Genomic DNA, 230686 nt, shown 5'->3' on the forward strand with positions numbered 1-230686 from the left:
ACCGTATTCCATAATAATCGAAACAAGCTGCATCATGTGATATAAAATCTGGTTATTTGAATCGTCCATTTCTTTTTGGTGAGCAAGGAAGAGTTCGAACAACCCTTTTTTATTTAGACAGTCATGGCCTTCCATAACCGTCGCCTCTGGTTTAATTTTGCCAATATATTTCAACATGACTTGTTCATGATGGTTGATCAAACAATCAAGCTGGTGTTGAATGGCTTCTTGAAAGGCTTCGGGCATATGATGAATTTCATTTTCATAGCGATGAAGTCGTTTTAGTGTGTCCAAGGACTTTTTGGTGGTCGTAATCATTTGTCTATAGATGACAAGCTTACGGGACTTTCCTAAACTGTTTTTTTTAAAATAAGACCGTTCTTCTTTGTACATTATATAGAGGTGCTCTAGCTTAATGATACCTTCTCGCATTTTTTCAATGTCTGCTTTTAAAAGCTGATGTTCAGAGGCATGTCGCGTGTTAATACGGATCCACTTCGTTATTTCCTCCATTAAACCTACATTTTTCTGATAAAGTTTCGATTCATATTTTGGTGGTAGAAAAATGAGATTGACAATAAAAGCTGCAATTACACCGATGATAATCGCGGAAAATCGAATAAAAGCAAACTCGATAAAATTATCTCCTGGTGTCACCATAATGGCAATCAGGGTAACTAAAGAAAGGGATATTGTATTTTCAAGTTTGAGCTTAAGATTTAAGGTAATAAGCAATATAGCAGCAAGACCAATGATAAAAAAGTTATTTCCGAGCATTAGAACGAATACAACGGCAATGATTGCACCGATAATATTTCCTTGGACCTGTTCAATAACCGATAAATAGGACCGGTATATCGTGGGTTGGACAGCAAATATCGCTGCAATTCCAGCAAATACGGGTGAAGGGAGTTCTAACACTTGAGCAATAAACAAAGCTAAAACAATGGCTATTCCCGTTTTAAATATTCGGGCTCCGAGTTTCATTTATATATATTTCCTTTCTAGTTTCGTAAAAAAGACAGGGGACTTAATCTTATTCATACCCATACTATTCCCTTTATGTATCCTTTATACGGATTTGTGCAAAGCTAAGCAATATTGAACTATACATGGGTTTCGCAGGAACTTCAAGTATAAAAATTATGAAATTTATGGAGAAGAATTAGTAATTTTGTGAAAAAAAGAAAAGGCGGTGATTGACCGCCTTTTCTTTTTGCTTTTATAAAATTACTAATCACTCAGTGGATACGGACGGATCAGCTTGCTCTTTAACAGGTACAACTTGAACGAATGCCTGTTCAGGGTTTTCTAGCAATACTGTTAATTCATCCGCTTCTTCTTGTTGTCCGTTGTTTTTTAGCATCTCAATGTATTGACCAAGCAACTCTTGAACATCTTTTTTTCCATCAGTATTTAGAGATTCTACAGATACCTTTGCACCTTTGGCGATTCTACGCTGAATCGCATCTTTGGTTAATCCCACTTCAGGCTGATGACGGAGATAAACTACTCCGCCTGTCATCCCAGCACAGATCCAAGGACCTGGGTCACCTAGGACAAGTCCACGGCCATTTGTCATGTATTCGAAAGCAAACCCTTTAATATTGGCATTGGCTCCGATATTGCCAAATTCCTTTTCTGAAATCGGCTTTCGTACTAACCCACCGATAATCATATCAGCACCGGAAAGACGAATACCTGCACGAGCATCCGCATTTCCTTGAGCAACAAGGAGGCCTTTTTGAGCGCCATATCCGAAACCTTTGCCGACAGAACCATTATAGAATTTACCATTTTTCCCTTTTGATTTAAAGATGAGGATATTCCCTCCAAACGATGTTTTTCCAACACCATCTTGGCCGCCACCATCAACTTCAATTGTAATGCCCTCTGTGTTATAAGCTCCAAGTCCATTTCCGAGGATTGAATCCTTATAACGCAATGAGATAGGTTGTAATTGCTTATAAGACCCATCTAATCTTCCACGAACACGATGGCAGCTTACACGGCTAGCTAATACTCTTTGTGTAGAGTTTACACTACCAAATTCACGTGACTGGTGAAGCTCCTCATCTGCAGCATCAAGATATTCTGCTCCTACAGCAACCTGAAGTTGGTGAGATTCAAGGGAAGCAGCTGCTTCTTGGTAATATAGCTGGCTAATTTCAAGTGGCTTCAAGAGATAGCTCAAATCAAGTTGTTCATTGCCTTTCGCTTGCTCAAGTAGGTCAGAACGTCCAACTACATCTTGAATGTTTTTGACACCAACTGAAGCAGCTAGCGCTTTTAATTCATTACCGAAAGCCGTAAATAAATTCATGATCCCTTGAACGGCTAGGTCAAACTGTCTTGGTACGAAACGACGTAGTCCATGTGCTTCGGCTTGTGCTTCAGAATCAATCTGAGTAGCAATTCCCACATGGCAAGTATCAAGATGACATCCACGGCACGTCGTACAGCCGATTGCCAACATGGATAGGGTTCCAAAACCGATACGGTTAGCACCAAGTAACATCAATTTGAAAGCGTCTTGTGCACTCTTGATTCCACCATCTGCCCATAATTCAACTGTATCACGAAGACCTGCCTCCAATAAGGCGTTATGAGCCGCCTTTACACCAATTTCAACAGGAAGACCAACATTTTGAAGTGCGTGAATTCTTGCCGCACCAGTACCACCATCAAAACCACTTAGGGTGATAATATCAGCTCCGGCTTTGGCAATCCCAACGGCAATCGTTCCGATATTTGGGACAACAGGAACTTTAACCGCAACTTTTGCTTTGTCATTACCTGTTTTTAATTCATGAATCATTTGAGCTAAATCTTCAATTGAATAAATATCATGGTTGTTTGATGGTGAAATTAAATCAGATCCGATCGTCGCATTTCTTGCTTCCGCAATTTTTGCTGTTACCTTTGATCCTGGTAAATGTCCACCTTCCCCTGGTTTTGCCCCCTGACCAATTTTAATCTCTAAGAGATTTGAAGAGTTCAAGAGTTCAGCGTTGACTCCGAAGCGTCCGGAAGCAACCTGCTGACCACGGGTGCGAGGGTACTTACCAAGCATATCTTTGATTTCGCCACCTTCACCATTCAACGAAATCATATTTAATCGATCGGCACCTTCTGCGTAGGCACGGAAAGCAACTTCGTTTTGAGAACCAAATGACATAGAGGAAATCAAAAACGGCAAGCTATGTTCGCCAACACTGATATCCACTTCGTCAGGTGAAATAGTTGAATTTGTTTGTTTTAATTTTGCTAAATGACGAATGGTTGTCGGATTGGTTTCTTCTTGTTCGGAAATTTTATCCCGATAGGCACTATAGTCACCTGTTGACGCAACTTCGCCAATTGCTTTCCAAATACGTGGGAACAGGCTAAAGGTTTTTCCGATACGCTCTTTCTCATTCTGGTAATCGGCAGCACGAAGAACGGCATCTTCCTGCATGAGCTCGAAGTTAAATTTAAGGTCTTTGCTACCAAAGAAGTTAACAATATTTAAATAATCAGCTAGTTCCTCGTTTAACCCGATCGAAGAAAAGAGGCGACCATAACCACGAAGTTCATGTATTCCAATGGTTGAAATAACTTTTTCAAGTCCTTTTGTTAACGCACTGTATAGGTTAATTACTGGTTTATCTGTGTCACCCATTACCGTTGTAAACATATAGTAAGGGCTGATGAGATCGGCGCCTAATCCAAGTGCAGTAATGATGTCATGTAACGAGCGAATAGAAGCTGAGCGAAGTAATAGAGAACAATCTCTTCTTAATCCAGCTTCTGCTAGTTCATGGTCAATTGTTGACGTAACTAGGTGTGGATCAAGCCATAAACCATCCTGATGTGCCTTTGCATCATCTAATATAATGAGAGATTTTCCATTGTTAACAGCATCGATTGCTTCATTGGTTAAACGTTTAAGGGCAACTTGAATGGTTTCGTCTTTGTTGAACACCGTTTCAACATAGGCAACAATCCCTTGCTCTTGATAGAAGTTAACAACTTGGTCCATACTTGGTTGACCGATTGTTTCTGCGCATCCAAATCCTGCCTTGCCTTCGATCAAGAGTGGGGAAGTAAGCTCTAAAACTTTAGCTGCCTCTTCTTTTCTGAATAAAGTAGGACGTTTACCGATTACCGTTCTGGTTGAAAAGTGCTCAGTTTCACGATCACGGTCAATCGCTGGATTAGTAACAACTGCTACGCTTTCCTTGATAAAATCAGGGATATTTCGTCTTCCCTTGTTTAGTGCAGCAAGTGGGGAGTCATGACCTAATGAGCGAATAGGTTCAACGCCTTTTTCCGCCATTTGTTCAATAAGCTGAACATGGTCACGTTCCCAACCGAATGCTTTGTACTGTCCGTTATGGATTTTATCTGGGTAGCTCATTGTTATGGTTTTTTCGAATTTAGGAGTATCCAGTCGGTTGCTTGCATTGTTAAACTCAATTCTGTTTGAAAAACGCTTGTATACTTCTTCTTGGAATTCGCGTTGTTCATAAACCTTGATTGCATCTCCATCCCATTTTAGACCAACTTTTTCACCTGGAGCTAATGGTTTAGGCTCACCTACATAATCAGTAGCAGGTACAACTCCAGGCTCAGAAGAGAATAAATAGGAATCTTCTATATTAACCATCCATAGAGGGCGTAGACCTAGTGCGTCCACACTAAATACTGCTTCATCACCAAAGCGTGAAATAATTCCGGCAGGCCCTTGTGCAAAATGTCCCCATGCTTCACGAAGATAAGTATATAAATCTTGTAAGTGTTTAGGATAAGCCTTGATCTCATTAATAATTGGCGGGAACATTAAGTCCATTGCTTCAAAGAGAGTGTACCCATCGCGTGAAATGAATGTTTCTAATGTTCTGCTCAAATCCTGTGAGTCACTTCCATTGTTCACGAGTGGAACATTAACCATCTTCGCTTCGTCACGAAGCTTTGCAATTGTATTGATCTCACCGTTATGTCCAAGGACACTAAATGGTTGTACTCTAAAGAAGCTTGATAGAGTATTAGTTGAATAACGGTTGTGTCCAAGAGTCATTGTTGAGGCAACAATCGGGCTTGCTAAATCCTGATAATACTTTGGCAGGATATCCCCAGCGCCCATAACCTTATATACAGCATGGTGCTGGCTCAATGAAGCAACATGAACTTGGTCATTTGTCTCAAAGTCTATTATTGTATTAAACAATGTTTTTGAAAGATCGCTTCCTGAATCCTTAGCAAGACAGGCGAATTGCCAGAATACTGGATTTTCCTGAATAGCAATGGGTCCCAGTGCAGAGGAGTTTGTCACCTCAGTTGTTTCAAAAATAACCTGTAGTTCAGCTTTTTTAAGTTTAGTAGTTAACTCTGATTTTACTGATTTAAAATCGATTTCACGTGAAATAAATACATGTCCGACGACAAAGTTATCTTGTTCAACGGCTGAAGAGTCAACTCCTACTTCAGTCAACTTTTCTTTCCAAAGATCGCGGGGAATATCAATATGAATTCCTACACCGTCTCCTTCGCCATTAATGAACCCTGCACGGTGATTCATTGTTGTTAGACCATCAATACAGTGGAAAATGTTTTCGCGGGTAGGGATTTTTTTCTTTTCTACGCTTGCGATAATTCCGCAGGCGTCATGTTCCTGACGGTGAAATTCTTTGAATAAGGATGGACTCCATTTTTCTGTCATATATGTCGGCTTTATAAAGGGGATTCCTTTTAGCCGGTTCACCTCCTGAAAAAATAGTGTGTAAGATTACCTAACGAAAGAAGGGCAAAACTGGGGAATTAGCTTTAAAATAAGTCAGAACCAATTGGTGAAATGCCAGCTTATTAGCAGAAATTAAATAATCAATAAATAAATACCGCAACCACAAGTAAACTTATTCTACCATGCGAATTTTCAGATATCAATTAATTATGCAAAAAAATGGATGGAGGAATCGTTCTCTATTTTAGATTGATTCATTCTGTTATTGATATAAAAACGTTCATAATGCTAAAAAAGAAAAACAGGAGTCATTATAGGCTCCTGTTTTTGCATAAAATCCTGTATATTTATTCGTTCGCTAGTGAGTAAAATGCATTATCAACTGCGTGAAGGGTAGCCTCAATGTCCTCTTCTGTGTGAGCAATCGTGATAAACCAAGCCTCATATTTTGAAGGGGCTAAATTGATACCTTGGTTTAGCATCAACTTAAAAAATCGAGCAAACATTTCTCCATCAGTGTTTTCAGCTTGTTCGTAATTTACTATTTTCTCAGTGGAGAAATAAACAGTTAGAGCACCTTTCAAACGGTTAATTGTTATTGGAATATCGTGCTTTTTGGCGGATTCAGAAATACCTTTCTCAAGTAAGGCACCTAATTGATCGAGATACTCATAGACACCATCTTGTTTTAACACCTCTAGACAGGCAATGCCTGAGAGAATGGAAGCAGGGTTTCCTGCCATTGTTCCTGCTTGATAAGCAGGACCTAGGGGAGCGACTGTTTCCATAATAGCTGCACTTCCACCATAAGCACCAATTGGAAGGCCGCCACCAATAATTTTTCCGAAAGCTGTTAAATCAGGTTTTACTCCTAATAAATCCTGGGCACCGCCGTACATAAAACGAAATGCAGTGATAACCTCATCGTAAATGACGAGGGCACCTGCCTGATGAGTTAGGTCGTTAACCTGTTCAAGGAATCCAGGTTTCGGTTCAACAATCCCGAAATTGCCTACTATTGGTTCGACGAGAACTGCAGCGATTTCATCTCCCCATTTGCTGAGAGCCTCTCTGAATGGCTCGATGTCATTAAACGGGACGGTGATGACTTCTTGGGCTATACTTTTCGGAACTCCTGCAGAGTCGGGGATTCCTAGTGTAGAAGGTCCTGAGCCAGCTGCAACCAATACCAAGTCAGAATGACCATGATAACAGCCAGCAAATTTAATGATCTTATCTCTCCCGGTGTAGGCTCTAGCCACTCTTATTGTTGTCATTACTGCTTCTGTTCCAGAATTGACGAATCGTACTTTGTCTAGTGAAGGAATTGCCTCTTTTAACATCTTTGCAAATTTAACCTCGTGAGATGTAGGGGTGCCATATAAAACCCCTGTTTCGGCTGCTTTTTTAATTGCATTTGTAATATGTGGGTGTGCATGACCTGTAATAATTGGGCCATAGGCTGCTAGATAATCAATATACTGATTGCCATCAACATCCCAAAAATAGGCCCCTAAACCACGTTCCATTACCACTGGTGCTCCACCGCCTACCGCCTTATAAGAACGAGAAGGGCTATTCACTCCACCTACGATATGCTCAAGTGCTTCCTTATGTATTCTTTCAGAATTTGGTCTTTCCATATGCCAGCCTCCTAAACTTAAATGCCGATACCATTTTAGCACAATTCTTCATTAGTTAAAGAATCTAGGGTTTATTGCGTATGATGTGGGTTTTTCATTTTTAGAGGACTTGTCTGCATAGAACCCTTCCTGCGTGCGTATAGATGAAAAGAGAAGCAGGGGAAATGGGGCAGGGATATGGGTTTTTATTTATCAATCATCATCATTATCCTTTGTATTGTGCTAAGTTTAAGGGAGCTTTTTATTCCAGATAAAATTAAAGGGAAAAAGATGTCGGTTGAGAATTTTTTTATTCTGGCCATTATCTATGCGACCGTTATGATTGGGTTCGGCTTAATTTATTTCTTATTAGGTTCTGAGGGACACCCCGTTTTAGTTGAAGGGGAGTATACCAAAAGTACAAGCACAACAGAAGCGATTAGTACAATCTCAAAACTAGAGACTTGTATCTATTTTAGTGCGGTTACGCTTTTTTCTGTTGGTTATGGGGATATTGCGCCTGTTGGAATCGGAAGGTTTATTGCTGTGTTAGAAGCACTTGTAGGCTATACCATTCCGACTGCATTTGTAGCAAGGACCGTTTTTGACCGTAAAATTTAATTTTCCTACTATCAATCCATTGAATTTAACTCTCCGTATAGGATAGGCTTATTCTAAATAAGCCTGTAGGAGGGGGAAGAATGGTAATGGTTATAAATGAAGCAGCACCAGATTTTGAATTAGAAGCAAGTAATGGTGAAAAGGTAAATCTTTCGGATTTTCGCGGGAAAAATGTTGTCCTATATTTTTATCCAAAAGATATGACGCCGGGGTGTACGACTGAGGCATGTGATTTCCGGGACCAACACGAAAGTTTTGAAGGACTTAATGCAATCGTTCTAGGAGTTAGTCCCGATCCCGTTAGTCGTCATAAGAAGTTTATTGAAAAACATGGATTACCTTTTCTCTTATTAGCAGATGAGGATCACAAAACAGCTGAGGCATATGATGTTTGGAAGTTAAAAAAGAACTTTGGGAAAGAATACATGGGTATTGAACGTTCTACTTTTATCATTGATAAGACTGGGAAGTTGGTAAAGGAATACCGAAAAGTCAAAGTAAAGGGTCATGTGGAGGAAGCGTTAAACTATATAAAGGAATATTTGCAATAATCGCCTATTTTTTAGTTAAGAGGCATTTGTCCATTCATTTACAGTAGAAGTGAATACATTATATTAGGGCATACCTCCTCAATTGATATTACCGAGCCACCATGGCTCGGTCTTTTTATGTAAAAATATCTGACTTCAAATAGGCATGAATTATTAGACGATTTGTTGGAATCTTGTAGTTCATTATGGGCATTATTAAAAGGTGAGCCTTTGAGTATTAAACATGCGATTATTCTTGTTATGTCTCAAAGAAAATAATTAGAAATTTTTACAAATAAGCAGCATACATATGTACCAAAAAGGTCTTTGTTATCAATCACTTGATAATGAAATGGAGGCTAGTTACATTTTTATAATTAGGGTTAGGCTTCTTTAAGCCAATATTTTAGAAAAAAGAATTGCACTTATACTAGTGCGAATATTGACAAAAGAGCCGAAGACCTAGTACACTATTTATAAATATTATAAAGTAATAATTTGTAAAGAGAAGAGGTGCATGGCGGTGGTTGAGAATCAATTAAAAGAAGCGCTAGATTCCTTAAAGGATACAGGGGTTCGTATAACGCCTCAGCGTCATGCGATACTCGAATATTTAATTGAGTCTATGGCCCATCCAACAGCTGATGATATTTATAAAGCGCTTGAAGGGAAATTCCCAAATATGAGCGTGGCTACAGTGTATAACAACCTCAGGGTTTTTCGTGAGGTGGGTCTGGTTAAAGAACTGACCTATGGTGATGCATCTAGTAGATTTGATTTTGTAACGACGCATCACTATCACGTGATTTGTAAAAGCTGTGGAAAGATAGTTGATTTCCATTATCCGGGCTTAGACGAGGTTGAACAACTTGCATCGCATGTGACAGGCTTTACTGTAGGCAACCATAGATTAGAGATTTATGGAGTCTGCCCTGATTGTTCGGGGAAAGAAGCGCATTGAAGAGCTGCTGGGGTGCCAGCAGTTTTATAATTTATAACGTAAAAAAACTCGACCTAACTGTCGAGTTTTTTTACGTTATAAAGCGAATTGTTTTTTTTGTCTATTGTTTTTTATTGTAACTTTCGTTAAACTCTTTTCCGTCGAGTGAGGGATCTAGAGTTAAAGGTTCGTTGCAATACATACAAATATCGACACGCCCTAGTACTTTAGTTGTTTTCCCACATTCAGGACAAACAACTTGTACCGTTTTTGTTGATAACATTCCAATCCAAAAATAAACGATAGTGCTTGCGATAATAAAAAGCAATCCTAAAAGCATGAAGATGGTCATGACAATTGGATGATTTCGAAAGAAAATACCGCCATACATTACAATAAAGCCTACAAAGATAAGGCTTAAGGCAAATGTGCGGATTTTATTAATTTTACTTGAGTGTTTAGCCATCCCTTTTTCCCTCCCTAGAGAATATTTCTATCATATCATTTTGGAAGGTTATTTCACAGAGAAACGATGATTTGATTTGGCAGGATTTTTTTAAAGCTTGTCGAACATAATTATGTCTAATATTAAATTGGAGGAATTGCCATGGAGGATATCCTTCGCCCGATTTACCAGGAAAGGGCCAGTCAGCCCAATACGATTGGAATTATGCTAGTTGAAAAGAAACCACAGAAAGTATCACCAACGACTGATACTTTTGATTCGATTTTGCTTATTATTGTAAAAAGTGGAAACCAGCCAGTGTATGTAAAACATTATTCTTATGATAATAAGAAAGCGGCTATGCACATTGTTACAGAGGCTCAGTTAAAGGAATGGATGCTTCTTGGGAATAACCGAAAAATTTTTGACTGGTTATATGAAGGTAAGGTCATATTCGATCGAAATGATTTTATTCATCATTTAAAAAAGGAACTAAGGGATTTTCCGTTTTATGGGCGCAAAGTCAAAATGGGGGTCGAGTTTGCCCACTTAATTCGTAGGTATAGGGATGGAAAGGCATTTTTTGATGAACTTCATTATTTAGATGCCTATAACCATGTGATTCATTCCCTACACCATTTGGCTAGGCTTGCAATCATCGAAAATGGTTTTCATCCTGAAGTAACGGTTTGGCCACAGGTTAAACATATTGATCCTGAAATCTATAAACTATATGAAGAACTTGTCTCAAGTGAGGAAACAATGGAAAAAAGACTAGAGCTATTGTTTCTGGCAAGTGAGTTTTTGATTCATTCAAGAACACAAGTGGGCTCTTTTCATTTCCTGTCCGTTTTAGAGGAACGGGATGTTTGGACTTTTAATGACATGATGGAGCATAAGGAATTAGCTGTGTACTCTGTTGATTTAGGTATCCTTGTGGAGTATTTAATTGAAAAAAACTATATTGAAGTTGTGCTTGTAGAGACTAAAGGGCAGGGTATTTATCATAGGCATTATCGGATAGTTGGATAAAAGTATACTAATAAAATGAAAAATCTATTGACGTTTTTAAAAATCCTTGTTATATTAATAACCGTCGCTGCTAAACAAAGAAAAAACATTTTGCAGTTGACGGTTTGTTTTAAAAAAAACAAACAAAAGGTGTTGACAATAGGAAACACCATATGCTATATTAATAAAGTCGCTTCAGAGCGAAGTGTTGATTGAAATGTTCTTTGAAAACTAAACAAACAAGCGTCAACAAACAATATTTATCATGTCTTCTATTATAGAAGAACATGAGCCGACGTTTTATTTTATGAGCTAATCACTCTACATTTTATTGGAGAGTTTGATCCTGGCTCAGGACGAACGCTGGCGGCGTGCCTAATACATGCAAGTCGAGCGAACTTTTAAAAGCTTGCTTTTAAAAGTTAGCGGCGGACGGGTGAGTAACACGTGGGCAACCTGCCTGTAAGACTGGGATAACTCCGGGAAACCGGGGCTAATACCGGATAATTCATTCTCTCTCATGAGGGAATGCTGAAAGGCGGTTTCGGCTGTCACTTACAGATGGGCCCGCGGCGCATTAGCTAGTTGGTGAGGTAACGGCTCACCAAGGCCACGATGCGTAGCCGACCTGAGAGGGTGATCGGCCACACTGGGACTGAGACACGGCCCAGACTCCTACGGGAGGCAGCAGTAGGGAATCTTCCGCAATGGACGAAAGTCTGACGGAGCAACGCCGCGTGAGCGATGAAGGCCTTCGGGTCGTAAAGCTCTGTTGTTAGGGAAGAACAAGTACCGGAGTAACTGCCGGTACCTTGACGGTACCTAACCAGAAAGCCACGGCTAACTACGTGCCAGCAGCCGCGGTAATACGTAGGTGGCAAGCGTTGTCCGGAATTATTGGGCGTAAAGCGCGCGCAGGCGGTCCTTTAAGTCTGATGTGAAAGCCCACGGCTCAACCGTGGAGGGTCATTGGAAACTGGGGGACTTGAGTGCAGAAGAGGAGAGTGGAATTCCACGTGTAGCGGTGAAATGCGTAGAGATGTGGAGGAACACCAGTGGCGAAGGCGACTCTCTGGTCTGTAACTGACGCTGAGGCGCGAAAGCGTGGGGAGCGAACAGGATTAGATACCCTGGTAGTCCACGCCGTAAACGATGAGTGCTAAGTGTTAGAGGGTTTCCGCCCTTTAGTGCTGCAGCAAACGCATTAAGCACTCCGCCTGGGGAGTACGGCCGCAAGGCTGAAACTCAAAGGAATTGACGGGGGCCCGCACAAGCGGTGGAGCATGTGGTTTAATTCGAAGCAACGCGAAGAACCTTACCAGGTCTTGACATCCTCTGACAACTCTGGAGACAGAGCGTTCCCCTTCGGGGGACAGAGTGACAGGTGGTGCATGGTTGTCGTCAGCTCGTGTCGTGAGATGTTGGGTTAAGTCCCGCAACGAGCGCAACCCTTGTCCTTAGTTGCCAGCATTCAGTTGGGCACTCTAAGGAGACTGCCGGTGACAAACCGGAGGAAGGTGGGGATGACGTCAAATCATCATGCCCCTTATGACCTGGGCTACACACGTGCTACAATGGATAGAACAAAGGGCAGCGAAGCCGCGAGGTCAAGCAAATCCCATAAATCTATTCTCAGTTCGGATTGCAGGCTGCAACTCGCCTGCATGAAGCCGGAATCGCTAGTAATCGCGGATCAGCATGCCGCGGTGAATACGTTCCCGGGCCTTGTACACACCGCCCGTCACACCACGAGAGTTTGTAACACCCGAAGTCGGTGGGGTAACCTTTTAGGGGCCAGCCGCCTAAGGTGGGACAGATGATTGGGGTGAAGTCGTAACAAGGTAGCCGTATCGGAAGGTGCGGCTGGATCACCTCCTTTCTAAGGATAATGCCGTAAGGGCATTCGGAATGCGAACCTTCGGTTCGTACTAAGCAAATTTAAAAATTTGCACTGTTGATTAGCTTGTTTGTTTAGTTTTGAGAGTGCAATTCTCTCAAAGCTTTTTAATTTGTTCCTTGAAAACTAGATAATCGTAAGTAAGAAGGCAAAAGTAAAACACACATTTGTATCGCTTTTTTAATTTTTCTCTCTTTTATTAAAAAGAGAAACCAAAGACATGATTGTCTTATAGAGACGAATAAATTCGTCCATAGGTTAAGTTAGAAAGGGCGCACGGTGGATGCCTTGGCACTAGGAGCCGATGAAGGACGGGACTAACACCGATATGCTTCGGGGAGCTGTAAGTAAGCTTTGATCCGGAGATTTCCGAATGGGGAAACCCACTGTTCGTAATGGAACAGTATCTTTACCTGAATCCATAGGGTATTGAAGGCAGACCCGGGGAACTGAAACATCTAAGTACCCGGAGGAAGAGAAAGCAAATGCGATTCCCTGAGTAGCGGCGAGCGAAACGGGATTAGCCCAAACCAGAAGGCTTGCCTTCTGGGGTTGTAGGACACTCAACATGGAGTTACAAAGGAACGGGGTAAATGAAGTGGTCTGGAAAGGCCCGTCAGAGAAGGTAAAAACCCTGTAGTTGAAACTTCGTTCCCTCCTGAGTGGATCCTGAGTACGGCGGGACACGTGAAATCCCGTCGGAAGCTGGGAGGACCATCTCCCAAGGCTAAATACTCCCTAGTGACCGATAGTGAACCAGTACCGTGAGGGAAAGGTGAAAAGCACCCCGGAAGGGGAGTGAAAGAGATCCTGAAACCGTGTGCCTACAAGTAGTCAGAGCTCATTAATGAGTGATGGCGTGCCTTTTGTAGAATGAACCGGCGAGTTACGATTACATGCAAGGTTAAGTCGAGAAGACGGAGCCGCAGCGAAAGCGAGTCTGAATAGGGCGAATAAGTATGTGGTTGTAGACCCGAAACCAGGTGATCTACCCATGTCCAGGGTGAAGGTAGGGTAACACCTACTGGAGGCCCGAACCCACGCACGTTGAAAAGTGCGGGGATGAGGTGTGGGTAGCGGAGAAATTCCAATCGAACCTGGAGATAGCTGGTTCTCTCCGAAATAGCTTTAGGGCTAGCCTCACGAAGTGAGAGTCTTGGAGGTAGAGCACTGTTTGGACTAGGGGCCCTCATCGGGTTACCGAATTCAGACAAACTCCGAATGCCAATGACTTATCCGTGGGAGTCAGACTGCGAGTGATAAGATCCGTAGTCAAGAGGGAAACAGCCCAGACCACCAGCTAAGGTCCCAAAGTATACGTTAAGTGGAAAAGGATGTGGAGTTGCTTAGACAACCAGGATGTTGGCTTAGAAGCAGCCACCATTTAAAGAGTGCGTAATAGCTCACTGGTCGAGTGACTCTGCGCCGAAAATGTACCGGGGCTAAACGTATCACCGAAGCTGTGGGTGGACATCTTACGATGTCCGCGGTAGGAGAGCGTTCTAAGGGCGTTGAAGCTAGACCGTAAGGACTGGTGGAGCGCTTAGAAGTGAGAATGCCGGTATGAGTAGCGAAAGATGGGTGAGAATCCCATCCACCGTATGCCTAAGGTTTCCTGAGGAAGGCTCGTCCTCTCAGGGTTAGTCGGGACCTAAGCCGAGGCCGAAAGGCGTAGGCGATGGACAACAGGTTGATATTCCTGTACCACCTCTTTATCGTTTGAGCAATGGGGGGACGCAGGAGGATAGGGTAAGCGCACTGCTGGATATGTGCGTCTAAGCAGTTAGGCTGGTAACGAGGCAAATCCCGTTACCGCGAAGGCTGAGCTGTGATAGCGAGGGAAATATAGTACCGAAGTTCCTGATTCCACACTGCCAAGAAAAGCCTCTAGCGAGATAAAAGGTGCCCGTACCGCAAACCGACACAGGTAGGCGAGGAGAGAATCCTAAGGTGAGCGAGAGAACTCTCGTTAAGGAACTCGGCAAAATGACCCCGTAACTTCGGGAGAAGGGGTGCTTTTTAGGGTGTTAAAGCCTTGAAAAGCCGCAGTGAATAGGCCCAGGCGACTGTTTAGCAAAAACACAGGTCTCTGCGAAGCCGCAAGGCGAAGTATAGGGGCTGACGCCTGCCCGGTGCTGGAAGGTTAAGAGGAGAGGTTAGCTCACGCGAAGCTTTGAATCGAAGCCCCAGTAAACGGCGGCCGTAACTATAACGGTCCTAAGGTAGCGAAATTCCTTGTCGGGTAAGTTCCGACCCGCACGAAAGGCGTAACGATCTGGGCACTGTCTCAACGAGAGACTCGGTGAAATTATAGTACCTGTGAAGATGCAGGTTACCCGCGACAGGACGGAAAGACCCCGTGGAGCTTTACTGCAGCCTGATATTGAATTTTGGTACAGCTTGTACAGGATAGGTAGGAGCCTTGGAAGCCGGAGCGCCAGCTTCGGTGGAGGCGTCGGTGGGATACTACCCTGGCTGTATTGAAATTCTAACCCGCACCCCTGATCGGGGTGGGAGACAGTGTCAGGTGGGCAGTTTGACTGGGGCGGTCGCCTCCTAAAATGTAACGGAGGCGCCCAAAGGTTCCCTCAGAATGGTTGGAAATCATTCGCAGAGTGTAAAGGCACAAGGGAGCTTGACTGCGAGACCTACAAGTCGAGCAGGGACGAAAGTCGGGCTTAGTGATCCGGTGGTTCCGCATGGAAGGGCCATCGCTCAACGGATAAAAGCTACCCCGGGGATAACAGGCTTATCTCCCCCAAGAGTCCACATCGACGGGGAGGTTTGGCACCTCGATGTCGGCTCATCGCATCCTGGGGCTGTAGTCGGTCCCAAGGGTTGGGCTGTTCGCCCATTAAAGCGGTACGCGAGCTGGGTTCAGAACGTCGTGAGACAGTTCGGTCCCTATCCGTCGTGGGCGCAGGAAATTTGAGAGGAGCTGTCCTTAGTACGAGAGGACCGGGATGGACGCACCGCTGGTGTACCAGTTGTCTTGCCAAAGGCATCGCTGGGTAGCTATGTGCGGACGGGATAAGTGCTGAAAGCATCTAAGCATGAAGCCCCCCTCAAGATGAGATTTCCCATAGCGTCAAGCTAGTAAGATCCCTGAAAGATGATCAGGTTGATAGGTCAGAGGTGGAAGCGCGGTGACGTGTGGAGCTGACTGATACTAATCGATCGAGGACTTAACCAATTTATTGATACAAATAGTTTTGCTTTACTTCTTACACATTATCTAGTTTTGAGGGAACAAAATTTCCTCTTGAAAAATATTTTAAAGGCATTATAATAGAAGATGTCTTGAAAAGTTGTCTGGTGGCGATAGCGAGAAGGTCACACCCGTTCCCATGCCGAACACGGAAGTTAAGCTTCTCAGCGCCGATGGTAGTTGGGGGTTTCCCCCTGTGAGAGTAGGACGTTGCCAGGCGGTTTTCTAATAATACTATTCCGCAGTAGCTCAGTTGGTAGAGCATTCGGCTGTTAACCGAACGGTCGTAGGTTCGAGTCCTACCTGCGGAGCCATTTATGGAGAGCTGTCCGAGTGGCCGAAGGAGCACGATTGGAAATCGTGTATACGCTAACCGCGTATCAAGGGTTCAAATCCCTTGCTCTCCGCCATAAAAACCGGCCCCTTGGTCAAGCGGTTAAGACACCGCCCTTTCACGGCGGTAACACGGGTTCGAATCCCGTAGGGGTCACCAAAGTTTTTTCGCTTTGCGAAAACAACTCACATCATTTTGGAGGATTAGCTCAGCTGGGAGAGCATCTGCCTTACAAGCAGAGGGTCGGCGGTTCGATCCCGTCATCCTCCACCATATTGTTTTATAATATTATTATCGCGGGGTGGAGCAGTCCGGTAGCTCGTCGGGCTCATAACCCGAAGGTCGCAGGTTCAAATCCTGCCCCCGCAATCTGGTCCGGTAGTTCAGTTGGTTAGAATGCCTGCCTGTCACGCAGGAGGTCGCGGGTTCGAGTCCCGTCCGGACCGCCATTTTTTAAAAATATGGCATCAATTAAAACAATATCATAATATGGCTCAGTAGCTCAGTCGGTAGAGCAAGTTGCTACCATCTTTGAATAAGCTTCTGAGGCAACTTGCGAGGAAGACCGAAGGTCTTTGGAGCAATGGACTCGCACAAATTATTAAGCGGGTCAATACATTAATAAGGCTCAGTAGCTCAGTCGGTAGAGCAATGGACTGAAAATCCATGTGTCGGCGGTTCGATTCCGTCCTGAGCCACCTTTTATATTTAATTTAAGGTGGAAATTTAGGTTTAGATTTAGTAAAATGGAATCCTAGTAGTAATACTTTTCGGAGGGGTAGCGAAGTGGCTAAACGCGGCGGACTGTAAATCCGCTCCTTCGGGTTCGGCGGTTCGAATCCGTCCCCCTCCACCATAGTTTTTTCACGAAGTGAAAATAACCAAAGCTTTTTACAGAGCGTAGCGAAGTAAAATAGATTTCATATATAATCTTTAGGGGTATAGTTTAAAGGTAGAACGAAGGTCTCCAAAACCTTTGGTGTGGGTTCAATTCCTACTACCCCTGCCAATTATGGCGGTCGTGGCGAAGTGGTTAACGCATCGGATTGTGGTTCCGACACTCGTGGGTTCGATTCCCATCGGTCGCCCCATTTTTAATTCACATTATATAATGACTTGAATACAATGCTAATGGGCTATAGCCAAGCGATAAGGCAACGGATTTTGACTCCGTCATTCGTAGGTCCAATTCCTACTATCCCTGCCAATTATGGCGGTCGTGGCGAAGTGGTTAACGCATCGGATTGTGGTTCCGACACTCGTGGGTTCGATTCCCATCGGTCGCCCCATTTTTAGTTCACATTATATAATGACTTGAATACAATATTAATGGGCTATAGCCAAGTGGTAAGGCACCGGACTTTGACTCCGTCATTCGCAGGTTCGAATCCTGCTAGCCCAGCCATTTTCGCGGAAGTAGTTCAGTGGTAGAATACAACCTTGCCAAGGTTGGGGTCGCGGGTTCGAATCCCGTCTTCCGCTCCATTATATACCGGCGGCATAGCCAAGTGGTAAGGCAAAGGTCTGCAAAACCTTTATTCACCGGTTCGAATCCGGTTGCCGCCTCCATAGTAATTTGCCGGTGTGGCGGAATTGGCAGACGCGCACGACTCAAAATCGTGTTCCGTGAGGAGTGTCGGTTCGACCCCGACCACCGGTATCATTATTATCGAAATGTAAGAGATAGGATAATTTCCTATCTCTTTTTTATTTGGTATAAAGAGTCATTCCACTTTTACATGAACTGTCGAAACAGCATTAAATCCATACCCTTTTCGGTTCCAGAAGGGCGTATGAGGTTGAACACGGCCACTAGAATCAACAGCTCTAGATAGGATTGTATACTCTCCTTTATTGTTGAACTCACAAACCAAGGACCAGTGAATCCATGAATAGACCGAATCACCATTACTTGATAAGTTTGCTTTAGTCCAGGTCTGACCGTTGTCAAAACTTACTTGTACCTCTTTTATTTTCCCTTGACCTGTCCAAGCAATTCCCTCCACTTTGTGTGTACCTGAGTTCAAAATTGAATAGTTTAAAGGTTGCTGAATCGTCGAATTAACATTTAAGGTTGTGACCGGAACTTTCTCTTGGTTATTATTTTTATTTGGATAGTACATATAATCTTCAGTTTGAAAAGGTCCAGTAAACTTGTGTTTAATAATCTCGATTTTCTGGAGCCATTTAACAGATGCCATCGCATACCAATTAGGAACAATCAGTCTAAAAGGATGACCATGCTTAACAGTGAGAGGCTTGTTATTATATTTATAGGCAACCAATGTATCTGGGTGCAGTGCTTTTTCTAGAGGTAAACTCCTTTTATAAGGCACAAGCCCTTCATTTCCAGGTTTCTTACCACGATCGGCACCTTCAAAGACAATTTCCTGTGCTTCCATTGTTAACTCGGTGTCCTTTAAGAGATTCCTTAACGGAACTCCTGTCCATTCCCCCTGACTAATGGCTCCATCTTCCCATTGCTCCCCATAGACCTTTGTGGAGAATTTCGCTCGTTTATTTCCAGCGCATTCAAGCGGTACTGTCAAGGTTGTTGCGGGCATTGCGAGCAATTCTGATAAATGAATATATCGTTTCTTTGATTGACCAACTGCAACCTGCAGCCAGTAGTTATATTGGTTTAGTACAGGATAAGGAAAATGATTTCTTCGGTAAAAGTAGTGTAAGGGAGTCTCCATATTTTTTATAAAATGGATGGGGGATTCCTGATTTTCTGGCTGTAAAGACCGTGTAATTAAATAGGGTTTTACTTTCTTATTCATCCATCTCACCGCCTCCATAATTAACATATTGGCAAAATCCCTCCATAGAACTAAAAGCGAGTATTTAGCGCATTCCATTAAGGCATCTTTTAAATTGTAACGAATTTGTCAAATTTAAGTTGGTTAACAACATACCCCACGTGGTATATTTGTTTTGTAAAATAAATAACTAAATAAAAAACCTTTATTAAATAGGAGGACATATAGATGACTAAGAAAATTGTGATTGTTGGTGGAGTTGCTGGTGGTGCCACTGCTGCAGCTAGACTAAGAAGAATTAGTGAAGATGTTGAAGTGGTAATGGTGGAGCGAGGAGAACATATTTCATTTGCAAACTGTGGTTTACCATACTATATTGGTGAAACAATTAAAGACAGAAGTAAATTGTTAGTTCAAACGGTTGAAGGCATGTCAGAGCGCTTTAAGCTTGATATTCGCAATTTAAGTGAAGTAATGAGCATTAATTCTGATCAAAAGAAGGTAATGATTAAAAATCTTCAAACGGAAGAAGTGTATGAAGAAACTTATGACAAATTATTATTATCTCCTGGGGCCAGACCGATTGTGCCAGCAATTCCAGGGCTTAATGAAAATAAATCATTGTTTACGCTAAGAAATATTCCAGATACAGATAAAATAAAAGACTATGTTGATAATAAAAGTCCCCAAAAGGCAGTTGTTGTAGGCGGAGGATTTATTGGAATCGAGATGGCTGAAAACCTTGCTGATCGTGGGGTAGAAGTAACGATTGTTGAAATGGCGAATCAAATAATGGCCCCTATTGATTTTGAAATGGCAAGCATATTGCATAATCATTTAAAAGACAAGGGTGTAAAACTTGTGTTAGAAAACGGGGTGGAATCTTTCGCTAACGAAGGGAAGAAGATTATCCTTTCAGATGGAACTGAAATTGACACGGATATGACCATTCTTTCCATTGGTGTTAGACCTGAAAATGAACTAGCAAAAACGGCAGGCTTAGAGCTAGGAGAGCGCGGCGGAATTATTGTGAATGAATATCTTCAGACTTCAAATCCAGATATTTACGCTGTTGGTGATGCGATAGAAGTTGTGGATTATATTAATGGAACAAAAGCAATGATTCCACTGGCTGGACCAGCAAACCGTCAAGGTCGTATTGCCGCAAATAATATGATGGGCAAACAAGAGAAATACCAAGGAACATTAGGTACGTCCATTGCAAAAGTATTTGACTTAACTGTTGCCGCTACTGGAAGCAATGAGAAAACTCTTAAACGCCTAGGGGTATCTTATGAAGTAGCACATATTCATCCTAACTCACATGCAGGATATTATCCTGGGGCTGCCCCAATTGCACTAAAGTTGGTATTTGACAAAGAAACCGGTAAGATATTTGGGGCACAGGCTGTTGGTGCGGACGGAGCGGATAAGCGAATTGACGTTATTGCGACAGCAATTAAAGGAGGCCTGACGGTCGAGGATTTAACAAATTTAGAATTATCCTATGCACCTCCGTTTTCATCTGCAAAGGATCCAGTAAACATGGCAGGTTATGTTGCGACCAATATTTTGGATGGAGAATTGGAGCATGTCCAATGGCACGAGATTGATAAAATTATTGAAGAAGGTGGACTTTTAGTTGATGTTCGTGAACCAATCGAGAGAGAATTCGGGTTCATCGAAGGATCTATAAATATTCCATTAAATGATTTAAGAAACCGGTTAGACGAACTACCAAAAGACCAGACAATCTATGTTAGCTGTCAAGTTGGGTTGCGCGGATATTTGGCCACTCGTATCCTTATGAATCAAGGTTATCGTGTAAAAAATGTGGATGGTGGTTGGAAAACATACTCTTCCGTTTTTGGAAGCAATATTAAAAAAGACTTCGATACAAATGACCGCGGAGAAGTTGAAGTAAAAGTAGAAACAGAAAAGGAAACGAATCTAAATATTAAAGCTGATTCCGTAGTAGATGTTGCGGGTCTTACTTGCCCAATGCCAATTATTAAACTTAAAAAGGGAATCGACTCAATCGGTAGCGGCCAAGTCATTGAACTTCAAGCGACTGATAAAGGTGCGCTAAATGACCTTCCAGCCTGGGCTCGAAATGCAGGACACACTATCCTAAATACAGAACAAGATGGACCATTAATTAAATTCTGGGTTCAAAAGAAGTAGAAATATATATTCAACTCCACTATTATACTTGTGATAGTGGAGTTTTTTATTACGAATTTACTAAACTATGAATAGACATTTTAAAAGCTACTTTGCTATGCTTAGCAGGGAGGTTTTAACAATGAGAGAACAGGCTATTACATCACCACCCGTCAATACACCTTTTTATTATGGTTGGGTTATTGTGTTTATCGGAGCAATGGGAGTGTTTTTTTCAGGACCAGGTCAAACCTATTCCGTTTCTGTTTTTATTGATTCTTACATAAATGATTTTGGATGGAGTCGTTCGCAGGTTTCCGGCATATACTCTGGAGCGACGTTAGCAGCAGGTCTATGCATGTTGTTCGTGGGTAGGTTTATAGATGTGCAAGGTCAAAGGAAAATGGCTGTCTTAGTTGGAATTGGCTTAGGTCTTGCTTGTTTTTGGAACAGCCTTGTCGCTAATATGACGATGCTATTTATTGGCTTTTTCTTTCTAAGACTTTTAGGGCAGGGCTCAATGACATTAATTCCAAATACATTGATCCCCCAATGGTTTATAGAAAAAAGAGGAAAGGCTCTTAGTATGATGGCAATCGGCGGATTTGCAAGTTCAGCAGCTTTTCCACCGATAAATGCTTGGTTGGTTTCTGAATGGGGATGGAGCTTCTCGTGGAAAGTTTGGGGGCTATTGCTATTAGTTGTCTTTGTTCCACTTGCTTATTTCTTGATTCGTAATAAACCTGAGGACTTGGGGTTACTACCAGATGGAGAAATCATTCAACATAAGAATGATAATGGGAAGAAAGGCGAAACCAAAAATACACCAAAAAACCTAGAAGTAAATTGGACCTTACAGGAAGCCAAGAAAACGAGAGCCTATTGGTTACTGTTGGTAGTGGTTTGTATCCCCGCACTGGTAAATACTGGATTAACGTTTCATTTGATATCAATTTTCAAAGAAAATGGGCTAACGAACGGGACAGCAGCAATTGTGCTTAGTTTAATGGCCATTGTCGGTTTTCCAATCTCAATCGTGGCTGGGTTTGTATTAGACCGTGTAAAAGTAAATCTTATCCTAGCTGGTATCTTTGTAGGCGAGATTATCTTTCTTGTACTGCTTCAATTTACCAACTCTGTTGGGATGGCGCTTTTTTTCGGAGTGCTCTGGGGATTTAGTAATGGGTTTGAACGAATTGCGCTAAATTATGTGTGGCCCTCCTACTTTGGACGGATGGCTCTTGGGAGCATAAAGGGGAGTGCAATGACCATAATGGTTATTGGTTCGGCTTTAGGTCCACTTCCATTTGGCTTTGCCTTTGATTTATTTGGAGGCTACCAAGAAATTATCATGATAACGCTCATTTTCCCGGTGATTGGGATACTTTGTTCGTTACTTGCTAAAAAACCAAATAAACAGGAAGAACCAGCTCAATCGTAAAGTGAACTGGTTCTCCCTATTCCAAAAAAGTTTTTTCGACAAAAACCTACAGAAGTGATTGACTTAAAAGAAAAAACTATGTATTATAGAAAGAGTCAAAGGGCTATAATTACTATACTTATTATTTTAAATATGCGGGTGTAGTTTACTGGTAAAACCTCAGCCTTCCAAGCTGATGTAGTGGGTTCGATTCCCATCACCCGCTCCAATACATATATAACGCAGTATTTCGTTTAACTAGAAACGAAGTATTGCGTTTTTTAGTTTATTGAGGTCTTTTTCGGGAACCTTTTTGTTATTTTAAGTTTAATAGGGGAATGGCCCTCATGAAGAGTTCATGGAGCCCGAATAATGCTTTAAGTGATTATTTAGGTCCTCATGAAAAATTCATGGAGCCCGAATTATTCTTAAAGCAATCATTTTGGTCCTCATGAAATGTTCATAGAGCCTGTTTTATGATTAAGGTAAATCATTTTGCTCCTCATAAAGAACTCATAACGCCTAAATTCGGTTTAGCGCATCAATCCTCGTATCTTCGTTTTTTTATATTGGACCAGATGAACTTTTTTCACACTAATCTTTGTTTACGCGATGACTATGTAAGAAAAAAAGGATGCTATTCGCATCCAATCATCGTGTAGTGTCCTTCTCCTCCGTGGATCTGCAGAAACATATCCATAAGAGACTCAGTTAATTGGTGACTTTTCTTACCATCCAGTGAGGGGCGGTGATAAATTATTTGCAGAGCATTTTTAGTATCCTCTGTTACAGAAGTGCGTTCAGAGTCTACAAAGGGACTTCCGAATGGTCCAGTTTCATCGCTGGAAACAATCAGGTTTTGTAACGAGTTCATTCGCCCGTTTAGCCCTAAATATTCTTCTTTTTCTGCCCCGATTTTCAACTCGATATCTCCGTTAATTTTATCGGTATCATAGATGCCGATTGGCACTTCGTACTTGAGAGAGAAGAAATTATTCAAATCGGTGGCGCTATGTACAGTTTGGAGATAGTTTTGTTTTTTAATTCTTCGATAAAGTGCTTCTGCCGAATGTCTATATCGATTTGGATCCTTTCCAGTATGTTTGAAAATTTGACGCCATTCCTTGATGCCATCGAAATCAGTCAGGTTTTTGTCTTCAAGCTCAAAAAAGATAGATTCCTGAAATAATTGAAGTCTGCCTTTTAACATTTGTGGCGATGCGCCAACACGAATGTCCCGGTACTGGATAACGCCTGCAGTAAACCCAGGGACTAGCCTACATAACTCACTGGAAACCATAATTTCCAATGTTTCCACCTCCAAAATTCCTTTAAAATAGTTTATCATATTCATTATGTGCTTTTAAAATATACAACTAAAATAGAGATTTTTGAAATAGAAGGGAGGTACCCTAATGAATATTAAAGAATTGCAGCATGACATAATACAGTACAGTAAAACAATCGGCATCGATAAAATTGGTTTTGCATCTCCTGCGCCTTTTACAGAATTGAAAAATAGACTGGTACGTCAACAAGAGCTTCAGTTCCAATCTGGCTTCGAAGAGCCTGATATTGAGAAACGAATACGTCCGGAGTTAATTTTCAATAACCCACAATCTATTATTGCCATTGCTGTAGCGTATCCTTCAAAAATGAAGGTAAGAGTGGTCAGTAAAAAAGGTGAAAGAAGAGGGATATTCTGTCGAGCTTCCTGGGGACAGGACTACCACCATATTTTAAGGAAAAAGCTAAAAATGTTGGAAGAATACATTGCTTCAAAGGTTCCAGAAGCTAAATTTAAATCAATGGTTGATACGGGAGAGCTAGTTGATCGGGCTGTAGCTGAACGTGCGGGAATTGGCTGGAGTGGGAAGAACTGTTCAATTATCACACCTGAGTTTGGCTCATATGTTTACCTTGGCGAAATGATTACCAATCTTCCTTTTGAGCCAGATTCTCCAATTGAGGATCAATGCGGTTCGTGTACAAAGTGTCTTGAAGCCTGCCCAACAGGTGCCCTTGTCCAAGGGGGGCAAATGAATAGTCAACGCTGTATTGCTTTTTTAACGCAGACGAAAGGATTTTTACCAGAGGAATTTAGAGATAAAATTGGGAACCGTCTTTATGGATGTGATTCTTGTCAAACTGCCTGCCCAATCAATAAGGGGAAGGACTTTCACTTTCATACGGAAACGGAACCAGATTCAGAGATCGCAAAGCCGTTATTGAAGCCAATCCTTTATATTAGTAACCGTGACTTTAAGGAGAAGTTTGGCCCAGTATCTGGTTCGTGGAGAGGGAAAAAACCAATCCAAAGAAATGCGGTTATTGCTCTTGCTCATTATAAAGATGAAAGTGCTGTACCTGATTTAGTAAAAGTAATGAAGGAGGACCCGCGTCCAGTTTTACGTGGGACAGCTGCTTGGTCATTAGCGAAGATAGGTGGTCTAGAGGCAAAATTGGCATTGGATAAAGCACTGGAGTATGAAAAAGATGAAGAGGTTTTGGCTGAAATCAAAACGGGATTAAGCAGGATAAGTCAGTAACTAGTCTAAAGATTATGCACCTCCAATTGTGAATTTGGGGTGTTTTTTAATTTTTCCATACTGCGGCCAACTACTTCCATCCTTTTCTATATCTGAAAGCACCATTCTTCTCATACATATGTGATGAAGGGAGAGATGCTTTGTGAGAGAACAACTTCAAAACTTATTAGAACAGCGTGTTAGACAATATGTTTCACAGTCTAGAAGCGAAATTCATGACTGTCCATTTATAGAGAGGACAAAGGAAAGTTGTATAAATAGAGGAGCTGAAATCCTTAGAATTACTGCTGAAGGAAAAATAACGAAAGAAGGAAAAACAACTGAAGGAACAGAAGTATTTTACAAAGTCCACTATCAATACTTAATAAAACAAAAGAATGCCTTTTTAATTGAAGAACGGGTCGAAGAGCGAAAAGCTGACTTTTATAAAGGAATTCTCGTAGAGGATAACGAGATAAACTTAGACGCTTTGGAAATACCTAAAGTCGAAACCAATGAGGTGGCAAGAAATCAGGAAGAGCAAGATGAAGTAGAGGAAGAGGTTAGAAAATCTTTTAAATACGACCGTTTGAAGGCTGTCCAATATGCGGAAAGATGGTGGAATGACTATAACCCTGCATTTAAAAGTTTCGATGTGGACTGTACGAACTACATTTCTCAATGTCTACATGCAGGGGGGGCACCGATGCTAGGGTTCTCTAATCGCTCAAAAGGGTGGTGGATGAGGAATAATAATTGGAGCTATAGCTGGTCGGTCGCAAATTCAATGCGATGGTATATGCCTGGCGCTAAGACGGGTGTAAGAGCAAAAGAAGTAAACAGTCCAAGTCAACTTCTGCCTGGGGATGTGATTTGTTATGATTTTCAGGGGGATGGTCGTTTTGATCACACGACCATTGTGACCGCAAAGGATGCTGACGGGATGCCACTTGTGAATGCACATACGGCAAATAGCAGAAGGCGGTACTGGGCCTATGAGGACTCTACTGCTTATACTCCTAATATAAAGTATAAGTTTTTCACAGTGGTTGATGATCACTAAACAGGCTTGTCTTTAGTTATTGAATGTTTTCGTAAAGATTGTTGTTAAAATTGTAAAAATCATAAAACCGATTTTTACTACCTAATGCCGATTTTAACGCAAGCTAAGCTATTCTATGCGTAAAAATGTAGTTTACAAGCTCTTTTCTCGCAAATCGCCCTAATTTGAGGTATAAATATAGGTCACCAAATCAAACTTTATCATCTAAAACAACCAAGTTTGAGAAAAGAGCCTAGTTGTTAGTGATATAATAACAACTAGATTTAATGTTGAGGTGAAAATTTGTGGCACTACATGTTGTTATATATCAACCAGAGATTCCGGCTAATACGGGAAACATCGCTCGAACTTGTGCGGCAACAGGAACAGTTTTACATTTAATAGGTCCCTTAGGTTTTTCTATGGATGACAAAAGGGTAAAACGAGCCGGTTTAGATTATTGGGAATTTGTAAATATCAGGTATCATGATTCACTTGAGGATTTTTATAAAAGTAACAAGGGTGGAGAATATTTCTATTTAACGAAGCATGGCTCTAAGCCTCATACGGATTTTGATTATAGTCAACCAGAAAAGGACTACTATTTTATTTTTGGGAAAGAGACAACAGGACTACCCGAAGATGTGCTTGCCCGTAATAAGAATCGTGCATTAAGGGTCCCAATGAATGATAATGTCGGATCATTAAATTTATCTAATACGGCGGCAGTTCTGGTGTATGAAGCGCTTAGGCAACGTGATTATCCAAACTTATTCTAAAAGCGAGGACCGATATTCTGGTCCTCCGCAATAAAATTCCGTGAGAGAAAGGCACTAACTGTACACTACATAATCATAGCTATTTTCATGAAAGGATGGGATAGAATGAACCAGGTAATTGAAACAATGTTAAACCATCGCTCTGTAAGGAATTTTCAAGATAGGGCTTTATCAAAGGAACAGATTGAACAAATTGTCATGAGTGCTCAGGCAGCTTCAACTTCTAGTTTTATCCAAGCCTATTCTATTATCGGGGTAACCGATCAATCTAAAAAGGACAAGCTTGCTGAGGTAGTTGGAAATCAACCTTATGTAGCGAATAATGGCCACTTCTTCGTTTTTTGTGCTGATTTGCATCGTCACGCAATCATTGCCGAGATGGAGAAAAATGATGTCCTTCCTTCTCTTGAAAGTACAGAAAAATTTATGGTTAGCCTTATAGACGCCGCTCTTGCTGCCCAAAACGCAGCGGTTGCAGCAGAATCTATGGACTTAGGAATTTGCTATATCGGTGGAATTCGGAACAATCTTGAAGAAGTTCAGAGGATATTGAAAACGCCAGAGCATGTTATTCCAGTATTTGGAATGGCGGTAGGGTATCCAGAAAAAATAAATGATAAGAAACCAAGACTACCATTAGACCATGTTTATATGGAGAATGAGTATCAACAGGACGAGGTTGTTTTTAAGAAGCAACTAGAGGATTATAATAAAATTATCTCTGAATACTACAAGGAAAGAACTGGCGGCAAGCGTGAGGACACTTGGACAGGACAGATTGGCCAAATGCTTGAGAAAAAATCAAGAATGTACATGAAAGAGTTTGTTCAAAAACAGAAAATGGATTTACGTTAAAGTCAAGGGCTGTAAAATCAGCTAAATCCACTAAAATTTACCATCCGTAAAGATGTAGTTTAAGAAAAGAGCCAATAAAAAAGAAGCTGCAAGATGTCGCAGCTTCTTTTTTATTTCTTATTTTTTTGTTACTCCTGGCTTATCGTCATAGCCTGAAGTGAAGATTGCTGCTAGAAATGCGATTGAAACACCAATAATCAATAAAAGATTCATTATGTAAGCCCCCTTTGTCCGATTTTCCCATACCTGTTTTTATTATAGCCTAAAGTAACTCAGCTGTGAAGAAATGGTATTATTTTTCAACAGATTCTTTAAAGAGAGTTTATAGGTTGTTGGCATGTTCAATTTCATCCGTGCATAAGGTATATTAATCGTCTCTCGATAATCGCAAGACAGGGAGGTCCTTATGGAGATATTAAGAAAAATTGAGAAGTATCGTGAGGAAGAAGAGAACCTTAGATGGGAAGGGACGTTCAGAGAATATCTGGAGATTGTAAAGGAACAGCCATGGGTAGCTCAATCGGCACATTCAAGAGTTTATAATATGATTAGAGATGCTGGCATTGAGGAAGAGAAGGGAAAGAAAAAGTACACCTTTTTCAATTCACAGTTGTTTGGACTGGAAGAGTCCCTAGAACGTCTGGTTGAAGAGTATTTTCATCCAGCGGCAAAAAGGTTAGATGTACGTAAGCGGATCTTGCTGTTAATGGGGCCGGTAAGTGGTGGTAAATCTACGCTTGTCACGATGCTAAAAAGAGGGCTTGAGTCCTATTCGCTGACAGATAGAGGTGCAATATACGCGATAAAAGGATGTCCGATGCATGAGGACCCGTTACATTTAATTCCTCATCATCTCCGTAAAGATTTCTATGATGAATACGGAATTCGTATTGAAGGGAATCTTTCCCCGCTTAACATGATGAGACTTGAACAGGAGTATGGTGGAAGAATTGAGGATGTCCGAGTTGAACGAATCTTCTTCTCGGAGGATAAGCGAACTGGTATCGGAACATTTAGTCCTTCAGATCCTAAATCGCAGGATATTGCAGACTTAACGGGAAGCATTGACTTTTCAACCATTGCAGAATTTGGTTCGGAGTCGGATCCACGTGCCTATCGTTTTGACGGAGAACTGAATAAGGCCAATCGAGGCATGATGGAATTCCAAGAAATGCTAAAATGTGATGAGAAATTTCTCTGGCACCTGCTATCACTAACTCAAGAAGGAAATTTCAAGGCTGGTAGATTTGCTTTAATCTCGGCTGATGAATTGATTGTTGCTCATACAAATGAAACAGAATATCGCTCGTTCATTTCAAACAAAAAGAATGAGGCGTTGCATTCGAGAATTATCGTGATGCCAATTCCGTACAATTTGAAAGTTTCGGAAGAAGAAAAAATCTATGATAAGATGATTCGTGAAAGTGATGTTGGCAATGTTCATATTGCGCCACATACCTTGAAGGTCGCTTCGATGTTTACCATTCTTACGCGGTTGAAGGAGCCAAAAAAGGGCGATATTGACCTTGTTAAGAAAATGCGCCTTTACGATGGAGAAAGTGTCGAAGGCTACAACTCAGCTGATGTTGTGGAGCTAAAGAAGGAATACCAAGATGAGGGTATGAGTGGAATTGACCCACGTTATGTCATTAATCGGATTTCTTCCACAATTATTCGAAAGAACATGCAATCAATTAATGCATTAGATGTTTTAAGGTCCTTAAAAGAAGGCCTGGATCAACACCCTTCCATTTCTCAGGAACAGCGAGAGCGCTACTTGAACTTTATCTCGGTCGCGAGGAAAGAGTATGACGATATCGCGAAGAAAGAAGTTCAAAAGGCGTTTGTCTATTCATATGAAGAGTCTGCTAAAACGCTTATGGACAATTATTTGGATAATGTGGAAGCCTATTGTAATAAAGCGAAGCTCCGTGATCCACTCACAGGAGAAGAAATCAATCCAGATGAAAAGCTGATGCGTTCGATTGAAGAGCAAATTGGAATCTCTGAGAATGCCAAAAAGGCATTCCGTGAAGAAATCCTCATTCGCATCTCTGCTTATGCACGTAAAGGAAAGAGATTTGATTATAACTCCCATGATCGCCTGAGAGAAGCCATCCAAAAGAAGCTCTTTGCTGATCTAAAGGATGTTGTTAAAATCACAACATCAACCAAAACACCTGACGAAACACAGTTGAAAAAGGTTAATGAAGTGGTTGCAAGACTCATAGATGAACATGGGTATAACTCAACTTCTGCAAATGAACTACTTCGCTATGTGGGTAGTCTTTTAAACCGGTAAAAATTTAGGGGAATCTGCAAATCGCAGATTCCTTTTGTTTCTACTTGGTTAGATAAAAATTGGGCCAGTCCAATTCGAGTGGTAAAAGATAAATTGTCTAAATTATTTGTAAATTATTTTTGTCCCCTGCATATGATAGAGTAATCACAGTTAAAGTTTGGTTTTTTACACCCGAGTTATTGTATGACAATTAAGGCAGATATGTGATTAAAAAAGAACAGGAGGGGTTCGAAAATGACCGAAGAAAACAACGGCCAGTTTGTAATTTCCCAGGAAGATTGGTCCCTCCACCGCAAAGGCTATGACGATCAGCAACGCCATCAGGAAAAAGTTCAGGAGGCAATTAAGAATAATCTTCCTGATCTTATTACTGAGGAGAGCATCGTGATGTCGAACGGCAGGGAGGTAGTCAAGATTCCAATCCGTTCTCTGGATGAGTATAAGATACGCTACAATTATGATAAAAATAAACATGTGGGCCAGGGAACTGGGGACAGCAAGGTCGGAGATGTCGTGGCTCGTGATGGATCAGGGCAGCCAGCTCCAGGGAAAGGTCAAGGAGCCGGGGACCAGGCTGGAGAAGACTACTATGAAGCAGAAGTATCCATTATGGAACTAGAAGCAGCGTTATTTAAACAATTGGAGCTGCCTAATCTGCAGCGTAAACAAAATCAAGAGGATGTCATTGAAGACATTGAGTTTAATGACATTCGGAAGACAGGGTTAATGGGGAATATTGATAAAAAACGTACGATGATGTCTGCGTATAAGCGGAATGCAATGAAAGGAAAGCCATCTTTTCACCCCATTTATAAGGAAGATTTGAAATTTAAAACATGGAACGAGGTCATTAAACCTGATTCAAAAGCGGTAGTATTAGCCATGATGGATACAAGTGGCAGTATGGGGCTATGGGAAAAGTATATGGCTCGAAGCTTCTTTTTCTGGATGACGAGGTTTTTACGCTCAAAATATGAAACAGTTGAAATTGAATTTATTGCTCATCACACCGAAGCCAAGGTAGTTTCAGAGGAGGACTTTTTCTCAAAAGGAGAAAGTGGCGGAACGATTTGTTCATCTGCCTACCGAAAATCCCTTGAGTTAATTGATACAAAATATGATCCTCAAAAATTTAATATCTATCCGTTTCACTTTTCTGACGGAGATAATTTGACATCAGATAATGCACGATGTGTGAAGTTGGTTGAAGAACTAATGAAAGTATCCAATATGTTTGGATACGGTGAAGTGAATCAGTACAACCGCCACTCGACGTTAATGTCCGCTTATAAAAACATCAATGATGAGAAATTCCGCCATTTTATCCTCAAGCAAAAAGCCGATGTATTCCATGCGATGAAGAGCTTTTTCAGGAAAGAACAAGAAGATAAAATGTATGCGTAACTTAAAAAACGACAGGCTAAAGAGCTTGTCGTTTTTATCTTTCACTTTATCTTCATAGGTAATCAGTGGGTTCTACTTGGTTTTCCCAAACTCAGTGTCTGTTATTTCCACGTTGGAAAGTTTCCGTATTTGATCATCTCCTCCCAACCACCGGCGAGCGTTGTCTACCATCATCAGGTTGATTTGTTCCTCTGTGACACCAGCGTTCCTTAATTCCGGAATAATTTCTTCCAGAACAAAACTCATCGTCCATTTCGGAAACATGAGTCCGGGAACTTCTTCAGGATACCAATCAATCGTACAGCAATGGTCTTGTGATAAAAACATACGGTCAGCGTACCCTTTTTTCGCTAGTTCAATGACAGTTGTATTTCGATTCTCAGTCGAAACTTCTCTAGTTAAGCCGTAGCGGTCCATTCCAATAAAAGCCCCATACTCGAGTACTCTCAGGATATATTCCATGTTATCTGTATCACCAGTATGCCCAATCAAGATTCTGCTAGGGTCGACACCTTCCTCTGTGAGGATGTTAAGTTGGTTTAAGCCGGTTCCAGTTCCTGGGTGAGAATGAGTCATAATCGGGACGCCTGTTTTCTTGTGAGCACGTGCGACGGCACGAATGACCTTTTCAACATCAGGGGTGATACCTTGTGAGTCAGTGGCACATTTTAAGAAACCAGCCTTAATAGAGGTATTTTGAATGCCAACTTCGATATCTCGAACAAATAATTCAGCCATATAATCAATATCACGATTTTGGAAATGTGGTGGGATGTAATGATAAGAGTAGATTCCTGTTGCGGCAATGATTTGGACTCCCGTTTCGCGGGATACCCGCTCAATAAAGCGGATGTCACGTCCTAGTTCCATAACAGTCGGATCACAGATCGTCTTGACACCAAGCTTTTTAACAGAGTTCACTTGCTCTACTGCTTTAGCAAGCTCTTTCTCTTCATCATACAAATGAGGGAATTGAACAAATACAGACTCAGAGCGAACACGCATATGCTCGTGAATTAGTGTCAAACCTAGTTCAGAAGAATGTACTGGTCCTGTTACAGATTGAATGATGGTCATGAAAAAAGCCCCTTTCAATTTGAGGTTTTGGAATTTTAGTAGGTTAAGACATAAATGTAAAGCTAAAATCTCCTGTTCATTCTCTCTGAGAAGGTTATATCTCACTTCTTAATGATGATTTAACCTTTCACTTTCTGTTCTTCCTGCTCTTGAAGTTTTCTCCAAAGAATTTTTCCGCTTCCTGACATTGGAAGTGCGTCAAGAAATTGAATAATCTTTGGCACCTTATAAGCGGCCATATGCTCTTTTGACCAAGCAATAATTTCGTCCTCGGTTGTTCCTCGTCCACTATCATTAAGGACGATAAATGCTTTAACAGTCTCCCCACGTCTAGGGTCAGGCGCGCCAATTACACATGCGCTCTGAACAGAGGGATGTTTATATAAGGTCATTTCTACCTCGGCTGGCCATACTTTAAACCCAGAGGCATTGATCATTCGTTTAACCCGATCAACTAAGAAGAAATAGCCTTCCTCGTCATAACGAGCAATGTCGCCAGTTCTAAAAAATTCCTTACCTTCAAAAGTGACAAAAGCATTTTTAGTCTCCTCAGGTCGATTCCAGTATCCCTTGAATACCTGCTCTCCGGTAACAATAATTTCGCCTTCTTCATGTGGTCCTAGTTCTTTTAGTGTAACGGGGTCAACAACTCTAGCGTCTACATCAAACTGGGGCATCCCTAGGCACTGTAACTTCGGGCGATGGAGAGGGTTTTGGTGTATTTGCGACATGGTTTCTGTCAATCCATAACCTTCTACATAACGAAGTCCTGTCAGTTCATAGAGTTTTTCGCCAACTGCCTCAGGAAGAGGGGCTCCGCCGCCGCCAATCATTTTAAGTGATTCAACTGCATCCTTTTTTAGATTAGGGTTCGCTAAGAAATCCACTACCATGGTCGAAATATTCGTCCATCTTGTAATGCGGTATTTTTCGATTAATTTTAAGGCAACATTCCGGTCCCAGCGTGTCATCACAACCATTGTTGCACCCAAGTAAATCGGTCCATTCATGTTATGTTGCATCCCGGTAACATGGAAAAGAGGCAGTGTGGAGAGACCAATATCAGCTGGTGAGGAATGTGCCCATACAATTCCTCCTAAAAGGGTCGCCTGTAAGGTTTTATGTGTATGAATACATCCTTTTGGTTTTCCGGTTGTTCCAGAGGTATACGGTAAGCAACATAAATCATTACTTTCGGCCTGGCTTGGTCCTGCAGGCTTGGTAGCAAATAGAGCCTTATTCCAATCAATAATGGTACTGGAGGCAAAGGTTTGTTTAGCAGCAGCGACAACAGGAGGAACCTCGAAATCTATTTCTTTTTGGGCATAGTCCGAATAGGCAGCTACAATTAGATGCTGAAGAGGGGTGATCCCAATACATGGTTCAATTTCAGGAACCAACTCTTGCCCAGCGATTGCCACTTTTGCATCACAATCTTCTAAATAAAAGGCAACTTCCTCTTTTACATTCATTGGATTAATTGGGACAACTACTGCATCTACACGTAAAATCGCATAAAAGGCAATAATAAACTGAGGTGAATTTTGCATATAAAGCACAACACGATCGCCTTTGGAAACACCAAGCTCATGCTGTAAGTATCCAGCAAGTTTATTTACTTCTGTATAAAGTTGTTTATAGGTGATTTCAGTCCCGTAAAAGACAATCGCTGTCTTATTCGGATACCGTTTCACTGTTGTTTCTAGGTTGTCATAAATCGTTGTTTCGGGTATAGGTAAAGATTTTGATAAACGCTTTGGCCAAAATTCAAAATGCCGTGTAAACATTTAATCACCACCACCATTAAAAATTACAAATCCTTGCACAAAACGTGAAATCGCTTTCAATTGAACACATTACAATGATAACAGAATATTCAAACGAATTAAAATGTATTTTTTGAGTCTATAGCAATTTTCAATTACTCCAGACTCCTATTTCATTTTAGAGGAGATTTCTAGTGTAGAAGATGGTATGAATATTAGGCTAGGAATCTACTATCTTATATTATATGGTAATAATAGGTATCTATAACTAGGAGGAGGGTTTCATATGTACCATGCACTAGTAAATGGGGTGAATCTCCACTATGATCGATTAGGAAGTGGTGAACCACTTATACTCATTCATGGTTTGGGAGAGCGGAAAGAAGGATGGAAGTTTCAACACACGTTTGCCGAGCATTTCGATTTAATTATTCCTGATTTACGAGGTTTTGGTAAAAGCAAATGCCCAGAAGGAAAAGAAATTACTATTAACGCCTTTGCAAGAGATGTAGTTGCATTATTAGATCATTTAGGGATAAAAGAAGCACATATTTGTGGATTATCAATGGGGGGAATTATTTCACAAGAAATCTATAAAATCCGTCCGAAAATAGTAAAGTCTTTTATCCTTGCTAGTTCTGTATCTTATGTTCCCAAGTGGCTTAAAAGGGTAATGATTTTATTAAACGACAAGCGATATAAAAATATGACCCTTGAACAATATAAACCCAAAGCGACTTTAAGTTGTTTGCATAATCATAGTGAAGAAATGGTTCAAAAAGTCATGCCACTCTGGTCGGAACATCTAGATGGTTTTTATCCTGCTTGGAAGGCCTGTCTTAAAATTGATTATCGAGAAACATTAAAAGAGATTTCCGTTCCAACGTTGGTGATAGCCTGTCAAAAAGATAAGATTTTACCGACTTATTGTCAAAAACAAATGCATAAATTAATCCCCAACTCGAGGATTTACATGATAAAAAGAGCAGGACATGTAGGCAAGGTTGAAAAAGTTGAAGAATTCAATCGTATAGCAATGGATTTTTTATTAGAGGTAAAATCAGCTAAACTTGCCGGGTGAACGTCAAAAGGGAGGGAAGATAAGAAATGATCAAACAAAAACGACAGGTAATGTTCTAACGGGTTCTGTTTTGAAGTACAAAATATGAATTAACATTGCTTTTCGAATCGTAATTCGCACTAGAATTAAAAAGCAATTTGGCAAGTAAATCAGCAAAGAAAAATGCTTGGAGACAAATTAAATGCTCCAAGCATTTTTTATCCCAAATAAGCACCGGTTCATCGATTTCCAAATCTTCAAGAATTGCCAGGCGATAAGCTATTAAAATAAGGGGAGAAATTCCTCTTATTTTGGAAATAGCACGAAAAATAGATGAAATAGAGGGAAAGATTCCCGCTATTTACTCGAAAAACATGAAAAGGGACCATTTTACTTTGCCTTAACGGGAAAAACTCCCCTTATATCCCCCGAACCGAGCCCTATTCTGCAGGTTAACGGGAAAAACTCCCCTTATTTAAACAATCAGTGGTTACTCAATTAAGGATAAGAAAGAATATTTGCTTCATGTATCTGCCTCTCAGACATCAACACCCACCCTCTGCTAGTTAATATCATTTGTGACACACCAATTGGTCTAACAATTAGCATGCGAATTTTCATGCCGACAAAAACTTATGACACCATGTTAAAAGGGGTTCGAAATTCAAGGCGGATTTACCGTTTATTTTATTAAACCCCATATATATCAACAAAAAAGAAGCAGTCTAATTCAGTTGCGAATAGGACTGCTAATTGGTATGCTAATTTAGTTTTTGTATTCGAAATCCGAACCCTTTAGTAATGTTCCTGTCGTTTTTGTTTAGGATGCCATATATAATTATTTTTTCTTAAATTTACTTCCATTACTATTTGCACGAAGCTTTCCCATCAGGTCTTCAACCTTGTGTTTCTCGGAATAAGTCTTTTGTGAGTTTAATTTTATTGAGGAAATCTTATCATTTTCGATTGTAAGGTCAAAATACGAATTTTCAGTGCTTCCTTCAGGTAATTGCTCCTTAGGAACAATGAATTCCTTATTAATCTCATCAACTAATATCACTGCAAATTTATTCTCTTCAATTCGATCAAGATAACCCTTCATCATTTAGCCTCCAATACAAGCAAGTTTTTGATTCTTAATATCTTGTACCCTTGCTGGACCTATCCCATTGATTCTTGATAAATCATCAATAGTTTGAAATGGTCTTAACTTGATTAATTCTTCAGCACGTGCCGGCCCGATATGAATAATTTCTTGAAGCTGCTCGGGGGAGGCAGAGTTTACATCGATACAACTGTTGTTTGAAATTTCTGGTGTTTTACTTGATTCTGGGGCGACGCTAGAGCCATCGGTAGTATCTAATTTGTTGTTTGAAATGGGAGAAATTGTGCCGTCTTTCTTTGTTAGTACTTTATAGTCTTTTCCATCTGTTGAAACAATAATGGTTCCATGAACATTAGTCCCATAAAGATTAATATTGGAACTCTTGATGCGATTCACCACTTCTTCATGAGGATGCCCGTAGCTATTGTCTACCCCAGCGCTATATATAGCCACAGACGGACTCACCTCACTTAGGAAGGTTGGATGTGTCGAGGTAGACGAGCCATGATGTCCGAGCTGAAGGATATCTGCATCCATATCTAAACCACTTTGAAGCATCTTTAACTCATCGCTTGTACTAGCATCTCCCGTAAAGATAAACCGAACTTCCCCATACGTTACTTTCAAGGAAATCGATTCATCATTATCATTTTCAGATATGGTTCTAGGGTATAACACATCAATTTGTAGTGGGCCAATTTCAAATTCGTCGCCCATCCTGGGTTCATAATAATTGATATCATAAGTATCGATGGCACTTATTAACCTTTGGAAGGTTTGAGAATTGCTTGTGTTTCCAGATAACCAGACTTCTTCAACAGCAAATGAGCTTAGTATTTTGTCTAGTTGTCCGATATGGTCAGCGTCTGGGTGTGTACCAATCGCTATATCAATTTGTGATATGCTCTGTGAAGTAAGGTAATTTACAACATCATTCCTGTTCCAGTTACCGGCATCAATAAGAATCGAAAAATCTTCACCATCATTGGAGAACTGGACCAGTGTTGAATCAGCCTGTCCTACATCAATATAGTGTACTTTAAGCTCGGGGAGGTTATCTGTCACTTTTTCCTCATTATTTGTAGTTGAGTCACGACGAAGATCTTCATTTTGCTTGGCTGGATCATTATTATTGTTTAGGTCACTTGATTCTTCATGTTTAACTGAATCCGTATTTCTGTCTACAAGCTCCTGCGAGCACCCACTGATTACAGACATGAATATAATAGTAAAAAGAATCAAGAGGTTGCGTTTGTTCATCTAATACCCCTTTCTAAACTAATATTAACATTTGTAATAGTGTAATAGTAATAAGAGAGATCTTTATAAGAGGGATATATTGAGGAATAGCATTAATTTAACGTTGCTCTTTAATGAATGAAGTGATATATTAACTTAGCTGCTTAGTTAAAAATGATGTAAAACAGTCATTGACTTTGCAGTTGAGATGATTTATTATATAGAAGTTGCCTAAGAAACAGCCCATTTCTTTTTTGGAAAGATGATAAAAAAGAAGTTGACTTTACTCTTATGAACATGCTATTATATAAAAGTTGCTTCTCATGAAACAGAGAGGCCGAGATTGTTCTTTGAAAACTAAACAAACAAGCGTCAACAAACAATATTTATCATGTCTTCTATTATAGAAGTTCATGAGCCAACGTTTTATTTTATGAGCTAATCACTCTACATTTTATTGGAGAGTTTGATCCTGGCTCAGGACGAACGCTGGCGGCGTGCCTAATACATGCAAGTCGAGCGAACTTTTAAAAGCTTGCTTTTAAAAGTTAGCGGCGGACGGGTGAGTAACACGTGGGCAACCTGCCTGTAAGACTGGGATAACTCCGGGAAACCGGGGCTAATACCGGATAATTCATTTCCTCTCATGAGGGAGTGCTGAAAGACGGTTTCGGCTGTCACTTACAGATGGGCCCGCGGCGCATTAGCTAGTTGGTGAGGTAACGGCTCACCAAGGCCACGATGCGTAGCCGACCTGAGAGGGTGATCGGCCACACTGGGACTGAGACACGGCCCAGACTCCTACGGGAGGCAGCAGTAGGGAATCTTCCGCAATGGACGAAAGTCTGACGGAGCAACGCCGCGTGAGTGATGAAGGCCTTCGGGTCGTAAAGCTCTGTTGTTAGGGAAGAACAAGTATCGGAGTAACTGCCGGTACCTTGACGGTACCTAACCAGAAAGCCACGGCTAACTACGTGCCAGCAGCCGCGGTAATACGTAGGTGGCAAGCGTTGTCCGGAATTATTGGGCGTAAAGCGCGCGCAGGCGGTCCTTTAAGTCTGATGTGAAAGCCCACGGCTCAACCGTGGAGGGTCATTGGAAACTGGGGGACTTGAGTGCAGAAGAGGAGAGTGGAATTCCACGTGTAGCGGTGAAATGCGTAGAGATGTGGAGGAACACCAGTGGCGAAGGCGACTCTCTGGTCTGTAACTGACGCTGAGGCGCGAAAGCGTGGGGAGCGAACAGGATTAGATACCCTGGTAGTCCACGCCGTAAACGATGAGTGCTAAGTGTTAGAGGGTTTCCGCCCTTTAGTGCTGCAGCAAACGCATTAAGCACTCCGCCTGGGGAGTACGGCCGCAAGGCTGAAACTCAAAGGAATTGACGGGGGCCCGCACAAGCGGTGGAGCATGTGGTTTAATTCGAAGCAACGCGAAGAACCTTACCAGGTCTTGACATCCTCTGACAACTCTGGAGACAGAGCGTTCCCCTTCGGGGGACAGAGTGACAGGTGGTGCATGGTTGTCGTCAGCTCGTGTCGTGAGATGTTGGGTTAAGTCCCGCAACGAGCGCAACCCTTGTCCTTAGTTGCCAGCATTCAGTTGGGCACTCTAAGGAGACTGCCGGTGACAAACCGGAGGAAGGTGGGGATGACGTCAAATCATCATGCCCCTTATGACCTGGGCTACACACGTGCTACAATGGATAGAACAAAGGGCAGCGAAGCCGCGAGGTCAAGCAAATCCCATAAATCTATTCTCAGTTCGGATTGCAGGCTGCAACTCGCCTGCATGAAGCCGGAATCGCTAGTAATCGCGGATCAGCATGCCGCGGTGAATACGTTCCCGGGCCTTGTACACACCGCCCGTCACACCACGAGAGTTTGTAACACCCGAAGTCGGTGGGGTAACCTTTTAGGGGCCAGCCGCCTAAGGTGGGACAGATGATTGGGGTGAAGTCGTAACAAGGTAGCCGTATCGGAAGGTGCGGCTGGATCACCTCCTTTCTAAGGATAATGCCGTAAGGGCATTCGGAATGCGAATCTTTCGATTCGTAATGTTTGACTGCTTGTTTGTTTAGTTTTGAGAGTGCAATTCTCTCAAAGCTTTTTAATTTGTTCCTTGAAAACTAGATAATCGTAAGTAAGAAGGCAAAAGTAAAACACACATTTGTATCGCTTTTTTAATTTTTCTCTCTTTTAATAAAAAGAGAAACCAAAGACATGATTGTCTTATAGAGACGAATAAATTCGTCCATAGGTTAAGTTAGAAAGGGCGCACGGTGGATGCCTTGGCACTAGGAGCCGATGAAGGACGGGACTAACACCGATATGCTTCGGGGAGCTGTAAGTAAGCTTTGATCCGGAGATTTCCGAATGGGGAAACCCACTGTTCGTAATGGAACAGTATCTTTACCTGAATACATAGGGTATTGAAGGCAGACCCGGGGAACTGAAACATCTAAGTACCCGGAGGAAGAGAAAGCAAATGCGATTCCCTGAGTAGCGGCGAGCGAAACGGGATTAGCCCAAACCAGAAGGCTTGCCTTCTGGGGTTGTAGGACACTCAACATGGAGTTACAAAGGAACGGGGTAAATGAAGTGGTCTGGAAAGGCCCGTCAGAGAAGGTAAAAACCCTGTAGTTGAAACTTCGTTCCCTCCTGAGTGGATCCTGAGTACGGCGGGACACGTGAAATCCCGTCGGAAGCTGGGAGGACCATCTCCCAAGGCTAAATACTCCCTAGTGACCGATAGTGAACCAGTACCGTGAGGGAAAGGTGAAAAGCACCCCGGAAGGGGAGTGAAAGAGATCCTGAAACCGTGTGCCTACAAGTAGTCAGAGCTCATTAATGAGTGATGGCGTGCCTTTTGTAGAATGAACCGGCGAGTTACGATTACATGCAAGGTTAAGTCGAGAAGACGGAGCCGCAGCGAAAGCGAGTCTGAATAGGGCGAATAAGTATGTGGTTGTAGACCCGAAACCAGGTGATCTACCCATGTCCAGGGTGAAGGTAGGGTAACACCTACTGGAGGCCCGAACCCACGCACGTTGAAAAGTGCGGGGATGAGGTGTGGGTAGCGGAGAAATTCCAATCGAACCTGGAGATAGCTGGTTCTCTCCGAAATAGCTTTAGGGCTAGCCTCACGAAGTGAGAGTCTTGGAGGTAGAGCACTGTTTGGACTAGGGGCCCTCATCGGGTTACCGAATTCAGACAAACTCCGAATGCCAATGACTTATCCGTGGGAGTCAGACTGCGAGTGATAAGATCCGTAGTCAAGAGGGAAACAGCCCAGACCACCAGCTAAGGTCCCAAAGTATACGTTAAGTGGAAAAGGATGTGGAGTTGCTTAGACAACCAGGATGTTGGCTTAGAAGCAGCCACCATTTAAAGAGTGCGTAATAGCTCACTGGTCGAGTGACTCTGCGCCGAAAATGTACCGGGGCTAAACGTATCACCGAAGCTGTGGGTGGACATCTTACGATGTCCGCGGTAGGAGAGCGTTCTAAGGGCGTTGAAGCTAGACCGTAAGGACTGGTGGAGCGCTTAGAAGTGAGAATGCCGGTATGAGTAGCGAAAGATGGGTGAGAATCCCATCCACCGTATGCCTAAGGTTTCCTGAGGAAGGCTCGTCCTCTCAGGGTTAGTCGGGACCTAAGCCGAGGCCGAAAGGCGTAGGCGATGGACAACAGGTTGATATTCCTGTACCACCTCTTTATCGTTTGAGCAATGGGGGGACGCAGGAGGATAGGGTAAGCGCACTGCTGGATATGTGCGTCTAAGCAGTTAGGCTGGTAACGAGGCAAATCCCGTTACCGCGAAGGCTGAGCTGTGATAGCGAGGGAAATATAGTACCGAAGTTCCTGATTCCACACTGCCAAGAAAAGCCTCTAGCGAGATAAAAGGTGCCCGTACCGCAAACCGACACAGGTAGGCGAGGAGAGAATCCTAAGGTGAGCGAGAGAACTCTCGTTAAGGAACTCGGCAAAATGACCCCGTAACTTCGGGAGAAGGGGTGCTTTTTAGGGTGTTAAAGCCTTGAAAAGCCGCAGTGAATAGGCCCAGGCGACTGTTTAGCAAAAACACAGGTCTCTGCGAAGCCGCAAGGCGAAGTATAGGGGCTGACGCCTGCCCGGTGCTGGAAGGTTAAGAGGAGAGGTTAGCTCACGCGAAGCTTTGAATCGAAGCCCCAGTAAACGGCGGCCGTAACTATAACGGTCCTAAGGTAGCGAAATTCCTTGTCGGGTAAGTTCCGACCCGCACGAAAGGCGTAACGATCTGGGCACTGTCTCAACGAGAGACTCGGTGAAATTATAGTACCTGTGAAGATGCAGGTTACCCGCGACAGGACGGAAAGACCCCGTGGAGCTTTACTGCAGCCTGATATTGAATTTTGGTACAGCTTGTACAGGATAGGTAGGAGCCTTGGAAGCCGGAGCGCCAGCTTCGGTGGAGGCGTCGGTGGGATACTACCCTGGCTGTATTGAAATTCTAACCCGCACCCCTGATCGGGGTGGGAGACAGTGTCAGGTGGGCAGTTTGACTGGGGCGGTCGCCTCCTAAAATGTAACGGAGGCGCCCAAAGGTTCCCTCAGAATGGTTGGAAATCATTCGCAGAGTGTAAAGGCACAAGGGAGCTTGACTGCGAGACCTACAAGTCGAGCAGGGACGAAAGTCGGGCTTAGTGATCCGGTGGTTCCGCATGGAAGGGCCATCGCTCAACGGATAAAAGCTACCCCGGGGATAACAGGCTTATCTCCCCCAAGAGTCCACATCGACGGGGAGGTTTGGCACCTCGATGTCGGCTCATCGCATCCTGGGGCTGTAGTCGGTCCCAAGGGTTGGGCTGTTCGCCCATTAAAGCGGTACGCGAGCTGGGTTCAGAACGTCGTGAGACAGTTCGGTCCCTATCCGTCGTGGGCGCAGGAAATTTGAGAGGAGCTGTCCTTAGTACGAGAGGACCGGGATGGACGCACCGCTGGTGTACCAGTTGTCTTGCCAAAGGCATCGCTGGGTAGCTATGTGCGGACGGGATAAGTGCTGAAAGCATCTAAGCATGAAGCCCCCCTCAAGATGAGATTTCCCATAGCGTCAAGCTAGTAAGATCCCTGAAAGATGATCAGGTTGATAGGTCAGAGGTGGAAGCGCGGTGACGTGTGGAGCTGACTGATACTAATCGATCGAGGACTTAACCAATTATTGATACAAATCGTGTTACTTTTACTTCTTACACATTATCTAGTTTTGAGGGAACAAAGATTTTGCGTCAGCAAAATATCTACCCTTTAATTAAATAGTCTGGTGGCGATAGCGAGAAGGTCACACCCGTTCCCATGCCGAACACGGAAGTTAAGCTTCTCAGCGCCGATGGTAGTTGGGGGTTTCCCCCTGTGAGAGTAGGACGTTGCCAGGCAAAATGACAGAACAGCTGATAAAAGGCTGTTCTTTTTTGTTCTTTATCCGAATAAGGTCATTTTTATTTAATTTTGTATAAGTTTAAGTGCACTGTGGAGACAAAACAGCAAAAAATACTAATACTTTGGCTGCTGTTTTATTCCCTGTAGGGGAGAATAAAGTTAGTAAATATTCCCCGTAGTGGGAATATATTAGTGTGAAATTGCCCTTAAAACACTTTTTATTCCCCCTAGCGGGAATAAATAACTTCAACAGTAACAATTATGGCGGGTATGTTCCACCTAGAGGGAATATATCTCTACTTAACCGTTACTTCACCCGTCCATTGATCCATACCACCGCTTAAATTATAAATATTTGTATATCCATTTTCGGCAAGGAGCGTACTAGCCTTTTCAGAAGTTTTACCGGCCACGCATACAATTAGATAGGCTTCATTTTTATGTAATTCAGACTGTCTTGCTTCTAGTTCGTCAAATGGTAAATGCTTTGCATTTGGAATATGTGTCTTAGAATAGGCCTCAATACTCCGAACATCTATAATGGACACTTCTCCATTAGCAATCAATTCCTGTGCCTCCTCAGAGTTAACGTTTTCGTATTCTATACCATTTGTGGTCGTTTCCTCTTCGGACGTTACGGGTATAAAATCTTCACTTGTAGCGCTCTTTTCTTGTGTTTCATCTCCGCTTGTACATCCACTCAATAGAATAAAAGCAATAAAATATATCGTCAATCTTTTCATTTCTCAATAACCTCCTTTTTATCAGTTTAGCAGAGTAAATTGTCAAAAAATGTAGAGATTATGTGTCGAAAAGCTCTCAAAGCTTAAAACTGTCAATTTTTAAGGAAGTGTTAATCGTAGAGTTAAAGATAATTAGATAGTATTTAGAATATTGAATGGGCGGAAGAATCCACAAAAAAACCGGTAAGGAAGTCTTACCGGTTTTTCAACCTATATGCAACTGTTTCCCATTCATAACAAATGAACTAACGGCTAACAAAGAAAGGAAGGTTCTCAATTCCCATTAATCGAGCATAGGTAAACAATTGCCCTTTATGATGGATTTCATGATCTTTTGCGGTCTCAAGCATAGCCATCCCTGGCATCTTCATTCCACTAAATTCAACAAGTTGGTTTAACTGTTCTTCTGTGATGGATTCTAAAATGCCTTTTGTCAGGTCGGTTTCAGATTGTACCAATTGTTTGAGTTCTTCAATCGTTTCTGGTGTCTTCGGTGCTGTTGGTGGTACAAACTCACCTTGTTTGACTGTGTTGGCAAACATGCCTGTTGAGGTAGAAATATGCAATACAAGCTCAGAGAACGTCATTGCCCCATCCCAAGGCTTGTATTGTAGATTATCACTGTCGATAGTATTGATTAATTCAAGTAGTGCTTTTCGGTGGCTCATCCAACCAGAAATATAATTTTTCATCATAAGATTTCCCCTTTCTATATTGATTACATTAGTGGACCTGCCTTTGATTATATATCAACAACCGAGTTAATCAAATTTTTTGGCTTACTCATGGGGAGAATATAAGCTCCTTCGCATTCGTTATAAACAATTTTGATACCAATGCTAAGGTTTTGTTTTTATTGTAAACAAGATAGAAATATCGTTCTTCATCAAAGTCTTTTATCGTATGTTTTTTAATCAGTTGATTTGAACTATATTCATTTGCAGCAATTTCTGAGATAATCGCAATCCCAATTCCCTGCTTCACAAATTGTATTAAGCTCTGTCCTGAGTCGGTATAGGCAATAATATTTAACTGTTCCTTTGGAATATTATTTTTCTTTAGGATTCTTTCTAGAAGAGCATTGGTTCCCGAGTCTGAATTTCTCATTATAAAAGGAAAGTTTACTAGGTCTTGGATGGTAACTGGACTTGAAATATTTATGTCATTTGCAGTAATAAGAACAAGGTGTTCCTTTAGCAAAGGGGTATATTGAAGTCTTTCATCTTCATATTTTTCACCAAGAATTCCAAGATCTACACTCCCGTTTAGGACCTTTTCTGCTGTGACTTTCGATGAGGCCTCCTGTATATGGAAGGTGACTGAAGGATAGTCTTTTCTAAACTGCTTTATCATTTGAGGAACTAAGAATTGTCCTGGAACAGAACTAGCCGCCATTCGGATTACACCCCTAAGTTCTGTCAATCCATCGCTCAAGTCTAGCAGGGCTTGGTCCTTCATCAAGAGTAATTGCTGTGCCCAATGATAAAGTCTCTCTCCATGTGGGGTTAACACACTTTCTCGTCCCACTCGGTCAAAGAGTTTAACACTTAAACTCTTCTCCAATGCACCAATATGTGAGCTTACAGTGGATTGGCTAAGAAAAACCTCCTCGGCTGCCTTGGAAAAGCTTTTATTTTCAACTACTTTAGTAAAAATATATAACTGGTGTAAATCCACTTGTTGACCTCCATAGAATAAAGCGATATATAATGATTGGGTTTTTAGATTGTATTTACTATAGGATACCACTAACTAGGGTCAAAAATGATAGAAATAAAAAGTTCATGAGTGTCAAAATGGTGAAACCAATACATGGTACTTGTCTATTCACTGCGATAAAATAGTGGGAGAAGAAATTAAAAGGAAGCAGGGATGCCAAATGTGTTTAATTCTCTTTGCTTTTGACGCACATCCAGTTTACAAGCTGATTGTTGCAGCTAATCGTGATGAGTCCTATGCTCGGCCAACAGCGGGCGTCGATTTTTGGGAGGATGCACCGCATGTACTTGCTGGTCGAGATATGGAAAAAATGGGTACATGGATGGGGGTTACAACATCAGGGCGATTTGCAGCTCTCACCAACTATCGAGACCCTTTGGAAGTCACAGAAGGAAAGCGCTCTCGAGGAGAGTTGGTTTCAGAATTTCTTAAAGGAAATGAACCTCCTAAAAGCTATGTTGAAAAAGTGTCTACTCATGATAGAATCTATCCTGGTTATAATCTATTAACTGGAAGTGCAGAGGAGCTATTTTACTACTCAAACAAAGGGAAACAAATAGTAACAGTACAACCTGGGGTTTATGGTCTAAGTAATCATCTATTAGACAGCGATTGGCCAAAAGTTAACAAAGGGAAAGCAGGACTGGAAAAAGTAATAAATGGTCATGTGGATGTAACCAAGGGAAAGTCTGAGTTGGTTGAAAATCTTTTTGCGTTATTAAAGAATTCAGATCCTGCACCAGATGGTTTGCTACCAAATACAGGAGTCGGATTACATTTGGAACGGATACTTTCACCACTTTTTATAAAAAGTGAAGGGTATGGAACTAGAAGTTCGACCGTATGTTTATTAGGTGAACAGGAAGTTTATTATGCAGAAAAAGTTTATTCAGTTGAAAAGACTCGTGATAGGGAATACACAATTCCATTAAAATAAGAGGAAGAAGACAACTTGTATTCCAATAGAGTTGTCTTCTTCCTTAGGATTCTTTAGCTTGTCGCCAAAGCATATTCATGGCTAAGGTTTTTAAATATTTGCTTCACTGACAGAATTTCTTTAATTTCACTCACCCGTGCACCGGCAAAGACAAGTCCGTTATCGACATCCCCATTCATGGAGGTGAGCAACGAATCGAGAGTACAAAAACGGTAGGAGCAGTTTTTTAAGCAATCCTGACACTTAGTGATTCTTAGTTTGTCAGAGGTTAATAGTAAGTCGGTAAAACGGTTGGAAATAGCTCGCCCACTTAAACCTACTGTGGTCTTGATTAATTTTAAATCCTCTTCATTTGCGTCAACATATTTCTGTTTAAATGTGAGGGGGGCGTCACATTCTTCACTTGCTACAAATCTAGTCCCCATTTGAACTCCTGCTGCTCCCATTCCAATTGCTTTTGCAATATCCGCACCAGTTAAAATACCTCCAGCAGCGATCACAGGAATTTTAACTGTTTCCACCACTTCAGGCAAGATGTCGAATAATGGCCGGTCTGTTCCCAGATGTCCACCTGCTTCAAATCCCTCAACAACAACTGCTGCTGCCCCAAGGCGCTCAGAAATTCTCGCTAGTTTTGCAGAAGAGACGATCGAAAGGACTGGAATCCCAGCCTGTTTCCCCCATGCATACATATCCCTTGAAATTCCTGCACCTGAGATAATAAAATCAACTTTTTCTTCGAGGGCTGCTTTCATTTTTTCAGCGAAGTCATTCATTGCGAACAATACATTAACACCAATGTAACCAGAACCTTTGATAAGTTTTTTAGCTTGTCTAATTTGATTTCGCAATTCTGAAACAGAAATTCCTGTTCCAGAAATAATGCCGATTCCTCCTGCATTCGCAACAGCCGAAGCAAGCTTACTAAGTGAAATTCCGACTCCCATACCACCCTGTATAATTGGATAGTCTGTTATCATATGGCCAATTTTTAATTGTGGAAAATTCAATTATCTCACCCATTTCTTATGTTTATAGTGTAAATATTCTTTTGAAGTTTATCATGAAATTTTAAAAATAGATGTGATTTTTAGCACTAGGTGCTAAAGGCAAGTTATATAAATAGGTGCAAATAAAAAAGCGAGGGGGGCTTCCTCCTCGCTTTGTACATCAAAAATCAAAATTATCCGTGTCTAATAGACTAATCAATATTTTCTCATATTATACAAAAGGTACCAAGAGGAAAGAATAACTTTAGAGAGAAAGTATAAAAATTCATAAACATTTTGGAATTAGTGTAAATACGCATAGCTTTTATGTGACTTTATCATATAGAATGGGGATACCTGAAGAAATTTGGTTAGTTAAGTTTATAATATTATTATTGTGATAAATGAGTATAAGCTTTTAATGTTAAAATAGGAGGCACTATGATACACAAACACGAAATTGCCTGGGTGACAGACAGTACAGCATCATTACCGGAAGAATTTATTAAAAATAACCATGTATACGTGGTCCCATTGAGCATTAGCTTTGGGGATGAATCATATCTTGAAGGTGTGGACATAACTGCAGAGGATTTTTATCAAAAGCTAGCATCTTCTAAGGTACTTCCCAAGACATCCCAACCGGCGATTGGTGAATTTGTTGAGCTATATAAGGAGTTAAAAGAAAAGTACAAGCATGCGATTGCCATCCACGCTTCAAGCTCGCTCACAGGAACGTACCAAGCCTCGGTGGCAGCTTCTAGTATAGTTGAATATCAAGTTGATGTTATTGATTCTAAGATTGGTTCATACCCACTGGGAAAAATGATCTATGATGGCGTAGAAATGCAAAAACAGGGTAAGTCTTACTCTGAGATAGTTGCTTACCTTAGAACCCTTCCGGATAAGGCCAGACTTATTATGGCTCCAGGAAGCTTAGAACAGCTTCATAAAGGTGGCCGACTCTCTACTACACAAGTATTTATCGGTAGCCTAATTAAGCTTAAGTTAATCGTGCAGTTTGATGATGGAAAGGTAGTTCTATTTGATAAAATTAGAACGGAAAAGAAAGTTAAGGAGAGACTCTTTAAAATTTTTGAAGAAGCTTCCCATCTAGTAGAGGAAGCAAGTATCATCCATGCCAATATTCAAGAAACCGCTGAAGAATGGCGTGCAGAATTACAAAAGAAGTACCCAGCAATTCGCTTCACTACGACAATGTTCAGCCCGGTTCCAGGTACCCATACCGGACAAGGAACAATTGGATTTGCTTGGATAAATAAATAATTGAAAATCCCGCCAATTCTGTTGGCGGGATTTTTGTGTGTGATATGCAATTAGTCATGTAGCTGTTAAAGAAAGATGAAATAGCCGATAAACATAACTCCCAATATATAAATAATCGGATGGACTTCTTTCCATTTACCGGAGGAAACCATACTAATGGGATACAAAATAAAGGCCATAGCGATGCCTGTTGCGATGCTATAGGTAAGAGGCATCATAATAATGGTAATAAATGCCGAGAGGACCACAGTAAGGTTGCTCCAATTTATTTTTCTCATCTCGCTTGCCATTAAGGCTCCAACAATAATCAATGCCGGAGCTGTTACTTCTGGTGTGACAATCGATAGCAGTGGGGCGAAAAACAATGCGATGGCAAAACAACCAGCAATGATTACCGATGTAAATCCAGTGCGTCCGCCAACAGAAATTCCAGCTGAGGATTCGACCACACAGGCTGTTGTGGATGTTCCCATCACACTTCCTGCTACAGCGGCAGTTGCATCTGCCAAGAGTGCACGGCCCGAATTAGGTATCTCATTGTTTTTCATTAGACCTGCCTGACTAGCGATGGCAATCAGTGCACCAGCTGTATCAAAAAAGGCTACAAAAAGGAAGGTGAAAATAACGGCCAATATTTCTAAGGAAAAGATATCACCAATATGTGTAAAAACTACTCCGAATGTTGGAGCTAAACTAGGAATCTCGCCAATTATCGACTCTGGTCTAGCAATCTGGCCAAAGAGAATTCCGACAATTGTAGTGATAACCATAGAATAGAAGATTCCACCAGAAACTCCGCGGACCATCAAGATGACTGCTAGGACGAAACCAAAAAGCGCTAAGAGGGTACCTGGTGATGTTAAATTGCCAATTGTCACAAAGGTAGCGTCACTTTGTATAACGATTCCAGCATTTTTCAATCCAATGAATGCAACGAAGAAACCGATCCCCGAGGCAATCGCATATTTTAAATCTTGAGGAATAACATTAATAATTTTCTCTCTTATTTTTAAGAGACTAAGGATCATAAATAAGATCCCTGCAATAAAAACACCTGTAAGGGCAATTTCCCATTTCACACCCATTCCAATACATACACTGAAAGTGAAAAAGGAATTCAAGCCCATGCTTGGTGCAATACCAACGGGGAAGTTCGCTAGTAAACCAATGAGCAAAGAACCAATAATCGCAGACAGAGCAGTAGCTGTAAAGACAGCTCCTTTATCCATCCCAGCTTGGCTAAGAATCATCGGATTCACAACCAAGATATATGCAATTGATAGAAACGTAGTAATACCGGCCACTGTTTCTGTTCGATAACTTGTATTGCGTTGTTCAAACTTAAAAAAGTTTTTCATGGAGACCTCCTGGTATTGTTTAGTAAAGGATGTTTTCGCAAAGATTGATGTTAAAATCTTAAAGCCGATTTTAACGCAAGATAAGCTATTTTGTACGTTATAGTAAATTTGTAAGCTCTTTTCTCATTATTAAAAAGCTGTTTTAAGAGAAACATAGGTTAATCCATCCTATTTTGTATCCAAAAGAAACAAAGTTTGAGAAAAGAGCCTTAGTAAAACAAAAAAGCCCTGGAGCAAAATGCATCCAGAGCATACAAAGGAAAAAGGTCCACAAAGTTATTAAGAGCCATTTTCCCTTGTAGACATGCATTTTACGGAAGCATGGTAGAGACGTTCAAGCCATATTCTTGAACATATACAAGGTGTTGTTTATTTTCTTGTTATTTTAGAATAATAATAGAGATAATAACAGCTATCAGGGTAAAGGTCAATTTTTTTATGTTGTGTGAATTTTTCGTATAAGTAAAAACGCTGTTCATGGAACAGCGTTTTAATTTATACAGCGTCAAGCAGTTCTAATATCGCAGGAACAGCAGCGTGGAGGGAAGGGGCTTTTCGATCAGCAGCTGATTCTTCTTCCCCAATAAAAACAGTTTTGCAGCCTGCCTTTTTTCCTGCTTCAATGTCTCGCTCATGATCGCCGACCATAACACTTTTATCAAGGTCTATATCATGGAGTTGGGCGAGCTCAAGCAGTAACCCAGGATTTGGTTTCCGACACTGACAACCGGCTTTCGGTTTATGTGGGCAATAGCTCACCTCTTTTATAATCCCACCTTGTTCTTTGATGACCTCTATTAAATGGTCATGAATTTTCCTCAGGTTCTTTTCTTTTAAAAACCCAAGTCCTACACCACCTTGATTGGTGACAACAAATATGTCATAACCAGTCTTACTTAATTCAGCAACTGCTTCTGCAGCTCCTTCCAATAAATAAAGGTCGTTTGGGTGATTCACAAATTTGACTCTACTAGACAATACCTCATTTAAAACCCCGTCTCGGTCTAGAAAGATGGCTTTCTTCATTCATCGCCCTCCGTATTTCTTTATTGATTCCCCTGGTAAACTAAGTTGTTGAGTTTCGCTCCAGGCACTCACCTTCCGCAGGCGTGCCCGGTCTTTAATAGAGCATAATTAAAGGTAAGGCTGAAAATTGTCACGTTTGGTAGTTACTCTATTGTTTCAATTCTCTCTGCTTTCTGGTGCCTTGAAACATATTTATTCCCCGTAATCCAAAAGCGCCAAGGATATTCAACTGCTTCTCCTGAGTTATCAATACCAATTCTTTTGCCAATGGAAATGCTCTTTGGCTTGTAACCTGCAGCTATATAAAGCGGAGATGATGTTAGGAGATGGCCGTAATCTTCCATGGTAATGTGCATCGCTTTTGTAAACTTACCTGGGCCATTCGTTAAGTTCACACTCTGTTGTGAATGTCTTCTTAACTGCATGAGTTCGATACCTGCAGAGGGGTGAATGGCCCTGATTAGAACAGCCTCGGGTTTCCCCTCGCCACCACTAACAACATTGAAAAGACAATGTGTGTGCATTTGATAGGTATATGCTAGCCCTGAACGGTGGTACATAACTTCAGTTCTAGCTGTCCTACGAAGATTAAAACTATGTGCTGCTCGATCATCGGGCCCTTTATAAGCCTCTGTTTCAACAATGTAGCCAGCCGTTATTCCTTCTTTTGTCCATTTAACCAATTGGCAACCAAGAAGCGATTTTGCTAGTGATATGGTAGGTTGTTCGAAAAAGTCTAGCTCTAAGGGTGAGAACTCTGTGTTGATGTTTTCCATAGCACCTCCGATGTTCAATGGCGATATAAAAAAAGAATCAACGATTACGAGTTGATTCCTTTAACGGTAGTATTGGGTAAAATTCCACTTTTATAAGGGTGATTTACAACCGGGAATTTAAGGGTGAAACGAGTACCCTTATTGACTTTACTTGAGGAATCCACATATCCATTCATTTCCTTGAGGATTTTATAGGCAACCATCATTCCGAGGCCTGTTCCTTTCTCTTGTTTAGTCGAAAAATAGGGTTCACCGAGTTTAGCCAACTGACTAGTGGTCATTCCGATACCGGTATCCTCAATTTCAATTAGGATATTTTGGGATGTTGCTGATTGTTTTGCCTGAACCGTTAAACTACCACCGTTAGGCATTGCTTCAATCCCGTTTTTTAGGATATTTATTAAACATTGCTGAAATTTCGCTGGATCTCCATTAATATAAAGATTTTCAGCAAGACTCTTAGTAACTTTAACACTGTTGTGATTGGCATAGGGGGATAGCAGCTCAAGTGATTTTTCAATTTCTGTTTTCACATTTAAGATAGAAACATGGTGATGTTGAGGCTTGGAAAAACTTAAATAATCTTTAAGAATCACTTCTGCACGATCCAGTTCATCGATTGCTGTATCTAGGTAAAACTGTCTTTTCTCTTCGGGAATGGTGGGATCTTTTAACATCTGTAGAAACCCTCTAGTAACCGTTAAAGGATTACGGACCTCGTGGCTAACACTTGCAGCAAGATGAGAAATGGCCTCAATTTTATCGGATTTAACTACAGCGTTACGTAAGATAATATTTTGAAGAATTAATTCAATTAAAAAGACAACAATTATTACGCCAGCCAAAAGGGATGATGTATAAACAATGGAGAGGGTTAAATCTAATTGATTGATATCCAAAAGGGACGTAATAGTGAAGAATAGCATAGAATAGCTAATTGTAATCCCGGCGACTAAGCTTAGTTTGCGTGGTATCGGTAATCTTCGGAAGTGCTTTGATAGAACAAAAACGGATAGGGTAATAAAGAGCATTAGGGCAACATGAAGCCAGATTCCAACGCCGCCAAATGGAACCCGCACTAAAAGGGATAGGAAGAAAATTGCTATACTTGAAGAAATTCCACCATAGAGACCGACAAGGACGATTGGAATAACTCTTAAATCATAGAAAATCTGATTATCCTCAGTGTAGGAAAAGAGAATGCAAAAGAAGATTTGAATTACAGCAGTGATAACAATAATCCAATTAGTAATATTTTTTTGCAGGATGCTTTTCCGTTTCATAAATAAATATTGGATAATAAAGGATGTAATCAAGATAAAAAGAAGGTTAAATAAAAGGTCTTTGAACAGTACCATCAAACTTCCCCATTCCGTTCATGTGCTATATATACTATTGTATAATAGAAAATTTATTGAGTTCAACTATTGTTGTACAAAAAGTTACATATATTCTGATTATTTTACAATTCTACGAAAAAAACACTAGAAATCGACAAACAAAAAAACCGCAGATCGCGGTTTTTTGTTGTTTGTCGGATTTAATGTGGTAGAAAGGCTAGTTGGTAAAAGAACAAAACAGCAAAGATATAGAGCAGTGGGTGAACTTCACGTCCTTTCCCTTTAACAACCTTTAATAAAGGGTAAGAAATAAAGCCAAGTGCAATCCCTGTTGCAATACTTGATGTTAACGGCATGCTCAAAATAATCAGGAAAGCTGGGAAAGCTTCCTCCATTTCATTCCATCGTACTTCAGCAATACTTCCCATCATTAAGCTCCCTACAATGATTAAGGCAGGAGCGGTAATCGCCGACAATCCAGACACAGCTCCAACCAGTGGACTAAAGAATGCAGCAATCAAGAATAATACAGCTACGGTAAGTGAGGTCAATCCCGTTCTCCCTCCAGCTGCTACTCCAGATGAAGATTCTATATAGGCGGTTGTTGGACTTGTCCCAAACATAGCCCCGATGCCTGTTGCGATTGAATCTGAAAGTAAGGCTTGCTTAGCTCTAGGAAGACTTTTGCCTTTCATTAATCCAGCCTGATGGGCGACGCCGATCATTGTCCCGGTTGTATCAAAAATGGTGACAAGAATAAAGGAAAAGACGACAGCATAAAGACCATGTGAAATCACTTCTCCTAAGGCTGAAAAAGGATTAAAGACAATCAATCCTTCTGGTAGGGTTGGAAGAGAAACAAATCCCTGTTCAAAAGAGAGGTGTCCCGTAAAGTACGCAATGAATCCTGTAATAACCATACCAATAAAAAGAGCGCCATTTACATTAAGGACCATAAGGATTAACGTTACCGCAAGTCCAACAAGGGCAAGTATCGCTACAGGTGAATGTAAATCACCTAGAGCAACTAAATTAGTGGGGTGTGATGTGATAATCCCCGTCAATCTTAGCCCAATAAAGGCAATGAAGAGCCCGATTCCTGCTGTGATTCCGTGTTTAAGTGTTTCTGGAATGGACTCAATCAATTTTTCACGGAAGGATGTTAGGCTTAGTAGAACGAAGATTAAGCCAGCAATAAAAACTGCTGCAAAAGCAGTTTCATATGAAATATTATTAGTTCCTACTACAGAATAGGCAAAGTATGCATTAAGCCCCATTCCAGGAGCGATAGCAATTGGATAATTTGCAAATAATGCCATCCAAAGAGTTCCAATAACTGAGGCAATGATTGTAGCCGTGAATACTTGTTCAAACGGTACGCCTGCGTCGGAAAGAATAACTGGATTTACAACCACAATATAGACCATCGTAAAGAAAGTAGTCATACCTGCTAATAATTCGGTTTTGACATTCGTGTTGTTTTCAGTAAGTTTAAACATAAGGTCCTCCAATAATACGAACATTTTTAAAGCACGAATAATATATTATTCGCTTTCTAATAAAATTTCAAGGGGAAATTAATCTCTGAAGTCAAGAAAACTTATTTATATTTTCTCCCTAAAAGAAAAGATAAGCCCAATTTTAAAAAGAAAAGTTTAGGACAAATTTGAACCGGGAACACAAAAAGTACAATACACAAAACATAGAATCCCGGTGAAATGCCGTTCACATAGATAAAAGCGATTGCCAATACAAGAAGGCAATCGCTTTTCAAATTACAGTACTTATTTACAAATATTACCTGTAATGAAAGTGAGTAAATTAGATTCAACTTCCACATACTTTTGGATAAGGGATGCTTTCATCCTTAAAGATGGTAAAAAGTCCATTCAGGTATACCATTGATATCGGAATAACTTCAATAAACAAAGGAGGATCATTGAATGTTTAGTTTTCTATGGTCGTTAATCATTGGAGGAATTATCGGTTGGTTAGCGGGACTTATCATGGGAAGAGACATCCCAGGTGGAGTCATTGGAAATATTATTGCTGGTTTCATTGGTGCATGGTTAGGTCAAGCGATTTTAGGGGCATGGGGTCCTATGGTTGGAGGATTCGCAATTCTTCCAGCTTTAATCGGGGCGATTGCGGTTGTCTTTATTGCTAGCCTGATTCTCAGAAGTATGCGAAAATCAACTGATTAATAAACTAAATAAATTGGCATTCCGCTAATGAGAGAGCGGTACGATGTCTGGGTAGAGTAACAGTGTTAGCCTAATAATATAGGGGTTTCTGATTAAGGGAATAAAGTTTGCTCCATGAGATAATTTAATTCATGGAGCCTTTTTCTGTGTCCACAGTCCAATTTGGGCGCCATGAAGAGTTCATGAGACCCTTTTTCTGTGTCCACAGTCCAATTTGGGCGCCATGAAGAGTTCATGAGACTCTTTTTCTGTGTCCATAGTCCAATTTGGGCGCCATGAAGAGTTCATGAGACCCTTTTTCTGTGTCCACAGTCCAATTTGGGCGCCATGAAGAGTTCATGAGACCCTTTTTCTGAGTCCACAGTCCAATTTGGGCGCCATGAAGAGTTCATGAGACCCTTTTTCTGAGTCCACAGTCCAATTTGGGCGCTCCGTTATTCCGGTTTGGTGCCAGTCGGAGTTTAATAAACCACACACCTCCTCTTTTCGTTTTGCAATTATCTCATTTGCTCAAGAACATACGCCGCCGCTGATCAGGGCGCTTTCGTTTTATATAGAATTAGGATCAATATTTCTAAAAATAGGAGGCTGATCGAGAAATGGTGCACGACAAAGTATGGTTTCACCAGTAAAAGGATGAACAAACTCAATTTTTACTGCATGGAGTGCCTGGCGGCTATACGTGTTACTCCCCCCATATAAGACATCACCAGTAAGTGGATGACCAAGGTCGCTGAGATGAACACGTATTTGATGCGTCCTTCCAGTATCCAGTGAACAGCGAATTAAAGTCCTTTTTTCCTTAGGAAGGCGCTTGATTACTTCAAAATGGGTAATAGCAGGCTGTCCAGTGTTGGATACTCTTCTCCTAACAGGGTGGTGGCGATCCCGTCCAATCGGTTTGTTAATCGTTCCTTTTTCCTTATGTAAAAGACCATCAGCCAGTGCTAGGTAGGTACGTTTAATCCTTCGTTCCTCAAGCATTCTATCCAGTATGGCGCCAACCAAGGCGTTTTTGGCAAAGAGAACCGTGCCCGTCGTATCGCGGTCAAGTCTGTGAATATGACGAGGGTTTAAGCTTTCACCATTTGTTTGTAAATGAAAGGCGGCAGCGTTTAGCAGGGTATCCCTTTGATCTGGATCATTAGGATGCGTATCCATCCTTGCTGGTTTATTAAAAATCATCAGATGATCATCTTCATACAAAAGTTCAACATCTTGAAATGCAGGGGATACCTGATATTCTTCAGGCTGAAAAAGCTTTATTTGCAATTTATCCCCTGCAATTAGTTGATTGTTCCAGTTGGGAGGCTCACCATTGATTCGTATGTTCTTTTCCATTCTAAAGGAATGGAGCAATTTTTTAGGAGCTTTCCAAACATTCCTTAAAAGAAAATCTAACGTATAAGTGGTCCATTGTTGAGGCACGGTGATTTCACACCATTGTCCTTTTTTTCTGGTTTCTATCATAAATTTTCTCCTTTTTATACAGGTTTTTCCAATTGATTTTCCGCTATTTCATAACCACTGCAAGACCGCTTTTCCCCGTTACTCATGGTCATAATTACCACACTATAATAACTTGGTTCTATGTTATTCTAGTTTTATCTAAGTGGAGAAAAAGGTATTAAAGGTGGGTTATCATTGAAGATTGTATTTGCGTCAACACCAGGTCAGTTAGAAAAAGTGGAAGAGCTTGCTCAATACTTTTATAGTAGTATCTTGCCACTATATTTTGCTGATGAGGACATCAAAGAATTTGAAAAGCATAAGGTGCTTTTTACAACAAAAGAACAGCTTGAAAACTTTAATACATTAGGTGATGCTTTTCGTGTCATTACAAGCCTACAGACAATCATTTCTATTTTAGAATCTCAGGACCTTTCAGACAAGTATTCACCAGTTTTTGAGAAGAATGCAAAAACCTTAAGGGAGTTCGAAATTTATTTTCCTTTCCAATTTAGCGAGTTTGTGGAGGCTTTACGTGTAGATAACGATTATATTAGTATTTATTCAAAAGCGGCCAACCATTATTTGGTTTAATCGCTCGCAAATAATTATGGAGCATATGTTAGACGCCTGCAAATCTGTGGGCGTTTTTTTTTGTCTAATAATGTCGCAGTATTGTTTTTAGAAATCGCTTTCCGTTTACTGGAAGAGTATATTATAATGTAAATTATATGAATTTTTCAGGAGGATATAGCAATGGAATGGAAATCAAAGGCACAAAGATGGCTTGAATACAAAGGTTTAAATCAGGAACTCAAACAAGAGTTAGAACAGTTGAAAAATAATGAAGTTGGCCTAGAGGAGGCTTTCTACAAAGATTTAGAATTCGGGACCGGTGGGATGAGAGGAGAAATTGGGGCCGGAACGAACAGAATGAACCTTTATACAATTAGAAAGGCATCAGCCGGTTTAGCAACCTTTATTGAGGAGAAGGGGGAAGAAGCGAAAAAACGCGGTGTTGTCATTGCATACGATTGTCGACATAAATCTCCAGAGTTTGCGATGGAAGCCGCTAAGACTCTGGCCACAAGAGGGATCCATACATATGTTTTCGAAGAATTACGTCCTACACCAGTCTTGAGTTTCGCTGTACGCTATCTGCAAGCCTTTGCAGGAATTGTGATAACAGCCAGTCACAATCCTCCAGAGTATAACGGGTACAAGGTATATGGAGAAGATGGGGCACAATTGCCGCCAAATTCAGCGGATATCGTCATTGACAGAGTGAATGAAATTGAAAATGAGTTAAGTATTGACGTCTTGGATGAACAAAAGCTAAAAGACGAAGGGTTCATTCAAATCATTGGGGCAGATGTCGATCAAGCTTACCTTGAAAAGTTATTAACGATATCTGAAAATCCTGATCTTCCTAATGAGACAGATGTAAAAGTCGTCTTTACACCGCTTCATGGAACGGCTAATGTCCCTGTAAGAAAAGGCCTAGAGGCTATGAACTATACGAATGTGACTGTGGTGAAGGAACAAGAACAACCTGATCCAGAATTTTCAACCGTGAAAAGTCCAAATCCTGAGGAACACGCTGCCTTTGAACTTGCTATCAAAGAAGGGAAAAGAGTAGATGCCGATATTCTAATTGCGACAGATCCAGATGCGGATCGCTTGGGAATAGCAGTTAAGGATGACCAAGGAGAATATACCGTTCTAACAGGTAATCAGACAGGGGCTTTGTTGCTTCATTATATTCTAACTCAGAAGAAGGAAAAGGGAACGCTTCCGAACAATGGACTGGTTTTAAAGACCATCGTCACATCTGAACTGGGAGCAGCGGTTGCTAGGTCATTTGGACTTGAAACAATGGATGTACTGACCGGTTTTAAATTTATTGCTGAAAAAATAAATCAGTATGAGCAAACAAATGAGTATAAGTTCTTATTTGGATATGAAGAAAGTTACGGATATTTAATTGGAGACTTTGCGCGTGATAAGGATGCAGTTCAAGCCGCTGTGCTTGCTGTTGAGGTTTGTGCTTATTACAAGAAGAAAGGGTTATCCCTTTACGAAGCATTATTAAGTATCTTTGATGAGTTTGGCTATTACCAGGAAGGCCTGCGTTCGTTGACTCTGAAGGGCAAGGAAGGAGCAGAGCTCATTCAAAAAACTCTAGCTGCATTCCGAGCTGAAAGATTGACTAATATAAATGGGTTAAAAGTTGCGGCAATTGAAGATTATTTAACAGGTACACGAATCAAAACAAATGGTGGAGAAGAGTTAATTGATTTGCCAAAATCCAATGTCCTAAAATACCTTCTTGAGGATGGATCTTGGATGTGTCTTCGTCCTTCAGGTACCGAGCCAAAGATTAAGTTTTATTTTGGTGTAACTAGCAACAGTTTTGATGAAAGTAAGAAAAAACTCTCTAATATTGAGCAGAAGCTAATGGACCTTATTGAAGAAAAGATGGAAGTGGTAAAAAGTCAATAAAATATAAACGGCACCCAAATAGGTGCCGTTTTTTATTGGTGGAATTCGTTGTTACCCAACAAGTCAAATTGTCGTGTTCATGTTCATTTCATCCACTGGCTCAAGAAGCTCTGACTCCGTCATTCCATTGGCATGGTCGATGTAACGTAGCAGGGAATACAAGTGTTTTTCAATAACTGTATAGTCCTTTTCAAAATTGTAGGCATGTAGAAAATGCTCAATTTTCTTTGAAAGGAACTGATCCTCTGTTCGAACCATTAGGATTAATAAATTATCCCATTGGGATCGATGTGTATAGTAAAGCGCTCGATCATAATCCACTTTATTCATTTTAAGCATTCCTCCTTACGAGGAGTTGACATTATTATATGACTTTCATTAGAAAATCAACTGTGAAAAACTTGGTCTTCCTGTCATACAAGGGCTTTCAATATCTGGGTGTATAAAATACGGCATTCAGTGGAAAGGTATTAAGTAAATTTCATCGTTATTAAAGCTTTTTATCGTGTTTTTTTAGACAGAGTTACAAGCTCGCTCATCTTTCTCCGTTTTTACTCATACATTGAGTATAAGAAAAGAAAGGGGGAGAGCCGGTGTCAGCTGATAGTAAGTCGTTAGAGTATGCGATATCTGAAATCACTGAGATCGCCCGCGGTTTCGGTTTAGATTTTTATCCGATGAGATATGAGGTCTGTCCAGCCGATATCATTTACACGTTTGGGGCATACGGTATGCCGACGCGATTCTCACACTGGAGCTTTGGGAAGCAATACCATAAAATGAAGTTGCATTATGATTTAGGTTTATCGAAAATATATGAGCTGGTTATTAATTCAAACCCTTGTTACGCCTTTTTACTTGATTCGAATTCTTTAATTCAAAACAAGCTTATTGTGGCTCATGTTCTTGCTCATTGTGATTTCTTTAAAAATAATGTCCGTTTTCAAAATACAAAACGCGATATGGTTGAGAGTATGGCGGCGACTGCAGAGCGAATTAGGAGTTATGAAATTGAACATGGGAAACAGGAGGTCGAAAATTTCTTAGACGCTGTTCTTGCTATTGAGGAGCATATCGACCCGTCCTTGATGAGGCCAAAATTATCTTGGAATTTGGACGATGTTGACTTTGAAGAAGTAACAATAGCTGAGACTCCATATGATGACTTATGGAGCCTTGATGAACAGAAAAAGCCAGTTGAAAAACGTGTTAAGAAAATGAAAAAATTCCCTCCTAAACCAGAGAAAGACCTGCTTTTATTTATTGAAAGTTATAGTCGAGAGCTAACAGACTGGCAGCGGGATATCCTGACGATGATGAGAGAGGAAATGCTCTATTTTTGGCCACAATTAGAAACAAAAATTATGAATGAGGGCTGGGCATCGTATTGGCATCAACGAATCATTAGGGAAATGGATTTAACTCCTGGAGATGCCATTGAATTTGCTAAGTTAAATGCCGGCGTTGTACAGCCGTCTAAGACAGGGATAAATCCATATTATCTTGGCTTGAAGGTTTTAGAAGATATTGAAGAACGGTATAATAACCCAACAAAAGAAATGATTCAGCGGGGGGTTAAACCTGGATCAGGCCGCGAAAAGATTTTTGAAGTGCGTGAAATTGAGTCCGATATCTCTTTTCTAAGGAATTATTTAACTAAAGACTTGGTAATGCGTGAGGATATGTACCTGTTCCAAAAGCAAGGCAAGGAATATAAGATTGTCGATAAAGAATGGGAGCAAGTGCGCGATCAATTAGTTGGGATGAGAGTGAATGGTGGTTTTCCATACTTAATGGTTGTAGATGGAGATTATCAAAAAAATGGGGAACTATATATTAGGCACAGTTTTGAGGGCATTGAACTCGACATTAAGTATTTGGAAAAGGTTCTCCCCTATATGCATCAATTGTGGGGGCGGAAAACTCATATCGAAACGGTTGTAGAAGACCGAACGATGTTGTTCACCTACGATGGTAAAGGGATTCACAGAAAATATTTATAATAATCTAAAGCAGTAGGACCTTTTTGGTTTTACTGCTTTTGTTTTATGTATTATCTTAAACGCCTTATTGATTATACAATGATAGAAATTCCTACTGTGTAGATGTGGGGGAGGGGAAGACTAAAAGTACCTTTCGAACTGCAAATCGAACCTACTTATGATTTGTAAGCATTTTACTGTGACTCTCAGAATAAAGGATGATATAATCGGGAAACAGTACTCAAAGGTAATTATTGATAGGAAGGGTGACATTATGCATATCACAGATGATGCAAAAGAAGTATTGAAAGAAGTACTTCAAGATAAAAATGCTTCTGGTATTCGTGTCTTTTTCTCAGGCTTTGGCTGAGGTGGCCCACAAATTGGACTGGCTCTGGATGAGCCGGAAGCAGAGGATAAAGTAGAAACTATAAACCAAATCCAAGTTGCGATTGATCCACAAATCGAGGATCATATTGAAGGATTAACTTTAGATTTTGATAAACAACAAAACGGTCTTGTACTTTTGGGTAATGAAAGCGACTGTTGTTAAGGTAAATATAGAACGAAAGCAGCAGTGAAATCACTGCTGCTTAATTTTTTTGCTAGTCTCCAGCTTGTTTTCTTTTTGGTTTTTCATGGCTAATCAGACCATCATAATCGGTTATATACAACTCAATATCGGGTTTCTTCTCAAGATAATGTTCTTGAATCAATAAGTAATAATTTACTCTTCGAAGTGGATCATATGGAAGCATAGGATATTTCTTTTGTTCTTTCACGTACCGATCTACTGCTTTTTGCACCGTGTCTATGATTGGAGGGATATCCTTATTCTTTTCTTCGAAAATGTCGTACGTCTCTTTGGACATATAGAAAGGCTTAGACGGAATGCCTTTTAAAATGTACGCTAATTGTTTAAAATCAATGCTATAGTCGTCATTGACTAGTATGGTTCGATATACTCCTTTGGGGAGCCTTTCAGAAAAACTCCTGACCGCTTTTACGACATCTTCAAGTGTGACATCGATAATCAGCCACTCAGTTGTCTCTTCCTTTTTATTATTTTGATTTAGTTGTGTACTCTTTGACTCCTTATCCTTTTCATCGGGGCTTTTTAAGTACTTATAAAACATTAAATAACAAATTCCCCCTCCGATTACTAAACCACCCAAAACCCCAATAATCGTAAATGTTGGATAAAGGTTAAGTGTTTCGTCCAATCTACTTCCTCCCTTGTATCCTCCAAAGATGATAAGGCCTAGGGAAATTCCAGCCATAATAATCACACTGAAGGTTGTTAATAAATAATTAATAAATTCCTGAAGACTTTTTTGAACATTTTCCTCGCCACTATTTAGATAGTTGGTTACCTCCATTCTAATTTCTTGAGAAACATGATTATCATTGAAAAATTGAGTAAGATAGTCATTTACAGAATTCGATTCATTTCTTAAAATATATGCTCCTTTTTCTATATCGCCCCTAGTATACCGAATATAGATCCATCTTTGTTCCCTTTGTAACAAAAACCTCTCTTCGGTATTATGATGCTTCTTTTTAAACTCTGCTTTCATGAAGCTCCACGCTCCTTCCGATCCTTATTGGTATACGCCTCAGAACGGATTAACATGGCATCTTTTTTTGCTGCTTTTATAATTTGGGCTGCTTCTTGGCGACCGTATGATACAAGATGTTTGGCCTCGTGTTCTGCCTGTTTTAATAACTCTTGTTGCTCAAATAATTTTCTTTCTGCTTCCGCTTTATACGACTCAGCAAGTTCCAATTGTTCTTCAATGGCTTTCCTTCGATTTTCCATTACGTTGACAATTCTTTTTAGAAAAAACTTTTTTAGAACAAGCACTAGTAAAGTAAAAAGAATCGCTTGATAAATCATTGTGCCAAGAGACACAGGTAGTCCAAAAACCTCGAAGTCACTCATTACTTCTCCACTCCTTTATGTAGGTACTAATTTTACAAAGGAACAAAAGTGCTTAAGCATGACTAGCTTCATTTACACGTTGTCCAATATAAACCATAGTAAGGAGAACAAAGAGATAAGCCTGGATTGTGCCAATAAATATACAAAATGCTTGCCATAAAACCATTGGAACAGCGGCTAGCAAGCACATACCAAGCCCACTTACTATGCTACCAGCAAGTAAAGTAAGCATTACTTCACCAGCATAAATATTCCCGAATAATCGTAGGCCCAAGGTTAGGGAGGTGCTAAACTGCTCTAGTACATTAATAGGTAATAGGACTTTAATTGGCTTAATATAGCTAAGTAGATATTTCTTTATTCCATGAAGTCGTATGTCAATGAAGTGGATATAAACAATCATCATAATCGACATAGTCATCGTAATATGAGGGTCTGCAGTTGGAGATTTCCACCAAACAAAAGATTCTTCGCCTGCCACAAATGAAAATGGAATTCCCATCATATTTGCGATAAAAAGATACAAGAATAACACAACACCGAAAGATAAAATGAAAAGGTTATTTCGGTTACCAATGGAACTAAGCATGATGTTTTCGACTTGTTCAATCATCCATTCTAAAAAGTTTTGCCACTTTCCAGGAGTTCTTTCCTTAAGTTTTCTTGTACAGAGAACAATAATCATAAAAACAATGAGGCTGCAATTGAGGTTGTCAAAATGATAGAAAGATCAAAGGTCAATCCAAAAAGCTCGACCAGAGGACGGTTAGAGTGCATATCAATACCCCTTTCTGCTAATTGATTACAGAAAAAAGTAGAGAGGAATAAGAAGAGGGTTATGACTAATCTATTTCTTATCTCTATTATATAAAAAAGACTCAGAATTTTCACTAATATGGCCCATTAGACAGAATTTCCCTTTTACTTTTATTGTTAACATTTTTAAAGTGTTTTCTTAATACTTTTGAAAACTTAATGACAATTCTTGTTAAAACGTCTTAAAAAAATGTGAATTCCTTGTTTTGTAACATATTAAAGTAGGTAACGATGTTAAAATAAGGCTAAATTCAGTAACAACGGGGAGCTAACTATGGATAAAAAATTAGATCAACTTATTGAAACTCTTTTAGATGTAAAATCGAAAATGGATCAATTAGATGATAAAGTGACTCAAATTGAAAAGCGCTTAAATGGGCTTGGAAAGGTCGACAGCATTGAGCACCGTGTAACCTCCAATCAAATTGATATAACAGATATTAAAGAAGCTCTTGAGCGAATGGAAGAACTTCAGAATGAGAAGATTGAAAGCATCCTCAAGGGAGTTGTTGAAAGTATTGATAATAAAAATACTAGGCAAATCAATACGATTCAAAAGCGGTTGGATTCACATCTACTAATGATGGGGCGAATGGAAGAGGATGTATTGATTTTAAAAGAGGAAAAGGATAGATAGTTAAGGCTGTTTTCGTAAAGATTGTTGTTAAAGTTGTAAAAATCTTAAAGCCGATTTTTACTACCTAAAGCCGATTTTAACGCAAGATAAGCTATTTTGTACGTTATAGTAAGTTTGCAAGCTCTTTTCTCATTGATCAAAAAGCTATTTTGTAGCGAAACTAAGCTTCATCCATCCTATTTTTTATCCAAAAGCAACAAAGTTAAGAAAAGAGCCATAGTCAAAGAAAGCCTACAATTATTTGTAGGCTTATTTTTATGGGATTTTATAAAAATGAAGAAGAAGAAGTGCATCCCTCCAGAAGATGGCAATTTATCACAAAGTATTCAAAAAGCCAGTTATCCTTGTCATAGTGGCTTTTAAGCGGTCTTTTTCGTTATGTCTGTTAAGTAGTTCACAAAATCGTTGCCATTATGATAATAAAACTTTCGCCAAAGAAGTTATATTTATAGTGAAATAACTTACTACTTAATGGATGACATAATTGTATATAGAAATATACCGAGAGGTGATTATCATATGAAGTTCGATTTAGTACTACTACATGCACCCAGTGTTTATGATTTTCGTAAGAATGCCCTACTAGCAGGCCCCATTAGTGACGTCGTTCCATCTTCACCGGTATTTGAAATGTATCCAATTGGCCTTACTAGTATTGCCGAATACCTCGAGCGCCATGGCATGCGCGTTAAAATCATTAATATCGCTAGCCGTATGTTAATGGATGAAAATTTTGATGTGGAAAAAAAACTTAAAAAAATTAAAACAAAGGCTTTTGGTATTGACTTGCATTGGCTTCCACATGCTCATGGTAGTATTGAATTAGCAGGAATTGTAAAACGACTTCACCCAGAGACTCCAATTGTTTTTGGAGGGTTATCAGCTACTTACTATCATAAAGAATTAATTGAATATCCAGAAATTGATTTTGTAATGAGAGGGGACGCAACCGAAAAGGTCATGCTCCAATTTATGAATCACATCAAATCTGGAATGACACAGTACGGAGGTATTCCTAATCTAACCTGGAGAAATCAGGAAGGAAGAGCGGTTTATAATCCACTGACACATGTGCCTGACACACTTGATGAATTTGATATCCCAGGGTATAGATATTCCATTAAATCAGTCTTTAAATATAGGAACTTCCTAGACCCACTTCCATATAACGGTTGGCTCCAATATCCAAATACAGCCATTTTAACTGCTAAGGGGTGCACACAAGCGTGTCTAATTTGTGGGGGTTCGAAGCAATCCTATAAGGATAATTGTAATAGAAAGGTATTAGCGAAACGGTCTCCAAAGAAATTAATAGAGGACATACAATTTATCCAAAGATTTAGCCGAGCACCAATCTTCATTCTTCATGATATTCGCCAAGCTGGAAAAGAATACGTGAACGAGTTCTTCGATTTGCTTAGTAAGATTAAACTTAAAAATGAGCTTGTATTTGAATTGTTTCAATACGCCAACGAAGATTACTTTAGGCAAATCGAAAAAGCGGTTCCTAATTATAGCGTGGAGTTAACACTGGAAACACATGATGAAAATATTCGTCGTTTTAATGGAAAATTCAACTGTACCAACGAAAAAGTGGTCCAAACACTGCAATCTGCTTTGAAGCATAGCTGTAAAAAAATTGATATCTTCTTTATGTCTGGAATTCCACATCAGAGTTACGATAGCGTTATACAAAATGTAGATTTTGTTGAACAAATTCATTTGGCCTGTAATGAAGATAAACGTCTATCTTATTTTGTTGCACCGCTTGCTCCATTTCTTGATCCAGCAAGCCCGGCATTTGAAAATCCAGAGAAGTTCGGGTACAAGAAGTTTTGTCATACAATTGAGGATCACCGGAAGCAAATTACTCAGCCTTCATGGAAATACATGTTGAGTTTTGAAACTGATTATATGACAAGAGATGAGATTGTTCGTTCTACCTATGATTCTGCCAAAAAACTAAATGATTTCAAGCTAAAATATAATTTAATAGATAAGAAGACCCATCAGGAAGTGAATGAAAATATGGAAAAGTCCCTCGTCTACATTGTAAGAATCGACGAGATCATGGCTTTACCTGAACTTGAAAAGGAAGCAGAGTTAATCAAGCTAAAAAAGGAAATGGAAGACGTAAATGAATATAGCATTTGCGGAAAACACGAGCTGAAGTGGGAAGTGAAGAAGAATTACGCGAATATTTTCTCCTTAACGGTTATTGGCCTTGAACTTCTTATCGCGGATAAAGTCATCAGCCTTAAACAAAAATATAAAGAGTCAGTACATTGGCTAGCAAGTTTAAAAGAGAAATCTAGTCGAATTTAAAAAATCGCCTGAGACGGGGCTGTTGACATAACAGCCCCGCTGGCGATTTTTTTTCCTATTTAGGTAGCGTTCTAATCCTTTCAGAAATACATATTGTTAAATACGATACGATTACAAACTAAAAAGGGGGATATCAATCCCCCTTTAGCAAAACATTATTTTTATGAAAGTACTTCTGAATTCGGAATTTGAAAAGAATCTCGACCGTCAGACCTCTTTGAGTTAGCATTAGACTCGATAGGACTAGGTTGTTCTTGTTTGCTTACCTCAATATATTTGATGTGGTGTTCTTCCATTTCAAGAATTTTAAAAGTATATGGCTCGAAGTGCAAGGAGTCACCTTGCTTAACATTGAAGTTCTCCGTCAACATCCAGCCACCAACCGTATCAAATTCGCCTTCCTCGATTTCAATGTTTAGAAGCTCATTTAACTCAGTCACTAGCAATTTTGCATCAATAATGAACTGGTTATCATTCACTTTCTGAATCATTGGAATCTCATCCATATCGAACTCATCTCGAATCTCGCCAACAATTTCCTCAAGGATGTCTTCGACGGTAACAAGACCTGAAGTACCACCGTACTCATCCATTAGAATCGCCATATGGATTCTGTCCTTTTGCATTTTTACAAGAAGGTCATGGATGGGAATCGTATCAATCACACGAATAATGGGTCGACAGTAGTCAGCAAGTGTTTTGTTACGCGTGTCTGGATTCGATATTAGATCCGTCATCACTTCTTTTATATTCACTAAACCAATGACATGGTCTTTGTCCCCATCTATAATAGGGTATCGGGTAAACTTTTCTTCTTTCACGATATTTAAGAAGTTCTCAAGTGTATCATCTTGTGCCATTGAAATAATTTCTGTTCGTGGAACCATAATTTCTTTGGCGATACGATTATCAAATTCAAAAATTTTATTTACATACTTAAACTCTGATTGGTTTATCTCGCCACTTTTAAAGCTTTCAGATAGAATGACGCGAAGCTCTTCCTCAGAGTGAGCAAGTTCATGTTCCGAGACAGTTTTTAGCCCCACAGAACGTGTTAGTATTCTCGCAGAGCGTTTCAAGACCCAAATAAAGGGGTACATGATTTTATAGAACAAAGTAAGTGGACGAGCTGTTAAAAGCGTAACTTCCTCAGCCTTTTGAACAGCAAGTGTCTTTGGTGCGAGTTCTCCGACAACGACATGCACGAAGGTTATTAATAAAAACGCGATGCCAATCGAAAGAACATAGCTTGCACCGGCAAGGAGTTGAACATTTTGAAAGACAGTCTCTAAAATTCGAGCAACAGTCGTTTCTCCAAGCCATCCAATGGCGAGTGTGTTTACTGTAATTCCGAGCTGACAAGCTAACAAATATTCATCCAAGTTTGAAATCACTTTTTTTGCCGTAATGGCACTCCTCTTACCTTCTTCAATTAACTGATCGATCCTGGAACTTCTCACTTTCACAATCGCAAATTCTGAAACAACAAAAAATGCTGTAAAAGCAATTAAAATGGCTATCCAAACCAAGTTAAATATGTCCAAATAGATCCCTTAGCCTGTAAGGATTTACAGGTAAGGAGTCACCTCCCAATAAACTAAGATTAAAGCCTGATCATCCATAAACGAACTATTCTTATAGACTGCTAATGAAATAGATACCTTTTCTGCCGTTGCCCGTGCATAAATCTTCGGCAGAGGAAGGAATTTATGTTAGTTCCAACTCAGTACCGAAGCTTTTGCTGTTAGGACAACGATATGACAAATTACCCCATCCTATCACCTCAGCTTTTTGATTTTACCTATAATTATACCACATTTAGTGGTATCTCGCTTAATTATAATATTGTATGTGTAGGGTGCATAGTATATGAAGTTTCGTTATAAAACTGTCTGGTAAATTTTTCTTTTACGCATTTTTAGAATGGATTGATAACAGGTTATGCCATTCTCTAGATAACATTCCATAAATTGCTAAATCGTGGAATTTTCCATAGAGATTCTCTCCATCACGGATAATCCCTTCTTGTGTAAAGCCAAGACGCTCAGGGATAGCACGGCTTTTGTAATTGTTGACTCCACAGCGAATCTCCACCCTATTTAGGCCTAAACTGAAGAAAATATAATTTAAAACAGCTTTAACAACACGTGTCATAATGCCTTTTCCTTGCGCTGACTGGGCCAAATAGTAGCCAATACTTGTTTGTGAATGATTCCAATCGATATGATGTAAGCCGATACTCCCTACCAACTGTCCTTTGTAACGGATACCAGCATTAAAGCCGTTGTTCTCGGAGAACTGTTTTAACCATAGGGAGATAATGCTATGGTACGATGCTGGAGAGACCATATTATCAACCCAAGGCAGCCATTCACGTAAATACAGCCTATTAGAATCCACTAGCCAATAAAGCTCGGTAGCATACTGAAGTTCAAGAAGTTGAAGCTCAATTTCTTCATCTACTTTTAAGGTAAACATCACTAGGTCCTCCACGTTCTTATTTACTATCTTAATAAGATATTTTTGTATAAATTAGCTTGCATATTCCTATTGTATGAGATAAGCAGTAAAACCCGTGAATCTAATTCACGGGTTTTTGTTCACTGGGTTTCGCTAAAGGGAGCATAATAACAAATTCCGTTCGATCTTGTATAGAGGAACACGCTAAAAACCCTTTGTGTTTTTCAATAATCTCCCGTGAGACGAACAAGCCCAAACCTGTTCCCAATTTTTTTGTGGTCACAAACGGCTCAAAAATGGATTTAAGCATATTCTCTGGTATGGCTGGTCCATTATTGGCGATTTCAAGCTTAATATGAGTTTGATTGACGGTGTATGCGCGAATTTCAATTTTTGGGTCTTCTCGATATTGGCTTAAAACATCAACGGCGTTAAAGACAATATTAATGAGAACTTGCCTGATTTCGTCTGCATACCCAATTAACTCCATTTCTTCAGGTGCTTCCTTTATAACTTTCACTTTAGCATCGAGGATACTTGGATAAAGGAAGTTTAACACTTCATCAATCATTTGATTAATTGAAAATCGAGTTTTTTCTTTCCCAATTAATTCTTTTTTGGATAAAAGCAGAAATTGAGATATTCTAAAATTTAATTGATCTAACTCACTTTTTATAATATCTAGATACTTCATATCAGGGTGGTCGGCCTTTAGAAGTTGGATAAATCCCTGGATGGATGTAAGTGGGTTTCGAAATTCATGAATAAAGCTAGAAGTCATTTGTCCGAGAAGTGTCAATCTGTCTTTATGAGTTGAGTTGATAAATTCTGTTTTTTCTTCAATGATTTTATTTTTATGTTCGGAGTAATAAGATACCGAGTAATATAAGAAATGGTCGAAACAATAATTTATTCTGTTAACGGATTCCTGAAGAAGTTCTCCATCGAGATCTAATTTGTTTAAATTTGCATAAATCAAGGATCGACCCAGATTTACATTATAAACAAAGTTCCCTATGTTACTGCTTGATTTTACTCGTTCGTCTCCGATTTCTACGGCTAAGCTTTCTAAATATGGTTTCAGTTCTATGTCCGTTTTTGAAAAGATTCCCATAATGATTTCAAACATTCTTGTTGCGTTCCCATTCATTTCATCTCTATATGGGTCATCTTCATCTACAATTATTTTGGAATTCCACTCAGAGAGTAGATTATCTTTTTCTAACTCAAGGAATTCTTGCAACCTTTTTTGAGTCACTGCATGCATGGCTTCCTCCCTCACTTCACCTATACGGTATTCTATTTATTTCTGTTTTCATTTGAAAAATCCTTTATGAAAAGTGGTAAAAACGAGTAATTAAATAAAATACTGCCATTAGTCCTATGGCAGCATCTTAAATATGACATTATTTAGGCAGTGATCATTCCTTATTCCACTAAGATTGGTTCGATATGGATGGTTGCACTTTGGACATTACACTCTTTTTCAAGTCGATTTTCTATTTTTTCCGTAATACTGTGGCTTTCAATAACATTTAAATCTGGATCAACACGGATGGTTGCTTCAACAAGGACCTGATTCCCATGCATACGTGCTTTAATGTCAGTCACTTCATGAACACCATTGGTTGTTTTTACAGTGTCTTTGATTCGATCCAAGGAATGGACATCGAATCCGTCAGTAAGGGTATGGGTTGATTCGTAAAAGATGGACCAAGCTGTTTTACAAATAATTAGACCAACAATAATTCCAGCAATCGTATCAATAGCAGGAATTCCGAATTGTGCGCCCATTATCCCAACAAAAGCCCCGACACTAACGAGGGAATCTGAACGATTGTCATAAGCAATTGCTCGGATACTAGAACTATCAATTTTTTTACTTAAGTTTAGGTTATAGCGATATATCAGATACATTGCTGCAGCGCAGGCAATTGCAACCCATGCGGCTACTAAGTCTGGGGTTTCAGTCTGTGCAGTAAAGATTGACCGTACACCGTCAATGATGACCTGAATTCCAACTGTTACCATGATAAAAGAAGCAACGAGGGAGGCAATCGATTCTGCTCGGTAATGTCCATATAAGTGATTTTGGTCTGCAGGCTTTCTTGAAATCCTTAGACCAATCAGAACGGCTACTGAAGCTATGATATCCGTACTATTATTAAGTCCATCTGCCCAGAGGGCATCTGATTGCCAAATCAAGCCTGCCGTGAGCTTAACCGATGCAAGGACAAGGTACGCTAAAATGCTTACCCATGCACCCTTTTCCCCAGATTTTATTTGTTCATGTCTGTCCATATTTATTTCCTCCAACTATGTATACACATTTCAATCTATCAAACCAAGGTCTTGTGGGTCTACAGAAACATTGTGTGATGTAGGAAGAAGTGTTGTTCTGATGAAATTCTTTTTCGCTGCTTCCACAATCCGAATAGACTTTATTTTTCTCTGTACCGTGCGTAAACATACCTTTATTTACAGGATTGTAAAATTTATCTTAACATGGTTGATATTTTGGAATTTAACTCCCGATATTCATTCTAGCTTTTAATTTGTCAATTATATGGAGTTTAATTAGTTTGGGCTTTGGAGTGGTGGTAGGAGTGATAAAAGTCACCCGTAAATTGCGACAAATTTTGTTTAAATAAAGATAAGAATCATTCTCACTGAAAGCTGGGTTTGGGGAAAATTGACTGTATGAAAGGTGATTATCATGCTAGGACAATTAAAAACAGGCGAAAAGGGACGAATTAAAAATATAACGGGTACAGATAAATTTGTTCGAAGAAGGTTACTCGATTTGGGTATTTCTGAAGGATCAGAGGTTTGTATAAAATGCTATATGCCGTTTGGTGGACCTGTAATGGTTGAGTCATGTGGCCAATGTGTAGCAATCCGTAAGAAAGAAGCACTTAGAATTGAAGTGGAGAGAGTATAGATGGAAATTGCATTAGTCGGTAACCCTAATACAGGTAAGACATCGTTATTTAATAACTTAACGGGCTCCTATGAGTATGTTGGTAACTGGAGTGGTGTAACGGTCGAAAAGAAGGTAGGGATATTAAAAAATAATTCTGCTCAGTTAATCGACTTACCAGGAGTTTATACGTTAAATCCACTTTCAAAAGATGAAGGCGTAGTCACTCATTTTTTTCTTCACGAACCTTTTGATATTCTCCTGAATATCCTTGATGCTTCGCAATTAAGAAGGAATCTCCATCTTACGATTCAACTCCAAGAGTATGGCACACCAATGGTGATAGGTTTGAATATGGTAGATGTTGCTCAGATGAGAGGAATCCGAGTAGACAGAAAAAAATTATCTGATTACTTAGGATCTACAGTGGTCCCTGTTGTAGCACGGACCGGGAAAGGCTGTGAGTATTTAGCCCAGGTTGTTACGAATGAAGCACTTCCACATAAAAACAACAAACTTGTTGATTATGGTGAAGGAATTGAAAATTCTATTACTGAGCTAGCTACTTATTTAAAGGGAAAAACGACACTCCCAGTAAGATGGTTGGCCTTGCAATTAATCGAGGGAAATCCTTATGTTAAAACGTATCTACATCAACACATAGAAGAGGAAAGGGTGAAAGAGTTTCTCACTTCCATTGAAAAGTCATTACAGGAACAGGGAGTAACAGTAGCCCCTGATCAATATATTTATACTAAACGAAATGAAACAATTGAGAAAATTATTTCAGCTGTTACGGAAAATAACAGTAAATCAAAGGTCCCTCTCTCTGAAAAGATTGATTTAGTCGTTACCAATAAATTTCTTGGTATTCCAATATTCCTTGTTTTAATGTTTTTTATGTTTATGCTTACCTTTGACTGGCTAGGATTCCCACTAGCAGATGGCTTGGATTCGCTAATCTCAGGACCAATAACTGGAGGAATTGCTTCAGTTTTAAGCTTTTTGGGTGTATCAGAATTTATTCGATCCCTAGTTCTTGAGGGGATAGTAGCTGGTGTTGGTGGTGTTCTCGTTTTTGTTCCACAGATATTTATTCTATTCTTTTTTATTTCTTTATTAGAGGATTCAGGCTATATGGCACGAGTTGCTTTAGTTATGGATCGTCTGATGGAAATGGTGGGGATGAATGGAAAAGCCTTTATTCCAATGATGATTGGCTTTGGCTGTAACGTACCCGGAATAATGGCAGCAAGAACAATTGAAACACCTAAAGAACGATTGCTCACTACATTGTTAACACCGCTAATGTCTTGTTCAGCCCGTTTGCCAGTGTACGCCTTATTTGTAGGCATGTTTTTTGTGCAATATAAGGCATTTATTGTATTAAGTCTTTATGTTATAGGCATCATTATTGCTTTAATTTTGGCTAGGGTATTTTCGAAGACGATCTTGAAGGGAGAAACTTCTTTATTTGTAATTGAACTTCCTCCTTATCGCTTTCCACAGCTGAAATCCTTATGGCGTAGCACATGGGATAAAGGCAAAGGGTTTGTTAGAAAAGCAGGAACTTTTATTTTTGCAGGATCCGTATTGATTTGGCTTTTATCCTATACAGGACCTGGTGGAATGGAAGTAAAGATGGATGAGAGTTTTCTCTCAATGATTGGTGGGGGATTATCCCCGATTTTTGAACCGCTTGGATTTGGAACTTGGCAGGCGGGGGCGTCGTTGCTGACAGGTTTCCTTGCCAAAGAGGCCATTATTTCAACGATGAACATCATTTACTTTGTTCCAGACGAGGCAACACTTCAAGGATTGCTTGCACAATTCTATACACCACTAGCGGCTTATAGTTTTATGGCTTTTATTCTACTTTATATACCTTGCTTGGCAACTGTGGCCACAATTTATAAGGAAACACAATCAAAAAAGTGGACTGCCTTTTCCATGGGCTATGCTTTTGTAATTGCTTATATCCTGGCTTTGGTTATTTATCAGGGAGGACAGTTAATCGGCTTGTCTTAAAAGGGGAGAATTTTAGGTATGATAGTGAATCTTATTATTGGTGCGGCAATCTTTGGTTATGCGGCCTGGGCACTTTATCGTTTTATTGAGAAATCAAAAAAGGGAAAATGTGCAGCCTGTTCAATTGAGCCTGTTTGCAATAGTAAAACATGCCTACCACCTGAATCTGGAGCAAGAGAAAAACAATAATGATGTGAAATGGGAAGGGATTTCGCCTTCCCATTTTTTATGGGAATAATTTTACTCGCTAACGAATAAGGAGTCAAAAAGTATCAGATGATTCGATAAAGGTACGACTATATTTCTTCCATGGTGTCTCATTTGCTAGCATCTTTGATAGTTGTAAAAGAAGTGGTTCAATATCGGTTCCTTCAATAATAATTTTTAAGTTTGTTTGTGGGTCAATGGTTAACAAAAATGAAACGAGCTTAGGAAGAGAGGATGCATCAACAACCTTCTGCTTGCTAGATAAAAATATTGTCCCGCTTACCTTTTTTACCACTTGGTTAATTTCAAGCATATTTCTGAAGGAAAATCGATTCTGGACAATTACGGTGGATGAGAGAATCTCATTCATTATCTTTAGCTCCTTTTATTCAATATATTGTTTTTTACCCCTACATTGGTAAAGTAAACTAGGCCAATGGTAGTAATTAGGGGGAAGGATTTTTTTAAAAAAGATAAGAAAGCATAAAAGTTTAAACTTAGAAAATTGTCCAGCTCCAGCGCCCTAGCGGCTAGTGTCCTTCGCTCTCCGAGTAAAAATCGGGTTTTGGATTTTTACCGCGCAACGATTGCGTCAACATCGAATCGCTATCGCTCTTCGTGTTTCCTTTATCTCAGTTGGAGGGCTCCAGGCCATACGCCGCTGAACAGGGCGCTTGCGCTTTTTTTATATCCAAGGAATATTTACTGGTGACTACAACCAATCTTAAGGAGAGCGTTATCGAGTTTAGAGGGGGCTGAAGATGCTAACGATTATCAAAAATGGAGAAGTTTACGCTCCAAACTATTTAGGTAAAATGGATCTTCTACTTGTTGGGAATAAGATTGGTTTTATTGAAGACCAGATCGAAAAGCCTGCTGGTTTCGTCGATGTAAAAGTCATTGATGCAACAGATAAAATGGTCGTTCCAGGGTTTATTGATGCCCATGTCCATATTATTGGAGGAGGAGGAGAAGGAAGCTATAAAACAAGAACCCCTGAAATGCAACTAACAGATGCTACTTTGGCAGGAGTGACAACTGTTATTGGGGTGATTGGGACAGATGGGACAACCCGTTCGATGGCTGCGCTTATTGCGAAAGCACGAGGACTTGAAGAAGAAGGGCTTACCTGTTATGTACATACTGGTTCCTACCAAGTCCCTGTTAAAACTTTAATGGGTAAAATAGAAGACGATATTATAGTAATTGATAAAATTATTGGAGTAGGGGAGATCGCCATTGCCGACCATCGCTCTTCGCAGCCTACATACGAAGAATTAGCCAAGATTGCTTCAGCTGCTAGGATTGGCGGAATGCTTTCCGGGAAATCAGGAATTGTTAATATTCATGTAGGTGATAGCAAAGACCAACTTAAGCTGATTGAAAGGGTTGTGGAAAAGACTGATATTCCTCTAGGCCAATTCTACCCTACACACATTAATCGCAACCAACAATTATTTGAGGCGGGAATTCGCTATGCGCAAAAAGGGGGATATGTTGATTTCACTACTAGCTCTATTCCAAAGTTTCAAAAAGAGGGTGAGGTGAAGTGTAGCATTGCTCTTCGCCGGATGTTAGAATCTAATGTTGATATTTCAAGAATTACATTTACATCAGACGCTCAAGGAAGTTTACCCGATTTTGATTCATCAGGCGAGCTCCTTGGATTAAAAATTGGCAAAATATCTTCCCTTTTTGAGGAAGTTCGAGATAGTATTCTAAAAGAAAGTGTTCCAATTGGCCTTGCTCTTCGAGTCATTACCCAAAATCCAGCTGAGATTTTAAAACTAAAACAGAAGGGGAAGGTTGAAGTCGGAAGAGATGCCGATCTTGTAATCCTCCGTAAAGATGATTTAGTTATTGATACAGTCTTAGCAAGGGGTCAAGTAATGGTTGAGCATGGAAAGGCTATCGTAAAAGGTACTTTTGAGTCCTAGTAAAATTCAACAGTCATAAACCCATGATAAACCTCACAATCCTTCATAGAAATGTCACATAATTGTCCTATTCTGTTTCTAATCACATCCCCTAAATATGTTAATTTTAAGGCAAGAGGATGATGATTGGGGGGGGGCTAATTAATGGAAACATTTTCTATTACTTTAAGCATTGCGAGTATCATGGTCTTAATTTATTTCATTGGCTACACGATTGCCGACAAGGCAGAATAACACTTTAAAGCTGAAGCCCCAAATGGTTTCAGCTTTTTCTTTTGATTCGCTCTGTTTTAGGACAAGTTGATAGGGCGGAACAATCAACCTTCTTGTAAATTAGCGAATGAACTGGGTATCCTTGTTAATATGAATACTTAATAAGCAGAGGAGGTTTCATGTTGACAAACTTTCGGATTGAAAAGGATACAATTGGTGAAATCAAGGTTCCAGCAAATAAGTATTGGGGAGCGCAAACACAAAGAAGCAAACAAAATTTTAAAATTGGGGTCGAAACAATGCCTCTTGAGGTTATTTATGCGTTTGCCCACATTAAATCGGCAGCAGCGAAAGTCAATCACCAGCTTGGTCAACTATCAGAACATAAGAGAAATGCAATTACTCAAGCTTGTACAGAAATCTTAGAAGGCAAATTGGATGATCATTTCCCACTTGTTGTTTGGCAGACGGGAAGTGGTACCCAAACCAATATGAATGTAAATGAAGTTGTTGCGAGAAGGGGAATGGAAATCCTTGAGCAAGGTGGATTGAACGAAGCTATTCATCCCAATGATGATGTAAATATGTCGCAGAGCTCGAACGACACCTTTCCAACTGCCATGCATATTTCAGCTATGCTAGCATTAAAAAATAATCTATTACCGTCCCTTCAAAACTTTGCATTAACATTAAAAAAGAAGGAAGATGAATTCGCTAATATCATTAAAATCGGTAGAACGCATCTTCAGGATGCGACCCCCTTAACCTTAGGTCAGGAAGTTAGTGGGTGGCGAGCAATGCTCGAAAAGAATAGAGAGATGATTAAAAATTCGTTAGTTTACCTTCGAGAACTTGCAATTGGTGGTACTGCAGTAGGGACTGGAATTAATGCGCATAAAAGGTTTGGAGAGTTAATGGCAAGAGAAATCTCTAACCAAACAAACTTAATTTTTCAATCTGCTGCAAATAAGTTTCAGGCACTAACCTCCCATGATGAGCTCGTTCAAATGCATGGTTCGTTAAAAGCGTTAGCCGCAGATTTAATGAAGATTGCCAATGATGTTCGCTGGTTAGCAAGTGGTCCTAGAAGCGGGATAGGAGAAATCTCAATTCCAACTAATGAGCCTGGTAGCTCGATTATGCCAGGAAAAGTGAATCCGACGCAGAGTGAAGCTTTAACGATGGTAGTCACTCAAGTTTTTGGGAACGACGCGACAATTACTTTTGCTGCTAGTCAGGGCAATTTTGAATTGAATGTTTTTAAACCAGTCATCATTTATAATTTCTTACAAAGCGCGAACTTGCTTGCTGACGGAATAAGAAGTTTTGATGAAAATTGTGCAGCTGGCCTAGAAGCAAACCGTGAAACCATCCAGAACAATGTTGAAAATTCTTTAATGCTGGTAACAGCACTGAACCCGCATATTGGGTACGAAAAAGCAGCGGAGATTGCGAAACTTGCCTTCAAAGAAAATTTAACGTTAAAAGAGGCTGCCATTAAAACAGGTTATTTAAGTGAAGAAGAATATGAACAATGGGTGAAACCTGAAAAAATGGTTTAAACAAATGAAAAGCCCCCTTCCAAATGGAAGGAGGCTAGCCATTATATAAAATTGTACTTAATCGAACTTATCTTGCTTGATTAGCGTTGTGAACCGCTCATTTGTTGTTGCGCCATGCTTACAAGACGTTTTGTGATTTCGCCACCAACAGATCCGTTAGCACGAGAAGTAGTTTCTGCTCCAAGGTTTACACCAAATTCTGAAGCAATCTCATACTTCATTTGCTGAAGAGCTTGCTCAACACCAGGAACCAATAATTGATTTGAATTGTTACTTGCCATTAATGTTTCCTCCTTTGTGTTTTCACTAGTTGTTTTTGGGTTAGTATGGACTTGAACCAAGATGACTTTTATTTAAGTCATTGCACCTGCCTAACCCTCGATGTGAATAAATCTTCTGGAGTAAAACGGCTTGCTTAAATGTGTTGCGCTGTTTGTTTTGTTTATTTTGTTTTCTGTTGTTGATGTGTTGTTAATTGTATTATGGGTCGAATATGGATCTTTTATGCGACTAATTTTAATGGTATTTATTTCCTCTTTAGAACACCTGCATGTACATATCTAATCTTAGTAAGTTGCAAACTAAAGGTATGTAAATAAGGTAGGAGGAAGGAATATGGGGATATGTCCAATATGTAATGGCTTTGAGCAGTATATTACCCAGTGTCAGAACTGTGGAAGTAGAATGGAGAATATGGGACGTGAGGCAGAGTATTATGATGACTACAGTCCATATATGCCCATAGATGAGATGAAACTTGAGGATGGCTATCCAAAAAATTTGCAAAATGGTGAATGCCCACATCTTTTTGTCTGTCCTCAATGTGGAAAAAATCAAGTAATGATGATAAAAGAATAGACCCCCAATTTGGGAGTCTATTTTTTATCATCGAATTCTTAATTCAGATTCTGTATCAAAGAAGTGAACTTTGTTCATGTCAAAAGCAAGATCAAGTTTTTCATTTGGCTTGATATCTGTACGTGCATCAATGCGTGCAACAAAGTTCTGACCTTCAAAGGTAGAATAAACCATTGTTTCTGCACCTGTTAATTCTGATACATCAACATTGATTCTAATCGTTGCTCCCTTAGATGCATCAATCGCTATTGGCTCATCATGTAAATCCTCTGGTCTGATTCCAAGGATGATGTCTTTTCCAACATAACCTTGGTCGCGGAGTACCTTCATTTTTCCTTCAGGAACAGCAATAGTCGATTTTCCAGCAGCGAATTTTCCTTCTTCAAGTTTTCCATGGAAGAAGTTCATCGATGGAGATCCAATGAAGCTAGCAACAAAGACGTTTTCTGGCTTTTCGTAAACATCCTTAGGTGCTCCAACCTGTTGGATAATTCCGTCTTTCATAACAACTAGACGAGTTGCCATTGTCATCGCTTCAGTTTGGTCATGAGTAACGTAAATAGTCGTTGTGTCAAGACGACGGTGAAGCTTAGCAATTTCGGCACGCATTTGAACACGTAGCTTTGCATCAAGGTTTGATAATGGCTCGTCCATTAAGAAAACCTTAGCATCACGGACAATTGCACGTCCAAGCGCAACACGCTGACGCTGACCACCGGAAAGTGCTTTTGGCTTACGTTTTAAATATTCTTCAAGACCAAGGATTTTTGCTGCCTCTTGTACGCGACGGTCAATCTCATCCTTTGGAAACTTACGAAGTTTCAGACCAAATGCCATATTATCATAAACAGTCATATGTGGATATAAGGCATAGTTCTGGAATACCATTGCGATATCACGGTCTTTTGGTGGAGTGTCATTTACGCGCTTTCCATCAATCGAGAAATCCCCTTTGGAAATTTCTTCAAGACCAGCAATCATTCTTAGTGTAGTAGATTTCCCGCAACCAGAAGGACCTACGAAAACAATAAATTCTTTATCTTGGATATGCAAATTAAAGTCTGTGACAGCGGTTACATTGTTATCATAAATTTTATAGATATTTTCTAATTTTAACTCAGCCATGATTATTGCCTCCTCAAGTGGTGTTGATGTGATAAGGTAAGTCTACCAATTGAAAGCGTTTTAATCATCGGCAGAGTGCACAAAGATGGTTTGTGCACTTTTATGCATGTTGCAGAATTAAGCTTTTGTCCTTTCTGCCATCAAACAAGCGAGATAGATTGTAACGGCACTGTTGAAAGTTTTAACATTTATTCCGGTAAGGTCTGTAAATTTTTCTAGCCTATACTGCAGTGTGTTTCGGTGGATATAAAGTTTTTTAGCAGCTAAGGAAGTATTTGAATTATTTTCTAGGAAGACCTTCATTGATTCCAACAATTCAGAGTCTTTTCGTAAAATATCAATCACATCTGTTTCAAGAAGCTTTTTGGGAATTGCCGGAAGACTAGCCGCAGACAAAGATGGGAAAATCTTTTCATAAGTAAAAATTCTTTCTTGCGCTAAGAGCGTAAGTCCCTCGATAAAGAGCTCTCTTTCGAGGAAGAAGGCTTCACGAATTTCCTGTGGAGTAGATCGCTTCTTACCTATATAAAATTCAATACGGATAAAAAAATCGTTCTCAAGGGTCGTACTAATAGAATAGAAATCGTCCTCACCATAAACGAGATTGGTCTTATCGAGAATGATGATTCCACTTCTCTCATCAATCTGGATAAACATTGAATCGAGGAAAAACTCTCTTAGGGCCTTGTCCCAGTCGGAGGAGTCGTCCTTTTTTGTACTGATATGATAGTGGATTAAACGAATCTCATTACCAGTGTTTGTTGGAGGAGTCCCTTCGTGGAAAAGGAACTTTTGCCATTGCTTTTCTCCTTCTGTTAACTGAAAAGATGGCTGGGAGTCAACTACCTCAAATAAAGTACTTAATAGCTCTATCTGCTCATCTTGTATATCATTCTTTGGGATGCCAAGCCAAATAGGCTCATCTTTGGTATCTTTTATCCAAAAGTATTGATCAAAAGATGATTGTGGAGGTAAATTTACTAGTATGGATGTTGGAAAATAGGATTGTAATTTCTTTAGCATCTTTTCATTCCTTACTTGTAATGTCTATATGGTTAGTATAAGTTGCTTGATTCTACTTTATAAGGGATGGCTGTATTAGCGTGGTTGTTGATTTCCGCTCCAGGCACTTCGCTTTACGCGGGCAGTCCGGGAGCCCTCCTCGTCGCTCCGCTTCTGCGGGGTTAATTGGTCCTTCACGCGAACCAATTCAACCTAGTTCTCCCTTGGCCTTGCACTCCCGCAGGAGTCTTCGTGTCTTCCGCTCCAATCAATGGTATATAAACGTAACAAAGTAATATAACACAGTCAAAGTTTAGAGCATATGTGAACTTAAACAATATTCAGACACCAACCAGCAAGGAGGTGCCTGAATAGGATTCTTTCTATTTATCATATACATGATACAACATTAGTTCATGTATTTGGCTTTCTAGCTTTTTAAGGTCGTCTTCATTTGGTTTTGTTTCTGACCATTCAATCTCGCCGTTTTGATGGTAGATTCCTTTATACCTCTGCTTAAGGTAATAAAAAGAAAAATGCCATCCTGGAATATCTGCGTTCTCATATAGTGGTTTATATTGAAAATGAGTTAACATATCGGATTCCCCCTTAAAATACATTGTAACTTTTTTAAGGAGAGAACGGCAATGGATATTGGTGTTACTAATAGTTGGCTTTTCGGAATAATAGTTCTACCATCTGACGAATTCTTTGAGCTTCAATTTTCTGCTCATCAAAGGCCATCGGCTTTGAATTCACTTCATAAAGTACGTATTTTCCTGATTCAGTGAGTCCTGCGTCAATTGAAAATTCACCAAAATACCCTAGTTCCTTTGTTAACATATTTCCAACGTTTTTGACAAGCTCTACAAAAAACTGATCATGTTCCTCTGTTTGAACTCGCTCATACGGGAGCAACACACCACCGTTTGGAACATGCGTTGTTAAATTTTGCCTTTGCGATTGGCGAACACCAATCCCAGTGATCTTATATCCCTCAAGGCTATCGTGAGCATGAATCCGAAAATCAAACCGGTGGCCATCCAGTTTTGCTGGGGTGATTTCCATCTGGGCAATATAGCGACGCTTCAATAACTGGTTGCTTTTCTCACGCCAAAAATGAAGGAAGGAAGGATAGGTAGCTTGTTGGTTATGACTTTTGAACTCAATTCCGTCATCCTTTTGAGTTCGAATTAAAAAAATTCCATTTCCGCGTGAGGAAAGCGCTGGCTTTAAATAGACGCCCTTATGTTTCTGCAAAAAGTCCTTTAAAATCTCCCCTTCATTGACAACGATGGTTTCAGGCATTAAAGGTTTTAAGAATGGATGATTGTTACCAAGATCATATAACGTTGACTTATCAATAAAGGAAGGATTAAAAAAGGGGATTTTCCATTCTTCAAACAAACGAGTTGCCTGAATAAACGCAGGTGATTCCTCGGTCTTTCTTAACGGTACACGGTTATAAACCACATGGGGGAGTGGGGTAATAACCGGATACCAAGATTCTGTTTTAGGGATAAAAATAAAACCAGATACACGTTCATTCTTTATTTCCTCTGGGGCGAAGACGACTGAAACACCACCATTTTTCATCGCTTGCCGTTGAATCGTTTTAAAGAGTGGAATATTCCCTAAGACTGCGCCATTTTTGGATAATGAGGCCATAATGCCAATTAATGGCCCCACATTTCCATTAACTACATTTAAATCAAAGGAAAACAAATCCTTCCCATCATTGAAACTAGGAAGGGGAACTTTATTTTTTCCAAAGCTAATTCTTTCTTTTGAGTCTCGTTGGTACCATAAATCATGCCAATGGTCGTAGTACAATCTCATTTGAAAATTTCCTCTGGTCTTGTGATCGCTTTTTCAGCCAGATAAACACCGAATTCAATTGAAAGCTTTCTACTTAAAAGTTCAAAGTCCCTAAGTTCGGGATGCTTAAAAATGGAGCGGCCAGGCTTAGAATTCGCCTCGAATAACCAGACCTTTCCATTTTTATCAATCCCGAAATCAAATCCAATTTCGCCAATGATGCCTTCAACCTGTGTTTCAAGGATCTTACTCAAATAAAGGGCAGCATCTACTAGCTTCTCTTTAAAAAGCTTTTGCTCCACAGTGCTAGGGAAAATTTCTTCAATGGTTTTAACTTCCCCCCCATAGCTAATATGGGTTGTTGCACTACCATTGCCACCAATTTTTGCAGCTATCGCAGCCATTTGCCATTCACCATTTTCATCCTTGTTCGTATGAACACGAAAATCAACTATACGACCTTCTACCCTCATTAAATGAATCCCCTGTTGAACAACCATGTTTGTTAGCTTTCGTTTACTAAATACATGATTAAACAATGCCTCAAGGCTATGATATTTTCGAAGCCTTTGGATTCCTTCATCATCACGATAGCGGCAGTAATAATCGCCCTCTTGTCGATCAAAGAGAATTTGATGAATGCCCAAACCTAAGCTGCCGTTTTCAGGCTTGAGATAAATATGACCAAAGTCAGATAGCATTCTTTCAATAATTGAAAAAGAGGTGAATGGATAGGTTTCAGGAAGATAAGCACTTGCGCCTTCGTCCTGCTGTAATCTCTCGAAAACATCCATTTTGCTAAAAAAACCAGGGTTATACCATGGGATGAGATAATCCGATTGAAGACGTTCCTTCAGTAATTTATTTGTTTTCTTTTTTTCTGTTCGCCGATTGGGGAGGCGATCATAAATAACATTTGGAAAAGGAACATCCATTGTTATCCACGATGAGTCTTCATAGAAATACCCTTTAATTAATCCTCGCTCCCAATCGATATGCTCCTCGCCAAACATAAAAGGCAGTGCTCCGACCAGTTTATTTACAGATAGTAACTTAGAAAAAAAGGTTGTTCGTTTTCCAAGTGGTCGTAGTGGATAGGAAGTGAATCCAGAAGTGAGGATTCCAATTAATGGACCAAAGAACATCGTATCTTTGTCAGTGAAAACGTGAAGCGAAATATCGAGCTCAGGTAAGAATAGAGCTTTACGAATCGTTTCACTTATGATGATTTTCCCCTTTTTATGTGGGATACATTGAACTTCAACAATTTTATTGCCGAAGGCGACTCTTTCAACGGGGGACTGAGCCAATTCTTCCGGTAAAAACACTTTATAGTCTTTAGTTTGTTTATTGGTTTCGATTCGAAAACGTTTTTTCATAGCTTTTCCTCCCTTGCTCATGCTGTAAAGCTAGCATTCTTCCATATTCGAGCGGTGCTGTGTAAAGGGATTCCTGGGCCAAAGGTACCGTTTCGAGTACCACTTTTCTTCCTGGCTTCGAATTCACATCAAGAATCCACAGGGAAAGGTCTTGTGCAACCCCAATATCGATGCCAATCTCGAATAGTGGAGGATATGTTTGCTCAATAATTTTAGGAAGTTGTGTAGTGAGTTCCTCGATTTCCTTTTTGAGAAAATCAATCTTTTTGGGGTCTATTGAATTTAACCAATTGTGAAAAGGTTCTGTATCAGCACCGGCACTAAGATTGGAAAGGACTCCATTTGTTTGGCCGGTTCTAATTCCGCGACCTCGTTCTACCCATTGACCATTTCCATCCTTTTGCAACAAGATGCGGATGTCAAAAGGACGCTTAGCTTGATCGACTAACTGAAGAAACGGTTGAGCAAGGTATTCTTTCTTGGTTCTTATCTTTTCAATCCACTTTTGTGCAATGGTGATGCTTGGAAACGAAGAACGTAAAATCTGTTGTTGTTTTTCAACTATGACGGAAATGGTCTCATTTTCTTTTTCAAGGCAAGCAATGCCCATTCCCCCTGAGCCAGAAACGGGTTTTAAGATAATCTTCTTTTCATTTTCAAGAAAAGAGAGCGTTTGGATTGCATCCTTTACAGGGATTGTTTTAACCACATATGGACTTAGGTTTGAGTTCGCAAGAGTCTGATATAAATTCCACTTATTTGGTAATCCATGCCCGATAAAGAGTAAATCTCTTCTGTTTTTTAACCATTTCATAATAGCGAGTGCATTTTTAGCAAGCGCATGGTCAGCATAAAAACAGCGGTCATAGAGAATGTCTGGTATTGGAAACTCATGAGACCGCCATTCTTGATGGTCAGGGTAAAATTTTTCTCCTGTAACGAGGTGCGTAACAGGGTTAATATTTGTTGGACTAAATCGATAGCATTCGATATCGTAGTGTGGCGAGCGCTTTGCAACTTCAGTAAAGTAGTTGTTCTCTATTTTTGGATTTAGGGAAATAAAGCCAAAAGTGTACATTAGATTTCTCCTTCCGACCCGGAATCAATCTCGTTATAACAGTAATCAATTATCGCCTTAGTGGAGGGACGAATCTTCCTACTCCGCTCGCCAAGGTTTTTAGAAGGCTTAGAGTTAATCTCAATCAACCAAAGGTTTCCGGTCACATCAATCCCGATGTCGATTCCGAGCTCTACCATTAAACCATTCACATGACTGCTAACGCAGTTTGCACCTTCTAAGGCGAGCTCTTTCATCAACGATAGTTTAGTAGTAGCAAACTCTTTGCCGAAGAAAGTAGCTAGAACAGGATGGGGACGCAAAAGCTTTCCGCCAAGAGCGAGATTGGATGCAAATTGATCTTCGGCTGAGGACCTAGCAACAACAGAGGTGACTTTCCATTCTTGGTTATTTTTTTTATGACAAAGAACCCGAAAATCAAGCCTGTTTTCTTCCCACTTAAACAAGTCTATTCCTTGTTGGACTAGATGTGGCTTGGTTCCAATTTTCTGTGCTAAGGCAGCAGTTAGTTCATCTAGATTTGAATAATACTGTTTTTTCATTCCTTCCTTTCCTGAAAAAGCAAGGAGAATGGTATCTAAACTTTTATGAAGCCAATAGATTCCTCGACCCTGACTCCCGTTTAAAGGTTTGATATAGAGGTCGTTATACGTTTCGAACAACTCTGAAAGCAAAGCTTCTTTATACAAATAGGTTTCTGGTAAAAAAGCCTGAAGCTGTTTTCGCTGTGATAACCAATTATGAACTTCCCATTTTGATAGAAAGCGTTGATTGAAAATTTTTATCTTAAACTCCAATGCCAATTCCAGGAAGGCAGCGAACCTTTTACTAACCTCCGTCCTGCGAGCATGGATGCGATTGTAAACAAAGTCAGGAAGTGGCAGTCTAGCTTTCTGCCAATGCTTACCGTCGAAATAATAGCCAGTAAAAGTTTCTTTTGAAGTGTCTTTTAGAGTGAAAACATAAAAGAACCCCCCGTGTTTGCTTACATACTCATTTAGTTCCTCACAGAATGAATGGATATTTTTAAAGGACGGATTGTCGCCATCCTGTTCATAGATTTCAGTAAGAACCGCAATGATGGGTCTATGTGGATCAATGACTGGTTGAGTCAAGAAATTCACCTCATTTGTCCCTTTACACAAAAAGAAGATAGGCAAAAGCTGATACCGTATCGTATGAAATCTGTGATTAGAGTGTGCCTTGACGCACACTCCTCGCAATCGTTCTCATAGTCTGATATAGTGGAGGGGATTCCGAAATGGAAAAGGAGTGTTTAAAATGGCAGTGAATATTTATGATTCTGCATATGAAATGGAAAAGGCGATTCGTTCAAGTAATGAATACGTAACCTTAAAAAGGTTATATGATGAAGTAAATGCGGATGATTCTGCACGAACCATGTTCGATAGCTTTCGTAATATCCAATTGCAGCTTCAACAAAAGCAAATGATGGGCGAAGAAATTTCCCAAGAGGAAGTGGAACAAGCTCAAAAAACGGTTGCACTTGTCCAACAACATGAAAAGATTTCTCAATTGATGCAAGCTGAACAACAAATGAGCGTTGTTATCACGGAAATCAATAAAGTAATCATGAAGCCATTGGAAGAGCTTTACGGCTCACCGGATAATCAATAAGTAGTAAAAAATTCTCGAATCTAGATTCGGGAGTTTTTTTTATGTCTGTGGCTGAAGTTCTATTTTGTCCTCTCATTTCATAAAAATCAGGGGAAGACATGAACATCATGAAATGGGGGCAAAAATATGATCTATCGTCTTTTAGCCTTAAATGTGGATGGAACCGTTCTCCAACCGAATGGAAGAATTCATAAATCGACCAAAGAGGCAATTGCCTATGTTCAACAAAAAGGAATCTACGTAACACTTGTAACTTCACGGAGCTTTCCGGCAGCTAAAAAAGTCGCAAAGGCGCTTAAGATAAACTCACTTCTGGTCACACACCAGGGAGCCTATATAGCTGAAGAACAAGGGAAACCAATTGTTCAAAAGAGCATTCCTGAAGAGATTACTTATGAAATTATTCGTTTCTTAGAAGGCTTTCCATGTCAGATTAGAATCGTTCAAGATGAGTTTTCGCTCGCTAATAAATACAAATTAAATCATAATCTTTTAGCGAAGACCGTCTTTACTACAGGGGACCCGATGTTTTATTCACAACAGTTTGTTGATTCCATAAGTGATACATTACGTGATGACCCAATTATGGCACCGAAAATCGAAGTGTATTTTGAATATGAGGACGACTTAGAGGACGCAAAAGAGGCACTTTCTTCGATTTATACAGAAACCAATATGACAAAGTTAAATGATTTTCGCTTAGATATCCTTCCGCAAGATGTCTCTAAACTAAATGGCCTTCGAGTTCTAGGCGACCATTTAGGGATAGCGTTAAAGGAAATGGTTGTCATAGGAGATGGAATGGATGATATGGAAATGATTGAATCCTGTGGATTAGGAGTTTCGATGGGGAATGCTTCTCCAGAAGTTAAAAAGGCTTCGGACTGGGTAACAAGGTCCAATAACCAACATGGGGTTGCCTACATGGTCAAAGAGCACTTCCGCAAACAACAACCTATTGAGTTTTTGCGGAAAATGAATATTATTAAAAGGTAATCAAAAAGGCCTGGGGTGGAAATGAACACCTGAGGCCTTTTATTGCGTTATGTTTCCTATAGAGGGAGTTAGGTTATACCCTATATAGTATAAACCACAAAACCAAACCAAACAAAGTTGTTTTTACTTTAAAAATTGCAAAAAAATGCTATTTTGGTTGAAAAACCAATTACGATAATAGAAAAAGACTAGATATGGAGGGTATTATTGGCCAGATTCGTACATTTTGACAAAGATTTCGCTGTATAATACCCCGCGATGCTGGGTTTTTTTGTTGAAACTTTCGTTTTATTCCCTGATAGGAGCATTTTATTCCCCGTAATGAATGATATATTCCCTGTAGGAGGAATAAATACTGTAACCAGGTAGGGTACCATCAGACCAAGCGCTACTCGTTGACCCTAATCAATCTACGAAAACATCCACCTACCAAGCTTTTCCACTATATTGACCTTGCTTGTGGTAACCAGTAAACTAGAGGAAGTAAATTTGAAAAGGTGATGCGATTGTATATTTATATAAAAGGTTTGACGGATGAGCGTCTCCATCGGCCTCTACAGTTGATTGCAAACTTATTCTTTGAAGAGCCAGAGGTTTCATTTTTACCATCCGAAAACAAGGTTGATGCAACACTTACTTTTGATTTAATGATAGGAACAACTGTTAAAGCAAGTCTGCAATTGGAAGCAGTCGATGGAGCCTGTTTTTCAGCTTCCTATGAGCGGACTTTACCAGAAAACATAACAGAAAAGGAACGTTTCCGTTTAATTAAAAATGCCCTGTCACATGCTTATCTAACCGTTCTTCAGGATTGGACTGGCATAACCCAGAAATGGGGAATTTTAACTGGTGTCCGTCCTACTAAACTTCTACACAAGAAGTTACAAGAAGGAACGGATTGTGAGACTGCGCACCGTGAATTAGCAGAAGAATACCTAATCACTCCAGAAAAAATCGAGCTTATGCAGCAAATTGTTGATCGTCAGCTAGCGGTTATGCCAGATCTATATGATTTGCGTAAGGAAGTTAGTATCTATATTGGGATCCCATTCTGTCCAACGAAATGCGCTTATTGTACGTTCCCTGCGTATGCAATCAATGGGCGTCAAGGTTCGGTAAATAGCTTCCTTGGGGGGCTTCATTTTGAAATGCGTGAGATTGGAAATTGGTTAAAAGACAATAATATCAAAATTACAACCGTTTATTATGGGGGCGGAACCCCAACGTCCATTACAGCCGAGGAAATGGATATGCTGTATGAAGAGATGTATACGTCCTTTCCAGATGTGAAAAACATTCGTGAAATTACCGTTGAGGCAGGCCGACCAGATACAATTACGCCAGACAAACTTGATGTCCTGAATAAATGGAATATCGACCGAATCTCGATTAATCCGCAATCGTATATCCAAGAAACGCTAAAGGCAATTGGGCGCCATCATACGGTGGAAGAAACAATCGAGAAATATAAGCTTGCTAAGGGCATGGGGATGAACAATATTAATATGGACTTGATAATTGGCCTTCCTGGTGAAGGGACGAAGGAGTTCACCCATACGTTGAATGAGACAGAGAAGTTGATGCCTGAATCTTTGACTGTCCATACGCTAAGCTTTAAACGGGCATCAGAAATGACAAAGAATAAAGAGAAATACAAGGTTGCGGACCGTGAGGAAATTGAGGACATGATGAATCTTGCGGAGAATTGGACAAAAGACCATGGCTACGCTCCCTATTATCTATACCGTCAGAAAAATATTCTTGGGAATCTCGAAAATGTCGGATATTCAGTACCAAGTCAAGAAAGTCTCTACAACATCATTATCATGGAAGAACAGCAGACGATTATTGGTTTAGGCTGTGGAGCATCAAGTAAATTTATTGATCCCGTTACAGGTAAGATCACACACTTTGCTAACCCAAAAGACCCTAAAACTTATAATGATAGCTTTACTGATTATACGAACCAAAAGCTTGAAATATTAAGTGAATTATATGAAGTGAAAAGCTCCCTATCATAAAAGAATAGGGGGCTTTTTCAATTTCTACCTTGGCCTAGGCCAGTTTTTCTTTCATTCTCACCAAATGTGTTAAAAATTCAGATAAATAGTTTTAAAAATCAGACACCACCCTATATAATGGAGATGAAGCAAAGGAGGGGATTACGTTTGACTACAGATTTTAATATCGATTTTAAAACGGAAACGGTCAAGGTCAGCGTAGTGGGAAAAGTAGCGACAGTAGAATTGAATAGACCAGAGTCAATGAATGCCTTGGATTTAGAAATGATAAGAGGACTGGCATGGAATTTAAAAGAACTGTGTAATTCGGATGACGTCGAGATTGTCGTACTGAAAGGTGCTGGACGGGCCTTCTCAGCAGGGGGAGACATTAAGACGATGCTTTCGGAAGGAGATGAAAGCGATTTCTTAGCCATCATGGATAGTATTAGTGAACTTGTGGTCACGCTGTATAGCATGCCAAAGTTGACAATTAGTGCCATCACTGGTGCTGTAGCAGGGTTAGGATTCAGTCTTGCCTTGGCAACAGATTATATTGTTGCGGATTCTTCAAGTAAACTAGCCATGAATTTTATTGGAATTGGCTTAATCCCTGATGGTGGCGGACATTTCTTCATGAAATCAAGAGTTGGTGAAACGAAGGCAAAGCACTTGATATGGGAAGGAAAACCGATGCTAGCGAATGAAGCCTTGGAGCTCGGACTAATTGATGAAGTGGCAATGGATATTCATGCTTCTGTTCAAGCCAAAGTGGACGAGTGGGAGAAAAAGCCTCTTCAAGCAATGATTAAAACAAAGAAAATTTATGCGGAAGAAAATCGATTATCGTTATTAAAGTTTTTAGAACTTGAAAAAATAGCCCAAACGAAAATGAGGCAAACCGAGGATCATAAGGAAGGGATTCAGGCCTTTCTAGAGAAAAGGCAGCCAAACTTTATTGGGAAATAATAGGGTAAAGATGAAAAAGCAAAGAAGGAATTTCTTTGCTTTTTCATTTGCCTAGATGTGTATTAACAGTTTAAGGGTGAAATAACACCAATTTCCCTTGTGGGGAAGTGCAACGATATGTGTTGTCTTGAAGGTTCTTTTCAGAGAGCATCTTTTCGCCAATTGTTTTTGCTTCTTCTTCACTACTAGCTTGGAAGGACTCATCTAGTAATTTTTCCCCATCAGGTTTAAACGCTGTCAATTTATACGTCTCCATCCCTATTGCCCCTTTGTTTAGTATTGTATTGTTAGTGCTATTTTTACATAATTTTTAAAAAAGTGCAAAGATAATAAAAGTATTAAATGGAACTTTTTCTCAATTTACTCGTAGTAAGAATAAGAAGAAAGGGGGAAGTTGCATTGGTACTGAAGTTAGAACATGTAACTAAGAGATTCAGCGAGTTTACTGCAGTTGATGATTTATCGCTTGCCATACCTGAACGGGAAATCTTTGGTTTTCTCGGGGCGAATGGTGCAGGGAAGACGACAACCTTCAGAATGATTCTTGGTTTGTTGGATCCAACAGAAGGAAATATTACTCTTGACGGTAAAAAGGTTGATTATTCAACAAGCCCAATTATCGGATATTTGCCTGAAGAAAGAGGATTGTATCCAAAATTAAAGGTGAAAGATCAGATTGTTTATTTAGCAAGATTAAGAGGAATGAATAAACATGAGGCCTTGAAGGAACTAAAATATTGGCTTGAACGGTTTAAAGTACCTGAGTACCTAGATAAAAAAGTAGAGGAGCTTTCCAAGGGAAATCAACAAAAAATACAGTTTCTTGCAGCTGTTATCCATAAGCCTAAGCTTCTCATTCTTGATGAGCCTTTTAGTGGATTGGACCCAGTGAATGTAGAGCTGTTAAAGGAGGCCGTCCTTGAACTGAAGGAAGCAGGAACAACGATTGTGTTCTCGAGTCACAGGATGGAGCATGTAGAAGAGATGTGTGAGCATCTATGTATCATGCAAAAAGGAAAGCCAATTGTTCATGGAGCATTGAAAGACATTAAACGTTCGTTTGGGAAAAAGAATCTGGTAATTCATGCTGATTTTGACCTCAGTTATTTACATAGATTTCAAGGGGTGACAAGTTCCAAGCGGACAGCAGAAGGAGTCCAGCTACAGATAACTGGCGAGGACGTTGCTGGAGATATATTACAAGATATTGTCGGCAAAGGGTTTATACGGAAGTTTGTACTAGAAGAGCCTTCTTTAAATGATATTTTTATCGAAAAGGCAGGTGCTTCCTATGAATAATTTTTTTATAATCTTATTCCATACATATCTAACAAAATTAAAAACAAAATCATTTTTAGTGACAACTATCCTAACCGCTGCTATTTTAATTGGTCTAACCAATATTCCGCGGATTGTTGAATTCTTTGATAAAGATGGTGAAGCAGATAAGGTAGCTGTTATTGACAGCTCTGGGCAACTATTTGAATCATTACAGGAGCAAATAAGTGCTAGTAGTGATGACATTGAACTGATTCTTTTTACTGAAGGTTTGGAGGAAGCAGAACAGCAGGTAGAGGAAGGGGAATTTACTGGGGTCCTTGAGTTAATGTTGACGGCTGACCAATTACCAGCAGCATCCTATAAATCAATGAGCATGGCTGACTCTATGGTAGTAACAGAACTGCAATTGAGCCTTCAGCAGTTGAAAACAATGATGGCTTCTGCTCAGATCAACCTAACCCAAGAACAGCTTGCGCAATTATACGAACCAGTCCCTTTTGAACGAGCGGCACTTGAAGAGAATGCTAAAACTGAAGAAGAGTTGAATCAAGCAAGAGGTCTTGTTTATGTTTTATTGTTTGTTATTTATTTTGCGGTCATTATGTATGCGAGTATGATCGCCACAGAGGTTGCCACTGAAAAGTCATCAAGGGTCATGGAGATTTTAATCTCTAGTGTCTCACCAATTAAGCAGATGTTTGCCAAGATTATTGGTGTGGGTCTATTATCGCTTACACAAATGGCTGTTTTTTTACTTGTCGGGTATGTCTCCATTAAACAGAATTTAGAGTCGATGGAAGGCGGTTTTTTTGAGTTCTTTGGCTTCGGAAACATACCAGGAGCTACGATTGCCTATGGGGTTATCTTCTTCATTTTAGGCTATTTCCTTTATGCCACTTTGGCTGCATTCTTGGGGTCACTCGTTAGCAGGATTGAGGATGTCCAGCAAATGATTACTCCGATGACGTTGTTAGTGGTAGCTGGTTTTATGATTGCGATGGTCGGGTTAAGTACGCCAGAAGCTGGGTTCATTACTGTTACTTCTTATATTCCATTCTTTACACCGATGATTATGTTTCTAAGAGTGGGCATGCTCAATCTCCCAGTATGGGAAATCGGTTTATCGATTGGGATTCTCCTGGGAACCATTATTATTCTTGCCATCTTTGGAGCGCGTGTTTACCGAGGTGGGGTTTTAATGTATGGAAAATCAAATTCCTTTAAGGACATCAAGACGGCATTACAATTAAGTAAGAAAAAGTGAGTGGTTAAAGAGGATTTAGGCTAGGCTGCCATTGGTAGCCTAGTTTTTTATTGGTTCGTTCGGAGCAAAGGGAAAAGTAAGATAATTTTAGATTCATCACTCCAACGTGCCTAAAGAGAGGAGTTCACCGATAAAAAGGTAACGCAGGGGTTTCCAGCGTGCCCAAAAAGAGGAGGACATCGAAAAAAGGGAACACTGGAGATATGGGTCACCAAACCAGATCACCAAACGCACTATATTACAGAACGTGCATTCGTATTCGCAGAATGGTAAAATAGAGAAAAAGGTTGGGAAAGGGTTTAAAATGAAAAAGGTGAAATTTTTACATTGTGCGGATCTCCATTTGGATAGTCCGATGAGCGGTTTAAAATACTTGCCTGAAGAGATTTTTCAAAGGCTGCAGAATAGTACTTTCAAAGCGCTTGGCAATATTACCGATTTAGCTATAAGCATGCAAGTAGACTTTGTTCTAATTGCTGGAGATATATTCGATGGGGAAGACCGTAGTCTCCGAGCGCAGGCAAGATTCCGAAAGGAAATGCTCAGACTGAACCAAAATGGGATTCAGGCTTATATCATTCACGGAAACCATGACCACCTTGGTGGAACATGGACCAAAATGAACTGGCCAGAAAATGTACATGTCCTTGGAGCAGATGTTGAGGTGAAGAAATTCTCAAAGCTGGATGGAACGTCTGCTCACATATATGGATTTAGTTATCCTGAAAGGCATGTGACAGAGCGTTGGGTAGAGAAGTACGTAAAGAAAACTGGGGCTGATTTTCACATTGGTCTTCTGCATGGTCATTTCGAAGGGTTAAGTGAACATGGCATGTATGCACCCTTCCGCCTTTCGGAGTTGCTTCAAAAGCAATTCGATTACTGGGCCCTTGGACATATTCATAAAAGGGAAGTACTAACCGCTGGGCCACCAGTCATTTATTCAGGAAATCCTCAAGGAAGAAATCGAAAAGAAAATGGCGAAAAGGGATGTTACCTAGTTTCATTGTCTGAACGTGGTGCAGAGTACGAGTTTAAAGAAACCAATGATGTTATATGGCTTGATAAAACGTTGGATGGTTCAAAGGTTTCCAGTGTAGGTAGCCTATTTGATCTATGCCAAAATGCGGTAAAGGAGAATCGAATAGATGGAAAAGGGGTTGTTCTGACACTCGAAATTGCTAATCTTAATCAGTTCCAAACAGGGTCTTTGCCTCAGGGAGTTGTTCTAGAATTACTCGAAACCCTTCAAGAGCACGAATCCGAAGAACAAGATTTTGTCTGGACTCGAGATATTAAGCTTTCAGTAACAACCCAGTATAATCGGTCTCAACTGTCTGTTCAGGGAGATTTTTTTAATGAACTATTCACCGCTATTGACGATTTTGAGCATTGGGAAGAAGCACTTTCACCATTATATGGTCACCATTTAGCGAGAAAGCATCTAAGCGAACTAGAAGAACAAGAGAAAGAAAGTCTACTTATAGAGGCAGAAAATAAATTGCTACAGCTTCTTAGCCAAGAATAAGGAAAGGCGGCAATTCACTATGCATTTGAAAGAGTTACATATTTATGGCTATGGAAAGCTTGAAAATATAAAAATAACCAACCTAGAAAACTTACAGGTGTTTTATGGTGAAAACGAAGCGGGAAAATCAACGATTATGTCTTTTATTCATAGTATACTGTTCGGTTTTCCGACAAGACAGCAATCAGAGCTTCGTTATGAGCCAAAGAAGAGTTCTAAGTATGGGGGACTCATTAAAGCTTCTTTTAAAGATAAAGGGCTGGCTGTTATCGAGAGGGTTAAAGGAAAGGCTGCTGGCGATGTAACAGTTACGTTGGAGGACGGCTCAGTTGGCGGAGAAGAGCTGTTGACTGAGTTACTTAATGGAATGGACAAGGGGACCTTCCAATCTATTTTCTCCTTTAATTTGCATGGGTTACAGAACATTCACCAACTTAAAGGAGAAGATCTAGGAAGATATTTATTTTCAGCTGGAGCTCTAGGTACTGAAAAATTAGTAAGTACAGAGAAGGTTTTACAGAAAGAAATGGAGCAGCGTTTTAAACCTGGTGGAAAAAGGCCAGAGCTAAATGAAAAGCTTGTTGAGATTCGTAAAGTTTACGATGCATTAAAAAAAGCTGAGAAAGAAAACACAGAGTATGAAGAACTTCTTAGCGTGAAAAAGGAAACAACCAGCAAGCTGAAAGACCTTTCAGAGGAACTTGAGGATATTGAAGAGCAAGTATATAAGTTAAGAGAGCTAGAGCGAGTGCTGCCACTCATAATGGAGGAGAAACAGCTGGAGCATGAGCTGCAAGCTACTGGTGACTTGTCTCATCCTGCTGACGGACTAATACGGTTTGAACGCATTCGTGATCGACAAAAGCCTGTAGAAACCCGAATTTTATGGCTTACTGAGCAAAGGGCAGTACTATCTACCGAGGCTGAAAAACTTAAGCCAGATAAAAACCTGCTAGCGCATGAAACTGAGGTTACAGCTCAGCTGGAGGAGCTTCCGATTTATCACCAAATTCGTGCGGAAAAGGAAAAAATACAGCAAAGGATAGAAGAGTTAGACGAAGAAATTGAACAAATCAATGACCAGCTTCATACCCAATTTAATGAAACCAGTATTTCATTAGTAAATACTAGCGTAATGATGAAGGAGAAGGCAGAGGAAATTCAACTGAAACAACAACAGCTAAGGGAGCGAAAGCTGACCCTAGATGAAAACTTTCATGATGAAAAAATGGCTGTGGAGGAGCTTGAAAAGTCCTTTGAAGAAGTCAAACAGGAACTTCTTGATAAACAGGTAAAAGCAAAGCTAGTTAAACAGCTTCAGACCATTGAGCAACAGGAAAAAATTGAAGCAGAGCTACAAGCCATTAAAGGGCAGGTAACTCTTTTTAACACCCAACAAATGTCTGCGCATAAGCAAAAGAAGGTTGAGCAGAAACGTCAAGGTTTGTTTATGCTCATGCTAGGGGTGATTTTTGTTTCGCTAGTTGTAAGTGGGTATTTGACGACCCAGTGGATATTAATGCTTGCTGGGGGTGTCGGCTTTGTCCTTACTCTGTTGATGTATTTCCGTTTTAAACCTGCCCAATCTGAAGGAATCAACGGCGGAAACCTTGAAACCCTAAAGGAACGAGAACAAGAGTTAAAGACGGAATTACAGGATACAACAGGGTTAAATGCTGACTATGTACGAGTAACGATTGAAAAGGACGAAGAAAACCGTAAGAAATACTATGACCTTGCAGCAAGGATTGACCAGCAAAATATTCGATACGAGCGAGTGATTCAGGCTTTTGAAAACTGGGAAAAAGAGTCAAGGGAAATAGATGGGGAGCAGAAGGAGTTAGCGTCTAGTTTACTTTTGCCAAAGGAATTAGCTAAGGGAAAAATCTATGAGGCAGTTTTGCTAGTAGAGAAACTGAAGCATCGGTTTAGAGAAAGAACTCGGTTAGAAAAGAGAATTTCAGATCTTCAAATTCAGCAGCAAACACTGGTACAAAAATTTCAAGATATGGCTGAACAGTTTTTACAGCTAGCTAATGTTCAGACTCAAGAAGTGGCAATTTTATTAAGAAAGAAACTTCGAGAAGAGATTGATAAACAAGGGAAATATCGTGGAATCACCACTAAGTTAAACGAGATAAATGAAGAATATGCCCAACTAGAAAAAGAGTTGCAGCAATTTAAGGCTGAGGAAGAAAAGTTATTTGAGCTCGCCCAGGTAGAGGACGAGGAGGCCTTCCGGATAAAGGGCCTGAAAGCTGAGCAGGTTGCCAAATGGAAAGCTAGGCTTACTGATATCTCCTTGCAGTTAGAGACTGCGGAAATTTCGAAGTCAGATCGGATAGAGGTCCAACAAGGAAAGAAGCTTAATGAGGAACTTCAGCGAGCATTGAAGAAGGTAGAGGAATATAAAAAAGAACAAAGCCATCTCCGGGATCAACTTGCAGATATCAAACATCGAATGGGGTTACTAGAAGAAGGTGGCCTTTACGCCGATTTATTGCATAGGTACCGGCAAATGAAGTATGAATTTGAAGAAGAGTCAAAGGAATGGGCAAAATACGCCTTAGCAAGGGAAATCTTGTCCAAGACAGTTGAAAGGTATAAGACAGAAGCATTGCCGAAACTCCTTGCAATGGCAGGGAAGTACTTCAATATCTTAACAGATGAGGAATATCTGCGAATTATCCCACAAGAAAGTGGGAGCGGATTTTTAATTGAACGAAACGACCACACTTTGTTTGAGGCAGATGAGCTAAGTCAGGCGACTGCTGAACAGGTTTATGTTTCGTTAAGGTTAGCGTTAATAGCCACGTTGCTTTCTCGATACCCTTTTCCAATTATTATAGATGATAGTTTTGTAAATTTTGATGAAAAGAGAGCAAAGCGAGTATTTACTTTGCTTCGGAGTTTTTCTGATAACCAAATTTTGTTCTTTACTTGCCACAATTCCATCCTTCATCATTTTAAAGCAGATGAAACAATTAGACTTAATCAGAATCCTGTTCAAGAAAAAATTGGATAGGAAATCCTATGTGATTCTTGTTAAATCGAAGAGCTAGAATGGTATGATATAATTTTCAAAGGGAAGGGGAGGAAGGCTTGTGAGCAAAGGAATACTTGATTTTGGTGTCGGGGAACAAGTTGATAAGTTCCTACTTATAAAAAGTTCAACAAAAGGAATTGCGAGTAACGGGAAACCGTTTTTGACATTAATGCTTCAAGACCAAAGTGGTGATATTGAGGCAAAACTGTGGGATGTTTCTGAAACAGATGAAAGTACTTATAGTTCGGAAAGCATTGTTAAGGTTTTAGGAGATATCCAGAATTACCGAGGGAGAATGCAATTGAAACTCAGGCAAATTCGCCCGGCTACGGCTGCGGACCCAGTTCAAGTGAGTGATTTTCTAGAAACTGCTCCTGTTGGGAAAGACCTAATGTCCTCTAAGATTACTCAATATATCTTTGAGATGACTAATCCAAACATCCAACGAATTACAAGACATTTATTAAAGAAGCATCAGAATGCGTTCTATGAATATCCAGCAGCAACGAAAAACCACCATGAATTTGTCTCAGGACTGGCTTATCATGTTGTTTCGATGCTGGATTTAGCCAAAAGTATTTCAGAACTTTATCCAAGTTTAGATAAGGATTTGCTTTATGCGGGAGTAATCCTTCATGATCTCGGAAAGGTTCATGAGCTTTCAGGCGCTGTCGCGGCAACATATACAGTCGAAGGAAATCTTTTGGGGCATATTTCCATCATGGTTAATGAAATAGGGAAAGCAGCTGAGGAACTAGGTATATCCGGAGAAGAAGTGATGGTTCTTCAGCATATGGTGTTGAGTCATCATGGAAAAGCGGAATGGGGAAGTCCAAAGCCACCACTCATTAAAGAAGCGGAAATTCTTCATTATATTGATAATTTGGATGCGAAGATGAATATGTTGGACAGGGCATTAACAAGGGTTAAACCTGGTGAATATACGGAAAGGGTATTTGCATTGGATAACCGTGCCTTTTATAAACCAAGTTTTCATAAATAATTTGTAGTGCAGAAAAAAGGCCTTTATATAAGGTCTTCTTTTTTTTGTCATACTTCTAAACCAAACTTCATAAATTTAATAGAAAATAGGACAACCATATTATGCTGTGATGGGAGGATGGAAATATGACTGTTCCAATTTGGGTATTTGCTGTAGCTGCAGGAATTATGATCAGTGCCTTTATGGCCATTAAGAGTGGCAGAGAAGATCGACAGCAGGAAATGGAAATCATTGAGCGTGAAGGTGAGATATATATGGATAGGCTAGAAAAAGAGAAAGAGAGACGACAAGGATCTTTAGGTACTTAAATAGTTCTCTAAATGCAAATAAAAAGCTCGCCAATCGGCGAGCTTTTTATTGTTTTCCCGAAAAGAACACCCGTGCAGGCCGAAGCCCGTCTTTAGACATGGGATGAATTTTCGGTTGGCGGTAGCCAAAATGATTGGATAAATAGGAGGTTCTAGCAGGAAGAAACGTCTGCTAGGTAAAATCTTCAACGTTAGTGCTACTAAAAGTATCCACGCAAGAAGCTTAACTGCAAAGTAGGGAGCGTAGCAAGAGCAGTACAAAAGCAGTCCCTAACGCATTTGCTGATGGATAGAGGGCGTAGTGTCCCGCCCACTAATGTTAAGCATCGTTTAAATTTGATACATTAGAAGCTCGTCACTTCAGTGATGAGAGGTTCATTTAGTGCGCCCAGCATGGGTCCAGTCTATAGGGTGCAAGTCCCGAACTGTGAAGGCAGAAGTAGCAGTAGCTTAACGCAAGGGTGTCCGTGGTGACGCGGAATCTGAAGGAAGCGAGCGGCAAACCTCCGGTCTGAGGAACACGAACTTCATATAAGGCTAGGTATCATTGGATGAGTTTGCTAAACAAAACAAAGTCCTTTCTGCCGAAGGTGATACAGAGTAAATGGAGCAGATAGATGGAGGGAAAGACTGTACTCTTACCTGGGGAGGTCTGGCTGGAAAGCCGAGCACACTCGGTAAACTACTCTGAGAAGAGTAGCTGAGCAGTCAGAAGTCAGCAGAGGTCATAGTACTTGACTAGCTATAGATAGTTAAGGAAGGACTGAACATTTAGGAAGAATATACACTAGGCGTTCACTGGTTATGATGATACAGACAATCCATTAATGGACTTACTTGAAGGAGGACGTGGTGAATTCCACTGGGGACTTTAAGAGGGTGGAATAAGCAGTGGCACAATCAGAACGTATATTCACGAGAAAGGATTGTATCGGAATGATGGAACGACTACTGTCGCGGGAAAATCTACTTTCGGCATTAAAACGAGTCGAAAAGAATAAGGGTAGCCACGGTGTAGATGAAATGCCTGTAAAATCCCTACGAGCGCATCTTCTACAAAACTGGCAAGAAATCCGAAATTCAATAGAGACTGGAACTTATGAGCCTATGCCAGTCAGACGTGTCGAAATCCCGAAACCGAATGGCGGCATACGTTTATTAGGAATTCCTACCGTGACAGATCGTTTGATTCAACAAGCGATAGCCCAAATATTAACCCCAATCTATGACCCATCCTTTTCCGAAAATAGCTACGGGTTCAGACCTAGAAGAAGAGCACATGACGCTGTTAGGAAAGCAAGGACATATATAGAAGAGGGCTATAGATGGGTAATAGATATGGATTTAGAAAAGTTCTTCGACAAAGTAAATCACGATATGCTTATGGGACTCTTGGCGAAAAGAGTTAAAGATAAGACGCTTCTAAAGTTAATTAGAAAATACTTAGAATCGGGAATTATGATAAACGGAGTGGAGATTATCAGTGAAGAAGGAGTTCCTCAAGGTGGACCACTTAGTCCACTATTGTCCAATATTATGCTAGATGAACTCGACAAGGAACTAGAGAGAAGGGGACATAAATTTGTCCGTTACGCAGATGACTGTAATATCTACGTTAAAACCAAGAAAGCAGGTTTACGTGTTAAAAGCTCTATAACTGCCTTCATTGAGAAGAAACTCAAGCTAAAAGTGAATGAGGGGAAAAGTGCAGTAGAACGACCGTGGAAACGAAAGTTTCTTGGATTTAGCTTCACATCACACCGGAATCCTAAAATCCGTATCGCAAAAGAGAGTATAAAGAGAGCTAAAAATAAAATAAAAGAACTGACATCAAGGTCGAAATCCATCTCAATAGAATTACGCATTGAGAAATTAAATGAATACCTTGTAGGTTGGTGCGGATATTTTGCGTTGGCCGATACGCCAACTCCCTTTAAACAACTAGATGAAACAATTCGAAGAAGACTTCGGATGTGCCTGTGGAAACAATGGAAACTACCTAAAACCAAAGTAAAAAGGCTCATTTCTTTAGGAGTTCCAAAAGAAAAAGCCTTTGAATGGGGAAATTCACGTAAGAAATACTGGCGCATTTCTAATAGTCCTATTTTAAACACAACGCTTAATTTAGAATTTTGGCGAAAACATAAGCTGAAAAGTCTAGTAAATAGATACAATTACTTACGTCATACTTAAGTGAACCGCCGTATACCGAACGGTACGTACGGTGGTGTGAGAGGTCGGGGGTTAGTCACCCCCTCCTACTCGATTAGATAAATCCTTCAACGCTTTCGCAAATCAGGGATTCCGCTTTTCTTTTAGGATTGAGTTTCCAAGACGCCCTCAAGGTCCTTATCTTTGATATCAACCTTTGCATCTTTAAGTTCTTGCTGAAGGGATTCTTGTAGGGTTGCGGAATCAACCTTGGCCAATTTTAATTCATACTCAAGATCTTCACGCATTTCCTCAAAAGATTCTTTTTCTTTTTTCTCTGTTACCTTGATGATATGCCAGCCATGTTGGGATTCAACTGGGTCACTAATTTCATTTACTTCTAATGCATACGCTACTTCTTCAAATTCAGGAACCATTACTCCTTTACCAAAGAAGTCAAGGTCGCCTCCTTTTGCAGCTGAGCCTGGGTCATTTGAATGCTCCTTTGCAAGCTCCTCAAAATCTTCACCAGCATCAAGCTTGGCCTTAATATCTTTAGCAGTAGCCTCATCCTCGACAAGGATATGACTTGCGCGAATTTCAGGTGTATATTCTTCGTATTTTTCTTGAACCTCTTCTTCAGTCACTTCAACATCTTTTAACGCAGCCTTTTCAACTAGCAACTGATCTCTGAGGAGGTCTCTTAGAGCTTCCTCATCCTTAAGCTGGTTTTGTTGTAAAACAAGTTCGAAGTTTTCACCATATTGTTCCTTCATTTCATTTATTGCCTTGTCAAGTTCTTCATCTGTTACCTCATACTTTTCTGAAAGAACTTTTCTGTACAATAGCTGTTGCAGAGCAGCTTCTCCTACCTGCGTCTTCATTTCCTCGTATAACTCATCTTTCGTTATATTGCCTGCCGTGGATTCGACAATTACTTCAGAATTTTCGTTTCCGTTACATGCCGCTAACGATAAAACCCCAGCTGCAAGGGTTAAAGGTAATAACCATTTTTTCACTCAGAACAACTCCTAAAAAAATTCTAGTGGGCTTCAATCCACAAGATTTACTATAACACAAAGTTATGTTGTAACAAAAAGATTATTTATAAATTTTACCATTAAAGCATTAGGCATATGTCCAACCAGATAAAGAACAGTCCACATAGGATAATCGTGTAAAGAGATAAAGGAGGTAATGTTAGATGGGCCACTATAATTCAGGTTTTGCGTTAATCGTAGTGCTGTTTATTTTGTTGATTATTGTAGGTTCGGCCTTCGTTTAATTAAACAGAAAATCAAGTTTAGCAGGGTATATGCCCATGCGAACGAAGGATGAGCTGAATAGGATATTTTATCAACACTGGAAGGAGGTGTCAGTATGGGTGCAGGATACGGTGCAGGTTTTGCGTTGATCGTGGTACTTTTCATTCTGTTGATTATTGTAGGTGCAGCTTGGCTATAAAAAGCGAGCAGCATTAACAGAAATGAACGGAAAAAAGCGGTGAGGGGTTTCCTCACCGCTTTTAGTGTGCGAATAAAATTTCTACATATGACGAGATTAACAGAATCGTCACAAGAATATTGATAGTTTGAAAAACCTTTGGTTGACGCTCTTCAGGTATTTCCTTTTGGACACAGAGGGAATCAGTTAACTTGTTTATAATGAGGAGGATAATGCCAGCATATAAAAGGAACACAATAAAGATGGAGATCATCCAAGAATCCCTCCTTTTGTAGTAGATTAAAATGTATAAAAGTTCTTTTCTGGAGAAATGTCCAGCTACAGCGCCTAATGAAAAACGGACGCTTACACATTATTATGCTTAGTATGCTATTTACAATATCAAATCTTTATAAAAAAAGATAGTTTTTTATACTAAAAGAAATCCTTCATAAGGTGTTTTTATCACCTATTGGAGGAGAATAATGGTAATATATGTTCAAGAAAGTATATGTAAAAGGGGCTAGAATCATGAAATTTGAAGAAATTACTGAAAAAATAAAAATGCTGGAGTTCCACCAAAACCTGCTCTTGCAGATGGTCGAAGGCACCAGTCTGAAATTTTACTATTTAATGATTAAAAAATCTCTAACCCAAACAGAAATGGACGATATATTACAATTTTGTGAAAACATGAGCATGGAGTTAAAAAAACAGAAAGCGGAAGGGTTTGTATACTTTCATCCGCTTTTTAATGAATTTCGTTCCTTTTTACAACCCAAGCTTGAGGCAGAGGAAGTCATTGCCGCTTGTTTAGAGCAGGGACTTTTTATTCCATTGATGCAAGAATTAAAGAAATACTCTAAGAATTAAACGGGCTCTTTTTCACCAGTTTCTTTTGCTCGGAGTTTTCCTTCTTCCTCGACAAATTTAGTATCGATATTGGTGAAAGATTTTTCAAAGATTTCCATAAACTCATCCCCGTAGATATTCCGAACGATTGCCATAATTTCAATGATGTCCGGAAATTTCCCGTATAGTTCCTTTAATGGAAGGGTACCTGAAAAAACGACATTATTATCAGGGTCAAAACTATCCATTAAGCCTAATAATACAGCCTCTCCCTGTTCCGTAAGCTGGACATAAGTATTACGTTTATCATTCTCCTTTTTGGAGAATTGCAGCAAACCTCTTTCCTCTAGCTTTTTAGAGAAATTGAACGCCGTAGAGACGTGCATTACACCGAACTTAGCTACATCTGAAATCGATGCACCGTTCAAGTGATAGGCAATCCACAAAATATGATGCTCATTGATGTTTAGATCATATGGTTTAATCCACTGTTGCCAATCTTTCTCTATCGACTTCCAAAGAGCTTTACTCAGTTGTGCAATCCTTTGGCTGAAAATCAGTGCTTCTTTCATTGAATAAGTTTTTTCTGTCATCCCCATACTCACCCACTTTTAAAAAAATGTATCTATTAACATTATGCCAATAAAACAATAAATAATAAAGCTAAATTTCTAAATTTTTGAAATATTTTTTGTTGTATCCTAACCTGAAATGAACGGAACTGTCAATGACAAACCTCACTTTTATTTATAATTCTGTTTTTATAGTGAAAAATCCTTCTCTATATAAGAGAAGGAGAAGAATTTCATGAATGATTAGGATGAGTGGAGAAGCTCTTTTCTAATTCCTCAAGCGTTTGTTCTAATTCTTTAAGCTCTTTTGCTAGCTCTTGCTTAATGGGAGCAGTCTCTGTTTCCCATTCATTTAAAGCAAGTTTAATGTCCCGAATAAAATCAGCAAAAACCGTTTTAGCCTCTATAGAAGCAGCAGAAGCAGAGTCTTTTATTTCTAAAAGACGTTCTTTTATATCTTGTAATTCAGCTATTGCTATATTCTTGTTTGTTGCAATTTTATTACGGGTTTCCCTTCCTGGAGCTGGGGCAGAGAGTAATGTGGCAATCCCTGCAATGGCTCCGCCAGCTAGAAAACCTAAAAACAAAGATTTCCCATTCAATGTCATCACCTCTTCAGTGGTTTTTAAACTAATCTTTTCTATTTGTTTACAAATAGTCCTGTATACCTTATTTGTTTTCCAAATATACATAATCTAACACGCTTGATATGAAATCTTATGTATTCAGAATATTTTGTTTGGAATAAGGAGGTAGGAATGAAAATATTCACGGTATTGCTATTCACCTGTAGTTTAGCATCCTTTTTGGCGATGTTCCATCATTTATTCATGTTGCAACGACCAGGGATTTATCCTTCTAAGAGAGTCGTTAAACAAAGGGCGGGTGTGTTTGCTTCTACGGGAGCCGGCTTGCTCGTACTTGGAATGATATTTTCATTATTTACCTAATGTCAAATGACGGAAACAGATGCATCTTTAAGAGATTACTGTACAAAAAAAGAACCCGCAAGTGGCGGGTTCTACACAAAAGCATTAATGTGTTGCTACAAGATTTGTTCTTCTGAGGATGGTTAACGCGACTGGGAACAGGATCACCATGAATACAGTATTGAAGGCGATAGCTGGAAGTACAGCTAATGTAAACATACCAACAAATGCTCCAGGCAATCCAACGATAAAGTACGCTGATGTTAGGAATATCGTTCCTGAAACAAGGGTTCCTACAGCGGTTAAAACGGCCGCATTGACGACTGAGCCCTGATACTTCTTAAAGACCGTTAATAATCCGAAAAAGATAAAGGCTGTGAGCAGTTTGTCAATAAGGTTTGGAATTTGACCTCCTGGAAAGCCAGTTGTCATTGCTGACAAGATTCCAGTCACAAGACCGACTAATAAGATATTTTTTTTCTCTGGAAAAAGTATAATCCCTAAAAACATCATGGTCAGCATCATATCAGGCTTCATTCCAAGAACAAACGGCGGTACAACAGCGTGAAGCACAACGCCCATCCCCATTAAAAGTGCAAGTGCAACAAGATTCTTTGTATTCATTTCTCATCTCTCCTCTGCTATTCTAGCTAACTATTTTCCCTCTCCTGCAGTGCTCTAGTGCCTACAGCGAAAGGTTGCTATCATTATAGCATATTAAAATCAACGGTAAACTGTTAACTTTCAGTTAGCGCGTTCTGAATTCCTTCATGAATTGTGCTAACTTTTCGACATGCTCTAGTGGGATAGCATTGTAGATTGATGCACGGCAACCGCCTACAGAACGATGGCCATTAAGGCCTATAAATCCAAGTTCTTTCGCTTCAGCAAGGAAGGCGTCCGTCAATTCTTTGCTATTTAAGGTGAAGGTTACATTCATAAGTGAACGACTATTTTTATTTGCATGCCCATTATAGAAACCGTTACTTCCGTCAATCTCATGATAAAGTAGCTCGGCTTTTTGTTGATTGATTTTTTCTAGTGCCTCGGCACCACCAAGTGAATCAGCCCATTCAAGCACAAGCTTTAACAAATAGACAGCTAGTGTTGGTGGAGTATTATAAAGAGATTGATTGCTAGCATGTGTACGGTAATCTAGTATACTAGGTAGGCTATCCTTTGAGCGTTCTAACAAGTCCTTTTTGATAATTACGACCGTGACACCAGAGGGGCCGAGGTTCTTTTGGGCACCAGCATAAATCAAACCATAAGAATTAACATCAATTGGTCGGCACAAAATATCACTCGACATGTCTGCGACAAGTGGAATAGAAAGATTCTTTGGTGTTTCGTGCCACTGGGTACCGTAAATGGTGTTATTTGATGTAATATGAAGGTAAGAACCATTTTCTAAAGAGCTTAAATCCTTTATATCTGGAATTGTGGTATAGTTGTTGTCTTTTCCAGAAACAACTGATTCAGCATCGCCAATTTTCTTCGCTTCTTTAAGGGCTTTTTCAGACCAAGATCCTGTTAAGGCGTAATACCCCTTTTTTCCTTCTTCCAACAAGTTCATTGGCACCATTGCAAATTGTAGGCTTGCCCCTCCCTGTAAAAAAAGAATTTCATAATCATTAGAGATGTTTAGAAGCTTTCGAAGTAATGCTTGTGCTTGATTATTGATTTCTTCATAAGGCTTGCTTCTGTGACTCATTTCCATCACATTCATACCTGTTCCGTTGTAATTAAGCCATTCTTTTTCTGCTTTTTTTAGCACATCTTCAGGTAAAGCAGTAGGCCCAGCGTTAAAATTAAAGGCGCGTTTCATGATATTCCCCCTAGATTTTTTCTGTAGTACAGTGATGAGATAAAATTTTTAATCAATACTACCAGATATTCGGGAAAATTTCTATTTTTCAGAAAGAAAAAAATAAAAAAAACTTCTGCAAGAAGCAGAAGTTAAAGTTTATGGTTAATATCAGAGGCGATTTTTTGTAAATCTTCTGGAGTGTATTGGCTATTATTGGTTTTCCAAACGGCTCCAAAACCATCTCCCTCACCATAACGAGGAATAAGGTGCATATGAAAGTGAAAGACAGACTGACCAGCGTGTTCACCGGTGTTACTCAAAACATTTAATCCAATTGGATCATACGCCGCTTTGATGGCATTCGCAATCTTTGGTACTTCTTTAAAAAGAGTAGAAGCAATTTCATCAGTTAATTCATAGACATTTTCTTTATGTACCTTTGGAATGACTAGGGTATGTCCTTTGGTGACCTGACCGATATCTAAAAAGGCAAAGACATGCTCATTTTCAAATACTTTAGCACTTGGAATCTCACCATTAATAATCTTGCAGAAAATACAATCAGACATTTTGACCATCCTTTCATTTAACATCTTTTTTTGTCATTTTATCACAATAATCAAATAAACTTAAACAAGCCTTACATTCATCCAACAAAAAGGACAGGATTCATATTAGAATCCTGTCCCTGAAGGGGAAATCTTGCTTCATTCACTTATGCCTTCAATATATGCCTTTAGTGACAATCTGCAGGTATACCTTTGATAAACACCTCATTTTTTAATGTGATGTGTCTAAAAACGGACCTGTGTTCAATCGAACCATCCCCTGTTCTTTATAGTTGATTACAACGTATAAAGCGGATGTGTGTCTTCGGCAAACACCTCATTTAAAGTGTGTTTTTTATAAGCTTTGGTATGCAAGAACTTTGTCCAATGCTACCAGCCCCTTGAAGGTTAGTCGAAGCGTTTTAAACATCGAATAAATTGTCTTTAACAGACACCTCATTTCGAGTGATTAACTGTTTCCCCTTCAATAATTATCATGCCCCTACTTTCGGAAAATATAATCCCTTTTTAAAAAATTTTTTAATTCGTTGGGGATTTGTTAAAATATTAATTAAAAGTACGAGTGGAAGGACGTTGCCCATGGCTTTATTAGAGATAAAAAATATTACAGGTGGATACACGAAAAATCCGGTGTTAAAAGATGTCAGTTTTGAAGTAGAGTCTAATGAGATGGTTGGCTTAATTGGGCTAAATGGAGCTGGGAAGAGTACCACCATTAAGCATGTAATTGGTTTGATGGAACCCCAAAAGGGTGAGATTAGAATTAATAACCGGGCCATCAACGATGGGCGTGAACAATACCGCAAGCAGTTTACTTTTGTTCCGGAAACCCCTATCCTTTACGACGAATTGACTCTAGAGGAGCATTTGAAAATAACGGCAATGGCATATGGAATAGAGGAGTCGGTATATAAGGAGCGAATAGGGAAGCTTCTAAAAGAATTCCGTATGGAAAAAAGGCTCAAGTGGTTTCCTGCTCATTTCTCTAAAGGGATGAAGCAAAAAGTCATGATTATGTGTGCATTTCTAGTACAGCCTTCTCTTTATATAGTAGACGAACCATTCGTCGGTCTTGATCCATTAGGGATTCAATCTTTACTGGATTTAATGAACAAAATGAAAGAAAATGGAGCAGGTATTTTGATGTCTACTCATATCCTTGCTACTGCAGAGCGGTATTGTGACCGTTTTGTCATCCTACATGAAGGAGCAGTTCGTGCAAAAGGGACCCTAAAGGAGCTGCAAACTCAATTTGGGATGCCAGGAGCAACCCTTGATGATCTATATATTCAGCTTACAAAGGAAGAAGATTATGTTTAATGCGCAAGAGCTATGGAAGGAACGGTTTGGGTTATTTGTAAAAGAGACCAGCCGCTATTTACGGTATATCTTTAATGGCCATCTAGTCATTGTATTCTTATTTTTACTAGGGACAGCAGGGTTTTATTATCAAGAATGGATAAAGACCCTCGGTCCAGAATTTCCGGCTGCAATCATCATGGCTGTGTTGCTTGCTCTCGTGCTTACCTATAGTCCAACATTAACCTTTTTATCAGAAGCGGATAAAATCTTTCTATTGCCATTAGAAACAAAATTAGGGGATTATTTTAAACGTGGAATGATCTTAAGCCTTGTTCTTCAGTCCTATTTGCTGCTAATCATTTTGGCTTTGGTTATGCCAATGTATGTGAAGGTAACAGGGACAAGCTTTAGTATTTTTATTCCTTATCTGATTTTATTGGTGGTTATGAAAGGCTTAAACCTTCTAATTCGCTGGAAAGTGGAATATGACATTGATTCCTCAACGCATAAAATAGATTCTACCGTAAGGTTTTTTGTCAATGGTGTGATGCTTTATTTATTGTTCTCTGGGGCTAATCTAATCCTTATTGCTGTTCCCACTCTGGTATTGGTTCTCTTGACTATTTTTTACCATCGGCAGGCGAAAGATAAGGGCTTGAAATGGGAACATTTAATTGAGCAAGAAGAAAAACGGATGGGAGCTTTTTACCGAATTGCCAATCTGTTTACAGATGTTCCTAAGTTAAAGGATCAGGTGAAGCGGAGAAAGTGGTTGGATATGTTTCTGGGGAATGTTTCATTCAGCCAAAAGAATACATTTTCTCATATTTACTTAAGGACCTTTTTTCGCTCAGGGGATTATTGGGGGCTTTTTCTAAGGTTAACGATTATTGGAGCCATTGCGATTTATTTTCTGACATACGGACCAGGTCAAACAATCCTTGCTCTGCTATTCCTATATCTAACAGGTTTTCAACTTTTACCGTTATGGAACCATCATCAACATAAACTATGGTTGGATTTATATCCAGTAGGAATAACGGCTAAAGAAAAGGCATTTACGAAGCTGTTAACAATGATTATGGTCATTCAGACTGGGGTTTTTGGATTGGTAATTTTAGTGAAACAAGATCCTTTAACAGCTGGATCTACTGTTATTCTAGGTCTCGTCTTTACCCTTGCTTTTGTCCACTTATATAGTAAAAAAAGAAGACAAGTGTAATAAGTATCCTTTTCAGCTATAGAGTCAATGCTGAAAAGGATTTTTTTATATTTGTGAAACTATCTGAAAAATTGCACGTATGGATAAATAGATGGAGGGAAAGCGAATGAATGAATACGAGCTTAGAGTATATGATGAGATAATTGAATGGAAACGAAAACTAAAGAAGCGCTCTAATATGTTGGCAAGGGCCTCAAAGAGGGTGCAATCGAAAGTAAACGAGATGATTCCTGAAAAAGTTCATCAAGTGATGACCGATGCTATTAAGAATATGGTAAAAGCTACACTAACAGGTTCAAATTATACGACGAAGAGGAACCAAGGATCTGGGCTAACCTTACAACAAAAGGATGAGCTGCTAACTGAGAAGCTTACTTCCTACCGTAAGACAGCGATGGTTGAAGGAGCAGGAACAGGTGCTGGTGGGTTGTTCTTGGGCCTGGCTGATTTCCCACTATTGTTATCGATAAAAATGAAGTTTCTTTTTGAAGCGGCCTCAATATATGGATATGATTCCTCTAGTTATGAGGAAAGGTTATTTATTCTCCATGTATTCCAGCTTGCTTTTTCAAGTGACCAAAAACGCCAGGAAACTCTAGCAATTATTGATGATTGGGAGTCGCGTAAGCAAGTTTTAATAGAGATGGACTGGAAGGAGTTCCAGCAAGAATACCGGGACTACATTGATTTGGTCAAAATGGCACAACTAGTTCCCGGCATTGGAGCCGTGGTAGGAGCCTATGCAAATTATAATCTTCTTGACCAACTTGGAGAAACCGCTAGAAATGCGTATCGGCTAAGGCTCCTTAAGACACCGCCATTGAGTTAATGAGTAGAAGTAAAAAAAGTTCCAATCACTCGATTGGAACTTTCTTAAATTATCCGTACTATTCATCGTTATACATAATCAATCTTGAGAATTTAACGCGGCCATTCCGAGTGTTTTGGCTGCTATAAGCATGGCCCTTTCGTTAATCTCAAACTTTGGGTGATGATGTGGATAAGGCTGGGAAACACCTTCAGGCTGTGCTCCTGTAAAGAAGAAGCTCCCCTTTACATGCTGGAGATAATAGGCAAAATCTTCACCAGCCATGTCTGGTTCCATTTCCTCCACTTTTTCTACATCAGGTACTTGGCCAGCAGACTCGACTACGATTCCGGTTTCGGCAGGGTGGTTGACTACTGCTGGATATCCGCGGAAATACGTAAATTCATAGGTGCAGTCATTTGCATAGCAGGTACCTTTTATCACCTTTTCCAACTCTTCCTCAATTAAGTTACGGCTTTCTTCACTAAAAGTTCTTGCTGTCCCAATAAGCCTCACCTTGTCGGCAATGACATTAAAGGCATTTTCAGCTACAAACGATCCGACACTTACAACCGCGGGGTCAATCGGTTTTATTCTACGGCTGACAATTTGCTGAAGATTCATAACAAATTGCGAAGCAGCAACAATGGTGTCTTTTGTTTTATGAGGCTGAGCACCATGACCACCCTTTCCTTGCAGCGTTACTTCAAACCGATCCGCTGCTGCCATGAATGGACCGACTCTGTAATGAACCGTTCCTGTTGGAACCGTTGCCCATAAATGTGTTCCATAAATAAAATCCACTCCATCAAGACAACCGTCTTCAATCATTGCTTTTGCTCCACCAGGGGCGTACTCTTCTGCGTGTTGATGAATCATCACATATGTACCTGAAAGCTCTTCTCTCATTTCATGCAAGGCCTTAGCTAAAACAAGAAGGGTTGCGGTATGGCCATCATGTCCGCAAGCGTGCATAACACCAGGAACAAGTGATTTATAGGGGACATCGTTTTCTTCTTGAATGGGCAAAGCGTCAAAGTCAGCACGAAGAGCAATGGTTTTCCCAGGCTTGCCGCCATAAATTTTAGCAACCACACCATTCCCGCCTACATTCCCTCTAACTTCAACCCCTAGTTTCTCATAGTAGGCTTTGATGTAGTGGGCAGTCTGGACTTCCTGGAAAGACAACTCAGGGTGCTGGTGAAAGTGTCTCCTGATTTCAACCATTTCATTAAATGAGCTTTCTAGCTTATTAAATAAAGTTTCTTTCAAAACTGAACCTCTCCCTTCGAGTTGTCTATTAATTTAAACTATTATAACATTTTGATTTGTTTTTTATATAATAAGAGGCTGCTAAGCAACATGTCGCCAAAAAAGAGGAGGTAGATGACCTCCTCTTTGAAACGTTATTCTTCTTGGGCTATACTATACGTTGTAAGATATGAAGGTCCTGCAAAAATGGCAGCTGACTTAGCCCCACTGCTTCCTTCATTTTTCTTATGGGCTTTTAGAAAGGAGTCTGATGACTTCCAGTTCACAAATGCTTGTTTATTTTCCCAAAGTGTCAAAATCACATAAGTATTTGAAGATTGAGGTCGTAACACCCGAATGGCGACAAAGCCAGGTTGATGTTCAATCTTTCGTTGGCGGTTTGTAAATTGATATTCAAACAAGGGTTTACCCTCGTCTGTGACGGGAATATTGTTCATTACTACAAAGGTTGCTTTTTCAAATGACCCCAAGGAGTCAATGACCTCATATTTTCGGGGGTGATTAAAAAGGGTGTTCGAGCTTGTCTCGTGAAGGATAACTGCTGAAAATTCATCTTCTGATTCCGTCAATAACAACATGTTTTCACCAGGATGCTTATTTTTAAGCTTTGTCAAATAATCAATGGTTCCTGACGTAATATAAAAATTCAATTGATCACCTCTAAATTGTTTTTTATTTAATATTAACAATAAATTCGTATGTGTATCAAAAGGTATGAGTGGGGAAAGATGCGACAAAATCGTCATTTTTATGACATTTCGGCATTCGACATCCATTACATAGAAAAAACGGATATAGTGTATATAGCATAATTTATGTTTTTCGTTATTAAATTTCAAAAGATAAAATGATAAATGATGTACCTGAAAGGTGGAGCACTTTTAATGACAAAAATAATCAACGATACTTTTTTAAGAGCAGCTAGAGGAGAAAAGACAGATCATGTTCCAGTATGGTACATGCGTCAAGCGGGTCGTTCACAACCCGAATACAGAGCAATTAAAGAGAAGTATTCTTTATTTGAAATCACTCACCAGCCGGAGCTGTGTGCCTATGTAACTAGACTCCCTGTTGAGCAATATAATGTAGATGCTGCCATCCTATATAAAGATATTATGACGCCGCTTCCAGCAATAGGCGTAGATGTTGAAATTAAGGCAGGTATTGGACCTGTGATCTCTAATCCTATTCAAGCATTAGCTGATGTGGAAAAACTCGGCGAAATCCACCCTGAAGAGGATGTTCCGTATGTAATGGAAACCATTAAACTGCTTACCGAAGAGCAGCTTTCCGTGCCGTTAATCGGCTTTTCGGGAGCCCCTTTTACTCTTGCAAGCTACATGATTGAAGGAGGGCCTTCTAAAAATTACAATAAAACAAAGGCATTTATGTATTCTGAGCCTAAAGCTTGGTTTGCTTTAATGGACAAGCTAGCAGATGTGGTCATCACTTATGTGAAGTCACAGATTAAAGCAGGAGTGAAGGCTATTCAGATCTTCGATTCATGGGTGGGAGCTTTAAATGTTCAAGATTACCGTTATTACATTAAACCAATCATGCATCGAATTTTCTCAGAATTAAAAGATGAGAATGTTCCGCTTATCATGTTTGGAGTTGGAGCTAGTCATTTAGCAAAGGAATGGCATGACCTGCCACTTGATGTAGTTGGGCTAGATTGGCGGATGCAAATAAAAGAAGCGCGTGACCTTGGTATCCATAAGACCATTCAGGGAAATCTGGATCCTGCTATCCTTCTTTCACCTTGGGAAGTCATTGAGGAAAGAGCTAAAGCAATTCTTGATCAAGGCATGGAGCAGCCAGGTTACATTTTTAACTTAGGTCATGGGGTGTTCCCTTCTGTAGATCCGGCAACATTGAAAAGATTAACAAGCTTTATCCATGAGTACTCAGCTGAGAAATTAAGAGGGTAAACTTTTATTTTATTTGTCCTGGAAGTAAAGATATTGGCAAGTTAGACGATATTTTGGCAAAATAGTATTTGTCAGCTAAAAAGCACTTGGAGGAAAGAGTATGACAATGACAGAATATTTATGTCATTGTCATTGTCTTTTGTTGGTCCAGGTGTTGCCGCTTTACAGTATATTTACAGTCAAAAGAGGTGCAATGATGTCAAAAAAGAAAATGGGTTTGCTTGTAATGGCCTATGGAACTCCTTATAAAGAGGAAGATATAGAAAGGTACTATACGCATATTCGTCATGGACGGAAGCCTTCTGAAGAATTACTTGAGGATCTCAAGATGAGGTATGAAGCAATCGGGGGGATTTCTCCGCTTGCCCAGATTACTCGTGACCAGGCAGAGAAACTTGAGGAGCGATTAAACTCCATCCAAGACAAATATGAATTTAAAATGTATCTTGGATTGAAGCATATTGAACCATTTGTTGAAGATGCAGTAAAACAAATGCATGAAGATGGTATCGAAGAAGCGGTAAGCATCGTGCTAGCACCACATTTCTCTACATTTAGCGTAAAATCTTATAATGGACGTGCTCAAGCGGCTGCGACTGAACTTGGGGGTCCCAACATTGTATCCGTTGAAAGCTGGTATGATGAGCCTAAGTTTATTCAATATTGGGTAAACCGAGTAAGCGAAACATTTGATAGCATGCCATCCGATGAAAAGGAAAAGGCCGTCCTGATAGTTTCAGCGCACAGCCTTCCTGAAAAAATACTTCAATCTGGTGATCCGTATCCAGAGCAGCTCCAAAAAACAGCTGATTTGATTGCAGAGGGTGCCAAAGTCAAGAGCTACGCAGTAGGCTGGCAAAGCGCAGGTCAAACACCAGAGCCTTGGCTTGGACCAGATGTACAAGATTTAACAAGGAGCCTTTATGAGGAGCATGGTTATAAGGCCTTCGTTTATGTACCAGCGGGATTTGTTGCCGAACATCTAGAAGTGTTATATGACAATGATTACGAATGCAAGGTTGTGACCGAAGAAGTCGGTGCAAGCTATTATCGCCCCGAAATGCCTAATGCTCAGCCAGAATTCATAGATGCTCTAGCAACAATCGTGTTAAAGAAGCTTTCATAGTTTAAAATCACCATCAAAAAGCCTTCCAATTAAAAGGAAAGAAGCCAGCCGTAGTTAAACGGCTGGCTTCTTTTTGGTTAAAGTTAGTAGGTTTTTAGTGCTTTCCAGGGTCCATGCAGTTATCACATTTGCTTCCATAACATTCATGCAGTTCATCTATTTCTTTTCCACATTCCACGCACTTTTTAGCCGGTAAATTACGGAAGAACTCAACGATATTCTCAAGCATTCTGATAACCCCCATAGTTTTTTTGTGTTTATTTATTAAGTTGGTTTCATTGTATTATAACAGTTTGGTTTGTGTCAATGGTTGTTTTATAACAAAACGTAAAATATGAAAAAATGGGCAAAATGAAGTATAGTTGAAAATGGACTAATGACTTAGGAGGAATCACAATGAAGCTTACTGTTATCGGATGTTGGGGCGGCTATCCGAGTAAGAATGAAGCGAGCTCAGGTTACCTTTTAGAACATAATGGTTTTAATGTGTTGATTGATTGTGGAAGTGGAGTTTTATCTAAGCTACAGAATTTTATCCAACCAGAAGAAATAGACGCACTATTGCTTTCACATTACCATCCTGATCATAATGCTGACATAGGAGTACTCTATCATGCTCGTTTAATCAAAGGGTTCTTAGGCACCAAACCTCCAGAACTTCCTATATACGGACATAATTTAGACCAACGCGAATTTGCAAAGCTTACATATAAAAATATCACAAAAGGAATTGCCTTTAACCCTGATCAACCCTTAGAAGTAGGTCCATTTAAGATTACATTTCTGCGGACTGTTCATCCTGTGCCGTGCTTCGCAATGCGGATTGAAGTAGACGGTAAAGTACTCGTTTACACAGCGGATACTGCTTTTAAAGATGAATTTATTTCATTTGGAGAAAATGCAGATTTGCTGGTATGTGAATGTAATTTTTACGGAAACCAAAGTGGCAAAGGTGCCGGTCATATGAATAGTTTTGATGCGGGAAATTTTGCTGAAGCAGCAGCTGTAAAACAGCTATTGCTTACCCATTTACCACATTATGGCCAGCTTAACCAGCTAGTTGAGGAAGCGAAACAAAAATATAGTGGGCCAACTCAATTAGCGAAGGAAGGTCTAACGATTACGCTTTAAAAAAGGCTTTTTCGTAAAGTTTGTTGTTAAAATTGTAAAAATCTTAAAGCCGATTTTAACGCAAGAAAAGCTATTTTGTGCTTCATCACTTAGTTTGCAGCTCTTTTTTCATACGCTAAAGCTAATTTTCAATGAAAAACATGGCATTAAAGTTCTATTTAAGCTCTGTAAGCAACAAATGTATGAGAAAAAGAGCCTTAAAAAAGGAGATATAAAGATGTTATTTATTGATAATAAAGGGATTACTGATCCACGGATAAACCTTGCAATCGAGGAGTATGCAGTAAAAAATTTAGATATAAACGAAACTTATCTTTTATTTTATATAAACGAACCTTCTATTATTATCGGTAAGAATCAAAACACTATTGAAGAAATCAATACGGATTATGTAGAGAAAAATGGAATTCATGTTGTTAGAAGGGTCTCGGGTGGGGGAGCTGTGTACCATGATTTAGGAAATTTGAATTTTAGCTTTATCACCAAAGATGATGGTGATAGTTTTCACAACTTCAAGAAATTTACTGAACCAGTGGTTGAGGCTCTGAAGAAAATGGGGGTTAATGCTGAACTGAGCGGCCGAAATGATCTGATGGCTGAGGGGAGAAAGATATCAGGCAATGCACAATTCTCAACAAAGGGAAGAATGTTTAGTCATGGAACGTTAATGTTTGATTCTGAAATTGACCATGTTGTCTCTGCTCTTAAGGTCAGGAAGGATAAAATAGAATCAAAAGGAATAAAATCGATTCGCAGTCGTGTCGCTAATATTTCAGAGTTCATGGAAGAGAAGATGACCATTGAGGAATTTAAGAGTTTACTGCTAAAGTACATCTTTCCAGACGTGGACGAAATCCCTGAATATAAATTAACCGATCAAGATTGGGAGAAAATTCATCAATTATCTAAGGAGAAGTATCAAACGTGGGAGTGGAATTATGGGCGGTCTCCTAAATTCAATATCCAGCATTCTCACCGCTTTCCAGTTGGACAAGTTGATGTCAGGTTTGAAGTGAATAAAGGAATGATAGAGAATTGTAAAATCTATGGAGACTTTTTCGGGGTTGGTGACGTCGGAGAAATTGAACAGTTACTAACAGGCGTTAAGTATGAAAGAGCCTCACTAGAGGATGCGTTGTCTGGAGTTCATATCCAACATTATTTCGGAAATATTTCCAAAGAGGATTTTCTCGAGTTAGTCTATTAATAAATTTTAACACGATGCTTATTATGCATCGTGTTTTTTCTTTGTCTCCCTTATGCGGTGTCATTAATAGTGGCCTAAACCTAGTTTTTTTAATTTTAAGAGTTTTCTCTTGAAGGTACAATTTTCTTTCAATATAATATATTTAGAAAATTGATAGCGCTTTCTAAGGGGTAATTACAAACAAAGGGGATGGAAGAATGAATTTAACAACTCAACTTCGGCTGACTGCAGAACGTTCAGGGGACAAGCCTGCATATTATTTCATGGACCAAGCTAGTACATACGCGGAGTTGGATGCCGCGGTTACGAAATTTGCAACAGGACTTTCACAATTAGGAGTGAAAAAAGGGGATCATGTTGCACTCATATTAGGGAATTCACCACATTTTGTCATCGGTTTGTATGGAGCTCTTCGTTTAGGAGCAACCGTGATTCCGGTAAACCCTATCTATACTGCAGATGAAATTGGCTATATCCTCCGTAATGGAGATGTTAAAACGGTTGTCGGACTAGATTTAATGGTGCCATTGGCGGAGAAAATGCATGAAAACTTGCCGACAATTGAAAATTATATCATTTGTGAATCAGGACAGAGTGAGGCCGCAAGCATAGATATCTCTAAGCTCTCCGTTTTTCCTAAGTTAAAGTCATTTAATCAAGTCATAGCGTCTGGAACACTTGATTTTACAGCTCCTGAACTCAATGACGATGATGTTGCCGTTATTCTATATACTTCAGGAACAACAGGAAAACCTAAGGGGGCCATGCTAACTCACGGTAACCTATACAGTAATGCAAGAGATGTAGCTGATTATCTAAAAATGAATGAAGCTGACCGAGTAATTGCTACTCTGCCAATGTTTCATGTCTTTTGTTTGACGGTCGCCTTAAATGCACCATTGATGAACGGTGCAACAATTTTGATTGTACCGAAATTTTCACCAGCCGAAATATTCCGCCTTACCAAAAAGTATGAAGCGACTGTTTTTGCAGGTGTACCAACAATGTTTAACTTCCTTCTTCAATACCCTGAAGGAAAAGCAGAAGATTTAAAGTCACTCCGTTTATGTAATTCAGGTGGAGCAGCGATGCCAGTGGCATTACTTGAAGGCTTTGAAAGAAAGTTCAATGTCGTGATCTCTGAGGGATACGGGTTATCAGAAGCTTCCCCAGTCACCTGCTTTAACCCATTAGACCGTCCAAGGAAGGCAGGCTCAATCGGGCAGTCGATTGTTAATGTACAGAACAAGGTCGTCAATGAACTTGGAGAAGAAGTTCGCCCTGGTGAGGTTGGCGAGCTCATTGTAAAAGGTCGAAATGTAATGAAAGGCTACTATAAAATGCCTGAGGAAACAGCTGCGACGATTAAGGACGGCTGGCTATACACTGGTGACCTAGCAAAAATGGATGAGGAAGGCTATTTCTATATTGTGGATCGCAAGAAAGATATTGTTATTGTTGGAGGCTATAACGTCTATCCGCGTGAGGTAGAGGAAGTACTTTATGTGCACCCGGATGTGATTGAAGTTGCCGTTGTTGGCGTCCCGGATCCAAACTTCGGCGAGGCAGTCCGTGCATTTGTCGTGAGCAAAAACCCGTCCCTAACAGCAGAGCAGTTGCTTGAATACTGCCGGGAGCATTTAGCAAAGTATAAAGTTCCTAGTTCGATAGATTTTCTAGAAGAGCTACCTAAAAATACTACAGGTAAGATTCTACGGAGATCACTGAAAGACCAGGTCCTCCAAGTTAAATAAAAACACTTCAAAGTAGGCAGACTAAAAATTGTAGTCTGCCTACTTTTTGTTTTTTAGTTCAAATTTTCTAAAATTATTGAAAATTACTTGAAAACTAGATTAGGATAATATTATAATTTAACAAATAAAAGCATAAAAGCAGTAAAGAGAATAATAAATATAGGGGGAAATACAATGGGTAAGAAAAAGAAATGGATGGCTGCTGTAGGAATCGCAAGCGCTTTGCTACTAGCTGGCTGTGGAAGTGAAGAGTCTGGGTCAGATTCATCAACTGGTGGCGAGGAAGATAAGGAAACTACTTTTAAAGTAGGTGTAACCCAAATTGCTGAGCATCCGTCCCTTGACGCTGCTTTCGAGGGCTTCAAGAAGGCCTTGGAGGAAGCGGGACTTGAAGTGGAATATGATGTGCAAAATGCGCAAGGTGATGCGAATAATAACGCACCGATTGCTCAAAACTTTGTAGGAGATGGAGTCGATTTGATCTTCGCAAATTCAACTCCGAGTGCTCAAAGTGCTTTAAACGCTACTAAGGATATTCCAATTGTGTTTACTTCTGTTACAGATGCTGTTGGAGCTGAACTTGTTAAATCAATGGAAAACACAGAAGGAAATGTAACGGGAACACTTGATAATCATCCAGATGCAATTCCAAATACGGTAAAGTTTATCGACGAGCAATTTGAAGGACAGACGGTTGGGTTAGTCTATAACTCTGGTGAACAGAACTCGATTGCCCAAATCGAGATGGTTAAAGAAGCTGGGAAAAATACGGATCTAAAATTTGTTGAGGCGACTGTTTCCACTACTGCTGAAGTAAAACAAGCGACAGAATCATTAGTTGGTAAGGCAGATGTAATCTATATCATCACTGATAATACTGTCGTTTCTGGTCTTGATTCTGTCATTATGGTAGCAAATGAAAATGACATTCCGTTGTTTGTTGGAGAACTAGATTCAGTCGCTAAGGGTGGATTTGCGGCATACGGGTTTGATTATGCTGATATTGGTTATGAGGCAGGTGTGATGGCTGCGCAGATTTTAAAAGGTGAAAAACAACCTTCTGAACTCCCAGTGCAATACCCACAAAACTTGAAACTAGTAATCAATAAAAAAGCAGCAGAAGAAATGAACATTGAAATTAAAGAAGAGTGGGATGGCCTGGCTGAATACCTTGAATAAGATTTGATGCATACATGGCCTGTCCGGCTACAGCCAGGAAAGAACGTTCATTTAATCCGGCAGGTTTCCAAGCATCTAAGAAAGGAAGTTGACTATGCCTACTGCTATTTTTGGGTCTTTAGAGGCAGGTGCATTATACGCCCTTATGGCATTGGGCGTATACTTGTCTTTTAGAATACTTGATTTTCCAGACTTGACTGTTGACGGGAGCTTTGTAACGGGGGGAGCAGTTGCTGCAGTCATGATTGTTAACGGTTTTAATCCCTTTATCGCCACAATCGCTGCGGTAGCTGCAGGGTTTTTAGCGGGTTGTTTTACCGGACTTCTCCATACAAAGGGGAAAATTAACGCTCTATTATCGGGAATACTAATGATGATTGCCTTATATTCAATTAACCTACGAATTATGGGGAGGTCAAATGTCTCCCTACTGTCTGAAGAAACAGTGATTACAAAGCTTACAGAGTTCTGGAAGCAATTAAAGTTTGATGACGCTATCCAAGCAGGATTGTCTACTATAGGCATTAGTGGTTTTATTCCAAAAACTTGGGCGATATTTTTTCTCATGGTCATTCTAGCTTTTGTTGTGAAGGCTGGAATGGACTGGTTTTTAAAAACAGAATTAGGTCTTGCTTTACGTGCGACTGGAGATAATGAAACGATGGTTCGCAGCTTTTCAGTAGACACAGATTTTTATAAAATCTTTGGTCTAGGCTTGTCGAATGCACTTGTTGCTTTCTCTGGGGCATTAGTTGCTCAATATAACGGATTTAGTGATGTCGGAATGGGAATTGGGATGATTGTCATAGGCCTTGCTTCCGTCATTATCGGTGAAGCTGTGTTTGGCGCGAAGAATATCATTCGCGCAACAGCTGCGGTTATAGGTGGTGCGATTCTATATAGAATCATTGTGACGATGGCTCTGAGAGTTGAATTCCTTGAGACCGGAGATATGAAGTTGATTACTGCTTTGATTGTCATTTGTGCATTAGTTCTGCCAAAAGTAATTGATCGTGAAAAAGAAAAGCAGAGAAAACGGAAAAGGCTTAAAGCGATGAAACAAGCTGACTCTGAAGGAAGGGGGCAGAACCTTGCTGCAGCTAAATCAGATTTATAAGGTTTTTAATGAAGGAACACCTGATGAAAAAGTCGCCATTAACCATATAAATCTTAATATGGCCCCCGGTGATTTTGTCACTGTTATTGGGAGTAACGGTGCTGGAAAATCAACGGTAATGAGTGTGATATCTGGAAAGCTAACTCCTGACCTTGGAACGGTTAATATTGATGGAAAGAATCTGACCGAAATGTCAGAGCATAAACGGTCTTCTTTTATAGGAAGAGTATTTCAGGACCCCATGGCTGGAACTGCTCCATCAATGACCATTGAAGAAAATTTAGCTATTGCCTACTCCCGAGTAAAGAGCCGAGGGTTGGGACTAGGGGTAAATCGGAAACGAAGAGAATTCTTCAAGGAAAAGCTTGAGACTCTTCACCTTGGTCTTGAAGATCGATTGCAAGCAAAGGTTGGTCTCCTATCAGGTGGTGAAAGACAGGCTCTTTCTCTATTAATGGCAACCTTTACTGAACCAAAAATTCTTCTCCTTGATGAGCATACAGCTGCACTTGACCCGTCAAGAGCGGAACTCGTTACCCAACTGACAAAAGAAATTGTTAGTCAATATGGTTTAACGACACTGATGGTTACCCATAATATGCAGCAAGCATTAGAATTAGGCAACCGACTCATCATGATGGATAAGGGGCAGATTATCTTTGAAGCTGATCAAAAAGCCAAACAGGAGTTAACCGTCGAAAAGCTTTTAACTGAGTTCCAAAGAATTCGCGGTGAAAAGATGAACAATGACCGGGCAGTTTTGATTTAACAAGGCTCTTTTCTCAGACTTTGTTGCTTTTGGATACAAAATAGGATGGATTAGTATGCTTCGTTTCACCGTAAAATGGCTTTTTAATTATGAGGAAAGAGCTTGCAAACTTACTATAACGTACAAAATAGCTTATCTTGCGTTAAAATCGGCTTTAGGTAGTAAAAATCGGCTTTAAGATTTTTACAATTTTAACAACAATCTTACGAAAACAGCCTTTAACACAGTACATGGGGGTGCCCATGTACTTTTATTATGCCTTTCCATAGGAATTGAAGTAGTTTTACAAATTTTTAATATATAAAACTTGTAAAACTTTGTATAATAGATATTGGATTTTTCTAGGGAAGGTGGGATCTGGGTGGAAAATGTAATGTCTATTAATCAAGGGACTGAGTTTAAGAAAGGACTTCAGGCAGGGATTAGCATTGCAATCGGTTATGTTCCCGTCGCACTGACATTCGGATTGCTGGCAAAAACGACAGGGTTGAGTATCGGTGAGTCTGTATTGATGAGCATGATTGTTTTTGCTGGGGCTTCTCAGTATATGTCCTTAAGTCTGCTTGCGTTAGGAACGGGAATCATCGAAATTATTCTTACCACCTTTATTGTAAATATTCGTCATTTCCTAATGGCTGCTTCTTTAAATGAAAAGGTGGAATTTGACCGGGTATTCAATCGAATTGTTTACTCTTTTGGGATTACGGATGAAACATTTTCTGTAGCTGCAACTCAACCAGGGAAGCTTACTACTGGTTATATGTTTGGACTGAACTTGATTGCCTACGCTAGCTGGGTGATGGGCTCGGGAATTGGTTTTGCAATTGGAGCAGGTCTTCCTGAAACATTGCAGCAAAGCATGTCGATTGCGCTCTATGCGATGTTTATTGGCTTATTAGTTCCTTCGATGAAACAGGGTGTTAAGGTTGTCTTTCTTGCTGTATTAGCAGCTTGCTTTAATACAGTATTTACTATGACAGAATGGCTTTCAACTGGATGGGCTATTGTGGCAGCGACACTATTATCAGCAGTATTGGTGGAGTTGATTGAAACAATGAAGAAGAAAGGGAAGGTGACGGATGTTGAGTAAGGAGATTATCATCATGATTATCGGCATGGGGATTGTCACCTTTATACCTAGGATGCTGCCCTTTATCATGTTTCGAGGGAAAGAACTCCCGCCGTTCCTCCAGGGAGTACTCAAAAATGTTCCATACGCAACCTTAGGAGCATTGATATTCCCTGCTGTATTGTACATACAAGAGGATATCTGGTATGGAGTTATCGGGGCCTTGGCAGCCTTTGCCGTCGCTTTTTTAGGTGCAAATGTCATCGTGGTCGTTATGGGATCGATTGCTGTTTTAAGTGCATATTCATTATTTTTTTAAAGGCAGGCTTCGTAATAGGGGCCTGTTTTCTTGTTCTATTTTTCTAAGGACTTTAAAAGCAATTATTGATTGAAGCGGTGAGTATCAGCGCTAGTTTACATAAAAAGAATTTTTTTTCAAATAGAAAATAAAAGAGAAATGTTGACAAGCAAGAAGAATACAGTATAATTGAGAGTATATTTCCGAGTAAACTAATATGATTTATAAGGATAGGGTGGATTTAACATGTTTATTGAAATCACAGATATACAAAAACAATATTTAGATAAAGATAACAACCCATTAAATGTCCTTACAGATATTAATTTAAAGGTTGAAAAGGGTGAGTTTGTCTCCATCTTAGGACCCTCTGGATGTGGAAAGTCAACTTTACTTTCAATCGTAGCTGGCCTTACGAAGGCAACAAGTGGAGAAATTTTCGTCAATAATCAGAAAGTGACAAAGCCCGGAAAAGACCGAGGGATGGTGTTTCAACAAGCTGCATTATTTCCTTGGCTTAATGTGTTAGAAAATGTGACGTTCCCTCTTAAGAAGGAAATGCCGAAGAAACAAGCTGAAGATCAGGCAAAGAAATACTTGCAAATGGTGCAGCTTAGTAACTATCTTCATCATTATCCTCATGAGCTATCAGGGGGAATGCAGCAACGCGTGGCAATTGCCAGGGCACTATCGATGAACCCTGACACATTGCTTATGGATGAACCATTTGGGGCACTTGATGAGCAAACACGTACGCGTCTCCACGGTCAACTTGAAACAATCTGGACTGAAACAAAGAAAACGATATTGTTTGTTACGCATAGTATCTCAGAATCAATTAAACTTTCAGACCGCATCATTGTGATGGGAACCAAGCCAGGAACAATCCTGCAAGATATTCAAGTGGATTTACCACGTCCTAGAGAACGGTACAAAAAGGAAATGCTTCAAATTGAAGAACATATTATGGGCTACCTAAAAAAGGAAATTGATAAAGTTGTAAGCGAGGAACTTGCCAATGCATCCAACTCTTAAAAGAATAATATTTTTTACTTCGATTATTGCCTTTTGGGAAATAGGCTCACGACTGGAACTTTGGTTGCCCATTATTCTTCCTTCACCGACGATGGTATTGAATGCATTAGTGACGGGATTTGAAGACAAAACATTGATATATGATTTAGTGGCTAGCTTTAAAAGACTCGCAGTAGGTCTTGCTCTATCCTTGTTGATTGGGTCGGCTATAGGTGTTCTGTTAGCAAAATCGAAAACCGCGGATGAGACAATCGGAACGGTGATTCTAGCGTTGCAGGCTGTACCGAGCATTGTTTGGCTTCCCTTGGCGATTATGTGGTTCGGCATGAACGAAACATCTGTTATCTTCGTGGTTGTTTTGGGAGGAACCTTTGTCATGACACTAAATATGCGGTCAGGAATAAAGAATGTTCATCCTCTTTATATTAAAGCAGCACAGACAATGGGCTCAAAAGGTTGGGATTTATTTGTTCGTGTCATTTTCCCAGCGTCTATTCCTTATGTTGTGACGGGTGCCAGACTTGCATGGGCATTCTGCTGGCGGGCGTTAATGGCAGGGGAATTATTAAGCACCGGTCCAGGACTTGGCTATACACTTCGTTTTGCTTCTGACTTTGGAGATATGGCCCTAGTTATTGGTGTAATGATCATCATCGGAGTCATTGGTTATATTGTCGACCAATTAATTTTCCAACGAGTGGAAAAGACAGTATTGAAACGCTGGGGATTAGAATCTTAATTTTAAAAAAAGGAGAGAAGAAAATGAAAAAGGGGTTATTAAGCTTTGCTTTACTTATATTATTCGTAGGGTTGCTAGCCGGATGTGGTGCGTCAAACGAAGAAAGTTCAAATGGAAGCAAAGAGAAGGTTGTAATAGGATATTTTCCCAATATCAACCATGTTCCGGCAATGGTAGCGAAAGATCAAGCACTTTATGAGAAAAAACTCGGCGATGGAACCACAGTTGAGTATCGGACATTTGCTGATGGTGGAGCCTTCATGACTGCTTTGAAGACAGGGGACGTTGATGCTGGCTTAGTTGGTCCAGGACCAGCAATGAATAACTATACAACAGGTGCAGATGTGAAAATAATCGCTGGTGCATCTACTGGTGGAACGGTTGTATTGGCTCGAGAAGGTGTGGAAATTAACTCAGCAGAGGATTTTGCTGGAAAGGTGTTTGTTACACCAGCAGTTGGCTGCACACATGATGTTCAATATGAAACCTATCTTCAAGAAAGTGGCATTACTTCTGAGCGAATCGGGGGTACGATGAAGCACTTGACAGGGAATCCAGCCACATATTCTGCTTTGTTACAAGCAGGTAAAGTGGATATCGCTGTAGCACCAGAGCCTTGGGCGGCCGTTATTCAAAATGAAACAGGTGCAGAAGTAGTGATTCCTTGGAATGAGGTAAGTTTTGGTGAAACCTTGCCAGCTTCAGTAATGGTTACATCAGGTAAGCTAGCTAACGAAAACCCTGTGTTGGTTCAAAATATCATTGATGCTCATAAAGAGGCAGTACAATTCATCCAAGAGAATCCAGAGGAAGCGAAAGAGATTACTCTGAAAGATATTGAAGAGACAACAGGTCAGGGTCTTGAAAAAGAAGTAGTCGATCTTGCTTGGGAACGAATTGGGTTTACTTATGAAGTCGACCAAGACGCCGTTCAAGCATTCGCAGATTCTTCTTACGCATTAAAATTCTTAAAAGAACAACCAGATTTCACAAATTTAATTGATAAGCAATTTATTAATAGTCAAAAGACGGCAAGTAAATAAAGGATATAAAATAGCTGAAAAGACATCTAGAATTGTTTCTAGGTGTCTTTTTTATATGGATACGCCCCTATAGCCCAATTACCCGAAGCCAAGGCGAAACAGGGAGAACGGTAAAATAGAGGCGTTCTAATTGCCCGAAGCGCAGGCAAAATGGTTAGAACGGTAAAATAGAGGTGTTCTAATTGCCCGAAGCGCAGGCAAAATGGTAAGAACGGTAAAATAGAGGTGTTCTAATTACCCGAAGCGCAGGCAAAATGGTAAGAACGGTAAAATAGAGGCGTTCTAATTGCCCGAAGCTGAGGTAAAAAGTTAAGAACGGTAAAATATGGCGTTCTAATTACCCAAGGCAAGGGCAATAAAGATAAAACGGTAAAATAGAACGGTTATAATAGCATGAGGCAATGCTTAGAAAAAGCATTTAGAGGTTGTGTTAAAATTGACCAATAAAAGCTTGTTCTATTTTATTCCTATAAGACTAAACTAGTTATGTAGAGGTTGTACGAAAAAGGGGGGATGACTGTGGCAAGAAAAATGGGCTTTAGTGCAGTACTTGCTTACGTGCTTTATGGACTTCTGATGTATTGGTATCTTTTTTATATAGCTGATTCGAGTCTACCGTTTGAGTTTCAAGGCTCAAGTGCAGATCCGGCAACCTTTTTGAATAGCAGGGAGCTTATGTTAAGTACGGAATATTCACAGATTCGTAATCTGTTGTTTTTCTTATCTACTCCCTTAGAGTGGCTCATTTACTTTTTAATTTTACTTGTAGGTTTATCGAAGGCTTTCCATAAATGGGCAAGCGAAACGACCAAAAATAAACTTGGTCAGGGAGCCATTTATATATTCTGGTTGTCACTGTTTGCTTATTTGGCCACTTTTCCATTAAGTTATATCAGCTATCATTTATCGAAAACCTATAATATTTCAACTCAAAGTTTTGCTTCTTGGATGAAAGATGAACTCATTGACTTTTGGGTTAACTTTGGGTTGATGCTGATTATTGTCAGTGTTCTCTTTTGGTTAATCAATAAGAGTAAGCGTTTTTGGTGGGTGTTTGCTTGGTTACTAACCATACCATTTTCTCTGTTTATTATGTTTGTTCAACCAGTGGTAATTGACCCGCTTTATAATGACTTTTATCCTTTGAAAAATAAGGAATTAGAAGTCAAAATATTAGACCTTGCCAGTCAAGCTGGAATTCCAGCTGAACATGTGTTTGAAGTAAATATGGCTGAAAAAACGAATGCACTGAATGCTTATGTTACGGGAATTGGATCCAACTCTAGAATTGTTCTTTGGGATACCACTTTAAATCGGTTAAATGATGACCAGATATTATTTATCATGGCTCATGAAATGGCTCATTACGTTGAAAAGCATATCTATATCGGCATTGGAGGATATTTGCTTTTATCGCTAGTAGGATTGTATCTAACGAATAGGTTGATGAATTGGGCAATTAGGCGGTGGGGGACAGAATTTAAGGTTAGTGGAATTCATGATATCCGTGCATTTCCCTTGTTCCTCATGATTTTATCGATGTTAGCATTTACGGCAAGTCCTTTTTCGAATCTCGTTTCACGTTATCAAGAGGCCAGGGCCGACAGTTATGCTCTCGAGATGACCGACCATCCTGAGGCAGCTATTACGACGTTCCAGGAGCTGACGAAAGCCGGACTAAGTCAAGTAAATCCTCCTTTTCTTGTAAAAGTGTTTAGGTATGGTCATCCAACCATGCTTGAGCGAATTTCTAGGATTGAAGAGTATCAAATAAGTAAGAGGAATAATGAAACAAGTGAGGGAATGCCAGCACCGGAGATTAGTGATTAGCCTCTAGAGTGGGCTATGTGTGTGTATAAAAAAAGATTCCCCCGCATTGTGCGGGGGATTTCTTTTTGTGGTTATGTGCCAAATTGTTTATCAAGTGCCTTTAATTCTTCAGTAAGAGTGAAAAATAGCGTCCGATTTCGATCATCAATCGCTTTGTCAATTTTCATTAGAAGCTTTTCTTTTTGGTTCTTGAGTTGAATTTCAGAAATGAGCATATCAACGTATAAATCCTGTACAAATGTTTCCTTTGCTTTAATTCTTTTCATTACACTGGCCTTCATGATTTCAGAATACGATTTCTCCTTCACTGATTTCACCTCTTTGACCTTTTTTTTATTATATGGATTTCCGATGAGATAATCAACCAAATTATTTAAATTTTTAGAAAATTTTATTATGGTAATTATGTATAAATTTAGAACTTTGTAAGATAGCTATTTTCAATGAAAAAATCAGTGATATGATTTAACTTGGGTAGCCTGCCCAGATAAGGAGATGATATGCTTGGTTATTGATGAGAAAGAGCTAGTAGATGAGTATGAAATTAATCCCTTCACTATGATGATTTTACCGTATGAAGTTGGCAATAAAATTTATTCAAAGATAGTTGAATTTGAAAACACTTACATTTCGCCGTTAAGACCCACTGAGTTGGTTAAGAGAGGGTGTGAATATAACCTCTCCGATTATAATGCTAGTAAAAAGGTAACTCGCAGACTAACAAGGGTTACTCATAAAGCCCCAATCGCCATTGACCCATCTAACTCGGTTTTTTTGCTACCTACCAAGTCACCAACTAAATCAAGCTGTATCTGGGTTTCACATGAGCATGTTGTTGACCATCGACGTCACGATGCTTATAGCACAAAGGTAACATTCCGTAATAAGGAAACTTATGTGCTTCCAATCTCCTATATATCGTTTGAAAAGCAATTATTAAGAACATCTGAGCTAAGAACGAAAGTCCTTCAGAAAATGAGGGAAAACGAACGCAGGGCCGCATATATTATCTATGGACGTCGGCATTCTGAAGAAAGATTCACTATGATGGTTAATGAACGATACCGATTTGATGATTAATTTCCAAGACCCTAATACGGGTCTGAAAACCTGGTTACTTATGAAGAATGCCGCTTGAATAAATAATAGGTCATCAGCTCTTGGACCTTATTCCGAATACGTGGATTGAAGTAATTATGTTGTTCTTCATAACCTTTGTAGAGGAACAAATACATAGTAAAGGCTTCATCTTGTTGTAGTTTTTCGACTTTCATTTTGTTTTGTTTCATATAGCGTTTGACATCCGCGAGGTTTATCTGGATTACTTTCATTGTATCTTCAACTAAATCCAAGTATGGCCTTTTTAGTTTGAACGCACTTTTATCAATGATTTGTAGGTCCCGTTCTAAAATAGTTAAGATCATTGGAAGATAAATAGCTTGCTCAAGGATATCTCGGTCATTTTCAGGAATTCTTGTCATTTGCGTTTACTCCTTTTACGAGAGGGAACATTTGTTCTTGTTTATATACTACCCGATTAACAGGGGAAGTATCAAGCCAATTTTAAAAAGAAGATCTCATAAATGGCATCTTTCGATTATGAATGAATTAAACTGCTCTAAGCTTTAGTGTTATATTTTATAAGAATATTTTACCAGCAATGAACCAGTATTAACCGCGAAGTAGAAATCTTTGCGGTTTTTTGAGTTATTTATAACTAAAAGAGGAATGAAAATTGCTGTTTATAAAAAACTAAGTTGACATCATATGAATTAATAATGGACGATGGAAGGAAATAAAGAAAAAGAAGCGAATGACTTTTATGGATATCCAAAATCAGGGGGGATTGTATTGAGGGCTGATCGGCATAAAAATAAGCACCGTAGAAAGCGAAAATGGTTCGTTAGTTTGCTCCTCCTGTTTGGTTTGATAGCGGTCTATAGTTATTCACAATTTCAGGCAGGCTTAGAAGACTCCAAAGAAGAAGCAGGTGAGCCTAAGGTAGAGTACTCTTTCAATGGAAATAGGGATGAAAATGGTTACACGAATATTCTTTTATTAGGGAGTGACGCAAGGGGAGAAGAAAACTCCCGAGCAGATACGATTATGATTGCTAGTTATAACCCAGACACAGGTACTTATAAGCTAGCTTCCATTATGAGAGATACGTATATCAGCATTCCAGATCATGGGGAAAATAAAATTAATTCAGCTTTTGCCTTTGGTGGTCCAGAACTACTAAGGCAAACCATAAAAGAAAATTTTGACGTTGATCTTCAATATTATGCAATTGTTGATTTTCAAGGTTTTGTACGTTTAATTGACACTGCCTTTCCTCAGGGTGTTGAGATAGAAGTAGAGAAAAGTATGTCAAAAGACATTGGTGTTACACTCGAACCAGGAGTTCAAACACTTGATGGAGAACATCTTTTAGGTTATGTCAGGTTCCGTCAGGACGCAGTTGGTGATTTTGGAAGAGTTGAAAGGCAACAAAAAGTGGTAAAGGAATTAGGGAAGCAATTAGCAAGTGTTCAAACCATCCCGAAGTTGCCAAAACTTATCGGGGTTGTTACTCCATATGTTAATACAAATATGGATACAGGGGACATTTTATTTATGGCGAGAGGATTCCTTTCAGAAGAGGGGAGAACCATAAGTACGCTAAGATTACCAGTTGAAAACACCTATCAAAATCAACGGGTAAGTGGGGCCGGAGCTGTTTTGACAATTGACCTTGATGAAAACAAAAAAGCATTAAACGAATTTTTAGCTAATTAAGACTTGATTCTTTTTCATTAAATCAACTAGGTGTAAAATAGAGATAAGGAGTATGGTTAAAAGCCCTATGTTACATAGATAAAGGAGATTCCAATGGAGTTTGAGGTTCTTAAGGAATGGTTCACATTAGAAAATATAATGGATTTGATTGGTGAGTACCGTGCATTGGGACCGATTCCGGGTATTCTTCTTCCAATGATAGAGGCTTTCCTACCATTTTTACCGCTCGTATTATTCGTAATGGCAAATGCAAACGCATTTGGCCTCTGGTTTGGATTTCTATTTTCCTGGATAGGAGCTTGTACTGGGGCTATATTGGTCTTTCTGCTTTTTAGGAAGTTTGGTCAAAAGCGAATACTGAGTTTTTTACATAAGCATAAGCAGGTAAGAAAAGGGATGAATTGGGTTGAGAGACATGGTTTTGGTCCACTGTTCTTGCTGCTTTGTTTCCCATTTACACCATCTGCAATCGTAAATATTGTGGCTGGACTTTCTAAAATTAGCTTGGCGCAATATATGCTTGCTGTTATGGCCGGAAAAATGGTGATGATTTTCACCATTAGTTTTGTTGGGCATGACATCCGGTCATTATTAACGCAGCCGCTACGGACGGCTATTGTTCTTTTGATTATTTTTATTCTTTGGTATGTTGGTAAAATTATTGAAGTAAGAATGAATATGAGTACTAATAAAGACCATAATGGATAATAATCACAAGCGAGGCAAATCTCCAGTACGGAAAAGCTCTGGCGAAGAGGTGGTAGATACAGATGAAAGCTGAATTACGAAAAGAAGGGGTCGATTGGTTAAAGGCTTTGGCTCTGGGGCTGATTATTTTCGTTTTTATTCGTACTTTCTTCTTTTCGAACTATGTTGTGGAAGGGGAATCGATGCTGCCAACCCTCGAAGAAGGGAATAAATTGGTAGTCAATAAAATTGGTTTCGAAGCGAGCGACCTCCAGAGATTTGATGTCATTGTGTTTCATGCAAATGAGAAGGAAGATTATGTAAAAAGGATTATAGGACTTCCTGGTGACAAAATAAGTTATCAAGATGACAAACTGTATATTAATGGGGACAAAATTGAAGAACCATTTTTAGAAAAATATCGGGCAAAAGTTCTCGCCGGGGCGTTGACAGGTGATTTTACCCTTGAAGAAATAGCAGGCCAGCAAATAATACCTGAGGGGAAGTTATTTGTATTAGGAGATAATCGGCGTGGTAGTTGGGATAGTCGACATTTTGGGCTTATCTCTATTGACCAGGTAGTCGGAAAGGTGAATTTACGTTATTGGCCTTTGGACGAAATGGACGTATCCTTTTAACTTAGGTGGGGGGCAGCATGAACATGCAGCCTGCCACCTTTTCTTTTTTATTTTGCACTGTTGACCTTTTCTATATTTAATAAATGGCAGATTCCTATATTGATCATAAATAAAAAGGTTAATCCAAGGAGCATGTGGAAGAAGCCAAACAAAACAGCGATGGTTGGTGCGAAGCTTGCACCGGTAAGCAGTATAAAGGAATAGAGAGAAAGTGCTTTTGAACGTCGCTTTCCCCCATAAGAACCCACCAACGTAATCACGGTTGGGATGGACAGGGAGATGGATGAAATGAATAAAATGGATAAAATGATTAGCCCGATAACGGAGTTGAAAAACAGCATAGCAACCAAACTGATAACTCCAATGAATAATCCTAATGCCAGTGTCTTAACTTCTTCTATCTTTTCAATGAGTTTTCCAGTAAAAAGGGAAACTGAAGCGCCAATCAAGCCAGCGGTACGGATCATGAACAACTCGTTACTTGGACCAGAAAAAAATCTGCTAAGCGCATCATAAAAAGCAATGACCGAAAAAAGTAAGGTCAAGGCAATCAAGTAGCACTTAAATAGTCTTGAATCTTTTAGCAAAGATAGGTATACAACCCAGAAAGGTTCCTGTTCCTGTTTTGCCTTGGGTGAATCGTTCAGGATAAAAAACGCTACTGCAAATAAAAACAGGTAGCAGATTGAAAAGAAGACAAACACACTATTCCATGAAAATAGATGTGTAAGGATAGAGCTTACTAGCTGCCCGAAGATTCCCGCGATTAAAAAGCCAGTATTAATTAAGACGACTAATAGTGTTCGCTGTTTCAGCGGAAATAAATCGAACGAATAGGCAAACACAACGGAAGCGAATGAGGCGAGTGTAAAGCCTTGCAGCGAGCGGGTAAGCCAGAGGCTGAAGGCGTCAGTTGAAAATCCCACGGCAAGAGTGGTTAATGAAGATGCGAATAAGCCGAAGACAAGGATATTTTTTCTGCCAGCATAGTCGGAAATTGGACCAAAGGAGAGTAGTCCACCGGCATAAAAAAGTGTAAATAAGCTTCCAGCAATGACAACATCACTTGATGAGATTGCAAGTCTACTGGCAACTTCATCATAAATGGGAATCAAGGTATAAATATTACTAGCTACTAGAATAGAAATAATGGTAAGAAGCGTAAAAGCAGTTCTGAGTAGAACGATAGAACTCATTAAAATCACCCAAGATAAATTATGCAATTAGATGAGGTTATGTAGGTTGTTCTGGAAATAATTATTGAGCAATAAATGGGATTTGTTATGTTATCATCAGATAAGAGATTAACGCTTGAGGATGGGAGGAACAAAGATGTCTGTTCGTATAGTACTTGGACGGTCGGGCAGCGGTAAAACTGAGCTTTGTTTAGAGGAAATTCGCGAGAGGTTGACGACTGACCCTTCTGGGTCACCGAGTATTTACCTAGTTCCCGAGCAAATGTCGTTTTTATCAGAATATCGGTTGTCAACATCCCCAGGGCTAGGGGGAATGATTCGTGCTCAGGTGTATAGTTTCCCTCGACTTGCTTGGAGAATCCTTCAGGATACAGGAGGGTTTACCCGTTATCATCTTACAAGTGTTGGAACTAGTATGATGATTAGAAAAATTATTGAAGATAAAAAAGACCAGTTGAAAATCTTCCAAAGAACAGCTGACAAAAATGGTTTTGTTCAGCAATTGGAACAAATGCTGATTGAATTCAAACGATATGAAGTTAAACCTGAGGACCTTGCTTCCAAACAAGGAGAAGTACTAGGGGAAAAAGCACTTGTGGAAAAGCTACATGACCTTGAACTGATTTATCGTCAATTTGAGGATGAGTTATTTGGAAAATACCTTGACTCAGAAGACTATTTTCGTTTGCTAGCGGAAAAAGTGCCGTCCTCAGACTACTTGAAAAATGCAGAAATCTACATTGATGGTTTTTACTCGTTCACACCACTTGAACTTTTAATTATTGAACAGCTAATGAAAACAGCTAAACGAGTGACGATTACATTGCCCCTTCATCAATCCTTCAAACAGAATGGTCCAGGAGAGCTTGACTTGTTTAGAATGACAGGAGAAACCTATAGAAGTATCCATGAAATCATTCAAGGGAAAAGCATTGACCAGGAAGAGGATGTTATTCTAACTAATCAATATCGTTGGAATAAAGAGTCATTGAAACATCTCGAGGCTGAATTTGACTCTAGGCCGACGAGAAAATTTTATGGCGAGTGTGATATCCATATTGCCGAGGCTGCAAATCGTCGGGCTGAGGTAGAAGGAGTAGCCCGGAAAATTCAAGCTCTTGCAAGAGAACAAGGATTAAGGTACCGAGATATTGCGGTTTTAATGAGAAATGAAAATGATTATCGTGATATTTTAGAAACGATATTTACAGACTACAATATTCCTTATTTTATAGACCAAAAGAGAACGATGTTAAACCACCCATTGATTGAACTTATTCGCTCCAGTCTAGAAACAGTTCTTGGGAATTGGCGTTATGAGCCTGTCTTTAGGGCGATTAAAACGGATTTATTATTTCCGGCAGGAGTAGATATTCATAAATCACGTGAACAAATGGACCTACTCGAAAATTATGTCCTTGCCTATGGAATACAAGGAGAAAAGTGGACAAGGAAAGATCGATGGATTTATCGTAGAATTCGTGGTTTAGAATTCTCATCTACGACTCAGACGGATTCCGAGCAAGAGACAGAACAGCTATTAAATGATTTACGGACAATGATAACAGCGCCACTTCAGCGTATGACCCGACGCCTAAAGAGAGCTAATAGTGGCCGTAAGCTTTGTGAAGCCGTGTATTTATACATTGAAGAGCTTAATATTCCAACAAAATTAGAAGAATGGCGGCTTGCAGCTGAATCCAAGGGAAGACTTGTGGAGGCTAGAGAGCATGACCAAGCCTGGAATGCTGTGGTTGACCTTCTTGATCAGTTTGTCGAGATTATGGGCGATGAAGAAGTCAAGCCGAGACAGTTTATGGCCATTTTAGATGCGGGGTTTGAATCTTTAAACTTTTCGTTAATTCCACCGGCCATTGATCAAGTGGTTGTAGCCAATCTAGAAAAGTCACGACTTGCTGAAATTAAGGCAGCTTTTGTTATTGGAGCAAACGAAGGAGTTTTGCCTGCAAAATTACCTGATGAAGGTATTTTCGCTGATGATGATCGGGCAGCACTTCTACAGGAAGGATTGAAGCTAGCTCCTCCAAGTAAACAGCGCCTACTGGATGAGAACTTCTTTGCATATAAGGCCTTTACGACACCATCTGAATTGCTTTATGTTAGCTACCCAATTGCAAATGAAGAAGGAAAATCATTAATTCCGTCTACGTATATAAAACGTTTAGCAGATTTATTTCCAAACCACCCTAAGCATTATTTTACTGCTGACCCTTCAGAATTACCTGAACTGGAGCAGTTAGAGTATACATCCGGGGAGAATACGGCCCTAAGCTATTTGGCAGCCCAGCTACAGCTTAAAAAGCGTAATTACCCTGTCTATGATTTCTGGTGGGATGTCTACGACTACTATATGAAACATCCTAAATGGCGAGAAACAGCTAGGAAGGTATTATCTAGCTTGTTTTATGAAAATACTACCCAACAGCTGTCTGAACAGATTAGTCAGGAGCTATATGGAGAGGAAATCGAGGCAAGTGTCTCAAGAATGGAGCTTTTTAATAGCTGCGCTTTCTCCCATTATGTTCAACATGGCCTTAAGCTACGTGACAGACAGATCTTTCGTTTAGAAGCACCGGATATTGGGGATTTATTTCACGCAGCTTTAAAGCATATAGCAGAAACAATCATGAAGGAAAACATATCTTGGGCGAGCTTGACCCTGGACCAAGTGCAACAGCTTGCTAAGGATGCCGTGGAGACGCTTGCGCCTAAACTGCAAAATGAAATCCTGCTTAGTTCCAACAGACATCAATATATAAAACAAAAGCTACAGAATATTATTAGCCGAGCTTCGATTATCATGAGTGATCATGCAAAGGCTAGTGGATTTTCTCCTATTGGACTTGAGCTTGGCTTTGGTCGAAAGGGGACGCTACCTCCGCTTGGTTTTACGTTAAAGAATGGGACACAGATGGAACTAATGGGTAGGATTGATCGAGTCGATAAGGCGGAGGACTCGAATGGAATCTATTTAAGAGTACTAGATTACAAATCTAGCGAAAAAGAGTTAAACCTGACGGAAGTCTATTATGGACTTGCATTGCAAATGCTCACGTATCTTGATATTATAATCAGCCACTCCTCGCAGCTTGTTGGGAAACAGGCAGACCCTGCTGGTGTACTTTATTTTCACGTTCACAACCCAATGATTAATGCATCAAAAATGCTCTCACTGGATGAAATTGAAGAGGAAATTCTGAAGCAGTTTAAAATGAATGGACTGTTGTTAGCCGATGAACATGTTATGCAAATGATGGACCGTACCCTTGATAGTGGCGTAAATTCACAAATTATTTCAGCAGGTTTTAAGAAGGATGGAAGTCTTACAAAAGCATCGAAGGTAGCAAGTCGTGCTGATTTTGAGAATCTAAGAGACTTTATCCGAAATAAATATGTTGAGACGGGGAATGGAATCATCAGCGGTGTCGTCGATATTGACCCCTATAAACTAAAGGATCGTCTTCCGTGTACATTTTGTTCCTTTAAGTCTGTCTGCCAGTTTGATAAGTCGCTTGACTCAAATGAGTTTAGAAAACTTGCTCCAAAGAAAAAGGATGATATCCTTGAGGAAATGAAGAGGGAGGGGATGAATCTTGACTAAAATCAATATTCCACCAAAGCCTGAAGGGGCCACTTGGACAGATGATCAATGGAAAGCGATTATGGCCAGCGGTCAAGACATCCTCGTTGCTGCCGCTGCTGGTTCAGGCAAGACGGCGGTACTGGTTGAACGGATTACAAAGAAAATTACTTCACATTCCCAACCAATTGATGTTGACGAGCTTCTAGTTGTAACATTTACGAATGCTTCTGCGGCTGAGATGCGCCATCGAATCGGCGAAGCACTTGAGAAAGCAATTGATGAAGAACCGGATGCTACTCATCTCAGGAAGCAATTAAGCTTGCTCAACAGAGCTTCCATCTCAACGCTTCACTCATTCTGCTTAGAGGTCATTCGTAAATACTATTATATGATTGATATTGATCCAGGGTTTCGGATTGCCGATACAACGGAAGGGCAGTTGTTGAGGGATGAAGTCATCGATGATTTATTTGAAGAGGAATATGGAAAGCCTGAAAACTATGCGTTTTTTAGGTTGGTTGATACCTTTACCAATGATCGTAGCGATGAAGCGTTAAAAGATATTATTCTCGATCTCTATGATTTTGCGAAATCCAATCCTTCTCCTGAGGAGTACCTAAATTCTATTGTTGCTATGTATGATATTCATCAAGAGATGCCGATTGAAGCATTGCCCTTTATGAAATCACTCTTGTTTGATATTGAACTTCAGCTCCAAGGGGCAAAAAAAATGCTGGAGCAAGGTTTAGAGATTACGAGAATGCCAGAGGGACCTGCTCCAAGAGCTGAAAATTTCGAACACGATATGCATGTAATTGAGACACTGTTGACTGCACAAAAGGAATCATGGAATGCTCTGTCTGAGGCTATCCAATTGGTGGATTTTAAACGTGCGAAACCATGTAGTCCTAAACAATATGATAAGGATTTAATCGATAAAGCGAGTAAGCTGCGCGATAAAGCGAAGAAAGTAGTGCTTGATTTAAAAGCGGAGCTATTCTCACGTAGACCTGAAAGTTTTCTAAAAGACATGGTAGACATGAAGCCAGTCATTATCACTTTAACTGAGCTTGTAAAAGAGTTTAATAAAAGATTTGAACTGGTAAAACAGGAAAAAGGAATTGTTGACTTTTCCGATTTGGAGCATTATACACTTGATATCCTTTCTGAGGGAAAAGAGGCTAAACAGCGTCTAAATCCTTCTGAGGCAGGCTTGGCGTATCGAAGAAAATTTAAAGAAGTACTTGTCGATGAATATCAAGATACCAATATGGTTCAGGAAGCTATTCTACATTTAGTCACGACTGATGGTGAGGAGAATGGGAACCTATTCATGGTTGGGGATGTGAAGCAGTCAATCTACCGCTTTCGTCTTGCAGAGCCGAATTTATTTTTAAGTAAATATAACAGGTTTACAGAAGATGGGGAAAATACCGGTTTAAAAATTGACCTGTCGCGGAATTTCCGAAGTCGTGGTGAGGTCCTTGATGGAACCAATTATCTTTTTAAACAGATTATGGGTGTACAGGTTGGAGAAATACACTATGATCAGAGTGCAGAGTTAGTTAAAGGGGCTCTATATCCGGAAGAAGCACCTTATCCGGTCGAATTGATGTTAATTGATTCAGGAGGTAAGGTTTCTGATGAGTCAAGTAGCAATGAAGTGGCTGAGGATTCCTATGATATTGAAGACCTTGAGCAATCTCAGCTTGAAGCAAGGCTGATTGCTAAGCAGATTAAAGCACTAATAACAGATCGTCAGGGAGTGTATAACCCCAAGACGAAAAGTGAAAGGCCTGCGAATTATCGTGACGTTGTGATTCTTCTCCGCTCAATGACCTGGGCACCGCAGATTATGGAAGAGTTTAAGCAACAGGGCATCCCGGTTTATGCGAATCTCTCCACTGGTTATTTTGACGCAACTGAAGTGGCGATTATGCTGTCTTTGCTCAAGGTGATTGATAATCCGTTTCAGGATATACCGCTGGCAGCCGTACTCCGTTCCCCTATTGTCGGCTTAAATGAAGAAGAACTTGCGATTATTCGAATTGCTGATAAAAAGGGGACTTTCTATGAAGCTCTTTCTAGTTTTTGTCGGCGAAAGCCAGCACAGAAGCATGAGGAGCTTTACGCTAAAGTTCGACCATTTCTCGAGAACTTAAAGAAATGGCGGACAAATGCGAGAATGGGATCGGTGTCCGATTTGATTTGGCAATTGTTCCGTGAAACACGGTTTTATGATTTCGTCGGGGGGATGCCGGCTGGAAAGCAACGACAGGCGAATTTAAGAGCATTGTATGATCGAGCGAGACAATATGAAGCTACATCCTTCAGAGGGGTGTTTCGATTCTTACGTTTTATTGAAAGAATGCGTGACCGCGGGGATGATTTAGGTGCTGCTGGGGCGATTGGTGAGCAGGAGGATGTTGTCCGTATCATGACCATTCATAGCAGTAAAGGTTTAGAGTTTCCAATCGTCTTTGTTGCAGGACTTGCCCGTCAGTTTAATACAATGGATTTAAAAAAGCAGTATATGCTTGATAAGGAGTTCGGCTTTGCTTCCAAGTATGTCAATCCAGAAAAGCGGATTGCTTATCCATCATTGCCACAGCTGGCGTTTAAGCGGAAGAAAAAAATGGAGATGCTAGCCGAGGAGATGCGTGTTCTCTATGTTGCTTTGACTAGAGCGAAAGAAAAGCTCTACTTAATTGCCTCTGTAAAGGATGCAGAAAAGAGTGTTGACAATTGGTCTGAGGCAGCAAATCATCCCGATTGGCTTCTTGAAGAACACCTGCGTGCTTCCGCAAATTCTTACCTTGACTGGATTGGTCCTTCTCTCATTCGCCATCAGGAATCCAATGTGTTCCAGAGTTTGTTCACTAAAATTAGGAACATTTTTGTGCCGGAAAAATTAGCAGGACATCCTTCAAGATGGAGAATCCATATTCATCCTGCTGAGGAAGTGGCAATCTTTCTTGAAGAAGAAAAATTAGAGCAAGAAAGCAGAATGGAGAAAGTACGAGAAGGGCAGCTCGTTGAACAGAATTCGTCGTATGCGAACAAAATCTTCAATCAGTTATCTTGGGAATACGAGTACCTAGATGCAGCTACTCATCGTTCAAAACAGTCTGTTTCAGAGTTAAAGAGAAATCATGAAGTTCGGGATGCGGAAAGTGGAACAGAGCTTGTTCGTAGTTTTTCTAATCCTATTATGAATCGACCAAGGTTTATGCAGGAGAAACAATTGACACCAGCAGAAAGAGGAACAGCGATGCATATGGTGATGCAACATGTTGATCTTAGCAAACCAGTAACGGAAACTTCTTTGAGAGAACAGTTGGATAAAATGGTCCATTCAGAGCTTTTGTACCCAGAGCAGAAAGAGGCGATTGAGATTCAGTGGATCCTTGCCTTTTTTGACACTGAGATTGGAAAGCGTCTTGTCCTTTCTGAAAAAGTTAGTAGGGAAGTTCCATTCTATTTATCGCTCCCAGCAAAGCAGGTATATCCTAATTGGGAAGGCCCAGAGGAGCCCATTTTTGTCCAAGGGGTAATCGATTGTGTATTCGAGGATGCACAAGGAACGGTATTGCTTGATTTTAAGACAGATGCGATTACTACTCGCTTTAAGGGCGGTTTCGAACAAGCTAAACCAATTCTTGAAGAACGTTACCGCCTTCAGTTGAGCCTTTATGGAAAAGCGCTTGAGGAGGTATGGAAGAGACCAGTTGAGGAACGTTATTTATTCTTCTTCGATGGCGGGCATCTGTTAAAACTAGAAGACTAGTTTGTTTAAAAACTTAAATAATTGATAAAAAGCCGATCCAGTGAAAGTTCCTGGACCGGCTTTTTAGATTTCAGGGCTTGCTTAGTAATTGTTTATATTCAACGTGATAAAACCTAGTCTCGTTAATTGTTTCCAATATTCGGCTGGTCGACTAGATTAGTATCAACTACATTGCTAGCATTTAGACCATTATTTGCAACAATAAAACCACCAGTGTTTCCGGCTCCTTGCCCTGAGTTCGTTTTGGAATTACTTTTAGGTGATATAAAAAGGGAGTCACCGAACTGAACTGTTCCCCCTCCAACATTGACAATCTGTACAGGACCAATGATCGCTGGCATTTGAAAAACACCCTTCTCTTATTAGGCTCTTTCAGTACTGTATGCATAAGTGAGTGGATTTGTTATTTCTTTGTTAACAACTGACGAATATGTTTTACCCTTGTTTCCAATGAAACATGATTGGTGTTTCCTAAGTGTACAATGGATGAAGAGGAAACCCCAATAATATCTATTTTCCCCACTTTTAGAAATGGATTAATGTTCTGACGAGACATATTGATATTTTCCGAAATTGGGGTAAGTGGGATTGGCTCTGAAAAAATGGGGAAATCAGCGAAATTTCCCTCATTCCCAAAGAATAGTTCTTTTTCTCTTTGGACGGCAATAGCCCGAGAGTATCCCTGTATTAAGTTTGAATCTCCAATTTGGAATACCGATGCAATTGCGAGACTGGCTATTTTAATATCGTTAACAGCTGCTGTTCTTTGTAACATATTCTAACTTGTCTCCGGACCAAGTGGTACAAAAGGACCGATGATAAGTGATTCAGGTGGTGTGTCAAAAGTAGAAGCAAGCTGAATGGTCTCAGCATCGCCTACGAGGAAAAGTGCTGAACTGGCCACTGCACTTACTTTTATTGCACCTACTGAGATATCTCTGTTATAAACATTGAAGTTCAATTACTTTCCCCCTCTGTTTGTTTATAGACTTGTTCTAAAAATAAATAAACTCCTTGCTGAATCTCCTTTTTAATATTCTCAACAATTCTTTGTTTGGTATTTTCATCATCTTCTCTTTCCTCATCTTTTAAATTGCTCAGATGTGTATGGACCCGGTTCGGAAGTTGCTTAAGAATATCATCTCTTATGAATTGATAATAAGAGTCATCAACATTCATCTTGAGTTTCTCTTTTGTCACTTGATAAATCTCTGGAAGATTCCCTTCTAAGTAATCTCTTATTTCATTTTCAATTTCCATGCTTCGTTTGAATAGCGTTTTTGGTGATGGATTTGGGGTTTGGATGTTTTTATTATCCACTGTAAAATCTGTAATCCCAGCCAAGTCGGAAGGGTTTAAGCCAATGTTTAAAGTACCCTCAAGAGTTTCTACCTTTAATTGGTCAAATTTATATTCGATATTTCCAACTTGAATGGGAGGTCTCTCTTTTAAATTTGCTACCTCTTTTTGTAGTGCGTTTACACTATTTTCTAACTTCTGTAATTTCCGCGCTTGATATTCAATGAAGGTGTGTAGATCTTTCATATACTGATAGATTTCAGCATTCACAAGCACTCACCTCAAAATTTAGGGATTTACGTTTTTTAGCTTACATCAGCTTGCGCTAGGCGATTGGAGTGGAACGACTGGTGCTGGTGCGGGTTCTCCAGTGAGAGTTCCGCTAGCCTCTGGGGCAGGTTGCGTAAATCCTCCTGTATTATAAAGATAAGAGGCTGGTTTGATTATTCCAGCGCTACCTATTTGCAGGACGGAGGAATTGCTTATTCCGTCAATGCGAATCATATTTATATTTATTGATTGTTGAATGTAAAAATTAGCCATGTTTTCACCTGCTTATCATGCATTAAAATAATTCCCTTGATCAACACTGTCCTGATCAAACGTGTTAGTAGAGCTCCGGTTATTATAAAGGGTAATGGCATCCCCAGTATTAAACGAACCTGCCCCCGAAAATGTTTTTGCCGTAGAAACAGGCATAATTTTATAAGCATCTCCGATATTAAAAACGCCACTGCTTCCAATTGAAATCACTTGAACTGCTCCAACAATTGCTGGCATACGACAACACCCTTATGCAAATATTTCTTTATATCCTATGTCGTTTATAGGTTGGTGTGATTAATTCGCCTATTTTTAAAGAAAGGATTTCTAAATCATTGATTAATATGTTACTATATTATTAGAATTTTCTGTATTAAAGCGCTACCAATAAGGGAGGGGTTTTGAATGGATGTTCCATTGCTCTTAACGCAATTTTTAGATCGTGCCGTTTCATTGTACGGAGAAAAGAAAGCAATTATTTGTGACGACAGGGAGTTTACATACCGGGAACTTAATGCTCGAGTCAACTGCCTTTCGGATGGACTTAGAAACTTGGGAGTTAGGAAGGGGGACCGTATAGCCTATCTAGCTCCTAATACAGTTGAAATGCTTGAAGGATTTTATGGTGTTTTTCAGCTAGGGGCCATTATGGTTCCACTAAATATCCGGCTTAAACCGGATGACTATTTGTTTATCCTAAATCATAGTGAATCAAAAATATTATTTGTAGATCAGGAACTTTATCACCTGATAAGCCCGATTAAAGACAAACTGGAGACGGTTGAAAAAATCATTGTTCATTATCATGATGGAGTCTGTGGTGAGGCTGGCTATGATAACTGGTTGAACACACATTCAGCTAAACCTTTTGACCGTGAGGATATAGATGAACAGGATATTTGTAGTCTCCTTTACACAAGTGGAACAACAGGAAATCCGAAAGGGGTTATGCTAACCCATAGGAACAACTATTTACATGCTCTTAGCTCCATGCATCATTTACGAGTTTCTGATGAGGATGTGTTAGTCCATGTTTTACCCATGTTTCATGTGAATGGCTGGGGATCACCGTTCTATTATACTGCTAACGGGGCGACACAAGTTTGTTTAAGAAAGTCATCACCAGAAGCGATATTTAATGCCATTGAAAAGCAGGGAGTAACCATCATGCACATGGCACCAACCGTATTGAATTCTCTACTCCAATACTATGAGAAAAATGTTCCTGAATTCAGCCAAAGTATTCGCGTAGTCATTGCGGGCTCAGCACCGCCTCCAGCCTTCGTAACAAGAGTGGAGAAAGAGCTAGGATGGGAATTTATCCAAGTATACGGGATGACCGAATCGTCTCCATTAAGTTTGGTTTCCACAATTAGATCACATCTAAAAGAGTTGCCATTAAGCGAGCAGTATCGCATGAAGGCGAAAGCTGGAGTTCAGATGATTGGGTCGGAAGTCAAAGTTCTGAATGATTTGGGAACAGAGGTCTCTCATAATGGGAAAGAAATCGGGGAAGTTGTCGTGAGAAGCAATGGGGTAATGAAAGGCTATTGGAAAAATGATGAAGCCACGATGCAAGCCATTCAGGCAGGTTGGCTACATACTGGTGATATGGCTAATGTTGATGAATTCGGCAATATTGAAATCGTTGATCGAAAAAAAGACGTTATCATTTCGGGTGGGGAGAATATCTCCTCCATAGAGGTAGAAGGAGCTTTATATGAACATCCTTCTGTCCTTGAAGCAGCGGTTATTGCCGTTCCGCATGAAAAGTGGGGAGAAACCCCTCATGCTTATGTGGTAGTAAGAGAAGGAAAGACTGTGACTGAACAAGAGTTAATCCAATTTTCAAGAGAAAAACTTGCGCATTTTAAAGCAATTACTGGTGTATCGTTTGTTAAAGAACTTCCAAAAACGGCGTCAGGAAAGATACAAAAAGTCCAACTTCGAAATGAATACTGGGAATCTGTTGGGAAATCAGGAAGGTTTGTAAACTAGGAAACAAGCTTCTTTTGAAGCTTGTTTTCAATTTGAAATAATCAACTGGAGGAGTCGATATTCTTATGAAACTAGTAACGGCAAAAGATGTGAATGGGGTGTTTGTAGGATTATTGCACGAAACTGGAGATAAAGTGCTGCCTTTAGGACTAGCTGAACAAAAGCTATCCGGTACAAACAATTGTCCAGAAAATATGATTGATTGTATTTCATCTGGAGCACAATTTATTGATTATGTGCAAACAGTGCTGAATGCTGCGACAGAGGATTTATTTATACCCTTAAGTTCTGTAGAGCTACTAGCTCCAATTCCAAGACCTAGCAAAAATATTTTTTGTGTAGGAAAGAACTATATTGACCATGCACTTGAACTGGGAAGTAAAGAAGATATCCCTGAAGATATTTTGGTGTTTACGAAAGCCCCCACAACTGTAACTGGTCATGGGAAAAAGGTTCCAGTACATAGTGAGGTAACTGAGAGTCTTGATTATGAAGGGGAGCTCGCTATCGTCATAGGAAAACAAGGTAAAGGAATAAAAAAAGAAGAGGCGCTCGACCATATTTTTGGCTATACCATCATTAATGATATAACTGCACGGGATTTACAGTTTAAGCATAAACAATACTTTATTGGGAAAAGTTTAGATGACTCTTGTCCGATTGGTCCATGTATTGTTCATGCTTCTGCGGTTGCAAACCCAAACCAGTTAGACATTGTAACAAAGGTGAACGGGGAGGTAAGGCAATCCTCCAATACAGAGCATTTTATCTTTTCAATCGAAACGATTATTTCAGAATTATCCAAGGGAATGACACTCGAGCCAGGAGACATCATCTCAACCGGTACACCAGCAGGAGTAGGATCAGGCTATAATCCCCCACGCTTCTTAAAAGCTGGAGATAAAGTTGAAATCACAATTGAGGGTATTGGTACATTAGAAAATACTGTTGGTGACTGATTTGAGATAATCATTGATATAATGTTATTCTTGCTAATTTCTACTATCATATTTTTAGGTTTTTCTCGCCTTCTGTGATATGATAATGAAGAATTTTTATATAGGAGGCAACTTTTCAATGGTACATGCTCATATGACCACATGGTTTTTAGCCATTATTTTGTTTTTTGTTGCATTAGGGTTGCATAAAAGTGGGAAAGAAAAAGGTTTTAAAGTGTTAAAAATGATATTAAGAGTCTTGTACATTTTAATCCTTGCTACAGGCTTGGGACTCATTTTTAGTCTAGCAAATATTAGTTTTCTTTATATTTTAAAAGTGGCAGTTGGCCTTTGGGTTATTGCTATGATTGAAATTATTTTAGGCCGTACAGCTAAGGGCGAGCCTACAAGGGTGTTATGGATTCAATTCATTATCGCTTTATTGCTTGTCCTTTATCTTGGGTTCTCACTGCCTCTTGGCACTGATTTATTTTAATACTTACAGAAGAAAAACGCTGATAATTTGTCAGCGTTTCTTTTTTTATGGCTCTTTTCTCAAACTTTGTTGCTTTTGGATACAATATGGGATGGATGAGGCTTTGTTTCTCTAAAAAATAGCATTTTAATTTTGAGAAGAGAGCTTGCATACATACTGTAACGTACAAAATAGCTTATCTTGCGTTAAAATCGGCTTTAAGATTTTTACAATTTTAACAACAATCTTTACGAAAACAGCCTTTTTTATACACTAATAAATTCGATGAAAGTATGGTAATTTAAGAGATAGGGATATTGGGGAAATCACATGAAAATGGAGATCGTCATGGCGAAGACTTTTTCTTGCGTTTATGAGAATGATGTACAGTTGGATTCTTTTCTAAAAGAGCATGGTTTGATGGATGTCCCCAACCTTCTAATCCAAATTTCTTCTAGGGAAGAGAGCCATTATCTAACTGTAACTAACCAATTGAAGCAACAATTTCCTTCTGCAACAATTATAAAATCTGAAGCTAAAAACTTTCAGCCTATTTTTTCTGGAGGAAAGGCATTCCTATCCTTTACGTTGCTAGAGGAGAAAATCTTTAAGCTAGCATATTATGATTTGGAAACAGGGCTAGCTAACAAAATGAATTTCACAGAACATCTTGAACAAATCATAAGGTTAGGTATTCCTCATACTAATAAACAGTTTGCTTTATTGATTATTGACATGGATCGCTTTAAGAATATTAATGATAGTCTAGGCTATACCACTGGCGATTTCATTCTTAAAGAGATGGCATTAAGGTTGAAGATGAAAATTCCAACCGGGTCCTTTCTTGGTAGGTTTACGGGAGATAAATTTTCCCTTTTGGTTACCAAGGTAACCAATATTCAGGCTGTGCTGAAGTTGGCCAATGAAATCCTTGAAAAAATTGCTGAACCATTAAAATATTTAGAGCAAGAGGTTATGCTTACGGCTAGTATCGGAATAAGCTTTTACCCAAAAGATGGTCTTGACGAACAATCTCTCTTGAAAAATGCAGATACTGCAATGAATAAATCTAAGCAACTTGGTGGTAATAGAATTACCTTCTATGAGACAGAAATGAAACAGAAAATCTTATCACGGTTTGAACTAGAAAATTACTTGCGAAAAGCACTAAAGAGAAGTGAGTTTTTTCTTTGTTATCAGCCAGTAATAGATTTAGAGAATGGTACGATTATTGCTAATGAAGCGCTTATACGCTGGAACCAGCCTCGGCTAGGACTAGTTTCACCAGCTGAGTTCATTCCTCTAGCTGAAGAAATAGGCCTAATTGATGAAATTGGTCGATGGGTTTTGAATGAGGCCTGCCAACAGACAAAAAAATGGCAACAAATAGGGATGCATCATCTAGGGATAGCGGTAAATGTATCCGGAAAACAACTACAAAATCCTGCATTTTTTCAGGAAGTCAGATTAGCCCTCAAACATTCCGGACTAGATTCCAACTATTTGACACTTGAACTTACAGAAAGTGCGATGATCCAAAAGCTGCATAGCAGTATAAAAGTAATGAGAGCCCTGCAAAAAATGGGGATAAAGATCTCAATCGATGACTTCGGTACTGGCTATTCCTCATTAAGCTATCTTCGAAGCCTCCCTATTAATTCACTGAAAATTGACCGTTCCTTTGTTAATAATATTCAGGAAACCCCTATAGATATGGCCATAGTAAAAGCAATTATTACTATGGGAGAGGGGCTTGAAGTTGATATTGTGGCTGAAGGAGTAGAGACCAGGGAGCAAGCAGATATTCTACGTGAATTGCAATGTGATTATGCCCAAGGCTACTTTATTCAAAAACCTCTTGCTTCACATGAATTTGAAGCATTTGCTAACCGGGAGATTAGAATTTAATACCGAAGCAAAAGAAAGAGCCCTCTTGGGCTCTTTCGAACAGCTTTAGGAAATTTTCTCAATTACTGTTCGCTTTCCACTGTTAAGTGTAAATTCAAAGCGATCATTCCTTGATGTTCCGTAATCAAAGTGGTGCTGAATGCTACAAATTTCCTCTTCGTTATCAAAAATTAGAAAATTAACTCCTCCGGCTCCGTCATCTGTATTTAAAAAGTTCAGGTGGTTATAGCAGTAAATACAATCATGAATCGAAAAGTGAAGGGAGTTAAGGGTAGTTAAAAAGTAAAAAAAGGATTCATCTTGTAGTTCATCTAACAGCCTTTCGAGAGAGTAAATCAATTGCTTCCTAATTCTTATGGTTTCACGGTCTTTAAGCTCAAAAGTCTCTTTGCCACACTGAATTCGGCCACCCTCAATCAATAATCCTTTTTTCCATACTTTACTTCGCAAAACATCTATTTCTTGATGAAGATAATTATCTAGTAGGGAGGCTTCTTCGGTTTCTTCATCGAAAAAAACCCACTGTTGGTTGATAAACTCAATAGTGCCGGTTTCATAAGCTCGTTGTTGCTTTTCAATTAGCTTTAATCTCTGTTGTTGGTTCATCATTATCCTCCGTATTTAGCTATTCACCATCCTTTCTAGACAGTTTTATTAAAAAATATAACCTTTGTGAAGAATTATCTTATATATTTTGAACGATTCCATTCTATTCAGTTAGAGCAGATTTTTCAGTTTTACAGACATTGTATGATTGGATATTAACCATCTAGAATCTTCTTGCATACTATTAACCATAGCCCAAATTTGGGTGTTCCGCTATGAAAGGATGGATGCTAGATGTGTGGAATAACAGGATGGATTGATTACAGGAAAAATTTAAGAAATGAGCATAAGACGATTACCCAGATGGCGGAAACTTTAGCTCAAAGAGGGCCAGACGATACAAATGTTTGGCTTGATACCCACGCTGCTCTTGGGCATAAACGGCTTGTAGTCGTTGACCCCGAAGGTGGAAAGCAACCCATGACCCGAACGAAAGGCGAACATCGATATACCATTTGTTACAATGGTGAGCTTTATAATACAGAAGATTTACGAAAAACGCTTTCATTAAAAGGATATTCCTTTAGGGGTCATTCTGATACAGAAGTTTTATTAACTGCATATATGGAATGGGAAGAGAACTGTGTTGAATACTTAAATGGAATATTTGCGTTCGCTGTATGGGATGAAACAGCGGAAAAATTATTTATAGGCAGGGATCGCTTAGGTGTTAAACCATTATTCTATTCAGAAACCCCAAGTGGTCTTTTATTTGGATCTGAGCTAAAGGCCATACTCGCAAACCCCGGAATACGGGCAGAGGTTAATCGTGAGGGGCTTAGTGAATTATTTGGTCTTGGCCCGTCTCGAACACCTGGTAGCGGTGTGTTTAAAGGAATTAAAGAACTCCGTCCTGCTCATTCGCTGACATTTTCTAAAAATGGGTTAAATATTTGGAGGTACTGGAACGTCAAGAGTGAGACTCATCAAGATAATCTCGAGGAAACGGCTGAAAAGGTACGCTTTCTTTTTACAGATGCGGTTAAAAGACAGCTTGTGTCCGATGTGCCTTTAACCACGTTCTTATCTGGTGGATTAGATTCAAGTGCAATAACTGCTATCGCTGCTAATGAGTATGCAAAAGAGGGGAAAGGGAATCTCCATACGTATTCGGTTGATTATGAGGGAAATGATGAGCACTTTAAAGCAAATGAATTCCAGCCTAATTCTGACGGAGCATTTATCAAAAAAATGTCCGGTGCTTTTGATACGGTCCATCATAACTGTGTCATCTCCCAGCAAGACCTTGCTGATTATCTTGTGGATGCCGTTCATTATCGTGACTTGCCTGGAATGGCGGATATAGATTCCTCCCTCTTGTGGTTTTGTAAGGAAATTAAGAAGGATTTTACTGTTGGATTGTCAGGAGAATGCGCGGATGAAATCTTTGGGGGCTACCCATGGTTCCGTCGTGAAGAGGATCTTAACCGACCAGGTTTTCCATGGATGAGATCGGTAGACTCCAGACAAGGTCTGCTTAGGAGTGAGTGGCAGCAAAAGCTCAATCTAAAAGAATATATGATGGAAAAGTACAATGATACCATCGCTGAGGTGCCAAGTCTCGACGGAGAAACAAGGGAGGAAGCTCGAAGGCGTGAACTGTTTTATTTGAATATCATTTGGTTTATGACGACATTGCTAGACCGTAAGGACCGGATGAGTATGGGAGCTAGCCTCGAGGTACGTGTTCCTTTCGCTGACCATCGCCTAGTAGAGTATGTATGGAATATTCCATGGGAGATGAAGATGCATGGAGACAGAGAAAAAGGGATCCTCCGCAAAGCTTTAGAAGGCCTGTTACCAAATGAAGTTTTATATAGGAAAAAGAGTCCTTATCCTAAAACCCATAATCCAATCTATACGGACGCAGTTAAGAAAATGTTGACGAGTTATTTGGAAGACCCTAATAGTGCGTTGCATGAATTCTTTGAAAGAAACCAGTTAAAAGAAATGATTGAAACAAATGGATCCAGCTTCAAGGCTCCTTGGTTTGGTCAGCTAATGACGGGGCCACAACTTCTCGCCCATATCGCTCAAATTCATATCTGGTTTAAAGATTATAATGTAAATGTAGTGGACTGATGTTTAACCCCGTAATGATTACGGGGTTTTCATTATGAGTATACCACGGTATGTTTTTTGCTTTTTGTAGGGGATCTAATTTGACGTCTTAGGGGACAAGGGATACTCTAATATAGGAAAGATTCTATCGTTTTTTGTTGAAATTTTAGAGGAGGAAGCAGGATGAAAAAAACAATTCTTGTTTTCATGACCATGTCCTTACTTCTATTTATTGCCTTTCCTGCAGCAGCTGTGGAAAGAGAAGAGCGTAAGTGGCAGGATGAAACGATTTACTCCATTATGATTGACCGTTTTAATAATGGCGATAATACCAATGATTTCGAGGTAAACACAAAAGACCCACAAGCCTATCATGGCGGCGATTTTGAAGGTATAATCAAACAGTTGGATTACATAAAGGATATGGGGTTTACCACCATCCTATTATCCCCTGTTTTTGATAATGGGAGTAAAGGTTACCATGGATACTGGATTCATGATTTTTCCAAGCCAGAAGAGCATTTTGGAACAATGGAAACATTTAAAAGACTAGTTGACGAAGTTCATGATCGCGATATGAAGATTATACTTGATTTTGTCGTAGATCAGGTAGGACCAGAACATCCTTGGCTGGATGATTCGTCAAAATCTGATTGGTTTAAAAATAATCGGGATAACAAAGTAGAGCTTGAGAATCAATGGCTTACTGGTTTGCCAGATTTAAATCATGAGAACCCTGAAGTTAGGGAATACCTTCTAGATGCTGCTAAGTGGTGGATTGAAGAAGGAAAAATCGATGGTTATCGACTGAATCACGTAGGTCACGTTCCTGCTGACTTTTTGAAAGAATTTTCAGAGGAAGTCAAGGCAGTCAAAGAGGATTTTTATTTACTTGGCGAGGTAAGGTCTAATGATACATTTTCCATCGTGGAGTATGAGGCTGCAGGAATAGACGGGTTTGCTGATTATCCTTCTAATGAAAACTTGAGAGCAGCGTTCGCACAACCTGATCGGTCAATGGCAGGGCTATTTTCAGCCCTTGAGGAAAAGGAAAGTCTTTACCAAAATCCATCCTTAATTACAACATTTATGGATAACCATGATACCTCACGATTTACAAGGGATGCCGTTGTTTTAAATGAACACCCTGGTGCAAGATGGCGGATGGCGTTAACTTATTTATACACCACACCAGGAATCCCTATCGTTTTCTATGGAAGTGAGATAGCCCTTGATGGGGGAGAGACTCCAGAGAATTTTGGGCAAATGAACTTTATGACCGATAAAGAGTTAGTTGATTATATCTCACAATTAGGAGAGATACGTGGGAAAAATCCGTCACTAGCTAGGGGATCATTTGAATTGTTACACGAACAAGATGGGATGGCCGTGTTTAAACGCGAATATGAAGATGAAATTTCAGTGATTGCCATTAATAATACATCTGGAACTAAAAATGTGACGGTTCCTGCTGATGATTTAAAAGATAAAATGGAATTACGTGGGTTGCTTGCCGGGGATTTAGTACGAAGTAACGAGGGAAGCTACCATCTAGTACTGGACAGAGAAGAAGCCGAGATATATGTACTTTCTGAGAGAACTGGTATTAACATCGCCTATCTATCCGCGATGTTGGTTGTTGTCCTTTTATTTATCATATTTATCATCCTGCTAAAGAGAAGAGCAAAAAGAGGAACCGCCAACTCTTAATTTAAACGACGGTTGGACCGAATGCCATGGTTGCATTCGGTCCAACCGTTTTCTTTAACTGTTTACTATCGTTCCTCCATTGATGTGGATGGTTTGGCCGCTTACATAGGTAGAATCATCACTCGCTAGATAGACATAAGCAGGAGCAAGCTCAAACGGCTGTCCAACTCTTCCTAACGGAGTGTTTGAACCAAAGCTTGCAACCTGATCAGCAGAAAAGGTCGAAGGAATCAATGGTGTCCAAATAGGTCCTGGTGCCACGCTATTCACACGGATTCCTTGTTTCGCTAGTGACATAGCCAAAGACCTAGTAAACGAAACAATCGCCCCCTTGGTCGAAGAGTAATCAATCAACTGCTCATTTCCCTTATAGGCTGTAATGGAGGATGTATTGATAATCGTACTGCCTTTTTTAAAATGAGGCAAAGCGGCTTTTGTTAAGTAAAACATTGAAAAGATATTTGTACGGAAGGTCTTTTCAAGCTGATCCGCGGAGATATCTAGGATACTCTTCTGTGGATGCTGCTCTGCCGCATTATTAACAAGGATATCAAGTTTACCAAGCTCTTTAATACTTCGGTTGACACAGTCGTTACAAAAATCTTCATTGCCGATATCTCCAGGAATAAGAAGGCACTTTTGCCCTTCTTGCTCAATTAGTTGTTGGGTGTCCCGGGCATCTTCGTTTTCTTCCAAATAGACAATCGCAATATCTGCGCCTTCTTTAGCGAAATAAATCGCCACTGCTTTCCCGATTCCACTGTCACCACCAGTGATGAGGGCAACTTTGTTTTTAAGCTTCCCAGAACCTTTATAGTTTGGGTCAACTGAAATAGGGTCAGGATGCATTTCATCTTCAGTACCTGGCTGATGGTTTTGATGTTGGGGAGGAAATTCATTGTTCTGTTTGTTTGCCATATCCGTCACTCCTTATAAGGTAGTCCATTATATTAATGTTCAATAAAAGATGGCGAAAAAAACGTGGAAATATATGAAAAAAAAACAGCCCGATTGGACTGTTTTCATAGGTTAGTTATAGGATAATTAACGATAATTCATGAACTGTACATCAACAGTCAAATCAGCTTCTTTTACTAAAGAAATGATTTGTTGTAGATCATCTCTACTTTTCCCAGTGACGCGCACCTGGTCATCTTGCACTTGGCTTTTAACTTTTACACCGCTGTTTTTAATAATCGCAGTAATCTTTTTGGCATTTTCTTTATCAATACCTGATACGAGTTTCGCTCGTTGTCTAACGGTACCACCAGAAGCGCCTTCAATTTTACCGTAATCAAGGTTTTTTACAGGTACTCCACGTTTAATTAGCTTTCCAAGCAAGACATCTTTTAATTGCTCAAGCTTGTACTCATCGTCAGAGATAAGGACAAGTTCTTCCTTATCAAGGCTAATATCACTTTTGCTTCCTTTAAAATCATAACGAGTACTAATTTCTTTCATGGCAATATTAATTGCATTTGTGACTTCAGATAGGTCAACTTTGGATACAATATCAAATGAACTCTCTTTAGACATAACTTACTCAACCTCCGAAAACATTTTTCATTCTGGCTTCATTATAGTAAAATTAATCAGTTCAAACAACTTTTAGCGGATAATACCATTTACATACAGGAGGATGATTATGACTCTACAAGAAAATACAGGACGTATAGTAGAATTAACGGTAGCCCGTATTACGGACTTTGGCTACTTTTTAACAGACGGACAGGAAGATGTCCTACTTCATCATAATGATAATGATACAAATCGTGAGTTTGAGGAAGAAGAACGGGTTGAGGTTTTTTTATATGTAGATTCTAGAGGGAGACTTGCAGCGACGACGATGAAACCACATGTTACAGTCGGAGAGTATGCCTGGGTTTCAGTAGTGGATGTAAAGCAAGATACTGGTGTTTTTTTAGATATTGGAATTAACAAGGACGTTTTGCTAGGAAGAGATGATTTGCCTGTTTTGGAGTCCGTTTGGCCCCAAAGGGGAGATATGCTTTATATAACCTTACGTGTTAACCGAAATTTTCTTATCTATGCCCGGATGGCAAGTGATCAAGTGATACAGGAAATCTCTCATCCAGCAACCAGAAGTGACTTCAATAAAAATGTCCATGGGCATATTTATCGAACTGCAAGAGTAGGGAGTTGGATGATTACTGCTGAAGGGTTTAAGGGGTTTATCCATGAATCGCAAAGGAGTAGAGAACCCAGAGTTGGGGAAAAAGTTGAAGGACGAATCATTGATGTGAAAGAAGACGGGACAGTCAATATTTCTCTTTTACCAAGGAAACAAGAGGCTCTGGACGAGGATGCTACCAAAATTTTGGAGTATCTAGATTCACGAAATGGAGCGATGCCATATGGTGATAAAAGTATGGCGGAGGATATAAGTGCTCGATTTGCTATGAGTAAGTCATCCTTTAAACGAGCACTAGGAAGATTAATGAAGGATGGGAAGGTTTACCAGGAGGAAGGCTGGACGTACAAAAAATAAGCAAAAAAAAGCGGCCAAAACTGGCCGCTTCTTTATTCATGGGACTCATCACCGTCATACCTTACTACCCTGATATGCTTATAGATGGTCTGTCTTTTTTGAATATTGATGTTTACCTGCTTTGCGGTTTTTTTCAGCTAACATATTCTTTTCATGGCGGAGGGCATTGGTGTCTTGCGCTTTTTTATCGTTATCAGAAGTACGTGGCATAATGATTCTCCTTCCATTTTGTATTCTAAATTAGCTTGTCATTTTTATTTAAGAAGTATACAAAAAGAGCTCACCAAAAGGTGGCCCTGAAAAGTTATGATGGCAGTTTATTCAAGAAAAAGAAAGCTGTAGTACCTGGTCCAGTATGAGAGCCAATTGTTGCCCCGACGGAAGTAATGACAACCTCCCTAGGTTTAAATTCCTGCATGATTTTTTCTTTCATTTCATTTGCTGTGGTTAAATCATCAGCATGGCTAATCCCGATAATTTGGGACTCGAGATTGGTTCCTCTTTCCTTCATCACCTCAAGGATTCGGTTTAGGAGTTTTTTCTTGCCACGAATTTTTTCAATGGGTACAAGTTTTCCGTCCTCGACATTTAGGAGGGGCTTAATATTAAGCAGTCCACCAAGGAATGCAGACGCTTTTGATAATCGTCCACCCTTCGCTAGATAATCCAAGTCCTCGACAGTAAATAGATGTTCCATGTGGCTACTTCTAAAAATTATATCCTTAATGATTTCATCTTTCGTGGCGTTGTTTTTAACCAGACGGACTGCTTCCATGACACATAAGCCAACTCCAAGGGAAGCGCATTTCGAATCAATAATGGTTAAATCTAGATTTGGGTATTCTTCTTTTACTTGTTCATGAACCATAACGGCGGTTTGGTAGGTACCAGATAATTCAGATGTAAACGCTATGTAAATACCTTGTTGGTTTTTTTTAGCTAGTTCAACAAAAGCGTTCCTAAACTCTAATTGAGAAGGTTGTGAAGTTTTCGGGTGATTTCCTGCCCGGATACTATCATACACTTCAATGGGTTGAATGGTTCTAAGATCTTCATATTCATTTTCATCTATAAGTACTTTCAACGGGATTAAAGCCACATTGTTTTGTTTATAAAACTCTAGCGGTAAGTCACAAGCGCTATCAGCTAATATTTTCACTTCCATAAGAATTCACCTTCTAACTAACTTATTTTCTAATTCAAACGACAGAAATTCCACCATCATGTCCTTATGTGTATAACAACAGATGGACTCTCGCTTTATGCTTTTAGTTTAAAGCTTAAATTTGAAAAAAACAATTATAAGTACTGATATTAAGCAAAATAGGGAAAACCAAACGTAAAGCGAACAGCCCGTAACAGGGAATTAGAGGTTAGGAGGATAGAAATGGTCTGGTTACATACCAAAAAGCTCGTTATTGTCCTTATCGGAGCACTCTTAAATGCAATGGCCATGAATTTCTTTTTAATTCCCGCTAATGTTTATGCCAGTGGGTTTACAGGCCTTGCTCAATTATTGTCTAGCATTTTACATGAATTTACTCCATTCGAACTATCAACAGGTATTTTGCTCTTTCTTTTAAATATACCTGTTATTATCCTTGGGTGGAAAAAGGTTGGGAAGTCCTTTACAATCTATAGCTTCATTTCTGTTTTGCTCTCAACTCTTTTTCTTGAACTGTTGCCGATTATCCACGTTTCACAAGATATTCTATTAAACGCCGTGTTTGGAGGAGTGATAGCGGCGGTAGGTGTCGGGTTGACCTTGAAGTGGGGGGCATCAACTGGTGGAATGGACATTGTTGCGATGATTCTTTCAAGGACAAATGATCGTCCAGTCGGAACGTATTTTTTCACTTTAAACAGCATTATTATTATTACGGCTGGTTTCATATATGGATGGGAAAAAGCGTTATATACCTTAGTTCAACTTTATGTATCGACTCGGGTTATAGATGCCATTCATACAAGGCATGAGAAATTAACTGCTATGATTGTGACTAAGAAGGCAAATGAGCTAAAAAAAGCTATTCATAGTAAATTAACTAGAGGAATTACAATGGTCCCTGCAAAGGGTGGGTACACAGAAGAAGAGAAAGATATGATGTTTATTGTGATAACCCGTTATGAGCTTTTCGATTTACAGAGAGTCATAAAGGATGTCGATCCACATGCATTTACGAATATAGTTGAAACCTCTGGGATATTGGGTTTTTTCCGAAAGGACTAAGAAGGCAGCTTCTAACATAGTATAAAAAGGAATTGAGGTGTGAAAATGAGGAATCCTCTTATTTTTATTCTAATTTTACTAGTGATTTTTCCGATTACAGCTGTTCATGGAGAAGAAAAGCCAAATACCGAAGGGGTAATCTTCTATATTGATGCTGTAGCAACCCCAGAGAAAATGACGTTTGAGCTTGTGCTGAGAAATGATACTAAAACTCCAATCAATTTAGAGTTCGCCAGTGCACAATTATATGAAATCATGCTTTTTAATAAGGCGAATGAACAGGTGTATCAATTCTCAAAAGGAAAATCCTTTGCGCAGGTTTTAAAAACAATTGATCTTCAACCAAATAAGGAAATCTCTTGGCAGGAGTCATGGAAGGACCATGGATTATCTGAAGGGGATTACCAAGTTACTGCGGAGCTTAAGGCAATAAGCTTAAACAAAAAGGCAACCGAGCCGCTGTCAACTTCAAGAATGGTACATGTTCCAGCTAAGAATCCTGTATTTAAAAACATAGAGGTTAGTGGCGAAAGAGGCTTATATCGAGTGGAAGGTCAAGCAAAGCCAAAGAACGGGAGCTTCTACTATACAGTCGAAGATGGGCACCATCAACAAATCCAAGAAACAAAGAAAGAAATTCCCGGAGATGAATGGAGCTCATTTGTGCTCGAATTAGAAATAGCAGAAAATCAATTGCCACAAAACGGCACGCTGGTATTGAATCTGTATGAACGCGACAACGAAACGATTGTTCACAATTATTCAATTGTATTGGAAAAGTTTTATTAAAGAAGGCTGTTTTCGTAAAAACTATTTTTCAATGAAAAACATGGCATTAGGGTTCTATTTTAGCTCGAAAAGCAACAATGTTTGAGAACAGAACCTTAAAGAAAAAAGCTGACACGATGATAGTGTCAGCTTTTTTCTTAATTGACCAGCTTCAGTTCCCAAAGGTTACTGTACGCCGTTGAGTAATGCGCGTGCGCTGTTCTTATTTTCCTTTTAGATGATCTAGCTCGTCTTGATATTGGTGTAGCTGTTCTTTTTCGGCAAGGGTTGAGTTGGCAAAGGCGGATGAAAGGGCATTCTCAGCGCGATGGATTGCTTCCTGATTACTAGAACCATCGTTCTGTGCCATTGCAACAGCCTTTTTCGCTTCCTTAAAGAGGCGGTTGCCCATACTATATCCCTCCCACAGAAGTATCGTGGTCATTGGACATTTTCCTTGCTTCAGCTTCAGCGTAAGTGGTATGGTACGGGATGCGCTCGTCATGCTTAGAGACCGTGTCTGCTCCTTGCTTGACAAATCGTTTAGATTTACTCGATCTTCCCATTTTTACCCCTCCATTCAATATCTAAGCAAGCTACGAAACAGGCAAAGGAATCCTGCTTCTTTTTTAGTATGCTCTAGACATTAGGGATTAGTACAACAGTCCATTTCCTAATAATGCATGGTATGTTTCTAAAGAGTTTTGAGATTTAAATAATCGTTTAAATATGCACCAACACCGTCTTCTTCATTGGTAAGAGTGACTTCATTGGCGATATTTTTAACTGCAGAAATACCATTTCCCATTGCAATCCCTTTCCCTGCATATTCTAGCATGTCAAGGTCATTATCTTCATCACCAAAGGCAATAATTCGACTAGATGGAATATTGAAGTAATCGGCTGCTTTTTTCAACCCAACAGCCTTATTTAAACCATATTTGACAATTTCAATTACGTGAAAAGGAGCAGCCCAACTTCGATGGTCAATCACCTCGGCATGTACCTCAGATAGGTGGTTGCGAATTTTTGAAAGCTGGTCTTCTTCGGTATGAATGAGCATACTAGTTGGTGATTTTTTCAGAAACTTTCGTAAATCACCTGTTGTTATGGAAGGTTCGCCTAGATTAAAGATATCGATAAGTTTCTCGTCATGATAGTGAAAGTAAACATCATCAATGACCTCAGCGATGATATTATGAAACTTAAATGAGTCTAAAGCTTCTACAATATCCTTTGCAACGTTAATTGAGAGTGGTGAATGGTGGATACCCCATTTATGGTCTTGAGGATGGTGCACAAATGCACCATTAAAATTCACGATGGGGGTATCAAGTCCTAACTCATTGTAATACATTTCACTAGAACGAAAAGGACGGCCAGTTGCAATCATGACAATATGCCCTTCCTCGCGCGCTTTTTGTAATACACGTTTATTTTTTTCGGATATGGTTTTGTCGTCTTTTAATAAGGTTCCATCTAGGTCTAATGCAATTAAATGTTTTTCAGTCATAAGAGCTCCTTTTTTTTAGCTTTTATCATTATTCTATAGGTGTAATTTAAATTGTATGTATAGTAGTAAGGGGACAAATTATAGGAGAAAAGGAGAGATAGATATACAATTATGACTCCTTCATTCAATATGCTCTCCATATTACAGTTTTTTCAGTTAAAAATCATTCAGGACAACTTCCTTCAACAGAAATTAAAACATTTTTTTTCCCACTTAAGGCAAACCTATATCTTAAGTCTAAATCACTTTGGGTGGTTAGCCAAATAATTCTGTTGAAAAAGTGGTATTCATCTAATCTAAAAGAAGATTCACTTCCCATAACAATTAATAGAAGGCGCTGTGAAGTGAAAAGGCTGTAAAAGTATGAAAAAACTGTTAAGATATTAGTTATACAAGTTTTAAAAGGAGTGAGGCGTTTTGGATCAAGATTTAAAAGACAGCATCATGGGTGCATTAGAAATGGTAGTAGACCCGGAACTAGGAGTAGATATTGTTAATCTAGGGCTCGTATATGATGTTGAAATAAATGAAGATGGCTTATTAACAGTCACGATGACCTTGACTTCAATGGGGTGTCCATTGGCAGGAACGATTGTCGATTCAGTAAAGCACGCAATGTCCGATCTTCCAGAAGTGAAGGAAACAGAAGTGAATATCGTTTTCAACCCACCATGGTCAAAAGATATGATGTCTCGTTATGCTAAAATTGCCCTTGGAGTTAGGGATTAATCTTCAATAACATCAAAACGTCTGAACAAATGTACAACGGGTTCTGTTTTGAAGTACAAAATTTGAATTAACAGTGCTTCTCGAATAGTAATTCGGACTAGAATTAAAAAGCAATTTGGCAAGTAAATCAGAAGAGAAAAATGCTTGGAGACATATATGCTCCAAGCATTTTTTATCCCAAGATAAGCACCGGTTCAGCGATTTCCTAATTTTCAAGAATTGCCAGGCGATAAGCTATTAAAATAAGGGGAGAAATTCCTCTTATTTTGGAAATAGCACGAAAAATAGATGGAATAGAGGGAAAGATTCCCCCTATTTACTCGAAAAACATGAAAATGGACCATTTTGCTTTGCCTTAACGGGAAAAACTCCCCTTATATCCCCCGAACCGAGCCCTATTCTGTAGGTTAACGGGAAAAACTCCCCTTATTTAAACAATCAGGGGTTACTCAATTTAGGATAAGAAAGAATATCTGCTTCATGTATCTGCCTCTCAGACATCAACACCCACACCCTGCTAGTTAATATCTTTTGTAGCACACCAATTGATACAACAATTAGCATGCGAATTTTCATGCCGACAAAAACTTATGACACCATGTAAAAGGGGTTCGAAATTCAGGGCGGATTTACCGTTTATTTTATTAAACCCCATATATATCAATAAAAAAGAAGCAGTCTAATTCAGTTGCGAATAGGGCTGCTAATTGGTGTGCTTATTTAGTTTTTGTATTCGAAATCCGAACTCTTTGAACAAATGTTCAGGCGTTTTTTTATTTTCTAAGGGATTGGACAGATTAAAAATGTGGCTATTTTTTGTCGGCACTTGTTACAAAATTGTGTACTGTTCTCAAGGTTTATCCTATTAAAACGAGGGTCATGTTAATATGATTTCAATCACAGAAATGTTGTTTATTTGAAAACCTACAGGGGGAATTTAAAATGGCTAGAATCACTACATGGAACCCAGAAGATAAGAGATTCTGGGAAGCGGAGGGCAAACAACATGCCCAACGAAATCTTTGGATTTCGGTCCCAGCCTTGATGATGGCTTTTATTATTTGGCAAATTTGGTCGGTTGTTGCAATTCGTTTAAATGATATTGGTTTTGCCTTTTCACAGGAGCAGTTGTTTACATTAGCTGCGCTGCCTGGTTTAGTGGGTGCAACGCTTCGATTTGTTTATACTTTTGGAACGGGCGCTTTTGGTGGTCGAAACTGGACGGTCTTTGCTACAGGTATTCTTCTTTTACCAGCCCTGGGCATCGGTTTTGCAGTTCAGAATACGGAAACACCTTTTTGGGTGATGGCTTTACTTGCTGCATTATGTGGATTAGGCGGAGGAAACTTTTCTTCTTCTACTTCAAATATTTCAATGTTCTTTCCAAAGGCTGCAAAAGGAACAGCATTAGGAATCAATGGTGGATTAGGAAATATGGGGGTTTCAGTCGTTCAATTCGTCACCCCATTGGTTATCGCAACTAGCACTTTTGCTTTTATCGGTGGGAACACAGAAGGTCAAATACTACCAGATGGAACACAAGTATGGCTTCAAAACGCTGCTTTTGTATGGGTTATTCCGATTATCATTTTGACAGTTGCAGCATACTTTGGGATGGATAATTTACCAGGTGCAAAACAGTCTGTATCACAACAATTTGTTGTATTGAAGAAAAAGCATACTTGGATTATGACTATATTGTATGTTGCTACATTCGGTTCTTTTATTGGGTACAGTGCAGCTTTTCCGTTGGTTTTGAAAAACCTTTTCCCAGAGTATATTAGCTTAGCATGGATTGGTGCATTCCTTGCAGCAGCGGCTCGTCCGGTTGGCGGTTGGCTTTCCGACAAATTCGGTGGGGTGCTCATTACCGCAATTACTTTGTCCGTCATGTCAGTTGGAGCTTTTGTGGTAATTTATTTTACAAACGCAGCTAACTTTGCAGGCTTTCTTTCCGCCTTCCTCATCCTGTTTATTGCAGCAGGAATGGGCTCTGGATCAACGTTCCAAATGATTCCGAATATCTTTTCAGCTAAAGAATCAGCACCAGTTCTAGGAATTACCGCTGCGTTTGCGGCGTATGGTTCTTTCCTAATTCCACAGTTATTTGGGTGGTCCACAAATAATTTTGGCACGCCAATTAATGCTTTGTATATTTTCATCGCAATTTATATCCTATCGATTGCGATAAACTGGTACTATTACCAGCGTAAAAACGCCGAAGTGAAAATTAAATAATGTACGTAAAAAGAATCAGGAATGGTAAGTCCCTGATTCTTTTTATTGGTTTTAGACTTACTAGAGCATCATTTATTTATAAAGTGCGATAACAACTTCACAAAACTGTCAAAAGGCGGTTTTTATCTGTGAGGAAACTCACTTAACACTATGGGGAAGTTATTTATACTGTTCTTATAGAAGAGTTTATATAGGGGGCCAATCAGATGTTTTCAAGAGATTTTAATAAAGATCCGTTTATTGTCATATGGGAATTAACAAGGGCCTGCCAGTTAAAGTGTCTCCATTGTCGAGCAGAGGCTCAATATAGACGTGACCCAAGAGAGTTGAGTTTTGAAGAAGGAAAAGCGTTAATCGATCAAATATATGAAATGAATAACCCTATGCTAGTTTTTACCGGTGGGGACCCTCTGATGAGAGAGGATGTTTTTGATATTGCCGCTTATGCGGTTGAAAAAGGGGTTCGTGTTTCCATGACTCCAAGTGCTACCCCAAATGTAACGAAGGAGGCCATCGAGAAGGCGAAGGATGTGGGCCTTTCCAGATGGGCGTTTAGTTTAGATGGACCAACTGCCGAGATTCATGACCATTTTCGTGGCACAGCTGGTTCCTTTGACCTAACTATGGAAAGAATAAAATATTTACATGAGTTGGAGATTCCGATTCAAATCAATACGGTGATTTCCAGATATAATTATGATTACCTAGATGAAATGGCTAAATTGATTGAGGAATTGGACTGTGTCCTGTGGAGTGTGTTCTTCCTGGTTCCGACGGGAAGAGGCCAAGAGAAGGATATGATTACCCCTGCTGAACATGAGAAAGTATTTATTTGGTTATATGATCTAAGTAAGAAAGTGAAATTTGACATTAAGACAACCGCAGCACAACATTATCGTCGTGTCGTGATTCAAAATAAAATGCGTGAGGCAAAGGAGCAGCCGGAGGATATCCAATACCTTGATGCTTTAACACAGCAAGGTTTAACCGGGTCCATTGATGGATTGGGACGTGCGCCTAAAGGGGTAAATGACGGCAATGGGTTTGTGTTCATCTCACATATTGGCGACGTATATCCAAGTGGCTTACTTCCGGTTAAAGCAGGGAACGTACGTGAAACACCATTAGCGGAAATCTATCGAGAATCACCTATATTTAAGTCGCTAAGAAATCCTGATGAATACAAAGGCAAATGTGGAGTATGTGAATTTAGGCATGTATGTGGAGGCTCACGCTCAAGAGCTTACGCCATGACAGGTGATTACCTAGAGAGCGAACCGTTCTGTGTTTATATTCCAAAATCAATGAGGAAACAAAAAGCAAAACAAGAATCATAAGTTTAAAGGGGAACGGCAAATGCTGCAGGTTCCCCTTTTTTAAATAAGGATCTTTTCTCAAACTTTGTTGCTTTTTGGATACAAAATAGAATCGATCAAGCTTTGTTCGCTGCAAATACCTTTTTAACCATGAGAAAAGAGCTTGCAAACTTACTATAACGTACAAAATTGCTTTTCTTGCGTTAAAATCGGCTTTAGTTTAGGTAGTAAAAATCGGCTTTAAGATTTTTACAATTTTAACAATAATCATTACGAAAAGAGCCTTAAATAAAGATTTGCTTTACTCCTTAATGCCTAAAAAAAGAGAGGAGCCATTGTAAAGGCTCCTCTCCTATTCGATACTGCAAAACACTGCTGGGCAATTTTCACAGCCAATTTCAGTTTTTAAAAACTCTAGATCATGAACGATGATTTTCCCTTTTTTTATTGAAATAACTTGTTCTCGTTTTAAATCATTAAGAATTCGATTTGTGCTTTCCCGTGAAGTTCCACAAAAATTTGCAAGTTCCTGGTTGGTTAGGGGAAGGTCAATTAATATTCCATCTTTTTGATGGACACCGTAACTGTTTGTCATCCGAATTAAGGTTGAAAATAGTGCTCCCTTTTTTCCGTTAAGAACAAGATCCCGAAATTTTGTTTGCGTCTTACGGAAATGGTCACTCATCCATTTCATGAATTCAAAGGCGAGTGTGGGGTTTTGAAAGATTTCTTTTTCTATTATTTCTTTTTTAATGGCAACTATTTCAGCGTCCTCGAGTAGTAGGGCACTTAGAAGGTACTTTGGAGATTCCGTAAATAAAGTAAGCTCACCACAAATGTCATTTTCTCCACAAATACGGAGGGCGAGTTCACGTCCGTCTTTTGTTACCTTACTAATTTGGACCTTTCCTGAAAGAATGAGGTAAAGCTCAGTCGCTTCCATTCCTTCTTGAAAAAGATAAGACCCTTTCTTAACCTGTATGGTTCTATCTGCAAAATTTAGTAATTCTTTTATTTCAATGGAGTGTGTTGCTTTGTTTAGTTGAGGCATGCTCATCATCCTTTAGTCCATTTATCTTTCATGTCACTAATAATAACATTCGTATAGTGGAAAATCCGTGTTGCAACGCACTTGTTGAAAATTCGTCACGATTTTTCAGTGAGGTTGTTCACACTTTCGTAAAAAATGATTTAGAACTAAACATTTTATAATTGTTCTTAAAAAGAGACGTCCACGCTTTTGATTACTAGGTGATATTGGCACTTATTAAAATGGAAGTTTCTCACAGATTCCTACCTTGAAACTTATGACAAGCTCATGACAATTTAAGCTATTTGCACTATGATTGTAGTTTTTATGATTCAATAATAGTATCATTGATAATAGCATAATAATCATTGATGAGTACTTTAGACTGAGGTATAGGAATACTATCATTATAATAGTTTGTTATTTCCTTAATTGAGGAACGGGCAAAACTTCATTATGGAGTTGATATAGATGAGTAGACAATTAGTTAAAGACAAATTAGATCGACCGTTGCGTGATTTGCGCATATCTGTCATTGATCGTTGTAATTTCCGTTGTACGTACTGTATGCCAGCTGATATCTTTGGACCGGACTTTGCCTTTCTTCCTAAAAGTGAACTCTTGTCATATGAGGAAATTGAACGGGTAGCAAGAATTTTTATCGGACTTGGTGTTGAAAAGATTAGACTGACAGGTGGAGAGCCGCTTATGCGTAAGGATCTCCCGGTTTTGGTCGAGAAACTATCGGCCATAGAAGGGTTGTCGGATATAGCCTTAACGACGAATGGAGTCATGCTACCTAAGCTTGCAGCCCCATTAAAAGCAGCTGGATTAAAGCGGGTTAATATTAGTTTAGATACCTTAAATGACGAATTATTTGGTCAGATTAATGGTCGTGGGGTCAAAACTGGTCCTGTTTTAACAGGAATTAGAGCGGCCAAGGAGGCAGGTCTTGGCGTAAAAATAAATATGGTTGTGAAAAAGGGCTTAAATGATCAAGAAATCCTTCCGATGGCCGAGTTCTGCAAGAATGAGGATCTTGAACTACGTTTTATCGAGTATATGGATGTCGGTAGTACAAATGGTTGGAAAATGGACGATGTCATTACAAAAAAAGAAATTTATGAGCTGTTGAAAGAAAATTATGAGCTCGAACATACCGGAGCTGCTTATTTTGGCGAAGTAGCTAAAAGGTATCGCTATAAAGGAACAAACGTGCATGTTGGATTTATTTCATCTGTTTCTGAATCGTTCTGCTCAAGCTGTACAAGATCCAGACTATCGGCAAATGGTCAAATATTCACTTGTCTCTTCAATGGAAATGGCCATGATCTTCGTGATTTCATGAGAGCTGGAGCTAGCGATGAGGAATTAAGAGAAAAGATTACCGGGATATGGAATGGTCGTGATGATCGTTATTCCGACGTAAGAACGGCGGAAACAATCGCAAACCGTAAGAAAATTGAAATGTCTTATATTGGTGGTTGATATACACATTTAAGAGGTTGGGCTCTCGTGGATTAGCATAGGAGTCTAACTTTTTTTGTAGTCCGCCTCAATGCCCTAAAGTTCAATATTAAGCGCTTCTAACGCTATAACAAAAAAACACACGATTTTCCTATTACAAGGAAGGAAAGTCGTGTGTTTTTATAGGATTAAGCTGTTAAATTTTCAAAGTAACGTGGGAATAAGATATTGTTTTCTAAATGAACATGCATGAAAGTATGCTCTTCTAGCATTTCAAGGCGTTTGTAAACTAGACGGTATGTTCCGCAAGCATCCATTGGTGGATTGAAGTCAGATGTAACATCACGAAGTTCTTTTAAAATTGCACCTGCATGGTCATGTTCTTTTTCAAGTTCGCGGATCTCATCAAGAATTTGTTCACGGTTTGGTAAATCTGGGTTATCCAATGAGAGCAGAGCAGGGAATACAGTCGCATCTTCTTTGGCAGTATGCTCAAGTAATTCATTTTTCAATTCGTAGAAAAGATCATGCATTTTGATAAGTTCTGGATGATTAGCTCCATGAACACGTGCAACCTTTGTTACATATGGGCTCATAAGCTTAAGCTCTTCTTCAAGTGTACGGTGGTACTGCTCTTGGATATGCTTAACTAATACAGCAGATTCTGTTTGAGTCCAGAACTCCATATCTTCAGCGGAATTTGCATTTTTTGCATATAATTCACCTAGTTCTACCATTAGCGCTTCAACATTAACCGTTTTTTCCGCTGCTGCCTCTGTTAACGGAATGCTGCCGCCACAACAAAAGTCGATGCGATTCTTTTTAAAGATATCACTTGATTTAGGGAATAAGTTAACAATGTCTCTTACTAATGTATGTTCATTAAATGGAAGTTGCATTTATGTTTCCTCCTTAAAGAAATCCAATTATTGTTTACAAATTAATCATAAAGGAAATGGTTCTAATAGTAGGTGATATGTATCACACCTTGATAAAAATTTTGAAAGGTATAATTTGGAAGTGAAAGTTGAAAAATTGTGATGTTTGTCATGTTGTGTGTTTTCATTTACTCTTATAATGAAAAGATAGATTTAATTAATTTTAGTTTACATTGCCCAGTACTAGGAGCTGAAAATATGCTAGAGAAACGAACACCGATTCAAATTGGAGAAGCTGTAAATAGAGTAATGAAGTTTAAAAAGAATGGAAGTACTGAATGGGTCTCGATAAATGAAAGTTTTGGAAGGTTTTTGTCTGATGATTTAAGAGCAACTAGCGATGTGCCTCATTTTGATCGAGCTCCATACGATGGATTTGCGATACGTTCTATCGACACAAGCGAAGCTTCTCAATCCAATTCCATTATGTTTGAAGTTGTCGATCATATTGGTGCAGGGATGTTATCGGATAAAGAGCTAGGACCAAATCAAACCGTGAGAATTATGACTGGTGCCCAGATGCCAGTTGGTGCAGATGCGGTTGTCATGCTTGAGTTAGCGAAGGAAACCAGTCAAGATGGTAAAAAATATATGAGCGTTAAGAAGGTACATAAAAAAGGAGAGAATGTTTCCTACCGTGGGGAAGATGCAAAAGAAGGGGAAGTGCTTGTCAGCAAGGGAGCGTTTATTAACCCTGGTATTCAGGCAATGCTAGCTACCTTTGGATATGATAAGGTGCCTGTTGCCAAAAAACCAATTGTTGGACTTTATGCAACCGGGACGGAATTACTGGAGGTTCATGAACCCCTAGTTCCAGGAAAAATCCGGAATAGTAATTCATATATGATCTCTGCCCAAATTCAAAGAGTCGGAGCGGACGTCCGTTACTTTGGTCAACTTCCAGACGATTTTGATACTTGTTTTGAGGCAGTTGCGAGCGCAATTGACGAAGTCGATATTTTTATCACAACCGGTGGTGTCTCTGTCGGAGATTTTGATTACTTGCCACAAATTTATGAAAAGCTTGGGGCTGAGGTCCTGTTTAATAAAGTAGCAATGCGTCCTGGCAGTGTTACTACCGTTGCACATCTAGATGGAAAACTGTTATTTGGCCTCTCGGGAAATCCATCAGCCTGTTATGTTGGTTTTGAGCTATTTGCCCGCCCAATCCTAAGGACGATGTTAAGTATTGACTCGCCGCATCTTCGAAAGGAGAAAGCCGTACTTAATGCAGATTTCCCGAAGGCAAATCCTTTCACTAGATTTGTAAGAAGTTCCTTGACAATTGAGGATGGACGACTAGTTGTTACCCCTAGTGGTTTAGATAAGTCGAATATTATCATGAGTCTTGCCGGGGCAAATTCTCTGATGATCCTACCTGGTGGAACGAGAGGATTTGAACATGGAGTAGAAGTAGATGTGCTTCTGCTTGAAGACCAGACTGGTAATCAATGGCCATGGTAAAGCCAATTCTATTTCAGCTGGTTGGTTACCAAAATAGTGGGAAAACAACCTCTATGTATGAAGTGATAAATAGGCTTTCTACTCAAGGATATAAAGTTGTCACGATAAAACATCATGGCCATGGTGGGAAACCGGATATGGTGGAAAATAAGGATTCAGGGCGCCACGTAGACGCGGGTGCCTTTGCATCTCTCATTGAGGGAGAGGGGAGGGTGTTATTACAGGCAGAAAAGGCTGACTGGAGACTAGCGGAACAGATACAATTAGTGACAGCTCTTAACCCCGATACAATCCTGATTGAAGGCCACAAGCATGAAGTTTTTCCGAAGGCGGTTCTGCTTCGAGATGAAAGGGATTTGCACCTGCTTGAAGAGCTAACAAATATTAAAGTAATCCTAAGTCGACGACCGGAATTAGCCAGCATGCTTCAAAAGAAATTATCCTATCCTGTCTACTCCGAAGTGGAGGACTTTTACTCCTGGATTGTTAATTATGTAGAGACAGCAGTTCTTTTTTCAAATAAGCAAAATCATTCAGACATAAAAAAGTAAAAAAAAATTCGCAAATTAGACATACAAGCGATATTTATCACTGTGCTTTCACTGCTAACTAGTTAAAATAAATAGGTAGATATACCTGTTTTAATACGTGGTAGAGGTGAAAAAGATGGAAATGTATCAAATGTTGTGGATTGTTTTTCCTTATACAGTGGTGGCTATCGTTGGAATGGGGCTTATTTGGCAATTGGAAACTCCTAGTAGTGGAAAGGCGAAGACAACTTCAGAAAGGTTCATTACGGGATCACTAAAATGGTTGCTTGTTTTATGTACTTTGACGGGGCTAGTGGTTATTCATCTTTATGATGAAATTGCTCAGTTGTTTTTATGGTTTCTAAGCTTTATACAGTTACAACCAGACATGAGTTTAATAAAAAATATCTCCTTTTTATCACAAATACACATAGTGATTGTGTTTTTATTTTTGCTTAGTCTTGCCTTCTCTAATAAAATTTGTTACCTTTCAAAACCACATTTATATATAAAAGAATTACTCCTGAAGCTTCACTTGGTTAAAAGGCATCTTTAAGATGTCTTTTTTATTTAGATCAAGATAAATAGTTATGAGTTAGAGAATTGTCCAGCTCCAGCGCCTAGTCCCTCGGATCATAAGCCACCCCTGAATTGAAGGCAAAGAACGCCTTCTATTCAGGTGAGTCTTATGCCTGTCGGGCCTGACCAAGGCGCTTCCGCTTTTCTGCTTGTCCAGCTCCAGCGCCTAGTCCCTCGGGTCATAAGCCACCCCTGAATTGAAGGCAAAGAACGCCTTCTATTCAGGTGAGTCTTATGCCTGTCGGGCCTGACCAAGGCGCTTCCGCTTTTCGCTTTTTGACGATTTCGTGACTTCACAATCAGTAGTGCTCTCAAATGTGACAAGTTTCACTTAATAGTATTCTTACGTGCATTATAGTAAGAATAGAAATGTAAGGGAGTGATGATTGTGAAGTTATTTATACCGAAGCAACACGGTGCCTGGGCCATGCTTATCATTCCGTTCTGGCTAGGTGCCGCAGCAACTGATATCGTATGGCAGCATATCCCGTTCTTCCTCGGATGGCTTTTATTATACTTAGCAACGTATCCAATGCTATTTCTATTTAAAAAGAAAAACATTCCTTTCTATCGTAAGTGGACCATTATTTACCTTGTTCCAGCACTCGCCTTACTAATGGTACCATTACTTACTATTCCAACTATTGTTTACTTTGGACTAGCGATGCTCCCATTCTTTACCGTTAATGCTTACTATTCAAGTAGGAAAAACGAAAGAGCTCTTATGAATGATCTTAGTGCAATTATAAATTTTAGTATTGCAGGGTTAGCAAGTAGTTATCTTTCAAGTGGTAATCTGACCCTAGAAGCTTGGTTGGCATTTTTCGCCTCTATCCTTTTCTTTGTTGGGAGTACAATTTATGTGAAGACAATGGTACGTGAAAAGAAAAATATACGTTACAAATATATTTCATGGATTTATCATGCTGTTGTTCCGATTGTTTGGCTATTTATCGGCGAGTGGATCGTAGCATTAGCTTTCATACCTAGTTTGATTAGAGCCATAGCATTTTATGGCAACCCTTTAGGGATGATGAAACTTGGTGTGTATGAAATCGTAAATGCAGCACTGTTTTTTATCATCATCCTTTTTGCAGTCATATAGTAAATTTGAACACGGCAAACATGTCGTGTTTTTTTGTCTCTGTATATATGATTCTCTCCGCCTATTATGGTTTTTTTCGCAAAAAAAATTTGCGGAATTTTACGAAATTGGTTGCGTTTCTGATGTGGAGTTCTTATAATAAAAAGAACTGAAATTAATAAATATAAAATTAAATGGTTATTTATACATTGACCATAGGAAGGGGGAGTAGAGTGAAGGTAGCGGTTATCGGCACAACAGGTTATGGTGGGGGCGAATTGATTAGGATATTACATAATCATCCTATATTCCGCATTCACTCCATTCACTCAACTAGGGAGGAAATGCCCATTACAGAGGAATTTCCTCATCTAAATAGTATATTTGAAGATTCATTGAAAAAAGTGGAGCCAGAGCAAATTGCTGAGGAAGCAGATCTTGTTTTTCTTGCTACACCATCTGGTATCTCAGGAAAACTCGCGCAACAATTTTACGGAAAAGACATTCAAGTTGTTGATTTATCTGGAGATCTTCGGATTAAAAACTCAGAGGAATATAAAAAGTGGTATAAACACGATGCCGTCAACGAAGATACATTAGCTGATGCAGTTTATGGTCTAAGTGAGTGGAATCGCGAAAATATAATAAATGCTAAGTTGCTATCGAATCCGGGTTGCTATCCAACCGCCGCTTTACTTGGGCTTGGGCCTGTTTCGGTAGCTGGAGTTATTGAACCTAAAGGAATAATTATTGACGGAAAGTCAGGTGTTTCTGGAGCCGGAAAAACACTCTCAAAAACAACTGCTTTTGCGGAAATGAATGATAATTTCAGAATTTATAAGGTCAATCAGCATCAGCATATCCCAGAAATTGAACAGCAACTCAAATTATGGGATGGACATAGTACTCCGGTTACCTTTAGTACTCATTTAATTCCGATTACAAGGGGAATTATGACGACCATTTACGTTCAACTAAAAAAAGAGCTTACTACATCCGAAGTCGTGGAACTTTACCAAGAAACCTATTTGAATCATCCCTTTGTAAGAGTGCGGAAAGAAGGCCAGTATCCATCTGTTAAAGAAGTTTGTGGTTCAAACTTTTGTGATATTGGACTTAATGTTGATGAAAGAACTGGTCGCCTGACCATTGTTTCAGTGATAGATAATTTAATGAAAGGTGCTGCCGGGCAGGCGGTACAGAATGCCAATTTAATGAACGGAATCGATGAAAAGGCGGGATTGAACTTTATTCCAATCTATCCTTAAGGAGGACACAATGAAACAGGCATTAACAGAAAAGAAGATTGTTAGAAAGATCGATGCAGGTGGTGTTTTAAGTCCAAAAGGTTTTAGCGCTGGAGGGGTTCATGCTGGGCTTAGATATAGCAAATTAGATGTTGGGATTATCCTAAGCGAGACCCCAGCGAATTGTGCCGCTGTCTATACAACGAGTGCTTTTCAAGCGGCCCCAATAATCGTAACGAAGGATAGTATTTCTAAGGAAGGTTTAATCCAAGCTGTCATTGTGAATAGTGCCTGCGCGAACGCCTGTACCGGACAACAAGGACTTGATGATGCTTATAAAATGAGATCCTCGACATCTAAAGCCTTTAATATAGCAGAGCATCACATTGCTGTAGCGTCGACAGGTGTTATTGGCGAGTTTCTTCAAATGGATAAAATCGAGGCAGGAATTCAAGCATTAAATCCTGGGATATCAGCGGAAAATGCTGAGGATTTCCAAACAGCGATTCTTACTACTGATACAGTAATGAAGAGCAGCTGTTATGAGGCGGAAATTGATGGTATGCCTGTTTTTGTTGGTGGAGCTGCCAAGGGCTCAGGGATGATTCATCCGAATATGGCCACTATGCTAGGATTTATTACAACTGATGCCAATATTTCATCAGAGCATTTAAGTGTCGCTTTAAAAGAGTTAACCGACATCACATTTAACCAAATCACAGTGGACGGAGATACTTCTACAAATGATATGGTTCTAGTTATGGCTAATGGCCATGCCGGGAACGAGCCATTATCTCCAGAACATCCAGAGTGGCCTACTTTTATACAGCTATTAAAAGAAAACTGTGAAAGCCTTGCGAAACAGATTGCCAGAGATGGAGAAGGCGCAACCAAGCTAGTGGAGGTTTCCGTTATCGGTGCAGTTTCAAATGAAGAAGCTAGAGCAGTTGCGAAGCAAATCGTTGGATCCAACCTAGTGAAAACGGCCATTTATGGTGCTGATGCAAACTGGGGAAGGATAATAGGCGCTGTAGGTCAAGCGAATGCTTTTGTAAATCCGGATACTGTTGATATAAAACTCGGTTCAATGGAATTGCTGAAAGCAAGCAATCCACTGGTTTATTCCGAAGAACAGGCTAAAGCCTACTTGGAACAAGAGAAAATTGAGATTACAGTGAACCTTAATGTCGGCTCTGGATCAGGAACCGCATGGGGCTGCGACCTTAGCTATGACTATGTCAAAATTAATGCAAGCTATCGGACATAGGAGGTTACTATGAAAACAATCGTAATCAAATGTGGCGGTAGTGTACTTGATGAGTTATCCCCAGCATTTTTTGATGCTCTTCATTCTTTGAAAAATGATGGGTATAAACCAGTTATTGTCCATGGCGGTGGGCCAGCAATCAATGCGATGCTCGATCTATATAAGATAGATTCAAAGTTTCATAATGGACTTAGAGTTACTTGTGAAAAAACAATGGAAGTCGTTGAAATGGTCCTTTCGGGCAAAACAAACCGACAACTTGTTAGTCTACTTGCTGAAGGTGGATTAGATGCGATTGGGCTTAATGGAAGCGACGGAGGGTGTCTCGTAGCAGATTTTATCAACAAAGAAGAGCTTGGGTTTGTTGGTACTGTTACGATGGTTAATAAGGAGTTAATTAATAAACTGATAGAATCCGAACTAATTCCAGTTATTACTCCAATAGGGGCTTCAGAAGATGGCAACCGATTAAATATTAATGCAGATTATGCGGCCGCCGCAGTTGCAAAGGCATTAGGTGCGGAGCGCTGCTTATTTGTAACCAATGTAGATGGAATCCTTGTTGAAGGGGAGCTGATTGAAGAAACATCTTCGTCTGAGATTCAAGAATATATTGCCTCTGGGCATATCTACGGTGGAATGATTCCTAAGGTAGAATCAGCAATTTCAGTTCTTGATAAAGGAATTAATCGGGTTATGATTGTTTCTGGGAAAAAGGCCTTTTATAAGAATAGGGAATGGGCAGGAACGGCAATCACCAGTAAAGAGAGGGTTAAATAATGAGCCATTTATTTCCGACCTATAGTCGTTGGGAAATTGAACCAGCTAGCGCTAAAGGAACAAAGATTACGGCAGTGGATGGAAAAGAGTATCTTGATTTCACTTCAGGAATTGGTGTTTGCAATTTAGGTCATTGTCATCCACACATCGAGCAAGCTGTTACGGAACAACTGAAAAAGTTCTGGCATGTTTCAAATCTGTTCCCACAATCGATGCAGGAAAAAGCCGCAAAGCTTCTAGCCGAAGCAGCAGGGTTAGACTTAGTGTTCTTTGCAAATAGTGGTGCTGAGGCAAACGAGGCTGCGCTGAAGCTTGCTAGGAAGGCAACGAGCCGTTCCAAGATTATTTCATTCAACAATTCATTTCATGGTCGGACATTTGGTTCGATGGCAGCAACGGGTCAAGATAAGATTAAAAACGGTTTTGGACCAATGCTCGAAACCTTTATCCATTTGCCTTTTAATCATGTAGAGGCATTCTTAGATGAAATTGACCAGGATACTGCTGCAGTTGTACTAGAGATTGTCCAAGGCGAAGGCGGAATAAACGTTGTGGACCCCGAGTTTCTAAAGATTATCGAAAAAGCATGTAAAGAAAATGGTGCATTGTTGATTGTTGACGAAATCCAAACAGGGATTGGTCGTACAGGAAAACCGTTTGCTTTTCAGCATTACAATTTAAAGCCAGATATCATTACGGTTGCGAAAGGTTTAGGAAGTGGATTTCCAATTGGTGCAGTGGTTGGAACAGCACAGCTTCAAGAGGCTTTCGGACCAGGAAGTCATGGATCAACATTTGGTGGCAATCCAATAGCCATTGCCGCTGCAGTTGCTACTATGGAAATGGTTTTCACTAAACAGTTCTTAACTGAAACCACAACTATGGGTCAATATCTTTACAATCAAATTGAGGCAAACCTCGGCAAGCTAGAAGGTGTGCTGGATATCAGAGGGATTGGCCTAATAATCGGAATTGAAATATCCGGGAATGTTCCAGAAGTGCTTTCCAGACTACGCTCCAAAGGTTTAATTGTTTTGCCTGCAGGAGAAAAGGTCATTCGCTTGCTTCCGCCCCTTAATATAACCAAGGGTGAGATTGATCAGGCGATAAGTTTATTGAAATCTACATTAGCAGACGTAACTTCGGCAGCAGTATAGCCGGATATTTTTAGAGATTAAATGAATAATTATTAAATTTTGTATATAATTATTCGGAAATACGAGGTGAATTATGGACGGTTACTTACATCTAAGTGAAGGGATTTCCTATAAAGGCACATGGGTAGGGAAACAACCGATCAAGGAAATTAAAGGAGAGGTTGTCTTTTTTACTGGGATGACGGGGTACCAAGAGGTGTTAACGGACCCATCTTATAAAGACCAAATAGTCGTTTTTACCTATCCGTTAATAGGGAATTACGGTATTAATAAAGCAGATGCTGAAAGTCTCGTACCACAACCAGCAGCTGTAATTGTATATGAGGCAGAGACAAATTGTTATCATTATGAATCAGAAATGAGCATGAGTGACTATCTACAGAAATGGAATGTTCCTGTTCTGTCTCATATTGATACACGAGCGGTTGTAAAAAGGATACGAGAACATGGCTCAATGCCAGCAATTCTTGCAGACAAAAAGGAGTGTATGAAAGACTTCACTCTAAACACTGATATGAAAGTTAGTCAGGTGTCAATCTCAAAATCGCAAGTATATGGGGAGGGTTATCCACATATTGTCCTTTTTGACTTTGGCTATAAAAAATCAATCCTAGATAGTCTATTAGCCAAAGGCTGCAAGGTGACAGTTGTCCCATACGATAGTACGTTTGAATATATTCAATCTCTTCGCCCTGATGGTGTTCTCTTGTCAAATGGACCCGGGGATCCAAAAGAGTTAAAAGAAAAACTTCCACAAATTAAAAAGGTTATCGAACATTTTCCTGCGTTAGGGATTTGTTTAGGGCACCAGTTGGCTGCCCTTGCTCTTGGTGGTGACACCAAAAAGATGCTATTTGGACATCGTGGTGCCAACCAGCCAGTTTGCGATCATCAAACAGGGAAGGTATTCATGTCGTCACAAAACCATAGCTATGTTGTTGATGAACAAAGTATCAGTAAAGCGGGCCTATCCGCACGTTTTATCAATAGTAATGATGGTTCTGTTGAGGGGCTGTCCCACCAATCTCTACCGCTAGTAACCGTCCAATTCCATCCAGAAGCTCATCCAGGACCAGCAGACAGCGATTTTGTATTTGATGAATTTATCAATCTTGTTGAATCAACGAAGCGGAGAGAAGTAAATTATGCCTAAAGATACTAGAATTCAATCCATCTTAGTAATCGGTTCCGGCCCAATTATTATTGGGCAGGCAGCCGAATTTGATTACGCAGGAACTCAGGCTTGTATCGCTTTAAAAGAAGAAGGTTACCGAGTGATCCTGCTTAATAATAATCCAGCCACTGTCATGACCGACCCAGAATTTGCGGATGCGATTTATTTTGAACCGATGACTGTGGAAAGTGTAGAAAAAATAATCCAAAAAGAAAATCCGGACGGGCTTCTTGCTACCCTTGGTGGCCAGGCAGGGTTAAATATGGCTTTTCAGTTGAGTGAACAGGGAATTATTGAGAAATACGGATTAAAAGTGTTGGGTACATCAATTGATTCCATTAAGCAAGGGGAAGACCGGGATGCGTTTAGAAGCCTAATGTATAAACTCAATGAGCCAGTTCCAGAGAGTGAAGTGGTCCATAGTGTTGATGAAGCACTAAAATTTGCAAAAGCAACAGGTTATCCCGTTATCGTGAGACCTGCCTATACACTAGGCGGGACCGGTGGTGGAATCGCTCCCACTGAAGAAGAACTTATTAGCTTGGTGAACGGTGGCCTCAATGAGAGTCCGATTCATCAGTGCTTAATCGAGAAAAGCATTGCTGGCTACAAAGAAGTCGAATATGAGATGATGCGGGACGCCAACGGAACTTGTATTGCCATATGCAATATGGAAAACTTTGATCCTGTGGGAATTCATACTGGTGATTCAATTGTTGTTGCTCCCTCGCAAACGTTAACAGACCGCGAATACCAGATGCTCCGTTCTGCAGCTGTAAAAATCATTTCCGCGCTTGGAATAGTTGGAGGATGTAATATACAGTTTGCTCTCGACCCTGAAAGTAAAAATTACTACCTGATTGAAGTAAACCCGCGTGTGAGCCGTTCATCAGCCTTGGCTTCAAAGGCGACGGGGTACCCGATTGCAAGGATGGCTGCAAAGCTTGCTGTAGGTCACTTGTTATCAGAGCTAAAGAATCCTGTTACAGGAAATACGTTCGCAAGCTATGAGCCCGCGCTAGATTACGTTGTCGTGAAAATTCCGAAATGGCCATTTGATAAGTTTCCTGAAATCGAGCGCCGACTAGGTACCCAAATGAAAGCTACCGGAGAAGCAATGGGAATTGATCGAAATTTTGAACGAGCATTGGTTAAAGCTGTACGATCATTAGATATGAAACTCGCAGATTTATCTCAGGAAGTCTTTAAGAGTAAATCAACAGAGGAATTAAAGTCAATCCTTACCCAACAGTCAGATGAAAGACTCTTCGTAATAATGGAATTATTACGTCGGGGTGAAAGGATAGAAGCCATTCATGTTGAAACAAAAATTGACCTGTTTTTCTTAAACAAGTTAGAGGGAATTGTACAAATTGAAGCAGAAATTGCAAAAGTAAATGCTCTTGAGGTGAGTACTGATCAATTAGCTTCTTATAAAGAAAAAGGTTTCAGCGATGATTATCTTGCTAAGGTGTGGAAGATGACTGAAAAGCAAGTTAGAAACTTAAGAAGTAAGCTTTGCGTCAAACCAAGTTATAAAATGGTCGATACTTGCGCGGCAGAGTTTGATTCTAGCTCAAATTATTTTTATTCTTGTTATTTTGGAGAAAATGAGTCACCGAAAACGGCTAAAAGGAAGGTATTAATTGTAGGAAGCGGACCGATTCGCATTGGTCAGGGTGTCGAATTTGATTATTGTTCCGTTCATGGGGTTCTTGCGTTAAAAGAGGAAAACATTGAAACCATTATGATTAATAATAATCCAGAAACGGTAAGTACAGACTTTGCTTTATCTGATCGACTTTATTTTGAACCATTATGCTTGGAAGAGATTCTTGATGTTATTGAAGTAGAAGGAATAAGCGAAGTCATTGTTCAACTCGGAGGGCAAACGGCCCTAAACTTAGCAAAAGGACTTGAGGATTACGGAGTAACATTGCTTGGAACGAGTTCGGAGATGATTGATTTATTTGAAGATAGAGATAAGTTTTATCGTCTACTTGATAACTTAAATATTCCACGCGTAAAAGGTTTAATTGCTGGAAACGAGCAAGAATTAGTGGATGCTGCAGATACAATAGGATTTCCAGTTTTAATTCGTCCTTCATATGTTATCGGTGGTCAAGATATGATGGTCATTGAGACTAAAGAGAAGTTAGAAGGGCATTTAGCTAAGAGTATCGTTCAATATCCTGTGCTAATTGATCAGTTTTTAGAAGCAAGAGAAGCTGAAATTGATCTTGCAGCGGATGGAGAGCATTTAATCGTCCCCGCAATCATGGAACATATTGAGAGAACAGGTGTACACTCTGGTGATAGCTTATCAATGATCCCTGCGCAAGGATTATCTAAATCAGTTGAAAATAAGATTATCGAATATGCATCTCTAATAATCAAAGATACAGGTTATCGGGGACTGATGAATATACAGTATATTATTTCTGGGGAACAGGTCTATATTCTCGAGGTAAACCCACGTTCAAGTAGAACGATGCCGATTGTTAGCAAAGTGACAGGTGTACCTCTCGTCAATAAAGCGACAAAAATATTGCTTGGGAAATACAATATGTCGAAAAATGAATTACCGGTATTTGGGGACGGTCCTAGCCCGTATGTTTGTTTAAAATATCCGGTATTTTCTAATTTTGCTTTAAGAGGCCTCGATATTAAAACAGGTCCCCAAATGATGTCAACTGGAGAAGGGATAAGTATCGGTCAAACAACGGAAGAGGCATTAAAGAAATACTTTACTTCAATATCTTCTAAATTGAAGGGGAATAAAATTTTCTATACAAGTTGTGATCAGACACTAATTCAAGAAGCGGCGCAATGTGGTGTAGAACTTATTCGATATGAAGGGGAAATAAATGATATCGAGATTGAAAAGATTGCTGGGGTATTATGTAGTGGGAGTAGCAGTGACGATGTTTTTCTCCGTCAATGGGCAATTCGCCAGCGTAGGCTAATATTCTCTCAAGAAGAAACCTTTATGGCTTATCTAAAAGGAACTAAAAACACTGAGTGGAATGTAAAAGCGATGGGAGAATGGTTAAACCAAATGGAAAAGGGTGTGGCAGTAAAATGAGCAAGTCTCAGCAATCAACAATCAACAAGTTGTCTTTAAAGGGGAAACATTTCCTGACCATTCTTGATTTTTCTACTGAGGAAATTCAATTGCTAATTGATAAAGCAGTAGAACTGAAATCAAAAGGACCGGGGCAAAACCTACTAGCTGGAAAAATTCTCGCAATGATTTTTGAAAAAAATTCGACTAGAACACGGATGTCCTTTGAAGCAGGTATGCTTCAGCTTGGAGGTCACGCTATCTATATGAATAACCAAGATTCACAGCTAGGGCGTGGAGAAACCATTGCTGATACTGCTCAAGTGTTATCACAATATGTTAACGCCATAATGATTCGAACTCATGGACATGAACGAGTGGAGGAACTTGCCAATCATTCCACTGTGCCTGTAATAAATGGACTGACGGATTTAGCGCATCCATGTCAGGCAATTGCAGACGTTCTTACGCTAACTGAGAAAAAAGGTGATGTCCGCGGATTAAAACTGGCGTATGTGGGGGATGGCAATAATGTTTCTAACTCATTAATGGCTATCTGTGCGAAGTTAGGTATTGACTTTGCAATCGCTGCACCAAAGTCCTATTGGCCAGATGAGAAAGTAACTTCAAAATGCAAAGAAATTGCAGAACAAACAGGCTGTAGGATTACAGTTACGGAGGATCCTGTCGAGGCAGTACTCAATGCGGATGCAGTTTATGCTGATGTTTGGACTAGTATGGGACAGGAAGAAGAAAACGAACAACGATTAAAAGACTTTCATGATTATCAAATAAATGAGAAACTTGTTAGTAATGCTAAAAAAGATTATCTCTTCATGCACTGCTTACCAGCCCATCGTGAGGAAGAAGTAACTGCAGGAGTAATCGACGGACCTAATTCCGTAGTATTCGAGCAAGCGGGCAATCGCCTTCATGCGCAAAAGGCTTTGTTAGTTGAATTACTAAAAGACTAGACATGGGGACTAATCAGGAAAATAAAATAAAAATGCACATGAGATCTCATATTTATCTCATGTGCATTTTTTTTTATCTAGGGTGAAGGGAATAAAGCGCGAATAGACGGGAAGTTTTCGCGAATAGAACCCCAAAAAAGATGAATAGAAAGGTCCATGCGAATAGGACTATATTCACTACACTTTGGGACCTGATTAGGTCAATTGGGCAAACTTTCCTTCATGTTATGAGCACGTTCGGAAATAATAATATGGCAAAGATATTGGAAAGGGAGGAGGCAGCTATATGGGCCAAAACCGACAATTTCGTGCAGGACAAAAGGCACCCAATAATGGTGTCTATATTGAGATAGGCGAAACAGGAAGCAATGTGAATAATCCACAGAAGATTAAATTAAGTGCAGGAGACTATTTTCCGGAAAACTCCAACCACAACAGACTCTGGACGTACCACAAAATCCATAGACATACCTAGAAAAGCGGAAGCGCCCTGTTAGCTGGGGAATAAAAAAATAAAGCCATCCGGCTAGGATGGCTTTATTTTTGTTTTCCCCAGGGATATAATAATATAAAGGTCAAAAAAGGTCAGAATAAAAGGAGGGGCTTCAATGGATATAAATAGGATGACTGAGAAAATGCAACAAGCTTTTATTCAGGCACAATCATTAGCTGCTGAACACCAACATCAGGAAGTGGATGACGTCCATTTATTTCTAACAATGTTAACTCAAGAAGAAAATTTAGCTATTACCATTCTTGAAAGGCTAGGGGAAAACGTTGAAGCGTACAAAAAGGACTTAAAAGTTGCTTTACATAAAAAACCACAAGTATCAGGTAGTGGTACAGAAGTTGGGAAAATGTATATCACCTCTAATTTACAAAGACTTCTAGTCGAAGCTGAAAAAGAAATGAAGCAGTTTCATGATGAGTTTCTTTCAGCTGAACATATTTTGCTTGCCTTGCAAAAAGCCAATCCAACGGATGCTAACAAACTTATCAAAACGAATAAAATTGGTCGAGAAAAGCTCCTATCGGTTATTAAAGATATAAGGGGGAATCAACGAGTGACCTCACAAAATCCTGAGGCGGGTTATGATGCCTTAAAAAAGTATGGTAGAGATTTAGTCGAAGAAGCTAGAAATGGAAAAATGGATCCAGTCATTGGTCGAGACAGCGAAATTCGGAACGTGATTAGAATCCTTTCACGAAAGACTAAAAATAATCCAGTTTTAATTGGAGAGCCTGGGGTTGGGAAAACGGCCATAGTAGAAGGACTAGCCCAAAGAATCGTCAGACGTGATGTTCCAGAAGGTTTGAAGGACAAGTCCATTTTTTCATTAGATATTGGTGCTCTTATTGCAGGGGCAAAGTTTAGAGGAGAGTTTGAAGAAAGATTAAAGGCTGTATTAAATGAGTTAAAAAAGAGTGAAGGGAAAATTCTTTTGTTTATCGATGAACTCCACACAATTGTGGGGGCAGGAAAAACAGAAGGAGCGATGGATGCGGGGAATATGTTAAAACCAATGCTCGCTAGGGGAGAACTTCATTGCATTGGTGCTACCACACTTGATGAACATAGAAAATATATTGAGAAAGATCCCGCTTTAGAGAGAAGATTTCAACAAGTCCTTGTTCAGGAACCAACTGTGGAGGATACCATTTCGATTTTAAGAGGGTTGAAGGAAAGGTTTGAAATTCATCATGGAGTCAATATTCACGATCGGGCAATAGTTGCAGCATCCACACTCTCGGATCGATATATTACCGACCGCTTTCTTCCTGATAAAGCAATCGACCTTGTCGATGAAGCTTGTGCAATGATACGAACAGAAATCGATTCAATGCCTAACGAGCTTGATGAGGTAACAAGAAGGGTTATGCAATTGGAAATTGAAGAAGCGGCCCTACAAAAGGAAAAGGATGAAGCTAGCAAGGAAAGGTTAAATGCCCTACAAAAGGAACTGGCAAATTTAAGAGAAAATGCTGGTGTGATGAAGGGAAAATGGGAAAAAGAAAAAGAGGATATACAAAAGGTCCGTTTGAAGCGGGAAACTCTTGAAAAGTTAAGGCATGAACTAGAAAAGGCGGAAAATGAATACGATTTGAACAAAGCAGCTGAACTTAGACATGGACGAATTCCGGCATTGGAAAATGAACTTAGAGAAATTGAAATGCGGGTTTCTGACGGAGAGAAAGAAGACAGGCTCCTCCGTGAGGAAGTGACAGAAGAAGAAATTGCTTCGATTGTGGCAAGGTGGACAGGAATTCCTGTTACAAAGCTTGTTGAGGGAGAAAGGGAAAAACTACTCCGCTTAGAAACAATCCTCCAAAAGCGCGTGATTGGTCAAGATGAAGCTGTTTCCCTTGTTTCTGATGCTGTCCTTAGAGCAAGAGCGGGGATAAAAGATCCGAACAGGCCAATAGGGTCTTTTATATTCCTAGGTCCGACAGGGGTTGGGAAGACAGAATTGGTTAAAACGCTAGCAGAAGCATTATTTGACAGCGAAGAACAACTGATACGACTTGATATGTCAGAGTATATGGAAAAACACACTGTATCAAAATTAATCGGAGCACCTCCAGGCTATGTTGGCTATGAAGAAGGTGGTCAGTTGACCGAAGCAGTAAGGAGAAAGCCATATTCTGTGATTCTTTTTGATGAAATTGAAAAGGCCCATCCAGAGGTATTTAATATTTTACTTCAAATGCTTGATGATGGACGAATAACTGATTCTCAAGGCCGGACGGTTGACTTTAAAAATACAGTCATTATTATGACGTCGAACATTGGCTCCCACTTTTTACTTGAACAATCTGATGCTGAAGAAGGAATAGGGGAGGAAGCAAGAGAAAATGTAATGGGGCAACTCCGCAATCACTTCCGTCCGGAATTCCTAAATCGTGTAGATGAAATCATATTATTTAAACCACTTCAAATTAATGAAATAAAAGCAATTGTTGTGAAACTTTTGGATGAATTGCAACATAGACTAAAAGACCAGCATATACAGATAACAATCAGTGAAGAGGCAAAGGAATTTATTGCAGTTAATGGATTTGACCCAGTTTATGGTGCAAGACCTTTGAAAAGGTATATACAAAGAAATGTGGAAACCAAGCTAGCGAGGGGTATTATTGCTGGGGAAATTCGTGAAAAGAGTCGTATAGAAATATCTGTCAAAGATGAACAAGTAGAAATTGTGGTCATATAAAAAAAGTCATCCTATACTTAGGATGACTTTTTAAAACTCTCAAATTAATGAGATCCATGTTGGTCAGCAGGACCATCAGGAAGCACTAATGGAATGATGAAAACCAATATGGTTGTTGCGACTGTCAGAATGATTCCAGTTTGGAGATCATAGCCAACTCCAAGCATGGAGCCGGTTACATAAGTCAACATTTGAACAAGTAGGAATGTCCAAAATAAAGTCCAGAAATAACGCATAATTTTCACCTCTACCCTGCAAAAGTTCTTATTTTATCTTACCATAATGTGAAAAATTAATAAATAAAAAATAAGCAACTACAAGACTATCTTAACCTTCACCACCATAGGCTAATCCCCATTCATTTTGACGACAACCTCATACATTAATATGAACAAACTGTTTAAAGGAGTTTTGAGATGATGGAGAACCGGAACTTCAGACTGGATACCGAATGGAACATGATACATTACCCTCACAGGCCTAACGGTTTCGGTATCTTAATTTTGGGAGACGAGAGACATTTTGTGGATAGCCAAAACAGTTTTTGGACGCAAAATGAGGGGAAACGCAAACTTCTTCAAGATTTTAAACAGGCTGGGTATACCATATTCTACTCGAATTTATTTGGGATGAATTGGGGAAGCCAAAATGCAGTAGATCTAGCTGCACGATTATGTGCCCATATTCGCCGGACTGAAATCTTGAATGACAAAATACATGTATTTGCAGAAGGAATGGGAGCTCTTACTGCACTGAAACTATTGAAAAGGGAGACGAGGATTCGTTCTTTATTATTGCTAAATCCAATACTCTCTTTAAATAAGCATTTGGAACAGGAGAAAGAACATAAATTTTTCTATAAAAAGTTATTACAGGAATTAGCTACAGCCTATCAAATAGAACCAAAAGATGTGCTAAGCTATCTTGGCGAGCAGGAGGAGTTCCTTCATATTCCTAATGGAATTCCTGTTAAGGTAATCCATGTACTCTCTGGCAATCGTGCCTACAAGCAATCTACGATAATAAAAGAGTTCAGTCAAACTTGGAGGGAACAAGATGTTGATTTCAATATGTGTTATATGGTCCCTGAAAAAAAACCTCAAATAGGGTTCCAGAGTATTCAATTCTTTAATAAACATGAACATGACCTATAAACCCGATGCAATAATTTTCACCTGATGTCATAGGATACATTGAAGATGTATCAGGGGGACTGTATATGGATAGGGCAATAATTATTGGCACATTTGGCTTTTTAGGGTACAGTATTTGCCGGGCTATGCTTGATGAGGGAGTTGAAGTTAATGCAATTCCTGTAGGTGAGGAGCCCGATTGTTTTATTGAAGAGAAGCGGATGGAAATTGGTCGGAATGCTAATTTTTGCGAGGAAGAAGTTCGGATACTAAATGAATGGAAGGGTGAAGCCCTCATTCCGGTAATCATCCCATTCTTTGATTTTTATCTGATGGGCATGGAGGAGAAATTGTTTGAAAATTACTTTCTTCAGGAAGAGCTATTTTCATTACCACCGGAGAAATTTCCTATCATCTTATTAATTCCTGAGCAACTTGAATATGACGGCACTTCCAAATTTGAACCGCTAGTTAACCTTAAGCAGAATCTAACTAAAAAGGGTTTCTTGCTAAAAGAAGTACTAGTTCCAACTTTATATGGGCCATGGCAACCTGAAGGTTGTTTTTTTCAGCAGATCCTTTCTTTGGGTGTAGAAGCAGTTACTTTCCCATCTTTGAATTCTAGAGAATCGACTAGTGATGCCATTTATGTAGCCGATGCAGCAACTATCGTTAGAGATTTGCTGGAAGAAGCTAGGTCGGGAAAGTATGTAATGCGAAGTGGCAAGAAAAGTGGTTGGTGTAAATGCTTGGAAAGTATATATTATACTTTATTAAAGTCAAAGGAATTAGGCGAAGAGAAAAAAAGTTGGGAAAATGAGCTAAAGAATATGATGAAATTGAGAGCGCCCTTAAATCAGGAACAAAAGTTGAGTGAAGATTATCGTCGGGTCTATGTACAAAAACCAATGGATACCCTTGAGGGGTTGGAACAACAGCGAAAGCAATATTTACGTCTATTAAAAGGGAAACATGATTAAATCGTGAAAACCCTTTTCAAATGAACTGTTAAAAAGTAAAATTAATATTATGCCTTATTATAGGCAACAGAAAAAAGGCCAGCTACTATTAATTCCGAGTCACGTATGCAATAAAAGGAGTGGCAGCAAATGTTGAAACGTTTTGGGCTTATTTTGTTTAGCCTCCTATTGTTGGTAGGTTGCGGACAACCTCTTACAACAGGGAAAATTGAAAAAGTTGGCCTACTCGTTCCTGAAACAATTAATGACCAAGTCTGGGGGACAGAGGGTTACCGAGGATTGTTGAGAATTCAATCCCGTTTTAATATCGACGTCTATTATAAAGAAGGGATGAACTCCGAGCCGTTAGTTGAAGCCGCTATAAAGGAATTTGAGGGAAATGGTGTTAATCTCATATATGGCCATGGGAATGAGTATGCTGAATATTTTAATCAGATTTCAGAGAAATATCCAGATATTCATTTTATTAGTTTTAATGGCGATGCAAAAAATGAAAATACCACAAGTCTAAATTTCGATGCGTATGCGATGGGGTTCTTTGGCGGAATGGTTGCAGCACATATGACGCAATCAAATCACCTCGGCGTCATTGCGGCTTTTGAATGGCAACCAGAAGTCGAAGGTTTTTATGAAGGAGCAACATTCTATAACAATGAAATTGATGTGGAAATTTATTATGTTGGCCACTGGGATAATGATGAAAAGGCCATACAAATTCTCGATAGATTACTTTCAAGGGGCGCTGACGTGATTTATCCAGCCGGTGATGGCTATAATATTCCAATTATTGAACGAGTAAAAGAACAAGGCTTGTTTGTAATTGGTTATGTTTCAGATCAATCAGATTTGGGGGAGTCCACAGTGCTAACCAGTACGGTTCAGCATGTAGATGTCCTTTATGAGCTAGTTGCTTCTAAATATAATGAAGAGACATTGGAATCAGGAAATTTATATTTCGATATTCCTGATGGGGTGATTTCCCTTGGGAAATTCAGTCCTAATGTTGATAATGAATTCAGGGAAGTCATGCATCAGCATATTAACACGTATAAATCGACTGGAAAACTGCCAAATGATTAACGGATTTGGGGCTGCGGCAAAAAGATTGCCGCAGCTTTTTTGTACATTGATTGTTAGAGGTAAATTATTTTTTTAAAAACTGCTCAAATAAGGGTCGGATTTTACTAAACATAGGTTTTAATTGTTTGGCGGAACCTACTAGCGAATCAATATGCATCATGATTTCTTCAAAGTTTACCTGATTTAGAAGGTTGTCTTCAGCTTGAGTTTCAGCTGGCTTTTTGTCGTCGCCAAGATGGCTTTTGTTTTGACCTGGACCAAACATTAAACGATCAAAAGGGTGTGTATTATCCACAGTTTCTTTCGGGTTAGGGCTATCTATTTCTTGTTGGCTATTGTCAACTTTATCGTAATCCATTTAGATCCTCCTTTTCAATAATTCTTCTACTGTTGTAGTTTATGTTGTTAGGCAACACCTGGCATAGTCATTAGCGGAAACGTGGAATTCCTGTTGCAGGTATGCACCATCTTCTGATAAAATTAGTACCAGCTAATAATATTTGATGTTAAATAATAACATGACCAGAGATGATAAAAGGAGATGGCCCTATGAATGCAGGGATAATCGGTGTTGGGCGTTTTGTTCCAGAGAATATTGTTACCAATTTTGACCTTGAGAAACGAATGGATACTTCTGATGAATGGATACGAACCAGAACAGGTATAGAGGAAAGAAGAATTGCCGGTGATGATGTGGACACATCAGAGATAGGTTATCATGCGGCGAAAAAAGCAATAGACGCAGCCAAAATAGCACCTGAGGAAATAGATATGATATTAGTTGCGACTGTTACCCCAGATCAGGCTTTTCCTAGTGTTGCATGTATGCTTCAAGAAAAGCTCGGTGCTAAAAAGGCAGCAGCAATGGATGTTAGCGCTGCATGTGCAGGTTTCATGTACGGGATGGTGACTGCAAAACAGTTTATTGAAACAGAAGCTTATAAATATGTTTTAATTGTAGGTGTGGAGAAATTATCGAAGGTAACGGATTGGGAAGACCGCAATACAGCAGTCCTATTTGGTGACGGTGCTGGAGCTGTGGTAATGGGACCAGTTAGCGATGGAAAAGGAGTTCTATCCTTTGAGTTAGGTTCTGACGGATCAGGTGGTAAATACCTTTACCAGGATTCGCATATTAGAATGAATGGTCGGGAAGTCTTTAAATTTGCGGTTAGACAAATGGGCGAAAGTAGTATCAATGTCTTAGAAAAGGCTGGTTTAACCAAGGAAGATGTTGATTTTCTCATCCCGCATCAGGCAAATATTCGAATCATGGAGGCTGCAAGGCAGCGTCTTGAACTTCCGATTGAAAAGATGTCAAAAACAGTTCATAAATATGGAAATACCTCTGCAGCCTCGATTCCTATTTCTATGGTTGAGGAACTAGAGGCAGGAAAGATTAAGGATGGAGACCTCATTGTCATGGTTGGTTTCGGAGGCGGTCTAACTTGGGGCGCTATTGCCATGCGCTGGGGACAATAAAAGTTCTTCAAAAGGAGATGACTTAAGTGGAAAAACGGAGAGTCGTTATTACTGGAATCGGGGCAGTGACCCCAGTAGGAAATGATGCTGAGACAAGTTGGAAAAATATTCTGGCAGGCGTATCTGGCGTTGGACCCGTTACAAGGGTAAACGCTGATGAGTACCCGGCAAAAGTTGCCGCTGAGTTAAAGGATTTTAATATAGAAGATTTTGTAGAGAAGAAGGAAGCGAGGAAAATGGATCGCTTCACTCATTATGCAGTTGCGGCTTCCTTAATGGCAGTAAAAGATGCGGATTTAGAAATCAATGACCAAAACGCAGATCGGATTGGGGTTTGGATTGGATCTGGGATTGGTGGCATGGAAACTTTTGAACAACAGTATGAAAACTTTCAAAAACGAGGTTACCGCCGTGTAAGTCCATTTTTCGTGCCAATGCTGATTCCAGATATGGCTACTGGACAAGTCTCCATTAGTTTAGGAGCACGAGGATTTAATTCTTGTACGGTAACAGCTTGTGCAACAGGAACGAACTCTATTGGTGATGCATTTAAGGTTATCCAGCGTGGCGATGCTGATGTTATGGTTAGTGGTGGTGCTGAAGCTCCCATTACCAAAATGAGCTTTGCTGGCTTTTGTGCCAACACTGCACTCTCAACTAACCAGGATCCTTTAAAAGCAAGTCGCCCATTCGATAAAAACCGCGATGGCTTTGTCATGGGAGAGGGAGCAGGGATTGTTGTCCTTGAAGATTTGGAACATGCATTAGCTAGGGGGGCAAAAATATACGCGGAAATCGTTGGTTATGGTGCAACAGGGGATGCCTATCATATTACGGCCCCGGCTCCTGAAGGAGAGGGTGGTGCCCGTGCAATGAAAATGGCTTTGAATGATGCAGGCTTAAATCCGAATGACATTGGCTATATTAATGCTCATGGAACAAGCACAGATTATAATGATAAATTTGAAACAATGGCAATAAAGAATGTGTTTGGGGAGCATGCATACAAGTTGTCTGTCAGCTCGACTAAATCAATGACAGGACATTTGCTTGGTGCTGCAGGTGGTATTGAAGCCATCTTCACAGCTCTTGCAATAAAAGAAGGAATATTACCTCCTACAATCAATTATGAAACACCAGATCCGGATTGTGACCTTGATTATGTACCGAATGAAGCTCGTAAACAGGAAATTCAAGCAGCCCTTAGTAATTCCCTAGGCTTTGGGGGGCATAATGCCACCATCGCACTAAAAAAATATAATGAATAGTCTTAAACGCCTTAAATCATGTTGATTTAAGGCGTATTTTTTTCTTTGTTCCGATGGTTTCACTGTTATGAACGAATGGGTGTATCTTACATAAGCTAATATGAGAAGTTTGTTAACTACTAGATTCCATAGGGGTGAGTGGTGTGGGAGGAGTCAAGACGGATAAGTGGCTAGAAACCGATTTTCATCGTCCATTGGAAATTTGTGAAAGGATGAGGGACTCTTTTGGAGGAGATTCGCCAAATAGGATTTATCAGTATTTATCAGACTTTGGGATGTACCGCCCGAATCGTCGTACACTACGATCATTTAATGAGTTGAAAGAAAAGAAGGCGTGGGATTGTTTAGAAAGGATCTTTATAAAATATAAGAAGAAGTGGCAGGGACCTGATGTTCCAGTTTATTTGTTTCCAAAACATACAGGTGGAATCTTTTCAACAAGGAGTCTGGACACCGAAAAGTCAGGTGTTTCGTTTGATGATAAGGTATTCCTTTTTATCTCATCTTTAGATGATGAAAAGGAGCTAGAAGCCCTATTCGTGCACGAATACCATCATGTATGCCGTCTGAATAAACAAAAGAAGAGTAAGGACTATACCTTATTAGATTCAGTTATTTTAGAAGGTTTAGCTGAAAATGCTGTTCTTGAAATGTGCGGTGAGGCTTATCTTGCAAAATGGTGTACTCAATATTCTCCTAAAGAACTATCAAAAATCTGGAACCACGAATTCAAAGACCATTTACAGTATAAAAAAACAACTAGACTACATGACGATTTATTATTTGGTCTTAAGAAATATCCGCCATTGATTGGTTATGCAGTAGGATACAAGATTATTACACTATATAAGGAAAAAAATGATTTATCCATTGAGGATTCATTTGTCCTACCATCTGAAAAGTTCGTGAAGGATGTTAATTTATAAAGATTCACTTTACACTGCAAAACGAACGCAGTGTGTTTGTTTTAATTTCTACTACAGCAAGGAAGGAAAATTCCTTTAATAATCGTTACTGTCTGTAGCAAATAAGGAATAATTTTACTTATGTCTGCCCATACTGAGTGCAAAGAGTAACTTGATGAGAGGGGTTGTGATCATGTTGTATCTTCACGATGTTTGGGTGAATTGGTTTGAAGGTGAAGAAAATGGCTACAATGTTTGCCATTTCCACGAATGGAGAAAAGATGATGGGGTAGAACTTTTGGATCAGGTGCCACTATTAAAAATTGATTCTCTATTATTTAATTACATAGAAAATGATTTATCAGAGTTACCTCAGCAGCTTATGGATGATATCTATCAAAAGGCTTTTTTACGGAAAAATCATGAACGAGTGCAATTGGATTACTGTTTTGTAGTATCAGATGGTGTTGGCATTTTAGCGGTAGATACGATTGGATATAATATTCCAATTCGAAAAAGTAGATTAATCCCACGGCAGGAACAACTAGTTTTTGAAATGCTTGAAAACCAAGAAACAAGTAACTATAACTTTAACGATCAATCATCCTTGAAAGATTATCATATTCTATCACCAGCCCCAGATTTAATGAGGGGACTTACTAGAAAAGAAAGACAGTTAAAGCAGCTTTTGTTTATGGCTATGGACCAGTTGCATTCTTCTCAAAATGTTGCCGAGGTCAGGTACTGGCTGACGGAATGGAGTCCTGAAAAGTATGAAGAGATTCAACAACTTTCTTTTGAGGATGTTTGGGAGGAACTATATGATGAAACGAAATATGGATGGTCAAAAAGACATTATGCTTTCTGTGAAAATTTAATTAAAGGTCAAACATTTTTCGAAAAGCTATGGGAGATGGAGCACGGATCAAAGGTGAATTAAAAGGAGCCAAGGGCTCCTTTTTATTTTCCATCATTTTCAGTTTATCTTCTTTTTCTTCCTAGTCCCATTGCATTTTCCATCTTTTTCACCATTTTGCCGGCCACGATATTGGCTTTTTCAGCACCTTTGTCTAGAATATCATCAAGCTCTGAGGATTCCATTAATTCTTGATATCTAGTTTGAACTGGTTCAATGGCTTTTACCACAACTTCAGCAACATCCGCTTTAAAATCTCCATAACCTTTTCCTTCATAAGCCTGTTCAAGCTCTTGAATTGATTTATTTGTCAGAATGGAATAAATAGAGAGTAGATTAGAGATTCCAGGTTTATTTGCTTTATCATATTTTACGATTCCCTCTGAATCTGTTACCGCACTTTTGATTTTCTTTTCAATCTGCTTTGGAGTATCTAGCATTGAAATAAAGGCTTTGGTGTTTGCATCAGATTTGCTCATTTTCTTTAGTGGATCTTGTAAGGACATGATTCTTGCACCAACCTTAGGAATACGTGCTTCAGGAATCGTAAAGATATCGTTATATTTTTTATTAAACCGCTCTGCCAAATCTCTTGTCAGCTCGATATGCTGCTTTTGGTCTTCACCAACAGGAACTAGATCAGCACTGTATAAAAGAATATCTGCTGCCATAAGTGGTGGATAGGTTAGCAAGCCTGCTGTTACAGCTTCTTTTCCTGCAGACTTATCTTTGAATTGAGTCATTCTTTCAAGTTCACCAATATAAGCAACACATTGTAGCATCCACCCTGCTTGGGCATGAGCTGGAACTTCTGATTGGATGAAAAGTGTTGCCTTTTCCGGGTCAATTCCAGAAGCTAGGTATAAGGCTGCAAGACTTCGCGTGTTTTGACGAAGTTGTAGCCTATCTTGGGGAACAGTGATAGCGTGTTCATCAACAATACAGAAATAGCAATTATATTCATCCTGAAGTTCGACGAACTGTTTCATTGCTCCGATATAGTTGCCGAGGGTAATTGTCCCACTAGGCTGGATACCTGAAAAGATTGTTTTCATTTTTTATAACCTCCGAAATGATAAAAGAATAGAAAAAAAGACCATACATCCCCATAAAATAGGGACGAATGGTCCGCGGTGCCACCCTAATTACTCTAAAAAAGAGCCTCTCATTCATGCGTTCAATTGCATGATCCGGTAACGCTGGAAACGTCTACTGCTACATTTTTTATTTCACAGTAGAGGCTCGAAAGTCCATTCCACATGCTCGGTTGTTTGTTCGCACCAACCACAAACTCTCTGTAAAACCTGTGCAAGTGTACTACTCTTTGTCAACGCCTGATTATCATCTTCTAATGAGAAAATTATAAATCACTATGAGAATAGAATCAAGGAGGCTATTGTTTTTTTCATACTACTGCTAAATGCGAGCCTCATTGTTTTTATTGCTTAGTGCATCCTTAAGCCAATTTTTTCCTTCAACCATCCGTGCAACAAGCATTGCGCATACTGTATTTCCAGTTGAGTTTAGTAAGGTTGCTGGTGCATCAATAATTGTACTTATAACAGCAATAATGGGTAGAACTTCAGGCGGTAAGCCAAAAACGCTCAGTATTAACATTTCGCCTATCATTCCTCCTCCAGGTATGGCTCCCATGACAGCACCAACCAGGAATGAAACAGCAAGGATGCTTAAGATACTTGTAAGGCTGGTCGTTTCTTTCCCAAATAAAGCGAACAGAAAAACAATTTTTATTACGCCGCCAATGACTGACCCATCTTTATGGGTATTGGCGCCAAGTGGAACTATGGTTTCGGCAATATCAGTAGGAACTCCCATTTTTCGAACCGCTGTTAAATTGATTGGAATACATGCCGCGCTTGAACAAGTGGCAAGTGCAGAAACGGATGGTGTGATAGCATTTTTCCAAAACACCTTGACCCCCAAGTTGCCACCAGCGATGAATGCATAAAGAGTGAAGAAGCCAAAAAAGTAGATGCCAGTAATCACTAAATACAGGATAAATGCCCGTGCATAGCCTTCAAGAAGCTGAGGTCCAAGCTGTCCAATAATCGAAGCAAAATAGGCGCCTAAGCCAATTGGAGCATAGTACATAATAATGCCGACCATTTTCATGAAAACAGCAGACCCTGATGATAAAAATGCGGCAATCGGTTTGCCTTTTTCACCTGCTAAGGCAGTGGCAATCCCAAACAATACGGAAAAAACAATGAGTTGTAGCATATTGCTTTTAGATAATAGGAGTGAAAAATCGGATACTGTAAATGTATTGACTAACTGGCCAAGAAACGTTATTTCCTCTGTGGGGGCTGTTTCTTCGGGTGTCGTCATGAAGCTTTTAATGGATGAGATGTCAGCCTCTTTTATAGGGTTTATAATTGAAGTACCTATGATGCCGAGAACGGCTGCAATGAAGGCTGTAAGAAAAAAGACAACCAGAATACTTCCCATGATTTTCCCGAGGCGTTTCATTCCACTCATGTTGCCAATGGCAGAGGAAATACTAAAAAAGACCAAGGGAACAATCATCATGAATAATAAATTTAAGAATATATCCCCAAGCGGTTGTAGGATTTGGGCACTCGGACCAAATATTAGGCCAATAGCGCCACCCAGCAATATGGATCCTAAGAGTATTAAGGTAAACCGATAATTTCGAATAAATGATTTCAATTTAACACAGCCCCTCTTGTACAATTACAGCTCTAATATAGCAGGTTTAGGACTAATCTACACTAGTATTTAAAGAGTAATTGTTACGGTTTATAGACGCAGGTTAATATTTCATAAAGGCTCTTTTCTCAAACTTTTTTGCTCTTGGATACAAATTCGGTTGAATTAAGCCTTGTTTCACTTCAAAGTACCCTTTTAATAATGAGAAAAGAGCGCGCAAACTTCTTATCACGTACCAAACAGCTTATCTTGCGTTAAAATCGGCTTTAGGTAGTAAAAATCGGCTTTAAGATTTTTACAATTTTACCAACAATCTTTACGAAAACAGCCTTCATAAAAATCCAAACAAAAAAAGGCCAATAGTAACAAGTTACTTTAGACCTCCCTATGTTTCAAGATAAAATATTTAGGGTAATTAATAATGTTAGGTTTATTTCTTCTTAGTGCCACCAACACTCTTCCAACCGGTTTGTAGGCTTACGGACTTGTCGAGAATCTCATTCTTGTTTTTACCACCAAAAACCTTCAATCCAATAGCATTACTCATTACACCATTTAGTGCAGTAATACCGATGATCAATAAAGCGACAATTGTAAAATCTACTATGTAACCACCCATGGTAAACCTCCATCTCCTATCCAAGTAGGGATTCGTTATAATCTAATTATATAAGTTTAACACTTTGTATTCTATTTATATTGTAAAAGAAATGGTTCAGTATTTAAAGGAGTATTTCGTGTGCTAAAAAAGGAAATTGCATAAGATTAAAATTTAGATTAAAAATATTCGGGTAAGGAGGCCTAAATATGCATTGGTATGAAAAGTTAAATCAATATTTTCCAGTTGAGGAAATGAAGTCTAGGGAGCATATGGAAACGCTCTTAAAAGAACGCCCAGAAATTTATCATAAGGATGAGGGAACTAAACATGTGTTGATGTATGTGGAACTTGATGATTTTGTTTTTATTGATTACCTCTTTGTGTCAAAAGAAGCAAGGGGGGAGGGACTTGGACATAAATTAATTGAGAAATTAAAAAAGAAGAAAAAGGCAATCATTTTAGAAGTAGAACCAATTGATTATGAAGATACAGATACGGAAAAACGCTTAAAATTTTATAAACGGGAAGGTTTTGAGCATGCTCGTTCAATCGGTTATAGTCGACGATCATTAGCAACAAATAAAATGAATGAGCTTGAAATTCTATATTGGTCACCAACAAATGAGTCGGAGGAAAAGATCTTTGAGGCGATCAAAAAGACGTATAATATGATTCACACTTATAAGGATAAAGAATTTTATGGGCAATCGTATCAACCGGTGGATGAGGTCTTAAAGAAACGGAAAGATTACGAAGATTTGCTTGAAGATATTTAAAATTTGTGCAATCATCCTTTGGATGATTGCTTTTTCATTTTCTATGTTTAATTGAGAATCAGAAAAAATCACTGATTTAGGTTTTAAGTTTTGAAAAGTGGGGTAATAAAAGTTGTATTGGAATTTTTATTGTCACGTGGGATTGGAATTCTACTGGATTTCTAAGGTGCAGGGAAAAGAAAAAAATTATTTACAATCAATTTTTGAAACCAATTACTTTCTCAATCGTTATATAATATAGCAGCTTCCTACATAAAACTTTTTATAAAAAGTGATACCCTTTGTCCGATGATTGGTGTATAATTTAACTGTAGAGATTATAAAATTGTATTAATTTTAATTTAGGAATTTAGGCATACATGATGCTGAGTAATCTATATATAGTTGTTTATAATATTAAGGAGTGTGATTAATTGTGGTCACTTTATACACTTCACCAAGTTGTACTTCATGCAGGAAAGCAAAAGCATGGCTAGAAGAACATGAGATACCTTATCAAGAACGTAATATTTTTTCTGAACCATTATCAATTGATGAAATTAAAGAGATTCTACGTATGACAGAAGATGGAACGGATGAGATTATATCAACTAGATCAAAGACCTTCCAGAAACTGGACGTCAATTTAGAAACATTGCCACTACAGGACTTATACGAACTGATTAAAGATAATCCCGGGCTACTACGTCGTCCCATCATTATTGATGAAAAAAGATTACAAGTAGGCTACAATGAAGACGAAATTCGTAGGTTTCTACCAAGGAAAGTACGTACTTATCAGCTGCGAGAAGCACAGCGTTTAGTCAACTAAATTCAAGCCTCCGACCAACTTGGAAACGGAGGCTTTATTTCTATTTGATATCCCCGTTAAAAACTGTTAAAATCTAAGGAATATATCCTAGACTTATCCCTAGTATATAAGCGCAAATAAGGATTATTTAGGCTACCGCCAATTTTAAAAATGGGTAGAGTTTTTATTTCCAAAACTCATTGCTTTGTCATAAAATAATAGTACAAGATCATCATTTTCTAAAAACCTTGCTTTTAATGAAAATGATTCTTAGCCTGTTATGTTAAAAATATGTGGACTTGATTAGTCTTGCGGGGGTATTTAGTCCCTTCAATTCTTTGCCTGGAAGGGAGAGATAATGAATGGAAATTGAACGCATCAATGAGAATACGGTCAAGTTTTATATTTCGTATATTGATATAGAAGAAAGAGGTTTTGACCGGGAAGAAATCTGGTACAACCGTGAACGAAGTGAAGAACTTTTCTGGGAGATGATGGATGAAGTTCATCATGAAGCAGAATTTACCATCGAAGGGCCACTTTGGATTCAAGTGCAGGCACTAGAAAAGGGCTTAGAAATATTAGTTACGAAAACTCAAGTGACTAAAGATGGCCAAAAGTTCGAACTTCCGATATCGGATGAGAAATTAAAGGATTTACCAGTTGATGATCGTATTGAAGAAATGCTTGATCATCACTTTAATCCGAAAGCGCAGGACACAGATGCAGCTTTTGGTGACGACCTTGAATACCTACTCGTCTTTAAGGATTTTGAAGATATCATTTCATTATCAAAAAGGCATGATCTCGATTCAATAGACGTTAACACTAGCTTGTATAGCCATGAAGGTAGATATTATTTATATACAGATTTTTCTGATGGGGAGTCTGAGGACGAAGAGATAATTGATGACTTTCTAAGTATCCTTCTTGAATATGGTGAAGAGTCAAGTCTGACCATTCATCGTCTTGAGGAATATGGCAATAAAGTGATTGCTGACGATGTCTTTGCTACGATTAGAAAATATTTTTCGTGATATTCTAAAAACCAATCTCATTTACTGAGGCTGGTTTTTTTTTTCTTCGCACCTGCTGAAAGAGAGGAATCCTAATGCTTTTGCCGAATAATAAAGTGAGAAGGGAGGCTACAAAATTGTTAGTCGCATATAGAAAAGATGGAGAGAAAATTTCCCTAGCTGATTATCGGAATAGGGATGAATTGGACCAGTTTCGTAAAAAGGAGGAATTTCAATGTCCAGTTTGCGGGGAACTAGTTATTTTAAAGCTTGGTAGTAAAAGAATATGGCACTTTTCGCATCGTAAAGAGGCGAATTGTCCAGAAAGTTATGAACGAGAATCCTCCTATCATATGATGGGAAAGCTTCAGCTTTTTCAATGGCTTAAACAGAAAGGAATCGAAGCAGAACTTGAACGTTATATAACTAGCTGTAAACAAAGGGCAGATATTGCTTTTGATTGGAAACATAAGAGGTATGCAATAGAATTTCAATGTTCTTCGATTAGTACCGAAATTTTTAATAAAAGAACGCAAGGATATGTAGGAAATGGAATTACCCCTATTTGGATTTTGGGAGGAAATCAACTAAAGCGTATTGGGGTAAATCTATTTTCGTTTAACCACTTTCAATATCTTTTTCTAAGAAAAGAAGAAGACATAGGCTGGAACATGCCAGTTTACTGTCCAGATACCCGAAGTTTTATATTCCTTCAGCATCTAATTCCTGTTTCATCAAAAAAAGTGGTAGCTTCAATCTCTACCTCCCAGAGGAGCCAAACAAATTTAGCTGTGTTATTCACCCCCTCCCCAGTAGCGGGAGTACCCCTATCGAAAATGTCCCATGAACTCCAGAAAGTTAAAACGAGTTTTTTTATTCAGCCTAATCTCGCACAAAAACTATTTTTAAACGAGTTATACACAAAGAAGTTAAATCTACTTTTGCTTCCTCCTGAACTAGGCCTACCTGTTCCTTCTGCCCCATTTATTGAAACACCAACTCTAGTTTGGCAAACCTATCTCTATCTTGATATTCTTCGCTATATGAGAGAGGGGGAGATCATTTCAGAGCAAAATGTATATAATGCCATTCTGCTCCGAAAACACCGTAAGCAAATTACTTTACGCACAATTCCATTATGTAGCGGTGGTGATTTTTATGCTGCAATTAAAGAATACCTTGCCCTGCTTGTAAACATTTCAACGCTAGAAAAACTATCTGGTAATCGTTTTAAAATGATGCGCCCATTTTATCTCCCTAAATCGGTAGAACAACAAGTATGGGCTGAAAAGCAGTTTTACGATAAATTCGAAAAAATCATTATGAATCAGTTTTTATAGTGGTCATATAATGAAATAGTAGAAAGCTGCGTAAAATAGACAAGAATGGACCACAAGAACACAGAGGTTTTTAAATTGTACGGGTCGATTATTTCGAGAATGCAGGATTTCCTAGGATCGAAGCGAACAAGGATAGAAGTTATTCTGAGATGAATTTTGAATGGAGGATTAAGGATGACGAATGAATCACAAGTTAAAAAGCTCCCAACTAGAAGTGAAGTCCCTGTTGAAGATACTTGGAGACTTGAAGACATCTTTGCAAATGATGAAACTTGGGAGAAAGAGTTTCAGGAAGTAAAGGATTTACTCCCGGGTGTTCAAAACTTTAAAGGCAAGCTTGGAGAAAGTGCTGACCAACTTTATGAGGCGCTGCAATATCAAGATAAGTTACTAGAACGTCTAGGTAAATTGTTTACATATGCTCACATGAGGTATGACCAAGATACAACCAATTCTTTTTATCAGGGCTTAAACGACCGAATTAGTAATCTTTATTCACAGGCTGCAAGTTCGCTTGCTTTTATTGTTCCGGAGATTCTTGCTATTGATGAACAGAAAGTAAAAGAATTCCTTGAGGAAAAAACAGAATTAAAGCTATATGAACATGCAGTGGAAGAAATTAATTTACAACGGCCGCATATCTTATCTGCTGAGCAGGAAGCATTATTGGCTGAGGCAGCAGAGGTAATGAGTTCCCCTTCTAATACTTTTGGAATGTTAAATAACGCCGATCTTGAGTTTCCAACCATTAAGGATGAAAATGGGGAAGAGGCGGAAATTACGCATGGGCGTTATATTCGATTTTTAGAAAGCTCTGATCGTCGTGTACGAGAGGATGCCTTTAAAGGGGTATATGAAACATATGGAAAGTTTCGCAATACCTTTGCTAGTACATTAAGTGGAAACATCAAAAAAGATAATTTTAATGCAAGGGTTCGTCATTATAAATCAGCGCGTGAAGCGGCTCTTGCAGCAAATAATATCCCGGAAAGTGTTTACGAGAATCTAGTGAGTACGGTGAACAGCAATCTCCATTTGCTACACCGTTATATCAAGCTACGTAAGAAAGTACTTGGTGTTGAAAAGCTTCATATGTACGACCTTTATACCCCTCTCGTGAAAAATGTAAAAATGGAGGTCCCGTATGCTGAGGCGAAAGAGTTGATTTTAAAAGGTTTGGCTCCGATGGGGGAAGAGTATGTTGGTTTACTAAAAGAAGGTTTTGATAATCGCTGGATTGACGTTCAAGAAAATAAAGGAAAGCGGAGCGGCGCCTATTCCTCAGGGGCATACGGGACAAACCCATATATCCTGATGAACTGGCAGGACAATGTGAACAACTTGTTTACTCTTGCTCATGAATTAGGGCATTCCTTACACAGTCACTACACAAGGAACAACCAGCCATATGCATATGGGAACTATTCCATCTTTGTAGCGGAAGTTGCTTCAACTTGTAACGAAGCATTATTAAATGATTATCTACTAAAATCAATTGATGATGAACAAAAAAGATTGTTTTTATTGAATCACTATCTGGAAGGGTTTAGAGGAACCGTATTCAGACAGACCATGTTTGCTGAATTTGAACATCTCATCCATCAGCAGGTACAAAATAATCAGGCTTTAACGGCAGACTCGCTTACAAAGGATTATTATGAGTTAAATAAAAAGTATTTTGGGGAAGAAGACATCATTATTGATGAGGAAATTGGCTTAGAATGGTCGAGGATTCCTCACTTCTATTACAATTATTATGTGTACCAGTATGCAACCGGTTTTAGTGCAGCTACGGCTCTTAGCAAGCAGATATTGGAAGAAGGGCAACCGGCAGTCGATCGCTACCTGGATTATCTTAAAGCAGGAAGCTCAGATTACCCAATCGAAGTTTTGAAAAAAGCAGGGGTCGACATGGCTAGTCCTAAACCAATTGAAGATGCTTGTAAGGTATTTGAAGAAAAGTTAAATGAAATGGAAGCACTTCTTTCATAGAAAGAGGCTGTCGAGATACTCGACAGCTCTTTTTTAGGGGTTATAATAATTTAACTAAACTCTAAGAGGAGAGTGTTCAAGATAAATGAGGTACCCTGCCCTGTATTTATTCCCTGTAGAGGGAATAAATCGCTTGAAACAGGGAATAAAATGCTCGTAACAGAGAATAAAATCACCTTTTTTAAAGAAAACGGAGATTGGGTGGGGTATTTTTCACTAGAAGGTGTTCTAAAAGTGTTGAACAGAGAAGAAAATACCCCCATGAAAAGTCTTTTTCCTACTAAAAGTCATTAGGTTTTGAAAAGGATGGCGAATATCTTTGGATTTCCAGTTGTAATAGGGTCTTAAAAGGTTAAGAATTAAGCGAAATACGGCATGGGGTAATTGAATCTTGGGATAAACAATCACTTTTCTCGTCCCAATATGGGGAATTTCCATTTTGAACCCAAAGTTAAAAGCCTTTAAACTTTTTCCGATCATTTAAAAAGATAAAGAACAATAGAAGAGACAGAAACAAAACAGGACCTCCAATCAATAGAGGAACAATATGCATGAGACCTAATACATAAAGACAAAATGAGAAAAAGATTAGCAGGATTATAATAATCCAGGGGAAGTTTTTTTTCATTGGATTCCCTCCCGATTGATAAATATCATGTTTCTCATGTATATGTAAGAAAAGGGACATCCATGAGTGATAGATATGACAATATTGTGAAATAACATACAAAGTTATTGTTCATTAGTTATTGTCATGATATATTAATACCGTGAAGTTGATCACATAGCAAACATATACCCCTTTGTTTGACCGTGAAAAATTTCTCCCATCCCCTTTGTTCGTATTAATAGAGAAACGACCCTGTAGCCCGTTGCTACAGGGTCGTTTCATGTTAATCCTCAACTTTCAGTGTAACGCCAAAACATTCCATATTTAGCGGGAATTTGTTCAACCTTTTGTTTTAATTGCAATTTTTTTAGTTCCTTCTCTGCTTTATTGATTGGCATATTATATACCACAGCTACTTCTTTTGTGGCCACTGTTTTGTAATGCTTTAGAAATTCTTCTAACGGTGGTGGGGAAGAAGGTTCTGGTTTTATCGTGAGCATCTCTTCAATAATCTGGACGTAAACCTCGTATGGATATAATCCGGTTACTTTGAGCCCTTCTTCTTCTACATTCGCGTTAAAAAAGACTAGAGTCGGTATCTCCTGAACATCCATTTCAGAAGTAATCTTCAAATCACATTGAAAAGCCTTAGAAGCACTATCGGAATGGATGTCAGTTAAAAACTCTTGAATATCAAGCCCCACCGTCTGGGCACAGTCCTTTAACACGCTAAAATTTGAGATGTTCTGTTTTTCAAGAAACAAAACTTCTTGTAGTCTTCGAAGAAATTGTATTCCTTTTCTTCTACCTTGAAGCTCAGCAGCTTTAACAGCTACCGATGCAAGGTAGGGAGAGGAAATTGGGTTTTCAAGCCATAGATTCCCATCACAAGACATGCCTGTTCTACTAGCGGTTTTTTCCCATAGCTCAGCAATGCTCTCATAATGTTTTTTTTGTCCAAAGTTCAACCTAGTCAGGTTCCCACTTATTACGTGTCGAAGCGAAAAATATTTACCATATTCGATAAGTAGCTTTTTGATTGTGGGTTCAAGGGCCCAACATTCAGGACATAATGGGTCGACGAATGAATAAATTTCTAATGGTTTTTTTTCATTTCTTTGAACTATTTGAGACGATTGCTGATTTAATAGGTCATCTCGTTTCCAAATCACAGCTCATCACCTATTTCGTCATTGTCAGGTGTATTTATCATGTGTTGTGCAGTGAAGATGAGCCTCGCGTAAAAGTCTTCTCTCAATGGCCCGGAGAACCCGACTTCATCCATTGCTTCATGCATACAAGCAAGCCATGCCTTTGCTCTTGTGGGGGTTATTTCAAAATTAAGATGGCGGGCTCTAAGCATAGGGTGTCCATGTTCCTGGGTATATAAAGAAGGTCCACCTAAATATTGAGTTAAAAACTGCTTTTGTTTGCGTGCAGTTTCTGATAAGTCATCAGGAAAAATAGGAGCAAGATCAGGATGCTGAGCTACACGAATGTAAAAAGCGTCTACAAGCTGATGCAGCATACCCTCGCCGATGGCTTCGAACGGTATAGGCTTATTCTCTACCATTATAAAACTCCTTTTTGAATTAATATAAAAATAGCCCAGCGATCTACAGTCGCTTATCTTTCTGATTTATATTCTAACAATGCCATATTCATATCTCAAACAAACAGCTTTGCCAGTCTTATAATTGTATTATTTTTCCTGTGACCTTTGATTATAAAAACGCATTTCAGCTTTCTTTTGTTTGTAAAATCGCATAATTTTATTATCGGTTTTACGAGAGGGGATATTCATTTGCTCGAGTAAGTTCTTAAATACTTCGTATCCGGTCTTTTCATCTGTCACTTCATATTCAATTTCAAAATCCTCTGTACTTAAATAAAGGCTATGGTCTAATACGATGAGGCCACCTTCGTATTCTTTTTCTGCTCTATTCGTTGTTAATGACCCAAAATAGTGTAGTGTGTCTAAATCGGTTATAAGGGTAGAAAGAGCTTTCTGGACAGACCCCGGTGGAATAGTCCCCGTTTTTATAATAGATTCTGCCTGTGTTTCGGAAATGGTTTGGTTTGTCTCGAGTAAGCCAGTTGGAGCTGGTTGCTTTAAAGTTAACTCATAGTGATTGTTTTTTTTTCTTACTCTAAGTGCACTTCCTTGTTCTTTCAATCCAAAGTTGGATGTGTCAAAATAGTGGTTCACTTGATTCTTGAAGTGATCAGATTTGAAATTTAAGTAAGATTTTAAACGTATAAATTCATTCTCAGTAATCAGGTTTTTAAATTCAATTTCTATATGTTGTGACATATTGAGTTTCCTTTCAGCTCCGCTTCCTGGTTATGGTGGAGCATTTATATTAGAGGGTATTAATAGGCTCTCCTTCTAGGTAAAGTTTAACGCTATATGATAAAATGGAAAAGGATTATTGAAGGGTGGAAAGATTATGAATCAAAAAATACATATTAAAACAGCAGAAATAAAAGATCAGGAATTAATTTTATTTACGGATGAACCACAGAATTTAAATGCGTTAATCTCGACTGGACTTATGTTGGTTGACTCTGACCAACTCTCCTTTATCTACATAGCTGAACTGGACGGAGAATATAATTATGTAAACATACCAAAAGAAGTGTGGCATGTTGTGAATAATGGATTGAAGTCGGCGCTTGAAGTGTATGTAGCAAATCAAAATGGTCGTCTCCATTTGCAAGCTTTTATAGAAGAAATGAACTATCTAATAGAGAATATTAAAGGAAATACTAATTACGGAGAAGAGATGGTTGAGAAGGTCGAGACTATTTTTAATTAATTTGATCTTCATCCGTGATAATGGAGGGAATTCCCCTCCTTTAATGGTTAAGCAAGGGGAATTCCCATTAATCTGAAGAAAATAGTCGGATGAGGTGACTTGCTTTTGAAGCATTGGGAACATTTCTTAGAACCGTATAAACAGGCAGTTGAAGAACTCAAAGTAAAATTTAGGGGCATGCGAAATCAATATGAACAAAATACGGACCACTCCCCCATTGAATTTGTTACGGGTCGAGTAAAGCCGATTGCAAGTATCCTTGATAAGGCGAATCAAAAAGGTGTCTCATTGGAAAAATTAGAAGAAGAAATGCAAGATATTGCGGGTTTGCGAATCATGTGTCAGTTTGTTGACGACATTAAGCCAGTTGTTGAACTACTGAGAAACCGAAATGATTTTGAAATCGTTGAGGAACGAGACTATATATCCTATAAAAAGGCAAGTGGGTATCGGTCTTACCATGTGGTTATCCGTTATCCTGTACAAACGATAAATGGTGAGAAAAAGATTTTAGCTGAGATACAAATACGAACACTCGCCATGAATTTTTGGGCGACGATTGAGCATTCCATGAATTATAAATATAAAGGACAAATTCCAGAGGAAATTAGGCTGAGATTAAAAGGGGCCGCGGAGGCTGCCTTTAGGCTTGATGAGGAAATGTCCAAAATCAGAGATGAAATTCAAGAAGCTCAAGTCTTTTTTTCAAGAAAGAAAGAAATGCAACAAAACGAGGAGAAATAACAGATGCCACTGCTAGGCATTGGAAAAGGCGAGGTGGTTGAAAGATGAGGTTTGCTATAACATCAAAAGGGGATGCTAGGTCTAATACACTCATGCATAAGATGAGGACTTACCTACAGGATTTTGACCTGCAATATGATGAAGACCAACCGGATATATGCATTTCAGTCGGTGGCGACGGAACGCTGCTATACGCTTTCCATCGGTATAGTAGCCGTCTGGATAAAACGGCATTCGTTGGTGTTCATACCGGACACCTTGGCTTTTATGCTGATTGGGTGCCTGAAGAAATTGAAAAGCTTGTCATCGCCATTGCCAAAACTCCATACCAAGTTGTTGAATACCCACTCCTCGAGGTAATCATCCGGTACCAACATGGAGGAAGAGAAACTCGTTATTTGGCTTTAAATGAATCTACAGTAAAGTCAGTTGATAGCACGCTAGTTATGGATGTAGAAATCCGTGGCCAGCATTTTGAACGTTTCCGAGGAGATGGATTGTGCGTAGCCACTCCTTCAGGTAGTACGGCATATAATAAGGCTTTAGGTGGGGCGATTCTTCATCCCTCTCTCTCAGCAATCCAGCTAACCGAAATGGCCTCCATCAATAACCGGGTATTCAGAACGGTGGGTTCACCGCTTGTTTTACCAGCTCATCACACATGTATTTTAAAACCGGTAAATAGGCCAGACTTTCAGGTGACCGTCGATCATTTAACCTTGTTACATAAAGATGTGAAGTCCATTCAGTTCAGGGTGGCAGATGAGAAAATGCGGTTTGCCCGTTTTAGACCATTCCCTTTTTGGAAACGAGTCCATGATTCGTTTATCTCAGATAATTGACAGATTAAGATAGACATTATATCATCTAAACTTCAGAAGGGTTATAGCAGGTGGGAATTATGAGTAAATGCTTTAAATTGAATTGGGCCGTTACGGATCGTGAAGCAGGAAAATTTCTAAAAGAGTTTTTAGTTAAACAGGAAATTTCCAAAGCCGCTTTAACAGATATTAAATTTAAAGGTGGAAAGCTCCTTGTCAATGGTGAAGATGTAACAGTCCGCTATAGACTTAATGAGGGAGACAAAATTGAGGTTCATTTTCCTCCAGAAGAACCATCATTAGGGGTTCAACCAGAAACAATTCCCATCGAAATTCTTTATGAAGATTCATACTTATTAGTCCTAAATAAGCCTGCTAAAATGAACACCATCCCTTCTAGAGAGCATCCTACTGGTAGCTTAGCAAATGCAATTATTGGGTATTATCAAAAGAACGGAATTCAAGCGACCACCCATATTGTTACTCGGTTGGACCGAGACACTTCAGGAATTGTAGTAATAGCTAAACATCGTCATGTTCATCATTTGTTTAGCAAGCAACAAAAGGCGGGTACATTACAGCGGATATACGAAGGGTTTGCTGAAGGATTCTTTGCAAATCCAATTGGAGTCGTTGACGAACCAATTGCTCGAAAAAAAACAAGTATCATTGAACGTGAAGTAAATGCAGAGGGGCAATATGCTTATACAAGTTACCAGGTCTTACGACAATTTGACGATTTTTGCTATATACAGCTAAAATTGAAAACTGGTCGAACACACCAAATACGTGTTCATATGTCCTTTATAAACCATCCATTATTAGGTGATTCTCTGTATGGTGGTAAGAAGGGTAGAATTGGTAGGCAGGCACTTCATTGTCGTACGGTCAAATTTATCCATCCGATTGATCGAAATCTGATGGATTTTACAGCACCTCTTCCAATAGATATGGAGAACATCTTAATGAAAAGCAAGCCTCTAACATAAGGGCTTGCTTTTTAAAAAGAGACAGAATAACCAGAGGCAGGGTGGCCAACATTCGAAAGGGGGAATGGTTATGTCTGAATCCAGCCAAGAGTCTTCACAGAAGCAACATATCGATAAAGAGCTCCTCTTAGATGCTCTTCAAAATGACAACATAGAAAAGTTTCGCTCCGAATTTCTTGAGTTGCACTCCTATGACCAAGCAACTTTTTTTAAGGAATTGGATGAGGCTGAGCGGCTTCATGTTTATCATTTCCTTTCTCCAGAGGAAATGGCCAACCTGTTTGAAAACCTCGAAATCGAAGATGATGAATACAGCGATGTCCTCGCCCAAATGACACCGGATTACGCAGCGGATATGCTTTCAAATATGTATGCCGATGATGCTGTTGATGTCCTAAATGAGCTTAATAAGGACCAAGTCGTTAGTTATTTAACCATTATGGACAAAGATTCTGCCAAAGAGATTAAAGAGTTACTCCATTATGAGGAGTACACGGCAGGAAGTATCATGACAACGGAATTTATTGCGATTGCAGCGAATCAGACCGTTCGTTCAGCGATGCATATCTTGAAAAGTAAAGCCCCAAGTGCAGAAACTATTTATTACGTTTATGTAATTGATGAAGAGAAGCGTTTAGTAGGGGTTCTAACGCTAAGAGATTTAATTGTAAATGAAGATGACGTCATGATTTCAGAAATTATGTATGACCGTGTTGTATCTGTATCCGTTGGCGAGGATCAAGAAGAGGTAGCAAGAATGATGAGAGACTATGATTTTCTTGCTTTACCAGTTGTAGATTTTCAAGACCATCTTTTAGGGATTATTACAGTTGATGACATCATCGATGTAATGGAGGAAGAGGCGTCTGATGACTATTCAAAACTCGCCGGGATAGCAGATTTAGATTCAATTGACCGAAATCCAATTTCAGCTGCAAAAAAAAGATTACCATGGCTTGTTATTTTGTTATTCCTAGGAATGTTAACCGCAAGCTTAATAGGCAGATTTGAGGAAACATTAGATCAAGTAGCGATTCTTGCTATTTTTATTCCGCTTATTGCGGGAATGGCAGGAAATACAGGGACGCAGGCACTTGCGGTTGCAGTACGCGGAATTGCAACGGGGGACCTTGAGGATGAAAGTAAAATAAAAATCATTATCAGAGAAGCAGGAACTGGGGTTATTACTGGCTTGACGTGTGGTATACTCATTACTTTGATTATTTATTTCTGGTACGGTGACCTTTTCCTTGGCATGCTTGTTGGCATTTCAATTTTTTTCACTTTAATCGTTGCAACTTTAGCAGGTTCACTTATCCCACTAATCATGCACCGCTTAAAAATTGACCCGGCCGTGGCTTCTGGACCTTTCATCACAACAATTAATGATATTATCTCGATTTTAATTTATTTTGGGATTGCCACTACATTTATGAGTTATCTTACTAAGTAAGGGGGGATAGGATGGAACATCATGCTTCCGTTACATCACTTTTAATTGTTATTATCATAGCCTTTTTGACACCTATCTTATTACATCGATTTAAGTTGAATTTTATCCCGGTTGTTGTTGCTGAAATCATAATGGGGTTGTTCATTGGTAAAAGTGGATTTGATCTAGTTCATGACGATATGTGGCTGGAGACCCTGTCTACATTGGGGTTTCTTTTCTTAATGTTTTTAAGTGGACTAGAAATAGACTTTAGTGCTTTTAAAGTAAAAAAACAAAAAGGAAAGAAAGCATCCGTTCAACCTAGTGAACCGAATGCCTTTATGATTTCTAGTATTATTTTTGTAGGAATCTTTATCGCTTCATTAGGCTTATCTTACTTATTTGTCTTGACTGGTTTTATCGATAATGTCTTTTTAATGACTTTGATTATCTCAACGATTTCATTAGGTGTTGTCGTACCTACATTAAAAGAAGCGCATTTGATGAAGACAAACATTGGTCAAATTATCCTACTAGTGGCGGTCATTGCGGATCTGGTTACGATGATTCTCTTGGCTGTATTTGTATCCATATATGATATGGAGGGAGGAAATACTTGGCTCCTACTTCTATTGTTCGCAGCAGGAGTTGTCCTGTATTTTGTAGGCAATCGATTCAAAAGCCGTAAATTTGTCTCAGCACTATCCACAGGAACCACCCAAATAGGAACAAGGGCCGTATTTACTTTGTTAATCGTTCTCGTTGCAATTTCCGAAACAGTAGGTGCAGAAAACATTCTTGGAGCGTTTCTTGCAGGGGTGCTCGTTTCGTTGTTAGCGCCTGATCAAGAATTAATTCATAAGCTAGATTCTTTTGGATATGGATTTCTAATCCCAATCTTTTTTGTCATGATTGGAGTAGGTCTCGATATATGGTCATTATTAAGTGACCCCAAATTACTTTTGCTGATTCCACTCTTGTTAATTGCTTTATTGCTGTCAAAATTAGTACCAGTATATATTTTACGAAAGTGGTACGATACAAAGACTGTAATTGCTTCAGGATTTTTGTTAACCTCAACGCTGTCGCTAGTAATTGCAGCCGCAACGATTGGGGAAAGGATGGAAGTCATCACGCCTGAAATGAGCGGGACTTTAATCCTTGTCGCAGTTATATCGTGTGTATTAACACCAATTGTTTTTAAGAAACTATTCCCACAAACAGCTAGTAAGGATAGAAAGTTAAAAGTAGCTTTAATTGGAGCAAACCAAATGACGCTATCCGTCACTAGGGGACTTTCTTCTTTATATGAGCCGGTTTTATATCATACGAAACAAGAAAAAGCAGAAAATAAAGTATCAAGCTCGCTATTTGATATCATTGAGGTAGAAGATTATTCGCCGGAAACTCTAGAGCAACAGGATATTTACAGTGCAGATATTATTGTTATTTCAACTGGGAATGAAAATACGAATGCTTTAATCGCCCGGGCAGCACGAGAACAAGGTCCTGGACGGGTGATTGCTCGGATTGAAAATCCAGAGTTGGAATCTAGTCTTAAACAACAGGATATTGAGGTATTCTCTGTCCTAATGTCGACAACGACTCTATTGCGTGCTCTAATTGAATCGCCTGGTATCCTGAACATTCTCACCAATCAAGAATCGTCTCTACATGAAATTAAAATGTTGAATGATCAGTTTGACGGCATGACACTTAGAAGATTTCCGTTTACAGGAGATGTCATCTTTGTTCGAATTCTGAGAGGGAATGATTCAATTGTCCCCCACGGGGATACTGAGCTGCGTCTAAATGATCGGTTGATCGTGACAGGATCAAATGAATATGTAGAAGAGTTGAAAATGGAGCTTGAGCTAGTCATTTGGAAATATTCTAGATAGCCTCCTTTCCTTTTTACCCCGCCTTTCATTTTGCGCGGGGTTATTTTTTAAGAGTTGTTTTTAAAAAAAGTGGGACTATCTACAAATTTTAATGGTGTACCTACATAAATCAGGTTCTATCTACATACTTTAACGTCTATCTACACAAAATAGATTTTAATCTACATAATTCATCAGTCTATCTACAAACGCCAATTTTAACGATGCAATCTAAGGTTCTGCCTATAAACACCAATAGTACAAGGCACAAACCACGGTTCAATCCACTACTTTGGCTCTTTCCCTTTTCAAAGAACTAGATATGTTGTAATATTAGTACTAGGTACTAATGACTTGTATTAACAGGAGGATTACCAATGACCTTTTCTTTAGAAGGAAAAACATTTGTCGTAATGGGTGTAGCCAATAAACGAAGTATTGCATGGGGAATTGCTCGTTCTCTTCACGGAGCCGGGGCAAATCTTATTTTTACATTTGCAGGGGAGAGGTTAGAAAAAAGTGTTAGGGAGCTTGCAGCTTCCTTAGATGAAAACTATCTTGTGCTCCCGTGTGATGTGACAAAGGATGAAGATATTGCAACATGTTTTAGTGTAATCAAAGAATCAGTAGGCAAGATTCAGGGCGTTGCGCATTGTATCGCGTTTGCAAATAAGGATGAATTAAATGGAGACTATTTAAATGTTACTCGCGATGGATTTTTACTCGCACATAATATCAGTTCTTATTCCTTAACAGCTGTTGCCAAAGAAGCAAAGAAGCTGATGGTCGATGGGGGAAGTATCGTGACCCTCACCTATATAGGAGGAGAACGTGCAATCCAGAATTACAATGTCATGGGAGTCGCGAAAGCTTCCTTGGATGCAAGTGTTCGCTACTTAGCTAGTGACTTGGGCAAAGAGAATATTCGAGTAAATTCAATCTCAGCTGGCCCAATCCGTACGTTGTCAGCAAAAGGCGTGAGCGATTTTAATGTAATCTTAAACGAAATTGAAGAAAAAGCACCTTTACGTAGAAACACAACACCTGAAGAGGTCGGTGATACGGCCGTATTCCTTTTCAGTGACTTATCGCGTGGAATCACCGGTGAAAACATCCATGTTGATTCAGGGTTCCATATCATGTAATTTACTCAATCCGTTAGGCATTTTGCCTAACGTTTTTTTTGTTTAGAGGCTTAATGTCTAAAAATGTGCGATTGAACCAAGATATTAGCGGAAACAGCTTGGTCACTATCCCTATATACTGTAGTAAGTGCAAAGGAGGTGAAGATGAATGAGTGAAGACAGTCAAGATATCACTGTTGCTGTCCCAACTGTATTTATCAATGGGAAGGAGTATCCTTTAAGTGGAGACTACAAGTTAAATGAAGAAGATATGCAGAAAATAATGGATGCGATCAATGACAGTATTGCAGAAAGTGTCATGAAAAACCTTAAAGAGCTCCAGAAGGGTTTGCCGCTAATAGGACAATTTCTTCAAAATAAGAGGTTTCTCCCTAAAGTTGAGGGGAATCTGCGGGGGAATGTGAAGTTAACATTTAATGACCGTACCCTTTTTAAACTTGAACTTCCTGATCCTAAGGATTCAGACGATGTTGATGCCGAATAAATGACTTCCCATTGTAATGGCTCGTTCGTTTACCGAATTGCACGAATAAAAAATTGTAAAGGAGTGTGTTATAGATGTTAGAAAACAAATGGGGGAACACTAGAGGCGTTCGCAGTGTACGCAGTGACGACGATAAAAAAGTAAAAAACACAGGACTAAATCAACCCCAAAAGGCAGAGGTAAAAGCAGACAACAGCGGTGATGTCAAACAAATCGTCAATGCAAAACGTGGTGCATTCGTCCTTCCAATTCAATTTGCTCCTAAAGTAGCAATTGCTCTCCCTGCAATCAATGCTGGTTTACAACTGCCAATCCTAAGTAGTTCAGGCGATATTGAATCAGCAGAATCTGACAAAGACAGATACTAATTGTTGGTATTAGAAACCAGGCTGTTAACAGGAATATTGCAGCCTGGTTTTCCTTTCACCAAGAACTTTTTAAAATTACAGCCTAATTTTAGTGAAAAAGGGCTTTTGTCCGACACCCAAATGCCCTTTCTTAAATATCTTATAGTGTAAACATCCAATAAAGAAAAGGAGGCCAAAAATTATGGGTTGTGGAAAAAAGACCGGACACTCAACTAGCGGCTGTGTATGTGATGTAGTCCGTGCGATTTTAGATATCCAAGATAATGTTCAAGATGATTGTGGTTGCGGATCAAACTGCTTTATGGAGCCACTTGGCGCCATTCGCCCGAATATGAAAGACAGAGTCAACACACGCGTGTTTGTTCTGAAAAATGCTGATGGATCACCGTTTCATGCTTTCTTTAAAGGGTGCGGCGATGCATGCGTATCCATTTACTTCAGGGTTGAAGAGGTATTTGATAACTGCTGTGCAACACTAAGGGTGTTAAAGCCACTAGATCACAAAGATCATCCAGTTGACCTTTCTGATGAGAAGTGCTGCATTGACTTTAACAAAGTATGTAAGGTTGAAGATTTTGAGGCAACAAACGATTGTGTAACTGTTGACCTCTCTTGCTTCTGCGCTATTCAGTGTATTGAAGATGTAAATCTTGACCTTTGCTAAATTAATGTTAATGTAGCCACGAAGGATTCCCCCTATGTCTTAGTAGGGGGATTTTCTATCCAATAAAAAAACCTAGCCCATGAGCTAGGTTATTGAATGTATTAATGGAATCCGAGCATTCTTATATCCTGCAATTCTTCTATCATAATGGTGGCTTGTGAATTGTTAGGAAGCTGAATTTCAATTTTTTCTTCGAAATTATTTAAAAGAATTCCCGTATAAGTTGTTGTTTCAGTAAAGTATAAACAGAATATTGGCCCGAGTTGTTCAGGGAAATTCTCTAAATAAATTAACTTCTCACTAACGGCCATTTCCCTAAAATGTTTAACTCTTTTAAGTGAATAATGTCTTTTTCTTTTTGTATCAAAAGGGTTTGAAGTAGATTCTACTTCGTCCGCTACAGGAATCACTTCATCAGTCTTGTTAACGATTTCCCTGTCTCGATACTCTGTTTTTATTTGATGTTCATTAACCACTTTTTTTGCATCTGCAATCTCATTTGAAGACTTAACCTGCTTTCTGTATAATTCATCTCGAGTGGAGTAGCGCTCTTGCATCATGATATCCGGAAATTGCGTAATTGGCTGGCTGATATATAAGACTGGTTTGTGCTTTATTTTCCTAGTTGACAAAAAATATCCCTCCCAACTTTGGTTACAGTTTAATCTATGCACGGTTTACAAAGGAGTGAAAATATGTTTGGGGGTTTTAGTTTAGCGGCGATTTTAATCATAAGTTTAGCCTCTTTTCGGCTAACAAGGCTTATCGTTTTTGATAAAATTACAGAATTTATTCGTTCTCCTTTTTTTGATGAGGTGATGGAGGAAGGTGAGGTCTTTCTTGTTGTAAAACCAAAAGGAATTAGGAAATGGATAGGAGAAATGCTTAGTTGTTATTGGTGTACCGGCATTTGGGTAAGTGCGATTCTTGTTGCTGGGCATACGTTTTTTTCTGCGTTTTTCACCCCTATTACCTTAATACTCGCCATCGCTGCCATTGCGAGTATGATTGAAACGGTGATAAGTAAATGGTTAGGCGAATAAACAACCAATTATTTCTTTTCTTATATATAATTGAAAGGACCTAAAGGAGATTTTATATGAAAAATCAGGGAGAAAAGCTACTAGCCCTAAGTAGACCAAAGCGGAAGAAAACGTGTGGTTGTGGGGCCTCCAAAAGAAAACAACCAATTGGAAGAAGAAAGCTGTCTCGATAAAGAGGCAGCTTTTAATTTGGCTCAAAATAGCAAAAACAACCCTTATGGGGTAATTTGGAAAGTTCTCAGGCTAATTATAATCATAATTATTAAGGATGTAGTAAAAAATATATCTACATCAAAAACATTTGTAGTAATTGTGAGGGAATGAATATGAATCAAAAGCCAATCATTGTTTATGGTTTATTAGTATTAATCATCGGGAGTTTATTATCTGGATGTAACCAAGGAGGGGATAAAACATCTGCTGAGAGTAGAAAGTCGATGATTCAATCAGTAAACCCAGAGGCAACCGCAGTCAAAAAAAATGAGCACGATGTTGCTGAAAAAGTAAAAAAGGATGTTCAATCGGTTCCAGCAATTTATGATGTAGCAGTGATTAAAGGGGAAGAAGAAATACTTGTTGCCTACAAGGTTAAGCATATGCAACGCTATCATATGAAAAAAATTGAGGAAGAAATTAACAAAAAACTAGAAAAGAACTATCCAAAAGAAAATTTTGTCGTCTCTAGTGATTTTAAAATCTTTATCGAAGCAATTGAGTTAAAGGATAGGATGAAGGACAAAGACTACTCAACTAAAGATGCAGAAGAACGATTAAAAAAAATAATCAAATTTAAAAAAGAGCGAACATAGAAAGGAGGGGGGAGCATGGCTAAACAAAAGAGCCCTGAACAAAAGCGCTATGAAAAAATTGAGCAAAAGCATGAAGCTAAAAGGCCAGTCGTAAAAAACTGTGTAAAAGCCTTTCTAGTGGGCGGTACGATTTGCTTAGTTGGACAGGCAGTTACTTATTTTTATATCTACTTTTTCCATTTCACTGAACAAACGGCAGGGAATCCAACAGTAGCTACGATGATTTTCTTTGCGATGCTTCTAACTGGATTTGGTGTTTACGATAAAATTGGTCAATTCGCTGGGGCAGGGAGTGCAGTACCAATTACTGGGTTTGGCAACTCTGTCATTTCCGCTGCAATTGAACATCGAACAGAAGGTTTTGTTCTTGGTGTCGGCGGAAATATGTTCAAGCTCGCTGGATCTGTCATTTTATTTGGGGTATTTTCAGCCTTTGTTGTTGCCCTTATTAAAACGTTATTACATATCTGGGGGGTAATATAAAAATGCTGATTGGAACGAAAAAATGGCGAGAAATTTTGAGGGGAGGCCGACAATATGTTGAAAGGTAAGCAATCCTGGGTATTTCCAAACCGGCCAGTGATTGCGTCCTCTGCTGCAGTGGGGGGGCCGTTTGAGGCAAGAGGAAGGCTAGCCTCTGATTTTGATATTCTTCATGATGATTTATGGATGGGAAAGGACTCGTACGAGAAGGCTCATACGCTTCTTTTAGAAGAGGCAATTGAGACAGCAATTCAAAAAGGAGAAGTAAAAAAAGAAGATATCAATTTTATGTTAGCTGGAGACTTAGTTAATCAAATCACGCCTTCGAGTTTTGCTGCTAGAACATTAGGGATTCCATACTTCGGATTGTTTGGAGCTTGTTCGACTTCGATGGAGGGTCTTGCGTTAGCCTCCTTTCTTATTAATAATCAAGGCGCCAAGAAGGTGGTTACAGCTGCATCAAGTCATAACGCTGCAATTGAAAAGCAGTTTCGGTACCCAACAGAATATGGAAGCCAAAAGCCTCCTACCGCTCAATGGACGGTTACAGGAGCAGGGGCAGCAGTATTAACAGATACAAATGAGAAGGCCGGAAAGTTGGTTACTACCTCAGCAACAATTGGCAAAGTGGTTGATCTAGGAATCTCTGATCCATTTAATATGGGCGGAGCGATGGCCCCTGCTGCAGCTGATACGATTATTGCCCATTTTAATGATTTACAGCTTGATCCGTCCTATTATGACCTCATTATTACTGGCGATTTGGCTAAAATAGGAAGTCCAATTGCACTTGAACTTTTACAAAAAGAAGGGCTGCAAATTGATAGCGAAAAATTCAAGGATTGCGGACTGATGATCTATCAAGAAGATCAAAAAGTACAAGCTGGTGGCAGCGGGGCAGGTTGCTCTGCGGCAGTACTATATGGTCATCTCTTTAATGAGATGAAGAGAGGTAAGTATCAACGTATTCTCCTTGTTGCGACGGGTGCACTCCTTTCACCACTCAGTTTTCAGCAAAAGGAAAGCATTCCTTGTATTGCTCATGCGGTATCTATCGAAGTACATCCATAAGTCCAACATTTCTTTTTACTGTAAGGAGGGGATCAAGTTATGCTTGCAATGTTTTTCTGGGCCTTTGTTATTGGTGGCCTAATTTGTGTAATTGGGCAAATTATGTTTGATGTATTAAAACTAACACCGGGTCATACAATGAGCACGCTTGTTGTAATCGGAGCCATTCTTGGAGGCTTCGGGATATATGACCCACTTATTGATTTTGCTGGTGCAGGGGCAACCATTCCAATAACTAGCTTTGGGAACTCCTTAGTGAATGGTGCATTACAGGAGGCTGATCAGCATGGGTTAGTAGGCGTATTGACTGGAATGTTTGAAATCACTAGTTCGGGAATTTCTGCTGCTGTAGTTTTTGGATTTATAGGGGCATTATTATTTAAACCTAAAGGCTGAAAAATTAATGTGAAAGGCTTCTAAGCATGGAGCTCGCCCATACACTTTTATTCATTTCACATATGCTAGTAGTGAACTTGATAAAAGTGAGGTGATACTAAATGGGCTTCGGTTGCGGCTTTGGAGGCTACGGCTACGGTGGTGGCGGCTATTACGGTGGATCAACTTTTGTGTTGATCGTAGTATTGTTTATCTTGTTGATTATCGTAGGTGCTAGCTTCTATTAATAATCAGAAGTATTGAAGAAACCGTTCAAATGGGACGGTTTCTTTTTTTTGTTAAAAATTGATAAAAATAGACCTAAATGAAATTCTCAACCGTTTACCACTAAGCAAATATCCTCGTTTTAATTTTTAGAATTTTTAGAATCAAGGTTGAATATTTTAGAGAATCAAGTATACTTATATCTATATATGCATACTAACTGGTTAGTTAAGGTGGGTTAGGAGAAGTTTGCGGAGTGCTTTTGTTTGAAATGAAAGCGTGTTCAAAATTGAAAGTGGTTATAGGGTGGCCTATTTATGGGTCTATAGGTTTTGAATCATTGAAATTGGGAGGTAGGAATATGAGCGAAAGAAAGAAATGGCTAGATCTTTACCCTGAAACGGTTGCAAAGGACCTGGAGATTCCAAAAAAGTCTCTTCCTGATATGCTTGGAGAAACGGTGGCAAAATACCCAGATAATAAAGCACTATCCTTTTTCGGTAGGAAGTTGACTTACCGCGAACTTCAAGGCGGTGTTTTAGGGTTTGCTGCTGCCCTCCAATCGAATGGTGTTCAAAAAGGAGATCGGGTAGCAATCATGCTGCCAAATTGTCCTCAATATGTTATTAGCTATTATGGTATTCTTTCTGCTGGCGGAATTGTTACCCAAATCAATCCGATGCTTGTTGAACGTGAACTCGATCATATTTTAAATGATTCTGGTACAGAAACAATCATTGTGTTAGATGCACTTTATCCTAAAGTGAAAAATGTTCAAGAAAATACCAAAGTAAAGAATGTTATTGTGGTAAGTTTACAACCTTCTGGACAAAGCTTTGGGTCTGATTATACATTTGAAAGTTTCATGGCTAGTGCTTCACAATCATTTACCCCTGTGAAAATTGAGCCAGAGCATGATGTTGCCATCCTTCAATATACAGGAGGAACAACAGGACGTTCTAAAGGGGCGATGTTGACGCACCGAAATATATACGCAAATGTTTCCCAATGCTACGAGTTTTTTAAAGATGAAATGAATTTTGCTCAGGAAAAAATCCTGACCGTTATTCCTCTATTCCATGTATTTGGGATGACGTCCTGCATGAATCTATCAGTGTTTACCGCTTCTGAATCAATCATGCTACCAAGATTTGAACTTGAAGAAGTGCTTAATACAATTAAACAAGAGCAACCTAGTATTTTCCCAGGTGTTCCAACGATGTATGTAGCGATTACGAATCATCCAAATGCAGAAAAGTATGGGATTGATAGTATTAGAACATGTAATAGTGGGAGCGCACCAATGCCTGTTGAGTTGTTGAGGGAATTTGAAGGGAAGACTGGCTCTAAAATTCTAGAAGGTTATGGTTTATCTGAAGCTTCCCCAACGACACATTGTAATCCACATTTTGCAGATAGGAAACCAGGTAGTGTCGGGATAGGCGTACCGTCTACAGATTACAAAGTTGTAGATCTTGCTGATGGTGAAAAGGAAGTCCCTGTAGGAGAACTTGGCGAAATCATTATTAAGGGACCTCAAGTTATGAAAGGGTATTGGAATATGCCTGAAGAAACGGCTGCGACCTTGAAGAATGGCTGGCTCTACACAGGTGATATTGGGAGAGTAGATGAGGACGGGTATCTTTATATCGTTGATAGGAAAAAGGATATGATCATTGCCAGTGGGTACAATATCTATCCACGTGATGTTGAGGAGGTTCTCTATGAACATCCTGCGGTGCAGGAAGCGGTTGTCATTGGTGTCCCAGACCCTTATCGTGGGGAAACAGTTAAAGCTGTGATTGTGCAAAAGGCGGGGAAAGCTACAACTGAAGAAGAAATGATTAACTATTGCAAAGAAAATATGGCAGCATATAGGGTTCCGTCTATTGTTGAATTCCGTAACGAACTTCCAAAAACGGCTGTAGGGAAAATCCTGCGTAGAGCTTTAAGAGATGAAGTTAAAAGTAACAATTAGCATAAACGGAAGATCTCTTAAGGTCATTAGCAAATATATTTGGTTTTAATCTAGAATTAAACATTCCTGGAGTGATAACGTAGGCTAAGGCGAATGCTGTTGTGGTATAATTTTTTCATAAAAACAGGAAGATTGTGAGGCTGTGTAGAGTGAAAGAAAAAATAACAGAACAAAGCATTCGCCTTTTTGAGAAAAAAGGTTTTACTGAAACATCCATACAGGATATTGTTGACTCTTTAGGGGTCACAAAGGGCACGTATTACTACTACTTTTCAAGCAAGGAAGAACTGCTCATGGACATCCACATTAAATATATTAAAAACCTTGTGGAGGCCCAAGAAAAAATTCTTTATAGCGAGCATAACAATTGTAAGGAGAAGTTAGCCGAAATTGTATACATGCTTATCGGGAATATTGATAATCAAGGTCCTAGTGCTAAAATCTTCTTTCGCGAAATGAAAAATTTAAAACCTGAGCATCTTGAAAAAATCATTCCAATCCGCGATCAATTTAGGATTAATATTGAACAGTTGATTAGAGAAGGCATTGATAATGGGGAATTTAAGGAGCATTTGAATGCACCTATTATTGCATTAGGAGTACTGGGGGTTACGAACTGGAGTTATCAGTGGTTCAAGCCTGAAGGAAGTAAGAGTGCCAAGGAAGTATCAGATATTTTTGTGGATATGATTTTAAATGGTGTAGCTAAGTAAAACAAATAAGTCGGGAGAAAAAGGTTCTTCCGCTTATTTACACCTTTAACATACCAACTGGTCAGTATTACAGGTCGGTATATGTGGGAGGAGGTTCGTACTGGGTGGAAGAAATACATGTAACCGTCAGATTTGGGGAGACAGATGCTTTAGGTCACGTCAATAATACAAGCTATTTTATTTACCTTGAAGAAGCACGAATTAGGTTTATTGAATCACTTGGTTTTGACATGAATGTTGAATGTTGGAACTTTATTCTTGCTTCAACAAAGCTTGACTTTATTAATCAAGGCTTTTTTAATCAAGTTCTTACAATCAAAACATATGTATCAAAAGTGGGCACGAAAAGTTTCGAGCTCATGCATGAAATTAACTGTAGTCAGACTGGAGAAACTATCGCAAAAGGAAACGCCGTCATGGTCTATTTTGATTTTGAACTGCAGAGAAGTACTGAGATACCTCAAGAGATAAGAAATCAATTAACTCAGCACTTCATCAGCCTTTAAGAGACTGAATATTCCTTAAATTGTTTGAGAGGGGAGATTAGATGCGTCAAAAAATGGGTGAAGATACAATTCCAGTACGACAAGGGGAAGAATTAGATGTCACAACTCTTGAGTGGTTTTTAAGGAAAAATATTGATGGGCTCCCATACGAGAGACTTGAGATAAGACAATTTTCTGCAGGGCACTCAAATCTAACTTATCAATTACAAATAGGGGATTGGGAGGCTGTCCTTAGGAGACCTCCGTTAGGACCCGTTGCCCCAAAAGCACATGACATGGAAAGAGAACATAAAATCATTTCGGAGATTCACTCACTGTTTTCTCCAGCACCAAATCCTATTTTATTTTCAGATGACCTTTCAGTCGTAGGTAGCCCGTTTCAAATTATGGAACGAAAACATGGAGTTGTCTTAGATACATCTTTTCCAGAGTCGATTAACCCTACCGAGGAAAACTGCAGGAGGGTATCCGAGATAATGGTAGATCGGTTAGCAGAACTCCATTCGATTGATTACCGAAAAACAAAGCTTGGGGAAATTTCAAAACCTGAAGGGTTTATGGAAAGACAGGTCCATGGATGGATTGGTCGTTATGAACGAGCAAAAACGGATGATATAAAAGAAGCAGATATCTTAACCGAGTGGTTAGCCAAGCACAGTCCGAAGAAACACGAAGCAGCCATTATTCATTATGATTATAAATTGAACAATGCCATGTTTAACCCCGAATTAACCGAAATGGTTGGTTTGTTCGATTGGGAAATGACTACTGTTGGAGATCCACTTGCGGATTTGGGAGTAGCTCTTGGCTATTGGTTACAAGCTGATGACCCAGATATGTTGAAAAAGGGCTTTAGTAAACCTTCTGTAACGGTTTATCCTGGATTTTTGTCAAGGAATGAATTTGTTGAAAGGTATGCAAGAAAGAGCGGACGAGATGTGACGAATATCAACTTTTATTTAACGTTTGCTTACTTTAAACTTGCGGTCATTCTTCAGCAAATTTACTACCGATATAAAAAAGGCCAAACGAATGATACAAGGTTCGCAAACTTCGACGAAACCGTCCGGAACTTGATTATGTACGGTACACATGTAGCTTTTAGTAAATAGATTATGTGAGAAATTAGGCTTGGTTAAAGGATAAGGTTAATTTAACTTAAGTTGATTGAAGCGGAAATCAACATCCACGTAAAAACAACTTTTAAAAGGTAGTTTGCTAGATTAGCGACAAGAATAATATAACAAGAGGTGCAGAAATGCAAAAAGTACACCTTCTCCTTAAGAAGGAGGAATTGAACGAAGAGAAAATTGAAACAGGGAATAAAATTGCAGTAGTTCTGGATGTATTGCTTGCTACGACAACAATCACTTCTGCGCTCCATAATGGGGCAAAAGAAGTGATTCCCGTTATGAACAGCGTGGAAGCATTGGAAGTAGCAAAAACCATTCCGGCTAGTGATTGTGTTATCGCAGGTGAATTTGAAGCAAGACCAATTGATGGTTTTGTTTACCCAAGTCCAACGCTTATTGGCAAGATGATTGAAAATAAAACCTTGATTCTATCTACAACAAATGGAACAGTGGCACTTCGAAAGTCAGCTGGTGCAACGAAAGTTTTTATTGCTTCGTTGGTGAATAATCCATATGTTGCAAATGCAATTCAGTTGGAAAAAGATGCTGAGACAATTGTTGTCGTTTGTTCCGGAAATTCTACTGGATTCAGCCTAGAGGATTTTTATGGGGCAGGTCATTTCATTCATTGTCTCGCAGGTGATAAACGAGAAGAGTACGAATTAACCGATTCAGCCCTAGCTGCATTGATGTTTTATCAAGGTAGGGCTGAAGACTCAAAGCAAACTTTAGCTAATTCTTTAGTTGGTCGCATGTTTACCCGACATGAGGGTGAGAGTGACTTGCAATTGGCTGCTGAAAAAGGGGCAATTAACCTTGTTCCAATTCTCAAAGATGGAAAAGTAGTGTCCTCCGATAAGGGTGTAGAAGTTAAAAACAAATAACTAGAAAAAGAGGTGGGGAAAGAGATGGCTAGATTTGCAGATTGCGTTGCAGTGATTACTGGGGCGGGGAGCGGAATTGGGAAAGCAGCAGCTGCTCGGCTTGCTAGTGAGGGAGCAAAGGTAATTCTTGTTGGGCGGACCAGGTCAAAGTTAGAGGCAGCCGCAAGGGAAATTAATCAAACAATGAAGATTCCAGCTGCTGAGATTTTTCCTGCTGATGTGACGGATGAAGAGGACTTAGTTGAGCTTGCCCAGTATATAGAGCAACAATATGGTGATTTTCATATTTTAATCAATAATGCTGGCGTATCGAGTCAAGGAAAGATTCTAGATATGAATGTTAAGGACTGGGACCATGTTCAGTCTGTAAACCTGAAGAGCGTTTTTCTTACAGCGAAGGTTTTAGGAGGCTTGATGGCCAAAGGAGCGGGCCGAACAAGAGGTAACGATAATAGAGCTATTGTAAATGTTGCCTCACTATCAGGGCATCAAGCAGGGGCACAAATCCCTCACTATAGCTCAGCTAAAGCAGGGGTAATCAATTTAACAAAATCTCTAGCCCTTGAATTTGCACAATACGGGATTAGAGTGAATTCTGTATCCCCAGGCTTTATTGAGACTCCGCTAACGGAAAGAGGTCTACAAAATGATAAGTTTGTGAAAGCTATTGAGCGTAATACTGCCCTCAAAAGAGTTGGAAAAGTAGAAGAAATAGCCAATATCATTGCATTTATTGCTTCAAGCGAAGCTTCCTATATGACTGGTTCAGATGTACTAGCAGATGGCGGCTGGTTAATAAAATAAAGAGCTGTTGTAATGTACATTCTTGAATTTTTCACACGGTTGATTGGAGCGGAAGGCACGAAGACTCCTCGAAAATGAACTACACATTTTCTCGTGCGTGGGCGTATTCAGGGATGTGATTCAGTGTCCTGCGGGAGTGCAAGGTCAAGGGAGACCTAGGTTGAATTGATCCGCGTGAAGGACCAATTAACCCCGCAGGAGCGAAGCGACGAGGGGGCTTCCGGACTGCCCGCGAACCGCTCGTGCCTGGAGTGGAAATCAACAGCCGCGTTAAATCAGTAAATAAAAAATAAAGGGGAAATGACCATGAGTAGAGAAGATTTATTAATTAGCAAGGAAAATTCAGTTCTTTCTTTAACGTTAAACCGTCCGGAGAGCCTAAATGCTTTCAGCCCAGATATGATACTTGGTCTGACAAACTCAATGAAAGAAGCGCAAACTGACCCAGAGGTGAAGGTTATTGTTCTTTCTGGAGCGGGGAGATCATTTAGTGCGGGTGGAGATGTGAAGACAATGGGTGACAGAACCGCTACACATGCTTATGACCATATTGGGCGGTTGAATGAGTTAATTTTAACGATGCGGAATACTGAGAAGCCAATCATTGCTGCTGTACATGGCTTTGCTGCGGGAGCAGGCTTTAACTTAGCTCTTGCATGCGATCTAATCATTGCAGCTGATGATAGTAAGTTTGCACTCAGTTTCTCCAAAGTTGGACTAATTTCTGACGGAGGCGGAGCTTACTTCTTACCGCGCCTAGTAGGTCCCCATTTGGCAAAACAGTTCTTTTTCAGTGGAGAACCGATTTCTGCCGAGCGGATGTACCAGCTAGGAGTTATCAATGAACTAGTTCCTGCTGATAAATTACGGGAAGAAACGTTGAAACTTGCTACTAATCTAGCATTTGGTCCAGGTCGTGCGTATGGAATGATGAAGAAGCTAGTTGATCACTCGCTTACAGCTACACTTGATGAAATGTTAGAACAAGAAAGAATTACCCAAACAATGATGATTGCGACCGAAGATCATCAGGAAGGGGTAGCAGCATTTAAAGAGAAAAGAAGGCCTGTATTTACAGGAAAATAGTTGGGGGAGATTTTTGATGAAGGCAATACAATTTAAGGAATATGGCGGTCCAGAGGTTTTAAATACAATCGATGTAGAAAGACCAGTTGCAACTGGTCGAAATGTTGTCATTGAAGTTCATGCAGTTGGGGTGAACTATGCTGATACAGCAAGACGTGAAGGACAGTATGTAGTGCCAACTCCACTTCCATATATTCCAGGAGCAGAAGTTGCTGGGGTTGTCGTTGAAGTGGGCGAAGAGGTAACAAGTGTCACTCCTGGTACAAGGGTCGTAACTTTGCTAGAATCTGGGGGCTATGCGGAATATGCGCTTGCTGATGAAAGAGGTTTAATCCCTTTACCAGACCAGGTTGACTATAGCACGGCAGCTGCTTTGCCTTTGCAAGGATTAAGTGCCTATCATGTCTTAAAGACAATGGGAAGACTTGAAAAAGGAGAAACGGTTCTTGTTCATGCTGCAGCAGGTGGAGTTGGCACGATTGCCGTACAGCTTGCAAAAATCTTTGGTGCTGGGAAGGTAATTGCTACTGCAAGTACGGCCGAAAAATTAGAACTTGCTCGTGAAATGGGTGCAGATGTGTTAATTAATTATACAGAAGAAGGCTGGGAACAGCAGGTCCGTGAAGCAACGGGGAAAAAAGGTGTCGATGTTGCTTTAGAAATGGCTGGAGGAGATGTCTTCTACAAAACGCTAAAATGTTTAGCGCCATTTGGAAGACTTGTTGTCTTTGGCGTTGCAAGTGGAGAGCAAAGCAATTTTAATCCAGCTGCTTTAATGGCGAGAAATCAGTCAGTAATCGGATTTTTCCTTCCTCAAATTATGAGAAGACCTGAGATTTTGCTGCCAAGCATTCAGGAAATTTTCCAATACGTTATTGAAGGCAAGTTGAAGCTGACGATAGGCGGTACTTTCCCTCTTGAGCAAGCGAGAGAGGTACATACATTGCTGCAAGGGAGAAAGACGACGGGGAAGTTAATCTTAGAACCTGTGAATCGCTAAAACATCGATTAGATCATTGAATGGCATCTAATCAATCGAAAAACAGATAAAAAGATGATGAAATTTCGAAAAGAGCTATCAGGACGCGGCTGTCCATTTTAGCTCTTTTTTTTTCACCAATTTACGCCTCTCTCATAGAATAAGAGTAGTTCAAAAAGGGGCGTGATTTTAAATGGATAACCAATTCTTTAAAGGCATTGAAAAGAAAACAGGTGTAAACATGAAGGATATCCTTGATTTAGCAAATTCTCTCCAGAATGCGAACTTTAAAGATGAGCAGACTGTTCGTGGCGTAATCCGTAGAGTATCGCAAATTGCTAATAAACCAGTATCAAGAGAAATGGAAGAAAAAATCGTTGAATCCATTGTTAAGGACGGAAAACAGCTAGATATGAACCAAATTTCAAAAATGCTGAATAAAAAAAAGTAAGATAAAACAGGACCCTGATTAATCGAAGGGTCCTGTTTTGATAAGCTCTTAATCTTTAGTCTGCTCTTTTTTCAATAATGATAAAAACCGAGAGGGGTTGGCTTTTCTGCCACGTCTATACTGTGGGACAGAAAGATAGAGCCGCTCCATTGCTCGTGTCACCGCAACATACAAAAGACGACGTTCTTCTTCTAATGGTTGTGGGTCACCGTTACGATAAGAATCTAAGGCAAAATCATGCGGGATACTGCCATCGACAGATCCAAGTACATATACATTTTGATATTCAAGCCCTTTCGAACGGTGAATCGTACTTAAAATAATCGCACTTTCCATTTTCTTTCCGAGAGCTTTTATTTCACGATTCATTGCACTCATATGGTCTGCATGTTCAATTAACTCTGCGATAGTCGTAAAGGGACGAGCAGCAACTTTAAGGTCGCGTAGATCATCTGACCCCTTCTCCAGTTTGTTCCCTTCATTCCCACGTTTTTTAATAAAGTCTTGGAATCCAAGCTCTTTTTCAACCTTTTCTATGGCAATAAGAGGGGGAGTAGAGGATAACGTGCGTACGATATTGACAAGTTTCTTCAATTTTTGCTCCTGAAAGGCAAACCCTGTTTTAACATGGGATAGTGCTTCAAGCATGGAACAATCTTTTAAAATACTCTCCGCTTGTAAATCTCTGAAAACAGACTGTTTTAAGAAAAGGGATGGAAGAATATTTTTGATTGCCTCCGAATCATCTTCATTTAGGCTTAGCCGGAAAAAAGATAAGACTCCCCTTACCATAAAACGATCATAGAAGGACTCTAGGTCTTGATCCATTTTAAAGGGCAGACTAGATGCTGCAAGTCGCTCAAACATCGCTCTACTTGCCGTATTGGTCCGAAAAAGGATAGCAAAGTCCTCAGGCTTTGCTCCTTTCGCAATTTTCTCCTGAATATCCGTTAAAATCATGGTTGCTTCTTCTTCTTCGTCATAAGGATAAAAAATCATTGGTTGTACGGAGAGAGCATATTGTGCCTTCATTTCTTTTTTGTGCCGTTGTTGGTTAGCAGAGATAATGGTATTGGCCGTTTCGACAATTTCATGCGGAGAACGATAATTCTGATTAAGAATGACCATGTTCGTACCCGGAAATTCTTTTTCAAATTTTAGAAGGTACGAAGGATCACTGCCACGGAAGGCGTAAATGGATTGATCATCATCCCCAACGGCACAAACATTATAGGTGCGTGAAGATAGCATTTTTATTAATTCATATTGTACCTTGTTAATATCTTGAAACTCGTCTATAAGGAAATAATCAAAACGGTTTTGATATTGCTCAAGCAATTGAGGCTGGTCTATAAACAACTGATAGCAACCAATCAGCATATCATCAAAATCAAACAAGCCGCTTTTGGCTTTAACCTTTTCATAATCCTTATATAACAAGGCGACTTTTTCTTCCCAAGCAGTTTCTGGCTTTACAGCTTTTGGAGTTTGTAAAGTATTTTTCCATAATCCGATTTGTTGGAGGGCCATGTCGTAAGCAAATTCTCTATCATCAAGCCCCAATTTCCTGCCTGCTTCTTTTACAATCTGTTCACGCTGCCAGTCTTTTTTCAGAAGATGTTCCCCAGACCACCTTTCACGCTCATGATGGAGCAATATTTTATAAAAAATGCTATGGAAGGTACCAGAAACGATGCTGTTAATCTGTCCAGAGTTTAAACTAGGGTAACCACTAAGTCGTTTCTTCATCTCTGCTGCAGCTTTTGCTGTGAAAGTGACAAGCATCAATCGATTAGGGGCAATATTTTGCTCGACAAGCATATAAGCGGTTCTAGCGGTAAGGACACGTGTTTTGCCACTCCCAGCACCGGCAAGAATAAGCAATGGTCCTTGTATACTAGTTACTGCCTTTGCCTGATTTTCATCAAATTGGACTCCAGCATTATATAGTTGTTTCATATATCCATTTGATTGCTTAGGTGAATTTGGTTTCTGTCTGTTAAAAGGTTGTTGAATTTTTAGTACTTGCGCAGTCTTATAGGAAGGTTTAGGCTCTGCAGTTACAATGTTACGCGATTTAGGGATTCGGAAACCGTCCCTTTCAACATATAGGTCTTTATCTATATCTGAAGAAGGCTCTACTAAAGAATCTTCACAAGACGAATATTTATCAAGATGATGGTAGAAGGTGGGGGGGCTTTTGATTCCAAGGTATAAACGAACCTGTTCCCCACATGCTGAACAGGACACTAACCCTCTCTTACCATCTTCATAAAGTCGTTGATAATCCTCTCGATTCATTTGATCAAGGTTTATTAAACTATTTTTATAGAAAGCGGTCTTCATAGAATTCCCTCTTTTTTAAAACAAAAATTAGACAGACTCTATCATAACAGAATTTTGATGAAATAAAAAACAGGAAATTGTTTACGAGGTTAGAATTGCACAAGGGCGCTAGAGCTGGGTAATTCAAAGTAAAAAGGACCCTATTGCAGGGTCCTTGGTTAAATTTTCTTTTTCATTGTTTTATGGGGGATGCCAGCATCGAGGAATTCATCTGAAATGACTTCATATCCAAGGCTATTGTAGAAAGGGATGGCGTGGGTTTGGGCATTTAACTTCAAGGCTCCAAGCCCCTCTGATTTTGCATGTTGCTCAATCTTTTTCATGATTGCTTTACCAGCCCCTGTCCCACGCTGTGAAGCTAGGACGCAAATTCGCTCTACCTTTCCGAGGCCATCCACGACGCGAAAACGCCCGGCACCAGCTGGTTCTCCATTTTGATATAGAATAAAATGAGCAGCGGATTCTTCATATTGATCTATTTCTTCTTCCTCCGGGACTTTCTGCTCGTCAACAAATACTTTTTTTCTTACCTCAAATGCATCAGCTAATTCTTTTTCATTGTTAACAACTTTTACTTCCATTTTTTCCTTATTCCTTTCCAAAGCGAAATGTTTCGTAAACAGTCCAAGACCCATTCTCTAATTGATAAAGTAAATGTATGCGATCCGCGGTCTCTTCAAAGCTAACTTTATTCATACGCAAAGATTCATACACATCAGAGTGTTCATCATCTGATAGGTTTTGGGCTATAGTAATGTGAGGGACAAAACTATACTCCTGCTCACTAGTAAAGTTAAGTTTTAAATCGTTATGCAGTTTTTCTAGTTCTTCTGAAGGTTCTACTTTTAAGTAAATGACGTTGTTCACAGGAGCAAAGGAACTAAATTTTGAAATGCGTAAAGAAACGGGCTGGAAATCCTTTGCAATATTATCTATCTTTTTCGCGATATCCTGAATGCCTAATCCTGTTGCCTCAAACGAAGATCGGATTGTTAAATGAGGTGGAATTAAAGCATAATTTGAGTCATACCGTTTTCTATAGGAATTTGCAAAGTCTTGTATTTCTTTTGATGGAAATATTACGACACCAAATCTCATACACATAACCTCCATTTTCTAGGATAAATACCTACTATCAATTGAGCAAGTGATAGAGGTTTTTTTTGCCATTATAACAAATTTTTTAAAGTATAGAAAAATCCATTTGTTTTGAAAACATTTTCTTTAACGCGCTTTTTATATCTGGCTGCCAGTGTGTCCAAAAATGACCGCCTTCAAACTCATGATAGTGGTAGAGGCCGTCTTGATTTTGCAACAGTTTTGAGAGCTCTCGATTCGGTGTTAAGAAGTCCTTCGTTTTATTGTCAGTTGTCTTTACCTCAGTTTCTTTGTTTCCAACTGTATGATAAATGTTTAGAAGTTCTGCTTTCTTAAATTTTTTAGTTTGTTGCAGAACGTTTTCATCAACAAAAGGAGACTGAAGTATTACACGGCCGAATGTATTTGGATATTCTAGAGCAGCCATGAATGAAACAGTAGCGGCAAGGGAATCTCCGATTAGGGCTCTTCCCATCCCCATCTGTAAGGTAGGATATTCTTTGTCTAGAAAAGGAACAAGCTCGTGGGCGAGAAAACGAATATAGGCTTCCTGTTGAGCACCTTCAGGGTGATATTTCCGTCTTCGGTCCTCAACTGATGCATAGGGAATCCCAACGATAATAAGATTTTCAATCTCATTATTTGCATGAAGCTCATCTACGACACGGCCTATTCTGCCCAATTGGAAGTAGTCCTTCCCATCTTGAGCAATTAAGAGTGTATATTTATATAATGGAGAAAAGGATGCAGGTGTATAAACTAGCAAGGTCATTTCTTCTGCCAAAGCATAGCTGAATAAACTCAACTCTTCTATTGAGCCTTTTTGGTAATCCATTAGAGAAACCTCCTTCCTTTGTTAAAACGTTTCACGTAAAAAATCTTAGCATATACCTTATACAAAATAGAAATAGGATGCTCACTTTATTCTTATATATATATTTTCGTTAGGGAAGTGTACAAGGGCGAAAGTCAATAGTTTAAATTGACAAAGTTGTTAATATGTATGATAGAATATAAGGGAGTATCTTTATGACTAAAAGGGGGCTATGTAATGAAAAAAAGAAAGTTTCTATTATTTGCCGTTTTAATGTTGGCGCTCTCAATGTTTCTTGCTGCATGTGGTGGCGGAAATGATGAAGGTGGAACAGACACTGACACAGATGAAAAAGCAACAGACGATACACCTAAGTTTATGAGTATCTTAACAGGCGGAACAGGTGG

The 230686-nt window shown here is 39.5% G+C and carries 210 protein-coding genes, 16 tRNA genes, 6 rRNA genes, 1 riboswitch and 1 other annotated feature (2 of these 234 cut by a window edge); of the genes, 152 read left to right on the top strand and 80 right to left on the bottom strand.

What is annotated here, in order from left to right; all coding sequences use genetic code 11:
- The 3 genes from LG336_RS02805 to LG336_RS02815 all read right to left on the bottom strand — a co-directional run.
- Nucleotides 1–987, bottom strand: partial view of an aromatic acid exporter family protein gene (locus tag LG336_RS02805; protein WP_404331057.1) — the 5' portion only. 96 nt of this gene lie to the left of the window's left edge; the window shows 987 of its 1083 coding nt (coding positions 1–987); it begins with the start codon at nt 985–987; its stop codon lies off the left edge, out of view.
- A 250-nt stretch (nt 988–1237) separates the two neighbouring features.
- Nucleotides 1238–5701, bottom strand: a complete 4464-nt coding sequence (locus LG336_RS02810; protein WP_404331058.1) for a glutamate synthase-related protein — start codon at nt 5699–5701, stop codon at nt 1238–1240.
- 368 nt (nt 5702–6069) lie between these two features.
- On the bottom strand, nt 6070–7365 hold the full coding sequence (locus LG336_RS02815; protein WP_404331059.1) for a glutamate-1-semialdehyde 2,1-aminomutase: 1296 nt from the start codon (nt 7363–7365) through the stop codon (nt 6070–6072).
- 177 nt (nt 7366–7542) lie between these two features.
- Between LG336_RS02815 and LG336_RS02820 the strand changes: the two genes are divergently transcribed.
- From LG336_RS02820 to perR, 3 genes are all read left to right on the top strand, one after another.
- The gene (locus tag LG336_RS02820; protein ID WP_404331060.1) at nt 7543–7965 is read left to right on the top strand and encodes an ion channel; all 423 of its coding nucleotides are present in this window, start codon (nt 7543–7545) and stop codon (nt 7963–7965) included.
- A gap of 80 nt (nt 7966–8045) precedes the next feature.
- Nucleotides 8046–8516, top strand: coding sequence for a thioredoxin-dependent thiol peroxidase (gene bcp, locus LG336_RS02825; RefSeq protein WP_404331061.1), 471 nt, complete (start codon nt 8046–8048; stop codon nt 8514–8516).
- 496 nt (nt 8517–9012) lie between these two features.
- Nucleotides 9013–9456: a peroxide-responsive transcriptional repressor PerR gene (gene perR, locus LG336_RS02830; RefSeq protein ID WP_404331062.1), complete on the top strand. Its 444-nt coding sequence runs from the start codon at nt 9013–9015 to the stop codon at nt 9454–9456.
- 100 nt (nt 9457–9556) lie between these two features.
- Here perR and LG336_RS02835 read toward each other — a convergent pair whose 3' ends face one another.
- Nucleotides 9557–9901, bottom strand: coding sequence for a YgzB family protein (locus LG336_RS02835; protein WP_404331063.1), 345 nt, complete (start codon nt 9899–9901; stop codon nt 9557–9559).
- A 141-nt stretch (nt 9902–10042) separates the two neighbouring features.
- On the opposite strand from LG336_RS02835, the gene LG336_RS02840 reads away from it, so the two are divergent.
- The 19 genes from LG336_RS02840 to LG336_RS02930 all read left to right on the top strand — a co-directional run bounded on the left by LG336_RS02840 (nt 10043) and on the right by LG336_RS02930 (nt 17990).
- A complete protein-coding gene (locus LG336_RS02840; RefSeq protein WP_404331064.1) occupies nt 10043–10912 on the top strand; it encodes a nucleotidyltransferase-like protein in 870 nt (289 codons plus the stop codon).
- Nucleotides 10913–11219: 307 nt separating this feature from the next.
- Nucleotides 11220–12770 (top strand): 16S ribosomal RNA (locus tag LG336_RS02845).
- Between the two features lie 274 nt (nt 12771–13044).
- A 23S ribosomal RNA gene (locus LG336_RS02850) occupies nt 13045–15981 on the top strand.
- Nucleotides 15982–16099: 118 nt separating this feature from the next.
- A 5S ribosomal RNA gene (gene rrf, locus LG336_RS02855) occupies nt 16100–16215 on the top strand.
- Together the 16S, 23S and 5S rRNA genes with 15 tRNA genes alongside form the textbook arrangement of a ribosomal RNA operon.
- 19 nt (nt 16216–16234) lie before the next feature.
- A tRNA-Asn gene (locus LG336_RS02860) sits at nt 16235–16310 on the top strand.
- A 5-nt stretch (nt 16311–16315) separates the two neighbouring features.
- A tRNA-Ser gene (locus LG336_RS02865) sits at nt 16316–16406 on the top strand.
- A gap of 8 nt (nt 16407–16414) precedes the next feature.
- Nucleotides 16415–16489: transfer RNA gene (locus LG336_RS02870), tRNA-Glu, on the top strand.
- 38 nt (nt 16490–16527) lie between these two features.
- Nucleotides 16528–16603, top strand: a tRNA-Val gene (locus tag LG336_RS02875).
- Between the two features lie 22 nt (nt 16604–16625).
- Nucleotides 16626–16699, top strand: a tRNA-Met gene (locus tag LG336_RS02880).
- A gap of 3 nt (nt 16700–16702) precedes the next feature.
- Nucleotides 16703–16779: transfer RNA gene (locus LG336_RS02885), tRNA-Asp, on the top strand.
- A gap of 176 nt (nt 16780–16955) precedes the next feature.
- A tRNA-Phe gene (locus LG336_RS02890) sits at nt 16956–17028 on the top strand.
- A 74-nt stretch (nt 17029–17102) separates the two neighbouring features.
- Nucleotides 17103–17186: transfer RNA gene (locus LG336_RS02895), tRNA-Tyr, on the top strand.
- Between the two features lie 79 nt (nt 17187–17265).
- Nucleotides 17266–17339: transfer RNA gene (locus tag LG336_RS02900), tRNA-Trp, on the top strand.
- A gap of 6 nt (nt 17340–17345) precedes the next feature.
- Nucleotides 17346–17421, top strand: a tRNA-His gene (locus LG336_RS02905).
- Between the two features lie 122 nt (nt 17422–17543).
- Nucleotides 17544–17619: transfer RNA gene (locus LG336_RS02910), tRNA-His, on the top strand.
- Between the two features lie 41 nt (nt 17620–17660).
- Nucleotides 17661–17735 (top strand) — tRNA-Gln (locus LG336_RS02915).
- 5 nt (nt 17736–17740) lie between these two features.
- A tRNA-Gly gene (locus LG336_RS02920) sits at nt 17741–17815 on the top strand.
- 9 nt (nt 17816–17824) lie between these two features.
- Nucleotides 17825–17899, top strand: a tRNA-Cys gene (locus LG336_RS02925).
- 9 nt (nt 17900–17908) lie between these two features.
- Nucleotides 17909–17990, top strand: a tRNA-Leu gene (locus LG336_RS02930).
- A gap of 64 nt (nt 17991–18054) precedes the next feature.
- Here the strand turns inward: LG336_RS02930 and LG336_RS02935 are convergent.
- Nucleotides 18055–19113 (bottom strand): sulfite oxidase, encoded by a 1059-nt coding sequence (locus LG336_RS02935; RefSeq protein ID WP_404331065.1) that lies wholly within the window; start codon nt 19111–19113, stop codon nt 18055–18057.
- Nucleotides 19114–19320: 207 nt separating this feature from the next.
- On the opposite strand from LG336_RS02935, the gene LG336_RS02940 reads away from it, so the two are divergent.
- The 3 genes from LG336_RS02940 to LG336_RS02950 all read left to right on the top strand — a co-directional run bounded on the left by LG336_RS02940 (nt 19321) and on the right by LG336_RS02950 (nt 22904).
- The gene (locus LG336_RS02940) at nt 19321–21276 is read left to right on the top strand and encodes a CoA-disulfide reductase (protein WP_404331066.1); all 1956 of its coding nucleotides are present in this window, start codon (nt 19321–19323) and stop codon (nt 21274–21276) included.
- A gap of 121 nt (nt 21277–21397) precedes the next feature.
- The gene (locus tag LG336_RS02945) at nt 21398–22696 is read left to right on the top strand and encodes an MFS transporter (RefSeq protein WP_404331067.1); all 1299 of its coding nucleotides are present in this window, start codon (nt 21398–21400) and stop codon (nt 22694–22696) included.
- Between the two features lie 134 nt (nt 22697–22830).
- Nucleotides 22831–22904 (top strand) — tRNA-Gly (locus LG336_RS02950).
- A gap of 408 nt (nt 22905–23312) precedes the next feature.
- Here LG336_RS02950 and LG336_RS02955 read toward each other — a convergent pair.
- Nucleotides 23313–23984 carry a B3/4 domain-containing protein gene (locus LG336_RS02955; protein WP_404331068.1) on the bottom strand — a complete coding sequence of 224 codons (672 nt, stop codon included), beginning with the start codon at nt 23982–23984 and terminating at the stop codon, nt 23313–23315.
- Nucleotides 23985–24090: 106 nt separating this feature from the next.
- On the opposite strand from LG336_RS02955, the gene queG reads away from it, so the two are divergent.
- The 6 genes from queG to yhbH all read left to right on the top strand — a co-directional run bounded on the left by queG (nt 24091) and on the right by yhbH (nt 31585).
- On the top strand, nt 24091–25224 hold the full coding sequence (queG, locus tag LG336_RS02960; protein ID WP_404331069.1) for a tRNA epoxyqueuosine(34) reductase QueG: 1134 nt from the start codon (nt 24091–24093) through the stop codon (nt 25222–25224).
- 142 nt (nt 25225–25366) lie between these two features.
- Nucleotides 25367–26266, top strand: a complete 900-nt coding sequence (locus LG336_RS02965; RefSeq protein WP_404331070.1) for an amidase domain-containing protein — start codon at nt 25367–25369, stop codon at nt 26264–26266.
- A 284-nt stretch (nt 26267–26550) separates the two neighbouring features.
- Nucleotides 26551–27024, top strand: a complete 474-nt coding sequence (gene trmL / locus LG336_RS02970) for a tRNA (uridine(34)/cytosine(34)/5-carboxymethylaminomethyluridine(34)-2'-O)-methyltransferase TrmL (protein WP_404331071.1) — start codon at nt 26551–26553, stop codon at nt 27022–27024.
- Nucleotides 27025–27129: 105 nt separating this feature from the next.
- Nucleotides 27130–27879 carry an oxygen-insensitive NADPH nitroreductase gene (nfsA, locus tag LG336_RS02975; protein ID WP_404331072.1) on the top strand — a complete coding sequence of 250 codons (750 nt, stop codon included), beginning with the start codon at nt 27130–27132 and terminating at the stop codon, nt 27877–27879.
- Between the two features lie 406 nt (nt 27880–28285).
- Entirely contained in the window at nt 28286–30181 is a 1896-nt protein-coding gene (locus LG336_RS02980; RefSeq protein ID WP_404331073.1) for a PrkA family serine protein kinase, read from the top strand.
- 234 nt (nt 30182–30415) lie between these two features.
- A complete protein-coding gene (yhbH, locus tag LG336_RS02985; RefSeq protein ID WP_404331074.1) occupies nt 30416–31585 on the top strand; it encodes a sporulation protein YhbH in 1170 nt (389 codons plus the stop codon).
- Between the two features lie 72 nt (nt 31586–31657).
- Here the strand turns inward: yhbH and LG336_RS02990 are convergent, their stop codons facing one another.
- Nucleotides 31658–32662: a phosphotriesterase gene (locus LG336_RS02990; RefSeq protein WP_404331075.1), complete on the bottom strand. Its 1005-nt coding sequence runs from the start codon at nt 32660–32662 to the stop codon at nt 31658–31660.
- 119 nt (nt 32663–32781) lie between these two features.
- Entirely contained in the window at nt 32782–34449 is a 1668-nt protein-coding gene (locus LG336_RS02995) for a long-chain fatty acid--CoA ligase (protein ID WP_404331076.1), read from the bottom strand.
- 265 nt (nt 34450–34714) lie between these two features.
- Here LG336_RS02995 and LG336_RS03000 point away from each other — a divergent pair, with 265 nt between their 5' ends.
- The gene (locus tag LG336_RS03000) at nt 34715–35509 is read left to right on the top strand and encodes an alpha/beta fold hydrolase (RefSeq protein ID WP_404331077.1); all 795 of its coding nucleotides are present in this window, start codon (nt 34715–34717) and stop codon (nt 35507–35509) included.
- Nucleotides 35510–36326: 817 nt separating this feature from the next.
- Here LG336_RS03000 and LG336_RS03005 read toward each other — a convergent pair.
- Nucleotides 36327–36593 (bottom strand): DUF3006 domain-containing protein, encoded by a 267-nt coding sequence (locus LG336_RS03005; RefSeq protein ID WP_404331078.1) that lies wholly within the window; start codon nt 36591–36593, stop codon nt 36327–36329.
- Nucleotides 36594–37853, bottom strand: coding sequence for an MBL fold metallo-hydrolase (locus tag LG336_RS03010; RefSeq protein WP_404331079.1), 1260 nt, complete (start codon nt 37851–37853; stop codon nt 36594–36596).
- A 433-nt stretch (nt 37854–38286) separates the two neighbouring features.
- Between LG336_RS03010 and LG336_RS03015 the strand changes: the two genes are divergently transcribed.
- From LG336_RS03015 to rrf (LG336_RS03025), 3 genes are all read left to right on the top strand, one after another.
- Nucleotides 38287–39837 (top strand): 16S ribosomal RNA (locus LG336_RS03015).
- A 252-nt stretch (nt 39838–40089) separates the two neighbouring features.
- Nucleotides 40090–43026 (top strand): 23S ribosomal RNA (locus LG336_RS03020).
- A 101-nt stretch (nt 43027–43127) separates the two neighbouring features.
- A 5S ribosomal RNA gene (gene rrf, locus LG336_RS03025) occupies nt 43128–43243 on the top strand.
- Nucleotides 43244–43543: 300 nt separating this feature from the next.
- Here the strand turns inward: rrf (LG336_RS03025) and LG336_RS03030 are convergent.
- The 3 genes from LG336_RS03030 to LG336_RS03040 all read right to left on the bottom strand — a co-directional run bounded on the left by LG336_RS03030 (nt 43544) and on the right by LG336_RS03040 (nt 45667).
- The gene (locus LG336_RS03030; protein ID WP_404331080.1) at nt 43544–43990 is read right to left on the bottom strand and encodes a rhodanese-like domain-containing protein; all 447 of its coding nucleotides are present in this window, start codon (nt 43988–43990) and stop codon (nt 43544–43546) included.
- A gap of 245 nt (nt 43991–44235) precedes the next feature.
- A complete protein-coding gene (locus LG336_RS03035; protein WP_404331081.1) occupies nt 44236–44685 on the bottom strand; it encodes a DinB family protein in 450 nt (149 codons plus the stop codon).
- 88 nt (nt 44686–44773) lie between these two features.
- Nucleotides 44774–45667, bottom strand: coding sequence for a selenium metabolism-associated LysR family transcriptional regulator (locus tag LG336_RS03040; protein ID WP_404331082.1), 894 nt, complete (start codon nt 45665–45667; stop codon nt 44774–44776).
- 202 nt (nt 45668–45869) lie between these two features.
- On the opposite strand from LG336_RS03040, the gene LG336_RS03045 reads away from it, so the two are divergent.
- On the top strand, nt 45870–46646 hold the full coding sequence (locus tag LG336_RS03045; protein ID WP_404331083.1) for an NRDE family protein: 777 nt from the start codon (nt 45870–45872) through the stop codon (nt 46644–46646).
- 53 nt (nt 46647–46699) lie between these two features.
- On the opposite strand, the gene LG336_RS03050 is transcribed toward LG336_RS03045, so the two are convergent.
- Nucleotides 46700–47626 carry an NAD(P)H-dependent flavin oxidoreductase gene (locus LG336_RS03050; RefSeq protein WP_404333084.1) on the bottom strand — a complete coding sequence of 309 codons (927 nt, stop codon included), beginning with the start codon at nt 47624–47626 and terminating at the stop codon, nt 46700–46702.
- Nucleotides 47627–48076: 450 nt separating this feature from the next.
- On the opposite strand from LG336_RS03050, the gene LG336_RS03055 reads away from it, so the two are divergent.
- The gene (locus LG336_RS03055; protein WP_404331084.1) at nt 48077–48922 is read left to right on the top strand and encodes a DegV family protein; all 846 of its coding nucleotides are present in this window, start codon (nt 48077–48079) and stop codon (nt 48920–48922) included.
- Nucleotides 48923–48987: 65 nt separating this feature from the next.
- On the opposite strand, the gene LG336_RS03060 is transcribed toward LG336_RS03055, so the two are convergent.
- The 5 genes from LG336_RS03060 to LG336_RS03080 all read right to left on the bottom strand — a co-directional run bounded on the left by LG336_RS03060 (nt 48988) and on the right by LG336_RS03080 (nt 54921).
- Nucleotides 48988–50280: an NCS2 family permease gene (locus tag LG336_RS03060; protein ID WP_404331085.1), complete on the bottom strand. Its 1293-nt coding sequence runs from the start codon at nt 50278–50280 to the stop codon at nt 48988–48990.
- Nucleotides 50281–50559: 279 nt separating this feature from the next.
- A riboswitch (purine riboswitch) is annotated at nt 50560–50661 on the bottom strand.
- A gap of 114 nt (nt 50662–50775) precedes the next feature.
- Complete coding sequence (locus LG336_RS03065) at nt 50776–51306, bottom strand: D-glycero-alpha-D-manno-heptose-1,7-bisphosphate 7-phosphatase (protein ID WP_404331086.1); 531 nt, start codon at nt 51304–51306, stop codon at nt 50776–50778.
- A gap of 143 nt (nt 51307–51449) precedes the next feature.
- Nucleotides 51450–52073 (bottom strand): DNA-3-methyladenine glycosylase, encoded by a 624-nt coding sequence (locus tag LG336_RS03070; RefSeq protein WP_404333085.1) that lies wholly within the window; start codon nt 52071–52073, stop codon nt 51450–51452.
- A gap of 53 nt (nt 52074–52126) precedes the next feature.
- Nucleotides 52127–53440 carry an ATP-binding protein gene (locus tag LG336_RS03075; RefSeq protein WP_404331087.1) on the bottom strand — a complete coding sequence of 438 codons (1314 nt, stop codon included), beginning with the start codon at nt 53438–53440 and terminating at the stop codon, nt 52127–52129.
- A 182-nt stretch (nt 53441–53622) separates the two neighbouring features.
- Nucleotides 53623–54921, bottom strand: coding sequence for an NCS2 family permease (locus LG336_RS03080; protein ID WP_404331088.1), 1299 nt, complete (start codon nt 54919–54921; stop codon nt 53623–53625).
- A 444-nt stretch (nt 54922–55365) separates the two neighbouring features.
- Between LG336_RS03080 and LG336_RS03085 the strand changes: the two genes are divergently transcribed.
- A complete protein-coding gene (locus LG336_RS03085) occupies nt 55366–55626 on the top strand; it encodes a GlsB/YeaQ/YmgE family stress response membrane protein (RefSeq protein ID WP_404331089.1) in 261 nt (86 codons plus the stop codon).
- A gap of 549 nt (nt 55627–56175) precedes the next feature.
- Here LG336_RS03085 and LG336_RS03090 read toward each other — a convergent pair.
- Nucleotides 56176–57096 (bottom strand): RluA family pseudouridine synthase, encoded by a 921-nt coding sequence (locus LG336_RS03090; protein WP_404331090.1) that lies wholly within the window; start codon nt 57094–57096, stop codon nt 56176–56178.
- 174 nt (nt 57097–57270) lie between these two features.
- On the opposite strand from LG336_RS03090, the gene LG336_RS03095 reads away from it, so the two are divergent.
- Complete coding sequence (locus tag LG336_RS03095; RefSeq protein ID WP_404331091.1) at nt 57271–57669, top strand: DUF5365 family protein; 399 nt, start codon at nt 57271–57273, stop codon at nt 57667–57669.
- 162 nt (nt 57670–57831) lie between these two features.
- Nucleotides 57832–59577 (top strand): phospho-sugar mutase, encoded by a 1746-nt coding sequence (locus tag LG336_RS03100; protein ID WP_404331092.1) that lies wholly within the window; start codon nt 57832–57834, stop codon nt 59575–59577.
- 63 nt (nt 59578–59640) lie between these two features.
- Here the strand turns inward: LG336_RS03100 and LG336_RS03105 are convergent, their stop codons facing one another.
- Entirely contained in the window at nt 59641–59907 is a 267-nt protein-coding gene (locus tag LG336_RS03105) for a YhdB family protein (RefSeq protein WP_404331093.1), read from the bottom strand.
- 263 nt (nt 59908–60170) lie between these two features.
- Here LG336_RS03105 and LG336_RS03110 point away from each other — a divergent pair, with 263 nt between their 5' ends.
- Nucleotides 60171–61580, top strand: a complete 1410-nt coding sequence (locus LG336_RS03110; protein WP_404331094.1) for a SpoVR family protein — start codon at nt 60171–60173, stop codon at nt 61578–61580.
- A 584-nt stretch (nt 61581–62164) separates the two neighbouring features.
- Here the strand turns inward: LG336_RS03110 and LG336_RS03115 are convergent.
- The 3 genes from LG336_RS03115 to atpB are packed head-to-tail and all read right to left on the bottom strand — an operon-like array spanning nt 62165 to nt 64186.
- Entirely contained in the window at nt 62165–63136 is a 972-nt protein-coding gene (locus tag LG336_RS03115; protein ID WP_404331095.1) for a DUF3939 domain-containing protein, read from the bottom strand.
- The gene (locus LG336_RS03120; protein WP_404331096.1) at nt 63133–63501 is read right to left on the bottom strand and encodes an ATP synthase F0 subunit B; all 369 of its coding nucleotides are present in this window, start codon (nt 63499–63501) and stop codon (nt 63133–63135) included. Before LG336_RS03120 ends, LG336_RS03115 begins: the two co-directional genes overlap by 4 nt.
- 52 nt (nt 63502–63553) lie before the next feature.
- The gene (gene atpB / locus LG336_RS03125) at nt 63554–64186 is read right to left on the bottom strand and encodes a F0F1 ATP synthase subunit A (protein WP_404331097.1); all 633 of its coding nucleotides are present in this window, start codon (nt 64184–64186) and stop codon (nt 63554–63556) included.
- A gap of 405 nt (nt 64187–64591) precedes the next feature.
- Between atpB and LG336_RS03130 the strand changes: the two genes are divergently transcribed.
- Both LG336_RS03130 and LG336_RS03135 read left to right on the top strand, forming a co-directional pair.
- Nucleotides 64592–64954 (top strand): hypothetical protein, encoded by a 363-nt coding sequence (locus tag LG336_RS03130; RefSeq protein WP_404331098.1) that lies wholly within the window; start codon nt 64592–64594, stop codon nt 64952–64954.
- A 519-nt stretch (nt 64955–65473) separates the two neighbouring features.
- Nucleotides 65474–67279 carry a TIGR04190 family B12-binding domain/radical SAM domain protein gene (locus LG336_RS03135; RefSeq protein ID WP_404331099.1) on the top strand — a complete coding sequence of 602 codons (1806 nt, stop codon included), beginning with the start codon at nt 65474–65476 and terminating at the stop codon, nt 67277–67279.
- 161 nt (nt 67280–67440) lie between these two features.
- Here LG336_RS03135 and LG336_RS03140 read toward each other — a convergent pair whose 3' ends face one another.
- The 4 genes from LG336_RS03140 to LG336_RS03155 all read right to left on the bottom strand — a co-directional run bounded on the left by LG336_RS03140 (nt 67441) and on the right by LG336_RS03155 (nt 72040).
- A complete protein-coding gene (locus tag LG336_RS03140) occupies nt 67441–68823 on the bottom strand; it encodes a hemolysin family protein (protein ID WP_404331100.1) in 1383 nt (460 codons plus the stop codon).
- A 364-nt stretch (nt 68824–69187) separates the two neighbouring features.
- A complete protein-coding gene (locus tag LG336_RS03145; RefSeq protein ID WP_404331101.1) occupies nt 69188–69757 on the bottom strand; it encodes a GNAT family N-acetyltransferase in 570 nt (189 codons plus the stop codon).
- A 103-nt stretch (nt 69758–69860) separates the two neighbouring features.
- Nucleotides 69861–71006, bottom strand: a complete 1146-nt coding sequence (locus LG336_RS03150; RefSeq protein WP_404331103.1) for a histidine kinase N-terminal domain-containing protein — start codon at nt 71004–71006, stop codon at nt 69861–69863.
- A 161-nt stretch (nt 71007–71167) separates the two neighbouring features.
- Entirely contained in the window at nt 71168–72040 is an 873-nt protein-coding gene (locus tag LG336_RS03155; RefSeq protein ID WP_404331104.1) for a cation diffusion facilitator family transporter, read from the bottom strand.
- Between the two features lie 415 nt (nt 72041–72455).
- On the opposite strand from LG336_RS03155, the gene LG336_RS03160 reads away from it, so the two are divergent.
- The 3 genes from LG336_RS03160 to LG336_RS03170 are packed head-to-tail and all read left to right on the top strand — an operon-like array spanning nt 72456 to nt 74876.
- A complete protein-coding gene (locus LG336_RS03160; protein WP_404331105.1) occupies nt 72456–72680 on the top strand; it encodes a ferrous iron transport protein A in 225 nt (74 codons plus the stop codon).
- Complete coding sequence (gene feoB, locus LG336_RS03165; protein ID WP_404331106.1) at nt 72681–74687, top strand: ferrous iron transport protein B; 2007 nt, start codon at nt 72681–72683, stop codon at nt 74685–74687.
- Nucleotides 74688–74705: 18 nt separating this feature from the next.
- Entirely contained in the window at nt 74706–74876 is a 171-nt protein-coding gene (locus tag LG336_RS03170; RefSeq protein ID WP_404331107.1) for a FeoB-associated Cys-rich membrane protein, read from the top strand.
- Between the two features lie 73 nt (nt 74877–74949).
- On the opposite strand, the gene LG336_RS03175 is transcribed toward LG336_RS03170, so the two are convergent.
- The gene (locus LG336_RS03175; protein WP_404331108.1) at nt 74950–75264 is read right to left on the bottom strand and encodes an HPr family phosphocarrier protein; all 315 of its coding nucleotides are present in this window, start codon (nt 75262–75264) and stop codon (nt 74950–74952) included.
- 391 nt (nt 75265–75655) lie between these two features.
- Here LG336_RS03175 and iadA point away from each other — a divergent pair, with 391 nt between their 5' ends.
- Both iadA and fumC read left to right on the top strand, forming a co-directional pair.
- On the top strand, nt 75656–76831 hold the full coding sequence (gene iadA / locus LG336_RS03180; protein WP_404331109.1) for a beta-aspartyl-peptidase: 1176 nt from the start codon (nt 75656–75658) through the stop codon (nt 76829–76831).
- Nucleotides 76832–77223: 392 nt separating this feature from the next.
- A complete protein-coding gene (fumC, locus tag LG336_RS03185; protein ID WP_404331110.1) occupies nt 77224–78606 on the top strand; it encodes a class II fumarate hydratase in 1383 nt (460 codons plus the stop codon).
- Between the two features lie 80 nt (nt 78607–78686).
- On the opposite strand, the gene LG336_RS03190 is transcribed toward fumC, so the two are convergent.
- Nucleotides 78687–78887, bottom strand: coding sequence for a small, acid-soluble spore protein, alpha/beta type (locus LG336_RS03190; protein WP_404331111.1), 201 nt, complete (start codon nt 78885–78887; stop codon nt 78687–78689).
- Nucleotides 78888–79221: 334 nt separating this feature from the next.
- Here LG336_RS03190 and LG336_RS03195 point away from each other — a divergent pair, with 334 nt between their 5' ends.
- Entirely contained in the window at nt 79222–79464 is a 243-nt protein-coding gene (locus tag LG336_RS03195; protein ID WP_404331112.1) for a hypothetical protein, read from the top strand.
- Nucleotides 79465–79491: 27 nt separating this feature from the next.
- Here the strand turns inward: LG336_RS03195 and LG336_RS03200 are convergent, their stop codons facing one another.
- From LG336_RS03200 to LG336_RS03230, 7 genes are all read right to left on the bottom strand, one after another.
- Nucleotides 79492–80589: an ABC transporter ATP-binding protein gene (locus LG336_RS03200; RefSeq protein WP_404331113.1), complete on the bottom strand. Its 1098-nt coding sequence runs from the start codon at nt 80587–80589 to the stop codon at nt 79492–79494.
- Between the two features lie 117 nt (nt 80590–80706).
- Nucleotides 80707–81612, bottom strand: coding sequence for a PucR family transcriptional regulator (locus LG336_RS03205; protein WP_404331114.1), 906 nt, complete (start codon nt 81610–81612; stop codon nt 80707–80709).
- Nucleotides 81613–81974: 362 nt separating this feature from the next.
- Complete coding sequence (locus LG336_RS03210; RefSeq protein ID WP_404331115.1) at nt 81975–82187, bottom strand: YheE family protein; 213 nt, start codon at nt 82185–82187, stop codon at nt 81975–81977.
- A gap of 67 nt (nt 82188–82254) precedes the next feature.
- The gene (locus LG336_RS03215; protein WP_404331116.1) at nt 82255–83430 is read right to left on the bottom strand and encodes a YheC/YheD family protein; all 1176 of its coding nucleotides are present in this window, start codon (nt 83428–83430) and stop codon (nt 82255–82257) included.
- Complete coding sequence (locus tag LG336_RS03220; RefSeq protein WP_404331117.1) at nt 83427–84788, bottom strand: YheC/YheD family protein; 1362 nt, start codon at nt 84786–84788, stop codon at nt 83427–83429. The genes LG336_RS03215 and LG336_RS03220 overlap by 4 nt, the downstream gene beginning before the upstream one ends.
- Nucleotides 84757–85866, bottom strand: a complete 1110-nt coding sequence (locus LG336_RS03225; RefSeq protein ID WP_404331118.1) for a YheC/YheD family protein — start codon at nt 85864–85866, stop codon at nt 84757–84759. Before LG336_RS03225 ends, LG336_RS03220 begins: the two co-directional genes overlap by 32 nt.
- The gene (locus LG336_RS03230; protein ID WP_404331119.1) at nt 85866–86981 is read right to left on the bottom strand and encodes a YheC/YheD family protein; all 1116 of its coding nucleotides are present in this window, start codon (nt 86979–86981) and stop codon (nt 85866–85868) included. Before LG336_RS03230 ends, LG336_RS03225 begins: the two co-directional genes overlap by 1 nt.
- A 166-nt stretch (nt 86982–87147) precedes the next feature.
- On the opposite strand from LG336_RS03230, the gene LG336_RS03235 reads away from it, so the two are divergent.
- The 4 genes from LG336_RS03235 (at nt 87148) to LG336_RS03250 (ending at nt 91469) form a co-directional block, all read left to right on the top strand.
- Nucleotides 87148–87504, top strand: a complete 357-nt coding sequence (locus tag LG336_RS03235) for a YlbF family regulator (RefSeq protein WP_404331120.1) — start codon at nt 87148–87150, stop codon at nt 87502–87504.
- Nucleotides 87505–87630: 126 nt separating this feature from the next.
- Nucleotides 87631–88500, top strand: a complete 870-nt coding sequence (locus LG336_RS03240) for a Cof-type HAD-IIB family hydrolase (protein ID WP_404331121.1) — start codon at nt 87631–87633, stop codon at nt 88498–88500.
- Nucleotides 88501–89006: 506 nt separating this feature from the next.
- The gene (locus tag LG336_RS03245; protein ID WP_404331122.1) at nt 89007–90521 is read left to right on the top strand and encodes a coproporphyrinogen III oxidase; all 1515 of its coding nucleotides are present in this window, start codon (nt 89007–89009) and stop codon (nt 90519–90521) included.
- A gap of 147 nt (nt 90522–90668) precedes the next feature.
- Complete coding sequence (locus LG336_RS03250) at nt 90669–91469, top strand: enoyl-CoA hydratase (RefSeq protein WP_404331123.1); 801 nt, start codon at nt 90669–90671, stop codon at nt 91467–91469.
- A 70-nt stretch (nt 91470–91539) separates the two neighbouring features.
- Here LG336_RS03250 and LG336_RS03255 read toward each other — a convergent pair whose 3' ends face one another.
- Nucleotides 91540–91725 carry a YhzD family protein gene (locus LG336_RS03255; protein ID WP_404331124.1) on the bottom strand — a complete coding sequence of 62 codons (186 nt, stop codon included), beginning with the start codon at nt 91723–91725 and terminating at the stop codon, nt 91540–91542.
- A 143-nt stretch (nt 91726–91868) separates the two neighbouring features.
- On the opposite strand from LG336_RS03255, the gene LG336_RS03260 reads away from it, so the two are divergent.
- The 7 genes from LG336_RS03260 to ltrA all read left to right on the top strand — a co-directional run bounded on the left by LG336_RS03260 (nt 91869) and on the right by ltrA (nt 102092).
- Nucleotides 91869–92768 (top strand): ABC transporter ATP-binding protein, encoded by a 900-nt coding sequence (locus LG336_RS03260; RefSeq protein WP_404331125.1) that lies wholly within the window; start codon nt 91869–91871, stop codon nt 92766–92768.
- Nucleotides 92761–94014 carry an ABC transporter permease gene (locus LG336_RS03265; protein ID WP_404331126.1) on the top strand — a complete coding sequence of 418 codons (1254 nt, stop codon included), beginning with the start codon at nt 92761–92763 and terminating at the stop codon, nt 94012–94014. Before LG336_RS03260 ends, LG336_RS03265 begins: the two co-directional genes overlap by 8 nt.
- 304 nt (nt 94015–94318) lie before the next feature.
- Entirely contained in the window at nt 94319–95542 is a 1224-nt protein-coding gene (locus LG336_RS03270) for an exonuclease SbcCD subunit D (protein ID WP_404331127.1), read from the top strand.
- Nucleotides 95543–95561: 19 nt separating this feature from the next.
- The gene (locus LG336_RS03275) at nt 95562–98567 is read left to right on the top strand and encodes an AAA family ATPase (RefSeq protein WP_404331128.1); all 3006 of its coding nucleotides are present in this window, start codon (nt 95562–95564) and stop codon (nt 98565–98567) included.
- 79 nt (nt 98568–98646) lie between these two features.
- On the top strand, nt 98647–99591 hold the full coding sequence (gene yhaM, locus LG336_RS03280; protein WP_404331130.1) for a 3'-5' exoribonuclease YhaM: 945 nt from the start codon (nt 98647–98649) through the stop codon (nt 99589–99591).
- A 125-nt stretch (nt 99592–99716) separates the two neighbouring features.
- On the top strand, nt 99717–99899 hold the full coding sequence (locus tag LG336_RS03285) for a sporulation YhaL family protein (RefSeq protein WP_404331131.1): 183 nt from the start codon (nt 99717–99719) through the stop codon (nt 99897–99899).
- A 936-nt stretch (nt 99900–100835) separates the two neighbouring features.
- A complete protein-coding gene (gene ltrA, locus LG336_RS03290; RefSeq protein ID WP_404333086.1) occupies nt 100836–102092 on the top strand; it encodes a group II intron reverse transcriptase/maturase in 1257 nt (418 codons plus the stop codon).
- A gap of 122 nt (nt 102093–102214) precedes the next feature.
- Here ltrA and LG336_RS03295 read toward each other — a convergent pair whose 3' ends face one another.
- Entirely contained in the window at nt 102215–103069 is an 855-nt protein-coding gene (locus LG336_RS03295) for a peptidylprolyl isomerase (RefSeq protein WP_404331132.1), read from the bottom strand.
- Between the two features lie 185 nt (nt 103070–103254).
- On the opposite strand from LG336_RS03295, the gene LG336_RS03300 reads away from it, so the two are divergent.
- Entirely contained in the window at nt 103255–103335 is an 81-nt protein-coding gene (locus LG336_RS03300) for a YjcZ family sporulation protein (RefSeq protein WP_090746482.1), read from the top strand.
- Nucleotides 103336–103430: 95 nt separating this feature from the next.
- Nucleotides 103431–103514 carry a YjcZ family sporulation protein gene (locus LG336_RS03305; RefSeq protein ID WP_090746485.1) on the top strand — a complete coding sequence of 28 codons (84 nt, stop codon included), beginning with the start codon at nt 103431–103433 and terminating at the stop codon, nt 103512–103514.
- A gap of 61 nt (nt 103515–103575) precedes the next feature.
- Here LG336_RS03305 and LG336_RS03310 read toward each other — a convergent pair whose 3' ends face one another.
- Nucleotides 103576–103767 carry a hypothetical protein gene (locus tag LG336_RS03310; protein ID WP_404331133.1) on the bottom strand — a complete coding sequence of 64 codons (192 nt, stop codon included), beginning with the start codon at nt 103765–103767 and terminating at the stop codon, nt 103576–103578.
- A gap of 257 nt (nt 103768–104024) precedes the next feature.
- Between LG336_RS03310 and LG336_RS03315 the strand changes: the two genes are divergently transcribed.
- Nucleotides 104025–104366 carry a DUF1878 family protein gene (locus LG336_RS03315; RefSeq protein WP_404331134.1) on the top strand — a complete coding sequence of 114 codons (342 nt, stop codon included), beginning with the start codon at nt 104025–104027 and terminating at the stop codon, nt 104364–104366.
- Here LG336_RS03315 and LG336_RS03320 read toward each other — a convergent pair.
- Together LG336_RS03320 and LG336_RS03325 are read right to left on the bottom strand one after the other, a co-directional pair.
- Nucleotides 104363–104938 (bottom strand): HTH-type transcriptional regulator Hpr, encoded by a 576-nt coding sequence (locus LG336_RS03320; protein WP_404331135.1) that lies wholly within the window; start codon nt 104936–104938, stop codon nt 104363–104365. The two genes, LG336_RS03315 and LG336_RS03320, sit on opposite strands and share 4 nt — an antisense overlap.
- A 212-nt stretch (nt 104939–105150) precedes the next feature.
- Nucleotides 105151–105519, bottom strand: a complete 369-nt coding sequence (locus tag LG336_RS03325) for a YtxH domain-containing protein (RefSeq protein ID WP_404331136.1) — start codon at nt 105517–105519, stop codon at nt 105151–105153.
- 156 nt (nt 105520–105675) lie between these two features.
- Here LG336_RS03325 and LG336_RS03330 point away from each other — a divergent pair, with 156 nt between their 5' ends.
- Nucleotides 105676–105867, top strand: coding sequence for a hypothetical protein (locus tag LG336_RS03330; RefSeq protein ID WP_404331137.1), 192 nt, complete (start codon nt 105676–105678; stop codon nt 105865–105867).
- Between the two features lie 84 nt (nt 105868–105951).
- On the opposite strand, the gene LG336_RS03335 is transcribed toward LG336_RS03330, so the two are convergent.
- The 3 genes from LG336_RS03335 to LG336_RS03345 form a co-directional block, all read right to left on the bottom strand.
- A complete protein-coding gene (locus LG336_RS03335) occupies nt 105952–106470 on the bottom strand; it encodes a tryptophan transporter (protein ID WP_404331138.1) in 519 nt (172 codons plus the stop codon).
- A gap of 124 nt (nt 106471–106594) precedes the next feature.
- Nucleotides 106595–107674 carry a phosphoserine transaminase gene (serC, locus tag LG336_RS03340; RefSeq protein ID WP_404331139.1) on the bottom strand — a complete coding sequence of 360 codons (1080 nt, stop codon included), beginning with the start codon at nt 107672–107674 and terminating at the stop codon, nt 106595–106597.
- Nucleotides 107675–107805: 131 nt separating this feature from the next.
- Nucleotides 107806–108225 carry an HIT family protein gene (locus LG336_RS03345; protein WP_404331140.1) on the bottom strand — a complete coding sequence of 140 codons (420 nt, stop codon included), beginning with the start codon at nt 108223–108225 and terminating at the stop codon, nt 107806–107808.
- A gap of 579 nt (nt 108226–108804) precedes the next feature.
- On the opposite strand from LG336_RS03345, the gene LG336_RS03350 reads away from it, so the two are divergent.
- The 3 genes from LG336_RS03350 to LG336_RS03360 all read left to right on the top strand — a co-directional run bounded on the left by LG336_RS03350 (nt 108805) and on the right by LG336_RS03360 (nt 111578).
- Nucleotides 108805–109545: an ABC transporter ATP-binding protein gene (locus tag LG336_RS03350; protein WP_404331141.1), complete on the top strand. Its 741-nt coding sequence runs from the start codon at nt 108805–108807 to the stop codon at nt 109543–109545.
- On the top strand, nt 109502–110749 hold the full coding sequence (locus LG336_RS03355; RefSeq protein ID WP_404331142.1) for an ABC transporter permease: 1248 nt from the start codon (nt 109502–109504) through the stop codon (nt 110747–110749). The genes LG336_RS03350 and LG336_RS03355 overlap by 44 nt, the downstream gene beginning before the upstream one ends.
- Before the next feature lie 106 nt (nt 110750–110855).
- Nucleotides 110856–111578, top strand: a complete 723-nt coding sequence (locus LG336_RS03360; RefSeq protein WP_404331143.1) for an EcsC family protein — start codon at nt 110856–110858, stop codon at nt 111576–111578.
- Between the two features lie 78 nt (nt 111579–111656).
- On the opposite strand, the gene LG336_RS03365 is transcribed toward LG336_RS03360, so the two are convergent.
- A complete protein-coding gene (locus tag LG336_RS03365; protein ID WP_404331144.1) occupies nt 111657–112829 on the bottom strand; it encodes a M20 family metallopeptidase in 1173 nt (390 codons plus the stop codon).
- 134 nt (nt 112830–112963) lie between these two features.
- Nucleotides 112964–113479: an antibiotic biosynthesis monooxygenase family protein gene (locus LG336_RS03370; RefSeq protein WP_404331145.1), complete on the bottom strand. Its 516-nt coding sequence runs from the start codon at nt 113477–113479 to the stop codon at nt 112964–112966.
- A 234-nt stretch (nt 113480–113713) separates the two neighbouring features.
- On the opposite strand from LG336_RS03370, the gene hemE reads away from it, so the two are divergent.
- Both hemE and hemH read left to right on the top strand, forming a co-directional pair.
- A complete protein-coding gene (gene hemE / locus LG336_RS03375; protein ID WP_404331146.1) occupies nt 113714–114760 on the top strand; it encodes a uroporphyrinogen decarboxylase in 1047 nt (348 codons plus the stop codon).
- 196 nt (nt 114761–114956) lie between these two features.
- Entirely contained in the window at nt 114957–115886 is a 930-nt protein-coding gene (hemH, locus tag LG336_RS03380) for a ferrochelatase (RefSeq protein ID WP_404333087.1), read from the top strand.
- Between the two features lie 94 nt (nt 115887–115980).
- Here hemH and yhfH read toward each other — a convergent pair whose 3' ends face one another.
- Nucleotides 115981–116115 (bottom strand): protein YhfH, encoded by a 135-nt coding sequence (yhfH, locus tag LG336_RS03385; RefSeq protein ID WP_404331147.1) that lies wholly within the window; start codon nt 116113–116115, stop codon nt 115981–115983.
- Between the two features lie 167 nt (nt 116116–116282).
- On the opposite strand from yhfH, the gene LG336_RS03390 reads away from it, so the two are divergent.
- From LG336_RS03390 to LG336_RS03445, 12 genes are all read left to right on the top strand, one after another.
- Entirely contained in the window at nt 116283–117017 is a 735-nt protein-coding gene (locus tag LG336_RS03390; RefSeq protein ID WP_404331148.1) for an MBL fold metallo-hydrolase, read from the top strand.
- 217 nt (nt 117018–117234) lie between these two features.
- Nucleotides 117235–118224: a lipoate--protein ligase gene (locus tag LG336_RS03395; RefSeq protein WP_404331149.1), complete on the top strand. Its 990-nt coding sequence runs from the start codon at nt 117235–117237 to the stop codon at nt 118222–118224.
- A gap of 197 nt (nt 118225–118421) precedes the next feature.
- A complete protein-coding gene (locus LG336_RS03400; protein ID WP_404331150.1) occupies nt 118422–119978 on the top strand; it encodes a fatty acid--CoA ligase family protein in 1557 nt (518 codons plus the stop codon).
- A 174-nt stretch (nt 119979–120152) separates the two neighbouring features.
- Nucleotides 120153–121157 (top strand): ABC transporter substrate-binding protein, encoded by a 1005-nt coding sequence (locus LG336_RS03405; RefSeq protein WP_404331151.1) that lies wholly within the window; start codon nt 120153–120155, stop codon nt 121155–121157.
- 94 nt (nt 121158–121251) lie between these two features.
- Nucleotides 121252–122274, top strand: coding sequence for an ABC transporter permease (locus tag LG336_RS03410; protein WP_404331152.1), 1023 nt, complete (start codon nt 121252–121254; stop codon nt 122272–122274).
- Entirely contained in the window at nt 122249–123043 is a 795-nt protein-coding gene (locus LG336_RS03415) for an ABC transporter ATP-binding protein (RefSeq protein ID WP_404331153.1), read from the top strand. The genes LG336_RS03410 and LG336_RS03415 overlap by 26 nt, the downstream gene beginning before the upstream one ends.
- 373 nt (nt 123044–123416) lie before the next feature.
- Entirely contained in the window at nt 123417–124133 is a 717-nt protein-coding gene (locus LG336_RS03420; protein WP_404331154.1) for an AzlC family ABC transporter permease, read from the top strand.
- The gene (locus tag LG336_RS03425; protein ID WP_404331155.1) at nt 124123–124431 is read left to right on the top strand and encodes an AzlD domain-containing protein; all 309 of its coding nucleotides are present in this window, start codon (nt 124123–124125) and stop codon (nt 124429–124431) included. Before LG336_RS03420 ends, LG336_RS03425 begins: the two co-directional genes overlap by 11 nt.
- A gap of 225 nt (nt 124432–124656) precedes the next feature.
- Entirely contained in the window at nt 124657–125445 is a 789-nt protein-coding gene (locus LG336_RS03430; protein ID WP_404331156.1) for an ABC transporter ATP-binding protein, read from the top strand.
- A complete protein-coding gene (locus LG336_RS03435) occupies nt 125429–126184 on the top strand; it encodes an ABC transporter permease (RefSeq protein WP_404331157.1) in 756 nt (251 codons plus the stop codon). Before LG336_RS03430 ends, LG336_RS03435 begins: the two co-directional genes overlap by 17 nt.
- Before the next feature lie 23 nt (nt 126185–126207).
- Nucleotides 126208–127227 (top strand): aliphatic sulfonate ABC transporter substrate-binding protein, encoded by a 1020-nt coding sequence (locus LG336_RS03440; RefSeq protein WP_404331158.1) that lies wholly within the window; start codon nt 126208–126210, stop codon nt 127225–127227.
- A 519-nt stretch (nt 127228–127746) separates the two neighbouring features.
- Nucleotides 127747–129057 (top strand): M48 family metallopeptidase, encoded by a 1311-nt coding sequence (locus tag LG336_RS03445; protein ID WP_404331159.1) that lies wholly within the window; start codon nt 127747–127749, stop codon nt 129055–129057.
- A gap of 71 nt (nt 129058–129128) precedes the next feature.
- Here LG336_RS03445 and LG336_RS03450 read toward each other — a convergent pair whose 3' ends face one another.
- Nucleotides 129129–129365, bottom strand: a complete 237-nt coding sequence (locus LG336_RS03450) for an IDEAL domain-containing protein (protein WP_221870108.1) — start codon at nt 129363–129365, stop codon at nt 129129–129131.
- A gap of 196 nt (nt 129366–129561) precedes the next feature.
- Between LG336_RS03450 and LG336_RS03455 the strand changes: the two genes are divergently transcribed.
- Nucleotides 129562–130137 carry a competence protein ComK gene (locus LG336_RS03455; RefSeq protein WP_404331160.1) on the top strand — a complete coding sequence of 192 codons (576 nt, stop codon included), beginning with the start codon at nt 129562–129564 and terminating at the stop codon, nt 130135–130137.
- Nucleotides 130138–130175: 38 nt separating this feature from the next.
- On the opposite strand, the gene LG336_RS03460 is transcribed toward LG336_RS03455, so the two are convergent.
- On the bottom strand, nt 130176–130538 hold the full coding sequence (locus LG336_RS03460) for a hypothetical protein (protein WP_404331161.1): 363 nt from the start codon (nt 130536–130538) through the stop codon (nt 130176–130178).
- 370 nt (nt 130539–130908) lie between these two features.
- Between LG336_RS03460 and LG336_RS03465 the strand changes: the two genes are divergently transcribed.
- From LG336_RS03465 to lepB, 3 genes are all read left to right on the top strand, one after another.
- Nucleotides 130909–131835, top strand: a complete 927-nt coding sequence (locus LG336_RS03465; RefSeq protein ID WP_404331162.1) for an LCP family protein — start codon at nt 130909–130911, stop codon at nt 131833–131835.
- A 93-nt stretch (nt 131836–131928) separates the two neighbouring features.
- Complete coding sequence (locus tag LG336_RS03470; RefSeq protein ID WP_404331163.1) at nt 131929–132543, top strand: TVP38/TMEM64 family protein; 615 nt, start codon at nt 131929–131931, stop codon at nt 132541–132543.
- 62 nt (nt 132544–132605) lie between these two features.
- Nucleotides 132606–133160, top strand: coding sequence for a signal peptidase I (gene lepB / locus LG336_RS03475; RefSeq protein ID WP_404331165.1), 555 nt, complete (start codon nt 132606–132608; stop codon nt 133158–133160).
- A gap of 47 nt (nt 133161–133207) precedes the next feature.
- Here the strand turns inward: lepB and LG336_RS03480 are convergent, their stop codons facing one another.
- Nucleotides 133208–134356: an MFS transporter gene (locus LG336_RS03480; RefSeq protein WP_404331166.1), complete on the bottom strand. Its 1149-nt coding sequence runs from the start codon at nt 134354–134356 to the stop codon at nt 133208–133210.
- A 136-nt stretch (nt 134357–134492) separates the two neighbouring features.
- Between LG336_RS03480 and addB the strand changes: the two genes are divergently transcribed.
- Both addB and addA read left to right on the top strand, forming a co-directional pair.
- Nucleotides 134493–137978, top strand: a complete 3486-nt coding sequence (gene addB, locus LG336_RS03485; protein ID WP_404331167.1) for a helicase-exonuclease AddAB subunit AddB — start codon at nt 134493–134495, stop codon at nt 137976–137978.
- The gene (gene addA, locus LG336_RS03490) at nt 137971–141747 is read left to right on the top strand and encodes a helicase-exonuclease AddAB subunit AddA (RefSeq protein ID WP_404331168.1); all 3777 of its coding nucleotides are present in this window, start codon (nt 137971–137973) and stop codon (nt 141745–141747) included. Before addB ends, addA begins: the two co-directional genes overlap by 8 nt.
- 122 nt (nt 141748–141869) lie before the next feature.
- On the opposite strand, the gene LG336_RS03495 is transcribed toward addA, so the two are convergent.
- The 6 genes from LG336_RS03495 to LG336_RS03520 all read right to left on the bottom strand — a co-directional run bounded on the left by LG336_RS03495 (nt 141870) and on the right by LG336_RS03520 (nt 143826).
- The gene (locus LG336_RS03495) at nt 141870–142088 is read right to left on the bottom strand and encodes a spore germination protein (protein WP_404331169.1); all 219 of its coding nucleotides are present in this window, start codon (nt 142086–142088) and stop codon (nt 141870–141872) included.
- Between the two features lie 62 nt (nt 142089–142150).
- Nucleotides 142151–142522, bottom strand: a complete 372-nt coding sequence (locus tag LG336_RS03500) for a spore germination protein GerPE (protein ID WP_404331170.1) — start codon at nt 142520–142522, stop codon at nt 142151–142153.
- A 3-nt stretch (nt 142523–142525) separates the two neighbouring features.
- On the bottom strand, nt 142526–142708 hold the full coding sequence (locus tag LG336_RS03505) for a spore gernimation protein GerPD (protein ID WP_404331171.1): 183 nt from the start codon (nt 142706–142708) through the stop codon (nt 142526–142528).
- Nucleotides 142705–143316: a spore germination protein GerPC gene (gerPC, locus tag LG336_RS03510; protein ID WP_404331172.1), complete on the bottom strand. Its 612-nt coding sequence runs from the start codon at nt 143314–143316 to the stop codon at nt 142705–142707. The genes LG336_RS03505 and gerPC overlap by 4 nt, the downstream gene beginning before the upstream one ends.
- 45 nt (nt 143317–143361) lie before the next feature.
- A complete protein-coding gene (locus tag LG336_RS03515; RefSeq protein WP_404331173.1) occupies nt 143362–143589 on the bottom strand; it encodes a spore germination protein GerPB in 228 nt (75 codons plus the stop codon).
- Nucleotides 143590–143604: 15 nt separating this feature from the next.
- Nucleotides 143605–143826, bottom strand: a complete 222-nt coding sequence (locus LG336_RS03520; RefSeq protein WP_404331174.1) for a spore germination protein — start codon at nt 143824–143826, stop codon at nt 143605–143607.
- Nucleotides 143827–143994: 168 nt separating this feature from the next.
- Here LG336_RS03520 and LG336_RS03525 point away from each other — a divergent pair, with 168 nt between their 5' ends.
- The 4 genes from LG336_RS03525 to LG336_RS03540 all read left to right on the top strand — a co-directional run bounded on the left by LG336_RS03525 (nt 143995) and on the right by LG336_RS03540 (nt 148908).
- Nucleotides 143995–145587: a long-chain-fatty-acid--CoA ligase gene (locus LG336_RS03525; RefSeq protein WP_404331175.1), complete on the top strand. Its 1593-nt coding sequence runs from the start codon at nt 143995–143997 to the stop codon at nt 145585–145587.
- Between the two features lie 65 nt (nt 145588–145652).
- Nucleotides 145653–146546: a fumarylacetoacetate hydrolase family protein gene (locus LG336_RS03530; RefSeq protein WP_404331176.1), complete on the top strand. Its 894-nt coding sequence runs from the start codon at nt 145653–145655 to the stop codon at nt 146544–146546.
- A gap of 118 nt (nt 146547–146664) precedes the next feature.
- A complete protein-coding gene (locus tag LG336_RS03535) occupies nt 146665–147021 on the top strand; it encodes a YisL family protein (RefSeq protein ID WP_404331177.1) in 357 nt (118 codons plus the stop codon).
- A gap of 309 nt (nt 147022–147330) precedes the next feature.
- A complete protein-coding gene (locus LG336_RS03540) occupies nt 147331–148908 on the top strand; it encodes a putative bifunctional diguanylate cyclase/phosphodiesterase (protein ID WP_404331178.1) in 1578 nt (525 codons plus the stop codon).
- A 45-nt stretch (nt 148909–148953) separates the two neighbouring features.
- On the opposite strand, the gene LG336_RS03545 is transcribed toward LG336_RS03540, so the two are convergent.
- Nucleotides 148954–149514, bottom strand: coding sequence for a DUF2777 domain-containing protein (locus tag LG336_RS03545; protein WP_404333088.1), 561 nt, complete (start codon nt 149512–149514; stop codon nt 148954–148956).
- A gap of 234 nt (nt 149515–149748) precedes the next feature.
- Here LG336_RS03545 and asnB point away from each other — a divergent pair, with 234 nt between their 5' ends.
- Both asnB and LG336_RS03555 read left to right on the top strand, forming a co-directional pair.
- Nucleotides 149749–151596, top strand: coding sequence for an asparagine synthase (glutamine-hydrolyzing) (gene asnB, locus LG336_RS03550; protein ID WP_404331179.1), 1848 nt, complete (start codon nt 149749–149751; stop codon nt 151594–151596).
- Between the two features lie 162 nt (nt 151597–151758).
- A complete protein-coding gene (locus tag LG336_RS03555; protein WP_404331180.1) occupies nt 151759–153285 on the top strand; it encodes an alpha-amylase family glycosyl hydrolase in 1527 nt (508 codons plus the stop codon).
- A 54-nt stretch (nt 153286–153339) separates the two neighbouring features.
- Here the strand turns inward: LG336_RS03555 and LG336_RS03560 are convergent, their stop codons facing one another.
- Complete coding sequence (locus LG336_RS03560) at nt 153340–154203, bottom strand: SDR family oxidoreductase (RefSeq protein WP_404331181.1); 864 nt, start codon at nt 154201–154203, stop codon at nt 153340–153342.
- Nucleotides 154204–154329: 126 nt separating this feature from the next.
- Nucleotides 154330–154821 (bottom strand): YajQ family cyclic di-GMP-binding protein, encoded by a 492-nt coding sequence (locus LG336_RS03565; RefSeq protein ID WP_404331182.1) that lies wholly within the window; start codon nt 154819–154821, stop codon nt 154330–154332.
- Between the two features lie 109 nt (nt 154822–154930).
- Between LG336_RS03565 and LG336_RS03570 the strand changes: the two genes are divergently transcribed.
- Nucleotides 154931–155794: a S1 RNA-binding domain-containing protein gene (locus LG336_RS03570; protein WP_404331183.1), complete on the top strand. Its 864-nt coding sequence runs from the start codon at nt 154931–154933 to the stop codon at nt 155792–155794.
- A gap of 78 nt (nt 155795–155872) precedes the next feature.
- On the opposite strand, the gene LG336_RS03575 is transcribed toward LG336_RS03570, so the two are convergent.
- Together LG336_RS03575 and LG336_RS03580 are read right to left on the bottom strand one after the other, a co-directional pair.
- A complete protein-coding gene (locus LG336_RS03575) occupies nt 155873–156004 on the bottom strand; it encodes a DUF3941 domain-containing protein (protein WP_404331184.1) in 132 nt (43 codons plus the stop codon).
- A 94-nt stretch (nt 156005–156098) separates the two neighbouring features.
- Nucleotides 156099–156959, bottom strand: coding sequence for a DegV family protein (locus LG336_RS03580; RefSeq protein WP_404331185.1), 861 nt, complete (start codon nt 156957–156959; stop codon nt 156099–156101).
- Nucleotides 156960–157181: 222 nt separating this feature from the next.
- Between LG336_RS03580 and LG336_RS03585 the strand changes: the two genes are divergently transcribed.
- A complete protein-coding gene (locus LG336_RS03585) occupies nt 157182–158024 on the top strand; it encodes a YitT family protein (protein WP_404331186.1) in 843 nt (280 codons plus the stop codon).
- A 45-nt stretch (nt 158025–158069) separates the two neighbouring features.
- Complete coding sequence (locus LG336_RS03590) at nt 158070–158813, top strand: BsuPI-related putative proteinase inhibitor (RefSeq protein ID WP_404331187.1); 744 nt, start codon at nt 158070–158072, stop codon at nt 158811–158813.
- 202 nt (nt 158814–159015) lie between these two features.
- Here the strand turns inward: LG336_RS03590 and LG336_RS03595 are convergent, their stop codons facing one another.
- The 3 genes from LG336_RS03595 to LG336_RS03605 form a co-directional block, all read right to left on the bottom strand.
- Nucleotides 159016–159204 carry a DUF3813 domain-containing protein gene (locus LG336_RS03595; RefSeq protein WP_404331188.1) on the bottom strand — a complete coding sequence of 63 codons (189 nt, stop codon included), beginning with the start codon at nt 159202–159204 and terminating at the stop codon, nt 159016–159018.
- 1 nt (nt 159205) lies between these two features.
- On the bottom strand, nt 159206–159358 hold the full coding sequence (locus LG336_RS03600; protein ID WP_404331189.1) for a hypothetical protein: 153 nt from the start codon (nt 159356–159358) through the stop codon (nt 159206–159208).
- A 128-nt stretch (nt 159359–159486) separates the two neighbouring features.
- The gene (locus LG336_RS03605) at nt 159487–160305 is read right to left on the bottom strand and encodes a Cof-type HAD-IIB family hydrolase (protein ID WP_404331190.1); all 819 of its coding nucleotides are present in this window, start codon (nt 160303–160305) and stop codon (nt 159487–159489) included.
- 417 nt (nt 160306–160722) lie between these two features.
- Between LG336_RS03605 and LG336_RS03610 the strand changes: the two genes are divergently transcribed.
- The 3 genes from LG336_RS03610 (at nt 160723) to LG336_RS03620 (ending at nt 164609) form a co-directional block, all read left to right on the top strand.
- Nucleotides 160723–161034, top strand: coding sequence for a metal-sulfur cluster assembly factor (locus tag LG336_RS03610; RefSeq protein WP_404331191.1), 312 nt, complete (start codon nt 160723–160725; stop codon nt 161032–161034).
- Nucleotides 161035–161976: 942 nt separating this feature from the next.
- On the top strand, nt 161977–163272 hold the full coding sequence (locus LG336_RS03615) for an MFS transporter (protein WP_404331192.1): 1296 nt from the start codon (nt 161977–161979) through the stop codon (nt 163270–163272).
- Between the two features lie 206 nt (nt 163273–163478).
- Nucleotides 163479–164609: a TIGR04053 family radical SAM/SPASM domain-containing protein gene (locus LG336_RS03620; protein WP_404331193.1), complete on the top strand. Its 1131-nt coding sequence runs from the start codon at nt 163479–163481 to the stop codon at nt 164607–164609.
- A gap of 331 nt (nt 164610–164940) precedes the next feature.
- Here the strand turns inward: LG336_RS03620 and LG336_RS03625 are convergent, their stop codons facing one another.
- Nucleotides 164941–165639 (bottom strand): Crp/Fnr family transcriptional regulator, encoded by a 699-nt coding sequence (locus tag LG336_RS03625; RefSeq protein ID WP_404331194.1) that lies wholly within the window; start codon nt 165637–165639, stop codon nt 164941–164943.
- A gap of 450 nt (nt 165640–166089) precedes the next feature.
- Between LG336_RS03625 and moaA the strand changes: the two genes are divergently transcribed.
- Nucleotides 166090–167106 (top strand): GTP 3',8-cyclase MoaA, encoded by a 1017-nt coding sequence (gene moaA / locus LG336_RS03630; RefSeq protein WP_404331195.1) that lies wholly within the window; start codon nt 166090–166092, stop codon nt 167104–167106.
- 167 nt (nt 167107–167273) lie between these two features.
- Here the strand turns inward: moaA and ric are convergent, their stop codons facing one another.
- Nucleotides 167274–167984, bottom strand: a complete 711-nt coding sequence (ric, locus tag LG336_RS03635; protein ID WP_404331196.1) for an iron-sulfur cluster repair di-iron protein — start codon at nt 167982–167984, stop codon at nt 167274–167276.
- Nucleotides 167985–168221: 237 nt separating this feature from the next.
- Between ric and glp the strand changes: the two genes are divergently transcribed.
- From glp to clpB, 13 genes are all read left to right on the top strand, one after another.
- Nucleotides 168222–169487, top strand: coding sequence for a gephyrin-like molybdotransferase Glp (glp, locus tag LG336_RS03640; protein ID WP_404331197.1), 1266 nt, complete (start codon nt 168222–168224; stop codon nt 169485–169487).
- Nucleotides 169481–170038, top strand: a complete 558-nt coding sequence (gene mobB, locus LG336_RS03645; RefSeq protein ID WP_404331198.1) for a molybdopterin-guanine dinucleotide biosynthesis protein B — start codon at nt 169481–169483, stop codon at nt 170036–170038. The genes glp and mobB overlap by 7 nt, the downstream gene beginning before the upstream one ends.
- Before the next feature lie 115 nt (nt 170039–170153).
- Nucleotides 170154–170573 (top strand): respiratory nitrate reductase subunit gamma, encoded by a 420-nt coding sequence (locus tag LG336_RS03650; RefSeq protein ID WP_404331199.1) that lies wholly within the window; start codon nt 170154–170156, stop codon nt 170571–170573.
- Between the two features lie 411 nt (nt 170574–170984).
- On the top strand, nt 170985–171701 hold the full coding sequence (locus LG336_RS03655) for a YwiC-like family protein (RefSeq protein WP_404331200.1): 717 nt from the start codon (nt 170985–170987) through the stop codon (nt 171699–171701).
- 212 nt (nt 171702–171913) lie between these two features.
- Nucleotides 171914–172948: an N-acetyl-gamma-glutamyl-phosphate reductase gene (gene argC, locus LG336_RS03660; protein ID WP_404331201.1), complete on the top strand. Its 1035-nt coding sequence runs from the start codon at nt 171914–171916 to the stop codon at nt 172946–172948.
- Between the two features lie 10 nt (nt 172949–172958).
- Nucleotides 172959–174194, top strand: coding sequence for a bifunctional ornithine acetyltransferase/N-acetylglutamate synthase (argJ, locus tag LG336_RS03665; protein WP_404331202.1), 1236 nt, complete (start codon nt 172959–172961; stop codon nt 174192–174194).
- A 9-nt stretch (nt 174195–174203) separates the two neighbouring features.
- Entirely contained in the window at nt 174204–174974 is a 771-nt protein-coding gene (gene argB, locus LG336_RS03670; RefSeq protein ID WP_404331203.1) for an acetylglutamate kinase, read from the top strand.
- The gene (locus LG336_RS03675) at nt 174974–176131 is read left to right on the top strand and encodes an acetylornithine transaminase (protein WP_404331204.1); all 1158 of its coding nucleotides are present in this window, start codon (nt 174974–174976) and stop codon (nt 176129–176131) included. Before argB ends, LG336_RS03675 begins: the two co-directional genes overlap by 1 nt.
- Before the next feature lie 73 nt (nt 176132–176204).
- Nucleotides 176205–177284, top strand: a complete 1080-nt coding sequence (locus LG336_RS03680) for a carbamoyl phosphate synthase small subunit (RefSeq protein ID WP_404331205.1) — start codon at nt 176205–176207, stop codon at nt 177282–177284.
- Nucleotides 177277–180390: a carbamoyl phosphate synthase large subunit gene (locus LG336_RS03685; protein WP_404331206.1), complete on the top strand. Its 3114-nt coding sequence runs from the start codon at nt 177277–177279 to the stop codon at nt 180388–180390. The genes LG336_RS03680 and LG336_RS03685 overlap by 8 nt, the downstream gene beginning before the upstream one ends.
- Nucleotides 180387–181343, top strand: coding sequence for an ornithine carbamoyltransferase (gene argF, locus LG336_RS03690; RefSeq protein WP_404331207.1), 957 nt, complete (start codon nt 180387–180389; stop codon nt 181341–181343). The genes LG336_RS03685 and argF overlap by 4 nt, the downstream gene beginning before the upstream one ends.
- A gap of 286 nt (nt 181344–181629) precedes the next feature.
- Complete coding sequence (locus LG336_RS03695) at nt 181630–181818, top strand: YjzC family protein (RefSeq protein ID WP_404331208.1); 189 nt, start codon at nt 181630–181632, stop codon at nt 181816–181818.
- A gap of 133 nt (nt 181819–181951) precedes the next feature.
- On the top strand, nt 181952–184555 hold the full coding sequence (clpB, locus tag LG336_RS03700; RefSeq protein ID WP_404331209.1) for an ATP-dependent chaperone ClpB: 2604 nt from the start codon (nt 181952–181954) through the stop codon (nt 184553–184555).
- Between the two features lie 44 nt (nt 184556–184599).
- Here clpB and LG336_RS03705 read toward each other — a convergent pair whose 3' ends face one another.
- Nucleotides 184600–184791 carry a YjzD family protein gene (locus LG336_RS03705; RefSeq protein ID WP_404331210.1) on the bottom strand — a complete coding sequence of 64 codons (192 nt, stop codon included), beginning with the start codon at nt 184789–184791 and terminating at the stop codon, nt 184600–184602.
- A 180-nt stretch (nt 184792–184971) separates the two neighbouring features.
- On the opposite strand from LG336_RS03705, the gene LG336_RS03710 reads away from it, so the two are divergent.
- From LG336_RS03710 to LG336_RS03720, 3 genes are all read left to right on the top strand, one after another.
- Nucleotides 184972–185709 (top strand): hydrolase, encoded by a 738-nt coding sequence (locus tag LG336_RS03710; protein WP_404331211.1) that lies wholly within the window; start codon nt 184972–184974, stop codon nt 185707–185709.
- A 65-nt stretch (nt 185710–185774) separates the two neighbouring features.
- The gene (locus tag LG336_RS03715) at nt 185775–186668 is read left to right on the top strand and encodes a hypothetical protein (RefSeq protein ID WP_404331212.1); all 894 of its coding nucleotides are present in this window, start codon (nt 185775–185777) and stop codon (nt 186666–186668) included.
- A 129-nt stretch (nt 186669–186797) separates the two neighbouring features.
- A complete protein-coding gene (locus LG336_RS03720; RefSeq protein ID WP_404331213.1) occupies nt 186798–187748 on the top strand; it encodes a BMP family ABC transporter substrate-binding protein in 951 nt (316 codons plus the stop codon).
- A 64-nt stretch (nt 187749–187812) separates the two neighbouring features.
- Here the strand turns inward: LG336_RS03720 and LG336_RS03725 are convergent, their stop codons facing one another.
- Nucleotides 187813–188106, bottom strand: coding sequence for a hypothetical protein (locus LG336_RS03725; RefSeq protein ID WP_404331214.1), 294 nt, complete (start codon nt 188104–188106; stop codon nt 187813–187815).
- A gap of 191 nt (nt 188107–188297) precedes the next feature.
- On the opposite strand from LG336_RS03725, the gene LG336_RS03730 reads away from it, so the two are divergent.
- The 4 genes from LG336_RS03730 (at nt 188298) to LG336_RS03745 (ending at nt 192343) form a co-directional block, all read left to right on the top strand.
- Nucleotides 188298–189230 (top strand): beta-ketoacyl-ACP synthase III, encoded by a 933-nt coding sequence (locus tag LG336_RS03730; protein ID WP_404331215.1) that lies wholly within the window; start codon nt 188298–188300, stop codon nt 189228–189230.
- A gap of 26 nt (nt 189231–189256) precedes the next feature.
- Nucleotides 189257–190498, top strand: coding sequence for a beta-ketoacyl-ACP synthase II (gene fabF / locus LG336_RS03735; protein WP_404331216.1), 1242 nt, complete (start codon nt 189257–189259; stop codon nt 190496–190498).
- Between the two features lie 143 nt (nt 190499–190641).
- On the top strand, nt 190642–191424 hold the full coding sequence (locus LG336_RS03740; protein WP_404331217.1) for a DUF2268 domain-containing protein: 783 nt from the start codon (nt 190642–190644) through the stop codon (nt 191422–191424).
- Between the two features lie 172 nt (nt 191425–191596).
- Nucleotides 191597–192343: a YjbA family protein gene (locus tag LG336_RS03745; protein WP_404331218.1), complete on the top strand. Its 747-nt coding sequence runs from the start codon at nt 191597–191599 to the stop codon at nt 192341–192343.
- A 41-nt stretch (nt 192344–192384) separates the two neighbouring features.
- Here LG336_RS03745 and trpS read toward each other — a convergent pair whose 3' ends face one another.
- From trpS to LG336_RS03760, 3 genes are all read right to left on the bottom strand, one after another.
- The gene (gene trpS / locus LG336_RS03750) at nt 192385–193374 is read right to left on the bottom strand and encodes a tryptophan--tRNA ligase (RefSeq protein WP_404331219.1); all 990 of its coding nucleotides are present in this window, start codon (nt 193372–193374) and stop codon (nt 192385–192387) included.
- 57 nt (nt 193375–193431) lie between these two features.
- Nucleotides 193432–193659, bottom strand: a binding site (T-box leader).
- A 76-nt stretch (nt 193660–193735) separates the two neighbouring features.
- Nucleotides 193736–195010 (bottom strand): dicarboxylate/amino acid:cation symporter, encoded by a 1275-nt coding sequence (locus LG336_RS03755; RefSeq protein WP_404331220.1) that lies wholly within the window; start codon nt 195008–195010, stop codon nt 193736–193738.
- A gap of 430 nt (nt 195011–195440) precedes the next feature.
- Complete coding sequence (locus LG336_RS03760) at nt 195441–195629, bottom strand: hypothetical protein (RefSeq protein WP_404331221.1); 189 nt, start codon at nt 195627–195629, stop codon at nt 195441–195443.
- A 188-nt stretch (nt 195630–195817) separates the two neighbouring features.
- On the opposite strand from LG336_RS03760, the gene LG336_RS03765 reads away from it, so the two are divergent.
- The 5 genes from LG336_RS03765 (at nt 195818) to pepF (ending at nt 201525) form a co-directional block, all read left to right on the top strand.
- Nucleotides 195818–196387: a GNAT family N-acetyltransferase gene (locus LG336_RS03765; protein ID WP_404331222.1), complete on the top strand. Its 570-nt coding sequence runs from the start codon at nt 195818–195820 to the stop codon at nt 196385–196387.
- 415 nt (nt 196388–196802) lie between these two features.
- Nucleotides 196803–197198 carry a transcriptional regulator SpxA gene (spxA, locus tag LG336_RS03770; RefSeq protein WP_404331223.1) on the top strand — a complete coding sequence of 132 codons (396 nt, stop codon included), beginning with the start codon at nt 196803–196805 and terminating at the stop codon, nt 197196–197198.
- Nucleotides 197199–197539: 341 nt separating this feature from the next.
- Nucleotides 197540–198214 (top strand): adaptor protein MecA, encoded by a 675-nt coding sequence (gene mecA, locus LG336_RS03775; protein WP_404331224.1) that lies wholly within the window; start codon nt 197540–197542, stop codon nt 198212–198214.
- Nucleotides 198215–198330: 116 nt separating this feature from the next.
- Nucleotides 198331–199533, top strand: a complete 1203-nt coding sequence (locus LG336_RS03780; protein ID WP_404331225.1) for a competence protein CoiA — start codon at nt 198331–198333, stop codon at nt 199531–199533.
- A gap of 174 nt (nt 199534–199707) precedes the next feature.
- Nucleotides 199708–201525: an oligoendopeptidase F gene (pepF, locus tag LG336_RS03785; RefSeq protein WP_404331226.1), complete on the top strand. Its 1818-nt coding sequence runs from the start codon at nt 199708–199710 to the stop codon at nt 201523–201525.
- Between the two features lie 900 nt (nt 201526–202425).
- Here pepF and LG336_RS03790 read toward each other — a convergent pair.
- The 3 genes from LG336_RS03790 to LG336_RS03800 all read right to left on the bottom strand — a co-directional run bounded on the left by LG336_RS03790 (nt 202426) and on the right by LG336_RS03800 (nt 204449).
- Complete coding sequence (locus LG336_RS03790) at nt 202426–203304, bottom strand: ClpXP adapter SpxH family protein (protein ID WP_404333089.1); 879 nt, start codon at nt 203302–203304, stop codon at nt 202426–202428.
- Entirely contained in the window at nt 203304–203708 is a 405-nt protein-coding gene (locus tag LG336_RS03795; protein WP_404331227.1) for a globin, read from the bottom strand. The genes LG336_RS03790 and LG336_RS03795 overlap by 1 nt, the downstream gene beginning before the upstream one ends.
- Nucleotides 203709–203837: 129 nt before the next feature.
- Entirely contained in the window at nt 203838–204449 is a 612-nt protein-coding gene (locus LG336_RS03800; protein ID WP_404331228.1) for a CYTH domain-containing protein, read from the bottom strand.
- Between the two features lie 136 nt (nt 204450–204585).
- Here LG336_RS03800 and LG336_RS03805 point away from each other — a divergent pair, with 136 nt between their 5' ends.
- From LG336_RS03805 to LG336_RS03850, 10 genes are all read left to right on the top strand, one after another.
- Nucleotides 204586–204954: a hypothetical protein gene (locus LG336_RS03805; RefSeq protein ID WP_404331229.1), complete on the top strand. Its 369-nt coding sequence runs from the start codon at nt 204586–204588 to the stop codon at nt 204952–204954.
- A gap of 105 nt (nt 204955–205059) precedes the next feature.
- The gene (locus tag LG336_RS03810) at nt 205060–205698 is read left to right on the top strand and encodes a GTP pyrophosphokinase family protein (RefSeq protein ID WP_404331230.1); all 639 of its coding nucleotides are present in this window, start codon (nt 205060–205062) and stop codon (nt 205696–205698) included.
- 44 nt (nt 205699–205742) lie between these two features.
- Nucleotides 205743–206540, top strand: a complete 798-nt coding sequence (locus tag LG336_RS03815) for an NAD kinase (protein ID WP_404331231.1) — start codon at nt 205743–205745, stop codon at nt 206538–206540.
- 59 nt (nt 206541–206599) lie between these two features.
- A complete protein-coding gene (locus tag LG336_RS03820) occupies nt 206600–207508 on the top strand; it encodes an RluA family pseudouridine synthase (protein ID WP_404331232.1) in 909 nt (302 codons plus the stop codon).
- Nucleotides 207509–207578: 70 nt separating this feature from the next.
- On the top strand, nt 207579–208961 hold the full coding sequence (mgtE, locus tag LG336_RS03825; RefSeq protein WP_404331233.1) for a magnesium transporter: 1383 nt from the start codon (nt 207579–207581) through the stop codon (nt 208959–208961).
- Between the two features lie 11 nt (nt 208962–208972).
- Complete coding sequence (locus LG336_RS03830; RefSeq protein ID WP_404331234.1) at nt 208973–210841, top strand: monovalent cation:proton antiporter family protein; 1869 nt, start codon at nt 208973–208975, stop codon at nt 210839–210841.
- 356 nt (nt 210842–211197) lie between these two features.
- Entirely contained in the window at nt 211198–211965 is a 768-nt protein-coding gene (fabI, locus tag LG336_RS03835; protein ID WP_404331235.1) for an enoyl-ACP reductase FabI, read from the top strand.
- 148 nt (nt 211966–212113) lie between these two features.
- Entirely contained in the window at nt 212114–212449 is a 336-nt protein-coding gene (locus tag LG336_RS03840; protein ID WP_404331236.1) for a hypothetical protein, read from the top strand.
- Between the two features lie 74 nt (nt 212450–212523).
- Nucleotides 212524–212817: a hypothetical protein gene (locus LG336_RS03845; RefSeq protein WP_404331237.1), complete on the top strand. Its 294-nt coding sequence runs from the start codon at nt 212524–212526 to the stop codon at nt 212815–212817.
- A 181-nt stretch (nt 212818–212998) separates the two neighbouring features.
- Nucleotides 212999–213481 carry a CotY/CotZ family spore coat protein gene (locus tag LG336_RS03850; RefSeq protein WP_404331238.1) on the top strand — a complete coding sequence of 161 codons (483 nt, stop codon included), beginning with the start codon at nt 212999–213001 and terminating at the stop codon, nt 213479–213481.
- A gap of 101 nt (nt 213482–213582) precedes the next feature.
- On the opposite strand, the gene LG336_RS03855 is transcribed toward LG336_RS03850, so the two are convergent.
- Nucleotides 213583–214113, bottom strand: a complete 531-nt coding sequence (locus LG336_RS03855) for a CotO family spore coat protein (protein WP_404331239.1) — start codon at nt 214111–214113, stop codon at nt 213583–213585.
- A 63-nt stretch (nt 214114–214176) separates the two neighbouring features.
- Here LG336_RS03855 and LG336_RS03860 point away from each other — a divergent pair, with 63 nt between their 5' ends.
- The 16 genes from LG336_RS03860 (at nt 214177) to LG336_RS03935 (ending at nt 226021) form a co-directional block, all read left to right on the top strand.
- Entirely contained in the window at nt 214177–214524 is a 348-nt protein-coding gene (locus LG336_RS03860; RefSeq protein WP_404331240.1) for a DUF1360 domain-containing protein, read from the top strand.
- A 114-nt stretch (nt 214525–214638) separates the two neighbouring features.
- Nucleotides 214639–214848, top strand: coding sequence for a hypothetical protein (locus tag LG336_RS03865; protein ID WP_404331241.1), 210 nt, complete (start codon nt 214639–214641; stop codon nt 214846–214848).
- 2 nt (nt 214849–214850) lie between these two features.
- Nucleotides 214851–215333 carry a YhcN/YlaJ family sporulation lipoprotein gene (locus LG336_RS03870; RefSeq protein ID WP_404331242.1) on the top strand — a complete coding sequence of 161 codons (483 nt, stop codon included), beginning with the start codon at nt 214851–214853 and terminating at the stop codon, nt 215331–215333.
- A 15-nt stretch (nt 215334–215348) separates the two neighbouring features.
- Nucleotides 215349–215816, top strand: a complete 468-nt coding sequence (spoVAC, locus tag LG336_RS03875; RefSeq protein WP_404331243.1) for a stage V sporulation protein AC — start codon at nt 215349–215351, stop codon at nt 215814–215816.
- 54 nt (nt 215817–215870) lie between these two features.
- Nucleotides 215871–216887, top strand: a complete 1017-nt coding sequence (spoVAD, locus tag LG336_RS03880) for a stage V sporulation protein AD (protein ID WP_404331244.1) — start codon at nt 215871–215873, stop codon at nt 216885–216887.
- A 39-nt stretch (nt 216888–216926) separates the two neighbouring features.
- A complete protein-coding gene (gene spoVAE, locus LG336_RS03885; RefSeq protein ID WP_404331245.1) occupies nt 216927–217283 on the top strand; it encodes a stage V sporulation protein AE in 357 nt (118 codons plus the stop codon).
- Nucleotides 217284–217384: 101 nt separating this feature from the next.
- Nucleotides 217385–217510, top strand: coding sequence for a YjcZ family sporulation protein (locus LG336_RS03890; RefSeq protein WP_404331246.1), 126 nt, complete (start codon nt 217385–217387; stop codon nt 217508–217510).
- Between the two features lie 338 nt (nt 217511–217848).
- Nucleotides 217849–219465 carry a long-chain fatty acid--CoA ligase gene (locus tag LG336_RS03895; RefSeq protein WP_404331247.1) on the top strand — a complete coding sequence of 539 codons (1617 nt, stop codon included), beginning with the start codon at nt 217849–217851 and terminating at the stop codon, nt 219463–219465.
- Nucleotides 219466–219614: 149 nt separating this feature from the next.
- A complete protein-coding gene (locus tag LG336_RS03900; protein ID WP_404331248.1) occupies nt 219615–220178 on the top strand; it encodes a TetR/AcrR family transcriptional regulator in 564 nt (187 codons plus the stop codon).
- Between the two features lie 104 nt (nt 220179–220282).
- Nucleotides 220283–220684 carry an acyl-CoA thioesterase gene (locus tag LG336_RS03905; RefSeq protein WP_404331249.1) on the top strand — a complete coding sequence of 134 codons (402 nt, stop codon included), beginning with the start codon at nt 220283–220285 and terminating at the stop codon, nt 220682–220684.
- A 41-nt stretch (nt 220685–220725) separates the two neighbouring features.
- Nucleotides 220726–221796: a phosphotransferase family protein gene (locus tag LG336_RS03910; RefSeq protein WP_404331250.1), complete on the top strand. Its 1071-nt coding sequence runs from the start codon at nt 220726–220728 to the stop codon at nt 221794–221796.
- A gap of 146 nt (nt 221797–221942) precedes the next feature.
- Nucleotides 221943–222701, top strand: a complete 759-nt coding sequence (locus LG336_RS03915) for a 2-phosphosulfolactate phosphatase (RefSeq protein WP_404331251.1) — start codon at nt 221943–221945, stop codon at nt 222699–222701.
- 24 nt (nt 222702–222725) lie between these two features.
- A complete protein-coding gene (locus LG336_RS03920; protein ID WP_404331252.1) occupies nt 222726–223505 on the top strand; it encodes an SDR family NAD(P)-dependent oxidoreductase in 780 nt (259 codons plus the stop codon).
- Nucleotides 223506–223811: 306 nt separating this feature from the next.
- Entirely contained in the window at nt 223812–224591 is a 780-nt protein-coding gene (locus tag LG336_RS03925; protein ID WP_404331253.1) for an enoyl-CoA hydratase/isomerase family protein, read from the top strand.
- Nucleotides 224592–224607: 16 nt separating this feature from the next.
- Nucleotides 224608–225591, top strand: coding sequence for a zinc-binding alcohol dehydrogenase family protein (locus LG336_RS03930; RefSeq protein ID WP_404331254.1), 984 nt, complete (start codon nt 224608–224610; stop codon nt 225589–225591).
- Nucleotides 225592–225763: 172 nt separating this feature from the next.
- Nucleotides 225764–226021: a stage VI sporulation protein F gene (locus LG336_RS03935; RefSeq protein WP_404331255.1), complete on the top strand. Its 258-nt coding sequence runs from the start codon at nt 225764–225766 to the stop codon at nt 226019–226021.
- A 48-nt stretch (nt 226022–226069) separates the two neighbouring features.
- Here the strand turns inward: LG336_RS03935 and LG336_RS03940 are convergent, their stop codons facing one another.
- The 4 genes from LG336_RS03940 to LG336_RS03955 form a co-directional block, all read right to left on the bottom strand.
- Nucleotides 226070–228367 (bottom strand): ATP-dependent helicase, encoded by a 2298-nt coding sequence (locus LG336_RS03940; protein ID WP_404331256.1) that lies wholly within the window; start codon nt 228365–228367, stop codon nt 226070–226072.
- Nucleotides 228368–228525: 158 nt separating this feature from the next.
- Complete coding sequence (locus tag LG336_RS03945) at nt 228526–228948, bottom strand: GNAT family N-acetyltransferase (protein WP_404331257.1); 423 nt, start codon at nt 228946–228948, stop codon at nt 228526–228528.
- 7 nt (nt 228949–228955) lie between these two features.
- Nucleotides 228956–229465 (bottom strand): YjcG family protein, encoded by a 510-nt coding sequence (locus LG336_RS03950; RefSeq protein WP_404331258.1) that lies wholly within the window; start codon nt 229463–229465, stop codon nt 228956–228958.
- An 85-nt stretch (nt 229466–229550) separates the two neighbouring features.
- On the bottom strand, nt 229551–230300 hold the full coding sequence (locus LG336_RS03955) for an alpha/beta hydrolase (protein WP_404331259.1): 750 nt from the start codon (nt 230298–230300) through the stop codon (nt 229551–229553).
- Between the two features lie 216 nt (nt 230301–230516).
- Between LG336_RS03955 and LG336_RS03960 the strand changes: the two genes are divergently transcribed.
- Nucleotides 230517–230686, top strand: partial view of a TAXI family TRAP transporter solute-binding subunit gene (locus tag LG336_RS03960; RefSeq protein WP_404331260.1) — the beginning only. It continues 835 nt past the right edge of the window; the window shows 170 of its 1005 coding nt (coding positions 1–170); the start codon lies at nt 230517–230519; its stop codon lies off the right edge, out of view.

The organism is Mesobacillus maritimus, from assembly GCF_044803185.1.
GTDB classification, from domain to species: Bacteria; Bacillota; Bacilli; order Bacillales; family Cytobacillaceae; genus Mesobacillus_B; species Mesobacillus_B maritimus_B.

What these genes read in the sequence shown, in the direction of transcription:
- LG336_RS02810 (WP_404331058.1), bottom strand. Translation starts at nt 5,701, where the DNA reads ATGACAGAAAAATGGAGTCCATCCTTATTCAAAGAATTTCACCGTCAG.
- LG336_RS02815 (WP_404331059.1), bottom strand. Translation starts at nt 7,365, where the DNA reads ATGGAAAGACCAAATTCTGAAAGAATACATAAGGAAGCACTTGAGCAT.
- LG336_RS02820 (WP_404331060.1), top strand. Translation starts at nt 7,543, where the DNA reads ATGGGTTTTTATTTATCAATCATCATCATTATCCTTTGTATTGTGCTA.
- bcp (WP_404331061.1), top strand. Translation starts at nt 8,046, where the DNA reads ATGGTAATGGTTATAAATGAAGCAGCACCAGATTTTGAATTAGAAGCA.
- perR (WP_404331062.1), top strand. Translation starts at nt 9,013, where the DNA reads ATGGCGGTGGTTGAGAATCAATTAAAAGAAGCGCTAGATTCCTTAAAG.
- LG336_RS02835 (WP_404331063.1), bottom strand. Translation starts at nt 9,901, where the DNA reads ATGGCTAAACACTCAAGTAAAATTAATAAAATCCGCACATTTGCCTTA.
- LG336_RS02840 (WP_404331064.1), top strand. Translation starts at nt 10,043, where the DNA reads ATGGAGGATATCCTTCGCCCGATTTACCAGGAAAGGGCCAGTCAGCCC.
- LG336_RS02935 (WP_404331065.1), bottom strand. Translation starts at nt 19,113, where the DNA reads ATGAATAAGAAAGTAAAACCCTATTTAATTACACGGTCTTTACAGCCA.
- LG336_RS02940 (WP_404331066.1), top strand. Translation starts at nt 19,321, where the DNA reads ATGACTAAGAAAATTGTGATTGTTGGTGGAGTTGCTGGTGGTGCCACT.
- LG336_RS02945 (WP_404331067.1), top strand. Translation starts at nt 21,398, where the DNA reads ATGAGAGAACAGGCTATTACATCACCACCCGTCAATACACCTTTTTAT.
- queG (WP_404331069.1), top strand. Translation starts at nt 24,091, where the DNA reads ATGAATATTAAAGAATTGCAGCATGACATAATACAGTACAGTAAAACA.
- nfsA (WP_404331072.1), top strand. Translation starts at nt 27,130, where the DNA reads ATGAACCAGGTAATTGAAACAATGTTAAACCATCGCTCTGTAAGGAAT.
- LG336_RS02980 (WP_404331073.1), top strand. Translation starts at nt 28,286, where the DNA reads ATGGAGATATTAAGAAAAATTGAGAAGTATCGTGAGGAAGAAGAGAAC.
- yhbH (WP_404331074.1), top strand. Translation starts at nt 30,416, where the DNA reads ATGACCGAAGAAAACAACGGCCAGTTTGTAATTTCCCAGGAAGATTGG.
- LG336_RS02990 (WP_404331075.1), bottom strand. Translation starts at nt 32,662, where the DNA reads ATGACCATCATTCAATCTGTAACAGGACCAGTACATTCTTCTGAACTA.
- LG336_RS02995 (WP_404331076.1), bottom strand. Translation starts at nt 34,449, where the DNA reads ATGTTTACACGGCATTTTGAATTTTGGCCAAAGCGTTTATCAAAATCT.
- LG336_RS03000 (WP_404331077.1), top strand. Translation starts at nt 34,715, where the DNA reads ATGTACCATGCACTAGTAAATGGGGTGAATCTCCACTATGATCGATTA.
- LG336_RS03005 (WP_404331078.1), bottom strand. Translation starts at nt 36,593, where the DNA reads ATGATGAAGGGTTATCTTGATCGAATTGAAGAGAATAAATTTGCAGTG.
- LG336_RS03010 (WP_404331079.1), bottom strand. Translation starts at nt 37,853, where the DNA reads ATGAACAAACGCAACCTCTTGATTCTTTTTACTATTATATTCATGTCT.
- LG336_RS03030 (WP_404331080.1), bottom strand. Translation starts at nt 43,990, where the DNA reads ATGAAAAGATTGACGATATATTTTATTGCTTTTATTCTATTGAGTGGA.
- LG336_RS03035 (WP_404331081.1), bottom strand. Translation starts at nt 44,685, where the DNA reads ATGATGAAAAATTATATTTCTGGTTGGATGAGCCACCGAAAAGCACTA.
- LG336_RS03045 (WP_404331083.1), top strand. Translation starts at nt 45,870, where the DNA reads ATGTGTTTAATTCTCTTTGCTTTTGACGCACATCCAGTTTACAAGCTG.
- LG336_RS03050 (WP_404333084.1), bottom strand. Translation starts at nt 47,626, where the DNA reads ATGATAACAGACTATCCAATTATACAGGGTGGTATGGGAGTCGGAATT.
- LG336_RS03055 (WP_404331084.1), top strand. Translation starts at nt 48,077, where the DNA reads ATGATACACAAACACGAAATTGCCTGGGTGACAGACAGTACAGCATCA.
- LG336_RS03060 (WP_404331085.1), bottom strand. Translation starts at nt 50,280, where the DNA reads ATGAAAAACTTTTTTAAGTTTGAACAACGCAATACAAGTTATCGAACA.
- LG336_RS03065 (WP_404331086.1), bottom strand. Translation starts at nt 51,306, where the DNA reads ATGAAGAAAGCCATCTTTCTAGACCGAGACGGGGTTTTAAATGAGGTA.
- LG336_RS03075 (WP_404331087.1), bottom strand. Translation starts at nt 53,440, where the DNA reads ATGGTACTGTTCAAAGACCTTTTATTTAACCTTCTTTTTATCTTGATT.
- LG336_RS03080 (WP_404331088.1), bottom strand. Translation starts at nt 54,921, where the DNA reads ATGTTTAAACTTACTGAAAACAACACGAATGTCAAAACCGAATTATTA.
- LG336_RS03085 (WP_404331089.1), top strand. Translation starts at nt 55,366, where the DNA reads ATGTTTAGTTTTCTATGGTCGTTAATCATTGGAGGAATTATCGGTTGG.
- LG336_RS03090 (WP_404331090.1), bottom strand. Translation starts at nt 57,096, where the DNA reads ATGATAGAAACCAGAAAAAAAGGACAATGGTGTGAAATCACCGTGCCT.
- LG336_RS03100 (WP_404331092.1), top strand. Translation starts at nt 57,832, where the DNA reads ATGGAATGGAAATCAAAGGCACAAAGATGGCTTGAATACAAAGGTTTA.
- LG336_RS03105 (WP_404331093.1), bottom strand. Translation starts at nt 59,907, where the DNA reads ATGAATAAAGTGGATTATGATCGAGCGCTTTACTATACACATCGATCC.
- LG336_RS03115 (WP_404331095.1), bottom strand. Translation starts at nt 63,136, where the DNA reads ATGAAAGCAGAGTTTAAAAAGAAGCATCATAATACCGAAGAGAGGTTT.
- LG336_RS03120 (WP_404331096.1), bottom strand. Translation starts at nt 63,501, where the DNA reads ATGAGTGACTTCGAGGTTTTTGGACTACCTGTGTCTCTTGGCACAATG.
- atpB (WP_404331097.1), bottom strand. Translation starts at nt 64,186, where the DNA reads ATGATTATTGTTCTCTGTACAAGAAAACTTAAGGAAAGAACTCCTGGA.
- LG336_RS03130 (WP_404331098.1), top strand. Translation starts at nt 64,592, where the DNA reads ATGGATAAAAAATTAGATCAACTTATTGAAACTCTTTTAGATGTAAAA.
- LG336_RS03135 (WP_404331099.1), top strand. Translation starts at nt 65,474, where the DNA reads ATGAAGTTCGATTTAGTACTACTACATGCACCCAGTGTTTATGATTTT.
- LG336_RS03145 (WP_404331101.1), bottom strand. Translation starts at nt 69,757, where the DNA reads ATGTTTACCTTAAAAGTAGATGAAGAAATTGAGCTTCAACTTCTTGAA.
- LG336_RS03150 (WP_404331103.1), bottom strand. Translation starts at nt 71,006, where the DNA reads ATGCATGCAGTGACTCAAAAAAGGTTGCAAGAATTCCTTGAGTTAGAA.
- LG336_RS03155 (WP_404331104.1), bottom strand. Translation starts at nt 72,040, where the DNA reads ATGGACAGACATGAACAAATAAAATCTGGGGAAAAGGGTGCATGGGTA.
- LG336_RS03160 (WP_404331105.1), top strand. Translation starts at nt 72,456, where the DNA reads ATGCTAGGACAATTAAAAACAGGCGAAAAGGGACGAATTAAAAATATA.
- feoB (WP_404331106.1), top strand. Translation starts at nt 72,681, where the DNA reads ATGGAAATTGCATTAGTCGGTAACCCTAATACAGGTAAGACATCGTTA.
- LG336_RS03170 (WP_404331107.1), top strand. Translation starts at nt 74,706, where the DNA reads ATGATAGTGAATCTTATTATTGGTGCGGCAATCTTTGGTTATGCGGCC.
- LG336_RS03175 (WP_404331108.1), bottom strand. Translation starts at nt 75,264, where the DNA reads ATGAATGAGATTCTCTCATCCACCGTAATTGTCCAGAATCGATTTTCC.
- iadA (WP_404331109.1), top strand. Translation starts at nt 75,656, where the DNA reads ATGCTAACGATTATCAAAAATGGAGAAGTTTACGCTCCAAACTATTTA.
- fumC (WP_404331110.1), top strand. Translation starts at nt 77,224, where the DNA reads ATGTTGACAAACTTTCGGATTGAAAAGGATACAATTGGTGAAATCAAG.
- LG336_RS03190 (WP_404331111.1), bottom strand. Translation starts at nt 78,887, where the DNA reads ATGGCAAGTAACAATTCAAATCAATTATTGGTTCCTGGTGTTGAGCAA.
- LG336_RS03195 (WP_404331112.1), top strand. Translation starts at nt 79,222, where the DNA reads ATGGGGATATGTCCAATATGTAATGGCTTTGAGCAGTATATTACCCAG.
- LG336_RS03200 (WP_404331113.1), bottom strand. Translation starts at nt 80,589, where the DNA reads ATGGCTGAGTTAAAATTAGAAAATATCTATAAAATTTATGATAACAAT.
- LG336_RS03205 (WP_404331114.1), bottom strand. Translation starts at nt 81,612, where the DNA reads ATGCTAAAGAAATTACAATCCTATTTTCCAACATCCATACTAGTAAAT.
- LG336_RS03210 (WP_404331115.1), bottom strand. Translation starts at nt 82,187, where the DNA reads ATGTTAACTCATTTTCAATATAAACCACTATATGAGAACGCAGATATT.
- LG336_RS03215 (WP_404331116.1), bottom strand. Translation starts at nt 83,430, where the DNA reads ATGAGATTGTACTACGACCATTGGCATGATTTATGGTACCAACGAGAC.
- LG336_RS03220 (WP_404331117.1), bottom strand. Translation starts at nt 84,788, where the DNA reads ATGAAAAAACGTTTTCGAATCGAAACCAATAAACAAACTAAAGACTAT.
- LG336_RS03225 (WP_404331118.1), bottom strand. Translation starts at nt 85,866, where the DNA reads ATGTACACTTTTGGCTTTATTTCCCTAAATCCAAAAATAGAGAACAAC.
- LG336_RS03235 (WP_404331120.1), top strand. Translation starts at nt 87,148, where the DNA reads ATGGCAGTGAATATTTATGATTCTGCATATGAAATGGAAAAGGCGATT.
- LG336_RS03240 (WP_404331121.1), top strand. Translation starts at nt 87,631, where the DNA reads ATGATCTATCGTCTTTTAGCCTTAAATGTGGATGGAACCGTTCTCCAA.
- LG336_RS03255 (WP_404331124.1), bottom strand. Translation starts at nt 91,725, where the DNA reads ATGGAGACGTATAAATTGACAGCGTTTAAACCTGATGGGGAAAAATTA.
- LG336_RS03265 (WP_404331126.1), top strand. Translation starts at nt 92,761, where the DNA reads ATGAATAATTTTTTTATAATCTTATTCCATACATATCTAACAAAATTA.
- LG336_RS03270 (WP_404331127.1), top strand. Translation starts at nt 94,319, where the DNA reads ATGAAAAAGGTGAAATTTTTACATTGTGCGGATCTCCATTTGGATAGT.
- LG336_RS03275 (WP_404331128.1), top strand. Translation starts at nt 95,562, where the DNA reads ATGCATTTGAAAGAGTTACATATTTATGGCTATGGAAAGCTTGAAAAT.
- LG336_RS03285 (WP_404331131.1), top strand. Translation starts at nt 99,717, where the DNA reads ATGACTGTTCCAATTTGGGTATTTGCTGTAGCTGCAGGAATTATGATC.
- ltrA (WP_404333086.1), top strand. Translation starts at nt 100,836, where the DNA reads ATGATGGAACGACTACTGTCGCGGGAAAATCTACTTTCGGCATTAAAA.
- LG336_RS03300 (WP_090746482.1), top strand. Translation starts at nt 103,255, where the DNA reads ATGGGCCACTATAATTCAGGTTTTGCGTTAATCGTAGTGCTGTTTATT.
- LG336_RS03305 (WP_090746485.1), top strand. Translation starts at nt 103,431, where the DNA reads ATGGGTGCAGGATACGGTGCAGGTTTTGCGTTGATCGTGGTACTTTTC.
- LG336_RS03310 (WP_404331133.1), bottom strand. Translation starts at nt 103,767, where the DNA reads ATGATCTCCATCTTTATTGTGTTCCTTTTATATGCTGGCATTATCCTC.
- LG336_RS03315 (WP_404331134.1), top strand. Translation starts at nt 104,025, where the DNA reads ATGAAATTTGAAGAAATTACTGAAAAAATAAAAATGCTGGAGTTCCAC.
- LG336_RS03320 (WP_404331135.1), bottom strand. Translation starts at nt 104,938, where the DNA reads ATGACAGAAAAAACTTATTCAATGAAAGAAGCACTGATTTTCAGCCAA.
- LG336_RS03330 (WP_404331137.1), top strand. Translation starts at nt 105,676, where the DNA reads ATGAAAATATTCACGGTATTGCTATTCACCTGTAGTTTAGCATCCTTT.
- LG336_RS03335 (WP_404331138.1), bottom strand. Translation starts at nt 106,470, where the DNA reads ATGAATACAAAGAATCTTGTTGCACTTGCACTTTTAATGGGGATGGGC.
- serC (WP_404331139.1), bottom strand. Translation starts at nt 107,674, where the DNA reads ATGAAACGCGCCTTTAATTTTAACGCTGGGCCTACTGCTTTACCTGAA.
- LG336_RS03345 (WP_404331140.1), bottom strand. Translation starts at nt 108,225, where the DNA reads ATGTCTGATTGTATTTTCTGCAAGATTATTAATGGTGAGATTCCAAGT.
- LG336_RS03350 (WP_404331141.1), top strand. Translation starts at nt 108,805, where the DNA reads ATGGCTTTATTAGAGATAAAAAATATTACAGGTGGATACACGAAAAAT.
- LG336_RS03355 (WP_404331142.1), top strand. Translation starts at nt 109,502, where the DNA reads ATGATCTATATATTCAGCTTACAAAGGAAGAAGATTATGTTTAATGCG.
- LG336_RS03360 (WP_404331143.1), top strand. Translation starts at nt 110,856, where the DNA reads ATGAATGAATACGAGCTTAGAGTATATGATGAGATAATTGAATGGAAA.
- hemE (WP_404331146.1), top strand. Translation starts at nt 113,714, where the DNA reads ATGACAAAAATAATCAACGATACTTTTTTAAGAGCAGCTAGAGGAGAA.
- hemH (WP_404333087.1), top strand. Translation starts at nt 114,957, where the DNA reads ATGTCAAAAAAGAAAATGGGTTTGCTTGTAATGGCCTATGGAACTCCT.
- yhfH (WP_404331147.1), bottom strand. Translation starts at nt 116,115, where the DNA reads ATGCTTGAGAATATCGTTGAGTTCTTCCGTAATTTACCGGCTAAAAAG.
- LG336_RS03390 (WP_404331148.1), top strand. Translation starts at nt 116,283, where the DNA reads ATGAAGCTTACTGTTATCGGATGTTGGGGCGGCTATCCGAGTAAGAAT.
- LG336_RS03395 (WP_404331149.1), top strand. Translation starts at nt 117,235, where the DNA reads ATGTTATTTATTGATAATAAAGGGATTACTGATCCACGGATAAACCTT.
- LG336_RS03400 (WP_404331150.1), top strand. Translation starts at nt 118,422, where the DNA reads ATGAATTTAACAACTCAACTTCGGCTGACTGCAGAACGTTCAGGGGAC.
- LG336_RS03405 (WP_404331151.1), top strand. Translation starts at nt 120,153, where the DNA reads ATGGGTAAGAAAAAGAAATGGATGGCTGCTGTAGGAATCGCAAGCGCT.
- LG336_RS03410 (WP_404331152.1), top strand. Translation starts at nt 121,252, where the DNA reads ATGCCTACTGCTATTTTTGGGTCTTTAGAGGCAGGTGCATTATACGCC.
- LG336_RS03420 (WP_404331154.1), top strand. Translation starts at nt 123,417, where the DNA reads ATGTCTATTAATCAAGGGACTGAGTTTAAGAAAGGACTTCAGGCAGGG.
- LG336_RS03425 (WP_404331155.1), top strand. Translation starts at nt 124,123, where the DNA reads ATGTTGAGTAAGGAGATTATCATCATGATTATCGGCATGGGGATTGTC.
- LG336_RS03430 (WP_404331156.1), top strand. Translation starts at nt 124,657, where the DNA reads ATGTTTATTGAAATCACAGATATACAAAAACAATATTTAGATAAAGAT.
- LG336_RS03435 (WP_404331157.1), top strand. Translation starts at nt 125,429, where the DNA reads ATGCATCCAACTCTTAAAAGAATAATATTTTTTACTTCGATTATTGCC.
- LG336_RS03440 (WP_404331158.1), top strand. Translation starts at nt 126,208, where the DNA reads ATGAAAAAGGGGTTATTAAGCTTTGCTTTACTTATATTATTCGTAGGG.
- LG336_RS03460 (WP_404331161.1), bottom strand. Translation starts at nt 130,538, where the DNA reads ATGACAAGAATTCCTGAAAATGACCGAGATATCCTTGAGCAAGCTATT.
- LG336_RS03470 (WP_404331163.1), top strand. Translation starts at nt 131,929, where the DNA reads ATGGAGTTTGAGGTTCTTAAGGAATGGTTCACATTAGAAAATATAATG.
- lepB (WP_404331165.1), top strand. Translation starts at nt 132,606, where the DNA reads ATGAAAGCTGAATTACGAAAAGAAGGGGTCGATTGGTTAAAGGCTTTG.
- LG336_RS03480 (WP_404331166.1), bottom strand. Translation starts at nt 134,356, where the DNA reads ATGAGTTCTATCGTTCTACTCAGAACTGCTTTTACGCTTCTTACCATT.
- addB (WP_404331167.1), top strand. Translation starts at nt 134,493, where the DNA reads ATGTCTGTTCGTATAGTACTTGGACGGTCGGGCAGCGGTAAAACTGAG.
- LG336_RS03495 (WP_404331169.1), bottom strand. Translation starts at nt 142,088, where the DNA reads ATGCCAGCGATCATTGGTCCTGTACAGATTGTCAATGTTGGAGGGGGA.
- LG336_RS03500 (WP_404331170.1), bottom strand. Translation starts at nt 142,522, where the DNA reads ATGTTACAAAGAACAGCAGCTGTTAACGATATTAAAATAGCCAGTCTC.
- LG336_RS03515 (WP_404331173.1), bottom strand. Translation starts at nt 143,589, where the DNA reads ATGGCTAATTTTTACATTCAACAATCAATAAATATAAATATGATTCGC.
- LG336_RS03520 (WP_404331174.1), bottom strand. Translation starts at nt 143,826, where the DNA reads ATGCCAGCAATTGTTGGAGCAGTTCAAGTGATTTCAATTGGAAGCAGT.
- LG336_RS03525 (WP_404331175.1), top strand. Translation starts at nt 143,995, where the DNA reads ATGGATGTTCCATTGCTCTTAACGCAATTTTTAGATCGTGCCGTTTCA.
- LG336_RS03530 (WP_404331176.1), top strand. Translation starts at nt 145,653, where the DNA reads ATGAAACTAGTAACGGCAAAAGATGTGAATGGGGTGTTTGTAGGATTA.
- LG336_RS03535 (WP_404331177.1), top strand. Translation starts at nt 146,665, where the DNA reads ATGGTACATGCTCATATGACCACATGGTTTTTAGCCATTATTTTGTTT.
- LG336_RS03540 (WP_404331178.1), top strand. Translation starts at nt 147,331, where the DNA reads ATGAAAATGGAGATCGTCATGGCGAAGACTTTTTCTTGCGTTTATGAG.
- LG336_RS03545 (WP_404333088.1), bottom strand. Translation starts at nt 149,514, where the DNA reads ATGAACCAACAACAGAGATTAAAGCTAATTGAAAAGCAACAACGAGCT.
- asnB (WP_404331179.1), top strand. Translation starts at nt 149,749, where the DNA reads ATGTGTGGAATAACAGGATGGATTGATTACAGGAAAAATTTAAGAAAT.
- LG336_RS03555 (WP_404331180.1), top strand. Translation starts at nt 151,759, where the DNA reads ATGAAAAAAACAATTCTTGTTTTCATGACCATGTCCTTACTTCTATTT.
- LG336_RS03560 (WP_404331181.1), bottom strand. Translation starts at nt 154,203, where the DNA reads ATGGCAAACAAACAGAACAATGAATTTCCTCCCCAACATCAAAACCAT.
- LG336_RS03565 (WP_404331182.1), bottom strand. Translation starts at nt 154,821, where the DNA reads ATGTCTAAAGAGAGTTCATTTGATATTGTATCCAAAGTTGACCTATCT.
- LG336_RS03570 (WP_404331183.1), top strand. Translation starts at nt 154,931, where the DNA reads ATGACTCTACAAGAAAATACAGGACGTATAGTAGAATTAACGGTAGCC.
- LG336_RS03575 (WP_404331184.1), bottom strand. Translation starts at nt 156,004, where the DNA reads ATGCCACGTACTTCTGATAACGATAAAAAAGCGCAAGACACCAATGCC.
- LG336_RS03580 (WP_404331185.1), bottom strand. Translation starts at nt 156,959, where the DNA reads ATGGAAGTGAAAATATTAGCTGATAGCGCTTGTGACTTACCGCTAGAG.
- LG336_RS03585 (WP_404331186.1), top strand. Translation starts at nt 157,182, where the DNA reads ATGGTCTGGTTACATACCAAAAAGCTCGTTATTGTCCTTATCGGAGCA.
- LG336_RS03590 (WP_404331187.1), top strand. Translation starts at nt 158,070, where the DNA reads ATGAGGAATCCTCTTATTTTTATTCTAATTTTACTAGTGATTTTTCCG.
- LG336_RS03595 (WP_404331188.1), bottom strand. Translation starts at nt 159,204, where the DNA reads ATGGGCAACCGCCTCTTTAAGGAAGCGAAAAAGGCTGTTGCAATGGCA.
- LG336_RS03600 (WP_404331189.1), bottom strand. Translation starts at nt 159,358, where the DNA reads ATGGGAAGATCGAGTAAATCTAAACGATTTGTCAAGCAAGGAGCAGAC.
- LG336_RS03605 (WP_404331190.1), bottom strand. Translation starts at nt 160,305, where the DNA reads ATGACTGAAAAACATTTAATTGCATTAGACCTAGATGGAACCTTATTA.
- LG336_RS03615 (WP_404331192.1), top strand. Translation starts at nt 161,977, where the DNA reads ATGGCTAGAATCACTACATGGAACCCAGAAGATAAGAGATTCTGGGAA.
- LG336_RS03620 (WP_404331193.1), top strand. Translation starts at nt 163,479, where the DNA reads ATGTTTTCAAGAGATTTTAATAAAGATCCGTTTATTGTCATATGGGAA.
- LG336_RS03625 (WP_404331194.1), bottom strand. Translation starts at nt 165,639, where the DNA reads ATGCCTCAACTAAACAAAGCAACACACTCCATTGAAATAAAAGAATTA.
- moaA (WP_404331195.1), top strand. Translation starts at nt 166,090, where the DNA reads ATGAGTAGACAATTAGTTAAAGACAAATTAGATCGACCGTTGCGTGAT.
- ric (WP_404331196.1), bottom strand. Translation starts at nt 167,984, where the DNA reads ATGCAACTTCCATTTAATGAACATACATTAGTAAGAGACATTGTTAAC.
- glp (WP_404331197.1), top strand. Translation starts at nt 168,222, where the DNA reads ATGCTAGAGAAACGAACACCGATTCAAATTGGAGAAGCTGTAAATAGA.
- mobB (WP_404331198.1), top strand. Translation starts at nt 169,481, where the DNA reads ATGGTAAAGCCAATTCTATTTCAGCTGGTTGGTTACCAAAATAGTGGG.
- LG336_RS03650 (WP_404331199.1), top strand. Translation starts at nt 170,154, where the DNA reads ATGGAAATGTATCAAATGTTGTGGATTGTTTTTCCTTATACAGTGGTG.
- argJ (WP_404331202.1), top strand. Translation starts at nt 172,959, where the DNA reads ATGAAACAGGCATTAACAGAAAAGAAGATTGTTAGAAAGATCGATGCA.
- argB (WP_404331203.1), top strand. Translation starts at nt 174,204, where the DNA reads ATGAAAACAATCGTAATCAAATGTGGCGGTAGTGTACTTGATGAGTTA.
- LG336_RS03675 (WP_404331204.1), top strand. Translation starts at nt 174,974, where the DNA reads ATGAGCCATTTATTTCCGACCTATAGTCGTTGGGAAATTGAACCAGCT.
- LG336_RS03680 (WP_404331205.1), top strand. Translation starts at nt 176,205, where the DNA reads ATGGACGGTTACTTACATCTAAGTGAAGGGATTTCCTATAAAGGCACA.
- LG336_RS03685 (WP_404331206.1), top strand. Translation starts at nt 177,277, where the DNA reads ATGCCTAAAGATACTAGAATTCAATCCATCTTAGTAATCGGTTCCGGC.
- argF (WP_404331207.1), top strand. Translation starts at nt 180,387, where the DNA reads ATGAGCAAGTCTCAGCAATCAACAATCAACAAGTTGTCTTTAAAGGGG.
- LG336_RS03695 (WP_404331208.1), top strand. Translation starts at nt 181,630, where the DNA reads ATGGGCCAAAACCGACAATTTCGTGCAGGACAAAAGGCACCCAATAAT.
- clpB (WP_404331209.1), top strand. Translation starts at nt 181,952, where the DNA reads ATGGATATAAATAGGATGACTGAGAAAATGCAACAAGCTTTTATTCAG.
- LG336_RS03705 (WP_404331210.1), bottom strand. Translation starts at nt 184,791, where the DNA reads ATGCGTTATTTCTGGACTTTATTTTGGACATTCCTACTTGTTCAAATG.
- LG336_RS03710 (WP_404331211.1), top strand. Translation starts at nt 184,972, where the DNA reads ATGATGGAGAACCGGAACTTCAGACTGGATACCGAATGGAACATGATA.
- LG336_RS03715 (WP_404331212.1), top strand. Translation starts at nt 185,775, where the DNA reads ATGGATAGGGCAATAATTATTGGCACATTTGGCTTTTTAGGGTACAGT.
- LG336_RS03720 (WP_404331213.1), top strand. Translation starts at nt 186,798, where the DNA reads ATGTTGAAACGTTTTGGGCTTATTTTGTTTAGCCTCCTATTGTTGGTA.
- LG336_RS03725 (WP_404331214.1), bottom strand. Translation starts at nt 188,106, where the DNA reads ATGGATTACGATAAAGTTGACAATAGCCAACAAGAAATAGATAGCCCT.
- LG336_RS03730 (WP_404331215.1), top strand. Translation starts at nt 188,298, where the DNA reads ATGAATGCAGGGATAATCGGTGTTGGGCGTTTTGTTCCAGAGAATATT.
- LG336_RS03745 (WP_404331218.1), top strand. Translation starts at nt 191,597, where the DNA reads ATGTTGTATCTTCACGATGTTTGGGTGAATTGGTTTGAAGGTGAAGAA.
- trpS (WP_404331219.1), bottom strand. Translation starts at nt 193,374, where the DNA reads ATGAAAACAATCTTTTCAGGTATCCAGCCTAGTGGGACAATTACCCTC.
- LG336_RS03760 (WP_404331221.1), bottom strand. Translation starts at nt 195,629, where the DNA reads ATGGGTGGTTACATAGTAGATTTTACAATTGTCGCTTTATTGATCATC.
- LG336_RS03765 (WP_404331222.1), top strand. Translation starts at nt 195,818, where the DNA reads ATGCATTGGTATGAAAAGTTAAATCAATATTTTCCAGTTGAGGAAATG.
- mecA (WP_404331224.1), top strand. Translation starts at nt 197,540, where the DNA reads ATGGAAATTGAACGCATCAATGAGAATACGGTCAAGTTTTATATTTCG.
- pepF (WP_404331226.1), top strand. Translation starts at nt 199,708, where the DNA reads ATGACGAATGAATCACAAGTTAAAAAGCTCCCAACTAGAAGTGAAGTC.
- LG336_RS03795 (WP_404331227.1), bottom strand. Translation starts at nt 203,708, where the DNA reads ATGGTAGAGAATAAGCCTATACCGTTCGAAGCCATCGGCGAGGGTATG.
- LG336_RS03800 (WP_404331228.1), bottom strand. Translation starts at nt 204,449, where the DNA reads ATGTCACAACATATAGAAATTGAATTTAAAAACCTGATTACTGAGAAT.
- LG336_RS03805 (WP_404331229.1), top strand. Translation starts at nt 204,586, where the DNA reads ATGAATCAAAAAATACATATTAAAACAGCAGAAATAAAAGATCAGGAA.
- LG336_RS03815 (WP_404331231.1), top strand. Translation starts at nt 205,743, where the DNA reads ATGAGGTTTGCTATAACATCAAAAGGGGATGCTAGGTCTAATACACTC.
- LG336_RS03820 (WP_404331232.1), top strand. Translation starts at nt 206,600, where the DNA reads ATGAGTAAATGCTTTAAATTGAATTGGGCCGTTACGGATCGTGAAGCA.
- mgtE (WP_404331233.1), top strand. Translation starts at nt 207,579, where the DNA reads ATGTCTGAATCCAGCCAAGAGTCTTCACAGAAGCAACATATCGATAAA.
- LG336_RS03830 (WP_404331234.1), top strand. Translation starts at nt 208,973, where the DNA reads ATGGAACATCATGCTTCCGTTACATCACTTTTAATTGTTATTATCATA.
- fabI (WP_404331235.1), top strand. Translation starts at nt 211,198, where the DNA reads ATGACCTTTTCTTTAGAAGGAAAAACATTTGTCGTAATGGGTGTAGCC.
- LG336_RS03840 (WP_404331236.1), top strand. Translation starts at nt 212,114, where the DNA reads ATGAGTGAAGACAGTCAAGATATCACTGTTGCTGTCCCAACTGTATTT.
- LG336_RS03845 (WP_404331237.1), top strand. Translation starts at nt 212,524, where the DNA reads ATGTTAGAAAACAAATGGGGGAACACTAGAGGCGTTCGCAGTGTACGC.
- LG336_RS03850 (WP_404331238.1), top strand. Translation starts at nt 212,999, where the DNA reads ATGGGTTGTGGAAAAAAGACCGGACACTCAACTAGCGGCTGTGTATGT.
- LG336_RS03860 (WP_404331240.1), top strand. Translation starts at nt 214,177, where the DNA reads ATGTTTGGGGGTTTTAGTTTAGCGGCGATTTTAATCATAAGTTTAGCC.
- LG336_RS03870 (WP_404331242.1), top strand. Translation starts at nt 214,851, where the DNA reads ATGAATCAAAAGCCAATCATTGTTTATGGTTTATTAGTATTAATCATC.
- spoVAC (WP_404331243.1), top strand. Translation starts at nt 215,349, where the DNA reads ATGGCTAAACAAAAGAGCCCTGAACAAAAGCGCTATGAAAAAATTGAG.
- spoVAD (WP_404331244.1), top strand. Translation starts at nt 215,871, where the DNA reads ATGTTGAAAGGTAAGCAATCCTGGGTATTTCCAAACCGGCCAGTGATT.
- spoVAE (WP_404331245.1), top strand. Translation starts at nt 216,927, where the DNA reads ATGCTTGCAATGTTTTTCTGGGCCTTTGTTATTGGTGGCCTAATTTGT.
- LG336_RS03890 (WP_404331246.1), top strand. Translation starts at nt 217,385, where the DNA reads ATGGGCTTCGGTTGCGGCTTTGGAGGCTACGGCTACGGTGGTGGCGGC.
- LG336_RS03895 (WP_404331247.1), top strand. Translation starts at nt 217,849, where the DNA reads ATGAGCGAAAGAAAGAAATGGCTAGATCTTTACCCTGAAACGGTTGCA.
- LG336_RS03910 (WP_404331250.1), top strand. Translation starts at nt 220,726, where the DNA reads ATGCGTCAAAAAATGGGTGAAGATACAATTCCAGTACGACAAGGGGAA.
- LG336_RS03915 (WP_404331251.1), top strand. Translation starts at nt 221,943, where the DNA reads ATGCAAAAAGTACACCTTCTCCTTAAGAAGGAGGAATTGAACGAAGAG.
- LG336_RS03920 (WP_404331252.1), top strand. Translation starts at nt 222,726, where the DNA reads ATGGCTAGATTTGCAGATTGCGTTGCAGTGATTACTGGGGCGGGGAGC.
- LG336_RS03925 (WP_404331253.1), top strand. Translation starts at nt 223,812, where the DNA reads ATGAGTAGAGAAGATTTATTAATTAGCAAGGAAAATTCAGTTCTTTCT.
- LG336_RS03930 (WP_404331254.1), top strand. Translation starts at nt 224,608, where the DNA reads ATGAAGGCAATACAATTTAAGGAATATGGCGGTCCAGAGGTTTTAAAT.
- LG336_RS03935 (WP_404331255.1), top strand. Translation starts at nt 225,764, where the DNA reads ATGGATAACCAATTCTTTAAAGGCATTGAAAAGAAAACAGGTGTAAAC.
- LG336_RS03940 (WP_404331256.1), bottom strand. Translation starts at nt 228,367, where the DNA reads ATGAAGACCGCTTTCTATAAAAATAGTTTAATAAACCTTGATCAAATG.
- LG336_RS03945 (WP_404331257.1), bottom strand. Translation starts at nt 228,948, where the DNA reads ATGGAAGTAAAAGTTGTTAACAATGAAAAAGAATTAGCTGATGCATTT.
- LG336_RS03950 (WP_404331258.1), bottom strand. Translation starts at nt 229,465, where the DNA reads ATGAGATTTGGTGTCGTAATATTTCCATCAAAAGAAATACAAGACTTT.
- LG336_RS03955 (WP_404331259.1), bottom strand. Translation starts at nt 230,300, where the DNA reads ATGGATTACCAAAAAGGCTCAATAGAAGAGTTGAGTTTATTCAGCTAT.